The organism is Sulfitobacter sp. F26169L (assembly GCF_026410285.1).
Classification (GTDB): domain Bacteria; phylum Pseudomonadota; class Alphaproteobacteria; order Rhodobacterales; family Rhodobacteraceae; genus Sulfitobacter.
Genome location: NZ_JAPMLP010000003.1, coordinates 111,606 through 339,195, shown reverse-complemented (window position 1 = coordinate 339,195; position 227,590 = coordinate 111,606). Strand labels below are relative to the sequence as shown.

The following is a 227,590-nucleotide window of genomic DNA, read 5'->3' as shown; positions in this document are numbered from 1 at the left end:
TGGATGACGAGGGTTTCCTGACCATCACTGACCGGAAGAAGAACGTTATCTTTGTGAACGGGTTTAATGTGTTCCCGCGTGAACTCGAAGAATTGCTTTTGACGCATCCGGCTGTGTCCGGGGCCTGCGTTGTCGGGCGTAAGGATGACCGCAAGGGCGAGGTGCCGATAGCGTTTGTGACTTTGCGCACTGGCGTTGAGGAGGACGAGATCGCATCGTTTTGCGCTGATAATCTGATCGCCTACAAGCTTCCCGCCGAGGCGAGGATTTTGCAGGAGATGCCATTAACACCTGCTGGCAAAGTCGACCGTATTGCCCTTCAAAACAGCCTGTAAAAAAAGGTCCGGGAACCCAGACATGAATCCGAGAATAGAGAAAATCAAATCAGGCTTGGCGCTGCCTGCCATCGCCGCGCCAATGTTTCTGGTGTCGAATCCGCAAACTGTGATCGCCGCTTGCAAGGCGGGGGTGATGGGCTCGTTTCCCGGCCCCAACGCACGCACCAGTCAGGACTTGCGCGCTTGGCTGAGTGAGATAACAACTGGTCTGGGGCCGAATGATGCGCCTTGGGCGATGAACATGATCACCCATTCCAGTTATGGCCGTTTTGACGAAGAAATTGCTCTTGTTGAAGAATTCCAGCCCGATCTGGTGATCACCGCGCTGGGCGGGCCACACCGTGTAACAGAGCAGGTACATGCCTATGGAGGGCAGGTCTTTGCTGACGTAACCTCGCCGAAATTCGCCCGCAAAGCGCTGGAAAAGGGCGCGGATGGCCTGGTTCTGGTCTGTGCGGGAGCGGGCGGGCACACGGGCGAATATGCCATGCTGCCGTTTATCGACGAGGTGCGTACTTTTTTTGACGGGCCGCTTATTGTTGGGGGTGGCATTGGGACAGGCCGCGCCATTCGTGCGGTGGAAAATCTGGGCGCAGATTTTGCATATTTGGGCACACGGTTTCTGGCAACCGAAGAAACCATGATCAGTCAGGCGTATCGCGAGATGGTATGGCAAAGCACGATGGAAGACCTCGTGACGTCACGTGCGATAACAGGTGCTTTGGGCAACTGGATGCGCGCTAGTATCGACGCTGCGGGTCTATCACTCGAGGATATGCAAGGCGCCGCCGCGATCGACTTTTCCGAGGATATGCACGATGGTGCAAAGGCATGGAAGCACGTCTGGAGCGCAGGACAGGGCGTGGGCACTATAGCCAAGCCAGAAACCATTGCGGAGGCTGTGGCAACCCTGCTGTCGCAGTACGAGCAGGCTGTTGTCGAGGAAAGCCAAGGCAGCCGCTATCTACGCCGCAAAACCCTACAAGACGGAGTGTAAGACAATGACCATCAGCACCGAAGAATCAGACATCATCAAATCCATTCTGCAACATTGCGACGACGGCACCACCGACATGCAGCCTGAACTGATGCGCAATCCGGTCACAACCTATACCGATCCCGAGGTTCTCGCACGCGAGGTCGAAACACTGTTTCGCAAGTTCCCTATCATCATGGGCCATAGTGAGCAGTTGCCGGAGCCGGCCTCATATTTCACCAACGACGAGTTGGGTGTTCCGATCCTGGTCACCCGCAATAACGACGGGGTTGTGAAGGCGTTTATGAACGTTTGTCGTCACCGCGGTGCGCGGCTAACGGATAGCGAGTGCGGCAAGTCCAAAACTTTTTCATGTCCATATCATAAATGGACCTATGACCTGAACGGAAACCTGCGCGGGTTGCCTCAGGCGGCGGGCTTTGGTGATATCGACAAAAAGGCGCTTGGTTTGGTCGAACTGCCCGCGTTCGAGCGCTTCGGCCTCATCTGGGTGCGCCCGTCGGCGGGGGACGAGCCGCTTGATTTTGATGCCTGGATCGCGCCGATGGAAGAGCAACTCACGTCACTCGGGCTGGACAACCACACCGTATTTCGCACTTGGTCGCTGGATCGGGAGATGAACTGGCACCTCGCTCTCGAGGGCTTTCAGGAGAGCTACCATTTCTGCGGTGCGCATGAGAATACTGCTTGCTCCGCCTATCTGGACAACCAATCTGTGTGGACGAACAAATACCCGCATGTGCGTCACTCTGTACCGCTGCCGAAGGTCGTCGAACTTAAGGATAAAGCACCCCAAGATTGGGTGCATCGCCCGTATTTCATGACGCAAAACTATATCTTTCCCTGCAATTACGTGCAGGTGATGACCGATCATGTCTATATTCACACGATCATCCCGACGGGCGTTGATACTTGCATCTTCAAATGCATGATGCTGATCCCTGAATCGCCGGAAACGGAAAAAGCCGAGCGCTATTGGGAGAAAAACTACGATGTGATCCGCACCGTCTTTAACGAAGATTTTGTCATCGGTGAGAACATCCAGAAAGGTCTCAACACAGGTGCGAATACAGAGTTTCTATTCGGACGCTATGAAATCGGTCTGCATCTGGGCACCAAAGCGATTCAGGATGCGCTTGCGGGCCGCCTGACAGCTTAAAACCCGCCGACTGTTACAGGCCCCCGAGCAAAGTACTCCGGGGCCTTGCAACACGGGGATGCCTAGCGTCGAGAGCTTGGGGCAAATGCACCAGTCGTTATCACAGCAAGATTGTTTGAAAAGTGGTGGGCGACCCTGGAATCGAACCAGGCGTGCGTCTCCGCGAGGGAGTTACAGTCCCCTGCCACACCTTGCGGCCTGTCGCCCACTGGCGCGGTGATTACCTGTGGGTCATGGGGGCGTCAACCTCTAAACTGCGGAACGGGGATGATTTTGCAGCCATTTTTGCAGCGATGTTCTTGTGGAAGGCGCAGCGCCGTGCGGCACAGGCTTGGCGTGTCGCCCACAAACGGTTAGAGGGGGCAATACGGGCGCAATGTCAGGGGTAGAACGATGAAGAAACCTAAGTGGGTTATCGAAAAAGAGCAGGGCAAAAAAGAAGAAGCGCGCGAAACGCTCTGGCTGTTTGGCCTGCATGCGGTGCGTGACGCGTTGATGAATCCTGCGCGCCAGAAGTTGAACATGATGGTGACCCCCAATGCGCTGGCCAAGCTGGAAGACGCTGTTGCCGCCAGTGGCATCACCCCCGAAGTTGTTGATCCACGCAAGTTTCGCCCGCCGATTGATCAGGGATCGGTGCATCAGGGCGCCGTGCTGGAGGTCAAGCCGCTGGATTGGGGGCGGATGGCCGACGTCTGTATCGGTGCGCAGGCTCCGCGTGTGATCATGCTGGACCGTGTGACTGATCCGCATAACGTCGGCGCGATCCTGCGATCTGCCGAGGTGCTGGGCGCGTCTGCGGTGATCGGGACGCGCCACCACTCGGCGCCCGAAACTGGGGCCTTGGCAAAAACCGCGTCCGGCGCGCTGGAGCGGCAGCCCTATCTGCGCATCCGCAATCTGGCCGATGGTATCCGCGAATTGCAGGGCATGGGGTATCTGGTGCTGGGTCTGGATGGAGACGCCGAAACGACCATTGAAACCGCCGTTGAGGGCAAGCGCGATCGTGCGGTGGCGCTGGTGCTGGGGGCCGAAGGGCCGGGATTGCGCGAAAAAACCCGCGAAACGGTTGATATGCTGGTGCGGATTGACGCAGGGGGCGGATTTGGGTCGCTGAACGTCTCAAATGCTGCCGCAATCGGCCTATATGCAACGCGGGACCACAAATAGAGAGAAGAACCATCGCCCATCCATCGAAAATCGCAACCTGCTGTCATTGCGGTACTCGGGCGTTGCTGCGCCTTGATAACCGTCATCATACACTTTCCTGCAGCGCGTGCGGCGCACCTTTGAACAAACTTAAATCGCTTCCCGTTGCCGCGTCTGTCGAAAAGGCCGCGGTAACCCACCAGCCTGCCGCGCCGAGGCGTCATAAGAAACAAAAGAAGCGATACGCCAAACCGGCAAAACCGGCCAAAAAACGTAAAAGCCTGTTTCGAAAATTTGCCGAGGAAGCATTTGATCTGGTTGAGGATATCTTTGACTAGGGCGCCGACTTCGGCAGTTTCCTGCCTATTCTAGACGGTTCTGTTCTGACGGGATTTGGTTGCTCTTTAATTCGTCTGCGCAGTTCCTATCTCTATACCAGCCGGATCGAAGTGGAACACCCGATCCGTGATTTGTCCCTGTTCCAACTCTCAGCCTCCCGGTTTCGTCCGGGAGGTTTTTTTGTGAGCTAAGGCGCGGTAGGGTGGGCAGATGACATACACAGATTCTTATTTGAAGAAGATATTGAGCCGGATGGAGCGGGTCGCGGTTGTTGGCGTGTCCGACAATCCTGTCCGGGCGAGCTATTTTGTAGCGCGCTATCTGTCACTGCGCGGGATTACGGTGGTGCCGGTGAACCCGAAACTGGTCGGACAATCCCTTTTCGGGGTACAGGTTGTCGGTGCGTTGTCCGACATAGCCGAACCGGTTGATACGGTAGATATCTTTCGCCGCTCCGAAGCTGTTCCGGAGATTGTTAATGAGGCGCTGGCGCAGTTTCCCGACTTGCAGACGATCTGGATGCAGATCGGGGTGCAAAATGAAACCGCTGCCGAAGTCGCGCTGGCGCGCGGTGTTGATGTGGTGCAAAATCGCTGCCCCAAAATCGAATATCAGCGTTTGTTCGGAGAATTGCGCATGGGCGGGTTTGCGACTGGTGTCATTTCCAGCAAGCTCTAGCTTGGTTTACGTATTTTAAGTGCCGTGGTGTGCGGTGCACCCGCGTGCAGTTATTCTATAAGAAAATGAAGAGGGGTCAGCGGGATGCTTTTTCCACGATTCCGGAAGTGGATTGGCGTTTTGCCAGTGTTTCCATGACATCGTTGAGAGGGACATCGCGTGCGGCAAGCATAACCAGAAGGTGATATAGAACATCTGCGGCCTCGCTTGTGAGAGCAGACTTGTTGTCTTTCACAGCTTCGATGATGGCTTCGATCGCTTCTTCGCCGAATTTCTCGGCGCATTTTTCCGGGCCTTTGGCCAGCAGTTGCGCGGTCCAGCTTGAAGCTGGATCGGCTGATTTTCTTTCAAGAATCGTTGCGTAAAGATCATCCAGTGTCATGTCAGCCTCATCGGGATACCGGCATCGGCCATGTGTTGTTTGGCCTGCTGGATCGTGAATTCCCCGAAGTGGAAAATGGAGGCGGCAAGCACAGCAGATGCACCGCCTTTTTTGACGCCGTCAACGAGGTGATCCAGATTTCCAACGCCGCCCGATGCAATCACGGGCATACTGACAGCGTCAGAGATGGCGCGGGTCAGGGGGAGATTGAAACCTTGTTTGGTGCCGTCACGGTCCATTGAGGTGAGCAGGATTTCACCGGCGCCTTTCTCCATCATGGTTATGGCGAATTCAACTGCGTCGATGCCTGTGGGCTTGCGTCCGCCATGGGTGAAAATCTCCCATTTTCCCGGTGCGACGGTTTTTGCGTCAATGGCGGCAACGATGCATTGGCTGCCGAACTGATCGGCGGCTTCGGCCACAACATCGGGGTTGGCAACGGCGGCGGAATTAAAGCTGACCTTGTCCGCGCCGGCGAGCAGCAGGGCGCGCACATCGGCAGGCGTGCGAACGCCACCGCCGACCGTCAGTGGGATATAGCAATGTTCAGCGGTGCGGCGGACCAGATCAAACATCGTGCCACGGTTTTCGTGCGTGGCATGAATGTCGAGGAAACACAGCTCGTCAGCGCCTGCGGCATCATATGCGATAGCGGCATCTACCGGATCACCGGCATCACGCAGTCCGACGAAATTTACGCCTTTGACCACACGGCCATCGGCGACATCTAGGCAGGGGATGATGCGGGTTTTGAGCATGGCGGTGTGTACCTTGGGCGGCTGTTCGGGGCAAGCGGCGTGAGGGCCGGTGCGTTTAGTGGAAGAATGAAAATCAGGTTCGCAGAGCCTCAAGAGCGGATTTCAGATCAATCGCGCCGTCATAAAGGGCGCGGCCCGAGATTGCACCGCTGATGACGTCTGTGGCTTTTAGTGCTTGAAGATCCGCAAGTGACGATACGCCGCCGGAAGCGATGACGGGAATGTTTACGGCGCGGGCAAGCGCAGCTGTGGCATCAACATTGGGGCCGCCCATAGCGCCGTCGCGCATAATATCAGTGTAGATAATTGCGGCCACGCCTGCATCCTCGAACGATTTGGCGAGGTCAGTGACCATGACGTCTGTTTCGGTTGCCCAGCCTTTGGTTGCGACGCGACCATTGCGCGCGTCAATTCCGACGGCGACCTGATTGGGGAAGGCACGGGCGGCTTCGCGCACCAGATCGGGGTTTTCAACTGCCACGGTGCCGAGGATCACGCGGGCAAGCCCCTTATCCAGCCAGTTTTCGATTGTTGCCATGTCGCGGATGCCGCCGCCGAGCTGGGCGGGTATATTGCATTGTTTGAGAATTGCCTCCACAGGGGCAGCATTGACGGGTGTGCCTGCGAAAGCGCCATTAAGATCAACCAGATGCAGCCATTCACAGCCTGCATCGACAAAGGCTTGTGCCTGTGCGGCGGGGTCATCATTAAAGACTGTCGAACGGTCCATGTCGCCATGCACAAGGCGCACAGCGTTGCCGTCTTTCAGATCAATAGCGGGATAGAGGATCATAGCCGGTGTCCTTGGCGATTGGTGTCGATGTGGTTTTGCACGGAACGGGCGGATGTGCAACGCGACCCCACGTTAACCTTGCCTGAACACGGTAGGCTGCGTCATGCTGCGGCGCAGTTCACGGGAGGAACGGTTATGAGAACAATTATTACTGCCGCTGTTGCGGCGATCGTATTTACAGGTGCCGCATGGGCAGATCCTGTCGAGGGTGTATGGAAAACGCAAACTGACGATGGTGCTTATGCGCATGTAAAAATCAGTCAATGTGGCGCGGCGTTGTGCGGAACAATTGCGCGTACCTTCAACAGTAGCGGCGAGTACAAATCCAAGAACCTCGGCAGAAAACTGGTGTGGGATATGATGCCGGCGGGGGGCGGAGCCTATAAGAAGGGCAAGGTCTGGCAGCCCTCGACGGGCAAGACCTATAGCTCGAAGATGGCACTTTCGGGCAATACGTTGAAGGTTTCGGGCTGTGTTGGCCCGATCTGCAAAAAACAGACGTGGAGCCGAGTGAAGTAAGCTATGCTGTTTTTGTCGCTGTCGTGCACAGGCTTGCAAAAATAACAATACTCCGATGCGGGGCGCGGGTGTATCATGCACCTGCGCCTGTTGCGTACTGCTGCGGTACGCCGAGCGCATGGGGGATTTTTGAAAATGATGAAGGGTTCGTGCCTTGCCGTTTTGGCGTTGGCAGGCGGTGTGAGCGGGGTTTCGATTGATGTGCCTGGCGGGCTGTGGCAAATTCCGCAGGGGATATGATGCGCCTTCCCGTGATGTTGGTCACTCGGTCTTGCTGGATCTCGCGCAGGAAGCAATCGGCAGCTTGGTGGGTGAAGTCCGGGCGCCGGAAAGCAATCAGGTACTAAAGGCGCGGATGCATATACGCGGCAACGAAATGCTACTTCACAACTGCGATGGTCAGTTCCGCCGTGACGAGGTCTGGCGGCGGCTGCGCTAGGGCTTCCAGCGCAAAAAGTTGCTGATCATCCGCAATCCGGTCGTCTGGCTTTTTTCAGGGTGAAACTGCATGCCGACCATGTTGTCGCGGCCAATGACCGCCGTCACCTCACTTGCGTAATCTACATGGGCCAGCCGCTGTGCAGGGTTTGAAACGGCCATGTGATAGCTGTGCACGAAATAGGTGTGATCACCCGTTTTGATCCCTTCAAACACAGGGTGGGGCGCATCCAGCACCAGATCGTTCCACCCCATGTGGGGCACCTTCAGCGATGTGTCCGCAGGGGTAATGCGGGTGACTTCGCCTGCGATCCAGTCAAGGCCTTTGGTATCTTCGTATTCTCGGCCCCATGTGGCCATCAGTTGCATGCCCACGCAGATGCCCAGAAACGGGCGGCCTTTCTGTTCGACCGCTTCGCACATGGCCGCGTAGATACCGCCTTTGCCTTTTAGCGCGTCCATACAGGCGGGAAACGCGCCATCGCCGGGCAATACGATCCGGTCAGCGCGGGCGATCACATCGGCATCCGCGGTGACGGTCACCTCGCCTGCGTCTGCCTCGCGTGCCATCCGTTCAAACGCTTTGTGTGCAGAGTGCAGATTGCCACTTTCATAGTCGATAATCGCGGTGAGCATTCAAAGTATCCCTTTGGTAGAGGGAATGGCATCTGCCTTGCGCGGATCGCTTTCCAGCGCGTCGCGCAGCGCCCGCGCAACAGCTTTGAATGCGGCTTCGGCAATGTGGTGGCTGTTGAAACCGTGCAGTTGGTCAACATGCAGGGTAATGCCGCCATGAGTTGAAAGTGCCTGAAAAAATTCGCGCACCAGTTCGGTATCAAACGTGCCGATCTTGGCGGTGGGCAGATCAACGTTCCACACCAGAAACGGGCGCGCGGACAGATCAAGTGCAGCACGCACCAGCGCATCATCCATCGGCAACAGGCAGGCACCATAGCGCACAATGCCGCGTTTGTCGCCCACCGCTTGGGTCAGGGCCTGGCCGAGTGCGATGCCCACATCCTCGACAGTGTGGTGATCGTCGATGTGCAAATCACCCTCGCAGCGCACTTTCATGTCGATCAGCGCGTGGCGCGAAAGCTGGTCCAGCATGTGATCAAAGAACCCTACGCCGGTCTGGTTGTCGTAAACGCCGGTGCCATCAAGGTTGATCTCGACGCTGATGTCCGTCTCTGCGGTGGTTCTTGTGATCTTGGCTGTGCGCATGGGAATGCTCCGTTGACGGGTTTGTGTCCTTATAACAGGGGCAGGCGGCGCGCCAAGGGGCGATCAGGGATTGCAGCGCCAGTTGCTTCGTGACAGCCTGCGGTCACCTCACTTCAGGAGCCGCCCATGAGCACGTGCGTTTTCATCCAGATCAGGTGCCGTCCCGGCACAACTTATTCCGTCGCAGAAGCCATCGCACTGCGTGAAATCCACTCCGAGCTGTATTCAACCTCGGGCGATTTCGATCTGTTGATGAAAGTTTATATTCCTGCCGATGCGGATGTGGGGGTGTATATCAATGACAATCTGCTGGATATCGAAGGGATCGAACGGTCACTGACGACCATGACGTTCAAGGTATTTTGATGCGGTTTCTCGTATTGGCCCTGATGATGTTCGCAACCACAGCATCAGCCGCAAAGCGGGTGTACGAGGGCGAAGAAGCAGCAGCTATCCGGTGTGCGAACATGATGGCGATGACGGGGGTAACCCTGAACGGTGCGGGCCTGATGAGTGATGCGGAGAAAGATGTGCTGATCGGCATTTCGGTACTCATTCTCGAACACCACGTCAGCGGCAACTGGTCGGAAAAAAAACGCGCGATGGAAACCATGCGGGATCGGCGTGATGTCGATTCCACGCTGGCGGATTACCAGCGCAACGCGCCTGCCTGCCTCAAACGGTTCCCGATCAACTGAAATGCGCGGTTCGTCGTGACGTATTAAATGCAAAAATACCAAGCGGTATTTCATAAGTTGGATGCACGACCTCAAGCGCGTGCCGGTGTGGTGAAGCCGACATCAGATTAGTGTCGTTGTCCGTCATTAGCGTTGTTTAAGAACGCTACCCTGCTTGTTCATCACGCGGCGTAGCCGGTCCCAACGACTCCCTGCGCTTTATTGAAACGCCAAGATCGGTGGGGGGCAGCGAATCGCCGCCCTCAACAAGCGCAATGAGGGCGATTGCGGCTTTTGTTCCCATTTCGCGGTGCGGGACATGAACGGTCGTCAGCGGGGGCGTTACAATCCGCGCCAGTTCGATATCGTCAAATCCTGTCACAGATACATCTTGCGGCACCGCCAGCCCCAGCGCCCTCGCGCCGCGAAGCGCGCCAGCGGCCAGCACATCATTGCCACACATTACAGCAGTAGGGCGTGCGTCTGTTTGCATCAGCCGGATCATCGCGTTTTCGCCGTTTTCAAAACCGTAGGGCGTTTCGATCACGGGCATATCGCGCAGGTCCAGCCCTGTAGCCCCCAGTGCCTCGGCAAATCCGGCCAGCCGCTCTGCTGCGCGATCATTGCCTTTGGCAATGCCCGAAATCACGCCAATGCGTCGATGCCCCTGCGCCAGCACCTCACGGGTGAGCCGCGCCATGGCGGCGCGGTTGTCAAACCCGATGGCAGGTTTAGGGATTTCGGGCTTAAAAGCCCATGCAATCAGCGTCGGGATCGCGCGTTGGTGCAGATATGCATTGAGTGCCGGATCGCGGTCATAGCCGATTAGCAAAAGCCCGTCAGCGCCACGTGCAACGAGTGCGCGGATTTGCTCTTCCTCCAGTTCCGGACGGTAGGCCGTGCTTGACACCAGCAACGTATAACCGTGCCTGTGCAATTCTTCCTGAAAGGCCTGCAATCCGCGCGCAAAAATCGCGTTCTCCATTGTGGGAATGATCGCCCCGATGGTGAATGTCCGTTTCGCTGCCATCACCCGTGCGCCGAAATTCGGGGTGTACCCCAGTGCATCGACCGCCTTCATCACCTTTTCGCGGGTTGGTTTTATTACGCGGTCGGGGGTGTTCAGGCAGCGCGATACGGTGGCCGTCGAGACACCTGCCGCTTTTGCGACATCCTCCAGCGTTGGAAAGGATCGGCTGCTGCGCATCTGCCCTCGTGTCGTTCCGGTCTGTGGATATCGCACGCAAGTCGCGTGGAATACAAGGTGATCCGGCAAGATTGAATAAAGCGATGTAAGCGCTTGCATCGTATCTGTGCAAGCGTTTACATTCACGCCAACCGGCAGGGCGAAAGCGGTTTTTCCGCCGCCGTGTGCGCACACAATCCGAACTGAATACAGGACCAAGAATGAGCCGTGAATATCTGAAAAAAGCGATGCGTAAGGCCGGTTCGGATGCCTGTGAAACACATCGGACCGTTGAGGAAATACTTGCTCGGATTGAGGCGGGCGGTGATGCGGTTGCGCTGGAGTACGCCCGGAAATTTGACGGGTATGAGGGGAATGTCCTGCTCACGCAGGACGAGATCGCGGATGCCTGTGCGCTTGTCCCCGAGCGATTGAAAAGAGATATCCGCTTTGCCCATGACAATATAAGACGTTTTGCCGAAGCGCAAAAGGCTGCGCTTTCGGATATGTCGTATGAAATCCAGCCGGGGCTGGTGGCAGGGCAAAAGGCAATTCCGGTGGATGCGGCGGGTTGCTATGTGCCGGGCGGTCGTTATAGCCACATCGCCAGCGCTGTGATGACGGTCACCACTGCCAAGGTTGCGGGTTGTCGCCACATTTCCGCATGTTCGCCGCCACGTGTCGGGGTCGGCGTAAATCCCGCCGTCGTCTATGCCGCGCATCTTTCGGGAGCGGACCGGATCATGGCGCTGGGCGGGGTGCAGGGGGTGGCGGCGATGGCTTTCGGCCTGTTCGGGCTTCCAAAGGCCAACATACTTGTGGGCCCTGGAAACCAGTTTGTGGCCGAAGCGAAGCGTATTTTATACGGTCGTGTCGGCATCGACATGATTGCAGGCCCGACAGACAGCCTGATCATCGCCGATGCACAGGCCGATGCGCATATTGTGGCGACAGATTTGGTGTCACAGGCTGAACACGGCTACAATTCACCCGTCTGGCTGGTCACGGATGATCGGGCGCTGGCCGAAAAAGTAATGGCGCTGGTGCCTGATCTGATTGACGGTTTGCCGGACCTCAATCGCGAAAACGCGCTGGCCGCATGGCGTGATTACGGTGAGGTGATCCTGTGCGCCACCCGTGAAGACATGGCCGCCTGTTCGGATGAATACGCGCCCGAACACCTGACCGTGCAAGCCGGTGACCTAGGATGGTGGCAGGACCGTCTAACTTGCTATGGCTCCCTCTTTCTGGGGGAGGAGACAACAGTTGCGTACGGCGACAAGGCCACAGGCACAAACCACGTTTTGCCCACCTCCGGCGCGGCCAGCTACACCGGCGGCCTGTCGGTACACAAGTTCACGAAAACGGTAACATGGCAGCGCGCTACCCGTGAGGGATCAAGAGACGTTGCGCAAGCAACCGCGCGCATCAGCCGGATGGAGGGGATGGAGGGCCACGCACGCGCCGCCGATGTGCGTTTGGCCAAATATTTTCCCGACGAGAGTTTCGATTTGTCGGCGAGTGGCTGAACTGCAACCTAGAATAAATTGATCAATTCCGGAAAGGCCAACAAAACATGAATATCGACAAGAAGATCACCGATGATCTTGTCGTCAACGACATTTCTTTTGTGACTACCGTGCCGTGCAAACAACTGGCCGGTGTGATCAAGGAGGTCGAGGCGCGGGACGAGATTTTCCACATTCCCTCCAACAAGGAGGACGAGGGGATGGGCCTGTGCGCAGGCGCATATATGGGCGGCAAACGCCCTGCGATCATCATGCAGAACACGGCAATCGGGGTAACAATCAACACCTTGGCAACCCTGATCCAATACTACCGGATGCCGCTGCCGATGATCATTTCCTATCGCGGCGAACTGCGCGAGCCTGTCGCCTGTCAGGTGGAAATGGCGGTGCATACCAAGGCACTGCTGGCCGAGATGAAAATCCCGACCTACCATTTCCATCACCAATCCGATGTCGCGGAATTCGACGCGATTCTGAAATATACATTTATGTGCAACAAACCGGTGGCAATCCTGACCGATGCAAATTTCTGGGGAGGCTACGGAGATCAATGATACGTTCTGAAATCCTGCGCGATATCGCGCCAATACTTCGCGAACATCTGGTTGTCTGTAACATCGGTCTACCGTCTCAAGAGCTTCACATGATCGATGACCAGCCCAGCAATTTTTATATGCTTGGCACCATGGGGCTTGCGTCCTCGATCGGGCTGGGGCTTGCGCTGTCGCAGTCCAAAACGGTGATCTCGATTGACGGTGACGGCTCGGTTTTGACCAACCTCGGTACGCTTCCCACGATCGCCAACAATGTCGCGGACAACTATATCCTGCTGATCATCGACAACGGCTCCTATGGCTCCACCGGTGACCAGCCGACCTATGCGGGCAAAAAGACCAGATTGGAAAAAGTGGCCGAGGCCTGCGGCTGCGAGAACGTTGTCGTGTGTCGGGATGTGGATACGGGTAGGGTGCTGCAAGCGGCGATTGACAGCAAAAAGATGACCGTAATCGTGTGCAAATGCGATAGCGGCAACGTCAAGGTGCCCGTGATCACCATGGACCCTGTCGTGATCCGTGACCGTTTTATGAAAGCTGTGAGCGCATAACCGAGGGGGGTGCAGGATCGTGCGGCCTTTCTATGACGTGATCGGCACAAGATGGTTGTCCCAGCGCAAATCGGAGCGGCTTGCAAAGACGTTTCCGACTGGGCTGGCCGTGTGTATCTCTCCGGTGCCGGATGTGACGGCGAAACGGGGACCCAGGCTAAACACCCCGCTTACATCTGTCAACTGCGTCGCGCTGATTAATCGCCCCGTTTGCGCGTCATAAAATTGCACCACGCCGCCGCGTGGTGAGGTGACGGCGATGATATGCCCGCCATCGGAATAGGCAATGCTGCCGATGTAACTGTTCAGCGCGCGCACATCAGGGGCAGGTGCCTTCATCAAGGATATCCCACGCCCGCGCTGATGGGTGCCCACCAGTGCCGCTACGGCAGTGTCGCCTTGCCATTGCATGCCAAAGGCCACGGTGCCGTAGCGGTCAACCGCCAGGTGCCGGATGGAATTTTTGTGCATGTCATCCGGCAGTGACGCAGTTTCAACAACTTCGCCACCTTCAATATAGGCGAGGTTCGGGCGCATGGTCGAGATGTTCAGCTTGGTGCGGCCGCTGTCGGGATGCGTATCAATCCCGCCGTTTGCAACAACCAGCGTATCCCTGTTCGCTAAACGCTTGATATCATGAGGGCCGATGCCGCCGCTGGCCCATTCGTCAATGCGTCTGTAACCGCGCGTCGCATCCCAGACGCCGATCCGGCCCTGACCCGCCTCATAATCATTTTCGGTTGTGAACAGATATTTGCCATCAGCGGAAAAGGTGCCGTGCCCGTAAAAATGCCGCCCCTGTGGTGAGTGGAGCGTAGCTCTTTGCTGTCCTGTCACACAGTCGATGACCACAGCAAACGTGCCGGGGCGGCGCGCAAACGCAACCGCTTCGGGGCGGGTGGGATGGGCCGCCGCTGCGTGTCCGCGCGATGGCAGGGGGATGCGGAACCGCTCTTGCAACGCCGCATCAATGCCGCACAGAAAAAACGCCCCCTCCGCGCTTGCGGCGGCCGATAGAAAAACAGGTGCGCCTGCATCCGCCCACGTGGGTTGCGGGATCAGCCCCGCCGCTAGCAAACCGCCGAGGAATTTGCGACGTGGTGCGTTTAACGGTGCCATTCAATCCCCGTCGAGCGAGTTGAAACCCGCCGCCACGCCAAGGGTCGGCCCCAGTTCGTCACGTACAATCGCGCGGATATCGTCAACCGATTGCTGAAGCGCCTCGACCCTGATGCGGCTTTGCGGCTGGGCCACCCCAGCAAAAACGGGATCGTCCAGTTGAGATAGCTGATCAAGCGCTTTGGCAAATTTCGCGTCGATTTCTGCCGCCAGCGCGAGATTGTCGGTTGCCAGAAGGCTGGCGAGATCACGAAGCGCCGCTAGGCTGAGATCGACATGACGGGCCGAACGGCCTGAACGCCAGCTCTCCGCACGGGTGGGGCGGGGGCGATCAAACGTGCCAAGCGGGCGGCCAAGGCGTGTCTGCGAGGTGAATTGCAAACCCGTCGTCAGGGCTTTGAAAAGTTCTTGCAGAACCTCTTCGTCAGACCGATAAGTCCCGCTCGCATCAGGCGCCAGCAAGCGCGCAGCGTAATCTGTTTTCCAATCCTCAAAGATCGCGGCACTGGTTGTTGCGATGTCTGCGGTGACGGTCCGCATCAATGCGCAATGATCGTCAGGATCGCCCAAGCTGGCGAGCGTTTCATCAAAAACCAGAAATTCCATCGCATAAAACCCGCGCGCGGCGATCGAAACCTGTGCGTACGCGTCGGGTGATGTGATTGCGCGATCCTTTTCGGTGATCAGCGCGGACAGTGCGCGCGGCGTTGCGCCCCGACTGTCCGGCCAGAACGCCAGCGCAAAGGCGCGATCCGCCACTTCGGTCGGGCCAAAACGCAAATGGCTGGCCGATATCCATGCATCAAACGCATCCGAATAGGCCGTGCGCAGCGCCGTGGATGCAGGCGTACAATCATCTGCCGCGGTGGTTGCCATCTGCGCGGCACTAACCGCAAGGTTTTCGAATTTGGGCAGGATAAGATCGTTTACAACACGGCTGATTGTCGGATCCGCCTCTTGGGCCGTGGTCGTGACGGGGGTAAACGCCACAGCAGTGGCAAATAAAAACTGTCTCATAAACTCTCCAGATACGCGATCAGCGCCTCGCGATCGGCTGTCGGCATTTCGATCACCCTATCACGGTGCGGTTGCGCTTCGCCACCATGCCACAGTACCGCCTCCAGAAGCGAGCGCGCGCGACCGTCGTGCAGGAAATAGGTATGGCCACTGACCTGCTGTGTCAGCCCGATGCCCCAAAGCGGGGGCGTGCGCCATTCCCGAGCGGTTGCGCGCGCTTCGGGACGGTTGTCGGCCAGTGCAGGCCCCATATCGTGCAGCAACATATCGGTGAACGGCCAGATCAGTTGAAAGCTCTGTTCGGGCTGGTCGTTCAATCGGTGGGTGACGAAACTGGGCGTGTGGCACGAGGTGCATCCGGTCTGGTAAAACACTTCCTTACCGCGCAAAACCTTCGGGCCGTCCACCCCGCGCCGCGCAGGCACACCAAGGTTGCGGCTGTAGAAGGTCACAAGGTCCAGACCTTCGGCGTCAATTTCGTAAACACGATCATCCCCGTCGCCGTGAACAGCAGCTTGGCAATCGGTTTGCGGGGTGGTGCATTCGCCGCTGCCCGCAGGGAAGATCGGGGAGGAAATGCCGATGTCACCGGCAAACGCGCTTGCCGATTGTTCGAGGATTGTCGCATTGCCCGCCTTCAGCCCGAAACGGCCCAGCATCGGCTGGTCATGCACGGCGGACCAGACGATGTTTGGCCGCCCCGAAATACCATCTCCGTCGCGATCATCTGGATCAGCGCCTGCTAGAATATCGGCGGCGGGGATCACCTCCAGCAGGCCAAGGCCGATCATCTGGGGGGCGATGCGCGGGCTAAGCATTGCATCAGGGTGTAGCGGGCCATAGCCAAGGTCGGCGGCGGTATAGGTCGGGTGGCGCAGCGATATTTCCGTGCCATCCGCCAGCGTGACGGTTTCCTCCTCGTAAGTTATGTCGAGACGGTATTCTGACGGATGCCCCTGAACGGCGAAATCCTGCAACTGTGTGCCATAGGTCGGATCGGGCGCTGTGGCGATGTAATCCTCGATTTCGGCAATGGCATCGTCTGGATTGCCGGGAACGGAAATACGCAAAAACATCGAAATGGCGTTATCGTCGGCGTTTTCCGGCGGATGGCCGCGCCCGTCCTTGATGTGGCAGCGCTGGCACGAGCGCGCGTTGTAAAGCGGCCCCAACCCGTCTGACGCCAGAGTGGAGGAGGGCGAGGACACCCAAAGTTTGCGGAACAATCCGTTGCCAACCTTGAAGGTCAGCTCGTCTTCGAAAGTGATATTGCCCGAGGGGTGCGAGAACGCATCGGCGGTCTTGGTGACGCGCACTGTTGCCGCGCCGGCAGGGCGTTCCTCGAACTTCTGAGGTTTGGTGAAGTCGTTTGTCAGAGCGGTGACAGCAGCGATCCGCTTGGCCTCTGCGGCGGTGCGGGGGATGATATCGAGATGCGGCTCGTCAAGGCCCTGCACAGAATTCTGTGCAGGACTGTCGGCAAATGCAACGGTGCCGACCACCGCAGCGATCAGGGCAACCTTATTCGGCTTCGTCCATTTTGGATGCATTAAGCTGCGCATATTTTTCTTCACCGAGCTTTTCGACAAGGTCGAGTTGTGTTTCGAGGAAGTCGATATGACCTTCTTCGTCAGTCAACAATTCCTCGAAGATGTTTTTGGTTACAAAGTCACCGACCGCTTCGCAGTGTTTGCGCGCTTCCATGTACAAATCACGTGCGCCATGTTCTGCGGCCAGATCACATTCGAGCGTTTCTTTGGGCGTCTGGCCAATGCGCAGCGGGTCCAGTTTTTGCAGATTGGGATGACCACCCAGAAAAAGGATGCGCGCGATCAGCTTGTCGGCGTGGTTCATCTCTTCGATGCTTTCCTCGCGCGATTTTTTTGCCATATGGCCAAGGCCCCAGTCCTCTTGCATACGGTAATGCAGCCAATACTGGCTGACCGCCGTCAGTTCGCTGCGCAGGGCATCGTTGAGGTATTCAATAACTTTCTTGTCGCCGTTCATCGGGGTTTTCCTGTGTTGTTCCACGCCTTAGATTGCGGAGTTGCATTGGGACTTCCATGTTAGGACTAGCGCGCATGGTTGCCAAGAACAGCGGCATACAGCCGCCGCAATCAGCGGCCTTGCCCAGTGCGCGGTATAATTTTCCCGGAGTAATGATTGTCTGCGCATCCGATGCGCGCATCCAGTCGATGGTGGCACGAATATCCTTGTCGGTGATGTTTTGACAGTGGCAGACAATCATCCTGATTTCCCCTAGAAAGACACAACTGCGGCCAGACCGACGGCCGTGGATTTTTCACCGCCGACATCAAAACGTGCCACGCCAAAATTTATTTCGACGTTTTCCGTTATCGCGTGGTCAACACCCAGTGCGATCATGCTGTCGGTATCGGCGGGCGTATCGACTAGCGTTGCAGTGGCCGAAAACGTCCAGTCATCCATCGCATACGCTCCGCCCAGCGTGGCATAGGTCGCATTGCCATCCGCGCCACCGGCACCATTGAAATGGGCCAGCTCGCCGATCATGCTCAGGCCGTTGCCGAAATCATGTGACACGCCTGCGACGTACCCTGTTTCATCGGAAGTATCGCCCGTACCTGCCGACAGATGCCGCGCGCCGATCCATGCTGTCGTATCGCCAAATTCTTGACTGTACTGCAAGGATACGTTGTTCAGCTTGCCGGTGTTGCCGACACCGCCAGCGGCAACAGAATTGCGCCCCCGTTTCGTGCCGATACTATCGCTCAGCGCTGTGTCGTCGGCATAAAACACCGCAAAAGACAACACACCACCAGCCGCGCCAACAGGTGTGTCGACCGTGACACCGATCATTTCGGCCAGTTCGTAATCTCCGGCAAGTGCGGTGCCGTAAAAGCCGGGCGCCTCATCCCATGCCACGGCAAAAACAGGGCTCAGCTTACCCACCGAAACCACTGTTTCGCCAAAGCCAAACCGCAGACCCAGTTCGTTTACATAAAGGCCCAGATCATCAAACTGGCGGTCATCACCGGCGTCTGTCACGGATTCCAGTGTCAGCCCGCCAAACGCGGTGATGCGGTCGCTCAAAGCTGCCTCGAAAGCGGCTTCTGCCGACAGATACGTATCGGTGATCTCGGCGTTTGGATCATCTGCGCGCACGGTGCTGTCGATGCCGACTTCGACGCTGCCTTCCCATGTGAATCGCGCATCCTGCGCCGCGACCGGGGAGGCACCTGCCACTGCAATGCCGTATAGTCCTGCGGTGAGTATCGTCTTTTTCATACTATTTGTCCTGAGAGAGTTCGTTCAACGTGGCTTGCATTTGCTGCTGGCTGGTTGGTCCTGATTTACTGGAATACGGCGTTTGGATTATCGAGACTGTCGGAACCTTCAAACCCGATCTGATCCAGTTCAAGCGTGCTGACCACACGCTCGATCGAGCGGGTCTGGTCGGTCAGGCCGTTTACTCCGCCCATGATCAGCGCTTCACCGCCTTGGTTGCCGCGCTCAAGCATCTGGTCATAGGCAAAGCCCGCCTCGGCGGCAGTTTTGATCCGGCCAAGCGCCATCATCGTGGTGCTCAGTTTGCCCTGCATTTCCGCGTCCAGCGCGGCATCTGCCTGTGCAACCATGTCCGACAAGGATGCGCCGGACACCATTGTCCCGTCTATGCGCACATATTCGCCCAGGTACACATTCTGGATACCCAGACCGTCATAGTAGTGGCTGTTGTGGGTGTTGTCGGAAAAACAATCATGCTCTTCCTCGGGGTCGTTCAGCATCAGGCCAAGGCGCATCCGCTCGCCTGCCTGTTCGCCATAGGAAAGGGACCCCATGCCCGTCAGGATCGCGGCCAGTCCGGCGTTTTCATCACTGGTCAGCGTTGTGCGTGCTGCACCGTCATCCTGCCACTGTGTGACCATCCATTCCAGATCGGACACCAGCAGATCGGTTGCGGCGGTCAGGTATTCGCCGCGGCGGTCACAGTTGCCGTTTGTGCACTCTTCACCCGTTGCGTAATCGGTCCATGCGCGATCACCCGCGCCATCACCATGACCATTCAGATCCTGCCCCCACAGTAGGAATTCAATTGCGTGATAACCCGTAGCGACGTTCGCTTCGACACCATCGGCCTCGTGCAACGTATCTGACAGCAGTTCCGGCGTTATGTTTGTTGCGTCGATTTCTGCGCCCGATAGGGTGAATTCGGGGTTCGCCACGATGTTGAGCGCCGCAAGTTCGTTTTCGTCAGATGCCCCGCCATAGGAGGAATCGACATAATCGATCAGACCCTCGTCCAGCGGCCATGCATTAACCTTGCCTTCCCAGTCATCCACAATTGCGTTTCCGAAACGGTAAACCTCGGTCTGCTGGTAGGGGACGCGCGCGGCGATCCACGCCTGACGCGCAGCGGTCAGGTTTTCTGCCGACGGGGCGTTCACCAGCGAATTCACGGCTGATTGCAGACGTTTGGCGGTGATCAGGCTGTCTTCATATTTTGCAGCGGCGATGTCGGCATAATTGGCCAGCACCTCGGATTTTTCGACAGCGAAGGCCGGGGCGGCAAGAGTCAGCATTGCGACAGTGGCAAGAAGGCGGGATCGGTTCATTTGGGATTCCTTTTAGTGATATGTGTTTGGCATGGGACAGGGCGCGGCCACGTCGCGCGGTGCGGGAAGGTGCATTCGCTTGAGCGCAAGGCCAAAGTTTGACGCAAGGGACGCAACCATCCCGGCCACATCAGGGCGCACCAGCAGCGTAGCGATCAACATCGCGTCTTCACGCTCTCCCGAGGTGGCGGTTGCGATGAAATTGGCAAAGCACGATTCGTCCGCGCCGAGGCATTTGCACTGCACCGAATGGCGCATCAGCGGTCTGCGCCCGTAGCGGGTGCAGAGCGTGCAAAGCTCTTCAAACGATTCGAATGCCTGACGCCCCTGATCTGCACCTAGTCCGTTTGTGAAATCGCTCCAGACACGGGATTGTGCCTCGGGGCCGTCACACCACAAACGCAGATAAATCACCGAGGCGGCCTCAACGCTGTCCAGTTCGGTAATCAGCCCGACAGGTGCGCCGCCGCGCTTGGCCTGCGCGCTACTCATTTCGTCAGGATCAGTTTGCCGGCCCGCGTGATGCGCAGGGTGTAGGTCTGGCCGTCCAGAATGATCTGCGCCAGATCGCCGTTCTCTGTCAGATCGCGGGCGGCGTAGGTTGGTAACGTGTCCATTGGCGCTTGCTTCGGGGGGGCTGAATGGAAACTCATGTGGAAAGGTCACTCTGGTTGCTCTGATAGTCGAGGAACCACTCAACGCTCCAACCCTCCGTTTCCGATGCGGCGCAGAGGGTATCGAACTTGGCGCGCTTGGGCTTTGAAGAATCAGGTTTTTCATAGAGGCGGGGCTTTTGTCGCGTGTCGGCTAACTGCATTTGGAAGTCCTCACATTGTGAACGTGTCGGGCTTCCCCAGTTTTTGGCGGGGTGGCTTGACGTGCGCTGTATCTGAGCGATTTAGTCAGGCATGTCAACCTGACAGATTTAGTCGGATATAATTTTCTGATTCAGTTCATCTGATCTGAAACGATAAATACGCAAATCTTTCGCACGTCGGTTGCAGGAAAAACTAGTGGCAGGGCGCGCTGGCCGGTTTGAAAAGAAAAACCGCCTGAAAACAAAAAAGCCGCCCGAAGGCGGCTTTTTGTAACTAGCTGGGGTTACTAGTCTAACTGGAGCGGGCGAGGCGATTCGAACGCCCGACCCTAACCTTGGCAAGGTTATGCTCTACCCCTGAGCTACGCCCGCATCCGTTAGTGGGGCTGATCTAGCCCTCTGCGCTGAATGCTGCAAGAGGTAATTTGACCTGATGAGCAAAAAAATTTGTTTTAAAGCAGCGCATGGACCAGAACGGCCAGTGAAGAGAAGATCAGCATAAGACTTGTCAGGAGAAACCCACCCGCGCGCAGCACCCTGATTTGCGGGGTGGATGACATGCCGATGCCGTGACAGACGCGCCCGATCAACAGGGTTGCGCCCATTGCGTGCACTGCGATGACAGGTGCGCCCTGCAGCTCGGCGCAGATCATTAGAACCAGAGCGAGGGGGACGTATTCAACAAAATTGGCGTGTACACGCATGCTTTTGTTTAGCGCGGTTTCATCAGCGCCATCGGGCGCTTTTTCTATCGCAATCCGTTCGCGGACAACCAACACGGCCAGAACAATGAATACCAGTGCCAGAAGGGCAGCGTAGAGGGGGGTAATCGTTAACATCATGATTTATTCCAATTCTACCAGTAGGTCTTTTGCGTCGATCTGGCCGCCCGCGCTGACGTGAACGGCTTTTACAACGGCGTCGCGTTCGGCGTGCAGGCCGGTTTCCATTTTCATGGCTTCGATTGTCAGCAACAGATCCCCTTCCTTGACCGATTGCCCCACAACAGCGCCCACGCTGGCGACGACGCCGGGCATCGGGGCGCCGATGTGGTTTGTATTGCCTGCCTCGGCTTTCGGGCGTTGCTGGGTGGTGGCTTTGACCAAACGGTTGGGCACGCGGATCACGCGGGGTTGGCCGTTTAATTCGAAGAACACTTTTACCTCGCCGTCTTCATTCGTATCACCAATGGCTTGCAGGCGAATCTCAAGCGTCTTGCCGGGGTCGATTTCTGCGGCAATCTCGTCGCTTGGCTCCATACCGTAGAAAAAGGTGGGCGTGGGCAGGGTGCGCACGGGGCCATAGATCGCATGGCGTGCCATATATTCGGTGTATACCTTGGGGTACATCAGATAGCCTGCGAGATCTTCATCGTCGATTTGCGCGCCGTCCAGTTGTGCGGACAATTCCTTGCGCACAGCCTCCAGATCTACGGCCGGCAGATGTGCGCCGGGGCGGTCTGTGTTCGGCTTTTCGCCTTTCAACACCTTTTTTACGATTTTTTCGGGGAATCCGCCGGGCGGTTGGCCTAGATTGCCGCGCATCATGTCGATCACGCTTTCGGGGAAGGACACTTCGGTATTTTCATCCTCGACCTGTGCACGGGTCAGACCCTGTGAGACCATCATCAGCGCCATATCACCCACGACTTTCGAGGATGGTGTAACTTTTACAATATCGCCAAACATCTGGTTCACATCGCGGTAGGTGCGCGCCACCTCGGGCCAGCGATCATCAAGCCCGAGGCTCGCTGCCTGGGCCTTGAGGTTGGTAAACTGCCCGCCCGGCATTTCATGCAGATACACCTCGGAGGAGGGGGCCTGCATGCCTGTCTCGAAGGCGGCATACTGCTGGCGCACTTCTTCCCAGTAGTCCGAAATTTCGCGCACCGCTGTCATGTCCAGCCCTGTGTCGCGGTCGGTGTGGCGCAGCGCCTCGACCACCGAACCGAGTGTCGCCTGAGAGGTATTGCCCGAGAAAGCATCCATTGCGCAATCAACCGCATCCACACCGGCTTCGGAAGCTGCAAGGATGGTGGCGCAGGCGATGCCTGCTGTGTCGTGGGTGTGGAAGTGGATTGGCAGGCCGACCTCTGACTTCAGGGCCCGCACCAGCTGGCGCGCCTGTGCGGGTTTCAGCAATCCTGCCATGTCTTTCAGACCCAAAATATGCGCGCCTGCGGCTTTCAACTCCTTGCCCATGGCGACATAGTATTTCAGATCGTATTTGGCGCGGTCGGGGTCGAATATATCGCCGGTATAGCAGATCGTGCCTTCGCAGACCTTGCCGGCCTCTTGCACCGCATCCATTGCGACACGCATGTTTTCCACCCAGTTCAGGCTGTCGAAGACGCGAAACACATCGACGCCGCTGTTGGCCGCAGTTGCCACAAAATGCTGCACGACGTTGTCGGGATAGTTGGTGTAGCCGACACCGTTGGAGGCGCGCAGCAACATCTGGGTCATGATGTTTGGCATACGCGCCCGTATGTCGCGCAGGCGCTGCCACGGACATTCCTGCAAGAAACGGTAAGCCACATCAAAGGTCGCACCACCCCAACACTCAATCGAGAACAGCTGCGGCAGGTTAGCGGCGTAGGCAGGCGCGGCCTTGATCATGTCGTGGCTGCGCATCCGCGTGGCCAGCAGGCTTTGATGGGCGTCGCGCATGGTGGTGTCAGTGATCAGCAACTGGCGCTGCTGACCCATCCAGTCAGCTACGGCTTGGGGGCCTTTTTGCTCCAGTAAATTCCGTGTGCCCATCAATGGTTCTGTCCGCGCGGCGGGGGGCAGGGGCGCGCGGGTAGCGCTGGCGGGTACGGGTTTACCCTTTGTTTCGGGGTGGCCGTTGACGCTGATGTCGGCGATGTAGGTCAGCACCTTTGTGCCACGGTCAAGACGGGCCTTGAAGGTGAACAGTTCCGGCGTCTCGTCGATGAATTTGGTGTGATAGGTGTTATCCAGAAACGTCGGGTGCTTCAGCAGGTTTTCCACAAAGGCGATGTTGGTGGACACCCCGCGAATACGGAACTCGCGTAGGGCGCGGTCCATCCGCGCGATCGCCTGTTCGGGTGTCTGCGCCTTGGCCGTCACTTTCACCAGCAGGCTGTCGTAGTAACGCGTGATGACCCCGCCGGAATATGCCGTGCCGCCATCCAGACGGATGCCCATGCCTGTGGCTTCACGAAATGCAGTGATGCGGCCATAGTCGGGGATAAAGTTATTGAGCGGATCTTCGGTGGTGATGCGGGTTTGCAGGGCGTGACCCTGCAGTTGCACGTCAGCCTGTGATGTCTTGCCCGTGGCCTGGGCGAGTGTCTTGCCCTCGGCAATCAGGATTTGCGCTTGTACGATATCAATTCCGGTGACTTCTTCGGTCACGGTATGTTCGACCTGCACCCGCGGGTTTACCTCGATGAAGTAGAATTCATCCGTTTCCATATCCATCAGGAATTCGACGGTGCCAGCACACTCATAATTCACATGGGCGCAGATTTTCCGGCCCAGTTCGCAGACATGGGCGCGCTGCTCTTCGGTCAGGTAGGGCGCTGGCGCACGCTCGACCACCTTCTGGTTGCGCCGCTGGACCGAGCAGTCACGCTCGTAGAGATGATAGATTTCGCCGTGGCTGTCGCCCAGAATCTGCACCTCCACATGGCGCGCTTTCAGGATCATCTTTTCCAGATACCCCTCGCCATTGCCAAATGCCGCTTCGGCTTCGCGGCGGCCTTCGCGCACCTTTTCCTCCAGCTCGCTTTCGTCATAGATGGGCCGCATCCCGCGTCCGCCGCCACCCCAGGATGCTTTGAGCATCAGGGGATAGCCAACCTCCGCTGCCTCGCGCTTGATCGCGGCCATATCCTCGCCCAGCACCTCGGTTGCCGGAATCACAGGTACACCCGCCTCTACGGCCACACGGCGCGCGCTGGCCTTGTCACCAAGGGCGCGCATGGTTTCGGCCCTTGGGCCGATAAAGGTAATACCATTGTTGGCGCAGGCATCGACAAAATCGGGGTTTTCGCTCAGCAAACCATATCCGGGGTGAATAGCGTCAGCGCCGCTTGCCTTCGCCACGCGGATCATCTCGTCAATACTGAGGTACGCGGCAACTGGGCCAAGGTCTTTGCCGATGCGATAGGCCTCGTCCGCTTTGAAACGATGCAGGCCCAGTTTGTCCTCTTCGGCGAATACGGCAACGGTGGTTTTGCCCATCTCGTTTGCAGCGCGCATGATGCGGATAGCAATTTCGCCACGGTTCGCGATCAGAATTTTGCGGAAATCAGTCATAACTCGGAGGGCCTTGTTCAAGAGGGTGTCGCATGGTTTGTGGCGCATGAAGCGCAGCCCCGCAATGCGTTCATTTGCCAGAGCTGCAGGTTTTGCTGACGCGACCGCTGGTTCAATCCGCTGTAGGTGGAGTTTGCGACAAATGGAGCCTGTACTTCTCCAGTCGGGGTGGACTTTCGTAAATTTGGCCGGATAAACCTAAATTCGCGAGAGTTTTGATCGGGATTGTTCGGGGAAACTGGCCGGCGCCCGTTTGACGTTGGCGGTGATTGCAGGACGCGCGCCAGCGGGGCCATCTGACAGTATTGATCTGCCCAAAGACGAGCGGTTGGGGATCAAGAAGTTCAAACAAACAGAAATGTGTTCAGTACGAAGGGGCCAAATCAGCTGTGCATCAATCATCGCTGCCACCGCAAAAGGCAACATCATATTCTCGCGTGAGATCGGTGCGCTGAAGATACCCGGAACGACAAGTATTCAGAGACTTGAGGTGGGCACCCGCAGGACTTTGCGTAACGGGCAGGCCTTTCCGCCCGGTAATAGCCGGTTCCAGTTTATCTCCGGAGAGGCCAAGCTGGGCGCGCTTTAGCGCGGTGTCAGCTGGATCGGGGCAGGTAGATCGCGCAGGTCGCGAACCCCGATCTGGCCCATGTTGGCGATCATATCCTTGGCCAGAATATCAATCAGGTGGTCAATGCCCTGCGGCCCAAGTGCGCCCAAAGCATAATGAAACGCGCGCCCCAGCATGACAAAATCGGCCCCCAGTGCAAGGGCGCGCAAGATATCCAGCCCACCCTCGATGCCGCTGTCGAAAATGATCGGCAATTGTGTCGCTGCGCGCACATCCGGCAAAACCTCGATCGCGGCGGGCGCGCCAGCAAACTGGCGGCCAGCGTGGTTTGATACCCAAATCGCATCAACGCCTAATCCCGCAAGGCGGGTGGCATCGTCGGGGCGCATCACCCCTTTGATCAGCAGATCACCGGCCCATTCATCGCGCAGCCAGCCAACATAATCCCAATCGGGTGCAGTGCGCAGCAGGTATCCTACATGCGCGGTGGGCGAGAGGCCGTTGGTGGCCGCGTTTGCGTATTTATCAAGGCCGCGCATGTGTGGCATGCCCCGCCTTGCCATGCCCGCAGCCCACGCAGGGCGGGTCGCCACCTGTGCCAGCAATCGTGGCGTCAGGCGGGGCGGATTCGTCAGGCCGGAGCGGACCTGCCTCTCGCGGCGGCTTGCCACAGGAACGTCGACCGTCAGGATCAGGGCAGAAAACCCTGCCGCCTTGGCGCGCGCCAGCATGTCGCGGCGGATCTCGGGATCACGGGGCGGATACATCTGAAACCATGCGTGTGTGCCCAGATGCGGTGCTGTGTCTTCGGGGCTTTGAGTCGCAACGGTCGACAAACAGTAGGGAATGTTTGCGCGCGCACTGGCGCGGGCCAGATGGCCTTCTGCATCGGGCCACATCAGGCCAGACATCCCGATAGGCGCAATCCCGAAAGGTAGGGGCAGATTGCGGCCCAAAAAACGGGTGGACAGATCGGGCGTGAATTCGCCGTGCAGGATAGAAGGCATCATGCCGATCCGGTCCAGCGCGCTGCGATTGCGCGCTTTGCTTGCTTCATCGCCTGTGCCGCTGTCCAGATATTCCCACACGAAGGGGGGGATTCGTTTCTGCGCGCGGCGGCGCAGGTCGGACAAGGCGGGGTATTTGGCGTGTAAATCCATAGCGGCATTTGGGCAGTGCCTGCATGAATTGTCTAGTGCGGGGTTGTCCGCTGAAGGCATTCAAAAAGAAATGACAGAACAATCTGTGAACACGGGTTTTCGACGGCATTGCTTTGCGCTATTTAAGACGCATGAGCAGTTTTGATGAAAATGCCGCCTTCGAGGGCGCCTCCCTGTCCGCACGTGCCATGGCCGCGCGCCCGCAGCCTTATCTGGATGGTCTGAACCCCGCGCAGCGCGAAGCGGTTGAGCAAATGGATGGTCCCGTGCTGATGCTGGCGGGGGCGGGAACTGGCAAAACCCGTGCGCTGACCGCGCGCATCGTGCATCTGCTGAACACTGGGCGTGCGCGTCCGAACGAAATTCTGGCGGTGACCTTCACCAACAAAGCCGCGCGCGAAATGAAAAACCGTGTGGGCGCAATGCTGGGGCAGCCGGTAGAGGGTATGCCGTGGCTGGGCACGTTCCACGCGATCTGTGTCAAGCTGTTGCGCCGGCACGCGGAACTGGTCGGGCTGAAATCAAACTTCACCATTCTGGACACCGACGACCAGCTTCGCTTGCTTAAACAACTGGTGTCTGCCGAAGGGATCGACGACAAGCGTTGGCCCGCCCGGATGCTGGCAAACATCATCGACGGCTGGAAGAACCGCGCGCTGACAGCTGACAAAATTCCTACAGCGGATGCGGGGGCCTATAACCACCGTGGCGCAGAGCTGTATGCCGCCTATCAGACCCGCCTGCGCGAGCTGAACGCAACCGATTTCGGCGATTTGCTGCTGCACATGGTCACGATATTCCAAAAACACGAAGACGTTCTGGACCAGTACCAGCGCTGGTTCAAATATATCCTTGTGGACGAATATCAGGATACCAACGTTGCCCAGTACCTTTGGCTGAGGTTGCTGGCGGGGGGGCATAAAAACATTTGCTGCGTTGGCGATGACGACCAGTCAATCTATGGCTGGCGCGGCGCCGAGGTGGGCAACATCCTGCGGTTTGAAAAAGATTTCCCCGGCGCGCATGTCGTACGGCTTGAGCAGAACTACCGCTCGACCCCGCATATCCTTGCCGCTGCATCCGGTGTAATTGCCGGCAACGAAGGGCGTTTGGGCAAGACCTTGTGGACAGAGGCGACTGACGGCGAAAAGCTGCGCCTGATCGGCCATTGGGACGGCGAGGAAGAGGCACGTTGGATCGGGGAAGAGATCGAATCGCTTCAGCGCGGCACGCGCGGGCTGCGCCCGTTCAGTCTTGATCATATGGCGATCCTTGTGCGCGCTTCCCACCAGATGCGCGCCTTTGAGGACAGGTTTTTGACCATCGGCTTGCCCTACCGCGTGATCGGGGGGCCGCGTTTTTACGAGCGCATGGAGATTCGCGATGCGATGGCGTATTTCCGTATCGTGACTTCACCGGACGATGATCTGGCATTCGAGCGGATCGTGAACACGCCCAAGCGCGGCCTTGGCGACAAAGCACAGCAGAAAATACAGATCACAGCGCGCGAAAACGGCACCAATCTGGTGGAAGGCGCGCGGATTTTGCTGGCGCAAAACGGCATCGGCGGGAAAGGCGGTGCGCAACTGCGTCTGTTGATCGAAGGGATCGACCGCTGGTCGTCCAAATTGCGTGGTCCGCGCATCGAAGTGAACGACGACAGCGTTCTGGATAATGGCGCGCCGCTGCGCATGGAATACGGCCCACCAGAGATCAATCATATGGAACTGGCCGAGATGATTTTGGACGAAAGCGGCTATACCGGCCACTGGCAAAACGACAAAACACCCGAAGCCCCGGGGCGGTTGGAAAATATCAAGGAACTGGTCAAAGCGCTGGAGCAATTCGAGAACCTGCAAGGGTTTCTGGAACACGTCAGCCTGATCATGGACAATGAGAAAGAAGGCGAAGGCGAGAAGGTCAGCATTATGACGCTGCACGCGGCCAAGGGGCTGGAATTTCCTGCCGTTTTTCTGCCGGGGTGGGAGGACGGACTGTTCCCCTCGCAACGTTCGATGGATGAAAGCGGGCAGAAGGGGCTGGAGGAAGAGCGCCGCCTTGCCTACGTGGGCATCACCCGCGCCGAAGAGATTTGCACGATATCGTTTGCAGCCAACCGCCGGGTGTTCGGGCAGTGGCAAAACGCGATGCCGTCACGGTTTATTGATGAACTACCCGAAGAACACGTCGAGGTTCTGACCCCGCCGGGATTGTATGGCGGCGGTTTCGGTGCTGCGACGATGCCCAAAAGCACGCTGCATGATGCCGCAGCCGAGGCGAACGTTTATAATTCGCCGGGCTGGCGCAGGTTGCAGGCGCGCGCTGGAAGCCGTGGGACAAGCCAGCCGTCAGAGGCGAAAAACATCACGATCGATATGACCGCGACCAGCAGTTTTGTGATGGGCGAGCGCGTCTTTCACCAGAAATTCGGCTACGGTGCTATTATCGGCATTGAGGGGGACAAGTTGGAAGTTGCGTTTGAAAAGGCGGGCGACAAAAAGGTCGTCGCCCGTTTTCTGACGGCAGCGGATGATGTGCCGTTTTAGGTCAGTTCAGTTCGGCGTGTGGGTGTCCACAAGGGTACACCTGTCCAGCCCACCCTGACGAGAACCCATTTACGGCCTCAATGCCCCGCGGGGCCAACGCGTTGGCCGTGTCCGCTTTGCAGTAGGCAAGGGCGACTTCGCGCGCTTCTTTGGCGGCCTTCCAGTCGAAAGACATGCCATATCCATGTGCGCGGTTGATCGCAAAGGCGCCGTATTTTCCCGGCTTCTGGCGACGCTTGTAACGGTCCTGAAGGTCATTTGTGGCGGGCCGGCTGAAGCCTTTGATGCTTTTTGCCTTTGGGTTCAGCCCTTTGGAGTAGGTCACGGCGTAAAGTGTGCAGGCTTTCCCACCCGCAGCATACTTACAGAATCGGTTTGCAGCCGATTTTACAGTGTCCATATTGTGAAAGTTGAGTCTGTAGCCGTAATCATCGGATCCTTCGCGCACGTAAAGCGCTCCGAAGTATGATTTCTGGCTGCGTTAGTATTTGTAAAATTCGCTTTGCTTACGGCCCAGCTTGAGATCGGCGACCGTGCCGATGATCACTGCGTTGCCGAATACGTTTGTATCGGCCCCGGCTGGGGCGAGGGCGGCGGCCTTTGAAATCAATTTCGAAATTTTACTCTTCAATTCAACAGGTTCTCTAATCGAGAAACAATATTGACTGAAATACGAACAGAAAATTACTGTAAACAATAATTAATTACGGAACAATTTTATGACGCGCATCCGCTCTCTGTCTTTGTTCGCGATGATCGTGATGCTGCCGATGATAATTTACTATCCCTACGAAGCGCTGGCGTGGAACTTGGAATTGTCGTCTCTCGATCCGGAACGTTGGACGCGCAATGATCGCTGGGTTGACCCTGATGCGCACATTGCGGTGCGAACGCGTGTTGTCTTTTTCACAGTTTGGGTCGTGCCGATTTTTTTTGGCACGCTGAGTTATCTGGTGGTGTTTTCCACGTTGATCCTGTTGCTTAGAGGGGTGATGTTTGATCCGCGCATTGCGCATCGCTTGCCCTGGATGGGGCTGCTGGCATTCCTGTCGAGTACAACTGCGTTGTTTGCGGGGGCGGTCAACCCGATGATACGGTCCTCGCATAATGCCGGGGGGGCCTTTGCCCCTGCGATTTTGGTATGACAGCGGTAATGTAGGCGTAGTATTTTCCGGTTTTGTTTTTTGTTCCTCGGATTGGTGATGCGCGAGGCAATCCGCGTTGCCCGCGAAAACGAGGAATTTATCTGATGGAGATTATTGTAAGGCTCGACGTCATGCTGGCGCGGCGCAAGATGAAGGGGAAGGAACTGGCGGATGCTATCGGGATTACCGAGCAAAATCTGAGCCTGCTCAAGTCGGGTAAAGTAAAGGGCGTCCGTTTCGAGACGTTAGCAAAGATTTGCGCGGTGCTGGAGTGCCAGCCCGGTGACCTCCTTGAGGGCAGTCCAAGAATCATAAACGGCGGCCCACAGGGAGGTGGGGCCGCCGTTCTGACAAGTGCATATTTCCAATCGGGAGGAACGGAACCATACATCTTGTACAGCGCGGGGTCATCGGGGAGGCGAGACACTGCCGCGTTGCATATTCACCCGCCGCCCAGTGGGAGGACCAGACAGCGGGGAATTCCGTAATTACTTCACTTGCTCGGACGCCTCGATTGACAGGCGGCGAAAATCTGCGCGGCAAAGACCCAGATCGGCCAGGTCGCGTGATGTCAGCGTGCACAGCTCGTTGTACGTTTGGCGATAGATTTTGCGCTGACGCATTTTGAGGGCGATCCCGTCAAAAAATGCTGCAATGCGGCTAGGCTGTGATGCGGCGGATGCGGTTGTATCGAAGTATGTCATTTTATTCTCTTCTTCATCATCGTTACTGTGTCTCGTTGTGATGAGTATCTAAGCTCAGCAGATAAAGCTTCAAGGCTCAATGCTGCATTGCAGCTATGCGCCCAGTGCAAGTGCGGCATTAAGTTAACTTGTTGTTAGAAAAATAAAAAAATTTTATGGTCCGAAATCCGGACGCTATTAGATGGTATCATATGCATGTTGAAAAAAAAGGCGACGACATCAGGGAGGAGGATGTCGCCGCCGAAAGAAAGGGGACCACCGGGAGGAGGATGGAGGCCCCTTAGATAATCAAGAAAACCATCGGGAGGATTGTTTTCATATACGTTTAATAATCCTAAATGCTGCAATTGCACAATGATTGAATTTGCAATGCTGCTATGCAGCAAGCGCAAGCGTTGATTCCGTGTAATAAGTATCCAACACGGTACGCAGCGCTGCGATGACGCAGGTTAGTGGTCTTGCAGATTTTTCTCAATCTGCCATGTCAGGATCAAGCAAATGGAGTAGCAAGATGTCCGTCACCAAAGCAGATGTAACAGCGGCCCTAGAGCGGATAAACCTGCCGGACGGGCGCAGCCTTGTGGCACATGATTTCCTGCGCGCACTTACAGTTGAGGGCGGCGTGGTGCGTTTTGTCATCGAGGCCCCTGATCCTGATACCGCCCGCTCGATGGGTCCGCTGCGCGATGCTGCGGAAAAGGTCGTGTCCGAACTTGCTGGCGTTACTCAGGTGTCGGTCGCTCTTACGGCGCATGGTCCGGCGCAAAAGCCGTCAACACCGCCACCCAGCCTGAAAATCGGCGGGCACCCCAAGCCGCAAGAAGGCCCGTCCAAACCGAGCGGGGTTCAGCGCATCGTTGCTATCGGATCGGGTAAAGGGGGCGTTGGGAAATCCACGATCAGCACCAATCTAGCTGTTGCGCTGGCCAGACAGGGCCGCAAGGTGGGGCTGTTGGATGCCGACATCTACGGCCCAAGCATCCCCCGTATGATGGGCGTTAACAAACGCCCTGCCAGTCCTGATGGCAAAACCATCATTCCGCTACACGCCCATGGCGTCACTTTGATGTCTATCGGCTTCATGATGGAGGAGGGTAAAGCCACGATCTGGCGTGGCCCAATGCTGATGGGGGCGCTTCAGCAGATGTTGGGACAGGTGGAGTGGGGCGAGCTGGATGTCCTGCTGGTTGATTTGCCGCCGGGGACGGGGGACGTGCAACTGACTCTGTGTACAAAGTCGGAGCTTTCCGGCGCGATTGTCGTCAGTACGCCGCAGGATGTAGCCCTGATTGACGCGCGCAAGGCGCTGGATATGTTTGCGACGCTGAAAACACCTGTGTTGGGGCTGATCGAGAACATGTCGATGTTTGTCTGCCCTGATTGCGGATCAGAGCATCAGATATTCGGGCAGGGCGGTGTTGCTGCGGAAGCTGATAAGATGGGTGTGCCGCTGTTGGGAACATTGCCGATTGATCTTGAAACGCGTCTGGCGGGGGATGGCGGCACGCCGGTAGCCGCCGGTGACGGTGCAATGGCGCAGGCCTACGCCCGCATTGCTGAAGGATTGATTAAGGGCGGTATGGCCTAACGGCTACAATCCGTCGGGGTCTTTGCGCTGGATCTGCTGTGCATAGAGGGTTGTGAGTACGCTGAAGATCAACAGCCCTTCGATGATGTAGATTGGCAGCTCCAGCGCCAGCACATAGGCGGGCTGGGTCAGTTCAAATGATGTGACCAGTGCCGTTAGAGTGGTGTTGATAAATGCCAGCCCCGCTGCGACACCCCACAGGGTGCGCGAAATGGGGCGCGTATATCTCCAGCTTTGCTTTATCTTTATTGGGCGGCCCAAAGCGGCGGCAGGCAGGATCAGGCTGAGGCGCAGCGAAAGCCACAACATCAACAGCTGCGTCACAAAAGTAGTTAAGAGCATGGAGATAAGGGCAGGCGTTTCTCCACTGGCCCCGTTATTATGGCCTGCCGCTATCAACGGGACCACCAGCACCAGCCCTGCCACCAGCTGGATGAAGGCCAGCGCCATGACCCGCCAGAGGTATCCAAAAACCAATGATGCGCTCATCGGGGAAGGGTTTCCTGTCTCGGAAAGGGTGTGCCGGTGCCACAGGATCGCCATCAACGCATAGCTTAGGATAAAAGTCGTCAGCAGGATCAGGGCCAGCTTCACCGATTTGACATTCTGCAATTCGGGGCCGGTCGGATCGAGCGTCAACAACTCCGGTGCCATGACTGCTGTGATTAATCCGACGCCGCACATCAGGACAAGCGCCGGCGCCACCACCGACACAGTAGTAAGCGGGCGGCGGATCACAAGGTTAAGGGCATGGCGCAGTAGGTCGACGGCGGAGTTCACATGAAACCTGTTTGCAACTGTTATGCTCTCTTTCTGACGTGTTCGCACGAGTATAACAAGACAAGCCGTAATCGCACCACCGCGGGTGTGTCGAAAATGATCTAACTTCATCCCCGCCCCGATCTCGCGAAATGGCGCTGCTAACGTATAATTCTGCGCCTTCCCACGCATTCTATTGGTTGAAAGGAGCGGGGCGCCTTGATGATTTGCAAAAGGTTCACGGCGTAAATGTCGCCGCAAAGCCCCGAAGCGGGGCAAGCGCCCCTTCGTATGGGAAAACATGGGTGGCGACGTGGGAGATTATGGGAAATCGGTGTCAGGCCATGGGTGGTGAACCCTTCACCGTGGAAGGATTCGCGGGATTCGGGCCGGATTCTGCCTCCTTGTCTGTGGGGTGTGAGAACAGAAGGGGAATCTGTAAAAGTGTTATGTAATGTTCACATTTCGTGAGTGTTGCGTCTGGGAAATTGTGGGAATTTTTTTCGCTCCGTTGTCTGCACTATATATGGTGTGTGTGGCGAAAATATGTGGCAAATGTTCCAAAAATTGCAGATTCTTCGTACTAAATCTTGTTTTTACCTGTGCCAAAAAGCAACATATTGTGCCTTAGCGTGAAGAAAACTATTTACGCCCATGAATTCCCGTGGCATCCCTTGTGCATCGGATGAGAGCGAGACAGGGGCACCAAACGACCCCATATAAAAATAAACTCTAGCAGGTTTCATACAGGCCTCGATTTCATCAGACCAAGAGATCCGGCGCGTGAGCGAGCAGACATCCCCCCAGGTGGCGCGCGCAGTCGGACTTCCCCACCACGGTGGGAACAAGTGGCGGGTTGATCAGTGGCAGCAGATCAATCCGCCCTTTTTACATTCAGGGGGTCGGGTGCGCAATTCCCGATCACAGTACGGGACAGACGCCGCGCAAATCGCGGGTAAAGGAAAACAGGGTGAGCCGAAGGTTCAGAGGCGAAAGCCATCACAAGGTCGACACAAAGGGGAGGGTATCTATACCCGCCTCTTTTCGGCGTGTGTTGGAGGCATCTGATCCGAACTGGAAATCCGGCGAAACACCCGAACTGGTGATTGTGTATGGCGATCACCGCCGCAGCTATCTTGAATGTTACACAATGGCCGCAATCGAAGAGGTCGACGCGAAGATTGACGCGCTTCCACGTGGCTCCATGCAGCGCAAGATGCTTCAGGCCCTGTTTCACGGGCAGTCGTTTCCCACGACTGTCGATGAAACCGGACGGCTGGTATTGCCTGCGAAACTGCGCGGCAAGATTGATCTGGATAAAGAGGCGTTTTTCATCGGCATGGGTGACACGTTCCAGATCTGGCGGCCCGAGACATATGACACCGAAGAGCGCGCCAAGCAGGAAGCATGGCTCGACGAACTGCCTGAGGATTTCGATCCGATGCAGTTCCTGGACGGACCCGTCGAGGTGTAGCGCGGTATGGCTGCTCCTCAACCCTCTCCGCATATACCTGTTCTTCTACGCCCTATTCTGGCGGCTGTGGCCCCTGTTGAGGGGGTGTGGCTGGACGGGACGTTTGGCGCAGGCGGCTACACCCGCGGATTTCTGGATGCAGGTGCAGAGCGCGTGATTGCAGTGGACCGTGATCCGCTGGCGTTCGAGATGGCAAAGCCGTGGGCAGCTACTTACGGAGACCGTCTGGTGATGCAGCAGGGTGTTTTCTCTAAAATGGATGAATACGCGCAAAACCTCGACGGGGTGGTGCTTGATCTGGGTGTTTCGTCCATGCAGCTTGATCTGGCGGAGCGTGGCTTTTCGTTCATGCGCGACGGGCCGCTGGACATGCGGATGTCGCAGGACGGTCCCTCCGCCGCTGACCTGGTGAACGAAGCCTCGGAAGAGGAACTTGCCAACATCATTTTTCTTTATGGGGAAGAGCGCGCAAGCCGTCGCATCGCCAAAAAGATTGTATTGGCACGCGCTGATGCACCGCTGACACGCACGCTGGAGCTGGCCAGGCTGGTTGAAAGCTGTCTGCCCCGCGCCAAACCGAACCAGAGCCATCCTGCCACGCGCACATTTCAGGCGCTGCGTATCGCTGTGAATAACGAATACGGCGAGCTTTGGGAGGGTTTGATGGCCGCGGAACGTGCCCTCAAGCCGGGGGGCAAGCTGGCCGTCGTCACCTTCCATTCGGTTGAGGATCGCATGGTCAAACGCTTTTTGACAGCGCGCGCAGGGGCAGGGGGCAATGCCAACCGCTTTGCTCCCGAGGTGGCGCAGGACCCGCCGCAATTTACGCTGAAATCCCGCAAGGCCATCGGACCGGACGCACAGGAGCTGGATGAAAATCCGCGCTCGCGCAGTGCCAAGTTACGCGTTGCCACGCGCACGGATGCCCCCGCTGGCACAATCGAGGCGCGCGCCATCGGGATGCCAATGATGAAGGAGAAAAAGCAATGAGAAGCGTAATTTACGTGTTGACCGCTTTGGGCGTCATCGGCTTGGCCTTCTGGGCGTATCGTGAAAATTACGCCACGCAGGCGGTACTGAACGACACCGACAAACTGCACAGCGAAATTCGCAACGCCCACGCGCGGCTGGCTATCTTGCGCGCTGAATGGGCATACCAGAACCGCCCCGACCGCCTGCGCGATCTGGCAGAGCTGAATTTCGAGCGGTTGCAGTTGTTGCCGCTTCACCCCGACCAGTTTGGTCAAGTGGACGAGGTCCGCTACCCTGTGCCTGAATTACTACCCATTACCAATCCGGTTGATGTGTCGACCATGAATGCGGAGGATCCGCTATGATCCGCACACCCCTACGTCCCTTGGCGCGCATTCTTGAGGCCCGCGCAAAGGGTGAAAACCCCGATGCAATCGAACATCAGAACCGTCGTATCCGCCATGAACAGATGCGCGATCAGGATCGCAGCCGCGCAGAGGGGCGGTTGCTGGTGCTTGGCATGTTCTTTTTCTGCGCGTTCGCTGTGGTTGGCGCGCGGATGGGCCTGCTGGCCGTGTCCGACCCCGTCGAGCCGCGCGCACATGCGCCCGGATCGGTTATTGCGAACACCCGCGCCGATATCGTTGACCGTAACGGCCGCATTCTGGCAACCAATCTGGATACCCACGCGCTTTATGCGCAGCCGCCGCATATGATCGATCCCGAAGCGGCGGCGCGCAAGCTCGCGAAAATCTTCCCCGATCTGAAAGAAGAGCGGCTGATCAAGGATTTCACCGGCAAGCGCAAGTTCCTGTGGGTGAAAAAGAAAATCAGCCCCGAACAGATGCAGGCCGTGCATGATATCGGTGATCCGGGGTTGCTGTTTGCCCCGCGTGACATGCGCCTCTACCCCAACGGCAAGCTTGCCGCGCATATCATGGGGGGCGCCAGTTTTGGCCGCGAGGGCGTGCGCGCTGCCGAGGTGATCGGTGTGGCGGGCGTAGAAAAGTACTTTGATGACTATCTGCGTGATCCTGCCAATGCTGGCAAACCGTTGGAACTCAGCCTTGATCTGACAGTGCAAGCCGCCTCCGAGCGAGTGTTGGAAGGTGGTATGAAGCTGATGAATGCCAAAGGTGCTACATCAATTTTGATGGATGTGCATACCGGCGAAGTGATCAGCGTAGCGTCCTTGCCCAGCTTCGATCCCAACAACCGGCCACGTCCGGCGATCGAGGGCGATCCCTCCGACAGCCCGTTGTTCAACCGCTCGGTGCAAGGCGTGTACGAGCTTGGCTCTACGTTCAAGATTTTCGCCGCAGCCCAGGCGATGGAACTGGGGCTTGTGAATGAAAATACGATGATCAATACGGCAGGCCCGATGAAGGTGGGCGGCCACAGAATCGGCGAGTTTCACAACAAGAACTACGGCACTATTACTGTCAGCCAGATCATTGAAAAGTCGTCCAACCGTGGCACGGGCCGTCTGGCGCTGATGGTGGGTAAGGAGCGCCAGCAGGAGTTTCTGCGCAGTCTCGGCTTGTTTGACCGCACCCCGTTCGAGATTGTCGAGGCATCCGGTGGCAAGCCACTGCTGCCTGCGCGCTACACCGATCTGTCTGCGGTTACTATCTCCTACGGTCACGGGATTTCGACAACAGCAATGCATCTGGCAGCAGGATACGCTGCCATTGCCAACGGTGGCCGCGTTGTGAAGCCGACGCTGGTAAAGCAGACAGAGCAGCAGATGGGTGCGCGGGTCTTGCGCCCCGAGGTCGCGGCTTCAGCGCGCCGTATGTTGCGCGATGTGGTTGTGGGCGATGACGGCACCGCCAGTTTTGGCGAAGTGGCCGGATATTTTGTAGCAGGCAAGACTGGTACAGCGGACAAGCCGAAACCGCGTGGCGGGTATTACAAAGACAAAACGATCACAACATTTGCATCGATGTTCCCCGCACATGATCCGCGCTATGTGCTGATCGTGACGCTGGATGAACCTGTCGAGACGTCGAGTGGCAAACCGCGCCGCACAGCAGGCTGGACCGCCGTGCCGATTGCTGCCGAAATGATCCGCCGCGTTGCCCCGCTTTTGGGAATGCGTCCGGCCATTGAACCCGCAGGTGTCGCTGGTATAACGCTCACCAGCAGCAACTAAGCCAACAGGCCCCTATATGAACACCGCTCCAAGTATCTCTCTCAATTCCTTGGGGCTGATGGCCGCGGGGGGTGAGAATCCGGCGCTCAGCGGCGTCGAGGTTGACAGCCGCCGTGTGAAACAGGGCACTCTGTTTGCCGCTATGCCCGGATCATTGGTGCACGGGGCCAGATTTGTTGATAAGGCGCTTGCGCAAGGCGCGGTTGCAATCCTGACTGATCCGGCCGGTGCGCAGATCGCGGGGGATGCCGTTCGCGCCGCAGGCGCCGCGCTGGTCATTTCCGAGCAGCCGCGTGAGGCGTTGGCCCGTACGGCCGCGCTTTGGTTCGGAGCGCAGCCAAAAACAATGGTTGCCATCACGGGCACCAACGGCAAAACCTCTGTCAGTACGTTTGTGCGCCAGATATGGATCGAAATGGGGCTTGAGGCGGTAAATCTGGGCACAACAGGGGTAGAGGGCGCGTGGGCCGCCCCGCTGGCGCACACCACGCCAGAGCCGATCACATTGCACCGCACGTTGGCGCAGGCGGCCGCCAACGGCATCACCCATGGCGCGATGGAGGCATCATCGCACGGGCTGGACCAGCGCCGCCTTGACGGCGTGACCCTGACCGCCGCAGGATTTACCAACTTTACCCAGGATCATCTGGACTATCACGAAACCTTTGAAGCGTATTTTGACGCCAAGGCCGGGTTGTTTGCGCGTGTGTTGCCCGAAGATGGCACCGCTGTGATCAACATCGATGACGCGAAAGGCGTTGAAATGGCGGCAATCGCACGGGCGCGCGGCTGTGACGTGATAACTGTTGGCCGTGACGGAGGGGACTTGCACCTGACCGCACAGCGTTTTGACGCCACAGGGCAGGATTTGCGGTTTGTGTGGCGCGGTAAGGCGTATCAAAAACGGCTTGAGCTGATTGGCGGATTTCAGGCAGACAATGTGCTGCTGGCCGCCGGGCTGGTGATCGCTTGCGGTGCTGATCCGTCCGAAGTGTTTGATACTATTCCGCATCTGACAACTGTGCGGGGCCGGATGCAGCTGGCCGCCACCCGCGATAATTCGGCGGCTGTGTTTGTCGATTATGCCCATACACCCGATGCAATTGCCACTGCACTCGCGGCGATGCGCCCACACGTGATGGGACGGTTGGTTGCGATTGTCGGCGCCGGGGGGGATCGCGACAGGGCAAAGCGCCCGCTGATGGGGGCTGCTGCTGCTGAGCACGCCGATGTTGTGTTTGTCACCGATGATAATCCGCGCTCGGAAGATCCTGCCGCGATCCGTGCGGCGGTGATGGAAGGATGCCCTGACGCCACCGAGGTCGGTGACCGCGCCGAGGCGATCCTGCGCGGGGTGGATATACTGGAACCCGGTGATGCGCTGCTGATCGCAGGCAAGGGGCACGAAACCGGCCAGACCATCGGCGATGATGTGCTGCCCTTTGATGATGTGGAACAGGCCAGCGTTGCCGTGGCGGCACTGGACGGGAGACTGACATGAGCTTGTGGACAGCAGCAGAGGCGCAAGCCGCCACCGGCGGGGAGTTGCGCGGTGATTGGGACGTAAACGGCGTATCCATCGACACCCGCACGATTGCGGCAGGGGATCTGTTTGTCGCCCTGAAAGATGTGCGTGACGGCCATGATTTTGTTGCCGCTGCTTTGGAAAAAGGTGCGGGTGCCGCACTGGTGTCACGCATACCTGACGGGGTCGCAGACGACGCGCCCTTGCTGATTGTGCCCGATGTCCTGAAGGCGCTGGAGGCACTGGGTGCGGCGGCGCGCGCGCGCACGGATGCCTGCGTAATCGGTATCACCGGATCGGTTGGCAAAACCTCGACCAAGGAAATGCTGCTGGCGATCCTGTCAGAGCAAGGGCGCACACATGCTTCGGTGGCCAGCTACAACAACCATTGGGGCGTACCGCTGACGCTGGCGCGTATGCCTGCCGACACCGAATACGCAATCATCGAAATGGGCATGAACCATCCGGGCGAAATTCTGCCCCTGACCATGCTCGCGCGGCCCCACGCCGCGCTGATCACAACCGTTGCCGCGGCCCATCTGGAAGCGTTTGAGAATATCGCAGGAATTGCTGTTGAAAAAGCCAGCATTTTCGACAGCCTGCCGATTGGCGGCGCGGCGGTCTATAACGCTGACGTTGAAACATCGGCCATCCTGGCGGCCAAGGCGCATGACAAACGCCTGAACGGAATTGCCTTTGGTGAAAACGGTTTCGACTGGAAGCTTAAAGAGCTGACCATTCAGGGGGACACAACTGTTGTTCAGGCAGAGGTGAACGACAAGCCGCTGCTGTTCAAGCTTGCCACACCGGGGCGCCATTTTGCCATGAACGGTCTGGGCGCGCTTGCGATCGTCGAGGCGATTGGTGCCGATCTGGCGCAGGCGGTTGCCGCGCTGGGCCGCTGGACCCCGTACAAGGGGCGCGGCCTGCGTGAGGTGATCCAGCTCGATCCGGTCGAGCCGCAAAAGCGGCTTTCCCTGATTGATGACAGTTATAATGCCAATCCCACCTCTATGGCCGCATCGCTGGAGGTGCTGGCAGGAGCGCAGACCACGGATGGCGTGGGCCGTATCGGCAAAGGCCGCCGGATTGCATTTCTGGGGGATATGAAAGAACTGGGCGCGGATGACGTGGCCCTTCACGCAGGGCTTGCCCATCTGGAGGCCACCAAAAAGCTGGACGTTGTGCATTGCATCGGGCCGCTGATGCGCGCCCTTTATGAATTGTTGCCCGAACACCAGCGGGGTGACTGGTTTGAAACATCCGAGGAAATGTGCCAAGGCCTACGCCACCGGCTCGACGCGGGTGATGTGGTGCTGGCCAAAGGATCACTGAGCATGAAATTAGGCCTGATCGTTGACGCCATCCGTAAAATGGGCCATCCGGTAACAGATGTTTGATGCCCTATGCAGGGGAAGTGGTGACGATTCCTACAACATGTGGGCATCGGTGCGGCTTAACAAGTAAGGACGATGTATGCTCTATTGGTTGACACTGCTGTCGGATGGCGGCGATTTTTTTAACCTTTTCCGCTACATCACATTTCGCGCAGGCGGCGCATTCCTCACGGCGCTGATATTCGGGTTCATCTTTGGCAAGCCGCTGATCAACATGTTGCGCCGTACACAGGGCAAGGGCCAGCCGATCCGCGATGACGGTCCCGAAGGGCATTTCGCCAAAGCTGGCACCCCAACCATGGGCGGTTTGCTGATTGTCGGCGCGCTACTTACCTCGACGCTTTTGTGGGCGCGTCTGGATAACCCCTTCATCTGGATGGTTCTTTTCGTCACGATGAGCTTCGCTGTTATCGGGTTTGCAGATGATTACGCCAAGGTAAGCAAGCAAACCGTTGCCGGTGTATCATCAAGACTGCGGCTGCTGCTGGGATTTGCAATTGCGGGAATCGCCGGTTACTGGGCCGCAGCCTATCATCCCGAACACTTACAAGCGCAACTGGCGCTGCCGGTATTCAAGAACACCTTGATCAATCTTGGATTTGTATTTGTTCCGTTCGCTATGATCGTGATCGTTGGTGCTGCCAATGCGGTGAACCTTACCGACGGGCTGGACGGGCTGGCGATCATGCCTGTGATGATCGCGGCGGGGACGCTGGGTGTTATTGCTTATGCCGTTGGCCGTGTTGATTTCACAGAATATCTCGATGTCCATTACGTTCCCGGTACGGGAGAGTTGCTGGTCTTTACCGCAGGTATCTTTGGCGGTGGCCTCGGGTTCTTGTGGTACAATGCACCACCTGCGGCAGTGTTTATGGGCGATACCGGGTCGCTTGCGCTGGGCGGCGCGTTGGGCGCGATTGCAGTGGCAACCAAGCACGAGCTGGTTCTGGGCATTGTCGGTGGCCTGTTTGTGGTCGAGGCGCTGTCGGTGATTGTGCAAGTGCTTTATTTCAAGCGCACCGGAAAGCGGGTGTTTCTGATGGCCCCGATCCATCACCATTATGAGAAGAAGGGCTGGGCAGAGCCGCAGATTGTGATCCGCTTCTGGATTATTTCGCTGATCCTGGCGTTGATCGGTCTGGCCACACTAAAGGTCCGGTAATGTCGCAAGCGGTAAAAGACACACGGGCGATGATTTCCGGCATGGCTCCGCTGCTTGATGAAACGGTTTATCATTTCTGCACTGCCCCCGAAGAGCTGTTGCCGCAGGCGCTCGCCAGCTTTCGTGAGGACGAGGGACTATCGCTGATCCTGTCGGAAGATGTCGCGGCTGAGCATGGATTGCAAAGCGCGCTGCCCATGATGCGGATCACGTTCACGGTTCATTCCGCGCTTGACGGTGTGGGGCTGACTGCCGCCGTGGCGGGTGAACTGGCGCGTGCAGGCATTGCATGCAACATGGTTGCCGGTGCGCACCACGATCATGCTTTTGTGCCTGCCCAGGATGCTGCGCGGGCTGTGGCCTTGCTGTCTGCGTTGGCCGAGGCCACCTGAACGGCGCAGGTGCTGAATACGGGGTTCTGATCAGTGTGACATTTGCACTGGCTGACAAAACAGGGGGCGGCAAAAATGATACCGGTACAGGGGCTTGGCGGCGCAAAAGTTGCCGTATTGGGGTTGGGCCGTTCCGGTCTGTCGGCTGCGCGTGCACTTAGGGCGGGCGGGGCAGAGCCGCTTTGCTGGGATGACAACCCAAAGGCACGCGCGGCAGCAGAGGCCGAAGGTTTTGCATGTGCCGAGCTGACCAAACAGGGCGCGTTTGAAGGTATCGCGCGGCTGATCGTCAGTCCGGGTATTCCGCATCTTTACCCAGTGCCCAATCCTGTCGTTGCGGCGGCGTTAGAGGCCGGTGTGCCTGTCGATAACGATATCGGCCTGTTTTTCCAAAGCTTCGCTACATCCGAGTGGAACAACTTCGATATCGCGCCGCGCGTTGTGGCGGTGACTGGATCAAACGGGAAATCGACCACATCCGCGCTGATCCACCACATTCTTGAACATGCGGGGCGCAACGCGCAACTGGCGGGTAACATCGGGCGCGGTGTTCTGGATATCGAGCCTGCGTCCTCGGGCGGGGTGGTTGTGCTGGAATTGTCCAGCTACCAGACTGATCTGGCGCGCAATCTGACGCCTGATGTGGCCGTATTGACCAACCTGTCGCCGGATCATCTTGACCGTCACGCTGGCATGGGCGGCTATTTCGCGGCCAAGCGGCGCCTATTTGCCGAAGGCGGGCCAGACCGTGCCATCGTCGGTGTGGATGAGGCCGAGGGCGCATTTCTGGCAGGGCAGCTCAGCGAAGGGGCGGTTGATGATCGTGTGATCCGCGTGAGCGTTGCGCGAAAGCTGACCGGCCCCGGCTGGCAGGTGTTTGCGCGCAAAGGGTTTCTGAGCGAGTACCGCAACGGCAAACAGGCAGCATCGATTGATCTGCGCGGCGTTGCCGGATTGCCCGGATCACACAACCACCAGAACGCTTGCTGTGCTTACGCCGCGTGCCGCGCACTGGGTCTGGCGCCCAAGGTGATCGAAGCAGCCTTTCACAGCTTTGGCGGATTGCCCCACCGCAGTCAGACAATCGGTGAAAAGGATGGCGTCAGGTTTGTGAATGACAGCAAGGCCACCAATGTCGATTCGGCAGCCAAAGCGCTGGCGGCATTCACAAATATCCGCTGGATCTGTGGCGGGTTGGAGAAAGAGGGCGGTCTGTCCGGACTGGCGGGGGCTGCGGATACGGTGCGCAAAGCCTATGTGATTGGGCGGGAGGCCGCGGGGTTTGCGATGCAACTGAATGTAGAAGCAGAGGTGTGCACAACCATGGACACAGCCGTTTCACGCGCAATTGCGGATGCCGAGGCAGGGGACGTGGTGCTGTTGGCGCCCGCCGCCGCCAGTTTTGATCAATACGACAGTTTTGAAAAACGCGGTGACGATTTTGTGCGGCTGGTTAAGGCGCATCTTGGCTAGTGGTCGTTGATTGCGCTGGCCGCTGCCATTGCAGACGACCACGCCCATTGAAAATTGTATCCGCCCAGCCAGCCCGTGACATCCAGCGCCTCACCGATGAAGTATAGGCCGGAATGATCCTTGGCAGCCATGGTGCGGGCGTTGATTGCATCCGTGTCGATACCGCCCAGCGTGACCTCTGCGGTGCGATACCCTTCGGTGCCATTCGGGGTTAGCTTCCACTCACGTAGTCCTTCGATCAATGCGCCAAGCCGTTTGTCGGACCAATCCGCCAGATTTCCGCCCAGATCGAACCGACCGGCCAAATGCTCCACCAGCCGGGCGGGCAGATGGCGCGAAAGCTCGGTTGTAAAATTGCGCCGGCCCGCCTCCTGTCGCTGTTGGCGCAGGGCCTCGTATAGACCATCGGGAACAATGTTGAGCGTCACAGGCGCGCCCTCTGTCCAGTAAGAGGATGCTTGCAGGATCGCCGGGCCGGACAGGCCGCGATGTGTGAACAAAAGGGCCTCTTCAAACACCGGCCCGTCTGCATGAACACGCGCAGGCGTGGCAACGCCCGAGATTTCGGCAAACCGACCGTCCGAAAATGTGAACGGCACCAATGCAGGGCGCGTCTGTGTGACGGGCAGCCCGAATTGCTGCGCGATATCATAGGCAAACCCCGTAGCACCCATTTTTGGAATGGATTTTCCGCCAGTTGCGATGATCAGGTTTCGCGCTGTTACTCTTTGTTTTTTATCAGGGCCTTCCAGCGTGAAGGTGAAGTGTTCCCCTTGTTTTTCCACGTCGCTGATCTGGCTTTTCAACTGCAAGTTGACATCACGCGCGGCCATCAGTTTGTGCAACATCGCGATAATGTCTTTTGCGCTGTTGTCGCAAAACAGCTGGCCCAGCGTTTTCTCGTGCCACGCGATGCCGTGCGCCTCCACCAGTGTGATAAAATCCCATTGGGTATAGCGGGCAAGCGCCGATTTAGCGAAATGTGGATTGGCGCTGATGAAAGCATCGGGATCGGTGTAGAGATTGGTAAAGTTGCACCGTCCCCCGCCCGAAATGCGGATCTTCTCACCCGCCGCCTTGGCATGATCCACCAGCAACGTGCGCCCGTTCAGATGCGCTGCACACATCATGCCTGCGGCACCTGCACCAATGATTGCTGTATCGTATTCCATGGGACTTCAGGTGCCCTATGCCGTGCGGGTGGTCAAGCGTTCGTGAACAGGGCTTGTGGTCTAGAATGTGTTGGTTAGGTGATCAATATTCAAATCAGGAGAGAACATATGACAGCCCTTCCCGCAGCGAGCATTTTTCCAAAGACAGAAGTACCGAGATTGGGCGGTGGCACCCTGACACTCGGTGTGCCGCAAGGCGGTCACGATTGGCAATTGGTGGTGGTTTACCGTGGCCTTCATTGCCCGTTGTGTAAGTCTTATCTGGCCACGCTTCAACAGCTTGAAGCCGATTTCAATGATCTGGGAGTTGATGTCGTCACCGTGTCTGGTGATCCAGAAGAAAAGGCACGCGCGTTCCGTGATGAAAAAGAACTGACGCTGCCGATCGGTTATGACTTGAGCTTGGATCAGATGGATGCGCTTGGCCTTTATATATCCGATCCGCGCAGCGAAAAGGAAACCGACCGGCCGTTCTCCGAGCCGGGTTTGTTTGTAATAAATGCTGACGGCGCGATCCAGATCGTAGATGTGTCCAACGCACCATTTTCACGGCCCGATCTGGATAGTCTCTTGAGTGGTATCAAGTTTATCCGCAAAAACGATTACCCTGTTCGTGGAACACATGTGCGCTGATCAGCGATTTAAAACAGGGCAAAGGGTCTAGCCGCGCACAGATTTACGCGTTACAGTCAGGGCTAGACCCCCGCAAAGGGGGCGCACAGGCAGTTTAAGGCACGTACCCATGACAGAAATGGTTTATGGCGCGGTTCCCGTCAGGGACGGCGAACCAATCCTCCCCAAGTGGTGGCGGACGCTCGACAAATGGGCGTTGTCCTGCATTTTGATGCTGTTTGGCGTTGGCATGTTGTTGGGCCTTGCAGCCTCACCGCCACTTGCAGAAAAAAACGGGTTTGAGCCGTTTCACTATGTCCAGCGGCAAGCGTTCTTTGGTGGACTCGCGATGATTGCGATGATGCTGACATCCATGATGTCGCCGACAATGGTGCGGCGGCTGGCGGTTTTGGGGTTTCTTGCATCTTTTGTCGCCCTGATGTTCCTGCCGGTGTTCGGGACAGATTTTGGTAAGGGCGCAACGCGCTGGTATAGCCTCGGTTTTGCGTCTGTGCAGCCCTCCGAATTCCTCAAGCCCGGTTTTGTGGTTGTTGCCGCGTGGATGATGGCCGCCAGCCTTGAGATTAACGGCCCCCCAGGCAAAGCATGGTCATTCGGACTGTGTATAACAATCGTTTTGATGTTGGCATTGCAACCCGATTTCGGTCAGGCATGTCTGGTGCTGTTCGGTTGGGGTGTGATGTATTTTGTCGCCGGTGCGCCGATGGTGCTGCTGGTCGGTATGGCGGGGCTGGTTGTGATGGCAGGCTATTTTGCCTATGCTAGCTCGGAACATTTTGCCCGCCGCATTGATGGCTTCCTTAGCGTGGATGTCGATCCGACAACCCAGCTGGGATATGCGACCAATGCAATCCGCGAGGGTGGCTTGTTTGGCGTTGGTGTGGGCGAGGGGGAAGTGAAATGGTCACTTCCCGATGCGCATACCGACTTTATCATTGCGGTCGCGGCAGAGGAATACGGACTGGTGCTGGTGCTGTGCATCATCGCGCTTTATGCCTCTGTTGTGGTCCGCTCATTGCTGCGCCTAGTGCGGGAACGTGACCCGTTTATCCGCCTTGCAGGAACTGGTCTGGCCTGCATGTTCGGCGTGCAGGCGATGATCAATATGGGGGTTGCCGTGCGTTTGTTGCCAGCCAAAGGAATGACATTGCCGTTCGTTAGCTATGGCGGTTCGTCCGTTATCGCCTCTGGCATTGCGCTGGGGATGTTGCTGGCGTTCACGCGCACTCGCCCGCAAGGTGAAATCAGCGCCCTGCTGGCGCGGAGCAGGACATGAACCGGGCACCGCTTCTTGTGATTGCAGCCGGAGGGACCGGCGGGCATATGTTTCCCGCACAGGCACTGGCAGAGGTGATGCTGGCGCGCGGCTGGCGCGTCAAGCTGAGCACCGATGCCCGCGGGGCACGATACACAAGCGGTTTTTCTGACGCTGTGGAGATTGAACAGATCGCAAGCGCGACGTTTGCGCGCGGCGGTATTTGGACGAAGGCCTTGGTGCCGTTTCGCATTGCGGCTGGCACGGTCAGGTCCGTGTGGCGGATGCTGCGCGATAAGCCTGCCGCTGTTGTCGGTTTTGGCGGGTACCCGTCGATCCCGGCAATCGGGGCTGCGTGGATATTGCGCCTGCCGCGGATGATTCATGAACAAAACGGCGTCCTCGGTCGCGTAAACGAAGTGTTTGCCAGACGCGTGGATGCTGTTGCCTGCGGAACATGGCCGACAACGTTGCCCGAGGGCGTGAACGGTGTGCATGTGGGTAATCCGGTGCGTGCTGCTGTTCTGGAGCGTGCGGGCGCAGGCTATATCGCGCCCGGTGATTACCCGATGGAGTTGCTGGTAATGGGCGGATCGCAAGGGGCGCGCATCCTCAGTGACGTGGTGCCACCAGCTATTGCCGCCTTGCCTATGGAAATGCTGCGTAACATTCGCGTCAGCCATCAGGCCCGCGACGAAGACGCAACACGCGTTTCCGAATACTATGCCGAGAATGGTATCAATGCGGATGTGCAGCCGTTTTTCCACGATGTCCCGCGGCGCATGTCCGAAGCACAACTTGTCATCAGCCGCTCGGGTGCGTCTTCGATTGCTGATATTACCGTCATCGGGCGGCCCGCAATCCTGATCCCGTTTGCCGCTGCTGCTGGGGATCATCAGGTTGCCAATGCGCAAGGGTTGGTTGACGCTGAGGCAGCTATTTTGATCCGCGAAGAGGCCGCCTATCCCGACAGTCTGTGCGAATACATCCAGATGATCCTCACCAACGGTCCTGCTGCCACCAAAATGGCCAACAGCGCATTGTCGTTGGGCAAGCCGGAGGCGGCGGAAACGCTTGCCGATATGGTCGAAAACCTAACCATCCCCAAGGAGCCCAGCCAATGAACGCCGCAACCAAATTGCCCGGAGATGTGGGCGCCATTCATTTCGTCGGGATCGGCGGTATCGGCATGTCGGGTATTGCCGAGGTTTTGTTGAATCACGGCTATGACGTGCAGGGTTCTGATCTGAAATCCACGCCGATTACCGATCGGCTGGCCGAGCTGGGCGCTAGAATATTCGAAGGTCAGAGCGCTGAAAATATCAAGAACGCACAGGTTGTTGTGATTTCCTCCGCGATCAAGCAGGGCAACCCTGAACTGGACGCCGCGCGCGAGATGGGCCTGCCGATTGTGCGCCGTGCCGAAATGCTGGCCGAACTGATGCGGCTGAAATCAAATATCGCCGTTGCAGGCACTCACGGCAAAACCACCACGACGACAATGGTTGCGGCTCTGCTGGATGGCGGCGGGTTTGATCCCACTGTAGTGAACGGCGGCATCATCCACGCCTATGGCAGTAACGCGCGCAAGGGCGAGGGCGAGTGGATGGTGGTAGAGGCCGACGAGAGTGACGGCACCTTCAACCGCCTGCCTGCCACCATCGCCATCGTGACCAACATTGACCCCGAGCATATGGAGCATTGGGGCACGATCGAGAATTTGCGTCAGGGGTTCCTCGATTTCACCTCCAACATTCCGTTTTACGGTGTAGCGGTGTGCTGCATTGATCACCCCGAGGTGCAGAACCTTGTGGGCAAGATCACCGACCGCCGCGTGATTACATATGGCTTCAACGCGCAGGCCGATGTGCGAGCCGTGGGATTGCAGTATAAGAACGGTGTGGCGCATTTTGATGTGCATCTGCAAAACGACGATATCGTGATCAAGGATTGCCAGCTGCCGATGCCGGGCGATCATAACGTTTCCAACGCGCTGGCGGCGGTTGCTGTGGCGCGGCATCTGGGCATGAAGACCGAGGAAATCCGCGCAGCACTTGAAGGCTTTGGAGGGGTGAACCGCCGCTTTACCAAGGTGGGCGTTGTTGATGGCGTCACGATCATTGACGATTATGCGCACCATCCGGTTGAAATTGCCGCCGCCCTGAAGGCCGCGCGTCAATCTGCCGAGGGGCGTGTCATCGCCATTCACCAGCCGCACCGCTATTCCCGCCTGAGTCATCATTTCGATGAGTTCTGTGCCTGTTTCAACGATAGTGATGTTGTCGGCATTACAGAAGTCTACGCCGCAGGTGAGGATCCGATCGAAGGCGCGGACCGTGATGCATTGGTGTCCGGCTTGATCCAGCATGGCCACCGCCATGCGCGCCGTATTGACGGACCCGACGACATCGCCCGCCTTGTCGCCGAGCAAGCGCGTGCAGGTGATATGGTTATCTGCCTCGGTGCGGGAACAATCAGTAACTGGGTCAACGATCTACCGGACGCGCTGCGCGCGCTGAAAGGTGCGGCTGCGTGACCTGGTTTGCGGCCCTTTTACTGCTTTTGCCGTTTGGCGCTGTGCCGATGGTGTTTCTTTTCGGCGTCCTTCGGACGGTGACAATCTGCTGTGTGCTGCTATTGCTGTATATCATCGCGCCTTTCGTCTATTTTGCCCTGCGCAGTCTGGAACATGCCGATGCAACCATCCTGTCCACATGGCGTTACATGATGCAGGCGGATGTGCTGAAACCGCTGGTGATCATCGTTGCGTATAGCGGAGTGTGGATCGCTGCTGGTATTGCTGCCGGTGCACTTGCTTCGTTTGCCTACTCCCGCATTAAAGGGCACCGCGCATGACGTTGATCTGGCTTTCGATTGCTTGGGTGTTTGCGTCTGCTGCCACGGCGATGTTGCCGATGCGGCGGCAGTATGTTCCCGGTATTGCGCTGCTGGTCGCCGCGCCGGTGCTGATCGTCATGGCGGGCTTCCAGTTCGGCTGGATTTACGCGCTGCTCGGGCTGGCCGCGTTTGTATCCATGTTCCGCAATCCGCTGCGCTATATCGCGGCGCGTTTGCGGGGTGAAAACCCGGAGATCCCTGAATGAGCGCTTCTCTTCTGCTTGCCTGCCTATGGGCACTGATCGCCAACGTTCTGGCCATGACGCCCAGCCGTGACTATCACTGGCGCAATGCCTATATACTGGTTGCCGTGGGCATACCGATCCTGGGATATGTCGTGATGCAGCACGGTCCGTGGATCGGCTTGCTGGTGCTGGCGGGGGCGTGTTCGGTTCTGCGCTGGCCGGTGATCTATTTGGGGCGATGGTTGCGCCGTGGTGGCCGCAACACCCCTGCGGAGTAATTTGTAATGGTCTATCTTCTGGTGGCTGTACTTGCGGTGTGGATGTTCGGCTGTGGCTACGCCGGATATCATAAACGGTTCGGTCTGTTTGTGCTGATTGTAGCGGTTGGTATGGGGTTGAACACCCTCTGGATGGTGTTCGGACTGGACGCAAAGCCGCTGTCGCCGCCCGCGTTGGCTGCGCATCTGGCTTCCCTCATGTATGCGATTTCGGCAGTGGGTGTCGGCTGGCTTTTGGGGCGTCTTGTACGGGGATTTCGCAGCAGCAAGGTCGATGCATCGTGACCGATTTGCCAGTTGTGCGCGGCAAGCTGACCGCGCAGCGATCCCTGTCTGATCTGACGTGGCTGCGTGTAGGAGGGCCTGCGGACTTCCTGTTTCAGCCTGCCGATGTTGACGATCTGCAAGATTTCCTGCGCGATCTGGGTCAGGCGATTGACGTATTCGCCATGGGCGTCGGGTCAAACCTGATTGTGAGGGACGGGGGATTGCGCGCGGTTGTGATCCGGCTTGGCCGCGGGTTCAATTCTATCGTCATTGACAGGGGCGAAGTGACAGCCGGTGCTGCCGCACTTGGTGCGCATGTGGCGCGCAAAGCGGCTGATGCCGGGCTGGATCTGACATTCCTGCGCACCATTCCGGGAAGCATCGGGGGCGCGGTGCGGATGAATGCGGGATGTTACGGCACTTATACTGCGGATCATTTTGTACGCGCACAGGCCGTTACACGGCAGGGGGAGCTGATCACCCTCACGGCCGACGATCTGGAGTTCCAATACCGCCAGACCGAGCTGCCCGATGGTGCCGTGATTATCAACGCCACCTTCGCACCACCCACGGGTGATCCCGACGCACTACATGCGCGGATGGAACAGCAGCTGGCCAAACGCGACGCAACCCAGCCGACTAAGGATCGCAGCGCAGGTTCGACGTTTCGCAATCCGGCGGGTTTCAGCTCAACAGGGCGCGCGGATGATGTGCATGATTTGAAGGCGTGGAAGGTCATTCAGGACGCAGGGATGAAGGGTGCGCGCAGGGGCGGGGCGCAAATGTCGCCCAAACACGCCAATTTTTTGATCAACACAGGTAATGCCACCGCCGCCGATCTGGAAGGGTTGGGCGAAGACGTGCGAAAAAAGGTTTACGATTCAAGCGGTATCACGTTACAGTGGGAAATTATGCGAATAGGCGAAAAATAATCGTCGATTTGTAGGGACGACCGCCGCGACAAGCGGCAAATCTATAAAAACAAGGGCCAAAGGCCCCCACAAACAAAAAGAGCCATAAGGCTCGGGACAATCGAGGCACTGGGTATGTCGAGCAGGACAAACCCCACAGTGGCGGTACTCATGGGCGGACCCTCGTCAGAGCGCGAGGTATCGCTCAATTCGGGGCGCGCATGCGCGGCCGCACTGCGGGAATATGGCTATGAAAATGTGGTGGAGGTCGATGCCGGCCGCGACCTGAGCGCTGTTCTGACAACGCTTGAACCGGATGTCGTGTTGAACTGTCTTCATGGCCGCTGGGGCGAGGATGGCTGCGTGCAGGGTATCCTTGAATGGTTGAAAATTCCCTATACCCATTCCGGTGTGCTGGCCTCGGCTGTGGCGATGGACAAGCAGCGCAGCAAAGAAATCTTTCGCGCTGCCGGATTGCCTGTGGTGGAAAGCGTAATTGTTCCGGCCGATGAGGTGCGCGCGCGCCATGTGATGCAGCCGCCCTATGTTGTGAAACCCAACAACGAAGGGTCTTCTGTCGGGGTGTATCTGGTTGACGTTGAAAACAACGGGCCACCGCGCCTTGATGCGGATATGCCCGAGATGGTTATGGTCGAAACATTTGCACCCGGGCGGGAATTGACAACCACAGTAGTGGGTGAGCGCGCGTTGACGGTGACGGATATCGTCACCACCGGCTGGTATGATTACGATGCAAAGTATAAAGAGGGCGGATCATCCCATATCGTGCCCGCTGACGTGCCACAGGAAATCTTTGATCTGTGTCTTGAGTATGCCTTGCGCGCGCACCGTGCGTTGGGGTGTCGCGGCGTGAGCCGAACCGATTTCCGCTGGGATGAGGCGCGCGGCGTGGAGGGTCTGATCCTGCTGGAAACCAACACTCAGCCCGGCATGACTAGCACATCACTGACCCCTGAACAGGCGCAAGCCACTGGAATGACCTTTCCCGCGCTTTGCGCCTGGATGGTGGAGGACGCAACATGTGGCCGCTGAACCGCAAGCAGCCGGTGGCTGGCCGCCCCGATCCTGCACCGTCGCGTTGGGCATGGCGGATGCAGCGCCTGATGTTGACACCGGGTTTCCGGTTTGCCCTGCGGGCCGGTGTGCCGTTTTGCATCACACTGATGGCTGGCACATGGTATCTTTCTGACGAGGGGCGTCGCGGCGCCATCCAGCAAGCGGTTGCCGATGCCCGCGCGAGCATCGAAAGCCGCCCCGAATTCATGGTAAACCTCATGGCCGTAGACGGGGCCAAAGACGAATTGGCCACCTACATCCGCGACAGCCTGCCGCTGGATTTTCCAATCTCGAGCTTTGATCTGGATCTGGATGCGATGCGCGCGACGGTGTCCCAGATATCTGCCGTCAAATCCGCTTCTGTGCGGATCCGTCCGGGCGGTGTGCTGCAAATCGATGTGCAGCAGCGCAAAGCTGTCGCCTTGTGGCGCAATGCGGACGGATTGGCGCTGGTGGACGAGAACGGCATCTATGTTGCCGCTGCAACCAGCCGCCATGCGCGCCCTGATCTACCTCTGATTGCAGGTGAAGGTGCTGACAAACACGTCAAGGAAGCGCTGGAACTGATCGAAGCAGCGGCTCCTCTGGGTAACCGTCTGCGCGGATTTGTACGTATGGGCGCGCGGCGCTGGGATGTGGTGCTGGACCGTGACCAGCGTATCATGCTTCCGGAAGACGACCCGTTGCGCGCGCTTGAACGCGTGATTGCGCTGGAAAGCGCGCAGGATATTCTGACCCGCGATGTTGCGCGGGTAGACATGCGGCTGGCACGCCGACCAACAGTGCGAATGACAAACCAGGCCGCCGAAGAACGGATGGCCCAACAGGCAGCATTTAGGGCAAAAAACAAATGAATGATCTATATGATAGCCAGCGCACAATGCGGCAGATGCGCAAACTTGCGATGCAGCGCGGGGTAGTTGCTATTCTGGATGTCGGCAGTTCCAAAATTGCCGCACTTGTTTTGCGGTTCGACGGGACCGCACGGCTGGACGACGAAGGCGAGATGGGCTCGCTGGCGGGGCAGTCCGGTTTTCGCGTGATTGGCGCGGCCACTACACGTTCGCGCGGTGTGCGTTTTGGTGAAATCGCCGCCATGGGCGAGACAGAGCGCGCCATTCGTACCGCCTTGCAGGCGGCGCAGAAGATGGCCGGTATCCGTGTAGATCATGTGATTGCCTGCTTTAGCGGCGGCGAGCCGCGAAGCTACGGGCTTGATGCGATGATCACGCTGGAAGATCAGGTGGTCGGTGAAGACGACGTGGCGCGCGTGCTGAGCCATTGCGATGTGCCCGAATACGGCGAGGGGCGCGAAGTGCTGCACGCGCAGCCGGTGAATTTTGCCCTCGATCACCGCAGCGGCCTGATTGATCCGCGCGGCCAGCTTGGTAATGAATTGAGCGTTGATTTGCACATGCTAACGGTCGATGCTGCGGCGGTGCAGCATCTGGCGTACTGCATCAAGCGCTGTGATCTGGAACTGGCCGGTATTGCCTCATCGGCCTATGTGTCCGGCATTGCGGCGTTGGTCGAAGACGAACAGGAACTGGGCGCGGCCTGTATTGATCTGGGCGGCGGTGCAACCGGCGTGTCAATTTTTATTAAAAAGCACATGATCTATTCCGACAGCATCCGCATGGGTGGTGATCACGTAACATCGGATATTTCTATGGGGTTGCAGGTGCCGACTGCCAATGCCGAACGTATCAAGACGTTTTATGGCGGGGTGCAGGCAACTGGCATGGATGATCGCGAGATGATCGAGATCGGTGGCGAAACAGGCGATTACGAACATGACCGGCGCACTGCCAGCCGCGCCGAGCTGATCGGCATCATGCGTCCGCGCGTCGAAGAGATTTTGGAAGAAGTCCGCGCGCGTCTGGATGCCGCGGGATTTGATCACTTGCCCAGCCAGCAGATTGTTCTTACAGGCGGTGGCAGCCAGATTCCGGGACTGGATATGATGGCAACCAAAATTTTGGGGCAGCAGGTGCGCCTTGGCCGTCCGCTGCGGGTTCATGGCCTGCCACAGGCCGCAACAGGGCCGGGGTTCTCCTCTGCGGTGGGGCTGGCATTGTTTGCAGCAAACCCGCAGGACGAATGGTGGGATTTCGACATTCCCGCAGATCGCTATCCGGCGCGCTCGCTAAAGCGCGCGGTGAAATGGTTCAAGGACAACTGGTAAGCCCTAGATGGGGTGAAAACGACGAAATGCGGTGAAGATTGGCAAAAAATTGCCTATATTTAGCGCGAAAAAGGCCTTTTTTACGTGACGACAGACGCCATGGCGTTTACTGTTAAGGAAATTTGGGAAAAATGACCCGCGCGGTGCGGGCAAGCAGAACAGGCGGAACCAAGATGACATTGAACCTCTCGATGCCGGGACAGGAAGATCTCAAGCCACGCATTACCGTTTTCGGTGTAGGCGGGGCGGGCGGTAACGCCGTAAACAACATGATCGAGAAAAACCTCGATGGCGTTGATTTTGTGGTCGCGAACACAGACGCGCAGGCGCTTCAGCAAGCCAAGGCAGAAAGCCGCGTACAATTGGGCATCAAGGTTACCGAAGGTTTGGGCGCAGGTGCACGAGCAACCGTGGGCGCGGCCGCTGCCGAGGAAAGCATCGAACAGATCGTCGATCATCTGGCGGGGGCACATATGTGCTTTATTACCGCAGGTATGGGCGGTGGTACGGGCACGGGGGCCGCGCCAATCATCGCGCAGGCAGCACGTGAACTGGGTGTTCTGACCGTTGGCGTTGTAACCAAGCCGTTCCAGTTTGAAGGCGCCAAGCGGATGCGCCAGGCCGAAGACGGTGTCGAAGCGCTGCAGAAGGTCGTTGATACGCTGATCATCATTCCCAACCAGAACCTTTTCCGTCTGGCGAATGAAAAAACTACATTCACTGAGGCGTTCTCGCTGGCAGATGATGTTTTGTATCAAGGTGTAAAAGGCGTTACCGATTTGATGGTCCGCCCCGGCCTGATCAACCTTGATTTTGCCGATGTGCGTGCCGTAATGGACGAGATGGGCAAAGCCATGATGGGCACGGGCGAGGCCGACGGCGAAGATCGCGCGATCAAGGCTGCCGAAGCGGCGATTGCGAATCCGCTGCTGGATGAAATCAGCCTGCGTGGCGCCAAGGGTGTCCTGATCAACATCACAGGCGGCCATGACCTGACATTGTTCGAACTGGACGAAGCCGCAAACCGTATCCGCGAGGAAGTAGACCCAGAAGCGAACATCATCGTCGGTTCCACGCTTGATGAAGAAATGGGTGGTATGATGCGTGTAAGCGTTGTTGCTACCGGCATAGATGCGCTGGATGTGAACACGGAAATGCCGGTTCCGCGCCGCTCTATGTCGCGCCCTCTGACGCAGGAAGTTTCCGAAGAAGCGCGCGAAGAATCGCCTGCGCCATCGCCGGTACGTGAAGCCGCACCCGTTGCCGCCGCTGTGTCAACGCAACAGCCGACAGAGGCAGCCGAGCCAAAAACGCCAAGTTTCTTTGACGACGCACCCCAGCAGACCGCCCGTGCGGACAACACCCGAGACATGTTCGAGGGACGCCGTTACGAGCCGGTTCAAGAAGCTGCCGATGATCTGCCCCCGCCTGCTTATACACCAGAGCCGGAAGCCTATGATCCCGAGCCCGAGCATATCGAAGCAGAACCGGAAGCCTTCATCGCGCCGCGCGCGCCGACGCCCGGTACGCCATCACCCGAGGCAATGGCGCGTCTGCGCGCAGCAGCCCAGCGTGCGGCCCCGTCAGAACAGCAACGCGCACCTGCTGCCGCTCCGCAGCGTCAGGCACCGGCTGCAACAGGGCAGGGTGAACGGCCCCGCTTTGGTATCAATTCCCTGATCAACCGGATGACAGGCACACAAGAAGGCGAAGGACAGCAGCAGCCTCGCGCCGCAGCGCCAAGCCAGCCCGCGCGTCAGCAACCCCCGGTGCAAAGCCAGCAAACAGCGGCAGCACCGCAGCCGCGTCAGGAAGCCGATCCCGAACAGGAACGCATTGAAATTCCGGCATTCTTGCGCCGTCAAGCAAACTAAGTCACGCAATTTCGTGATCAGAGGGGCCGCCTTTGGGCGGCCTTTTTGTGTTTTGGATTAAGGCCTTACGACGACGATAGCAGTATTGCGCCCGTTTGTGACAGCGATGTTTCAGTTCGTTGCAATGATTGATTTGTTTGAAGGCAACCCAAACCGTATCTTGGGGTTAATCAAGTGTAAACTTGAACCTAAACCGAGGACGGCATCGTGCAAAACACTGTAAAAACAGCGATTAGCTTCACAGGAAGGGGCCTGCACTCTGGCAAGCCTGCGACCGTCACGATTCTGCCTGCGGCGCCTGATTTCGGTATCTGGTTCAAACGCACCGACGTGGATCTGGGGGATCGTCTGGTTCCCGCGCGCTGGGATGCGGTGAACCGTTCACCTCTTTGTACAAAGCTGGAAAATGCCAATGGCGTTCAGGTTTCGACTGTCGAACATCTGATGGCGGCGCTGGCTGGCTGTGGCATTCACAACGTGCTGATTCAGATCGATGGCCCAGAGGTACCGATTCTTGATGGATCAGCCGCGCCGTTTGTGCGGGGTATCATGGCGCGTGGTGTGCAGATGCAGGCTGCGCCGGTTATGGCGTATGAGGTGCTGAAGGAAGTCACTGTGCGCGATGGTGATGCGGTAGCAACAATTGCACCCTCCGACACATTGCGCATTGATTTCGAGATTGATTTCACGGATGCGGCGATTGGCAACCAGAAGAAATCTCTGGTGATGAACAATGGCTCTTTTGCGCGTGAGCTGTGCGACAGCCGCACCTTCTGCCGTCAGGCGGATGTGGACGCGATGCAGCTCAACGGTCTTGCTTTGGGCGGTATGCCAGGTGAAAACGCAGTAGTGTTTGATGGCAATGCCGTCACTAGCCCCGGTGGTTTGCGCCATGCGGATGAACCCGTTCGCCATAAAATGCTGGATGCGTTGGGCGATCTGGCTCTGGCTGGTGCGCCGCTATTGGGGCATTACACAGGGCTGCGCGCAGGTCACTCCCTGACCAACACATTGCTGCGTGCGTTGTTTGCAACGCCGGGCGCGGTGCGTCTGGTGCAGTGTGATGGCCAGAAGGCCTCGCGGTTGCCGGGCCATGGTCTGGTCTGGAACGAAATTCCTGCGGTTGCCTGAACCGATTAATCTAGTAAATATATACCAAGGCCCGAGGTGATTGCTTCGGGCTTTTTGACAAAGTGGGAAATGGGCGTTTTGCACCGGTAAATAGTGTGCTAACACAATGTCAAACGGGAGGTCTGCCTCCTATGTACTCGCAAGCGGTAAAAAAATAAGGATGGCCAAGGATGGGTTTTGGAAGGTCTGCAAGACGTCTTTCCGTCACACTGGTGGCTGTAGCAGCGTTGAGCGCATGTGGTGGGGCGCGTGATGCGGGCCGGTTTACGAAGAGTTTCTTCAACCCGCAGGAAATCCCGCTGGAAACCTACACGCCCGAACAGATATTCGAGCGTGGAGAATTCGAGCTTAACCGTCGGCGTCCAGCCGAAGGTGCCTTTTATTTCGCCGAGATCGAACGTCTTTATCCCTATTCCGAATGGGCCAAGCGGGCGCTGATCATGCAAGCCTTTGCCTATCATCAAGACGCCGATTACCCCAACAGCCGCTCTGCAGCGCAGCGATTCATTGATTTTTACCCCGATGATGATGATGCAGCCTATGCCGCATACCTTTTGGCGCTCAGCTATTATGACCAGATTGACGATGTCGGCCGTGATCAGGGGCTGACGTTTCAGGCCTTGCAAAGCCTGCGTCAGGTGATCGAGCGCTATCCTGACAGCGAATACGCGAGTTCATCGATTCTCAAATTTGACTTGGCGTTTGATCATCTTGCAGGCAAGGAAATGGAGATCGGCCGCTATTATCTGCGCCGCGATCACTATACCGCGTCGATCAACCGTTTCCGCGTTGTGGTTGAGGATTTTCAGACCACAACCCACACTGCCGAGGCGTTGCACCGTCTGGTTGAGGCATATCTGAGCCTTGGTCTGACCGAAGAGGCGCAGACAGCAGGGGCGATTCTGGGGCACAACTATCGCTCGACCGATTGGTACGAGGACAGTTACAAGCTGCTGACAGGGCGGGGACTGGAATTGAAATCTTTTGGCAATAACTGGTTGTCGGCGATCTATCGCCAAATGCTCAAGGGCGACTGGATTTAACCTGCAATTAACCTGCGCGCGCGTGCGCCTGTGACGGATATCTTCTGATGCTGCGCGGTCTTGATATATCGGACATGCTGATCATTGAGCGGCTGGAGTTGAATTTCCAGTCGGGTCTGAACGTGTTGACCGGTGAAACAGGGGCGGGTAAATCGATTCTGCTGGACAGTTTGGGGTTCGTGCTAGGCTGGCGTGGCCGCGCAGATCTAGTGCGGCAGGGGGCCGAGCAGGGTGAGGTGACCGCCTGGTTTGACCTACCCCAAGGGCATCCGGCACATGCCGTACTGGAAGAGGCCGGCCTGCCAGCAGGGGACGAGCTGATCCTTCGGCGTATTAATACGGCGGACGGGCGCAAAACAGCATGGGTAAATGACCGCCGCTGTTCCGGCGAAGTGCTGCGGGCTCTTAGCGAAACATTGGTGGAGTTACACGGCCAGCACGACGATCGCGGGTTGCTGAACCCGCGTGGCCATCGCAGTATCCTGGATGCATTCGGCAACCTTGATGGCGCCCGCGCCAAAGTGCGCGGCGCATGGAGCGAGATGGCCCGTACCCGCAAGGCAGAGGCCGCCGCTGCAAAGGTACAAGAAGAAATCCGCGCCGAGGAAGAGTTCCTGCGCTATGCGGTCGCGGAGCTGGACAAGCTGAAACCCGAAGAAGGGGAGGAAGCGGCGCTGGATATCAAACGCCGCACTATGCAGGCAGCGGAAAAAATTCGCGCCGATGTGGTCAACGCCTATGAGGCAATGGGACAAAGCGGTGCAGAAGCGCAAATGGCTGATGCGTTCCGCTGGCTTGACGGTGCCGCTGCACGCGCTGAAGGGATGCTTGAGGAACCGATGGCGGCCCTGAACCGCGCGATGGTAGAACTCGACAGCGCGATGGAAGGTGTCGTGAGCGCAATTGAGGCGATGTCGTTTGATCCCCACGAGTTGGAGGAAACAGAAGAACGGCTGTTCGCCATTCGCGGTCTTGCCCGTAAACACGATGTTCAGCCCGATGAACTGGCAGGATTCGCCGGTACGTTGCGCGCCAAACTCGACGCGCTTGATGCGGGTGAGGCCGAGCAGGGCAAGTTACGCGCAGATGTTGCCGCTGCCGAAGCGGCCTACGACGCCGCAGCAGCCGCGCTGAGTGCTGCGCGCCAGAAAGCAGCGAAAAAACTTGATAAGGCGGTAAGCGGTGAACTGGCGCCGCTAAAAATGGAACGGGCTGTTTTCGCAACGCAGATTACCGCAGAGGCGGAGGGGCCGGAGGGCCGTGATGCGGTGTCCTTTACCGTTGCGACCAATCCGGGCGCGCCTGCCGGCCCCTTGAACAAGATCGCTTCGGGGGGCGAGCTGAGCCGATTTTTGCTGGCGCTAAAAGTTTGTCTGACCCAAGGCCAATCTGGTCTGACCCTGATTTTTGATGAAATCGACCGTGGTGTAGGCGGGGCGACAGCCGATGCTGTTGGCCGCCGTTTGGCTGCGATTGCTGCTGGCGGTCAGGTGCTGGTTGTGACCCACTCGCCGCAAGTTGCGGCCCTTGGCGCACATCACTGGCGGGTCGAAAAATCGGTGACAAAAGGCATGACCACCACAAATGTCGTTCCCCTGTCGCTGAGCGAGCGTGTGGATGAAGTCGCGCGAATGGTATCGGGGGACAAGATCACCGATGCAGCCCGAGAGGCAGCGCGCGCCTTGCTCTCTGCCTGAGGGCGTGAGACTGTCCGTGGGGCATGAAACGAAGGGTCAGGATGGCACTGTGCCCGCTGAATGAGAGTCTCCGATGACCGCGCCTATCCGCTCGTTTGTAGCCCGACATATCTCAGCCGCTGTCGTCAGCGCAGGCGAAGCGTGGCGGGTCCTGCGCCAAAAGGGGCCAAGCAAGGTTACATTCTGGTTCATCGCATTGTTGATCGGTATCGCAGCAGGGTTTGCCGCGTTGCTTTTTCGCAAGGGCATCAATCTGTTGCAGGAAACCCTGTATGGCACGGACGATGTGCAATACCTGCATAGTTTTATCAGTGGACTGGAGTGGTACTGGATCATTCTGATCCCGACGTTTGGCGGGTTGATTTCAGGTCTTATCCTGCACTTTTTCACGCGTGATGCGCGCGCGCGTTCGGTCGCGGATGTGATTGTCGGCTCTGCTTTGCATGACGGGCGGGTTGAGGCGCGCGCGGGGCTTGCCTCGGCGATGGCCTCGTTGGTGACGCTCAGCACTGGCGGCTCGTCAGGGCGAGAGGGGCCTGTGGTGCATCTGGCCGCTGTTATCTCAACATGGGTAAACCGGCGCATCAACGCTGATGGCATTACGGGGCGTGATCTGTTGGGTTGTGCCGTAGCCGCCGCGGTATCGGCCAGTTTTAATGCGCCAATCGCAGGCGCGCTTTTCGCCCTTGAAGTGGTGCTGCGCCATTTTGCGGTTCACGCATTTGCACCTATCGTAATTGCCAGCGTATCGGGCACTGTGATTAACCGTCTGGAGTTTGGCGGGGTGACTGAGTTCAAACTGCCTACCATGGGTGATCTGCAATTTTATGTCGAATTGCCCGCCTTCCTTCTGCTCGGCCTGACCTGTGGTTTGGTGGCTGTGGTGCTGATGCGCGCGATTTTTTGGGCTGATGACATCGGTAATCACATCCAGGACCAAACCAACCTGCCGCGGTATCTGCGACCTATGGTTGCCGGTGCTTTATTGGGCGTGATTGCCTTGTGGTTCCCGCATATCATCGGTGTCGGCTACGAGACCACATCACTTGCCCTGACAGGTGAGTTGGCCCTGCATGAAGCGACTGTTTTTGCTGTTTTGAAGGTCGTCGCTGTCACGATCACATTAGGCGGTCGCATGGGGGGTGGCATGTTCTCACCTTCTTTGATGGTGGGGGCGTTGGTCGGGCTGGCCTTTGGCATGATCGCCACCGGCTTTTTCCCCGATGTATCCGGTTCCACTTCGCTTTATGCGCTTGCCGGTATGGGGGCTGTCGCGGCTGCGGTGTTGGGTGCGCCGATCTCGACGACGCTGATCGTCTTCGAGCTGACAGGCGATTGGCAGACCGGTCTGGCGGTAATGGTCGCGGTAAGCATGTCCACGGCGCTGTCGTCCAATATGGTCAAGCGCAGCTTTTTCCTTACGCAGATCGAGCGGCGCGGCATTCGCCTTGCGGCAGGTCCGCAGGCCTATCTGCTGGCGATGTTTACAGCAGCTAAAACCATGCGCACCACTGACGACCCGCGTGCGGCCAATGTCGACCGTTGCTGGGAGATGATCGGCGAGGGCACGTACCTCGACGCTGCTGCAACGCTTGAAACGGCGATGCCAATCTTTGAAAAGACCAGTGTGCAGTTTCTGCCCGTTGTCACACTGTCTGCGGATGCATCCCCGCCCGAACTACTCGGGGCGTTGTTTCATGTGGATGCACTGCGCGCTTACAATCGCGCGCTGGCAGCAACTGCCGCCGAAGAACATTCCTGAACAGCGCTTGTGGGCCTAGATTTTCTCGACAGTCACTTCGTCGATGTTGTGAAACGCGAGGTGGTCGCGCACCTGCGCTGCTACCTCGTTGGGGTCTTCATAAGACCAGACAACATTTTCCAACGTCCGGCTTTTTGTCACAACACTGAAATAGCGCGCATCGCCCTTGTGCGGGCAGTGTGATGTTTTATCGCTTGGATCAAGAAAGGCCATCGCGATGTCCTCGCGCGGGAAATAAATGACCGGTGGATAATCCCCCTCAACCAGCTCCAGCGCATTTGTGCTTTCGCCCAGTACGGCACCACCTGCGCGAACGGTCCATGTGCCTGTAGCTTTACGAATTTGAATATGATTTGTCATTCTGTCTCCCCCCGAACGGATGTCTGAAACGCCAGCTAAATTGGCGCAGTTGCTGCACTTAACCACTCTTTTGCAGCGGCGGTAACCCTTGGCCCGATCTTTGTTGCAACCTGCGCGTGATAGCTGTTCAGCCAGTCCCGCGCGGCCGGGTCCAGAAGCTCCGGCAGGATCAGGCGGCGATCAATCGGGGCAAAAGCCAGCGTGCGCCACTCCAGCATTTTGCGGTGTGCATCCCCATTTGCAAGCGCGGGCGCATCCTGAACAGCCAGCAGGTTTTCGATGCGAATGCCAAAGGCGCCCTCGCGGTAATAACCCGGCTCGTTGCTGAGGATCATACCGGCTTGCAGCGGCACCTGACTGATACGGCTCAGGCGTTGGGGGCCTTCATGAACGCTTAGATAAGCGCCGACACCGTGGCCCAACCCGTGATCAAAGTCCTGTCCGGCCAGCCAGAGGGGCATACGCCCGATGGCTTCGATATGCGCACCGGCAAGGCCCGATGGCCAGCGCAGGCGGCTCATCGCGATCATCCCGGCCAGCACACGTGTAAAGGCTTCGCATGCCACACGCGGGGGCGTGCCGATGGCGATCGTGCGGGTAATGTCGGTGGTGCCGTCCAGATATTGCCCGCCACTGTCGAGCACAATCAGGTGGCCATCCTCCAGCGTGCTATCGGTTTCTTCGGTTACGCGGTAATGCATGATCGCGCCGTTCGGTCCGGTACCCGCAATCGTCTCAAAGCTGATATCCTGAAGCGCATCGTCACGGCGGCGCATCTGCTCCAGTTGTTTGACGACCTGTATTTCGCTCACACTGCCCGGCGGTTGCGCGTCCAGCCAGCACAGCAATTCAACCACCGCCGCCCCGTCGCGCAGATGGGCCTGTGCCGCACCTTCAATCTCGGCTTCGTTCTTGCACGCTTTGGGCAGGGCGCAGGGCTCTGCACCGTGTCTGGCAGAATCTCCCAACACATCCGCTACAATCTGCGGCACGGTGGTAACATCAATGCGCACCGGACCTTCCAACGCGCCAACCGCCTCCAGAAAACCGGCAGGGGGGTGAATGCGCACATCAGCCCCAAGATGCGTGGAAAGATCGTCGTATTTGTGCGGCTGTGAAAACAGGTCAACCGACGCATCCGCGTGCAGGATCGCAAAGGCATGAACAACCGGATTACGTTCGATATCCGCACCGCGAATATTCAAAAGCCAGCAAATGCTGTCAGGCAAAGTAATGATCGCCGCCCGTTCGCCACCGGAAACTAGCGTGTTGGCAAGGCGCGCACGTTTGTCCTCATGAGACTCGCCTGCATATTCGATGGGATGGGCCTTTGCCGGTTCCATCGGCGCATCGGGCTGATCCTCCCAGACCAAATCGACCAGATTTTCGCATTTCACCAGTTCCACACCGCTGCCTGCCAGCGCTTTTTCAGCCTGCGTAATCTGCTCAACCGTATGCAGCCAAGGGTCAAATCCCACACGTCCGCCTTTGGGCAACTGTGAGCGCAGCCAGTCGGCCATCGTCGTTTCCGGCCACGGCACCGGTGTATAGACATCCGCCACCTGCGCTTTGACCTGCGTACGATAGCGCCCGTCAATAAACACGCTCGCGATTTCGGGCAGAACAACACAAAATCCTGCAGATCCGGTAAAGCCCGTCAACCACGCCAACCGCGCATCACGCGCCGCCACATACTCGCCCTGATGGGCATCGGCACGTGGCACGATAAAGCCATCCAGCTTTGCTGCGCTAATCTTTTTGCGCAATTCTTGCAGACGTGGCGGACCCTGTTCCGGTCGGGCCGTGACCTCAAAAGTCTGGAACATCACGCCCCTTTCTTCACTTTTCTTATAAGTTTAGTCTAACGGCTTCAGCTTGCGCGACGCATGTTCATCACACGCGCCCTTTTGCGTGGGTCGCTTTCAAATAGCGATGCCAGTTGCTCTGTCATGGCACCGGCCAGTTGCTCGACATCCGTGATCGTAACCGCGCGGTCATAATAGCGGGTTACGTCGTGCCCGATCCCGATCGCCAGCAATTCCACCGCTTTTTTCTTTTCTACCATCGCAATCACATCACGGAGGTGTTTTTCCAGAAAATTTGCAGGGTTCACTGACAACGTGCTGTCGTCTACGGGGGCACCATCGGAAATCACCATCAGTATCTTGCGCGATTCAGAGCGCGCTATCATCCGGCGGTGCGCCCATTCCAACGCTTCGCCGTCGATGTTTTCTTTCAGCAATCCTTCTTTCATCATCAGCCCCAGATTGGGCCGCGTCCGCCGCCAGGGTGCATCGGCGGACTTATAGATGATGTGGCGCAGATCGTTCAGGCGTCCGGGGCCGGTGGGGCGCCCATCGTTCAGCCATGCCTCGCGGGCTTGTCCGCCCTTCCATGCGCGGGTGGTAAAGCCCAGTATTTCGACCTTCACGTTGCACCGCTCAAGCGTGCGGGCCAGAACATCCGCGCAGATCGCCGCAATCGAAATGGGGCGACCCCGCATCGAGCCGGAGTTATCTAGCAGCAGTGTCACAACAGTATCGCGGAACTCGGTATCTTTTTCCACCTTGAAGCTCAGCGGTGTTGTCGGGTTCGCGACAATGCGTGCCAGACGGCCCGCATCAAGCGTGCCTTCCTCCAGATCAAACTCCCAACTGCGGTTCTGCTGGGCTTGCAAACGGCGTTGCAGCTTGTTGGCCAGCCGGCTAACGGCACCCTTAAGCGGTTCCAACTGCTGGTCGAGATAAGCGCGCAGGCGTTCCAGTTCGGCGGGCTCAGCCAGTTCTTCGGCGCCGACAACCTCGTCATGATCGCTTAGGTAAACGGTATAGTTCGGGTCAGCGTCCGATACAGGCTGGGGGGCAGGCGGCTCCATCGGGGCTTCGCCTTCGGGCATTTCCGCATCTTCACCCATCTCTTGATCGGCCATGTCGTCCATAGACACTTCGGCCTGCGCGGCATCCTGCTGATCTTCCTGCGACTGCTCGGGTGAGGCATCGGCATCCTCTTGCTCGTCGTCGTCACTGCCCGTGCTGTCGGGGTCGTCCTGCTCCTCGGCGCCTTCTTCGGCTTCGTCTTCCTGATCTTCGTCGATCCCGTCGGGATCATCGCCCAGCTGGTCGGCATATCCCAGATCGGTGATGATCTGGCGCGAAAACTTGGCGAAAGCGGTCTGGTCGTTCAGTGCATTTTCCAAATCATCCAGCGTACCGCCTGCCTGCTCCTCAATATAGCCCCGCCACAGCTCCATCACATTTTCCGCACCGGCAGGCATGTCGCGCCCCGTAGCAAGATGGCGCACCAGATAACCCGCCGCCACAGCCAACGGCACATCCGCTGCCGTCTTGGCCTGATCGTAACCTTTGCGCAGGGCTTCGTGCTTTATCTTTGCATCAATATTTCCCGCGGTGCCCGGCATATCGCGCGCACCGACAGCCTCACAGCGGGCGGTTTCCATCGCCTCGTAGAGGTCGCGCGCCATTTCGCCCTGCGGTTGATATCGCGCATGGGTCTGTCCGTTGTGATAGCGACGGTTCAGAGCCAATGCATCGGCGGTGCCACGGGCCAGCAGTACTTCATCGCGGGTCATGCGGCGCGTAACCTGAGGCAGACGCATCGTGTCACCGGACAGGCCAGCCGGATCGACAGAATAGCTCACCGTCAGATCGGGGTCATTCGCCATTACTTTCGATGCTTCGGCGAGTGCCTTTTTGAAAACGTCCGCAGGGTTGTCAGATTTACTCATGGTGTCCTCGCCCAGAATGGTTGCACAACATTTCGCAGGTTTTCCGGGCAGGGTCAAAGGAGGTGAGAATAAAAACATCCCTTTGCCAATGCGGCAAACGGGCGATTGCGAGCATATGAAGTTCTGAGTGCGCAGAGAGAGACAAATAGCCCATCATTTTACGTGCGAAGCGATAGTCAGCTTTGGTTAAAAAAAAGATGAACCGATAAGGAACCATCCAAAGCGCGCAGTGTTGTAACTGTGACAGCGGATGAGACAGCAACATTTGCACTTAAGCCGCTAGAAATTAAAGGAGACTACTATGAGCACTTTTAAAGTAAACACCGCCCGCGCAACACTGATTGCCCTGATCGCAGCAGCACCGATGGCAGCTTTGGCTGCTCCGCAGAGCGGCTCGCCAGAGCAGTCAGTTGCAGAGCATCCGCGTGAACATGCCGCACCCGAGCCGACAGTAAGCTCGTCTAACCGCGGTAACGAAACCCAGCCCTTGTACGATTCATTCGACAAGGCGCGGGTTGTCGATGAGATCAGAGGTTCTATTCACAAGGGTGACGCGAAGCGCGATCATTAATAGCTACTGACGCTATTTGATTTAGGCCCTGACAATTTTGTCGGGGCCTTTTTTCGTTCTTCACATAGCCAATTCAAACTGGCGCGCTTTTGCTTTGAAAAAATCTGCGCATCGAGAGAAACAACAATCCATTAGGTGCGGGCAGAGCGTAAAAAGCTTAATTTCAAAAAATCCATATTTTACAATAGTTCATGAGGTTATTCCGCAGTTGGTGGAAATAAATCGGAACAGATTGCCTTCGCTGCCGTTGTATCACCAGCAGAAGCCAACGCAGCACCAATGTCTGCAAGATTTGGCAACCTCAGGAGATTATGATGACAGATTTTACCACAACAGCCCGCGCAGCCCTGATTGCCCTGATTGCAGCGGCACCAATGTCCGTTTTCGCAGCTGAAACAGGCTCACCCGCGCAGTCAATTGCCGCTGACCCCGATGAAAGCGCAGAAGCGGATGACGGTGTAAAGACAACCGGCGAATCTATGGAAGACACCGCCAAGGCAAACCAGGGCGAAGACGCCTATGAAGATGCCGATGTTGTGAAAGACGCCGACGGTTCGCTCGTAGAAGACGATGCCAAGAACGACGACTAATATCAGTTCATCTGAAAGAAAAGGCCCCGATGCACGTAGCATCGGGGCCTTTTCATTTGCGCTTAGTTGTCAGCCCAAGCTTACGCTTGCCGCGCTTTCGGGCAATTCTTCGTCAAATAGACGCTGGTAGAATTCAGCCACTGTCTGGCGCTCCAACTCGTCACATTTGTTGAGGAAGCTGAGGCGGAAAGCATATCCAACGTTTTTGAATATCTCGGCGTTTTGCGCCCAAGCAATTACCGTACGCGGTGACATTACTGTCGAAAGATCACCGCTCATAAATGCGGTACGCGTCAGGTCGGCAACAGTGACCATCTGCTTGATGATCTTGCGGCCCTCGGCGGTGTTGAAATGCGGGTTCTTGGCCAGCACGATTGCGCTTTCGGCATCAATGCTAAGGTAGTTCAACGTCGACACCAGTGACCAGCGGTCCATCTGGCCTTGGTTGATCTGCTGGGTGCCGTGATAAAGGCCCGTCGTATCGCCTAAACCAACAGTGTTGGCGGTTGCAAAGATGCGGAAATACGGGTGGGGCGTGATCACCTTGTTCTGGTCCAGCAGCGTTAGCTTGCCATCCACTTCCAGCACACGCTGGATTACAAACATCACATCGGCACGGCCTGCATCGTATTCGTCGAATACAATCGCGGTGGGCGTGCGCAGAGCCCAAGGCAAGATACCTTCCTGAAACGATGTAACCTGCTTGCCATCTACCAGCTTGATTGCATCTTTACCGATCAGATCAATCCGGCTGATGTGGCTATCAAGGTTTACGCGTACCGTGGGCCAGTTCAGGCGGCTTGCCACCTGTTCGATGTGCGTCGATTTGCCCGTGCCGTGATAGCCCTGAACCATCACGCGACGGTTGTGCGAAAACCCTGCTAGAATCGCCAGCGTTGTGTCGGCATCAAACTTGTAGGTGCTGTCCAACTCGGGCACGCGATCCGTGCGCTGCTCAAAGCCCTTCACGGTCATGTCTGTATCGATGCCAAAAACCTCACGTACCGAGATATCCTTGGTCGGGGTTGCGTTGAGGTCCAGTCCGCCGTCAGCCATGTGAAATCATCCTAAATCTATCTGCCCCGATAGGGGCGTTCCCGTCTCGGATGCAACATATCGCGGCAGGGTTCAAGGGAAAGGCCTAAATTACACCTGATAAGCAATCCCGTTACGCCGTTGCGCCTGAAGGCGCTGGAGCTGATCGTAGCTGCGCCGCAGAAGCCATCACGCTAACACCATATTGTTGTGATCGGGCCGCTTCACGGGGATGCATGGATACGCCCGGTTTGCGCGGTACTGCGCAGCCGCGCGCGCAGCACAGCATTGAAGCGCGCGCGGCCATTCAATCCTTGAAATTACGGCTGGTTTTAAGCTGGTCCCATGCCCAGACGACCTGTTGCAACTGCTCTTCCTGCGAGCGGTCGCCGCCGTTCATGTCAGGGTGAAGAACCTTGATCAAAGATTTGTAAATCTTACGGATTTCCGGCTTCGTCAGGTTATCCTTTGCATCCAGAATCTCTAGCGCTTTACGTTCAACAGGGGGTAGGCGGCGGCCTGCTTGTGGCCCCTTGCCGGGGTTCTGCGTGGCGTTTGCGCCCAGCACCTGATGCGGGTCCTCGATGCCCAGACGGGCCCATGCACGGGCTTCGGGGTCGCCCATAGGTTTCGTGGGGCGGTCCCAGACTTTGTCTTCGGACAGTTTGGCGTTCATCTCCGCCTCGGTCGTGCCGTGGAAGAAGTTCCACTTTGTATTGTATTCACGTACGTGCTGCTGACAGAACCAGAAGTAGTCGTCCAGCACATCAGGCGCTTTAGGCGCGCGGTATTTGCCTGCCTCGTTGCAACCGTCATGGTCGCAGATGCGGCGCGACGTTTCGGACGCGCCCGACATTCCACGCCGCCCACGCGGGTTCTTCTTCTTTGCGGAAGAGACAGACATATCAAAACCAAAGGGATCGTTTTTTTGCATTGGTGCACCTTTCCGACTCGAAGCATCCACTCTAGACATATGGCTGACAGAGGGAAGGGGCGGTGTGAAATAAAACGCCCCTATTGGAGGGTTTATGCCTGTAAAAGACGAGATCGAAAGCGCGTTGCGCGATGCATTCGCGGTTAAGCGTTTGTCCGTGACAGACGTTAGCGAAGCGCATCGCGGCCATGCAGGCTTTCGCGAGGGAGGCGAGACGCATTTTGATGTGGTGATTGTCGCCCCCGATTTTGATGGGCTAAGCCGTGTGGCAAAACACCGCGCCGTTCATTCAGCGCTGGGGGCGGAGCTGATTGCGCGCATTCACGCGTTGTCGCTGGATATTTCGGCTTAGGTTTCGGGCTTTTCGCCTTTTTCGGCTGTATCATCCCGGGCAGTTGAGGCGACGCTGCGCGCGCGGGCGAGGATGCTCAGCGAGGGGCCAATGGATTTGTTGCTCTGCGTATCTTCAACACCGTTATCGGAAAGTAGTTCTTCATCATCGTCATCTGATTGGAAATGCCTCTGGCGCGCATTTGTCTCGTCTTGCGTGGACACTGGGGGCGCTGGCAGAAGTTCGGGCTGGAACTCTTCAGCATCGCCACTGCGCAAACGGCGAAAAACCAAAACGTTGCGCCACTCCGTCATTGATCCGGCAATTCCTGAACGCTCGATTGATGGCAGCGTTTCAGCGCGCTGATACTCCCAGCCGTAACCTGCCATTCCGTTCATAAGCTCTTGAAGGGCATAGGAAAAACGCGCTTCGGCGCCGCGAACGCCTTTTCCTTTTATCCCTTTTGAAGGGGCGGCGACAACTTTGTATTCATAGCGGGGCATGGGGGAACTTCCGGTGGTTTGGCATGTTTTAGCGCGCGGCGACGCGAAAGGGAACAGGCAGCATTAGACAAACCCTTGACATTTCAGGCGCGGTGCTTTGTCAGACTCATGTTGAAGGTGATATGTCCTCGAAAGCGGCAGCCGCGCGCCCGTGCCATCTCAATGCATGGCGATTACTTGCGCGTAATCCCGATCTTGCGGCCCATACGCTCGGGCTTTGGCAAGTCGGCTTGCTGTTTTGCGATGTTTGCAAGTTTTGCCATGATGTCATCGGGCATTTTTGCGACTTTGGGCGTTTCGCCGGATTGGTCGACATGCAGCGTCAGCGCTTCACCCGTAGCGGCCAGCCAACCGTCTTCGTGCCAAAGCTCCTGATATATATGAAAACGTTTTTCATCGTAATCCAGCAGGTGAAGTGTTGATATGACGCGGTCACCTTCATGCAATTCGCGCAGGTAACAAATGTGAAATTCAGCCACGTAGGTGGTGCATCCGGTACGTTCGCGGTAATCGGGGCCAAAGCCCAGATGCGGATAGGCCTGATCTGCCCCCTGATCCATCAGAACGGAATAATATGCCATGTTCAGATGACCGTTGTAGTCGATCCATTCTGGCAAAACGGTGAGCGGGGAGGAGCGGAAAATATCTGTCATGTGCAAGGTCTAGCACGTGGTTTCCAAACCTGCGAGATTGTATTTCTGGTTCCGGCCGTAACGCTGAGGATGTCGCAGCGCACCCCTCAGCTATCGTTAAAAATTGCGCGCTGTTGGGCGATTTCCCTGCGCAGAATGTTTCTGGTCTTGTCATCGATATCGGCGCCGTTAATCACCCGCATTGCCCGCAACATCCCCGATGACCAGCTTTTGTTGACGCTTTGCGGTATTTCGAATGTGGCGAGTTCCGCCGCCGGTACACCGCACGCCTTAAGAATACCTTCACCGGGGAAAAGGGCGGCGTCTTCCATTTTGTGAATACGGATATCCTTGTCGCCGTGTGCCTCGGAAACCGCCGCGATGTGTGTGGTGATATCGAAATCCGCTGGCAGGGTATCTTTGAACGCCTGCAAGTCGTGGGTGTAGCGGGTTTGCTTTACCGCTTGGTTATACAGGCTTTTGACCCATTTCTGATGATCGCGCACCACGATATGAAACACGGTATTTTCTATCGGCAAAACATCTGCCAGCGCATCAAGGGCATGCGAAAGGGCTGGAAAAACTCCGGTGTGGGTTTCAAACTGTCCCGGATGTGGCCCTGACAAGCCTTCATCCGTCATCAGCACCGGCTTGTCATCATTGACCTCGGCCAAGGGCATCTCAAGAGCTGTTTCCAGATGGCTGGCAAGCGTTGCGCGGTTTATTCCGGTTTCGTAGTTCTGGCGGATATAGGCATGCGCGCGCATCAATCCCTTGCGCTGTGGGCCGAAAGACATGCGGTTTATCACGCACAGCTTCGGGGACAGCTTTTCAGTGTTCAGTTGCAGTGCTTTCTGAAATGTTGTCGATCCGGTTTTGGGAAGACCGATATGCACATGGAATGTCGCCATTTCAGTCTCCTGCAAATTACGGGGGTGCGCCTTGTGGGGCGCAACCGCCGCAGTATCCGCAGTTATGCTTCAACCGTTCAGCTTGGCTGCGACCATCTCGTTCACAACCTTGGGGTTGGCTTTGCCGCCCGTTGCTTTCATCACCTGACCCACAAACCAACCTGCAAGCTTCGGGTTCTCGCGCGCTTTTGCAACCTGATCAGGGTTGGCGGCAATGATTTCATCTACCGCAGCTTCGATTGCGCCCGTGTCAGTGACCTGTTTCAAACCTTCGGTTTCCACCACCTCGGCGGGGTCGCGGCCGGTGGTGTAGGTGATTTCGAACACGTCTTTCGCGATTTTTCCGCTGATTGCACCTGATGCGATCAGATCAATGATTCCGCCTAGCAGCGCAGGGGGAACGGGGCTGTCCGAAATATCTTTTTCGTCTTTCTTCAAACGGCCGAACAGTTCGTTGATCACCCAGTTGGCTGCCATTTTGCCATCGCGCCCTTTTGCTGTTTCCTCGAAATAGCTGGAGGAATCCAGATCAGCCGTCAGCACGGAGGCATCGTAATCGGACAGGCCGAAATCGTTGATGAAGCGGGCCTTCTTGGCGTCGGGCAGCTCGGGCAGGGTGGCATTGATCTGGTCAACCCAATCTTGCTCAATCACCAGCGGCAGCAGATCGGGGTCGGGGAAGTAACGGTAATCATGTGCCTCTTCTTTGGAGCGCATGGAGCGTGTCTCCTGCTTGTCCGGATCAAACAGGCGGGTTTCCTGCACGACTTCACCGCCGGATTCAACAATCGCAATCTGGCGTTTTGCTTCTACTTCAATCGCTTGTTGGATAAAGCGCATGGAGTTCATGTTCTTGATCTCGCAACGGGTGCCAAGGTGCGAAAAATCACCTGTGGCTGCGTATTTTTCGTACTGGCCAGGGGCGCAGATAGATACGTTCACATCCGCACGCATGGCACCTGACTGCATGTCACCGTTACAGGTGCCAAGATAGCGCAGGATCTGGCGCAGTTTGCCAAGGTAGGCCGCCGCCTCTTCGGGCCCGCGAATGTCGGGGCGGCTGACAATCTCCATCAGGGCAACGCCTGTGCGGTTAAGGTCCACAAAAGACATGTTCGGGTCCATATCGTGGATGGATTTACCCGCGTCCTGTTCAAGGTGGATACGTTCAACCCCGACAAGCCTTGCCGTGCCATCGCCCATCTCAACCAGCACTTCACCCTCGCCGACGATGGGGTGGTAGAGCTGGCTGATCTGATAGCCTTGGGGCAAATCGGGATAGAAATAGTTTTTGCGGTCAAACGCCGACCAGAGGTTGATTTTTGCTTTCAGGCCAAGACCTGTGCGCACGGCCTGTTCGACGCAGAATTCGTTGATGGTAGGCAACATACCCGGCATTGCCGCATCCACAAAGGCGACATTGCTGTTCGGTTCGGCCCCGAATTTGGTCGAGGCCGCCGAGAAAAGTTTTGACTGCGAGGACACCTGCGCGTGGACCTCCATGCCGATCACCAGCTCCCAATCCTGCTTGGCCCCCGCAATAGTGCGGACTTTTGGCGTGTCGTAGGTGAGGTCGAGCATGGGAAAGCACCTTGTCTATGGTTGTTGGCACGGGTTTAGCGGTGCGGCGAAGGTGCTGCAAGAGGGGGTTGACGCCTGAATTGATCATCGCGCGCTCTGACCGAGAGGTCATTTGAGCTTGTTCCGGTGCGCATAATCTTTTGATTTGCGCGTTACCCGATTGGTCTGCTATTTCTGTATTGTCTCGACGTAATCCAGCAGGGCAATCATATCAGCTGTCGATACTTCGCCAGCGGGGGTGCCATCGGCAGAGGCATGTTGCAAACCAACTTTTCCAAACTCTGGCATTGCGGCGTCAGGATCTTCTTTCTCAAGAGTACCAAGCACAAAGCGATGCACAAATTCGCGCGGGAAAACGCCATCATTGCGCGCAGTGAGACCCGTCACATCGGGCGGCGCAACACCGAGGCCCAGCGATGCAGCACCCGCGCCGTCGCCCGTCGGGCTATGGCAATGTGAACACTCTTTGGCATAAATAACCTTGCCACGCTGAACGCTGGCGTTTTGCGGCATAAGGCCTGCGACACAGGCCCCGAGCAACGCGATGCCGAAAAACGGGGCGAGAGGTTTGATAATCGTCATCGGTACTGAAACTCCGCTTGGGTTGGGACATGGCGGACCTATTGTCGCCGATTGTTTCTGTGAGTATCTCACGATTAATTCACCGCAGCATTGATATGTATCAATCAACAGTGTCTGGCTGGCAGTTAGAAGCGGCAAGCCAAAGTCGGGGCTTGTCGCGATGATACCGGTTTAGGCGATCTGTGCTTTCAGTACACGGCGTAGAATTTTGCCGGACGCAGATTTGGGTATCTCTTCCACAAAATTCACGCGGTGGATCTGTTTGTAAGATGACAGCGTTTTGGCCAAATGTGCCTTGATTTCATCTTCTGACGGGTGGGGATCTGTCGCCACGACAAAAGCGATAGGAACTTCGCCTGCTTCGTCATCTGGTACGCCAATGACGGCGGCGTCGATGATGCCGTCATGTGTTACCAGCGTCGCTTCCAATTCCGCAGGGGCGACCTGAAACCCCTTGAATTTTATCAGCTCTTTCAGTCGGTCCACGATGAACATATAGCCTTCATCGTCGATATATGCGATGTCACCGGTTTTGAGCCATCCGTCAGGCGTCAGAGTTTCGGCGGTGGCTTTCTCGTTGTTCAGATAGCCTTTCATCACCTGCGGGCCTTTAATCCACAATTCGCCCTCTTTCCCGGCGGGCAGGTCTTCTCCGGTTTCGGGATCGACAATACGGCACTGCGTATTGGGCAGAGCCACGCCGGAGGAACCAGATTTCGGCTTGCCCAGCGGGGTGGTGTGGGAGACAGGCGAAAGTTCTGTCATGCCGAAGCCTTGAACAGACAAACAATCGATCCGCTTTGCAACTGCGTCAGAAACCTCGGCGCCCAAGGGGGCCGCGCCCGAGAATATCTGCTCTATCGAGGACAGATCGTAATTATCCACCGCCGGATGTTTGGCCAGTGCCAGCGCTACAGGCGGTACGATCCACATGCGGCGTGCCTTGTAATCCTGACTGATCTGCAAAAACAGCTCCAGATCAAAGCGGGGCATCGTGACGAGCGCACCACCTGCCGCAAGGTGGACGTTCATCAGAACGTTCATCCCGTAAATATGGAAAAACGGCAAAAACGCCGCGGCAACCTCTCCCGGACGCACATCACCACCCGCAATAATCTGATCGACGTTCACCACCAGATTGCGGTGAGACAGACGAACACCCTTCGGCATTCCGGTGGTCCCCGAGGAATAGGGCAACACGACGGAGTGTTCGTCCAGATCGACCGGCACCTGCTGTTCGATCGGGGTGCCATAAAACGCCGAAAGCGGTTCGGCATTATCGCTAGCTTCACCCATCACCACCACGGGCTGCCCTGCTGCATCTTTGGCAGCGGCGTGGGCGGTTTCCAAAAACATCGGGATAGTGATCAGAACATCTGCGGCGCTGTCACGCAACTGGTGCGCAACTTCGGAGGCGGTGTAGGTTGGGTTGATGGTTGTAATTGTGCCGCCAGCCCAAGCGACTGCATGAAACACAACGCAGTAATGCGGGTTGTTCGGCGACATCAACGCAACGGTTTTTCCCGCCCCCAGTCCGCGTGCGGTTAACCCGCCTGCAAGGGCTTTCACCTGGGCCATAAACTCGGCTGCGGTCATGCCCACGCCTGTTGTGCCATCGGTCAGCACCACCTCATCGGGGCGGGTGACGAGATTCTCGAAAACCCGTTCTGTAATGGATTGGTCGCGCAGCGCGATGTCTGCGGCGGCTGTGTGATATGTCATTATATTCTCTCCCTGAACCGCAGCTTAGGCAGAGGTGAACAGCGTGTCCAGACTGACGGTGCTCCGTTACACAGCGGTCGCGATTGGGCCTTCATCGGTGAAGATTATGCGTTTGCCTTCCGCGATTTCGCGTTTGAATAAACCTGCAATAATGCGCAGGGCATCATCCTGACCCGCCGCCGCAAATCGTGAGGCAGAGGAAACACGCAAGTTGTTCACAAATCCCTGCGCCGCGTGTGCCCAGATCATCGGGTGCAACTCGGTCAGGTGTTCGCGTACGATCCATCTGGCACAGGCCGCAATCTGGGCGCGGATATGATCGGCGGCGTCATTGCCGGAATAGGCCTGCCCCATGGTATTAGCACAATATGCCGCCAGCAGATTCACAGTATGCGGGTCGGGGCGGCGCATGACGATATCGTGCAGACCTTCCATGAAGAATGGCAGATCAAGACGCGCACAGGCTTCGTCATCAACGCTGATTGCGTCAAACATCACCCACGTATAACCACCCGCTCCCCATATCTGTTGCGTACGCGCGGCTGTGCGACGGGCCTCAAGCTCAAGCTCCTGATAAGTTCCATACCAACGCGGTAGCATATGTGTGCCAAGAGCACGCAAGGGGCTGGTGTTTTCTGGGTTAAGATTAATCAACGCTTCGTAACGGTCAGCGATGGATTTTGTGCTGATATTATCACCGCGTAACAGAGCGCAGGACGTACTGGCCAACAGTGCCGAATCCTTTGGCGCGTTGCGCAGCGATTTCACAATGTCGCGGGCGCGGGCAAAATGAGCATCAAATGCTTCACGATTCCGGGGGGCAATTTCTACATCCCAGCCAATGCCGCGCCACGCCCAAGCCATATCCATGTGTGCATGGGCGACGATACAGCCGATGATGTAATCGTCGGGGTATTCGGCCAGCACAAACTCTAACGCTTCGATGCCACGCATCAGGGGTGCATCGTGTTCGGGTACGCTGTCGAGTAAAGCGTGTTCTGCTGCCATTACGACATCGGCACGGGCGCCGAACGCCAGCAGCTCTGCCACGCTCATCCCGCCCGGAGTCATGGTATTGTTGCGGTCTGCCTCATTAATCAATCCTGACAACTTTTCCCAGTCCTCCTGCCGCACCAGCCGCAATGCGTGGTTCTGGTGCGCGTCGCGGGTGCGCTCCTCCAGCGTCGGATCGGGGCAGGGGATGCTTAGACTGTTCAGAATTCTGGCTGTAGTATCTGATTGCCGCGAGTTCTTTTTGCGGACGGGCGCGTCTTCTTGCACGGTCTCTGTGCATAGCTTCTTTGCGGCAGGTGGACTGTTGCGTTTGCGAAACGGCGAAGGTTTGGCGGGTGTGGTTGAGTTTACGCCGGCAGCCGTTTGAGCATCTGCGCGTTTGCTGCCGTCATCGGCAATGTCGGCGCGTTGCACACTGGGGCTAATGCCTTTCAGTTTGCGAAGCAGGGAGGCCATTTGCGTCATGCTGTCACCTAATGTTAAATGCCGAAGATTGTCTTGTCCGAACATCCCCGATCAATGGGGCGCGAAAGTGGCTTTGGCAGGGTGATGTCGCGAATTTCGCTGGGCGGGCGATAGAGATCACCTGAGAAATTGGGCGGATTGTTGCGTGGTTCGGGCGGATTGTTGCGAAACGCCGAAAGTGTTGCCTGGAAGCGGATAATTGGGCAGGGGCACGTGCGTATAATACTTGTCAGAAGCGTTTTTCGCGGATCATACTGCGCAGCATGAAACGCAAGATCTCCCATCCAGCTATTGTGCACGGCAACGCGGTGTCCAAGCTGTTGTGCGGTGTGGCCTGTATGATAATGCTGGGCCATAGTGCGGCGATTGCCCAAGAGGCGGATATTACACTGAAACCGGATGGGGCCATCGAAGTTACCGCGGCGCAGGATGCCGCAATTCTGGATGGCGAGACTTACACGATCCGCCCGCCTGCGCGCCCGACGCATGTGCCGCGTACACGCTGGCAGCATATGCAGGGCAATACATTGTGGACACGGGCCGCGCTGTCTGCGCTGAAGGATCACGGCAGCCCGCTGGTGGAGATGGTGCCGCGTGACATTACCGATTGGTGTCCGGCTTATCCCACAAACAGCGATGCAATGCGGCGGGCCTTTTGGGTGGGCTATATGTCAGCACTGGCGAAATACGAAAGCACGTATAAACCGTGGGCAGTGGGCGGCGGCGGCAGATGGTACGGGCTGCTCCAGATTTTGCCTGCAACAGCGCGCGGATATAAATGCGCCGCAGGCACCGGAGAGGCGTTGAAAAGCGGTGCGGCCAACCTTAGCTGCGGCATTCGTATAATGACCCATACGGTTGGGCGTGACGGCGTTATACACGGGCGCGATATCAAATGGCGCGGGGTATCGGCAGACTGGGGACCGATGCGCAATGAGAAAAAACGCGGCAATATGGCGGCATGGCTGAAAAGCCAGACCTACTGTAAGCTGCCCAATGCCACGCGGCCAAAAGCGCGTCCGTGATGCGACAGTATTAACCCATCAATGAAAAATGGTGCCGCTCGGTTTTGATGCCTGCCTGTCTTGCGGCGGATTCAAACGTAAGGTGCGGCGGCGTTGCGGCAAACGGAATGCGGATTTTCACACCGGAAGGGCGCACTATTGTAAGGCGCACGGACATATCAAGGCGGGTGTCAAACCGCAGGTGATCAATCTCGGTCACGGGTATGTCGGCCCGCTGTCGCGGGGTTTTCCAACGCAGATGCGTATCATCTAGGAACAGCGTAGAAACAGGATCAGCCACTAGATCGTAGAGTGCCGGCAGGGTGAATAAGAAGATAAACAGAAGCACCAATGGCGCGGCGTCCAGTAGGAGAAACGCCAGCGCCAGCATCGCCCAGACGATTGCCACCGTGATTGTAGTTGCGCGGCGCCGCCCGTTGCTTTGATAGTGGTAAGGCAGACTCATGCCGTGCGGAAGATACGGGCAAGAGCCCCCATTGCATCCGCTTGCGGCGCGCTGGGCATTCCGCGTGTGCCTGCCGCGGTGACATCTCCCAGCACGCTCATCATCTTGCTGAAGTAGGGGCCGTGGTCCAATTGCTTCAGCCGCTTGGTGAGCCGCTCGAACGCGGATGTCGGGCCGCCGCCCTGATCAACCAGCCATGCCGAAAGGATAATCGCGTCATCCACCTCAGACGGGTCAATCTGGAGATGTTTCGTGAGGGACGCAGCAAGGGTCGCATCGGCGAGTGTTGTGTTTTCGTCCATTCGGGCAAATGCAACGGCCATAGCCGCGACACACAAATCAGGACTGTGCAGGCTCACGATTGAATGAACGTTGGGTTGCGCGCGAAATCCGAGGCGCTTGGCAGCCGTGCGCACAGCGGGGGGGGCATCAATGAAACCACCCACGACATGCGCGCCACGCTGAAAATGGCGATACAGCAAAAACGCCGCGACAGCCGCGCTACAGAGCAATAGGGTGGTGAGCATTCAACTTCTCCGGTTAGACAATCCCCCGCCGTTCAGGGTAAACGGCGAACCGTTGAAATTGCTAGGGTTACCATACCCTAATTTCCGCAAGCCCACACAGGTTTGCAAGCGGTTTCGCTGCGGTCCGTTGTATTACCCATTCGAAATCCGCGTCAACATCTCGGTTGTATCACGGCTGAGGTCTGGCGTTGCCAGTATCCGGTCAACCTGTGCGCGCATCAACTCCTGTCGAGACCGGTCATACCGTTTCCACGTCTGGAAAGCGCTGCACATTCGGGCGGTGGTTTGCGGATTTACCGGATCAAGTTTGATTAACCAGTCGGCCAGCAGTTTGTAGCCCGCGCCGGATGCATGATGGAACCCGGCATGATGCATGGCAAGGCTGCTGAACACGGCGCGAAAGCGGTTTGGGTTTTTCCAATTGAAGTCGGGGTGTTTGGTCAGGTTGGCGGCAACTTCGTGTGCATCTTCTGGATCAGCCTCATTTACCTGAAGGCCGAACCACTTATCCATCACCAGACGGTCGTTCTTCCACTGTTCCTCGAACGCTTTGATCGCGGCCTCGCCGCGACCAGCGCGGATGAGACAGGCAAGCGCGGCAAGCTGCTGCGTCATGTTGTCAGCAGCGTCATACTGTTCTCGGGCCAGTTTACCATCATCGCTGCGTGAGAGCAGGCTCAGCGCGGAATTCGCCAGCGCACGCTTGCCCGATTGAATGGCATCTGGGGCGTAGGGCTCCGTGACGAGGTTGTCCTCATAAAGCTCTGGCAACACATCGCATAGTTCGCGCGCGATGGCGTCGCGCAGGGTTTCAAGGGCTGCGTGGATGATATCCGGCTCTGGTACATGACCCGCATCGTGCAGGGCAGTGGCCAGATCAGAGGGGCGTGGTAACGACAGGATCATGGCACGAAAGGCGGGGTCCAGCGTACCATCGGTCACCACGGCATGTAAGCCGCGCAAATAAGCAGGATCGGGCCGCGTCCCTTCGAGGATCATAGCAAGCAGTGTGTTGCGCGCCATTGTCTCCCCCGCTTCCCAACGGTTAAACGGATCGGTGTCGTGTGCCAGTAGATGCGCGCGCTGGGCATCTGTTAGCGGCTGTTCCAGCACAACCGGCGCAGAGAAACCGCGCAGGATAGAGGCGACAGGCCGCTCTGATAAGCCGTCGAATTTAAAGCTCTGGCTGGTTTCTGTCATTTCCAGCACGCGGGTTTCGGCAACTTCGGCTCCGTCAGGGCCGATCAGGCCGACAGCCAGCGGAATGACCTGCGGCTGCGGCGCGGGGGTGGCAGAAGTTGCGGCAAGGCTTTGCGTGAATGTCAGCGTCAATGCGCCTTCGGCCCAGTCTTCCTCGACCTTGAGGCGCGGGGTGCCGGCCTGTGAATACCAACGTTTGAACTGTGTCAGATCGCGCCCTGTGGTATCCTCGAAAACCTTCAACCAATCTTCTATCGTGGCGGCATCACCATCGTGGCGATCGAAATACAGTGTCACTGCATCGCTGTAGGCCTGATCCCCGACAAGGGTTTTAAGCATGCGTATCACTTCCGCCCCTTTTTCGTAGATCGTAGCGGTGTAGAAATTGTTGATCTCCTGAAAGCTTTCGGGACGCACAGGGTGGGCCAGCGGGCCTTGATCTTCGGGGAACTGGCGGGCGCGCAGATCAATCACATCGCTGATGCGCTTGACCGCCTCGCCGCGCATATCGGCGGTGAACTGGCTGTCGCGGAACACGGTCAAGCCCTCCTTGAGACACAGCTGGAACCAGTCGCGGCAGGTGATGCGATTGCCGGTCCAGTTGTGAAAGTACTCATGCGCGATGATTGCTTCGATGCGTTCGAAATTGCTGTCGGTGGAGGTGGCCTGAGAGGCCAGCACGGCAGAGGAGTTGAAGATATTCAGACCCTTGTTCTCCATCGCGCCCATGTTGAAATCATCCACCGCGACAATGTTGAAAAGTTCCAGATCATACTCGCGTCCGTAAACGTCTTCGTCCCATTTCATGCTGTCCTTCAAGGCTTGCATCCCGAAGGCGCATTTGCCCTCGTCGCCTTCACGCACATAAAGGTTCAAATCCACAACACGCCCCGAGCGGGTTGTGAAACGGTCGGAATGGGCTACCAGATCACCGGCCACAAGGGCAAACAGATAGGCCGGTTTTGGCCATGGATCATACCACTTGGCCGAGTGTTTGGAGGCGATCAACGGATTGCCGTTGGATAGCAAGACAGGATGCGGCCCCTCGATTGTCACGGTAAAAACGCTCATCACGTCAGGGCGGTCGGGGTAGTAGGTGATTTTGCGAAACCCCTCTGCCTCGCATTGGGTGCAATACATGCCGTTTGACATATAAAGTCCCTCAAGCGCAGTGTTTCCCGCCGGGTCAATTTCGACCTCGGCTTCCCAGGTAAAAGCACCCTCCGGCACATCTGTCGTCAACCCTTCGCTGGTGACTTCGGCTCTGACGGGATCACCGTTGATCTGCGCCGAGATCAACTTGAGGTTTTCACCGTGAAGAAACATCGTGCTGGGCGGGGCATCGGGATCTTCGACGTACACGGGATTCGGCGCAAAGCGGATGGTACTGCGCACGCGGGTGGCGTGCGGGTCCAGCGCAAAGTGCAATTCGACGCTTTCGACTGTCCAGGGGTATGGGGTATAGTCGGACAGGTAGATTGTCTGGGGAGCCGCGTCACGCATCTGGAAGCCTTTTGCTGGAACAATTTGTCAGGTGGCACGTTAAGTCTGCAACACCCTGCCTGCAAGGCAGGAGCAGCGAATAAGGAGAACAGACCATGTCTGCACCCGACACAAATATCAACAAACAAGAGAAACGCCACCGTCCGTCGCTTTGGAGTGTGAAAGGTGCGATGTTGATCGTCGTATTGATTTTCCTCGGCATTGTGGGGTTCAGTCTGATCACTTCGACCGGAGATGATGACGCAACCGACTCGGACGCAACAGGGCCGACAACCACCGCACCGGCTACAGACACTTACGAGCCGGGAACAAACAGCAGCGCGACACCGACTGCAACAGATTAAACCGGTCAATCTTACAAGCTTATCAGGGCATCCTTCTAAGATGCCCTTTTTTCTGTCCGGCAAAGGCCTAGTTTTTGCACATGTCAAAGCATACCAAGAAGTCGGATTTAGCCCAGAAAATATGTGCCACTTGCGGCAGGCCGTTCACTTGGCGCAAGAAGTGGGCGGCGGTCTGGGACGAGGTCCGGTATTGTTCGCAGCGGTGCAAAAGGGAGCGAAACGGACGTGCAGGCCGGTAGCCGGAAAAGCCGCGCGCGCCAAAGCGATCCTTAATCCTGCTTGCGAGACGGGCCTGTTGGGATTATCCCTTGCAGAAACTAACTTTCCTATCGGAAACTTATGTGCAGCGCACGGAGGGACACATCATGAAAAGAGTTGATCGCAACGGCTTGCAAGTTGATAAGCAACTGGCAGATTTCATTGAAGATAAAGCGCTGAATGGTCTGGATGTTTCTGCGGATACCTTCTGGAAAGGCTTTTCGGAGCTGGTTCACCAAAAAGGCCCGCAGAATCGCGCATTGTTGGAAAAGCGCAGCGAAATCCAGCGCCAGATAGACGAATGGCATCGCGCGCGTCAGGGTCAGGAGCATGATGCGCTGGCCTACACTGCGTTCCTCAAAGAAATCGGATATCTGGTGCCCGAAGGCGCGCCGTTCGAGATTGATACTGCCAATGTCGATGCTGAAATCGCTACAACGCCCGGACCACAGCTTGTGGTTCCGATTACCAACGCACGGTTTGCGCTGAATGCAGCGAACGCGCGCTGGGGGTCTTTGTATGATGCGTTTTATGGCACGGATGCGCTGGGCGATCTGCCTGGGGGGGGCGGTTACGACGAAGCGCGTGGCGCGCGCGTTGTGGCGCGCGCCAAGGCGTTTCTGGATGATGTCGCGCCGCTGGCATCCGGCAGTCACGTTGATGTAACCGGATATAGCGTAAGTGACGGCGCACTTGTGCCCGCTTTGCGAAACCCTAAACAGTTCGCAGGCTACACAGGCGACGCGGATGCGCCATCAGCGGTACTGTTGAAAAATAACGGTCTGCACGTCGAGATCAAGATAGACGCCGACCACGCTATCGGCAAAAACGATCCTGCGCATGTGGCTGACGTTGTGATGGAATCCGCGTTGAGCACCATTATGGATTGCGAAGACAGCGTTGCGGCAGTGGATGCGGAAGACAAGGTTGTCGCCTATTCCAACTGGCTGGGGCTGATGCGTGGCGACCTTGAGGAAAGCTTTGAAAAAGGCGGCAAGACCGTCACCCGCAGCATGAACCCCGACCGCATCTATACGGCACCTGATGGTGGCACGCTGACCCTCAAAGGGCGCTCCTTGATGCTGGTGCGAAATGTGGGGCATCTGATGACCAATCCTGCGGTGTTGGACCGTGACGGTCTGGAAGTGGGCGAAGGCCTGATGGATGCGATGGTTACAACGCTGATCGCGATGCATGATCTGAAGCGCGAGGGCGGTAACTCCCTCACCGGATCGGTCTATGTGGTAAAGCCCAAGATGCATGGCCCCGAGGAAGTGGTCTTTGCCGACGAGATATTTAGCCATGTCGAAAACGTGCTGGGCCTGCCTGCCAACACTGTTAAGCTGGGGATTATGGACGAGGAGCGGCGCACGTCGGTCAACCTTGCCGAGTGTATTCGCGCCGCGAAATCACGGGTCGCGTTTATCAACACGGGCTTCCTTGATCGCACAGGCGACGAAATCCATACCTCCATGCAGGCGGGACCGATGGTGCCGAAAGGGGAGATGAAATCCTCTGCTTGGATCAGTGCGTATGAGGATCGCAATGTGGACATCGGCCTTGCCTGCGGTCTGAAAGGACGGGCGCAGATTGGCAAGGGTATGTGGGCCATGCCGGACCTCATGGGTGAGATGCTGGAAGCCAAGATCGGCCACCCGAAAGCGGGCGCAACCTGTGCATGGGTGCCATCCCCGACAGCGGCCACTCTGCACGCAATGCACTACCACATGATTGATGTGATGGCGCGTCAGGACGAGATTGCCGCAGGCGGCGCGCGTGGCACGTTGGACGATCTGCTGACTATTCCGGTCATGGCAGGCCGCAATCTGAGTGATACGGAAATCACCCGTGAAATCGAAAATAACGCCCAGGGGATTCTTGGATACGTAGTTCGCTGGGTCGATCAGGGGGTTGGGTGCTCCAAAGTGCCGGACATCAATGATGTCGGTTTGATGGAAGACCGCGCTACTTGCCGCATTTCTGCGCAGGCACTTGCGAACTGGTTGCATCACGGGTTGGTCAGTGAGGATCAGGTTATGGCGGGGATGCGCAAGATGGCGGAAGTTGTCGACCGTCAGAACGCAGGTGATCCGTTGTATCAACCGATGGCACCGGCATTTGACGGGATTGCCTTTAAGGCGGCTTGCGAACTGGTGCTTGAGGGGGCAACGCAGCCTTCAGGCTATACCGAGCCTGTTTTGCATGCACGTCGGTTGGAGTTGAAAGCCGCCGGGTGATGTCTGTAATCGTACTGGGGGACTGAAGGGCCAGCCCTTCAGACTTCCCGGGATATTTTTAGCCAAAAGAAACGGGATAGCGACATGAGTGTATCATTGAGAAAAGCGCGGACGGTGATCCGCAAGGCCTTTGAAAAAGGGGCGGAGATGGAATTGAAGCCATTGTCTGCTGTGGTTCTGGATGCGGGTGGCCATGTGATTGCCTTCGAGCGGCAGGACGGTGCAGCGCCGGGGCGTTTCGCGATCGCGCATGGCAAGGCTTATGGTGCTGTTATGCTGGGCATGGCGGGCGAGGCGCAGATGGCGCGCGCCGAAGCGCAACCTTATTTTATGGCTGCTGTAAACGGTGTGTTTGGGGGGCAGGTTATCCCCGTGCCGGGTGGTGTCTTGCTGCGTTCGGCCAAAGGCGCGGTCATTGGTGCCGTTGGAGTGACGGGCGATACATCCGACAATGATGCGATCGCCGCAATGGCGGGGATTGAAGCGGCCAATCTGGTTGGTGAAGTCTAAAACCCACAGCGCTTATCGGAGGTCGGCCTGTATACAGCGCGGCCCCGAATGGTCTGTTGAGGCTTTTATAGATTGATTGTAGGCTGTCCGCAAAATTTTTCGAGCGGGAGTTATCGGGTATGAGTCGACCGGTTATCGGCATTATTGGCAACAGCTATCTTTTGAACGATCAGTACCGTGTGCATGCGGGTGGATTGATGAATTCCCAGGCGGTTGCGGAGGTGTCGGGCTGTATGCCTTTGGTCGTTCCCTCCGATCCTTCGCTTGTGTCTGTCGCGGAGCTGATGGATTGCTGCGACGGTTTTCTGCTTACCGGCGGGCGGCCCAATGTGCATCCTGAAGAATACGGCGAGACCGAAACACCGGCCCACGGGGATTTTGACCGCGCGCGTGATGCGCTGGCGTTAGAACTGACGCGGGCGTGTGTTGCCACGGGGCAGCCTTTGTTCGGCATCTGTCGCGGGTTTCAAGAAGTGAATGTTGCGATGGGGGGATCACTATACCCCGAAATCCGTGATTTGCCGGGACGGATGAACCACCGGATGCCGCCCGAAGGCTCCATCGAAGAAAAGTTCGAGTTGCGCCATGACGTACGGTTCACCAAAGGTGGGGTTTTTCACCGTGTCATGGGATCGGAGGTTGTGAGGACCAACACATTGCACGGACAAGGGATAAAGAAAGCCGGCCCACGTATTGTGGTGGACGGTTTCGCGGAAGATGGCACACCCGAAGCGATCTATGTGGATGGCGCGCCGGGATTCACACTCGCGGTGCAATGGCACCCTGAATATGAGGCGGCAAACGATCCGGTGTCGCGTCCGTTGTTCGAAGCTTTTGGCGCGGCAGCGCGTGAATGGGCCTCGGGTGCGCGGCCTGCTGCTGTGGCGCGCGCGGTTTAAGGATTTTCGAGCGCAGGCGACTGTACGCCTGCGCAGATGATGGCGGGATCTGCCGCTACATCATCCCGCCGGCAATTTCGATGCTCTGACCGTTGATGCTGCCGGAGTCATTGCCAACAAGCCAAGCAGCAGCTGCGGCGACTTCATCAACTGTAATCAGCCTGTTATGGCGATTGGCACTGACCATCATATCGCGAGCCGCATCGGTTGAGATGCCTGCACGCTCGGAAATGGATTGTGTGTTGCGTGTAACGATAGGGGTGTCCACATACCCCGGACACAGAGAGTTAAACGTGTAGGGCTTGCCCATATACTCTTCGGAAAGCGAGCGGATCAGGCCGATCATCCCGTGTTTTGAAGCGGAGTAACACGCCGCTCCCGGCAAGCCGCGAAGCCCCGCCATGGAGGACACAGCGATTACGCGGCCCCAATCGGTGTCGCGCATGCCTTTCAGGCTTTCGCGGATGGTCAGAAAAGCGCCGTCGAGATTTGTCGCCATCATGTCCCGCCAGAATGTCATATCGGTTTTATGCGCGGCCTTGCCGGTGGCCAGACCTGCGTTGGGCACACATATCTGGATCGGCCCACGGGCTGCGACAGCGGTTGCGATTTTTCCAACAACATCGTCTTCATCGCGCACATCCATAGCCATCGGTGTCATCCCGACGGTTGCAACTTCGTCCAGCACAGACTGTCTGCGGCCCGTGATGGTCACATGTGCGCCGCGTTCAACCAGCATTTGCGCAATGGCAAACCCGATGCCGGTGCCGCCGCCGGTGACCAGTGCGTGTTTTCCGTTCAGTGTCATGAATCTCTCTCCTGTTTTTGCCAGCCTAGGACGCTGGTGCCTCAGGCGATAGAGGGCGGTAATCTGACGTGACGGCAAAATAGATGATTCTGTTTCTCGGCGAGGTTCATTGTTGCGCTGACCTGTGGTGTCGTTGAAATATTATTTCAACGGTTAAAAAAGCAAGGAATTGCCTAAAAAACGTCCGGACCTGCGAAAAATTCGCGAAACACTGCGTAATATGGCTGTGCCACGCTTGTTTGTCGCGGGTCTGCGGGGTAGGTCGGTGGGCATCATCTGCGACACGCCAGTTTCGCCACAGTAATCGAATTTTGGGAGATTTTGAGTGAAGATCGGGACACCTAAAGAAGTATTTGAAGGCGAGCGCCGCGTGGCGATGACGCCCGAGAGTGCGCTTCAACTGCAAAAACTGGGGCATGAGTGCCTGATAGAAACCGGAGCAGGAGTTGCATCTGGATTTGACGATGCGGCCTATGCGGACGCAGGCGTCGAGATTGTCAAAACCGCCGCTGCATTGTGGAAAGCGGCAGATATCGTTGCCAAAGTGCGCGCGCCGGATGACACTGAGATGAAGCGTCTGCGCGATGGGCAGACCCTGATTTCTTTCTTCTCTCCGGTTGGGGATGAGGCGAAGATGCAGTCGGCTGCCAAGAAAGGCGCCACTGTTGTCGCGATGGAGATGATCCCGCGGATTTCACGTGCGCAGAAAATGGACGCGCTAAGCTCCATGGCCAACATCGCAGGCTACCGTGCGGTGATCGAGGCGGGCAACAACTTTGGCCGCTTCTTTACCGGACAGATCACGGCGGCGGGTAAGGTTCCGCCAGCCAAGGTACTGGTTGTGGGGGCGGGTGTGGCCGGACTGGCGGCAATCGGGACATCCACCAGCCTTGGTGCCATTACGTTGGCGTTTGACGTGCGGCCCGAAGTGGCCGAGCAGGTTGAAAGCATGGGTGCCGAGTTTGTGTATCTGGATTTCGAGGAAGAGCAGCAGGACGGTTCCGCCTCTGGCGGCTATGCTTCTGTTTCTTCCCCTGAATTCCGTGAGGCGCAGTTGGCGAAGTTCCGTGAATTAGCGCCGGAAGTTGACATCGTTATTACGACTGCGTTGATCCCGAACCGCGAAGCGCCCGAGCTTTGGACCGAGGACATGGTCGCCGCCATGAAGCCCGGATCGGTGATTGTCGATCTGGCAGCGGAAAAGGGCGGTAACTGCAAGCTGACCGTACCGGACGAGAAGATTGTCACCGACAATGGTGTGACCATCATCGGCTATACCGATTTCCCCAGCCGGATGGGCACGCAAGCCTCCACCTTGTATGCGACCAATATCCGCCATTTGCTAACTGATCTGACGCCGGAAAAAGACGGTGTGATCAATCACGACATGGAAGACGATGTGATCCGCGGTGCAACGATTACGCATGCCAAGGAAGTAACCTTTCCGCCACCACCTCCCAAAGTTGCCGCGATTGCCGCCGCGCCGAAAAAACCGGCGGTAAAAGAGCTGACTGCCGATGAAAAACGCTCTGCCGAGTTGGCGGCGTTCAAGGCGCAGACGAAAAATCAGGTGATGTTGCTGGGTATTGGCGGCGCGCTGTTGCTGCTGGTGGGCCTATTCGCGCCGGCCAGCTTTATGCAGCACTTTATCGTGTTTGTGTTGTCGGTATTTATCGGTTTCCAGGTGATCTGGGGTGTGGCGCACAGCCTGCACACACCATTGATGGCGATCACCAACGCAATTTCCTCGATCATCATTCTGGGCGCGCTGATGCAAATCGGTTCGGGCTCATTCCTGGTGGTTTTACTTGCTGCTTTGTCGGTCTTTATGTGCGGGATCAACATATTCGGTGGCTTCCTCGTAACACGGCGTATGCTCGCCATGTTCCAGAAATCTTAAGGGAGCGGGAAACATGGATTACGGTTTCACAACAGCGGCCTATGTCGTCGCAGCAATCCTTTTTATCCTCTCGCTGGGCGGGTTGTCCGGTCAGGAGAGTGCCAAGCGCGCTGTATGGTATGGCATTGTAGGCATGGCGCTGGCCGTTGCGGCCACGCTGATCGGTCCGGGATCGGGGTATTGGCTTTTGTCGATCCTGCTGATCGCAGGGGGCGGCGCAATCGGCTACCAACTGGCGACCCGCGTGCAGATGACACAGATGCCTGAACTGGTTGCAGCCATGCACAGTCTTGTGGGTCTGGCCGCCGTATTCGTCGGCGTGATTGCGCACTTCGAAATTAAACGCGTAAGCGGATTGATGGCAGCTGGTGGCGATATTTCACAACTGGGGACGTTTGCGGCGTTGATTGCCAAGAAATCGGCGGTCGAGATCAACATCCTGCGGGTTGAACTGTTCCTCGGGGTGTTCATCGGTGCGGTTACATTTACAGGTTCCGTTATCGCATATGGCAAACTGGCCGGTCGCGTTTCGTCGGCAGCGGAAAAGCTGCCCGGCGGTCATCTTCTCAATATCGCAGCGGCAGCGCTTTCTGTGATAACGCTGGTCTGGTACTTCAACACCGGCGATTTCTTCCCGCTGTTCCTTATGATGCTGGCTGCACTGTTTATCGGGTATCACCTGATCATGGGAATTGGTGGGGCGGACATGCCGGTGGTTGTCTCCATGCTTAACAGCTATTCCGGCTGGGCTGCGGCGGCGATCGGTTTCAGCCTCGGTAACGATCTGCTGATTGTTGTCGGTGCGCTGGTTGGTTCTTCCGGTGCGATCCTGTCCTACATCATGTGTAAGGCGATGAACCGTTCGTTCATCTCTGTGATCCTCGGCGGCTTTGGTGGCCCCGCAGGGGAGCAGATGGCCGTGGAAGGCGAGCAGATCGCAATTGAAGCGGAGGGTGTGGCCGCAGCGCTAAATGAAGCGGACAGCGTTATCATCATTCCCGGATACGGTATGGCGGTTGCACAGGCGCAAACAGCGGTGAGCGAGCTGGTCAAAAAGCTGCGCGCGAAGGGCAAGAATGTGCGCTTTGCCATTCACCCCGTTGCAGGGCGTTTGCCCGGGCACATGAACGTGCTGTTGGCCGAAGCCAAGGTACCCTATGATATCGTTATGGAGATGGACGAGATCAACGATGATTTCCCCTCCACCGACGTGGCGATTGTGATCGGTTCGAATGATATCGTGAACCCTGCGGCGCAGGACGATCCAAACAGCCCCATCGCTGGTATGCCGGTTCTGGAATGTTGGAAAGCCAAGCAGGTGTTTGTCTCCAAGCGCGGGCAGGGCACGGGATATTCCGGCATCGAAAACCCGCTGTTCTTCAAGGAGAACACGCGCATGTTCTACGGCGATGCAAAGGCGTCCCTTGATAAGCTACTGCCGATGATCGACTGACCGGTTTTGGAAAAACCGGAACGGAATTTGGACAATTCCGGCGACAAAAACAAACGCTCCGCTGGAAACAGCGGGGCGTTTTTCTTTGGGCGAAGTGTTCGCGCGTAAGACCCGCGCGTACCCCATGCAATTTCCGATAGGTGGAACAGTATACCTGTGTACCCGAAACTTGTGGCAAACTTCCGAAAAAAGGCGTTGAGGGGTTGGTTCGCTCGCTCCACTATGGAGGCAGTACCCCGAACCGGAGCCATCATTTGTCGTCAATTGCCGATCATCCTCTGCGCTATGCCCTGACCGGAGAGTTGCATGCCCGTCCGTTTCCTAATGTCAAAGCACCACAAGTGGTTGCATTTCTGGCGATCAAGCAGGCGGGTAACGGTGCTGCGCGGGATCGCGACCGCCAAGCGGATATGGCGCATCTGGCTACGCTGCTTGATCATTACGGCGCGCCCCGACCCGATCAAGGCGCAACACATTATTACGGAGCGATGGGGAAGTATTTCCTCAAGTGGGAGCAGCATACAGAGTTTGTGACCTATACTGCGTTCTGCGACGATTTAAGCAATCGCCCGTTCGATCCGGCTGAGTTTGAAGTGTTCCCGGCTGGTTGGCTTGCTGATGCACCGGGACAGCGGCTGACATCATGCCTGCTGCGGTTGATGCCCGAGCATCATGAAACGGAGGGTATGCTGGAACAGCTGGGCGAATGGTTTGTACCCGAGAGCCTTGCGGTGGGTCAGGTTCTGGACGGGGCTGCAATTGTTGCCAGCGATTTCCGTATCGATCCGGCGGGGCACACACGATTTGCCGTTTTTGTGCCCGAGCTAACGGGCTCACGCCGGATCGGGCGGATTATACAGAGGTTGCTGGAGATCGAAATATACAAGACCATGTCGATGCTGGGTTTTGCGCTGACACGCGAGATCGCAGGGGAGGTTGGCAAGATCGACCGTCAGTTGAGCGATTTGATGGCGAAGATGAGTGCACAGGATGCAAAGGCGGAAACCACGCTTGATGCACTGCTTGATGTGTCGGTGGAATTGGAAAATGTGGTAGCGCAAAGCGCATTCCGGTTTGCCGGTACGGCGGCCTACAAGGCAATTGTTGACGAGCGCATCACCGCGTTGCGGGAAGTCCGGTATGAAGGACGGCAGGGGATTGGCGAATTTATGATGCGCCGGTATGAGCCTGCGATGCGCACGGTCGTTTCTATGGAAAAGCGACTTGCACGTATGTCGGCGCGCGCGATCCGCGCTTCGGATTTGTTGCGTACGCGGGTAGATGTGGAACGCTCGGCGCAGAATCAGGCGATACTGCGGAGTATGGACAAGCGTGCGGATCTGCAATTGCGCTTGCAGCATACAGTTGAAGGACTGTCCGTTGTTGCAATCAGTTACTATGCAGTCTCGCTTGCGAGTTATCTGCTGTATCCCCTTGCACAGGGGGTAGGTGTGTCGAAGGGGCTGTTGAGCGCGATTGTGACGCTGCCTGTGATATTACTGGTGTGGGTGTCGGTGAGGCGGGTGCGCAGGCGGCTCGGGTAGTGCGTTACCGTTAGCGAGAGGTTTGAAACCCTCGCCGAATTTGAGTTTATCGAAAAATGAAGAAGGGCCGCGCTGGTATCCGGCGCGGCCTTTCTTCATTAGCGTCCGCGGATGCGCGGATCGAGTGCATCTCGCAAGCCGTCACCAAGGTAATTTACGCTGAGCACAGTGAGCGAGATCAGGATACCGGGAAGCAGGACACGCTCGGGGTATTCCTGCATCCGGTCAACGGCATCCGCCAGCAGTTTGCCCCAAGTCGGGAAGTCGGAGGGGAAGCCCACGCCAAGGAACGAGAGCGCGGATTCTGTGATGATTGCTGTTGCCAGACCAAGTGTAGCCGAAACCATGATGGGCGAAATCACATTAGGCAGCAGGTGGCGGCGGATGATCTTGCCGGAAGTCGACCCGATGGAGCGGGCGGCGAGGATAAACTCACGCTCTTTCAGAGCCAGAATATCACCCCGCACGATACGGGCAGTCTGCATCCATGACGTGAGCGCGATGACCGATACAATCAAAACAAACATTCCGGCTTCGGGACTGCCGAAAAAACTGGTCAGGGGTTGGCGGAACAGGGTCACGGCCAGCAGGACCAGTGGTAGGATTGGCAGGCTTAGCACCAGATCGGTAAGGCGCATCAGGATGAAATCCGCGCGTTTGAAATAACCTGCCGCAACTCCGACTATTGTACCGATGAGAATTGCGAGGATCATCGCCGACCAGCCCACTGCCATGGATACGCGTCCGCCGTAGATCATCTGTGCTAGAATATCACGGCCAAGCTGGTCGGTGCCGAAAGGATGGCTCCACCCCGCTTTTGCGCCGCTGTCCCATATCAATGTGTAGATCGGGCGCCAGTTCTTGTTGCGGATGTCCAGTTTGGTTGGTTCGATATCCCATAGGTAGGGGCCGAACAGCACACCCAGCGTGATCAGCATTAGAAAGCCGCCGCCGAACATCGCACCCTTGTGTTTGCGGAACTGGTCCCAGACATCGCGCCACTGGCTGCGCGGGGGCTTTGACGGTTCTTTGTCGACCAACGCGCCGTAGACTTCCAGATCAGACTCGATGGGGCTTGCGGGGATGGCTTGCTCAGTCATAGCGGATCCTTGGGTCAAGCACGCCGTAAAGGATGTCGGCGATGAGATTGAAAAGCACGATCAGAATGGCAAAGATAAATGTGAGGGTCATCACCATCGGTAGGTCATTGGCGAACAGTGCGGTCAACAGCAGCTGACCGATGCCGTTCACCTTGAACACGTTTTCGGTGATAATGGCACCGCCAAAGATTGCAGGCATACCCATCGCGATAATGGTCACAACGGGGATCATCGAATTGCGCAGGACGTGGACCATGACAACAACGCTTTCTTTCAGGCCTTTCGCGCGTGCTGTGCGCACGTAGTCCTGATTGAGATTATCGAGCATAGCCGAGCGCATGTAGCGGCTGATCTGGGCGGTTGTCTGAAGCGCGAGGACCATCACGGGCATGATCATTTGCAGGAACTGGGTTTTGAAAGTGGCCCAACTGTCGACAACAAGCGTTGTGTCGTAGATCGAGGGTAACCAGCCGAGTGATACAGAGAAGATCACAATCAGCAACGGACCCGTGAAGAAGGGCGGGATGGAAAAGCCAACCATCGTGATAAACGTGCCGGCCTGATCAAACAAAGAATAGTGGCGGTAAGCGGAGTAAATGCCGATCGGAATCGCGATAAGGATACCAACCAGATAGCTGAGGCCAACCACCCAAAGCGTCTGCGGCATACGCTGGATCACGATGTCCATCACGGGGCTGCGCGTTTGCCAGCTTATCACACGCTGCTTTTCGACCAACTCACCGGTTACGGGATCAACTGTCATGGACAGTTGGGTGTCTGGCAGCCATCCCAAAAGGAAACTTTTATTGGTCAGATAATCAATAAAAACAGATGGTTCCACAACGAAAAACTGTTGCAGCCATTTGATGTATTGAATGTGAATCGGCGCACCAAGCCCAAGCGCTTCGCGCATTTTTTGCTTCACTTCGGGCGGCACCGTCAACGGCACCTGGGCCATCGGATCACCGGGCGCCAGTTGCAGAAGCAGGAAAATCACGAGGCTGATAAATAAAAGCGTCGGAATCGAGAGGACGAGTCGTCGGATGGTGAAATTCAGCATCAAGCGGCGCCTTTATTTGTCAGTCTGAAAGAACAGTCGGGGTCAAATAAGGGCGGGGAAAACCCCGCCCTAGGGGACCTAAGGTACGGCGGAGAAACCTCCGCCGCAAGTCTTTTTACTTCTTGCGATACCAGTCTGCGACATTCCAGAGTTCGGAATCCCACACGTTGAGGACAACACCACCCAAGGTGGTTGACGCTGCAGACACACGGCCACGATCCACAAGGGGAAGGATGGTCATTGTATCTTTGGTCAGCATGTCGTTCAGCTTGCGGGCGATTTCGCCGCGCTTTTCAAGCTCGCCGGTTGTCTCCAATTCGTCAAGCAGCGCATCATAGGCCGGATCACAGAAGCGGTTGATGTTCTCACCTTGCCATTGCGATGACGGCTTTGGCTCGGTGCCGCAACGACGCGAGCCAAGATATGCCTGCGGATCTGTGCCATCAAAGTTGTTGGCGTACATTTCCACATCTGCATAGAACTTCTGGAAGGTATCGGGCGAACCGGGATCACCACCGAAGAACACGGAACCATCCAGATTGCGCAGTTCGGTTTCGACACCGATCTGGTTCCAGAAGTCCTTGATCAGGGCCTGAAAATCCTGGCGAACAGCGTTTGTCGATGTCTGGAACAGCAGCGAGAATTTCATGCCGTCCTTGTCGCGGATGCCGTCACCGTCTGTGTCTGTCCAGCCGGCCTCTTCCAGCAGTGCTTTTGCGCCTTCGATGTCCTGTGTCAGACACTCGGTATTGTCAGAGGCGTAAAGCGCGGGTGCAGGAACGAAGTTACATGTCGCACGACCCGCCTGACCATAGCCGACCTCTGTCAGCAGCTCACGGTCGATCGCCATTGAAAGCGCCTTGCGGACTTTGAAATCCGACAGAATCGGATGTGGCTCCGCGATTGTAGAGCGGGTTTCGGCAGGCAAATCGGGTGACGGGTTGGTCAGGTTGATTTCGATCCGCTCTACCAGTGTTCCGAAAGCGGAAATTGGCGTGCCTTTGCCCGCTTCTGCCATCTTGGCGATGACATCGGGGGCCAGCTGTAGGTTCCACGCGTAATCAAACTCGCCTGTTTCCAGAACTGCACGACCGGCAGCAGCTGCATCGCCACCACCCTTGAAGTTCACAGTTGCGAAGGCCGGTTTGGACGGGTCGCGATAGTTCGGGTTGGCTTCAAACTGGATCACATCGTTGGGGCGGAAGTCTTTCACCACAAACGGGCCGGTGCCGATGGGGTTAAAGTTTGCTTCGGTGCATTCAGGTGCCTTGGGGCCAAGGCAGTCTTTGAACTGTGCCATTTGCAGGATGGGAGACTGTGCGCCCATGAACGGCTGGTAGGGGTTGGGTTGGGGGCCATCGAAGGTGACCTTGATCGTGCGTTCATCAACCGCCTCTACACTCTCGACGCCGCTGAATTTGGCGCCCTGTGCGCAGCCGCCTTCGGGATGCATACAGTATTCGGCAGTGAATTTGACGTCAGCAGAGGTGACGGGGGTTCCGTCGGACCATTGCATGCCTTCGGCAATTTTCCATGTGATGCTGGTCAGGTCTTCGCTAACGCCGCCGTTTTCAACGGTCGGGATTTCTTCGGCGAGGAAGGGCACCAATGCGCCGTTTTCATCATAGCGGCCCAGAGGCTCAAGCACCAGCGAAGCGGCTTCGAGGTCTTTTGTGCCGCCCGACAGGAAAGGGTTCAGGATTGACGGGGCTTGCCAGTAAATAATGTTCAACTGGCCATCGCGGCCGCGTTCGCCTTCATGGCCGTCGGCGAATGCGACAGGGGCGAATGCAGTTGTTGCAATCGCACCCATCAATAGGGTTCTCATCTTCATTGTATACTCCTTGTTGGACACATTTTAGGGTGTCACGTCTCTGGTTGGGCTGTGCCCAGCCTCTCTTGCCATTTTTGGGGACGATCAGGATTTCCGTCTAACGGCGCGCAATCGCGCGGTATTTTCCGGCAGCCCTAGAGCACCCCCCAAAGTGCATGTGCCGTATCGAAACAGGTTTCGCCGAAATTGCAAGCCTTCTGCGTATGCCTGCGCGCTGAAAGTTTGCCCCGACACGAATTTTTTGTGCTGGCACAAGCATGAGATGCCCGAGTTCGTTTGACGCGCGTCCTGCTTGCGCATAGCGTGTCGTTGCGCGCGAGCGGCGCTTCAAACACCAGAAAGGATTGCAATGCTGGATGACGTAACCAAACAACCGATTGCCCGCATCGAGGGTCTGCGCGTTGAATTCCAGACAAAAGACGGTCCTGTTGTCGGCGTAGAGAATGTATCGTTCGACATTAACCCCGGCGAAACGGTGTGTGTGGTTGGCGAATCAGGTTCGGGCAAGTCGGTTTCATCCCTGTCCCTGATGCGCCTTGTGGAGTTTGGTGGCGGCGAGATTGCGGGCGGCAAGTTGTTGTTCGACCGCTTGGGCGGAGAGCAGGTCGATCTGGCGTCAATGCCACAAGATACAATGCGCGGGATTCGGGGCAACGAGATCGGGATGATCTTTCAGGAGCCGATGACAGCACTGAACCCTGTGTTTACAGTGGGCAAGCAACTGACCGAAGGGTTGCGGCTGCACAAGAACATGACCAAGGCGCAAGCCGAAGAGCGCGCACTGGAGCTGATGACGCAGGTGCGGATCCCCGAGCCTAAAAAGCGTCTGACGCAGTATCCGCATGAATTGTCCGGCGGGATGCGCCAGCGTGTTGTGATCGCTATGGCGCTGGCCTGTGAGCCGCGTCTGTTGATCGCGGATGAGCCGACGACGGCGTTGGATGTAACCATTCAGGCCGAGATTCTGGCTCTGATCGACCGACTCAAGCGTGAGACAGGAACTGCCGTAATGTTCATCACGCATGATATGGCAGTGGTGGCGCAGATGGCGGATCGCGTTGTTGTCATGTTCCGCGGCAACAAGGTGGAAGAAGGCACCGTCGAGGAGATATTCGAGAACCCGCAGCATCCCTATACGAAGGCGCTGCTGGCGGCTGTGCCCAAGCTGGGCGAAATGACCGGCAAAGACTATCCTGAACCGATGAAGCTGCTGGGCAGCGAGGACAAGCCCATTGTCCCGATCAAGGGCACAAACGAAGTGTTGCTGACGGTCAAAAACCTGACGACGCGGTTTCCCGTTCAGGGGGGCCTGCTGCGCCGCACGGTGGCGAATGTTCATGCGGTCGAGGATCTGTCGTTCAGCATCAACAAGGGCCAGACGCTGAGCCTTGTGGGCGAAAGCGGTTGCGGGAAATCCACGGCGGGGCGGTCCATTTTGCGACTGGTCGAGCCGATGGAAGGCGAAATCAACCTTGGCGGCAAGGATATCATGGCGCTGAACACGCAGGATTTGCGCACAGCACGTCTTGATATGCAGATGATTTTTCAGGACCCTTTTGCCTCGCTGAACCCGCAGATGGGGCTGGCCGATCAGGTGGCCGAGCCGATCCATAACTTCAACACGCTCAAGGGCGCGGATGTAATGAAACGGGTCGAGATGCTGTTTGACCGTGTCGAACTGCCGCGCAGCTTCATGCGGCGGTTCCCGCATGAATTGTCCGGCGGCCAGCGGCAGCGTGTGGCGATTGCCCGCGCACTTGCGCTCAACCCCAAGCTGATCATTGCGGATGAGGCGGTATCGGCGCTGGATGTATCGGTGCAGGCGCAGGTGTTGAACCTGATGATGGAACTGCAAGCGGAGATGGAGCTGTCGTTCCTGTTCATCAGCCACGATATGGCCGTGGTGGAGCGGGTGAGCCATTATGTCGGTGTGATGTATCTGGGCCGCATCGTTGAGCTTGGGCCGCGCCGTCAGGTGTTTGAAAACCCGCAGCACCCCTATACCCAAGCGTTGATGAAGGCCGTTCCCATCGCTGATCCGCGTAAACGCAAAGCAGAGAAAGATCTCAACTTCAAACCAATCCCGTCGCCGATCCATCCCGCTAGCTATGAACCTGAACCCAGTGTTTACCGCGAGGTCGGGCCGGAGCATAAGGTGCTGATTACGGACAGTGGCTACTGATCTGCGCCATCGCGCTACTACTGCCGCAAAATGTTATTTGCGGCGTCCGGCCGGGAACGGTTTGATACTGTTCGCGCTGTCGGTGCGGACAGCACATTTGTTTTTGAATAGCGCACCAGCGCTGTCTATTCCGGAGTTCCGCTATGGCAGACCGTCTCACCCCGTTTGAATTGATGGAAAAACTGGTCAGTTTTCCGACCGTGTCGCGTGACACAAACATCCCCCTGATTGACTGGGTAGATGGATATCTCGACAGTCACGGCATCACCGCGCACCGCTATGTTGATCCCGAGCAGCCCAAACACGCGCTGTTTGCCCATGTGGGCCCGCAGATTGAAGGCGCAATTGTTTTGTCCGGCCATACCGATGTTGTGCCGGTTGATGGCCAGCCATGGGACACAGACCCGTTCACCGTGGTGGAAAAAGACGGCAAATACTACGGGCGCGGCACCTGTGATATGAAAGGTTTCGACGCGCTGGCGATCTGGGCGCTGGTAGAGGCGCACTACGCAGGGGTGAACCGCCCGCTGCAAATCGCGCTGAGTTTTGATGAGGAGGTCGGCTGTACCGGCGCGCCGCCGATGATTGCGGCTATGCAAGGGGTCGTTCCCAAAGGCAGCGCGGTGATCGTTGGTGAACCATCCAGCATGCAGGCGGTGACAGGGCACAAGGGCGGCACGGGGTTCAACACCCATGTGATCGGTTTTGAGGTTCATTCATCGCTGCTTCACACCGGCGTCAACGCGATCATGGCGGGGGCCAAGCTGATTGAATGGGCGAACGAGCAGAACACCGCCAATATGGAGGCCAAGCCAAGCGAGCTTGCCGCGATGTTCGACCCGCCCTTTACCACCGTGCATGTGGGTATGATCGAAGGCGGAACCGCGCATAATATCACCGCCAAAGATTGCTGGTTCGCCATGGATTTCCGTGTTGTTCCCGGTGAGGACAAGGAAAAATGGAAAATCGCCTATCTGGAAAAAGTGCGTGAAGTGGAGGAGGCGATGCAATCGGTTGTGGCCGATACGCGGATCGAGATCACGCCACGGTTTGACGTGCCCGCGCTGCAACCGGAAAACGAGGGCGAAGCGGAAACTCTGGTGCGTCAGATCACAGGCGATAATGCCAGTCACAAGGTCAGCTATGGCACCGAGGCGGGGCAATTTCAGGACGCAGGCTATAGCGCGGTGATCTGCGGGCCCGGCAGCATTGCACAGGCCCACCAGCCGAACGAATTCATTGAGGTGGATCAGTTCAATGCAGGCCAGGCATTCATGCAAAAACTGGTAGAGCGACTTTGCCGCTGAGCGGACGTTGTTGATGCAGGGTGCAGCGATCACTGCGGCGCAGGCGCCGCGCCATACCGGCGCGTTGCCTGCCGCTGCCGATCTGGTTGTGATCGGCGGCGGAATTATCGGCGTTTGCACGGCGCTTTATGCCGCGCGAAACGGTGCAAGGGTTGTGCTGCTTGAAAAAGGGTTGGTGGCGGCGGAACAGTCCAGCCGCAACTGGGGGTGGATACGCCAGCAGGGCCGTGACCCAGCCGAGATGCCGATCATGGCCGAGGCGCAGCGGCTGTGGAAAGACCTGTCGCGCGAAACCAACGAAGACATCGGATTGCAACAAGGCGGCGTGACCTATCTGGCCTATACCCCAAAAGCACTGGCGCGGTATGAAATGTGGCTGCCCCACGCGGCGGCCAACGGCGCGGACAGCCGGATGCTCAACCGCGCAGAGGTGGCGGCAATGTACACTGGTCTGACGGATAAACCGCTGGGCGGGTTGCATACCGCGTCGGATTTGCGCGCCGAACCTTGGGTGGCGGTCCCTGCACTGGCACAAATTGCCGTGCGCGAGGGGGTAAATATCATTGAACACTGCGCGGTTCGTTGTCTGGACATCACCAATGGCAGGGTCGCAGGCGTAGTGACTGAAAAGGGGCGCGTAGCCGCGCCGCGTGTTGTGTTGGCAGGTGGTGCTTGGTCGGCGTTGTTTTTGCGCAATCATGGCATTGCGATGCCGCAGTTGTCCGTCCGCTCGCAGGTGGCGGCAACAGTGCCGGTTGCTGATGTGGGACAGGCGGCGGGATCCGCGCGGAGGCTTGCCTTCCGACGGCGCGCCGATGGAGGCTATACGCTGGCCCCGGCGGGCGCGCCTGATCTATACGTCGGGCCAGATGCGTTCCGCGCCTTTCCCAAATATCTCAACCAACTGCGCGATGATCCGCTTGGCTGTATGTTGCTGCCCGCAGCGCCCAAACTCTACCCCGACGCGTGGGGCACAGCGCGGCGGTGGGGCGGTGATGATACCAGCCCGTTCGAGCGGATGCGCGTCCTTGATCCCAAACCAACACCGCGCAGAATTGCAAAGCTGGCGCGCGATTTCCAATCCATGTTCCCGCAACTGGGTAAAGTTCAGATCAAAGCGGCATGGGCCGGTATGATTGACACCATGCCCGATATTGTGCCCGTCGTTGACCATGCGCCCATTGACGGATTGATCATCGGAACGGGGATGAGCGGCCATGGCTTTGGCATCGGACCCGCCATGGGCCGTGTGCTGGCTGATATGGCCCTGGGCCGCGCAGCGGGCCATGATCTGACACGCTTTCGCTATGCCCGATTTACCGATGGCACCCCAATGGTGCCGGGACCGAATGTCTGAAAAGGAAATACCATGCCGATCAAGAACCGCTTTGCCGAAATGCACGCCGAAATAACAGGCTGGCGCCGCCATTTGCACCAGTATCCGGAACTGCAATTCGACGTTCATGAAACAGCGAAGTTTGTCGAGGAAAAGCTGCGCAGTTTTGGCATTACCGACATTACCACCGGCATCGGCCGCACAGGTGTTGTGGCGGTGATCGAGGGGCGTAACACTTCGTCTGGGCGCACCATCGGCTTGCGCGCGGATATGGACGCGCTGCCGATCGAGGAGGCGACAGGGCTTGAATATGCCTCCAAAATTCCGGGAAAAATGCATGCTTGCGGGCATGACGGGCACACGGCGATCCTGTTGGGCGCTGCGCAATACATCGCACAAACGCGCAATTTTGACGGCCACGTTGTGCTGATCTTTCAGCCTGCCGAAGAAGGCGGCGGCGGGGGGCGCGAGATGTGCAATGATGGCCTGATGGAGCGTTGGGCGATTGATGAGGTTTACGGATTGCACAACATGCCCAATGCCGAGGTGGGAAGTTTCCATATCCGCAAGGGCGCGCTGCTGGCGGCTACCGATGAATTCGACATCACTATCACAGGGCAGGGTGGTCATGCCGCCGCCCCGCATGAGGCGATTGACCCCAATGTCGCCAGCGCGCATGTGATCCTTGCGCTGCAATCCATCGCCTCGCGCAATGTGGATCCGCTGAAACAGGTTGTGGTTTCAGTCTGCATGCTGCGTTCTGACAGTGAAGCGCATAATGTTATCCCGCATACGGTTGCCATGCGCGGCACCGTGCGCACGCTGGACGGGGCGGTGCGCGATCTGGCGCAAAAGCGGCTGGAGGAAATTGTCGATCTGACAGCGCGCGCGCACGGATGCCACGCGCAAATCACCTATGACCGCGGCTATCCTGTTACATACAATCACGCCGAAAACACCGATTTTGCCGCCGCCGCCGCCGAGGCCGTGTGCCCCGGTGTGGATACCGACACCCCACCGATCATGGCGGGAGAAGATTTTTCGTACATGCTGGAAGAGCGCCCCGGTGCCTACATCATGTTGGGCAACGGCGATGGTGCGACGGTTCACCACCCGCAGTATGATTTCAACGACGATGCAATCCCCGCAGGCTGTTCGTGGTTTGCCGAACTGGTGGAGCGGCGGATGCCGCTGAGCTAGTGCTTGCTGCTAGCGCGCGAACAACTACACTCCGCAAAAACCCCATGCATCCGAAGGACCAGAACCATGCCTGTCAAAAACCGATTTGCCGAATTGCACGATGATATCACCGCCTGGCGTCGTGATCTGCATGAACATCCCGAGATATTGTTTGAAACACACCGCACCTCTGCCACGGTTGCGCAGAAACTGCGCGCTTTTGGCTGTGACGAAGTGACTGAGGGCATCGGGCGCACGGGTGTTGTGGGGGTGATCAAGGGAAAATCCACAGCATCGGGCAAAGTGATCGGCCTGCGCGCCGACATGGATGCGCTTCCGATCCATGAGGAAACAGGGCTTGAGTATGCCTCTAAAACCGACGGGGCAATGCATGCCTGCGGCCATGACGGGCATACGGCAATGCTGCTGGGGGCTGCGCAATATCTGGCCGAAACCCGCAATTTTGACGGAACTACCGTGGTGATATTCCAACCCGCCGAAGAGGGTGGCGGTGGTGCCAAGGTCATGTGTGATGACGATTTGATGGACCGCTGGGGCATTCAGGAAGTGTATGGCATGCACAACTGGCCCGGTATGCCAGCGGGCAGTTTTGCAATCCGCCCGGGCCCGTTTTTTGCGGCGACCGATTTGCTGGATATCGAGATCGAGGGATTGGGCGGCCATGCGGCGAAACCCAATGAAACCGTCGATACCACGGTGGTTGCGAGCCAGATTGTGAGCGCGTTGCAGACAATTGTAAGCCGGAACGCCGATCCGGTGGGCAATATCGTGGTGTCGATTACGTCGTTCCAGACATCATCGAACGCCTACAATGTGATACCGCAAAAGGTACACTTGAAAGGCACCGTGCGCACCATGTCGCTGGAACTGCGTGATCTGGCGGACAAGCGGGTCAACGAGATTTGCAGTGGTATCGCATCGGCTATGGGGGCGGTGGCGCGGGTTACGTATCACCGGAACTATCCTGTGATGGTCAACCACGGCGAGCAGACAGAATTTGCCGCTGATGTGGCGCGCTCTATCTCGGGCGATTGTGCAGAGGCGCCACTGGTTATGGGTGGCGAGGATTTTGCATTCATGCTCGAAGAGCGGCCAGGTGCCTATATTCTGGTGGGCAACGGCGACACAGCTATGGTGCATCACCCTAAATACAATTTTAACGATGAAATTATTCCGGTCGGATGCAGCTGGTGGGCCGGCATTGTCGAGCAGCGTATGACGGCGGCCTGAACCTGAGTGCAAGCGCGCGGCGAGAGTGCGGAATTTAGTTTATTGGAAAAATGAAGGCGGGGGACGGTGTGATCCGTCCCGCGTCACGAAAGCAGTTTGCGATATAGGGTGTTCAGGCTTTGCGCTTCTTTTTCGATGGAGAAGTTTTGCAGGACGTGCGAGCGGCTGTTGTTGCGCCATCGCTGCAGGCGGGTGGTGTCGGACAGGGCCGTGCCAATTGCGGTTGCAAGTGCCGGGATATCGTCAGGATCGACCAAGGAGCCTGTCTGGCCTTCAACAACCAGTTGATCAAACGCACCGACGCGGGTTGCAACGACAGGGCACCCTGTTGCCATCGCTTCAAGCGGCGTGAGGCCGAACCCCTCCCAGCGTTGGGGCGCCACGTAGAGATCGAGTGCTGCGTACCAGTCGGCCATGTCTTGTGTCGCGACTTCGGGTTTGAAGAGGATGCGGCCAGAGAGGCCTGCGGCGCTGACCTCTTCCTTCAGAGCATTCAGATAGGTTTTATCCTCGCCCACGGCGCGGCCCATTACAATTGCATGTGCAGCGGGATGATCGTGCATGATCCGGATCATCGCGCGCACAAACGCATCGGTGCCTTTTTGCGCGCGGATGCGACCGTAGCAGCCGACGAGCGGGCCGTCTGCTGGCAGGTTCATGCGGGTGCGCAGGGCGGTGCGATCCGGGGTGATATCGAAAGTGTCGGTATCTATGCCGTGCATGATCACCTGAGCCGGATTTTCCAGATAGTCGGCTGTGCGGTTGGATGTGGCGACGACCGCATCCATCCGCCGGATCAGCCAGCGTGTGAGGCCGGATTGCCTGCGCTGGGACGCGGAAGTGAATATCAGTTTCAACCGCTTGCCCAAGAGGTATTTCAGCGCCAGACCGCCGATCATTTCGACGTTGCGCCGCGCATGCCAGACGCGCCGCTTTCTACGCGGCAGGGTGATCAGCGATGAGAGCGGTATTTGCGGCACATGTTCGGGTATGACAGGTCCGGTGGCAACAATACCGATATCGCGCGCCTGCACAGGGACCAGCCGCACAACGGTTGCCGTCACGCCCGACAGGCGGCGTTTGAAATTCGGCGCGATGACCTCGATGGTGTCTTGCTTGCTCATGAAAGTCCCAGTGCGTTGATCAGGCGAGTTGCGATTGTGTCCAGCTTTGCCGTTTCGGCGTTGGCAAATGCTTTGGCGGCGGTGATTGCCTTTGTAAGGGCGTGGTCATCCTGCAGCAGCGCATCGATTTGCGCGGCCAGATCGTCGGCGTCTGCCACGATGCGCGCCGCGCCTGCGGCCTCCATATCCGAAAACGTTTCGGCAAAATTGAATACATGATTGCCGGAAAGCACCATCGCGCCGGCCTGGGCAACTTCAAACGGGTTGTGCCCGCCGATGGGCAAAAGAGAGCCGCCGAGAAAAACGATATCACCCAGCGCGTACCAATTGCCCAACTCACCCAGTGTATCCGCCAGATAAACCGCTTGTGCAGGCAGATCGCCGCGGCTGCGTCGGGTATAGTCCATTCCCGCGTCCGCGATATGTTGAACCACCTCTGCGCCACGTTCGGGGTGGCGCGGCACAAGGATCAGATGCAGATCGGGATGGGTTTTGCGCAGCTTTTTATGCGCAGCCAGCACGATCTTTTCCTCACCTGCATGAGTGGAGGCCGCAATCCACACGGGGCGATGGCCAAGGGCAGCACGCGCGTTGAATATCAGATCTTCGTCATAGGGTAGCGGCCCTGCAAATGATTTGAGGTTCTGGCCACGTGCCACACGGGGGGCAGGAGCGTGGATGCGCACCATCGCTTTTGCCATCGCGTCATTCTGCGTGAGGATCAGATCAAACACATCAAGGATATAGGCCGCAAGGCGGGGGCGTTTGGCCCATGACGCAAGCGAGCGTTCCGACAGGCGCGCATTGACCAGCGCCATGGTCGCGCCTGTGGCGCGGGTACGGCGCAGCATCTGCGGCCAAAGCTCGCTTTCGACAAAGACAGCGGCATCGGGGCGCCAGTGGTTAAGGAACCTTTTCAACGGGCCGGGGGCATCCAGCGGGGCAAACTGGTGCACACAGCGCGGCGGCATCCGCTGCGCGATGAGCGCGGCCGAGGTGGCCGTGCCGGAAGTGATGAGAAAATGCGCATGTGGCAGGGCGGCGCCCATGCGGGTGATCAGCGCCAGAACAGACAGGCTTTCCCCGACAGAGGCCGCGTGAAACCAGATTAGTGTGCCGTTTGCGCGTGGCTCGGTTGCGTTGCCGAGGCGTTCATGGGCGCGGTGCGCCGGCACGCCTGCTGCGCGCAATTTGCGGGTGGTGGAACGGGCCACAAAAGGCACCAGCACCATGCTAAGCATCACATAAGCGCGGTACAGCAGCGGCACGCGTATGGCGCTCACCCGCCTGTGTGGCTCATGTGGCGGGGCATCTGGCCACCTGCGGTCTGGCGTGAATAATCAAAATCGTGGCCCTTGGGCTTGAGGTTGATTGCCGCACGAATGGCCGCCTCCAGCGGGCCGTTGTCATCTGGATGCTCGCGCAGGGGGGCGCGTAGATCGGCGCGGTCTTCCTGACCGAGACACAGGTAAATCTCGCCCGTGCAGGTGAGCCGTACCCGGTTGCAGCTTTCGCAGAAATTATGGCTCAGCGGGGTGATGAACCCGATCTTCTGACCGGTTTCTTCCAGACGGACATAGCGCGCGGGACCGCCGGTGCTTTCGTCTAGATCGGTGATTGTGTAATGTTCGGCATATTTGGTGCGTACATCTTTCAACGACCAGTACTGACCGATCCGGTCTTCATTACCGATATCGCCCATCGGCATTACTTCGATCCATGTCAGATCGATGTCGCGCGCGGCACACCATTCGGTAATCTGCGGCAGTTCGGGCTCGTTAAAACCTTTCAAGGCCACGGCGTTGATCTTGACGCGCAGGCCAGCCGCTTGCGCCGCATCAATACCGCGCAATACCTGCGCCAAACGGCCCCAGCGCGTCACTTCGGCAAATTTTGCTTCATCCAGCGTGTCGAGGGAGATGTTCACCCGTCGCACACCGGCATCATAAAGCGCGGTTGCGTATTTTTCCAACTGGCTGCCGTTGGTGGTCAGCGTCAGTTCCTTGAGTGTGCCTGCGTCGAGATGCCGCTTCATGCCATCGAAGAAAGACATGATTCCGCGACGCACAAGCGGCTCCCCGCCGGTGATGCGTAGCTTTTGCACACCAAGACCGATGAAGGTCGAACACATGCGATCCAGTTCCTCCAGCGTGAGCAGTTCACGCTTTGGCAGGAAGGTCATGTTCTCGGACATGCAGTAAACACAGCGGAAATCACAGCGATCCGTCACAGAGACGCGCAGATAGGTTACGGCACGGGCGAAGGGATCAATCAAAGGTGCATTCATACCCCGAGGATGTACAGGCCGCATGAAAGGGGGGCAAGGAGGATTTGAGGGGGTTGGCGCGTGACGCAAGCTGAATTACGTTGCCGGTATGAAATGCATTACAACGCCACTCACCGCGATCACCGCCGCCCTCACGCTTAGCGCTTGTGCGCAGCTTGGGAGCGGGCAACCCGAAGATTCTGTTGCACCTGTCGCCGAGGCGGACGCGAGCCAAGCCGAGGTGGCAGCGGTCAACGCCGATCCGGTGCTGACATCCGCGCCGCCACCGCCAAAGGCCGCCAAAACCCAAGAGGCGCTGGACACAACCACAAGCGCGCAGCGCGCGCAGGCCGCCGCACCGGCTGCTCCTGCGGCAAGTTCGAAACTGCTGGGAACAACGGTTGCCAGTCTGGGTAGTCCGACCGAACCGGGGTTCTGGCTGAAAACCCCGCTGGTCAAGACCGAGACAAGCGGCCGGGTGACCAACAAGGCCAACGGAAAATCATCTGCTGTGAAGCTGATCCCGATTGATGGCCCCGCTTCTGGCGGCAGTCGCATTTCGCTACCAGCGATGCGCCTGATCGAAGCACCGCTGACGGAACTGGCACAGTTGGAAGTAACGCTGGGAAGCTAGGGGAGAGCAGTTTTGCTACGCCCCTTGCGTCATTTCATCAGGCGAACAGCCTCTTTGCGCGCAAAGGGTTTCATCGCATCGCCATGCTGCGCGATAAAGGTGTTCACGCGCACTGGATCGTGCTTGCTAAGGTCCCGCAGCCACCATGCGATAGCTTTCTGAATGAACCATTGCGGATCAGCGGCATAGCTCGCGGCCCAGCCCAGAACGCGCTCGCGCACCTCCAGATCGGCTGGTTTCGGGTTGTTCTGTTTGGTCCAGGGCAAAGTGATCACCAACGCTGCGCGGCGGGTCCACATATGCTCTGATCGGGTCCAACCCTCGACGCGGTCGATGCGGGACGGATTTGCAAGCAGCCGTTTTTGCCCCGCCATACAGGCGTGATCGGCAATCGCCCAACTGTCGAAATCGCGATACCAGGTGGCGATCAGCTGCCATGCGGCCTCGTCGTCGGGGCGCATGCGCGCTTGGGTCATCAGCTTGGCGGCGGCAATGCGGCCTTCAAAGATGTTGGAGCGCCACAGCCCGTCTGCAACAGCCACGCGCGTGTCGATGTCCAGCGTATCGCGCCACTCTTTCGTGAGGTCGTTCAACTGCGGATTTGTCAAACCCAGATATTCGCGATCAACCTTGTGATAAGCGCGCATGTCCTGCGCGCGGTCGGGATCGGCCAGCGCCTGAAGGGCGGCAAGGTATTCTTTATGCATCTTTGTCCTCGGGCAGGATGTGTGTCGGCATCCCGTCTATTGTTGTGCGGTTGCGTTCGTCCCAGTATCTTTCGATGCCGCTCTGGCCCTTGGTGTCGTTCCATTGGGTCAGCACGTCACGTTCGCCTGAGTAGTCAAAAAAAGGGATGGCATAACCGCAACTGGATTGCACCATCTCGATCTGCACATCAAACAGTTGCCGTGCACCGAGTGCGGGCGCAAATAGTGCGCCAAGCGTTTCAAAATCCGCATCGCGGGGATGAAGAATACGCGCACTGCCGTAGACGCGCAGAATCATCGGACGTTTTTCAAAACCGCACCACATCAGAGTGATCCGGTTGATCTGCGCCAGATGACCCGCTGTTTCGTTGCCCGATCCGGTGAAGTTGCGCCAGACGATCCGGTTCGGCCCCAGTATCCGAAGGCTGTCCATCCCTTTGGGAGAGATATTTACCCGCCCGTCCTGCGCGGCGGTGCCGCAAAAGAACAGATGCTGGGCCTCTATGAAAGTGCGGTGATCGTCTGTGATTTCGTTGAATTGTTTGGCCATTTCTCGCCGTTTCCTGTCTTGCGTTTCAACGCACCGCGCCTGTGGGGTGATCCCGCAGGCGCGGTGAAACGGTGCATCGGGACCAGTCAGCTGCCGCGTTGCTGTTTTGCCTTTTTGGCGATCAGAATATCACGCAGTTTGCGTGCCATGCCCGGTTTTTCGACCTGCGGCGCGCGCGACAGCGCCAATGCATCAGGCTCCACATCAGACGTAATGACCGAGCCCGAGCCGGTCATCGCCCCGTCGCCCACATGAACAGGTGCCACGAGCATCGTGTTGGAGCCGATGAACGAGCGCGCACCGATGTGGGTGTGGTGCTTCATCACGCCGTCATAGTTGCACGTGATGGTCCCTGCGCCAACGTTGGCCTGCGCCCCTACAAAGGCGTCGCCGATATAGCTAAGGTGATTAACCTTTGCGCCCTCGGCAATGGTGGTGTTCTTCAGTTCGACAAAGTTGCCGATGCGGGTGTTTTCCTCAAGTTCGGTTCCCGGACGCAAGCGCGCGTAAGGGCCGACGACAGCGCCGCGCGAAACGTGGCAGCCTTCCAGATGGCTGAATGCACGGATCACCGCGCCACTTTCTACCGTAACGCCGGGGCCGAATACCACGTTCGGCTCGATCACCGTATCACGCCCGATGGCCGTATCACGGGCCAGATAGACGGTTTCAGGGGCTTGCAGGGTGATGCCATTCTCAAGCAGGGCAGCGCGGGCGCGGCTTTGAAATGCGGCTTCCGCCTCGGCCAGTTGCGCGCGCGAATTCACGCCAAGGGTTTCGGATTCATCACAGGTAACGGCAGTTGCACTCAGCCCGCGGGCACGGGCAAGGCCGATCACATCGGTCAGGTAATACTCGCCCGAGGCGTTTTCATTGCCAACGGCTGAGATCAGGTCGAACAGCAGTGTCGCATTGCAGGCGATGACACCGCTGTTGCACAGGGTCACTGCGCGCTCGGCCTCGGTTGCGTCTTTGAACTCGACAATCCGCTCCAGCGACTGACCCTCGACAATCAGGCGGCCATAGCGACCCGGATCGGCAGCCTTAAAACCCAGTACAACCACGTCTGCATCCTGCGCGGCGCGCATCATCTCTTGCAATGTCTCGGGTGAGACAAACGGCGTATCGCCGTAGAGCACAATCGCCGTACCTTCAAAACCTGCAAGCGCGTCTTTTGCCTGTTCAACTGCGTGGGCGGTGCCCAACTGCTCGGTCTGGACAACAACGGTGGCGGTTTCGTCATAGGACTGCGCAGCGGCGGTGACTGCTTCGGCACCGTGACCTGCCACAACTACCGTGCGTTCAGGGGACAGCGTGGCACCGGCGGCCATCGCATGAACCAGCATGGCATCGCCTGCAACCGCGTGCAGCACCTTTGGCAAATCGGAGTTCATCCGCGTGCCCTTGCCGGCGGCAAGGATGATCAGGCTTGTCTTCATGTGGTATCCGTCCTGCGTTTTTTCGATTTTTCCTGTTTAACTGATGGGCGCGTCGACGCAAGGTGGGCTGACGCATCCGGTCTGCGGCTTGCAACGATGCAAGGCGGGCAGTAGGCGGTGTGGCGGATGGATCAGGGGATGAAGATGAAAACAGTTGTATTCGATCTGGACGGCACGCTTGCCGATACCAGCGGTGATCTGATTGCGGCGGCTAATGCGTGTTTCCGCGATATGGGGGCGGGCAACCTGCTAGACCCTGCCACAGATGCCGGCACCGCGCTGCGCGGCGGGCGGGCGATGCTGCGGCTGGGCATGCAGCGAATGGCGCGGCCCGGCGATGATCCGTTGATCGACCAGTATTATCTGGCGCTGCTGGATCACTATGCCCGTGATATTGATACCCATACCCGTCTGTATGATGGAGCAATGGCGGCGGTGGATGATCTGAAGCTGCGCGGCTATCTGGTGGCGATCTGCACAAACAAGCCTGAAGGGCTGGCGCGTGAGCTGCTGACGCGGCTGGGCATTCTGGACAGTTTTGCCGCGATGCTGGGCGCCGACACGCTGACAGTGCGCAAGCCAGATCCCGAGCACCTGTTCGAAACCGCGCGCCGCGCAGGCGGTGATCCGGCGAAATGTCTGTTGGTGGGGGACAGTGACACCGACCGCAACACTTCAAAAGCGGCTGGCGTGCCTTCAATCCTCGTCACATTCGGCCCCGCCGGGGGAGACATGGCCGCCCTGGCGCCGGAGGCATTGCTGGAGCGGTACGCCGATCTGCCCGATCTGGTCGAGGATCTGTTGGGAAAGGCCTGAGCGATGAGCGATGTATTCAAGGGAAGCTTCACCCAGCAGGAACCGATCCCCGAAGCGGGGATAGACGCCGCGGTTGCCGTCATGCGCCACGGGCGGTTGCATCGCTATAACACGGTTGCGGGTGAAACTGCGCAAACCGTGCTGCTGGAGCAGGAATTTGCCGCCAGTGTTGGTGCGAAATACTGCCTTGCGGTGGCATCGGGTGGCTATGCCATGGCGACGGCCTTACGCGCGGTCGGGGTAAAGGCGGGTGATAGGGTGCTGACCAACGCCTTCACGCTGGCCCCTGTGCCGGGTGCAATCGCCGCCGTGGGCGCTGTGCCGGTATTTGTGGGCGTCACACCCCAACTGGTGCTGGACCTTGATGATCTGGCAGCAAAGGCGGATCAGGCAACGGTATTATTGCTTAGCCACATGCGTGGCCACATCTGCGATATGGAGCGGCTGATGCATATCTGCGCGCGCGCTGGCGTCACCATGATAGAGGACTGCGCACACACAATGGGCGCTGCGTGGAAAGGCAAACCATCGGGAACATGGGGAACTGTTGGTTGTTATTCCTGTCAGACCTACAAACACATCAATTCCGGTGAAGGCGGATTGCTGATAACCGATGATGCACAGATCGCGGCGCGCGCGATCATGTATTCAGGCTCCTATATGCTGTATGAAAGTCATCAGGCAGGCCCCCCCAAAGAAACATTTGAAACGATCCGTTTTGAAACCCCCAACATATCAGGCCGTATGGATAACCTGCGCGCCGCGATCCTGCGTCCGCAGTTGGCTGATCTGCCAACACAATGCGCCCGCTGGAACGAACGCTACCTTGCCGTTGAAAACGATGTTGCAGGTACGGTAGGGCTTACCGTTATCCAACGACCGGCCGAGGAAAGCTTTGTCGGGTCTTCTATCCAGTTTTTGCTGCCAGACTGGACGGGGGAAGCCGTGCAGCAAGCCGTCGCGCGCTGCGCCGCGCGCGGGGTAGAGCTTAAGTGGTTTGGCGGGGCAGAGCCGGTGGGTTTCACCAGCCGCTATGACAGCTGGCGCTACGTGAATGCACCTGCAATGCCAAAAAGCGATCAGGTGCTCGCCGGTATTATCGACATGAGGGTGCCGTTGACGTTCAGTCTGGAAGATTGCGCACAGATCGGACGGATCATTCGTGAAGAGGTATCACGCGTGTACCAAGCATCCCGTTAGTGTGAAACCTCTGCGCGCGCGAACCGTAGGGATGCACGCGCAGTAGCCATTTTGCCGGATCAGAAGCGGATGGTGCCATGTTCGCCGGCGTCGGGCTTCTCATCGGTCATGTTCGCCTTTGCGATCTCATACAGGAACTTGACGCTGCCACCTGTTGCCCAGACTTCAGCCTCACGCGGGGCGAACCGCAAAAGCTGGATATCGGGATCGTCCTTGCCGTCCTCAAACCACGCGCCGGCAAAAACGCTCCAGATTTCGTCCAGCATCATTCGATCTGTTACCGCGTCTAGCGTTCCATCGATGCGGGCATAGAGACTCTCATCTGAACTGCTTACCAGAAACTGCGCGGGCACAGGGCGCGCCGCCGCTTTAGCCAGATCGGTTGTCTTTGCAGTGATAAACCAGATTGTACCGCTGTCATCATCCGCATGATGGCTCATCGGGACGGCGGGTGCGCCATCTGCCGAAAGCATTCCTGCGCGTGTATCTTCAAGGCGGTCCCAAAACATTTCCTTCAGGTCGTCGGACATGGTTATCTCCTAAATATCTCAGTTGTTGGCAAACGTCTGATGATTTGATTTGGTTCCGTGAAAGCTTGACGCAATGCAGGTGATCTGTCAGTATTGAACAAGCGTTCAATAAACGAAGTCAGGGAGAGACTTAATGTTCAATGCCACCATGCAGTTTGATCTGGGTGAAGACGTGCAGATGCTGCGCGAAACGGTTCACCGCTGGGCGCAAGAGCGGGTCCGCCCGATGGCGCAGAATATCGACAGCGACAATCTGTTTCCCGCCGATCTGTGGCAGGAAATGGGCGGTCTTGGCCTTTTGGGCATGACGGTAGATGAGAAATTCGGCGGCACCGACATGGGGTATCTGGCGCATACGGTAGCGGTCGAAGAAATCGCACGGGCCAGTGCTTCGGTATCGCTGTCCTACGGGGCGCATTCCAACCTGTGCGTTAATCAGATCAGCCTGAATGGCACTGACGAACAGCGTGAGAAGTTCTTGCCCAAACTTTGCTCGGGCGAGCATGTGGGTGCGCTGGCAATGTCGGAGACATCTGCTGGGTCGGACGTTGTTTCGATGAAGCTTAACGCGGAAAAACGCAATGATCACTACCGTTTGAACGGCAACAAATACTGGATCACCAATGGCTGCGACGCGGATACGCTGGTCGTGTACGCCAAGACGGACAAGGATGCTGGCTCCAAGGGGATCACGGCGTTCCTGATCGAGAAATCCATGAAAGGCTTCAGCACCAGCGCGCATTTTGACAAGCTGGGGATGCGTGGATCAAACACCGCCGAGCTGATTTTTGACGATTGTGAAGTCCCGTTCGAGAACGTGCTGGGCGAAGAGGGCAAGGGCGTGCGCGTCCTGATGTCGGGTCTGGACTACGAGCGTGTCGTGTTGGCGGGGATCGGTCTGGGCCTGATGGCGGCCTGTCTGGATGAGATCATGCCATATATGGTAGAGCGCAAGCAATTCGGCCAGCCGATCGGTAACTTCCAGCTGATGCAAGGTAAGATGGCAGACATGTACACGGCTATGAACTCGGCCCGTGCTTATGTGTATGAAGTGGCAAAAGCCTGTGATCGCGGCACCGTGACCCGTGCTGATGCTGCGGCGTGCTGTTTGTATGCATCCGAACAGGCAATGGTTCAGGCTCATCAGGCGGTACAGGCCATGGGGGGGGCGGGGTATCTGTCTGACAACCCTGTTGCGCGTATCTTCCGTGATGCAAAGCTGATGGAGATCGGCGCAGGAACGTCCGAAGTGCGGCGCATGTTGGTGGGACGCGAAATGATGGCGGCAATGTCGTGATGCAGCGCGCGTTGGCGGGATTGGACGATCAGGGGCGCTGGGATATTCCGGCGCGTCTGAACATGGCACAGCAATGCCTGAGCCAGCCCGACGATGCGCTGGCCGTGATTGATGTGACCAGCGGCGCGCGGCACGATACCACTTATGGGGCGCTGGGCGAAATGGCTGACGGGCTGGCGCGCGCGCTGCTCTTGCGTGTGCAGCCCGGTGACCGCGTCGGCGTATTGCTCAGCCAGAGTATGTGGTGTCTCGCATCCCATCTGGCGATCTGGAAAATTGGCGCAATATCAGTGCCTTTGTTCAAACTCTTTAAGAACGATGCGCTGGCGTCGCGGATCAATGATGCGGGTGTCGAACTGGTGCTGACAGACGCCGAAGGCGCGGTATTGCTAGGAGAACTGGCAGAGCCGTTGCAGGCCGATACCTACGGCATATCCGGTGAACCGGTTGATTTTGCCGATACCGGACCCGACGATCCGGCAGTGATCATCTACACCTCCGGCACGACAGGAACTCCAAAAGGGGCGCTGCACGGCCATCGCGTTTTGACAGGACATTTGCCCGGTGTCGCGACCAGCCATGACTATCTGGGGCAGGAGGGGGATTGCCTCTGGACGCCTGCGGATTGGGCGTGGATCGGCGGTTTGTTTGACGTGGCGATGCCTGCGCTTGCGCTGGGCGTGCCTGTGGTCGCGGCCCGCATGGCGAAATTTGATGTGGCGGAGTGTCTGCGCATCATCGCGCAGGGCGGCGTGCGCAACGTATTCTTTCCGCCAACCGCTTTGCGGATGCTGAAAGCTGAAGGCGCAGAAATAACAGGTTTGCGCTCTGTTGCCAGCGGCGGGGAGCCTCTGGGCGCTGAAATGCTGGCATGGGGGCGCAGCGCGCTCGGTGTCGATATCAACGAATTTTACGGGCAAACCGAATGTAATATGGTCGCCAGCAGTTGCGGCGCGGCATTCCCTGCGCGCGCTGGCTGCATTGGCAAACCTGTGACCGGCTTTGAATTGGCAGTTCTGGAGGATGGTACGCCCACAGACGGCGAAGGTGATGTGGCCGTGCGGCGCGGCGCGGCGACGATGATGTTGGAGTACTGGCAGCGGCCCGAAGAAACTGCGGCCAAGTTTCACGGTGACTGGATGCTGACGGGTGACCGTGGCATTTGGGAGGGCGACTTCTTGCGATTTGTCGGGCGCGAGGATGATGTGATCACCTCTAGCGGCTATCGGATTGGCCCGTCCGAGATCGAGGATTGTCTGCTGACCCATCCGGCGGTTGCAACCGTAGGTGTGGTGGGCAAGCCCGACCCCATGCGCACCGAGATCGTGAAGGCCTATGTCGTTCTGAAATCGGGTTTCGATGCCAGCGCGTCCGATCTTCAGGCATGGGTTAAGGAACGGCTGGCAAGCTACTCATACCCAAGGGAAATCGAGTTTCTGGATGCGCTGCCGATGACCGTGACCGGAAAGGTCATTCGCGGGGATTTGAAAAAGCGTGCCCGTATAGAGGCCGCAGAGTGATGCGGCCCCCGTCTGTTCATAGCGCAGTGTCAGAACTTGATAACATAAGCGAGGTTCAGGACCAGCGGATCGATCTCGGCCTTGCCGATGGATGCGCCGTTCAGGGTTGCTTCGCTGTCGATGTCCATCCAGCGCAGATTAGCGCGCAAGGCAGAGCCGTTGGCGAGTTGGTAGTCCATCCCGATCTGAACGGCGAAGCCGAACCCGTCTTCCAGCTCAAGCGTGCCAAGCGGGGATTCTTCCTGAAAGAAGGCGGTGTAGTTCACACCGGCACCGATATAGGGCTTGAACGCGCTGTTTGTCGGAAAGTGGTAGTTCAGCGAGAGTGTGGGCGGCAAGTGCTTGGTGGTGCCGGCAAATCCGACACCAGCAATGTTGATGTCATGCTCGAACGGGGTCGCGGCCAGCAGTTCGATGCCCAGATTGTCACGGATGAAATATTCGGCGGTGATGGTCGGGCGTACATCGTTCCCGATAGAGGCGTCACCCCCCGCAAGCACACCGTTGCCGGATTTCGGCATGACGGACCCGATGCCGAAGCCGAGTGTGAAATCCCCCCGGGACTGCGCAGCGGCAGAGGTCGCGGCGGTTGCGGCGATTGCAAGGGCGATAAATGTGGTCTTCATGATTCTGTCTCCTGTCGATTTGACGCCCCCAGTTTGCGCTGCGCTGCGGCGCGCGGCCATGATCTGGATCAATATTTCCGACACTTAAGTGTTGAAAAACAAATACTCACCCAAAATTCTGCATGTGCAGTGTGAAAGGATAGCCATGAAACTTGCGTCACAGGCGTTGCCCTCATCCGAGGCGTTCAAATCAAACACCGCTGCTCATCTGGAGGCTCTGGCCCAAGTACGTGAAGCGGCGCAGGCAGCAGCGCTTGGCGGTGGCGAAAAGTCGCGCGAGCGGCATTTGAGCCGTGGCAAGATGTTGCCGCGGGAAAGAGTAGCGAACCTGCTGGATGCGGGCAGCCCGTTTCTGGAAATCGGAGCCTTTGCGGCCCATGGTCTGTACGGCGGCGCGGCGCCTAGTGCCGGTGTAATCGCCGGAATTGGCACGGTGCAGGGCCAGGAGGTGATGATCGTGTGTAACGATGCCACCGTGAAGGGCGGCACCTACTATCCTGCCACCGTGAAAAAGCACCTGCGCGCGCAGGAAATTGCAGAGGAAAACCATCTGCCCTGTATCTATCTGGTTGATAGCGGTGGCGCGAACTTGCCCAATCAGGATGAAGTTTTTCCCGATCGCGACCACTTTGGCCGGATTTTCTATAATCAGGCCCGGATGAGCGCGAAGGGAATTCCCCAGATTGCAGTTGTGATGGGGTCATGTACAGCGGGCGGGGCCTATGTGCCTGCGATGTCTGACGTGACGATCATCGTCAAAGAGCAGGGCACAATTTTTCTCGCGGGGCCGCCGCTGGTCAAGGCGGCAACCGGTGAAGTTGTCAGCGCGGAAGATCTGGGTGGTGGTGATGTGCATACCCGTCTGTCAGGCGTTGCCGACTATCTGGCCGAAGACGATGCGCATGCGCTGTCACTGGCGCGCCGGGCGGTGGGCCATCTCAACCGTGCAAAGCCCACAACAGTACAATGGGAAAGCGTCGAAGAACCTGCCTATGATCCCGATGAAATTCTGGGGGTAGTGCCAGCCGATCTGCGCACGCCCTACGACATCCGCGAAGTGATCGCGCGCACTGTGGATGGCAGCCGTTTTGACGAATTCAAACCGCGTTTCGGGGAAACGCTCGTGACGGGGTTTGCCCATGTGAAGGGGTGCCCCGTCGGGATCATCGCCAACAACGGTGTGCTGTTCTCCGAAGCGGCCCAAAAGGGCGCGCACTTTGTCGAGCTGTGTTCGGCGCGGGGTATCCCGCTGGTGTTTCTGCAAAACATCACCGGCTTTATGGTTGGGCGAAAGTACGAAAACGAAGGTATCGCGCGTCACGGGGCAAAGATGGTGACAGCGGTTGCCTGTACCAATGTGCCCAAAATTACCATGCTGGTGGGGGGGTCATTCGGGGCTGGCAACTATGGCATGGCCGGTCGCGCCTATAGCCCGCGGTTCCTGTGGACATGGCCCAACAGCCGGATTTCCGTGATGGGCGGTCCGCAGGCGGCGGGTGTTCTGGCCACGGTCAAACGCGACGCGATCGAACGCGCGGGCGAGACATGGTCAGCCGAGGATGAGGCCAAGTTTAAGCAGCCCACCATCGATATGTTCGAAGAGCAGTCGCACCCGCTATATGCCTCTGCGCGGCTTTGGGACGATGGCATCATCGATCCGCGCAAAAGCCGCGACGTGCTGGCACTGAGTTTAAGTGCATCGTTGTGCGCCCCTATCGAGCCGACAAAGTTCGGCGTGTTTCGAATGTGAGGGAAACGGTATGAGCAAGACATTGCAAGAGATCGTCGACGCCAACCCGCAAGCCGAAACATTTCGGTTTGGCGACAGTCCCGAACTTTGTGCCGAAATCCTTGCGCTGGTGCGCAGCGGGACAAAAACCGCAACCTGCGAGGCAGCATCAGCCTATGGCAATGGCAAGGACGCATGGCCCGAGGTTGGGCGGCGTGATGTCGCGCTCAATTGGGACGGCACGCCGGCGGTGATGATCGAGACCGTGGAGGTTCGCAAACGGGGGTTCGAGGATATGGACGCCGAATTCGTCGCGGCACAGGGCGAGTTTCGGGATCTGGCACACTGGCGGGCGGCCTATGAGGCGTACTTTCGGCGAAACGGTGGTTTCGCGCCGGACATGATGCTGATGTGCGAGCGCTTTTGCGTTGTCGAGGATTTTGGCTGAGATCCGGATTGGATATTTAAGGCCAAAAAAAGTAGGAAAGTGGGACGGGAATGTTTGACACGATTTTGATTGCGAACCGGGGCGAGATTGCCTGTCGGGTGATGGAAACGGCGCAAGCCATGGGTGTGCGCTGCGTTGCGGTTTATTCAGATGCGGATGCGGGGGCCAAGCATGTAGCGCTGGCCGATGTGGCGGTGCATATCGGCGGCTCTGCGCCATCCGAAAGCTATTTGCGCGGTGATGTGATTATTCAGGCGGCACTTGATACCGGTGCGCAGGCGATCGACCCGGGCTATGGATTTCTGTCAGAGAACCCCGATTTTGTCGATGCGGTCGGCGCGGCGGGGCTGACGTTCATCGGGCCGTCTGCGGACGCGATCCGCGCGATGGGTCTGAAGGATGCCGCGAAGGCATTGATGATCGAGGCGGGTGTGCCTGTTGTGCCGGGCTATCACGGCAGCGACCAGTCCGATGATCTGCTGGCGGAGGAGGCGGGCAAGATCGGCTATCCGGTACTGATCAAAGCGGTCGCAGGGGGCGGTGGCAAGGGTATGCGTCTGGTCGAGGACGCAAGCGGTTTCGCAGATGCTCTGGCGAGTGCGCGGTCCGAGGCGAAGACCGCCTTTGGCAATGCGGATGTTTTGGTAGAGAAGTTTGTCAGCCAGCCGCGCCACATCGAGGTGCAGGTTTTTGGCGATGGCAAAACGGCTGTGCATTTGTTCGAGCGGGACTGTTCGCTGCAAAGGCGTCACCAGAAGGTTATCGAGGAAGCGCCCGCACCGGGAATGACTGAAGAGATGCGCGCCGCAATGGGGCAGGCGGGCGTAAAAGCGGCTGAAGCGATTGGATATAAGGGTGCTGGCACCGTCGAATTCATCGTTGACGGTTCGGACGGGTTGAAGGCCGACGGGTTCTTTTTCATGGAGATGAACACCCGTTTGCAGGTGGAACATCCGGTGACCGAGGCGATCACCGGCGTTGATCTGGTGGAATGGCAACTGCGTGTTGCGGCGGGTGAGGATCTGCCCAAAGCGCAAGACGAGTTGTCGATCACGGGCCATGCGTTTGAGGCGCGTCTGTATGCCGAGGACGTTCCAAAAGGATTCCTTCCTGCAACCGGTACGCTGACGCATCTGGCGTTTGATCCAGCGTGCCGCGCCGACAGCGGTGTGCGGGCGGGGGATACCATCAGCCCGTTTTATGATCCGATGATTGCCAAAGTTATCGTGCACGGTCCTACGCGTGACGTGGCATTGGCACGGCTGCGTCAGGCGCTGGCGGGAACGCAAGTGGCAGGCACCGTGACGAACCTTGCGTTTCTGGGCGCGCTTGCGGGGCATGAAGGGTTCCGCAACGGAGATGTGGATACCGGTCTGATCGCACGTGACATTGATGCGCTGACACAGGTGCCAGCGGTTCTGCCCCGTCACGTGGCGTTGGCAGGAATGGCCGCGCTTGATTTGATGGAAACAGGACCACTGACGGGTTTCACGCTTTGGGAGCCTATGCTGCGTCAGGTTCAGCTTGCCTGGGACGGTGAGGATCATCTGGTCAAGGTCGAGGTTGTCGGACCGGATCACCAGCGTTGGCATGTGCAGGATGATGTGATCGAGGCGCGCCGCGTCGGGGAAAACTGGCAGGTTGGCGGCAATCCGGCAGCAGATGTTGCTGTCGCCAACAATCGGATTACGGTTTTTGACGGGTACGGCCTGATTTTTGACCGCATTGATCCCCTGCTGCAAGCCGCCGGCGCGCACGGAGATGGTAACCTGATTGAAGCGCCCATGCCCGGACTGGTGCGGGAAGTATTTGCCACCGCTGGCCAGAAAGTCGCCAAAGGCGACAAACTGGCCATTCTGGAAGCGATGAAGATGGAGCATAGCCTGCTTGCGGCGCGTGACGGGATCGTTGCCGAAGTTCTGGCCAGTGCGGGTGATCAGGTCGAAGCGGGTGCAGCGCTGGTCAGGCTGGAGGCCGAAGACGCGTGAGGGCATATCGACGGGCAGGTCCATGTTCTGAAGGTTGCAGGGCTTGCCGTCGTTAGTCGTTTTGCCTTTTCTTTCGGATATGCGATGCCGGTGTTTGCGGCCCTGTCGTTTTTTGTATGGCGACCGTTGGCGCAGAGGCTGCTGGAGGGGATGTTTGGCGGGGTTCGCATGATCTACCGGCAGTGGCGTCCGGCCAAGCCGAAGCCCGAACGGCTGGTTGCGCAGACAGTGCCGTGCGCTGGAATGGCGCGGTAACTGAAGTGTACACCGCTCATAACGATGACGGCGGAAGGTGAAAAATATATTGTCTGAACGGGCACCGGATTTAATGAGGATTAGGACATGATCACACTGCACCACTGCCCGCAGAGCCGCTCCATGCGCAGCTTGTGGTTGTTACATGAACTGGATGTCGCGTTTGAGGTTCAGACCCGTGGCTTTGACAAATCCCTGCGCGATCCGGCCTATCTGGCAAAAAGCCCTGCGGGTCGTGTGCCAGCGCTGGAGATCGACGGCGAGACGATATTCGAGACAGGCGCAATCACGCAGGTGTTGTGTGAGCGGTTTTCGCCAGATGTGCTGGGGCGGGCGGCAGGCCATCCCGAACGCGCGCAGTGGCTGGTATGGGTGCATTTTGCCGAAACCATCAGCCAGCATGCGGCGGCACTGACGCAACAGCACGTTGTATTGCGCGACGATGCGATGCGCAGTCCTATCGTGATGCAGCTGGAGGCGGCGCGGCTGACAAAATGCTATGCCGCGCTGGAGGCACGGCTGACGGGGCGTGACCATTTGCTTGATGGCGGATTTTCTGCGGCAGATGTTTCGGTGGGTCAGGCGGTCTATCTTGCGCGCTTTTTTGCCCATTTGGACGGGTTTGGCGCGCTGGCGGACTGGTACGCGCGGATCACTGCGCGGACAGCATTTAAGGCATCATTACCCGGCGATGCCGCGATCTTTACACAAACCTTTTTCGCACCTTGGGACGCGTCTGCGCACCGGAATTGAAAGTGTTGCGTCATAAAAGGGGTGCATGCGCGCGGATAACAGTGCAGTCTTGAGATATATAATTTCGGAGAGAGCGTTATGAACCTGGGACCATGTGAAATTTTCGAGGTGGGGCCGCGGGACGGTTTGCAAAACGAAGCACGCGATATTCCTGTTGCAGAGAAGATTGCGCTGGTGGACCGACTGAGCAAGGCCGGCTTTTCGCGGATTGAATGTGCCAGCTTTGTTTCTCCGAAATGGGTGCCGCAAATGGCGGGCTCGGCCGAGGTGCTGGCGGGAATCACGCGCAAGGATGGCGTGCGCTACGCCGCCCTGACCCCCAACATGCGTGGCTATAGCGATGCTATAGCCGCAGGCGCGGACGAGATCGCGATTTTTGCCAGCGCGTCGGAGGGGTTTTCCCAGAAGAACATCAACGCTTCGATAGCTGAAAGCATCGAGCGGTTTGTGCCTATTCTGGAGGAAGCGCGGCATATCGATTTGCCGGTGCGCGGTTATATTTCCTGTGTGGTTGAATGCCCCTATGACGGGCCGGTTGCGCCGCAGGCTGTTGCAGATCTGGCCGACAAGCTGTTTGCGATGGGCTGTTACGAGGTATCGCTGGGGGACACTATCGGAGCTGGAACGCCGGACAGTATCGCGCGGATGTTGCTGGCAGTGCGTGAAGTGGTGCCTGTGGGCCGTCTGGCGGGGCACTATCATGATACGGGCGGTCGTGCGCTTGCCAATATCGATGCCTCGCTCAGCCTTGGGGTGCGGGTATTTGACGCTGCTGTCGGGGGGTTGGGCGGCTGTCCCTATGCGCCGGGCGCATCGGGGAATGTCGCAACCGAAGCCGTGGCTGCCCATCTGGCGCAGTTGGGCTATGACACAGGGCTTGACCTTGATGTGATTAACGAAGCTGCCGACATGGCGCGTGCCATGCGCAGTTGATCCCGCTTTTCGATTTTAAGGACCATCAGAAATGTTTGAAACCATAACCGTTGAAACAGACAGTCGCGGTGTCGCGACCCTGACCCTTGCGCGGGAAGAAAAACACAACGCAATGTCAGCGCAGATGCTGGCAGATTTGACCCGAGCTGCCGCCGATCTGGCGGGCGACAACTCCGTTCGGGTTGTGGTGCTGGCCGCAGCGGGGCGCACGTTTTGCGCGGGCGGCGATCTGGGCTGGATGCAAGAGCAGATGGGCATGGACGCTGCAACCCGCGCAGCAGAAGCAGGAAAACTGGCAACCATGCTGGGGGCGTTGAACCGTCTGCCCAAGCCGCTTATCGGGCGATTGCAGGGCAATGCGTTTGGTGGCGGTGTGGGTATGGCCGCTGTATGTGATGTGGCAATCGGCGTGGATAGCCTGAAAATGGCGCTGACGGAGACAAAGCTGGGCATTATCCCCGCCACCATCGGCCCCTACGTAATCGCCCGTATGGGTGAGGGACGCGCGCGGCGGGTGTTTATGTCCGGTCGCGTGTTCGGCGCGGATGAAGCGGTGGAGCTTGGCTTGCTGTCGCGTGCTGTGCCGCAGGATGACTTGGATGCCGCCATAGAGCGCGAAGTTGTGCCGTATCTTGCCTGCGCCCCCGGTGCCGTGGCCGCCGCCAAAAAGCTGGCGCAGGATTTGGGCGGTGCCGCGACGGAAGAAGCCGTTGCCATGTCGATCGCCGCACTGGCCGAACGCTGGGAAACCGAAGAGGCTGCCGAAGGCATCGGCGCATTCTTTGAAAAACGCAAAGCTGCATGGGTGGTTTAACGCGGAAATGTGTGGGCGGGGCCTTGCACTCCGATTTCGTTGCAGCCCGTTGTCGTTGCTTTTCTAAACCCGAGGGAAGAGCCTCACGATATCATAAACACATCGTAACGCGTTGATTTTCCCTGAATGACATGCGAGCGCGGCCGTATCCCAGCCATCGGATCGGCCTTGGCTGGCCATTTCAGCACCACACGGTTGCGCGCGTGCGCAAGGGCTGCGCGCATCAACTCTACCGCATCTTCATCGGTTCCCACAATTTCGCGGACCTGACGCAGCTCGCGCTTGACCAAAGCCGTATTTTTGCGTGGCGGGTGCATGGGATCAACCAGAATGGCCTCTCCGCGCAGATCAGGCAGCAAATCCTTTGCATCGCCCTCCAGAAGGGTCATGCGGTTGATAATGTCTCGAAATACGCCGCCTTCGTCAAAGGCCTGCTTCATGCCTTGCGCCAGCAGTTTATGCATTTTCTGCGATCGCTCAATCAGCGTGACCTGCGCGCCAAGCGATGCCAGCAAAAACGCATCGCGCCCCAGTCCAGCCGTGGCATCGACGACCATTGGCGTTTTGCCGGCCTGCAATCCCATCGCGCGCGCCAAAGCCTGCCCGCGTCCCCCGCCAAAGCGAAGCCGGTGAGCAACCGCGCCGCTGATAAAATCAACCCGTAATTCTTGATCAAGTTGTTTCATGGCAGGTGTCGTCAGTTGTTTCGGATGCACAGTGGGGCCTGTCTATCCGGTTTCTTCGCAATGCTATAGGTTCGAAAACCGACTTTGCGCGGATTTCTGGTGTCGGGGCGGCTATCTGCCACGCGTTGGCACTACCTTTCCGCCCTTCCTCCCGTTGACCCCGTGCCGCCGCACGGCTAAACCCCATACAAAGCGTCAAGCAGGGCGAGATGCCCACGCCATCCAAGAAAGGAGCCACCCTTGGACGATATGCTTATGGAATATCTGCCGATCCTTATTTTTCTGGCTGTAGCAATCGGTCTCGGCCTCGCCTTGCTGCTTGCCGCCGTTGTGCTGGCTGTGCGCAATCCGGACCCCGAAAAAGTGTCGGCGTACGAATGTGGATTCAACGCATTTGACGATGCGCGGATGAAATTTGATGTGCGATTCTATTTGGTGGCGATTCTGTTCATCATTTTTGACCTTGAAATCGCCTTCCTGTTCCCTTGGGCTGTGGCGTTTAGCGACATTTCGATGGTGTCGTTCTGGTCTATGATGTTCTTCCTTGCGGTGCTGACCGCAGGCTTTGCGTACGAATGGAAGAAAGGGGCGCTCGAATGGCAGTAACGTCTACAAACAGTCCGGCCACTGCTGGCATGGACCGTGATGTCGCCACGCAAAACCTGAACGCCTCTTTGCAGGACAAGGGATTTTTGCTGACCTCAACAGAGGATTTGATCAACTGGGCGCGCACCGGCTCGCTGCACTGGATGACCTTCGGTCTGGCATGCTGCGCCGTGGAGATGATGCACACCTCCATGCCGCGCTATGATCTTGAACGCTTCGGCACCGCGCCGCGCGCCTCCCCGCGCCAGTCCGATCTGATGATTGTGGCCGGCACACTGACCAACAAAATGGCGCCCGCACTGCGCAAAGTCTATGACCAGATGCCGGAACCGCGCTATGTGATCTCTATGGGATCCTGCGCAAACGGCGGGGGATATTATCACTACAGCTATAGTGTTGTCCGTGGATGTGACCGGATTGTACCTGTCGACATCTACGTGCCCGGATGCCCGCCGACAGCCGAGGCATTGCTGTACGGCATCATGCAACTGCAACGCAAAATGCGTCGGACGGGGACAATTGTAAGATGAGCGATGCACTTAACGAACTTGGAGCACACATCGAAGCTCAGCGCCCGGATTGTGTTCTTGGCTGGGACGTATCCTTTGGCGAGCTGAACCTTGACGTGACTCTTGCCAATATTGCCGGTCTGGTCGAATTTTTGAAAGGTGATCCAACCTGTCGCTTCACCTCGTTGGTTGATATTACAGCAGTTGATTACATGGGGCGCGCAAAGCGGTTTGATGTCGTTTATCACTTCCTGTCGATGTACCAAAACCAGCGTATTCGTCTGCGTGTGGCCGTACGGGAAGAGGACATGGTACCCTCACTGGTTGCTATCCACCCCAGCGCCAACTGGTTCGAGCGCGAGGTGTTCGACATGTTCGGCATCATCTTCTCGGGTCACCCCGATCTGCGTCGCCTCCTGACAGACTACGGATTCCGTGGCTACCCTCTGCGCAAGGATTTCCCGACAACGGGTTACACCGAAGTGCGCTATGACGAGGCGGAGAAGCGGGTGGTCTATGAGCCTGTGAGCCTTGTTCAGGAATACCGCCAGTTCGACTTTATGTCACCGTGGGAAGGGGCCGAGTATATCCTTCCAGGCGATGAGAAAGAGGCGGCGAAGTGATGGATTTGCTGGTTGGTATGTATGGTGGGTCGATTGCCACGCTGACGTTGGCACTGGCTTCATTTCCCCTTTTTAAAAAACCTAGCCAATCCACCATTGGTGGATTTTTAACGGAGGCTTCCACATGATGGACGGCACCAAAGGTTTCGAAGACGCTCTGACGGGCGAGCAGAAAATCCGGAATTTCAACATCAACTTCGGTCCGCAACACCCTGCGGCCCACGGCGTTTTGCGTCTGGTGCTGGAACTGGACGGCGAGATTGTCGAGCGCTGTGATCCGCATATCGGTCTGCTGCACCGTGGCACCGAAAAGCTCATGGAGAGCCGGACCTATCTGCAAAACCTGCCGTATTTCGACCGCCTGGATTACGTGGCGCCGATGAATCAGGAACATGCCTGGTGTTTGGCCATCGAACGCCTCACCGGCGTCGAGGTGCCCCGCCGCGCGAGCCTCATCCGTGTGCTGTACTCCGAGATTGGCCGCATCCTGTCGCACCTGCTGAACGTCACCACGCAGGCGATGGACGTGGGCGCGCTCACCCCGCCACTCTGGGGTTTTGAAGAGCGTGAAGATTTGATGATCTTTTACGAACGTGCTTGCGGAGCCCGGTTGCATGCGGCTTATTTCCGTCCCGGTGGTGTTCATCAGGACCTGCCTGAGGCGCTGCTGGATGATATCGAAACGTGGACCCATAAATTCCTCAGCGGGTTTATGGTCGACATTGACACGCTGCTGACCGAAAACCGGATATTCAAACAGCGCAACGTCGATATCGGCGTGGTGAGCGAGCAGGATATTTCCGATTGGGGCTTCTCCGGCGTGATGGTACGCGGTTCAGGCCTTGCGTGGGATTTGCGCCGCGCGGAACCTTATGAGTGCTATGACGAATTTGATTTCCAGATCCCAACAGGGGTGAATGGCGATTGCTACGACCGCTATCTCGTCCGCATGGAGGAAATGCGCCAGTCTGCGAGCATCATGCTGCAAGCCATCGAAAAACTGCGCGCTCCGGAAGGGAAGGGCGATATCCTTGCCCGTGGTAAAATTACTCCGCCCAAACGGTCGGACATGAAGACATCCATGGAGAGTTTGATCCACCACTTCAAGCTTTACACCGAAGGCTTCCACGTGCCGGCTGGTGAAGTGTACGCAGCCGTCGAGGCTCCCAAAGGTGAGTTCGGTGTGTATCTGGTGGCGGATGGCACCAACAAACCCTACCGCGCCAAACTGCGCGCGCCGGGATATCTGCACTTGCAGGCGATGGATTATCTCGCCAAGGGCCATCAACTGGCCGATGTCGCTGCAATCATCGGTACGATGGACATCGTGTTTGGCGAGGTCGATCGTTGATTCTGTCGCCCTTCATCATTTTTCCAACTAAACTCCCTCCGGAGGTATCTGCCGCCTCCGCAAGTACGAAAGCCTGATCCGATGCTCCGCCGTCTCCACCCTGAACAACCCGAGTCCTTCGCCTTCACTCCTGACAATCAGGCATGGGCCGAAGTGCAGATCACCAAATATCCCGAAGGCCGTCAGGCATCGGCGATTATCCCGCTGTTGTGGCGCGCGCATGAGCAGGAGGGGTGGCTGACCCGTCCGGCAATCGAATATGTCTGCGACATGCTGGATCTGGCCTATATCCGCGGTCTTGAAGTGGCGACGTTCTATTTCATGTACAAACTCGCGCCGGTCGGCTCGGTGGCCCATATCCAGATTTGCGGCACCACGTCCTGCATGATTTGCGGCGCAGAAGACCTGATCGGTGTTTGTCGCGAAAAAATTGCGCCCAAAGCGTTCGAACTCAGCGCGGATGGCAAGTTTTCGTGGGAAGAAGTGGAATGTCTGGGCGCGTGTTCCAACGCGCCGATGGCGCAGATCGGCAAGGATTATTACGAGGATTTGACTGCCGAGAATTTTACCAGAATTCTTGATGAACTGGCGGCTGGCAACGTTCCCGTTCCGGGGCCGCAAAATGGCCGTTATGCCTCCGAACCGCTTGGCGGGCTGACTTCGCTTACCGAATATGATAGCGGAAAAACCCGATATAACGCGTCAGTGCAGTTGGCGACGGACATAGGCGATACGGTCAAACGGATCGATGGTACAGAGGTGCCGTTGTTGACGCCTTGGCAGGGCAAAGCTGCGAACACAGGCGAGAAGCCTCCTGCCAAACGAGGCGACGATCCGGAAGTCGACCGCAAGCGTGGTGTCGCATCTGATCAGGTGTCGGAAGTTAAAGGCGAAGCGCCCGAGGTGGAAGCCAAAGCCAAACCTGCACGCGGCACACCCGCACCGGAACCGAAGACTGATGCAAAGGCAGAGTCCGGCACAGAGACCCCGCGCGCCGGCAAGAAGCCCCGCACCATGAGCGCGCCGCGCAAAGCCGGTGCAGATGATTTGAAGCTGATCAAGGGTATTGGACCAAAACTTGAAGGCCTGTTAAACTCCATGGGCTTTTACCACTATGACCAGATCGCTAAATGGGGTGAGGACGAGCTTGCGTGGGTTGACCGGAACCTTGAAGGCTTCAAGGGCCGTGCATCACGTGACAACTGGGTAGAACAAGCGGGTAAACTGGCACGCGGTGAAGAAACCGAATTTTCTACGAAAGCGGGTAAAGACGGTCGGTATAACTAGCGGCTGACGGGATCGGGCTGGCAGATAGGCTTCTGAGATGGCGATGAAAGAGAACAGCACAAAGTGTGGCATGATTTGTTGGAGCATTGCGGCTCTGACAGGCGCGCTTTCGTTTGCTTTTCTTTTCTGGAGCGCAAACGCCGTTTTTTCACTTTCTTTGCTGCTTGGTGCCCTGATTGGCGTGGGGTTGGGAATTATTCTCAATAACGCATTCTGCAATGGACGCTCCCGAGCAATCGGTTTTGCGTCTGCCATTCCAGAGGGGGCTGCGGCAGGCATCGCTGCATCCGATACGATCACAACGCCTGATAATAAAGCTGTAGATACGGCGGCTGGAACGAGATCCCCCAAACGAGCAGCAGCGGGTACAAAAGCAGGCACAAACACTACGTCATCTGCTGCATTCAGCCAGACAGCTAATGCAGTACAGCAAGGCTCAGGGATCGCTGACGGGCCAAGTGAAAGCGTCAAAGAGGCACAAAATGCTGCGAAACCTGCGGTAATTGCTCAAAAACAGCCAAATGCTGGCAGAGCGACGGCATCAGCAGCTACGACGAAGCCAGCAGCGAAAACAAGTGGCCAAAAGCCGGAAACAATGCTTGCCGCGCCGCGCCCCGAAGGGAAAGATGATCTCAAGCTGATCAGCGGCGTTGGTCCCAAGCTTGAACAGACTTTGAATGATCTTGGGGTCTATCACTTTGACCAGGTTTCAAAGTGGAAGAAGAAAGACATCGCGTGGGTGGATGAAAACCTGCGTTTTAAGGGCCGGATAGAGCGGGACGGCTGGATGTCGCAGGCTAAAATACTGGCCAAGGGCGGCGAGACGGAGTTCTCGAAGAAGAAGAAAAAGACATAAAGCAGGGAGCAGTTCGTGGCGGAAAACGATGATCAACTGTCACGCAACGGGCGACACCTTGCGATCGTAAGTGTTGTGGGCGCGTTTGCTTTTATAGCAATCGAAGCTGCAGGGACTATCTATGGATGGTCAAACCAAACAATGGGCCTGTTGGAGCTCGGCATCGCTGCCGTGTTTCTATGGGTCTTTATACAAGCATTCAGAATGTGGCGTTTGCGCCAATCTGAGAAAGACGGATGAGCACCATGTTGCAAGATAAAGACCGGATTTTCACCAACCTCTACGGCATGCATGACCGCACCTTGAAGGGTGCGCAAACACGGGGCCATTGGGATGGGACGGCGGACATCATTAAAAAGGGCCGCGACTGGATCATCGACGAGATGAAAGCTTCCGGTCTGCGCGGGCGGGGCGGTGCGGGTTTCCCCACGGGCCTGAAATGGTCGTTCATGCCCAAAGAGTCTGATGGTCGGCCCAGCTATCTGGTGGTGAACGCCGATGAATCCGAGCCGGGCACCTGTAAAGACCGCGAAATCATGCGCCACGATCCGCACACATTGATCGAAGGGTGCCTGATCGCGTCCTTTGCGATGAACGCAAATGCTTGTTACATCTACATCCGCGGCGAATACATTCGCGAAAAAGAAGCGCTGCAAGCTGCAATCGACGAAGCCTATGATGCAGGTCTGTTGGGTAAGAACGCAGCCAAGTCAGGCTGGGATTTTGATTTGTACCTCGCACATGGTGCGGGAGCCTACATCTGCGGTGAAGAAACCGCGCTTCTTGAATCCCTTGAGGGTAAAAAAGGCATGCCTCGCATGAAACCGCCGTTTCCGGCGGGTGCGGGCCTGTACGGTTGCCCGACCACTGTGAACAACGTCGAATCCATTGCGGTTGTGCCGACAATCCTGCGCCGTGGCGGTGGCTGGTTTGCGGGATTTGGTCGGCCTAACAATGCGGGAACCAAGCTGTTCGCGATTTCGGGGCATGTGAATAACCCCTGTGTTGTCGAAGAATCGATGAGCATCGGTTTTGAAGAACTGATCGAAAAACATTGCGGTGGTATTCGCGGCGGCTGGGACAACCTTAAGGCGGTTATTCCGGGCGGTAGTTCGGTCCCGCTGATTCCCGGCCACGAGATGCGCCACGCGATTATGGATTTCGATTACTTGCGCGAACAGCGCTCGGGCCTTGGAACCGCAGCAGTGATTGTGATGGACAAGCAAACCGATGTGATCAAGGCGATCTGGCGTCTGGCCGCGTTTTACAAGCATGAATCCTGCGGCCAGTGTACTCCTTGCCGTGAAGGCACGGGCTGGATGATGCGGGTGATGGAGCGTTTGGTAAGGGGCGATGCAGAACCGGAAGAGATCGATATGCTGCTGGACGTGACCAAGCAGGTAGAGGGCCACACAATCTGTGCTCTTGGCGACGCTGCCGCTTGGCCTATTCAGGGTTTGATCCGACACTTCCGTGACGAGATCGAAGAGCGGATTGCCCATAAACGCACGGGCCGCGTCGGCTCTGTCGCTGCGGAGTAGGGGGTTGGACCAATTTGCGCAATATAGTCACGCCATCGCGTCGCTCGCCCTGTGGGCTTTGCTTGTGGTCGGGCTGTCGCTGAATAGCACGCGGGGCCGGACCGCCGAAAACCGGTGTGGCTGTGGTAAGCCAAAGCGGGACTATAGTGATCCGGCTTACCGCAGCGAGCGCGCATTTATGAACGCGGTCGAAACTTCTGGTCCTTATGTTGCCGCTACACTGGCCGCGATGTTGGCAGGGGCATCCCCGCTAATGGTAAACATCCTTGCATCGGTTTTTCTGGTATCCCGTCTGGTGATGGCGTTCGTTCACATTCGTACAGAAAATCAGGCGATGCGGTCTGTGTCGTATGTTATTGGCTGGTTCTGCATCATCATCACTGCTGTTCTGGCAGTGATCGCGGCATTCTAAGCTGTCATGTTGGTATATTTCTCGCGAAGGGGCGCGCAAAGGCTGGTGAGCGATCTATCGAACATGGTCTTTCTCGGCATTACTAATGATCGTGCGGCAAATGGCTGCGCTGCATTGGGCTTTGAGCATCGCATTAGTGTGGCGCCATCGCAAAACATTACAGAACGAAGAAGCACTGGCCCTGCCTGATAATTTGCGCAATAACAGGCACAAAGTTACGTAATTAGCCGCACGGCTGCGTGTGGAGGAGACGGTGATGAACAATTGGACAGGTATTGCGCTGTGCGCAGGGCTTCTTGCAGGCTGCACCTCGGCCGAAGACCGTATCTTTTTCGACGGTCAATATTACAATGCAAAACTGCGCAAGATCGACCGCCAGCTCGACCAGTTCACAGTCACGGTAAAGCCTGTTTCAAAGTCATTGCTGGGCGCACGTGAAGCGGGCCGCTATGAAGCGGTGGTTCATTGCGTCAACCTTTTTGGTAGTTCCGATATCATCTGGACGGCGGGACCCGATGCCCCCCAAGCGCAGCTTTCCATCGACAAAGATACACTCACCTTGCAGGGACAATGCCCCGACGCACGATAATCCAACCGCTAGTGTGTATCCCGCCGGGTGCGCGCTGTTATTGCATAACAAAGGGATCCCGACCCACATGCCGACAAGGGCAATAGCCCGTAAAAGCATTTGAGGAGAGCACATATGCGTAACCTGATAATCACCCTTTTCATTGTGATGTCCGCCGGCGGGGTCTCGGCTAAACAAAACCTGCGCGATGTGCGCGCGGTCGATGATGCAGTTTTTGATGTTGCTGTAGCTGACGAGATACGAAAGAAGTGCCCTGACATTTCGGCGCGCGTCATCAAGGCACTATCGCTTTACCGATCGGTGCGTGCGCACGCCCGCTCGCTGGGGTTTACGGACGACGAGATTGACGCATACGCCGACTCGGATCAGGAAAAGGCGCGGATGCGCGCCAAGGGCGAGGCATATATGAACGCCAACGGGGTTGTGGCGTCCGACCCGCAAAGCTATTGCGCATTGGGGCGCAAAGAGATTCAAAAATCGAGCCGCATCGGCTCGTTGCTGAGGATAAAGTGATACCATGAGCGATATTCGCAAGATCATCATCGACGGTAAGGAAGTTGAAGCCGAGGGCGCGATGACGCTTATTCAGGCGTGTGAGCAGGCAGGTGTCGAAGTGCCGCGGTTCTGTTACCACGAGCGGCTTTCGATTGCCGGCAACTGCCGGATGTGTCTTGTCGAAGTGGTCGGTGGTCCGCCCAAACCGGCGGCAAGTTGTGCGATGCAGGTGCGTGATCTGCGCCCCGGTCCCGAAGGCCAGCCGCCTGTGGTCAAAACCAACAGCCCGATGGTCAAGAAAGCGCGCGAAGGCGTGATGGAATTCCTGCTAATCAACCACCCGCTTGATTGCCCGATCTGTGATCAGGGAGGCGAGTGTGACTTGCAAGACCAAGCAATGGCATATGGCGTTGATTTCTCGCGTTACCGCGAGCCGAAGCGTGCGACCGAAGATCTGGAAATCGGGCCGCTGATCGAAACGCACATGACACGGTGTATTTCTTGCACCCGCTGCGTGCGTTTTACCACTGAAGTGGCCGGTCTGAACGTCATGGGGCAAACCGGTCGTGGCGAAGATTCGGAGATTACAACCTATTTGGGTGCGCTTATTGACAGCAACCTGTCGGGCAACATCATCGATCTGTGCCCAGTGGGTGCGTTGGTCAGCAAACCTTATTCGTTCACCGCCCGTCCATGGGAACTAACCAAGACCGAATCCATTGATGTGATGGACGCGCTATGTTCAAACATTCGCGTGGATACCAAGGGCCGCGAAGTGATGCGCTTCCTGCCGCGCAACCATGACGGCGTAAACGAAGAGTGGATTTCGGATAAAACCCGTTTTGTTTGGGATGGCCTGCGCAAACAGCGCCTTGATACGCCCTACATCCGCGAAAACGGTAAGCTGCGCAAAGCGGAATGGCCCGAAGCTTTGGCCGCTGCCGCTGCCGCAATGAAAGATAAAAAAGTCGCCGGTCTTGTAGGCGATCTGGCCCCTGTTGAGGCCGCGTTTGCCCTCAAGCAGTTGATCGAGGGGCAGGGCGGTGTGGTTGAATGTCGCACGGATGGTGCCAAGTTGCCTGCGGGCAACCGGTCTGCCTATGTCGGCACAGCGGCGATCGAGGATATCGATGTTGCGGATAAAGTTCTGCTTGTAGGCACAAACCCTGCCATCGAAGCACCGGTCCTGAATGCGCGCATCCGCAAGGCATGGACGCAGGGAGCTGACGTAATTGTTGTCGGTGAACCGGCAGATCTAACCTATGAATATGAGCACATGGGCGATGACCGCGCTGCTCTGGCGCATGTGCTGGACCTTGATATGGCCGAGCTCGCAGATAAAAACTGCATCGTGGTTGTGGGGCAGGGCGCATTGGCAGCGGAAGACGGCGCTGCGGTGCTGGCAACCGTGCAGGCGATCTGTGAAAAATCCGGTGGAAAGTTGTTGGTGCTGCACACAGCGGCTGGTCGCGTAGGCGCGATGGATGTTGATGCTGTCACCGAAGGCGGTGTCGTGGATGTGCTGGCCGCCGACGTTATCTACAACCTTGGCGCTGATGAGGGGGATATCCCCGCAGGCCCGTTTGTCATCTATCAGGGCAGTCATGGGGATCGCGGAGCGCACCGTGCGGATATCATTCTGCCCGCCGCCGCCTATACCGAAGAATCAGGCCTGTTTGTGAACACCGAAGGACGCCCGCAATTGGCACAGCGCGCCAGCTTTGCGCCCGGTCAGGCCAAGGAAAACTGGGCCATCCTGCGCGCGTTGAGCGCCGAAATGGATGCAGTGCTGCCGTTTGATTCGCTTGCCGCATTGCGTCAGGCGTTGGTAAAGGCATACCCGCATCTGGGTAATGTCGATCAGGTCGCAGAAAACGAATGGACGTCGCTGCCACAGGCCCCGCTCGGGTCGGGTAAATTTGTGAACGCAGTCTCAGATTTTTATCTAAGCAATCCGATTGCGCGGGCGTCCAGCCTGATGGCCGAACTGTCAGCCAATGCAAAGGCGCGTCGCACAAAGGCTTTGGCTGCAGAGTGAGAGACAAAGGGCTGATCGCTTTTTTGGCGCTGGCCGGATGTGAGCCTGCGACACCAACAGCAGAGGATTTCATTCCCGAATACAAGGGGGTGGAAACCGTGCTGCTGGACGGCGATCTTGTGCAGTTCAATGTTGCGATGACGAAGGCGCTTGCGCCTGATAATGTCTCGGCCTACGCAGAATGTGCTGCGGCGCAGTATACGCTGATACGCGGGTACGGTTTTGCGCGACATGTAAGGACAAATGTAGCAATTGAGGGTGGCATTTGGCGCGCTGATGCTGTTTACACAATCTCGCCGAGCCTGCCCAAAGGCTTGAAGACTATTGATGCTGAAGTGGTAACGCAAAGCTGCCGCGAAAAAGGCATCCCGACGGTGTGAGGACCTATGGCTGACTTCTTTTTCAACACGACGCTGGGGATGATTCTACTGATCGTCGGTCAGATTCTTCTTGTGGTGGTTCCGTTGCTGGTTGCACTGGCGTTTCTGATGTATCTGGACCGCAAGATCTGGGCGAGCGTGCAGTTGCGCCGTGGCCCGAACGTGGTCGGGGTTTACGGGCTGCTGCAATCCTTTGCCGATTTCGGCAAATATATTGTGAAAGAGATTGTTGTGCCTGCGGGTGCAGACCGTCCGGTCTTTTTTCTTGCGCCGATGATCACGCTTGTGATGGCGCTGGTGGCGTGGTCGGTGATTCCGTTCAACGACGGTTGGGTTCTGTCCGACATCAACGTCGCCATCCTGTTTGTTTTCGCCGTGTCCTCACTTGAGGTATATGGCGTGATCATGGGGGGGTGGGCTTCTAACTCGAAATACCCTTTCCTCGGCTCGCTCCGCTCTGCGGCGCAGATGATCTCTTACGAGGTGTCGCTGGGCCTGATCATTATCGGTATCATTATTTCGACAGGTTCGATGAACTTCAGTGGCATTGTCGCTGCGCAGGACAGCAACTATGGCCTGCTTAGCTGGTATTGGTTGCCGCACTTCCCGATGCTTATCCTGTTCTTCATCTCGGCACTGGCCGAAACCAACCGCCCACCGTTTGACCTTCCCGAAGCGGAATCCGAACTGGTTGCCGGTTATCAGGTAGAGTATTCCTCGACACCCTTCCTGCTGTTCATGATCGGTGAACTGGTGGCGGTGGTGCTGATGTGTGCGCTGATTTCGCTGATGTTCTTTGGCGGCTGGCTGTCACCCATCCCGGGCCTGCCCGATGGCATCTTCTGGATGATTGCCAAAATGGGCATCGTGTTCTTCTTCTTCTCGCTGATCAAGGCGATCACACCGCGCTACCGCTACGACCAGTTGATGCGTTTGGGGTGGAAAGTGTTCCTGCCGTTCTCGCTGTTCTGGGTGGTATTTGTGGCTTTCGCGGCAAAATTTGGATGGTTCTGGGGGATTTACGCCCGCTGGACCGTAGGGGGCTGATATGACCGACTACACTCGTCACGCCAAATATTTCCTGCTTCAGGATTTCTACCAAGGCATGAAGCTGGGCATAAAGTATATGTTCAAGCCGAAGGCGACGATAAACTATCCGCATGAAAAGGGGCCGCTATCACCTCGTTTCCGCGGTGAACATGCGCTGCGCCGCTATGCCAACGGCGAAGAGCGCTGCATCGCGTGCAAACTGTGCGAAGCGGTCTGCCCCGCGCAGGCGATCACCATTGATGCGGAGCCCCGTGAAGATGGCAGCCGTCGTACCACGCGCTATGACATTGACATGACGAAATGCATCTACTGCGGTTTCTGCCAGGAAGCCTGCCCGGTGGATGCGATTGTCGAGGGGCCGAATTTCGAGTTCAGCACCGAAACACGCGAAGAACTGTATTACGACAAGACCAAGCTGCTGGAAAATGGCGACCGGTGGGAAGCAGAGATTGCACGCAATCTTGAAATGGATGCACCGTACCGATGACTGATAAAAACCCTTGGGAAGATATGTTGAAGCAGGCGCAGGAAATGGCAAAAACCTTTCCGGCAATGGATGCGTTTTCGCCCAAGGGATTTGAATCCATGATGGGGCTGATGCCCAAGGACATGATGGAGACATTCTTTGGCAACAAACTGAACCCCGACGGGCTCGATGCAAAAACGCGTCTGTTGCTGACGCTTGCAGGGCTGACAATGCAGGGCGCGCAGAACGATACAGCAGTGCGGCAGACTGTACGGCACGCGATGGAAGCGGGCGCGCACAAGCAACAAATTATCGAGACAATCGGCCAGATGTCAGTATTCGCTGGCATTCCCGCAATGCAACGCGCAATGGATCTGGCCAAAGAAGTTCTGGACGACGGCGAAACCGCCGGAAAAGCGGAAGGTGACACATGAGCGTTTTTGCATTTTATCTTTTTGCGATCAGCGTGATTGCAGGCGGTCTGTTCACGGTGGTTAGCCGTAATCCGGTCCACTCGGTCTTGTGGCTGATCTTGGCATTCCTGTCGGCGGCGGGATTGTTCGTGCTGCTCGGCGCGGAATTTGTCGCGATGCTGTTGATCATCGTTTACGTGGGCGCCGTGGCGGTGCTGTTCCTGTTTGTGGTGATGATGCTGGATGTCGACTTTGCCGAGCTGAAGGCCGAAATGGCGAAATACATGCCTCTGGCGCTGCTGATTGGCCTTGTGATCTTGATGCAGTTCGTCATGGCGTTTGGCGCGTGGGAAAGCAACGCGGCGGCCGAAGGGTTGCGCGCGCAAGTGACCGACACGGCGGTGGCTAACACCAACGCATTGGGGATGGTTCTTTATGATGACTATTTCCTCCTGTTCCAGCTGTCGGGCCTGATCCTGCTGGTTGCAATGATCGGTGCGATTGTTCTGACACTGCGCCACCGTGGCGATGTGAAGCGTCAGGATGTGGTTGCCCAAATGATGCGCGATCCGTCCAAGGCGATGAACTTGCATGACGTGAAACCGGGGCAGGGATTGCGTTAAGTATGCTCCGTGCCGCGCTGGCACGGACGTTGAATTTGCCGGAGTTGCCTTACAAGCGGCAACAGGTCCGGCCAGAAATGATAGGGAAGTAAGCAATGTCACGTAACACCTGGGTCGTGCTGATCGTAGTTCTAATCATTGTGCTTGGCGGCTATAGCTTCTTGTGAAATACGCAGCGCCAAAGAGCCGGTGGCGCTGACTGACTATTGCTCCGTGCGAGCGGGAATTTGAGGGACGACATGATCGGACTTGAACATTATCTGACGGTAGCGGCGACGCTGTTTGTCATTGGCATCTTTGGCCTTTTTCTGAACCGCAAGAACGTGATCGTCCTGCTGATGAGCATCGAACTGATGTTGCTTGCGGTGAATATCAATCTGGTCGCCTTCTCCAGTTTCCTCGGTGATTTGGTCGGGCAGGTTTTCATGCTTTTTGTTCTTACGGTTGCAGCCGCCGAAGCGGCGATCGGTCTGGCTATTCTGGTCTGTTTCTTCCGGAACCGCGGCAGTATCGCCGTGGAAGACGTCAACGTGATGAAGGGCTGAGGACATGGAACTTACAATTCTCTTTGCCCCGCTGATCGGCTCGCTTCTGTGCGGCTTTGGCTGGAAAATCATCGGCGAAAATGCGGCCTGCTGGATCGCTACAGCTGGGTTGTTCCTGTCGGCACTGCTCAGCTGGATCGTATTTATTACTTTTGACGGTACAACCGAAACAATCCAGATTTTCCGTTTTATCGAATCCGGCACACTCAGCACGGATTGGTCAATTCGCATGGACCGCCTGACAGCGATTATGCTGATCGTGATTACAACCGTGTCCAGTCTGGTTCACCTTTATTCCTTTGGCTACATGGCGCATGACGAACACTTCGACGAAGGCGTCAGCTACAAGCCGCGCTTTTTCGCCTACCTGTCGTTCTTTACCTTTGCGATGTTGATGCTGGTAACGTCCGACAACCTTGTTCAGATGTTCTTTGGCTGGGAAGGTGTTGGTGTCGCGTCATACCTGCTGATCGGTTTTTATTACAAAAAGCCATCGGCAAATGCCGCCGCGATGAAAGCATTTGTGGTAAACCGCGTCGGTGACTTCGGTTTCATGCTGGGGATGTTGGCGCTGTATCTGCTGACGGACAGCATCCGGTTTGATGACATCTTTGCCGCCGCACCGGAACTGGCTGAAACCACTGTTGGGTTTTTGTGGACAGAGTGGAACGCGGCAAACCTGATTGCCTTCCTGCTGTTTGTGGGTGCGATGGGTAAATCGGCACAGCTGTTCCTGCACACCTGGTTGCCCGACGCGATGGAAGGGCCAACGCCAGTTTCCGCGCTGATCCACGCGGCCACCATGGTTACGGCAGGTGTCTTCCTCGTCAGCCGCATGTCGCCACTGATGGAGTTTGCGCCCGAAGCGATGGTTTTTGTGACCGTGATCGGTGCAACCACAGCGTTTGTAGCCGCGACAATCGGTCTGGTGCAGACCGACATCAAGCGCGTCATCGCATATTCCACCATGTCGCAACTGGGCTATATGTTCGTTGCAGCCGGTGTTGGCATGTATTCTGCCGCGATGTTCCACCTGCTGACCCACGCATTCTTCAAGGCGATGCTGTTCCTCGGGGCGGGCTCGGTTATTCACGCGATGCACCACGAACAGGACATGAATAACTACGGCGGCCTGCGCAAAAAGATCCCCTATACCTTCTGGGCGATGATGATCGGCACACTGGCGATTACCGGTGTCGGTATCCCGCTGACACATATTGGCTTTGCCGGCTTCCTGTCCAAGGATGCGATCATCGAAAGCGCGTGGGGTGGCGGCTCTATGTACGGGTTCTGGCTGCTGGTGATCGCGGCCGCGATGACATCGTTCTACTCGTGGCGCCTGATGTTCCTCACCTTCTATGGTGAGGCGCGCGGCGACAAGCACACCCACGAACATGCCCACGAAAGCCCGATGGTTATGCTGATCCCGCTTGGGGTTCTGGCAATCGGTGCAGTGTTCTCGGGCATGGTGTTTTACAAGAGCTTCTTCGGGTCCGCAGAATATGTCGGAAAGTTCTATGGTATTCCCACGGCAGAGATCGCTGCCGATGGTGAAGGTCAGGTTGACGGCGCAGAGGACAGCCATGGCGCGGCGGATGGAGATGACCACGGTGGTGGCCACCACGGTCCGGCGTTCGCCGGAAAGCCAGGGGAGGGCGCGCTTTATTTCGCACCTGACAACACCGTTCTGGATGATGCACACAGCGCGCCGAAATGGGTCAAGGTCAGCCCCTTTATCGCGATGCTTGGCGGCTTTCTGATGGCGATGTGGTTCTATATCTGGAACCCGACACTGCCTGCACGTCTGGCGGCGAACCAGCGGCCTTTGTACCTGTTCCTGCTGAACAAATGGTACTTTGACGAGGTCTATAACTTTATCTTTGTGCAGCCCGCTAGAGCGGTTGGCCGTTTCCTGTGGAAACGGGGCGACGGAAATGTGATTGATGGTGGGCTGAACGGTCTGGCCATGGGCATCATCCCGTTCCTCACACGGATCGCCGGTAAGGCACAGTCCGGCTACATCTTTACCTATGCCTTCGCCATGGTGATCGGGATTGCGGTTCTGGTTACATGGATGACGATGACTGGAGGAGCAAACTAATGGAAAATAACCTTCTCTCCATTGTCACCTTTATGCCTGCGTTTGCGGCACTGATCCTTGCCATATTCCTGCGCGGCGAGGACGAGGCTGCGCAGCGCAACGCCAAATGGCTGGCGCTGATCACGACATCGGTGACCTTCCTTGTTTCGATATTTGTCTATCTGGAATTTGATCCTTCCAACACGGGTTTCCAGATGGTGGACGAAGCCGACTGGCTGCTGGGCCTGAAGTATCGATTGGGCGTTGACGGAATTTCGATTCTGTTTGTGATGCTGACCACGTTTATGATGCCGTTGGTGATTGCTGCATCGTGGGATGTGAAAACGCGCGTCAAGGAATACATGATCGCGTTCCTGATCCTTGAAACGCTGATGATAGGTGTATTTGTCTCGCTTGATCTGATCCTGTTCTACCTCTTCTTTGAGGCAAGTCTGATCCCGATGTTCCTGATCATCGGTATCTGGGGTGGTGCGAACCGGATTTACGCCAGCTTCAAATTCTTCCTCTACACCTTCTTCGGCTCGGTACTGATGCTGGTTGCGATGGTGGCGATGTTTGCAGATGCCGGCACAACCTGCATCGGCGGCTGTGATGTCAGCCTGCTGACCCACAATTTCGGATCCGAGTCGTTTAGCCTGATGGGGTTCCAGGTGGTGGGCGGTATGCAAACGCTGATGTTCCTTGCGTTCTTTGCCAGCTTTGCGGTGAAAATGCCGATGTGGCCTGTGCATACGTGGTTGCCGGATGCGCACGTTCAGGCGCCTACAGCGGGTTCTGTGGTGCTGGCGGCAATCCTGCTGAAAATGGGCGGTTATGGCTTCCTGCGCTTTTCGCTGCCGATGTTCCCCGTCGGGGCGGAGGTGGTCGGCCCGTTGATCCTGTGGCTGTCTGCAATTGCTATCGTCTATACCTCGCTTGTGGCGCTGGTGCAGGACGATATGAAAAAGCTGATTGCCTATTCATCGGTTGCGCACATGGGTTTTGTAACCATGGGGATTTTTTCCACCAACCAGCAAGGGCTGGACGGTGCGATTTTCCAGATGATCAGTCACGGCTTCATCTCCGGTGCGCTGTTCCTTGCGGTTGGTGTGATTTATGACCGTATGCACACCCGCGAAATCGATGCGTATGGCGGTCTGGTAAACCGGATGCCCGTGTATGCGATGCTGTTCATGTTCTTCACAATGGCGAACGTCGGCTTGCCCGGTACATCGGGGTTTGTGGGTGAATTCCTCACGCTGATGGCGGTATTCCAGGTGAACACCTGGGTCGCTGCGGTTGCGGCAACCGGTGTGATTTTCTCGGCGGCCTATGCCTTGTGGCTTTACCGCCGAGTGGTGATGGGTGATTTGATCAAGGAAAGTCTGAAAGCCATCACCGATATGAACGCACGCGAGAAATGGATTTTCACGCCGCTGGTTGTGATGACACTGCTGCTGGGTGTGTACCCCGCATTGGTACTGGATGTGATCGGACCGTCTGTTGCGGCGCTGGTTGAAAATTATGATACGGCAGTTGCCGCAGCGGATGCGACACTGCAAACCGCCGAAACTTTGAGCTTGGGTGACTAAAGATGACCGATGACATCATGCAAATCTTGCCAGAGATTATCCTTGCGCTTTTTGCGATCGCGGGGCTGATGGCAGGCGCTTATGGCGGCAAGGACGCAATTGCGCGGCCATTGCTCTGGGTGACGGCTGCGGTTTTTCTGGTTGTTGCGATTATGGTTGCCACAACCGACAACACCACCGTCGAAGCCTTTGGCGGTATGTTTATCAATGACGGGTTTGCACGTTTTGCCAAGGTGATGATCCTTGTGTCAGCCGCCTGTGTTCTGATTATTTCGGAACGGTACATGACATCGCGCGATATGCTGCGGTTTGAATATCCGGTTCTGGTTGCGCTCAGCGCGGTCGGGATGATGATGATGGTCTCCGCCGGTGATCTGATGGCGCTTTACATGGGGCTGGAGCTGCAATCGCTGGCGCTGTATGTCGTTGCCTCCCTGCGGCGCGACAGTGTCAAATCGACAGAAGCGGGCCTGAAGTATTTTGTGCTCGGCGCGCTCAGCTCCGGTATGCTGCTCTACGGTGCCTCGCTGGTGTACGGTTACTCCGGCACAACCCTGTTTTCTGGCATTATCACGACGGCGCAATCGGGTGAAACGTCTATTGGTCTGCTGTTTGGTATTGTGTTCCTGATCTCGGGGATGGCGTTCAAGGTTTCGGCTGTGCCGTTTCACATGTGGACACCGGACGTCTACGAGGGATCACCCACACCTGTTACTGCATTCTTTGCCACGGCGCCGAAAGTTGCGGCGATGGGTCTGTTTGCGCGGGTACTGCATGATGCGTTCGGCAATGCGGTCAGCGACTGGAGCCAGATTGTGGCGCTGCTGTCGGTCCTGTCGATGTTCCTAGGTGGTATCGCTGCGATTGGCCAGACCAATATCAAGCGGCTGATGGCCTATTCATCCATCGCTCACATGGGTTATGCGCTGATGGGGCTTGCCGCGGGCACCGCCTTTGGTGTGCAGGCGATGCTGGTCTATATGGCGATCTACGTCACCATGAATGTCGGCGTTTTCTCCTTCATCATGCTGATGGAGAAAGACGGCCAGCCGGTTGTAGATATCTCTGCATTGAACCTGTATTCCAAAAGCCATCCGGGTCGTGCGTTTGCGCTGCTGGTGCTGATGTTCAGCCTTGCAGGTGTGCCACCGTTCCTCGGCTTCTTTGGCAAGCTTTACGTGCTGCGTGCCGCCTACGAAGGCGGGCTGGCATGGTTGGCGATTGCCGGTGTCGTGGCCAGTGTGATCGGTGCGTTCTATTATCTGCGCATCGTCTTCTACATGTACTTTGGCGAAGACAAATCCGATGCCCTGGATCAAAACCGTGGCGGTGTGTTGGTTGGTTTCGTTGTTGCGAGCGCGGTTCTGATGGTTGTTGGTATCGTAAATATGTTCGGTGTTGAAAGTGCGGCTGCACTTGCTGCGGCAACTCTTGTCCAGTAACCGGTATTACCTCTGATGGCCGATTGGCCCGAAGGCTATGCTCGGCATGTCTTTGACACGCTGGATTCCACCCTGTCCGAAGCCGCGCGCATGGCCCCCTCACTTACAGGTCCTGCGTGGATTATGGCGGTTGAGCAGACTGCCGCCCGTGGACGACGGGGGCGGACATGGTCCACTCCCCGGGGGAATTTTGCCGCAACTCTGATCATGCGCCGATCGGGCAGTTTTGCAAATGCAGCCTTGCGCAGTTTTGTCGCCAGCCTTGCCCTTCGCGAAGCCTTTGTCGAGGTTACGGGGCAGACCAGTTCTTTCTCTCTTAAATGGCCCAATGACGTGCTGCTGCATGGCGGAAAGGTCGCAGGGATATTGCTGGAGTCGCTCGATGATTTTCTGGTTATCGGTATCGGCGTAAACCTTGCACACGCACCGCACCCCGATCAGGTGGAACAGGGTGCTGTTACGCCTGTAAGTGTGGCTGCGGGTGCCGGCATTTCTGTTGCGCCAGAAATTTTTCTGGACGTTCTTGCGAGTTCGTACGCGCGTCTGGAGCAGCAGTTTTCAACCTACGGATTTGAGCCGATCCGCACACAATGGCTTAACCACGCGGCGCGCATTGGTGAAGTTGTGACTGCGCGCACAATGCGTGACGAGACTGTCGGCGTTTTCGAAGATGTGGACGCGGACGGTAATCTCATCCTTAATACACCAAAGGGCCGCGTTGCGATCACCGCGGCAGATGTCTATTTTTGAAGATTAGGAGGGCATCCGATGCTCTTGGCAATTGATTGCGGCAACACAAATACGGTTTTCGCCATTTGGGACGGGAACCGGTTTATAGCAACATGGCGGACGGCCACGCAGTGGCAGCGCACAGCAGATCAGTATTACGTCTGGCTGAGTACCCTGATGAAATTGCAGGGAATTGATGTGAAGATATCCGATATGATCGTATCTTCAACCGTGCCACGTGTTGTATGGAACCTGCGGGTGCTGGCGGATCGATACTTCAACACGCGCCCGATTGTTGTGGGTAAACCGGAATGTGCGCTGCCCGTAGAAGTAAGGGTAGATGCAGGCACAGCAGTTGGGCCCGACCGTTTGGTAAATACCGTTGCCGGTTATGATATGTGCGGCGGTGATTTGATCATTGTAGATTTCGGTACGGCCACCACATTCGATGTATCGGCCGAGGACGGTGCCTATATCGGTGGCGTTATTGCGCCCGGTGTGAACCTGAGCCTTGAGGCACTGCACAACGCCGCCGCCGCTTTGCCGCATGTGGATATATCGCAACCGCAGCAGGTGATTGGCACCAATACTGTGGCCTGTATGCAATCAGGGGTTTTTTGGGGTTATATTGGCCTCGTACGTGAGATATGTGCGCGGATAAAGGCGGAGCGTGGGCGCGAGATGCGTGTGATCTCCACCGGCGGGCTCGCGCCGCTGTTTCAGCAGGCCGAGGCCCTCTTTGACGAATATCATGATGATCTGACGATGCACGGCCTGACCGTGATCCATAAATATAACAAGGAATTAGCTGAACAATGAGCAGCGAAAGATTGATCTACCTTCCCCTCGGCGGGGCGGGTGAAATAGGCATGAATGCCTATGTATACGGCTACGGAAAACCCAACAAGGAACGGCTGATTGTCGTTGATATCGGTGTGGCGTTTCCGGATATGGACACCTCACCCGGGGTTGACCTGATTATTGCCGACATTGACTGGCTGGTGCAGCGTAAAGACCGCATCGAAGCGGTGTTTGTAACCCACGCGCACGAAGACCACGTAGGCGGCATTGCCCATACCTATGACCGTCTGCAAGCGCCGATTTACGCACGTAAATTCACCGCCAATATCACGAAACGGAAAATGGCGGAATATAATCACCCCGATGATGCTGTCACAGTTGTGGGCATCTTCCCCCATCAGGTAGAGGCGGGGCCGTTCAAGGTCGGCTTCCAACCGATTTCCCACTCTATCCCCGAAAGCTCGGCACTGGTGATCGATACGCCTGCGGGCCGTATCGTGCATTCGGGTGATTTCAAAGTTGACCTGACCCCCGGCGTGGGCGAACCGTTTGATCCCGCAGCGTTTGAAGAGATCGCCAAGACGGGGATCAAAGCGCTGGTCTGTGACAGTACCAATGTCTTCAGCCAGGAGCCCGGACGTTCCGAAGCGACACTGCCCGAAGCGATCACTGATCTGGTTTCCGGCGCCACGGGCATGGTTGTGGCAACGACATTTGCCTCGAACGTGGCCCGCGTGAAGACACTGGCGGTTGCCGGTGCCAAGGCCGGGCGCTCTGTTGTGCTGCTGGGTCGCGCGATGAAACGTATGGTTGAAGCCTCGGTCGAGGCGGGCGTTCTGAAAGACTTCCCCCCGACCATTAGCCCCGAGCAGGCGCGCGATGTGCCACGCGAAAACCTGCTGCTGCTGGTAACAGGATCGCAGGGCGAGCGGCGCGCGGCAAGTGCGCAACTGGCGCGTGGCAAATACATGGGCCTGACGATGCAGGAAGGGGATATGTTCCTATTCTCGTCCAAGACTATTCCGGGAAATGAAAAAGGCGTCATTCGCATCATCAACCAATTCTCTGAAATGGGTGTTGATGTAGTCGACGACAGCACAAGCAAATACCACGTTTCGGGCCACGCAAACCGCCCCGATCTGGAAACGCTGCACGATCTGTTGAAGCCGCAGGTGTTGATCCCGATGCACGGCGAACACCGCCACCTGCGCGAGCATGTGAAAATTGCGGACGGTAAGGGCATCAAAGGTGTTCTGGCTGTAAATGGCATGATGATCGATCTGTCCGGCAACGAGCCGAAAGTGGCGGAATACATCGAGACAGGCCGCACCTATATTGATGGCACTGTCCAGATCGGTGCATTGGATGGCGTCGTGCGCGACCGTATCCGCATGGCGCTGAACGGTCACATGACCGTCACCGTTTTGATGGATGAACAGGACGAGCCGCTTGGCGATCCTTGGGTGGATACGATGGGTCTGCCTGATATGGGCATCAGCCAGACGGCACTGACAGATGTTGTCGAAGAAGATCTGAGCCAGTGGCTGGGTCGGGCAGGGGCAAAGACCCTACGCGATGACAAAGCACTGGATGACGGTTTGCGAAAAGTTGCGCGTCAGTCTGCACAAAACGAAATCGGCAAAAAGCCCGAAGTGACCGTTGTTGTCAGCCGTTTGAGTTAACCAGCAGGCGAGGCCTGAACGCAAAAAGCCCCGCAGCTAATGCGGGGCTTTTTCTGTTTGTGATTGTTGGTTCTAATCTTTTGGACGATCCGCAAAGCTCAGCTTGATGAAACTGGGGGTGTGATCGCCAAGGCCGACAACAGGGCTGTCATCACGGCGGTCATTCTTGCGGTTTCCATTGCGCGAGCGCGATGTCTGACGATCAGGCTTGTCCATATCCGCTTGTTTCGGCTCGGCCTTTGCCTTCTTGTCTTGCGCCGGCTTCTTAGGCTTTTCCTTTGCAGCAGGCTCTTCGTGCTTTTGGGATGCAGCTTTGGCTGTGTCATCCTGCTTGGATGTATCATCGGATTTACGGCTCCGCGAGCGTGTCCGTTTGGGCTTGTCGCTGTTTGTCGCGGGTTCTTTTTGAGTATCCGGCTTTTTGTCGGCCTTTGCCGGTGCTTCTTCGGTGGCGTTGCCACCTAGAGGGTTTTCCAGCCGCGGGATTTCTTTTTGCACAAGACGTTCAACGTCTTCGAGGTTTTTCTCGTCCCGTGGGACACAAATCATGATCGCTTTGCCGTCACGGCCTGCGCGGCCTGTGCGTCCGATGCGGTGAACATAGTCTTCTGCATGGCTGGGCACATCGAAATTGAACACATGGCTTACCGCAGGCACATCAAGGCCGCGCGCCGCCACATCAGAGGCCACAAGAAAGCGCAGATCGCCAGCGCGGAACCCGTCGAGGGTTTTGGTGCGCTGGCTTTGGTCGAGATCACCGTGGATCGGCGCGGCATCATAGCCGTATTTTTTCAGTGACTTGGAAACAGCATCCACATCCATCTTGCGGTTGCAAAAGATAATGGCGTTTGTGCATTTGTCTGCCTCTGCGTCGATCAACGCGCGCAGCAACTTGCGCTTTTCAGTCGCTTCGCGATCCTTGCGCGATGCTTTGAACATCAGCACGCCTTGGGCGATATTCTCAGAGGTTGTCGCCTGACGCGCCATTTCGATGCGTTCGGGATTGCTGAGGAATGTATTTGTGATCCGCTCGATCTCGGGCGCCATGGTGGCGGAAAAGAACAGCGTCTGGCGGGTGAAGGGGGTGAGGCCGAAGATGCGTTCGATGTCGGGGATGAACCCCATATCCAGCATCCGGTCTGCTTCGTCCACAACCATTACTTTTACGTCAGTAAGGATCAGTTTGCCGCGCTCGTGATGGTCCAGCAGGCGGCCGGGGGTCGCGATAAGTACATCAACACCCTTGTCGATCAGCTTGTCCTGTTCCTTGAACGATACGCCACCGATCAGTAGCGCCTTGGTCAGCTTGGTGTATTTTGCGTAGGTGTCAAAGTTTTCGGCAACCTGTGCGGCCAGTTCACGGGTAGGGCACAAGACCAGACTGCGCGGCATGCGCGCACGTGCGCGGCCCCGCGCCAGCATTGTGATCATCGGCAGCGTAAAGCTGGCGGTTTTACCTGTACCCGTCTGGGCAATGCCCAGCACATCGCGCCCTTCAAGCGCGGGAGGGATGGCGCCCGCCTGAATCGGTGTAGGGCTTTCATACCCTGCCTCTTCAACAGCTTTGAGGACCTTGGGGTTCAGGCTCAGTTCTGAAAATTTTATCATGTGTATCCGTTAGTTGCGGACACTTGTTTGGCCCGCGCCAGCATCTACGTCGGCCCGCATGGCCCAAGGGGCGGCGTTTGCCGCGACATATCTGGACAGCGCATAGCAAGTTGCAGGGGGGGCGTCAAATCTTTGCGATATTTGGAAAATGTTTGTCAACTGCTGTGTCAAACAGGAAGCGAGTGGTGTGCAGGTATCCGTGGCTCTCCAGCCGTGCGCGCAGGTGCGGTGTGTCGGCGCAGACTTCGTTAAAAAACGCGCGCAGACCTGCTTCGCCTTCTTCTTCATGGATCGCGGTGAACAGTTCATGCATTGTGATCCCGCCGCGCTCACGACTGCGCGCGGGCCCCAGATCGGCGCGGTAGGATCCCTCGCGAAAGCGGTAGGCGAAGTGGTCATGCCACGACTGCCAGTCTGTCGCATGAAAATGCGCAAGGCGGATTTCCGGCAGTTTGACATGATTGGGGTTCGTCTCACCATTCACAAACGCGTTGTGAATGCGGAACTTCAGCCCCTCAATACCGGTGCGGACAAATATCTTGCCCGCGATATGGCTTAGAAAACCGCCTTTCAGATGTTGCCCGAATGTGGGGTAAAGTGCGGACACAACCTGTTCGCGCTTTTTACCGGCAGGAATGAAGGTCTTGAATGCGGCGTCAACCTGCGGATCACCGCCCGATAGAAGTTCCATCGGGCGCGCGCGTGCGCACTGGATATTATCGGGCAGCGCGGCAAGCAGGGAGGTCACCCGACTGCTTGGCACGAGAAACTCGTCAACGTCCATATGCATCAGCCAGTCCACTTCACGGGCCCGGCGATATGCACGGGTTGCATTGACGGTCTGGCGTGGCTGATGCATTTCGGGGCGGCCATTGTTATGCTGGTTCCAGTAATCGTCATCGCAGCGTATCACGCGGGTTTTGGGGTGTTCGCGCAGGGCATCCTGTGCCACCGTGCAGGGCGCATCAAGATAGATATAGATACGGTGCGCGCCCAGTTCCAAGTGATAGGCAACAAAGCGCAGGATCGTCGGGGCATCGGCCTTGATCGTCGCGACAATGCCCCACGTCGTCATGTCAGACCATCATTTCTTTGGTCGAAGTCAGCTTTACATCGGGATAATCGCGATCAACGCGGTCAATGTCCCACTGAAGCCGCGTCAGATAGACGATATCGCCATCATTGTCATAGGCGATGTGCTGCTTGTTGGCTTCCGCAAATTTATCAATCGCCGCCTTTGGCCCGTTGACCCAGCGCGCGGATGTAAACTGTGACGGTTCAAACCGCACGGGCAGGCCGTATTCAAGCTCGATCCGGCTGGCAAGAACCTCGAACTGCAACTGGCCCACAACACCCACCACAAAGCCCGCGCCGATGGAAGGCTTGAACACTTTCGCGGCACCTTCTTCGGCGAATTGCATCAGCGCTTTTTCAAGGTGTTTTGATTTCAACGGATCACCGGCGCGTACCCCTTGCAACAGTTCCGGCGCAAAAGACGGGATGCCGGTCACGCGGATCGCTTCGCCTTCGGTCAATGTGTCTCCGATGCGCAACTGGCCGTGGTTTGGGATACCGATGATATCGCCTGCCCATGCTTCCTCTGCCAGTTCGCGATCGGCGGCCAGAAACATCACGGGGCTGGCAACGGTCATCACCTTTTTGGTGCGCACATGGGTTAGTTTCATCCCACGTTCAAAATGGCCCGAGGCAAGACGTACAAACGCCACGCGGTCGCGGTGTTTCGGGTCCATGTTGGCTTGTACCTTAAAAACAAAGCCGGATACCTTCTTTTCCTCTGGCAGAATCGGGCGCGGCTCGGCGCGCTGGATTTGCGGTTCCGGCCCGTATGTCGCGATACCGTCCATCAACTCCTTGACGCCGAAAGAATTGATCGCGGATCCGAACCAGATCGGGGTGAGCGAACCTTCGGCCATCAAATCCGCGTCAAGGGGCGGCATCAGCTCGCGGACCATTTCAAGATCCTCTTTGAGCTTACCCAGTAGTTCTGCAGGCACATGCTCTGCCAACTTGGGGTCTTCTAACCCTTCGATCTTGATGCTTTCGGATACCTTATTGCGGTCCGCACGGTCCATCAGCTCCAGACGATCACGCAGGATGTCGTAGCAACCGATAAAATCGCGGCCCACCCCGATAGGCCATGACGCTGGCGTTACATCAATGGCGAGGTTTTGCTGGATTTCGTCAATGATCTCGAAGACATCACGGCTTTCACGGTCCATTTTGTTACAAAAGGTCAGGATCGGAAGGTCACGCATCCGGCAGACCTCGAACAGTTTCTGTGTCTGGCTTTCCACACCTTTCGCGCCGTCAATCACCATTACGGCGGCGTCTACCGCTGTTAGCGTGCGGTAGGTATCTTCGGAAAAATCCGAGTGACCGGGCGTGTCGACCAGATTGAAGCGATAGTTTTTGTCTTTACCCTTAAAATCAAACGACATGGCCGAGGCCGATACGGAAATGCCGCGGTCCTTCTCCATTGCCATAAAGTCTGATCTAGTGCGACGCGCTTCTCCTTTGGCGCGCACTTGTCCGGCCATCTGGATTGCCCCCCCAAACAGCAGAAACTTTTCTGTCAGCGTCGTTTTCCCGGCATCCGGGTGACTGATGATCGCAAAGGTGCGCCGCCGTGCGATTTCAAGCGGCAGATCGGGGCGATTGTGTTGATTATCCAGCATGTTGCGGCGTGTTCCTGATGTGTTTTGTGCCATCCATCGGGCTGGATCAACACTCTATACTTTTTGCGTACTCATACCTTACAGGGCTGGCAAGGCAAGCAATCAGCGGCTGGAGGCCTTTTTCAGCAAATCCGCGATATCGGCGCGCTTCAGCAGGCCTTCGTTTACGTCCAGCCCGGCGTGAGGCAGGTCGGAATGTCCGGGAACGTGTTGGCCAAGGCTTTGCGCCAGATCATCGGGCAGGACGGGGCGGGTACGGCTATCGATCAGCATACTTTCGGCGGCGATGCCTTCGGCATAGATGATCTGGTGACTGTCAAACAGCAGTTGGAAATAGTCTACAAATCCGCCTTGCGCGACTGTCACGGTATCCCCGTTGACCAGATGGCGGGCCTTTACCAGCAGTTCAGACCGCCCCGCGCCCAGCTCGTCCGTGCGCTGATAGATGAACAGGCGGTGATCGGGGCTGACCAGCAAATCGGCGGTATTGTGCAGCGCGCCCGCTGCAATGCGGATCGGGGCAAATTCGCCGACGGCGCGGGTGGTCGTGGTGCCGATCCAGCGCAGGGTTTGCACCCCGTCATCGCGTGTCAGAATACGGTCGCCAACCGCCAGATCCTCAACAGCGCGCTGCGCGCCGGAGGCTAACGTGATATGGGTGCCACGGGTGAAGCTGACACAGGCAACCTGCGCAAATTTGGTATGCGCGGTTTCACGGTCAATCCCGACAAGCCGGTATTCGATCTTCCCACTCAGGGCGCTGAAAGGCAGAAGGTAAATCTGGGCAATATCGCCCGCATCGTCAACTTCAACCAGCACCAGTGCGTCGGAAATGCCGCCATCCGGTGACATAAACGTCAGCGCGCTATCAAGGTGGATTGTCGCACCAGCGGTGCCGACACTGGTGTCATACCCCACACTGAACGTCGCATCGTCGCGCGCCACCAGCGACAGGCGCACGGGTTCAGCGCCGAAATCAACCTCGTAAACATCATCAAGAATCAACTCGCTGGCGATGGAAATCTGATCGCCCATGTTTGCGCCATCCGTGGCACGGACTTGACCCGCAAGATATACGGGGACGCTTTGCGACGAGAGAGAGCCTGTGGACATGAATGCGCCTTTTAAGGGTCTGCTTTTGGGAACGTTTACAGTAGAATTATGGCAAGGTGCGGTCAATGGAGCGGTGTTTTGCTGGCAAGGCGAGCAAGGCTGCGATAGCAAGGCATAAACCTAACAGGGAGAGACGGAATGGATCTGGGGATCAAAGGTAAACGCGCGCTTGTATGCGCATCCTCCAAGGGCTTGGGGCTTGGCTGTGCCGAGGCACTGGCGGCCGCGGGTGTCGATCTGGTGATGAACGCGCGCGGCGCAGAGGCGCTGCAAGCATCAGCCGAGCGTTTGCGGGTGCAATACGGTGTCGACATCGTGACAGTGGTGGCCGATGTTGCCACACAGGAAGGGCAGGCGGAAGTTATCAAGGCCGCGCAGGGCGTTGATATACTCGTCAACAACGCGGGTGGCCCGCCCCCCGGTATGTGGACGGACTGGGACCGCGAAGACTTCATACAAGCGCTGGATGCCAACATGCTGGCCCCCATTGCGCTGATCAAAGCGCTGGTGCCTGACATGATGGAGCGTGGCTGGGGCCGTGTGGTAAACATTACTTCGCAATCGGTCCGTGCGCCGATTGCCGTTCTGGGGCTGAGCAATTCGGCCCGCACGGGGCTGACGGGCTATGTAGCTGGCACATCGCGGCAGGTTGCTGGCAAAGGCGTGACGATCAACAATCTGCTGCCCGGTATCCACGCAACAGACCGCGCAGATTCGCTCGATGGTGGTGTGGTAAAGGCCAAAGGCATCACAATGGACGAGGCCCGCGCAGAGCGCGCTGCCACCATACCCGCCGGCCGCTACGGCACCCGGGAGGAGTTTGGCGCGGCGTGTGCATTCCTGTGCTCGCAACACGCAGGCTTTATTGTCGGGCAATCTATTCTGCTGGATGGTGGCGCAACAAACATCACGATGTAGTGGCAGAGAAATTTTCACTGAAAGACCATCTGTTTAACGAGCAGACGGTCGGGCAACTGGCGGCAGAGTATGCCGCCGGTGTCGCTGGTTTTGACGCACAGCGTTTCAGCCACGAGGCATTGGCAGGCTTCCCCGAGCGGGAGTTGATGGCGCGGATGGACTGGATGGCCGATTGTCTGGAAAGGCAATTGGCACGTGATTTCTCCACCATGGCAGACCAGTTGCAAAGCGCACTGGCCGATCCGCTGGACCCGACCCTGACGGATGATGATTTCGGTCATTTCATCCACGCCACTCCCGGTATTCTGGCGGTGCGTCACGGTTTGGAAAACCACCGAAGCCGCGCGATGACCCTCCTGCATCAAGCGACACAGCGATTTTCCATGGAGTTCTATATCCGTGCCTTTATCAACCGCTGGCCGGAAGAAACGCTGGCGCAACTGGTGCAATGGGCCACTGACGAAAACTATCACGTGCGCCGCTTGGTCAGTGAGGGCACGCGCCCGCGCCTGCCATGGGCGCAGAATGTCAGACTCACGCCAGAGCAGACTTTCCCGCTGCTTGACATGCTTCATGCCGATCCGACACGTTTTGTGACACGATCCGTCGCGAACCATCTCAATGACCTGAGCAAGATTGTACCCGACGCGGTGCTGGACCGGCTTGCGCGCTGGCATCGGCAAGGCAAACAGCAGCAGGCAGAGCTTGCTTGGATGCGGCGCCATGCGCTGCGCACCCTGATCAAACAGGGCCACGAAGGGGCAATGGCCGCGCTAGGCTACCGCGCCGATGCACCGGTGAGCGCGGAAATTTTCTTGGCAGATACAACCGTGAAAATGGGTGAGACGCTGGCATTCGAGGTGACTTTGAACAGCGCTGAAAATGTGCCTGTGCTGATTGATTACCGCATTGATTTCATGCGCGCAGGGGGCAAGCGATCTGAAAAGGTGTTCAAGCTGAAGGCGGCAGAATTACACGCCGGTAAATCGCTGAAAGTCAAAAAAGCGCATCGGTTCAAAGGCGATGCAACGACTTTTACACTGTATGAAGGTGCGCACCGGATCATTGTGCAGGTCAATGGCCGGGACGTGACAGAAGCGGCGTTTGAACTGACCGGGTGAGGGCGCCCGACCAACGCGGTCCTTGCAGGCATGAAGAAGCACTGATAGCAGCAATCCGACAGAAATGATCGGATATGCCAGTCATGGACCAACAGATTCCGCGCCTCGAAATTCGCAACCTCAGGCGCAGCTTTGATGGCCGCGCCGTTGTGGATGACGTGAGCCTTACCATCATGCCAGGGCAGGTGACCTGCCTGCTGGGGCCGTCGGGCTGCGGTAAATCAACCACCTTGCGGATGATCGCAGGCGTTGAAATGCAGGACAGTGGCAGTATCTTTGTGGACGGCAACCTGATCTGCGACACCGTCTTTCGTGTCCCGCCGGAACGGCGCGAGATTGGCCTGATGTTTCAGGATTTTGCGCTGTTCCCGCACCTGAGTGTTGCTGGCAACGTCGCTTATGGCTTGCGCGGCACTAAGGCATTCAAACGCGCGCGTGTAGAAGAACTGCTGGAGCGGGTGGACCTCAAGCGGTTTATCGACGGCTATCCGCACCAGTTGTCGGGCGGCGAGCAGCAGCGCGTGGCACTGGCGCGCGCGCTGGCACCCAAGCCGCGGATCATGCTGATGGACGAGCCGTTCAGCGGTCTGGATAACCGCCTGCGTGACGGTATCCGCGACGAGACATTGAGCATTCTGAAAGAAGAAGACACAGCCGTGTTGCTGGTCACTCATGAACCTGACGAAGCGATGCGCATGGCCGATGAAATTGCGCTTATGCGCGATGGCAAGATCGTTCAGCAGGGCGCGCCCTACAACGTTTATACGCGGCCTCTGGACCGTGCGGCGGTGTCGTTCTTTTCGGATGCCAATGTTGTGCGCGCCGAAGTGTCGGGCGCTTTGGCGCATACCGCATTCGGCCGCTTTCTGGCGCCGGGTGTGCCTGATGGTACGGCTGTTGATATCGTGTTCCGCCCGCAGCACGTGCGCATTGATTTTGATCGCGCAGGCAAAGGCCCGCTGCCCACTGCCGCCGATGGCACACCGGCACGCGCAATCGTGCAACGCGCGCGCTTTATGGGCAGCGAAAGCCTGATCGAATTCAAAATGGATCACGACGGATCAATCCTGAAAGCAACGGTTCCGAACGTGTTTATGCCGGATGCAGGCACTGTAATGTGGCTGACCATAAGGCGGGACAAGTGTTTCGTCTTTGACGTAACCAAAGAACAGGGGTGACACATGCAAAAGCTGTTGGTGGAATTCGGGATGGGAACATCCCTGCGGCGCGGGGACTATACCCAAGCGGCCAGACGCGCTGTGCAGGACGCGTTGTGGCACAACTCGATCAATCTGGCAGAGCTGTTCGGCTTTGACAAAGAAGACATGCACATCACCCTCGACGTGGGTGTGCAGAAGCCCGATGCAGTTGACTCACAAGCGCTGCGCGAGGTGTTTCCATACGGTCAAGTAACGGTAAACGTCGGTCATGGTGGTCTCGATGTGGCGCGACCCGACGGCAGCGGCAACCCGACGATTATGGCCAATGTCGCCCTGTCTGTAGGGTTTGACATGGAGCGTGCGACATGAGTGAACAGCGGTTGATCATCGAAATGGGCATGGGCAACGATCTGCACGGGATGGATTACACCAAGGCCGCCAAACGGGCGATAGAAGATGCGTTTCGCCATTCTTCCCTGCCGCTGTTCGGGGTGCTGGATCTGCCGCACGATGCGATGCGGGTGCAAGTCACGGTAGCGGTTCAAGAGCCGGACAAGCTCGATCTGGAGGCACTGCGCGCCACCTTGCCACGTGGCCGCGCTGAGGTACGGGCGGTTCAGGGTGGTCTGAATGTGCCGTCAAACGGTGAAATCATTGTTGTGGCGCAAGCCAGCGTTGAGGCGTTTTTGCCCAAGCAGACCGGCTGGACGCTGAAGCGCTAGGGATTGTAATCGGCCAGCGTCTTGCCTGCCTCGTCGCTGAACAGTTCGGGCAGGGCCTGGGCGGTGGTGATGAGATCAAGCCTGAACAGGCGATGTGCGCTGCGCAATTCACACCACGCGGTCAGGGTCCAGATGCGGTGCCAGTATTCGATATGCAGCGGGCGGATCGTGCGTGAGGTTACCGCGCCGTCATTCGATGTATACGTGATGCGTAGCTTCTGACGTGCTTTGATTGCAGCGCGCAATGTCGGCATCTGTGCAAACCCGTGTGCGGCATCGCCAAAGGGTGAGGCGCCGAATTTCCAACGCTCCGATTCCGCCACAGCTGTTTCGGGCTGCGCCGCGTCCAGTTTGTCAGCCAGCGTGTTTGCCGCCGCTTTCAGATCAGGGTCGGCAAGTTCGGCAGTGATTGCAAGGCCGAGGTTCAACACCTCAAGCTCTACCGGAGTAAGGGTTAGCGGCGGCAGGGTGATCACGCGATCCAGACGATAGCCGGTGCCCCGCGTCCCCTTCACCGGAATGCCCGAAGCGGCGAGCGTATCCATATCACGATAAAGCGTGCGGGTTGAAACGCCCGTCTGATCCGCAAGATCCTGCGCGGTATGCAGCGCGCCATCGCGCAGGATCTGCAATATCTGGAAAAGTCGGTCGGAGCGGGGCATGCAACTGACATAAACCTGTCAGGAGTGATCGGCAAGGCCGCAAACCATTTCATTTCAGGTCTTCATAAACGTCATTCCGGCAGTTTGCGGTTTTTGCAGCGCAGCGGTTTTGCTATCTCTATGTTGAAAGCCCGCCAGCGGCGGCGGGCGCGATGATTTCTTCACAGGAGACATAGAATGTTGAACAATATTGGATTGCCGGGCCTGCTGCTGATTGCGGTTGTTGTGCTGGTTCTGTTCGGGCGGGGTAAAATCTCGTCTTTGATGGGCGAAGTGGGCAAGGGCATCACCAGCTTCAAAAAAGGCATCAGCGAAGGCGAGCAGCAGTTGAAAGACGATTCAGCGGATATCGCGGACGTGCCGCAGCCTGATGTCGAGCCAAAGGACAAGGTGTAAAACCTATGTTCGATCTTGGCATGACCGAAATGCTGGTGGTCGGGGTTGTGGCGTTGATCGTTGTTGGCCCCAAAGATTTGCCGGTGATGTTTCGCCGCGTCGGCCAGTTTGTGGGCAAGGCCAAGGGGATGGCGCGGGAGTTTTCCAGCGCCATGAACGATGCTGCCGACCAGTCGGGGGTGCGTGAAGTGACCGACGGGCTGAGCAAATCGTTGAAAGCGGCAAGCAACCCCATCGGCACGGCGATGGACGGAGTAAAGGACGCGGCAAGTTCGCTGACCGATCTGGACCCGACCAGCGAGACGGGAAAACTGTCGGCAGAGCGTGCGGAGAATGCCAAACGCATTCAGGCAAGCACCGCGCGCGCCGCAGCAGAGCGCAAGGCGCGTGAGGCAAAAGAGGCGATGGCCAAGGCGGAAGAACTGGAAGCCACGCTGAATGAAAGCCTGAGCGAGAAGAAGGCAGATACATGACGGCCAGTGACAACGACATTGACGACAGCGCAGCGCCGCTGATCGAACATCTGGCAGAGCTTCGCACGCGCCTCATCCGATCGGTGCTGGCGTTTGTGGTGGGGATGATCATCTGCTTTTCGTTCGGCAGTGCGATCCTTGATTTCCTGCTGGTGCCGATTGAAAATACCATGCGCAATCTGGGCAACCCCAATCCTGTGATGCAATATACTGCGCCGCAGGAGTATTTCTTTACGCTGATCCGGATTTCTATGGTGGGCGGCCTTGCTGTCAGTTTTCCGGTGATCGCAACGCAGCTTTGGCGGTTTGTTGCACCGGGCCTCTACAAACAGGAGAAAAACGCGTTTCTGCCGTTTCTGATCGCGTCGCCTGTTCTGTTTCTGATGGGGGCGGCGTTTGCGCATTACGTTGTTGTTCCGCTGGCGATGCAGTTTTTCCTCGGGTTTTCGGATGCGGCGTCATATCTGTCGGCAATGATCGCAACCGGAGAGGTGAAGACAACAGGCATCGATATTGTGTTCAACGGCAAGGTGAATGAAAGCCTTGATATCACGCTGAAAATGATCGTTGCTTTTGGTCTTTGTTTCCAGCTTCCCGTGTTGTTGACCCTGATGGGCAAGGCGGGGCTGGTCACGGCAGAGGGGCTGCGCAATGTGCGCAAATATGCGCTGGTCGGGATTTTGCTGCTCGCGGCATTGGTCACGCCTCCTGATGTTGTCACCCAGCTGATACTGTTTGTGGTTGTCTATGGATTGTACGAGGTTTCGATTTTCCTTGTCAGTCGTGTAGACGCGAAGCGCGAAGCGCAACTGCGGGCAGACGGGTATTACGATGATGAGGACGAGGCGGATTTCGAGGCCATGTCCGACGAGATGGAATATGATGATCCGATTGTCGAGGAGACAGAATCCAAGGACCGAGACATATGATTGACGATCCGATGGACCGGATAGCGGCGGCGCTGGAGCGGATTGCGCCCGCGCCGCTTGCCGCTCCGGATTTTTCGTCTGCATCTGCGTTTGTCTGGCATACAGGACCCGACCGTCTGGAGCCGGTGTCGCAAGTAGCGCGGATTGATATTTCGTTGTTGCTGGGAGTAGAGCGGGCGCGTGATACCCTGTTGCAGAATACGGCCCAGTTCGCTGGTGGGTATCCCGCAAATAATGCACTTCTTTGGGGTGCGCGGGGCATGGGAAAATCAAGCCTCGTCAAGGCTGTACACGGCGCACTTCAACAAGATTACCCTGATTTGAAGATGGTGGAATTGCAGCGCGAGGATTTGCCTTCTGTCGGGCGGTTGCTGAACCTGCTACGCGGTGCCCCGGAACGGTTCATCCTTTATTGTGACGATCTGAGTTTTGGCCACGATGACGCACATTACAAATCACTAAAAGCCGTGCTGGATGGAGGGATTGAGGGGCGGCCGGAAAACGTGGTGCTGTATGCGACATCGAACCGCCGCCATTTGATGCCGCGTGACATGATCGAAAACGAGCGTGGATCAGCGATTAATCCTGCTGAAGCAGTTGAGGAGAAAGTTTCATTGTCCGACCGTTTCGGGCTGTGGCTGGGATTTCATGCCTGCGATCAGGATCAATATCTGGCGATGATCCGCGGTTACTGCGATGCCCATGGTGTGGAAATCGATGACGACACCCTGCGCGCCGAAGCGATTGAGTGGCAGGCCACACGCGGCAGCCGGTCGGGACGCGTGGCATGGCAGTATTTTACCGATCTTGCGGGACGGCGCGGCGTGGCGTTGCACTAAGGTGGGGCGCCGCCCCGTCTCTGGCCGATGGCCAGAGACTCCCCGGGATATTTTCGGCCAAAAGAGATAGGGTTCAATTCAGGTAGGGATTAGGATCGACGCTGTCGAAGCCCTTTCGCACTTCGAAGTGAACAAAGGAGTCTGATCCGCCGCGTAGTTTTGCGATGTTCTGGCCACGCGAAACTGAATCGCCTTTCTTGACCGCAACATCGGTAACATTTGCATAGACGGTCAGCAGGTTGCCGCCGTGGCGCACGACAACGATGGGCACGCCATCCGCGCTTTTGGTGATGGCGGCGACGGTTCCGGCGTCTGCTGCTTTTACTGCTGTGCCGGCGGCGGCCTTGATGTTGATACCTTCGTTTTTACCTTTAGCGTATTCACGTATAATGGTGCCGTTTACGGGGCGTACCAGTTTGCCGGATGAAGCGGGTTTTGTGGTTTTCCCCACGTCGGCTACGGGTTTCGCAGGCTTTTCTACTGCGGTGGTTTCGGGTGTCGGAGCGGCAGCTGTCGTTGCAGGTTTGGCGGGTGCTACCTTTTCTGCCGGTAGAGGCTTGGTTGCGGAGGGGGGAGTGGGTGTGCTTGACCCTTCTCCAGGCAGCGGTGTGGCCGTTTCGGTCTTCGACGGAGCAATTTTCGGCGGGTTTTGTGTCGGTACGGGAATCAACAAGAACTGGCCTTCACGGATGGCGAAATCTGCGCCCAAACCGTTCCATTGAGCCAGATCCTTGACCGGCACTGAATAAAGTCGCGCAACTGTGAATGCGGTTTCGCCGCGTTCGACCTTGTGGCGCACCGGTTCTTTGCCGGTTTGCGTTTTGGGTGTGTTTGCGGGGGCCAGTGCGGTTGTTTGAACCCCGGGTGTTGCGGGCGCGCGCGCGATCGCATCGCCGGCGACAGAAGTAATGTCGACCGGTTTGATTGGTCCGGTGGCGGCGGCACCTGTTGCGGGGGATGGTTCAGCCACGCGGGTGGGCAGGGCGATGATTTCATCCTTGCGCAGGGTCACGAAAGGATCAATTCCATTGAATTTGGCAAGTGCGTTTGTGTCCAGCCCGATACGGCGGGCGACATCAGCGAGCGTGTCGCCGCGCCGTGCAACGGCGACCTGATAATTCGGGTATGAGATCACTCCGCGATCATCGGGTTGCGGGCGCGTCGCAAGCGGTGCTTGTGCGGCATTGGCCGTGGTGAAACCGCCACCGAGACCGCGCAGATCGAAATCAAGCGGCTTTGCGCATCCCGATAATCCAATGCAGGCCGCGCCTGCAAGTAGAGAGAAGCGGGTTACGCCGCGCGTGTTCAGAAATTTCATTACTGGAGTCCTTGTCACTGCCCGTTCCGTGTGCCCGGAATTTTGCGAAAATATACCAGACTATGTGTCTTTACCCAACCCTTCGAGGAGCGGAACAAAGCGAACTGCGCGCATTTCGTCATATTCTAGTCCGGCAGCGGTTTTTCGGACACGGATCAGGTGCTGTACCGCGTCCGATTGCCCAACCGGAAGCACCATAATCCCGCCTTCCTTAAGCTGCGCAAGCAGCGGGCTGGGGGGATCTTCGGCGGCGGCGGTCACGATGATGCGGTCAAACGGGGCCTGCTCGGGAAGACCATGGCTGCCATCGGCGGTGATGGCGGTAATGTTGTTGAGATCCAGCGCTTCGAACACGATGCGCGCTTCATTCACAAGGCGGCGGTGGCGGTCGATAGTGTAGACGCGCCGTGCCAGTTTTGAAAGAATAGCCGCCTGATAGCCTGATCCGGTCCCGATTTCGAGGACCTTGTCACGCGGTGTGATTTCCAGCGCCTGCGTCATCAGCCCGACGACAGAGGGTTGGCTGATGGTCTGGCCGCAGGCGATGGGCAGAGGCATATCCTCGTAGGCGCGTCCGGCAAACAAACCGCGGATAAAGGGGCCGCGATCAATCGCCTCCATCGCTTCGAGTACCTTTTTGTCGGTGACACCCTTAGAGCGCAGGGCGTAGAGAAACTGCATCTTGCGTTCGGCTTCGATTTCCTCGGGGGAGCCATCGTTCATGTGTTCAGATCCGTAATGTCTGCAAAAGTGTCATGTGCCGTGAGGTCGGCTCGCATCGGCGTGACAGAAATATAACCCTCGAGATTCACTGCAGCATCAGATCCCGCTGCGGGCGGGATCTGCTGATTGCCGCCTGTGATCCACAAAAAGCGCCGCCCGTTAGGCGCGTCATGGGGCACAGTTGAAAAATTCACTCCGGGCCTGCGGCCTTGCGGCGCGACGCGCAGCCCCTTGACGTTTGCAGCAGCGACAGGGGGAAAGTTAACATTCCAGAACACGCTATAGCCGTTTGCTGCCGGTGATTTCTGCGCAAGGATGCGCCGGCAAACATCGACGCCGTGGACAACTGCGGCCTCAAACGGATCATCCAGGTCGCGGTTCGCGGGACCATAGAACTGCGATAACGCGATTGAGGGAACACCCTGTAACGCACCCTCAATTGCGGCGCCGATTGTGCCGGAATAAAGCGTGTTCTCCGACGCGTTATTGCCGCGGTTCACACCGGACAGGATTAGATCGGGCCGGGCATCCTTCATCGGATCGTACAGCGCGCAAAGGATGCAATCTGCCGGACTGCCCTCGATCATAAAGCGGCGCGGGGCCAGTTCTGTGATCAGGGTCGGCTTGGTGTAATTGATGCAATGACCGACGCCGGATTGCTCGAACGCGGGGGCCACTGTCCAGAGTTCGCCTTTCGGCCCCGCAAGCGCTGTGGCAATGCCCTCCAGCACCTTTAGGCCCGGGGCATTGATGCCATCGTCGTTAGTGATCAGAATACGCATGAAATTGCCCCTTTTCGCCTTGATAAGCGAGGCGTCGCATTCGGGCAAGCAAGGGCGCCGTTATTTCTGAAGTGTTGCCAGCAGGCGCGCGGCCTCTTCGTGGATATCGTGCAGCGGTGTGCGATCCTCGCCGGGGAAAAAACGCGCGCGGGTTGCGGTGGGCATCGGGTTCGGGGTAACGATGTCGACCCGCGGACCGATCCGCACTGTTTCGTTCTGCCAACTGCGCGCCAAGGCAATTTGCGCGGCTTTGGTTGCGCCATAGCTGCCATAGAACTTGTTGCCTGCAATCGGGTCTTCGAAGAACACCGCATGACCGGTCTGCGCCAGCAGGGGCGAGACATAATTGATCAGCATCGCAGTTGCTGTGATGTTGCCTTCGATCGATTTCTCAAGGTCTTTTGTATCGATATGGTCAGTCGGTGTCAGCGGGGCGGCATGCACCGCGGTGTGCATCCACAGATCAAGCTTGCCCCAGCGGTCATGGATCCCACGGCACAGGGTCTGCATCGCACCGGCCTCCGTGATGTTCATCGGCGCAAGCGTTGCACTGCCGCCTTTGGCCTTGATCCGGTCGTCCAGCTCTTCGAGTGCGCCAACGGTCCGGCCCACTGCGATGATGTGATATTGCGGGGCCAACGCCTCTGCCAGCGCGGCACCAAGGCCGCGCGAGGCGCCTGTGATTAATGCAGTTTGTGTCATAGCAGGGATATGCGCGGCGGACTGCGCGGCGTCAAGGGGCACTAGCTGGTTGGCAGGCGCATAACCTTTTGTGTACCTCTGCGCGAAAGCACCAGTTGATCCTCGCCGATCGCCATAACGGTGCCACCGGCGACACGGTCGCCAACAGTGACAGTCTGCGTGTCACCGCGCGGCAGGCGTATCATTGCTTTCAAGGTGTCGCTTGATCCGAAAATGCCGATAAGTGCGGTCTGGTCCAGTCGGACTTCTTGAGTGGCCAGCTTTTCAACTTCGGGTGGTGTAGGCGTGCCGGTGTCGGCTTGGGGGGTATTGGTGGACATGACAGCTCCTCCATCAAGTATTTCATTGGCGGAGCTATGATTGTCTTGCTGCGGGGGAAAGGGGGAAGTACCGCGCTCGGCAAAGCGTTGCCAAGTGATGCGCGGAACTGCGCCGTCAGGATTTGAGGTGGTAAGTGAAAGTGATCCGCGCAAGGTGGTCAATTGCCTGAACGGGCAGGGGGGCGCCGAGTGTCAGTCGCAACGCGCGGCCCGATTCATACTCAAAATCAGTCGGGTAGATTTCGTGAATGGTCGCGCTGATATTGGTTTTGCAGTCAACAAACAGTACAATAGTGTGCGGCGAATTGTCCTGCCAGTTCAGCCGGAGTGTGCTGCCCTGTCGGGCGCGTTTTGGCCGCCACGCGGGCTGGCCCCATTTCAGGCTTTCTTCAAGCGGGCCGACATTGGCATCTAACGCGGCTAAAAGAATCAGCGCGCGCATTTCGTTAAATTGATCGCGTGCTGCTAATGGCCATTGCCCAATGGTTTCTGCAAAGAATTGTGTCATTGCACTAAACTAGCACGTCCTACTGACATCAAGTGTCAGCAGACGCGCTTGCGAGATCACTCTGCCGCCGGTTTCATCTGAAATCCGTCTTCGACCTTGTCAGACGGTGTGACCGGATATTCACCCGAGAAACAGGCATCGCAATATTGCGGACAGGATTTGTTGCGGCCCTCGCTTTCGCCGACGGCGCGGTACAGGCCATCCAGCGAAATAAACTTGAGGCTGTCCACGCCGAGATGATCCTTCATTTCATCCTCCGACATGGTCGCGGCCAGCAGTTTGTCACGGTCGGGGGTGTCGACGCCGTAAAAACAGGGCCAAGCCGTAGGGGGTGACGCGATGCGGAAATGGACTTCGGCGGCGCCCGCATCAAGAATCATTTCTTTGATTTTGCGGCTGGTCGTGCCACGCACAACAGAATCGTCGACCAGAATGATCCGCTTGCCCCGCACCAGCGCGCGGTTGACGTTCAGTTTCAAACGCACCCCCATGTTGCGGATGCTTTCTGTCGGCTCGATGAATGTGCGACCCATATATTGGTTGCGAATAATGCCCATTGCGTAGGGGATACCGCTTTGCAGGCTATAGCCGATGGCCGCAGGGGTACCGGAATCAGGTACAGGACAGACCAGATCCGCGTCGACAGGGGCTTCTTTGGCCAATTCGCGGCCAATTGCCTCGCGGGTTTCATAGACAGAGCGCCCGCCCAGGATGCTATCGGGGCGCGAAAAATACACGTGTTCAAAGATGCAAAACTTGGAGGGTTGCGGGCGGAAAGGGAAATGGCTCAACACGCCTTTTTCGGTGATGACCACCATTTCGCCCGGCTTGATCTCTCGCACGAACTCGGCGCCGATGATGTCCAGCGCGCAGGTTTCCGAGCTGAGCGCCCATCCGTCTCCGATTTTGCCCAACACCAGCGGGCGCACACCCAAGGGATCGCGCACACCGATCAGTTTCGTGCGCGTCATGGCGACAACAGAAAACGCGCCTTCGACACGGCGCAGGGCATCTTCCATCCGTTCGGGGATGTTGCGTTGCAAGGAACGTGCCATCAGGTGAATGATACATTCGCTGTCCGACGAAGACTGAAAGATCGAGCCACGCTCGATCAATTCGCGTCGCAAGGCATTGGCGTTGGTGATATTCCCGTTATGGGCAATTGCCGCACCACCCATCGCAAATTCGCCAAAGAAGGGCTGCACATCGCGAATGGCGGTCTGCCCTTTGCTGCCTGCCGTAGAATAGCGCACATGCCCTATGCCAATAGGACCGGGCAATGTTTCCATCACTTTCTGACTGGTGAAACTGTCGCGCACATAGCCGAAACGGCGGGCCGACTGGAAACCGGCTTCGGCATCATAGGTGACGATTCCGCCTGCTTCCTGACCGCGGTGCTGCAATGCATGCATCCCGAGGGCCACAAAACTGGCGGCATCAGCGACACCGACAACGCCGAAAACGCCGCATTCCTCTTTTAGCTTATCATCGTCACCGCCATCAGACAGATAGGATGTGTCAAAAGGATGGGCGGGGGGCATTGTCTTGGGCGGGGTATGGGACAAGTGAGCGCTCCTGCAACCGACAAGGGATAAGGACCTCTTACGAAACTCCGCGAGGAGAGTCACCTGTCAATGTCGCCTTTTAGCTGATGTTATATAGTTGCCACGATAACGTGATCATCATGCAAAGGGCCCGCACCACCGTTTCCGACATGCGCGGGACCGGTGGCACCAGTTCCTGTCGAGAGCGCGAACAGCCTCAGTTTTCGGAACAACTGGAAACAAGTGCTTCGTAGCGGCTGGTGATCCAGCCAAGAGCCTGATCGGGATCGGAGTTCTGGATGCGCTCGCCGAAGCGGCCAAACACCTGCGCCGAGCGGCTTTCGTCCACCATGGTAAACTGCTGGCCGGTAATCACGGTGGAATAGACAAAAAACGCGATTGCAACCAACAGGATGCCGCGCGCGACACCAAAGATAAACCCGAGCGCCTGATCGAAACCGCCGAAGATCGAGCGTTGCACAAGCGAAGAAAACAGCGGCGTGAACAGCGATACAACAACCAATGTAATCGCAAGAACCAACGTAAACGCCCCGATGATCGACAATTCGCAGCTGTCGGCCAGAAATTCACCAATTACGGGAATTTCACGGACCAGCGGTTCGACCTGTGGTGCAAACAAATAGGCCAGCACGGCGGCTGCGATCCAGCCGACAATTGCCATCAATTCGCGTACAAACCCGCGCCCGTAGGCAAGCAGCGCTGACATCACAATGACCAATGCCACCACGCCATCAATGATGGTAAAACCTTCCATGCTCGTCTTGCCTTTCTTGGGGGCGCGTTATCCGGCGCCGAATATTTCGCCCACAAATGCGGTCAGGTCTGCCATGGGGCGCAGGGCGATGCCTTCAACCTCCACAGCTTTTCCACCTTGGGGCGCTATTGCGGAGGTAAAACCAAGTTTTTGCGCTTCTTTCAACCTGTTTTCGGTCTGCGTGGCAGGGCGAAGGGCACCTGACAGGCTAAGTTCCCCAAATACAACGGTCTCTGCGGGTAATGCTGTGTCTTCGCGTGCGCTTAAAAGCGCGCAAGCCACGGCCAGATCGGCAGCCGGCTCTGATATTTTCATGCCTCCGGCAACGTTCAGGTACACATCCAGCCCCGCAAAAGGAATCCCGCAGCGCGCTTCCAGCACTGCCAAAATCATCGCCAGACGCCCCCCATCCCAGCCGACAACAGTACGGCGCGCCTGAGAATGGGGAGAGGGCGCAACAAGCGCCTGTATCTCAACCAGCACAGGGCGGGTGCCTTCAATTCCGGCAAACACAACCGATCCGGCGGCGGGTTGGCCGCGCTCTGACAGGAACAGGGCAGAGGGGTTTGTGACTTCGGCCAGACCACGGCCAGTCATCTCAAACACACCGATTTCGTCGGCAGGACCAAAACGGTTTTTGACCGAGCGCAGGATACGGAAGGGGTGGCCGCGCTCTCCCTCAAAGTAGAGGACTGTATCAACCATGTGTTCGACCACGCGCGGCCCTGCGATCTGGCCCTCTTTGGTAACGTGACCGACCAACACCACCGACGTGCCTGTGCGCTTGGCGAAAGACGTCAATTCGTGACTGGCCGCGCGCACCTGAGATACTGACCCCGGCGCGCTTTCGACATTGTCGGCCCACATGGTCTGGATCGAATCGATGATCGCCAGATGTGGGCGTTCTTTGTCCAGCGTGGTAAGAATATCGCGCAAGTTGGTTTCCGCGCCCAGCCTTACGGTCGCATCCGACAGGCCGAGGCGCTGCGCGCGCATGCGCACCTGCGCCGAGGCTTCCTCACCCGAGATATAGACAACCTTAAGGCCCTGATTTGCAAAGGCAGCTGCGGCTTGTAACAACAGGGTGGATTTCCCGATCCCGGGATCGCCGCCCACCAAGATAGCCGACGCCGCCACCAGACCACCGCCCAAAACGCGGTCAAGCTCGCCCAGCCCCGACATGGTGCGCGGTGGCGGCGCTTCCTCGGTGGCGAGGTCCATCAGGGCCATCGCAGAGCCACGCCGCGCGCCCAGTGATTTAGACGGTGGGCCAGCGCTGATGCCCTTATCCTCTTGGATAGAGTTCCATTCGCCGCAATTATCGCAGCGACCTGACCATTTGGGGAAAGTTGTAGCACATTTGGTGCATGAGAAGTTTTTGATTGGTTTTGCCATAGCACGTTGATGCCTCGGCCGAAGGTAAGGATCAATGGGAAAGAGAACAAAAGAGGGACAAAAATGATGGCGCTGTTTTCCGCTGCGGGATTGTCGCTGTTGGCGTCGGGGGCTTTTGCCCAAACCTATTATGTTGAGCCGACGTCCGACGGGTTCTTGAACTTGCGATCCGGACGGGGGACAGGGCACAGTATTATCACAACGCTATACGCGGATGATGCTGTGACGTTTCCGGAACAGCGGGGCAACCGGCTGCGTGTGCGCCTGCCTGACGGTGAGGTCGGCTGGTCTGCGGAGAAGTATCTATACACCTACATTAATCTGGATGGCACGGTTTAGACGGTTCAATCAACATCTGACGGATACCTGAACCTGGGCGAAGGGTCGGGCACCAGCACGGCTATTAGACGCCGTTTTACCCCGGTGACAGTGTCACAATGGTGTCGAGGAAGGGTCAATGGATAAGAGTTCAGATCAAAGGTGGCGTGTTGGGCTGCGCCGATTCACGCTATTTGGTACAAACCGACTAGGAAAACCCGAATTACTCGGCAGCTTTGGGCAATTCATAAACGCTGTTGTCCAGCGCTGTACTGTCCAACGGTGCTTCGTCTTCCTGAGCTGCAGGGCCTTCAACCGGCAGAACGGTTTCACGGCCCAGTTGTGGCATTATTTCGTTCATTTCTTCGGTCAGACGCGCAAGTTGGGCGGCTGCGACGCTTTCTTCGAGCTCTACTTCGTGAAGCCAGTGCTTCATCTCGGTCGAGATTGATTTGGCCTGTTCCAGACGGGAGTTGAACAGATTTATCTCTTCCTGACGTTGTTTGAGAAAATCACGCGCTCGGGCTATCTTATCGTCCGAATACACTTCGGCCAGTTCGCGGCTGATATGGCTCATCTGCGCGGCTGCTTCGAGCAAGGCAGGCTCCAGGGTGCTGAGATCGGGGTGATCGCGCAAATAAGCAAGCCTTTCGCGCACAGCGTCAAATTCCGAGCTGAGCTGGAAGGTGCGGCCACGATCGGCGGCGTGAACCGCCCCATAGGCGCGCGCCACGTCATCCATCGACATCGTAAAGCGACGATGAGAGTTTTCGAGTTGCATAATGCGCGCGTTCGCGGGCAGGAAAAAGCAAATACCGGCGGCGAGTACGGTCGCCGCGATTTGTAAATACATTCCTGCATTTTCGACAGGTTCACCGGCATAGCTGAAGGGCAGTTCGATCCACTGCCAATAGCCCAAGGTCGCCAGAATGGTCGCGGTCGTCAGCGCGGCTGCGCATGCTGCGAAGAACAACATTGCAAGACGCTGCATCACGTATTGTAGAAAAAAGCCAAAGGCTTTTAGTTGTTGCATCATTCATCCCCAGACGGAATGGTAAGCAAAATCTTGCTCACCCCCGCAACCATTAAGAGTAATGCCCCCTTGGGCGCCTGCAAAGGGAAAATTAACGAAGAATCGATCACAACCACGCTGATTGTTTCTCTTTAGTCACTCAATCGACGCATTTTCGCGGAATTGTTGGGTTTTCCAGCTAATTAACAGGGATGCGATGATGCAGAAGGTGAACAGGTAGAGACCCCAAGCGACTTCGATCCGACCTACGCCGATTCCCTTTGTGAGGGTAATGTAGAGTGCAATCAGAAAAATATCGGCCATAGCAAGCTTGCCCATGAACCCCAGCACTTTTTCGACACGCGGGCTCAGCAGATCATAGTGGATCAGCGCCAGACCGATGGTTTTCAGATAGGGCGCGAACAGCGCGAACAATGTCACAACAAGCGCGAGAAATATATCCGACGCCCATAGCGATTGCAGGCCTGTCATCACGGAAATCTCGCTCAGTCCGAAAAGTGGTAACAGCCCTGCGCGCATCAACGGCGCAAACCATGCCACGGGGTAAAGGACCAAAAGCGCCAGATTGGCGATGCGCAGCAGTTTCATGCACTCCAAACGCGGTGATAGCGCGCGCCAAGTCCGGTGAGAATTTCATAACCGATCGTGCCTGCAAAGGCGGCGACATCATCAACAGACTGGTGCGCGCCGATCAGTTGCAGCGTTTCCGGATCGCCTTTCAATTCGCTCACGTCGACAGTGATCAGATCCATCGACACACGGCCCACCACAGGGACAGCCACACCGTTGGCATGCATTCGGGCCTTGCCCCCCATAGCGCGGATCAACCCGTCAGCGTACCCTGCTGAAACGGTGGCAATTCTTGAAGGATTCGGCGCGGTCCAGCCGTTTGAATACCCCACCTTTTCACCTGTCGCGACGGTGCGGATCTGCACAACCGGAATATCCAGTGTAACCACAGGCAGGGCCTGTTCGAAGGGCAGGCCACCGTAAAGGCCGACACCGGGGCGGACCATATCATAGTGATAATCTGCGCCCAGCAATATCCCCCCGGTCGCAGCCAGTGATAGCGGCACATCCAGCCCTTGGGTCATGTCCTCGAATACAGCGCGCTGGGATTCGTTCATCGGATCGTCCGGCGTGTCGGCGCAGGCAAGATGTGACATGATCAGCACCGGATTCTGGGCAAGGGCGATGTCGCGCAGGGCGGACCATTCCGCCGGCTCCATCCCCAGTCGGTTCATCCCTGTATCAAGTTGCAGCCCGAAGGGATGCGCGGGCAGCGCTTCGACGTGGCGCAGCATTTGATCAACAGAGTTGATCATCGGTGTCAGGTTGGCGCCTTTTATCATTTCCGCATCCCCCGCCATATGGCCAGAAAAAACGGAAATGGCGGGGCCGGAGCCAAGCGCGCGGCGCAGGGCAACACCTTCTTCGGCAACAGCGACGAAGAACTGCCGCGCACCCGCCGCGGCAAGGTGACGGGCGACACGACCAGCATCCAGACCGTAAGCATTCGCTTTGACCACGGCAGCGGTTTCGACTTGGGCGATTTTGGCCAGCGCACGCCAGTTTTCGGCGATTGCCTCCAGATTGATGTTTAATGTTGCAGCACTCATACGCGGGTTTTGACACGTTCCTTGGCGGCGTCAAGCACGGCGTGTCGGTACTTGGAACAATCGGCGGGGGGGCGGCGCGGTATCTGGCAGCACAGCCGTAGCGTGGCAGCAGAATTTCGTTCCGGATGAAGCCGTTGTTATTTTTGCGTAATCGCGCTTCATCGTTGACGATGGGATTATGACCGCTTGTTTTGCTCTGCAAAAGAGCGTGACGTCAGACGAACTATTCCTTGTGAGGATGCGCGCGCCCTATAGGGTGAAGATAAAAGTGGAGGAGAAAACAATGAATACCGTGATGAAAACTCTGGTGCCTGTGGCACTGATGGCAGCGGGTGCGGCACAAGCAAATCCGATTGATACACAATTGCCAAACGCGCCACAGCTGGCCGCGTACGGTGATTTTCCAGTCGGCGTGCGCCAGCTTGAGTTGGTAAATCCAGATCAGATCGACATTCTGGCGATTGATCCAGCAGCGGACAAACCGACGGAGTTACCGCGCTCTGACCGCCCTCTGACAGTGGAGATGTGGTATCCGGCAGCACAGGGGGCAACAGGATCAACCGAACTAAAAGCCTATTTGCGTGACGGAACAACAGAAGTCACGCTGACGGGTAAAGCCATGCGCGACGCTGAACCCGCCGCCACGGATACGCCTTACCCCTTGGTCCTGATCAGCCACGGCTATCCGGGGAACCGTTTTCTGCTGTCGCATCTGGCGGAAAACCTTGCATCCAAGGGCTACGTTGTGGCCTCTATTGATCACACTGACAGTACGTATCGCACGCAGGCGGCGTTTGGCTCCACGCTGGTTAACCGCTCGCTGGATCAATTGTTTGTGCTGGAGGAAATGGCCGGAAAAGCAGCTGAGGGCGGAGAGTTTGCCGGATTGTTTGATGCCGCCAACACGGGGCTGATCGGGTATTCCATGGGCGGCTATGGCGCTATTATCACCGCCGGTGGCGGCGTGACCGAAGCATCGGTGGGGTATAGCTGGGGCGCGCCCCATGGCACCCTTGCCATCCACCGAGCCGGATCGGACACACATAACGCGCTGCCCGATCCGCGTATCAAAACCGCCGTTGCCTTTGGCCCTTGGGGTATGAACACAGGGTTTTGGGATGCAGACGGTCTGGCCGGTGTGCAAATCCCCATGTTGTTTATTGCAGGATCACAAGATGACACATCCCTTTACGAAAAAGGCGTGCGCGCAATTTGGGAGAATGTCAGCGGTGTGGAAACGGCGCTGTTGACCTATATAAACGGCGGCCACAATGCAGGTGCGCCGATGCCAGCCCCGGCGGAGAGCTATTATTTCAACGAAGACAAGGGTTTTGACATATCAGAGCATTACTCGGACCCAGTTTGGGACACGGCGCGCATGAACAACATCGCCCAGCATTTTGTAACTGCGTGGCTGGACCAGCAACTGAAAGAGGATGCCGAAAAAGGCATCTACCTTGATCTGGTCGAAAACTCGAACGAGGGTGTGTGGTCAATGAACGAGGACGGGACTGCGAAAGAGGATCACACCTACTGGAAAGGGTTCGCAAAAGGCACGGCAAAGGGGCTGATGTTTGAAGTAAAAGCACCGGAATAAAGCGTGGGGGCCGCGCGGTTAGCGCGGCCCTCGATTGACGCTAGAACTCCTGTTCGTCGCCATCTTGCTGCCACGGCTTCGCAAGGTTGCCAAAACGAGTGAATCTCCCCTCGAAACTCAGCTCGACTGTGCCGATAGGGCCGTGGCGCTGCTTGCCGATGACAACCTCGGCGCGTGCGTGCAGGCGCTCCATTTCTTCCTGCCATATCGCCATTTTATCCAGTTCATGATCACCGGGTTTTTCGCGCTCTTTGTAGTATTCTTCGCGGAACACAAACATCACCACATCTGCGTCTTGCTCGATCGAGCCGGATTCGCGAAGGTCGCTCAGCTGCGGGCGTTTGTCTTCGCGGTTTTCCACCTGACGCGATAGCTGGGACAGGGCGATGACGGGAATGTCGAGTTCTTTGGCAATGGCTTTCAGGCCCATCGTGATTTCGGAAATTTCGTTCACGCGATTTTCACTTTTGCCGGTGCCGCGTACCAGTTGGAGATAGTCGATGATAAGCACATCAAGCCCGTGTGTCCGTTTGAGCCTGCGCGCCCGTGCGGCCAGCTGCGAAATGGGCAGGGCGGGCGTGTCATCAATATACAACGGACAGGACTCGAGTGACTTCGCGGCGTCCACAAAACGGCGGAACTCTGCTTCGGTCATGTCACCGGAGCGGATTTGCTGGGACGGAATCTCTGATGCTTCCGACAGGATGCGCGCGGCAAGCTGTTCGGCGCTCATCTCAAGCGAGTAGAACCCGACAACGCCACCATCAATCGCACCTTCGGTCCCGTCAGGCAGTTGACCGCGCTTGTACGCCTTGGCCACGTTGAACGCGATGTTCGTCGCAAGGGAAGTTTTGCCCATCGACGGACGCCCCGCAAGGATCAACAGGTCAGAGCGGTGAAGACCGCCTAGTTTCTTGTCCATATCAATCAGGCCGGTTGAAACACCCGACAGGCCGCCATCCCGTTGATAGGCTGTATTGGCGACATTAACAGCGTCGGTTACCGCCTTGAGAAAGCTTTGAAATCCGCTTTCTACCTGACCTTGTTCCGCCAGTTTGTAGAGCGCTTGTTCGGCTTCGACAATCTGTTCGCGCGGCTCGCTTGCGACATCTACAGTGGCGGCTTTTGCGGCGATGTCGCGGCCAAGGGCGATTAGATCACGGCGCACGGCCAGATCATAGATCATCTGCGCGTAATCGCGCACGGCAAACGCGGAAATAGCAGCACCAGCAAGACGGGCAAGGTATGTAGGGCCGCCCAGTTCCTGAAGGCCTTCGTCATCTTCCATAAACGCCTTTAGCGTAACCGGGCTGGCGAGATTGTTCTTGGCGATGCGTGCGGCGGCGATTTCGTAAATGCGCGCGTGGACCGGATCGTAAAAGTGCTTTGGCCCGATGATCGAGGCAACGCGGTCATAGATGTCGTTGTTGGTCAGAATCGCGCCGAGCAACTGTTGTTCGGCCTCGATCGAATGAGGCATGGTTTCCGCAGCCTGAACTGCGATGCCAGTAGTGTTTACAGACGAAATTTCGTTCATGTCGTACCCCCGAATATGCCCATGGCTGTCATAGCGAAGCGGGATGGGGCGCGCAAATTGTATGTTTTTGTGGATAACCTGCCGGATGCCAACGCGCTCCCACATCTTGCGATGATCGGGGCGCGCGCGTCAACCTGTGGTATCAGCCCTTTCGGGCGTCCTGCCACTCCCGCGGGGATTTCAGGAATTTTTCGACCTCGTTCAGGGTCGCTTCGGGGAAAGCTGCTTGCGCTTTTGCTTCGGCCAGTACATCCCACCACGTACACAGGTGGTGCAGGGCAACGCCGTGATCGCCCAATGTCTTTTCCGTTTCGGGAAAGATGTCGTAGTAGAATATCACTGCCGTATGGCCGCAGGTTGCCCCTGTTTCGCGGATTGCATCCACAAAGCTAAGCTTTGATCCGCCGTCAGTGGTCAGGTCTTCGACCAGCAGCACACGCTGTCCCTCGCTCATGTCGCCCTCGATGCGCGCATTTCTGCCGTAGCCTTTGGGTTTTTTACGAACATAGGTCATAGGCAGGGCCATGCGTTCAGCTACGAGCGCCGCAAACGGGATGCCTGCGGTTTCGCCGCCAGCGATGTTGTCAAATGCCTCAAACCCCGCGTTGCGCATGACGGTGATGGTCAGAAAATCCATCAGGGTGCTACGGATGCGCGGATAGCTGATCAGTTTGCGACAATCGATATAACTGGGCGATGGCAGACCTGAGGCGAGCGTATAGGGCGTGTCGGTATTGAAGTTCACCGCGCCGATTTCCAGCAACATGCGCGCCGTAAGGCGGGCGATTTCGGACGCTTTGGGATAGGTGGTAGGGATCATTTCGGGCGGTCCTTTGTGCGGCTGGCGTCGGAGGTTTTTTGGAAAAATGAAGTCAGGCCGTCCAATGCAACGGCATGGCAGGATCAAAGACTGTTACAGGGCCATCGGGGGTGTCGATGTGTGCCGGAAACTGTGGGGTTTCGCGCACCAATGTCAGGGTTTCCCCGTTCGGGGGAAGGCCGTAAAACGCAGGGCCGTTCAGCGATGTGAATGCTTCAAGCTGCTCCAGCGCGCCATCCTGTTCAAATACTTCTGCGAGGATCGCCATGGTGTTGGGGGCGGTAAAGCAGCCGGCACAACCACAGGGCAGCAATTTGTTTTCATCCGTATGCGGCGCGGAATCAGTGCCAAGAAAGAAACGTGCATCGCCGCTGGTTGCGGCAGCGCGCAGGGCGAGGCGATGTTCTTCGCGTTTGGCCACAGGCAAGCAGTAATAATGCGGCTTGATCCCGCCGGCTAGAATGTGGTTCCGGTTTATCACCAGATGATGGGTTGTGATGGTTGCGCCAAGGTTCTTGTCGTTGGCGCGCACATAATCAACGGCATTTGACGTGGTAATGTGTTCCATGATCACGCGCAGATCGGGATGTTGGCGGCGGATCGGGTCCAGCACACGGTCGATAAAGACCTCTTCGCGATCAAAAATATCAACACTGGCATCGGTGACTTCGCCGTGGGTACAAAGAGGCAAGCCGATTTGCGCCATTTTATCCAGTACTTTGGCAACCTTGGTAAAATCCGCCACACCGGATGCGGAATTTGTTGTGGCGCCTGCGGGATAGAGCTTTACCGCTGTAATCAGGCCTTCGGCATGGGCTGCGGCCACGTCTGCCGGATCGGTGTCTTCTGTCAGATAGAGGGTCATCAGCGGGGTGAAATCGTCACCCTTTGGCACGGCGGCCAGAATGCGGTCGCGGTAAGCGCGCGCATCTGCGGCGGTAACCACCGGCGGCACAAGATTGGGCATGATAATTGCGCGGGCAAAATGGCGGGAAGTGTGCGGAAGCACGGCGCGTAGCATATCGCCATCGCGCAGGTGCAGGTGCCAGTCGTCAGGACGGCGGATCGTGTGCGTTTGTGTCATGGGCCGCGTGCTAACATGCGGCGCGCGGTCGCGCTAGTCGTCTTCGGTGTTTGTCTGCTTTGCTTCTGCAAGGCGGCGTGCAAACCGTGGCGCGTGCATCCGCGCAGTAACGTTGCGCGCCAGCGCCAGTGCCAGACTCTCGCGCCCGTCCTTGTCCAGTGCGGCAAGCAAATTTCGCAGATAGGGCGGGTGCATCCTGCGGGAGCGCATCATTCTGGCAAAACCCAGATCGTCAAGCGTGTCATCCATTATCGCCAGAAGCAGCGGTGCAAGCTGCTCCATTTCCAATAGATCGGTCTGTATCGCATCTCCCATATGACGCAGACGCAATTTGCGGGTGTTGGGGCGGGTGAACAGGGCAGCGTGCATTGCATCCAGCTGTTCGCGCGGATCATAAACCACATAGGCGGCTGTCGCACCGTCCAGCATGTCAGGCGCGTAACCGTACCGTGAAGTGAAATCCATCCGGCGCATATCGGTGAAGCGATCGTCCCATTCGGTAATTCGCGGATCAAGGGTGGCCTGGGGTTGCACCGCCAGCACGCGCGCTTCGGGTGAGGCAACGGAGTAGGCGGCGGCAGCATAGCCGCACGGGCCCGCGCCATAGAAGATAACCTGTTCGAATTCGTCAAAGAACCCGTCGTCAATCAGGCGGTCAAAGTAACCGTAAACGGATTTGTCGCGGAACCATGTATCGCCGTTAGACGCGATGCACAGGCTGGACCAGTCATGCGCAAGCATCATCTCCCAACCGAGGGGCTGGGCAAGCGAAGACAAGGCGGGGATGCCTTGCAGCGTTTCGAAAGTAACAAGGAGAGTTGCCGATTTTTCGATAAAGGCTGCGTAATGGCGTTTACCCAGCCGTTCGAAATAGCCATCCTCCTCACAGAGTTCTTCAACCGCGGCAAGCCAGTCGGCCTTTTTCATTCCGGCAAGCGACGTCGTGAAATTCAAGCTTTCATCGGCCATTTGTGCATCCTCAATCTGGCCCGCGTGCGTTGGGTGCCGCGGGTTGTTGAGGATCTTTAGCGTGATAATAGGGCAAAATTACGGAAAATACGTGCCAGATCAGGGCAGGTTTTGCGCTGCTGTTCGGGCAAGATTGGCGTAACGCACCATGAATTGTGCTGCCCGCTGCGGAACGGGTTGTGAGGGCGGGGTCATCAACAGGCGGCCGAACAGTGCGCGAAACGGTTCCTTTTGCATCAGCATTTCGAAACGCGCGCTGCGCCATGCTGCGGCGGATCGGTGTAATTCTGCCAGCGCCGGATCAGCCGTCAAGCTGGCTAGTGCTGCGGCGCGGGGGGCCGCAAGGCTCTGGATTGTTTTGTCTTCGTCGGTGTTGAAATTACGTTCGACCCAATAATCGAGGCCGAGCAGGTCATCGCTGTGGACAGCGCGCCCGCGATCCGCCTTCAACACAAAGCTTTCCATCGCGCCGAGGGGATAGTGGTTGAGCTGTGCCAGACCGTAATTGTCTTTTCCGAAATTCGAAAAGATGCGTTTGGTCACAAACTGGTCGGGCAGGCGGGCGCCGTTGCCATCGAACCATTTCGCCTGATCGATTTTCTTTGCGTTTGGGTCACGGGGGCGGTGCACGCCCGGCTTTTTGTAGATGCCGTTGTTGCGGTAGAGCGTTTTAAACATTGATGCGCGCCAGGGCCAGTGCATGACCGCCGGTGCAGCGCGGGTGAAAGTATCCAGAACCGGTGCATCGGTATAGCGGACCTGCCCGTTGGCGCCGAACAGACGCCACGTGAGAGTGATGGCGGTTGCATCGGGGATCGCGGCGTGCAGGGCGGCCAGCGTATGATCGCCGCAGTGGATGTTCACAAACTCATCCACATCCAGCGGCAAAATCCATTTGGCTTTCTTGACCTGATCAAGCTTTGCCGCCGCTTTCAGGGCTGTAAACTGGATGCCGCCCTTGTCGTAGGGACCATCGTTGCGGATATGTGTGACGTGTCCCAACTCTTGCAAGCGGTCCAGCATGGTGTCCGTGCCGTCCTGGCAATCATTTGAAAATACAAGAAATTGATCGAACCCCACTGCGCGGTGATGGGCCAGCCACTCCAGCAGAAATGCGCCTTCGTTGCGCACACATAGAATGGCAAGATGGGTCATCCTACCACGCGCGCCGGAAGCAGACGACCTTTTGGGTCGAGCCGCGCGGATAATAGGCAAGGCCTGCGTCCATCATCGCCTTGAACACTGCGTTCACGCCTTCGGGGCCGATGTGTTGCGGGTGCAGTTCGATCATGGCACCGCGCAATCCGCTCAGGTCGAGATGCGGAAGTAATGTCGCCTCGGCGCCTTCGATATCCGCGATCAGGATATTGGGTTTTATTTCCTTAAACACATGACTGGCGTTAAGCACATCGACTTTGATCTTCTGGGTATTTTCCTCCGTGTCGCCGTCAAGCGGTTCCATCGAGGAAGACAGCAGATTTTTGCGCACATAGAAATCTGTGCTGCCGTTGCGTTTTCCGAGGATACCATGGGTAACATGGGCATTTTTCAGATCATTCGCGGCATGAACGGACTGGATGTAGGGAATCAGGCCGGGGTTGGCCTCAAACGCGAACACACCCTTTAGATTGCGCCGCGTGGCCACGAGTGTGGACATAAAGCCGATGCCTGCGCCAAGCTCGATCACCGTGTCCTCGTCGCGCACCAGTTTCAGCACGCACTGACTTTCCTTCCCCTCATATTTGTTGTCGCGCAGCGAGGCGCGCAGTTTGCCGGTTATGAACTGCCCGTCTTTGGGAAACTTCATGCCCTTGCACATGACGTAGGGGTCGCGTGTGGTGGTCTGGGTGTCCATTAGCTCTCCATATCCAGTGCGAGTGCATAGGCCACGCGCTCTGTCTCGGTCAGTTTGACGGCCAGCGCCTCTTTGTAGAGATCGGCGAATTCGGGGTTGTTGTGCAATTCCTCGACTTTGGCGCGGTGCCAGTCCAGGCCGCTTTCGTGCCAGCGGCGCAGAGTGCCATCCGCCATCAGGCGGTCATATTCCAGCCGCAGGCGGGGGATGTTGCGCTTGATCGTGATGTCACGAAAATCGGACCAATCCATGCGGATCCAGTAATTGATCCCGATTGAGCGATCGACATGCAGCGCGCGCCCCCGCTGGCGTTTGATCAGGAAACTTTCGGCAGAGCGCAGGGCGTAATGGTTGAGCTGGATCAGGTCATAGCCAACGGATTTTTTCGAAGAGCGCCAGCCGTTTTTGGCCACTTCCTTCGTCATATCCTTGCCCGATCCGTTCACCCATTTGACTTTGTTTTCAAATGCTTCGTCCAGCTTGTTTGGCCGGTGGCACGAGATTTTCTCATATGCGCCGATGTTTTTGAACATCGTCTTGAAGCCCCAGACGGTGTGCGGTTTAGGGCAGAATTTGGGGGCGCATGTGTCAAACTGGTCAATCACAAAATCATCGCTGAGCTTGGTGATGCCGTTATGACCGAACATGCGCCATGTCATGGCGACATTGGTCGCATCGGGTACGGCTGCGATGAAGTCCTGCACTGTCCCGTTGCCGCAGCGCACGTTCATAAATTCATCCACATCAATGTGAATGATCCACTCGGCGTTTTTGATCACCGGCTCTTTCAATGACTGGTTCAACGCGTATTGCTGGGGTGAATTGCCTTTCCACTCATCGTTATTGCGATGCTGAAGCACACCCATTTCCTGCAAACGATCCAGAATTTCGCTGGTGCCGTCTTCGCAACCGTTTGTGTATATCAGGAAATTGTCGATACCCATCGCGCGGTGATAGGCGACCCATTCAACAATGTAGGGCGCTTCGTTTTTCATACAGCCTACGATGACATTGCCGGAGTTGCCCTCGGGCAGGTCGCGCGGTGTGATCGGGGTATAGGCGGCGGCCAGCTCCTCTTCGTTGACCGAGCCCATTTTATTGTGCGGCGCAAAAGACGAGCTGCGCAGGGTTTCAAAATTCTGAACTGCCAGCGGCGGCATCAATTTGCGCGCCGTAGCGCTCAGCCCGTCGGGCGCATCGTCCTCAGCGCGCGGGGCGGCTTCGGCGAGGGGGGCGTTTGCAACCGTTCCGGCCAGTCGGGCCAGATCATCAGTGCGCTTTTGCTGTTCCTCGCGGGTGGCTTTATCGATGCGCCACATATAGCCCAGCAGGTATTGCGAGGGGCGGAAACCGAACATCGGATCAGCCTCGGCCCAGCTGCCCCGGGCGCGCGGTGCTTTGAAGGTGTCGGGATGCAGCCCCGCGTGATCTTTCAGCAAGGTTTTCAGACCGGCGGCAAAATGTTTTGTAACCGGATGAAGCGATGCAATGTCAAGCGGGGGGCCGTCAACGGCCACGTCCTGCACAAAGCTGCGCCACAACTGGCGGGGCAGTATGCGCTGGCGGGTCGCAAGCACATCAAGGATCAGCGCGTTTAGCTGGCGGCCCCGCGCGAGAGCCGCAGTAGATGCCGGTGCGGGCAGTGTAATTTCGGGCGCCTTGCCGATGCTTGCATCAATATCAAACGCGTTGCAGATGGTTTCAGTAACGTCCGGCAGGGCAAACGCGTCTTCGTCGTAGCTGTGCAAATGCACACGGCCTTTGCCAAACGTGCCCTCCCAAAACGCAACCAGCGCTGGCAGATCAAGCCAATGATTGGGTGATTGGGTCTCTGCAAATACACCTGCTGCCGGATCAATTTGCGGACTGCGCGCGATGGCTTCGCCCCACCAGTCATCACTGCCGACCAGATCAAGCTCTGCCTGAAGCGATTGACCCCGGCCTTCAAGAATTTGCGCGCCATAGGCCCGTGCCAGCATCCTTGTCGGAAGGTCGACATGGGCCACAACGCGGATATCGTCCGATAGCGGCGTCAGAATATCGCGTAGGCGGCCCAGCTCGGATTCGGTGCGCAAGGCGCTGCCCAATTGGGCGGAAGACAGAATTAGTGCATCGGGTTTGTGTAATGCCACTTCGCGGGCTAAATCGCTGATCACCGTATCGCGCAAAACCGCCTGTTTTTGCGGCGTGATATAACCGCGATTAAAGCGTAACGGGTCAATATGACCCGGGTCAGTAACGGCCATAAAAAGGCGCGTGTGATTTTTATTGCCTGTGCTGCGCGCGAACAGAATTCCCTTGCGTATCAGATGCTCGCGCTTGTCAGCCAGAACAGACTGGATCCGACCAGCGCTGGCCTCTTCGGGGCCGATATGTAGATAAATGCGCATCAACTCGCCTTATGTTCGGTATTGGCGTTGGCATGTCCCCACCACGGCAGCAGGCATCCAAGATGCGCAGCCACCGCCGCATGAGAGCCTGCATCGGTCACGTTATATTCAAGAAACGCGGGGTCATTCCCAAAAATGGCATCTAAATGTGCATAATGTCCGTCAATCCACTGGATACGTTCGCGTGATGTCTCGCCGTAGCCCTCGGGCAATCCGGGGATATCTGATGAGGGCAGGCGATCTGTGCCCAGATCTGACCATGCCAGCATGGATTGCGAAACATTCCAGCTATCACGCCGCGAGGCGAGGAACCGGACATCGGGGTGATGCTTCCGGATGGCGTCAATCAGCGCAAAATCCATCTGCGGCCAAAGTGATTTTCCTTTTCTCAGGCAACTCAGCTCGGTCAACGCAGTAAAATCCTCAAACAATTGTGCCGGATCACCGCTGTGAAAATAGCCCTGATACAGCAGATCAGCGACAAAAGCGTCTTTCAGGGCGGGCGTTTGCGTCTGACGCGCGCGAATGCGGTGATCAGCTACGCGATAGCCCGCCAGTTTCAGCGCCCGTGCAAGGCTTGTCGTACCGGTTTTGGGCAATCCCAGATTAACAACCTTCAGCGTGCTCACGCAGGTTCCTCCAGCAACCCCAGCTTGCGCAGCATTTCTTCTTCTTGTGGCGGCAGTTTCGAAGCGTTTCGCAACTGTTCGCGCATTTCGCGGTAGCTTTCCTGTTTCAACAGGGCATCACGCCGCGCCATATGGGACGCAACACAAGCATCGTGCAGCGCGGCAATATCGCCCTGCGCCTTTAGTGCGCTTATTTGCGCCGTCACCGCAGGCAAATAGCGCTGGATAGAGGTATCCTCCCAGGCTGGGTCATTCCGCTCGCGCCAGTAGGTGTCATCAAACGTACGGTTTTCGCGGTTCACATCGCCCCGATCGTTTTTGACCAGATAGCTATCAAGGCTGCGCAAAGCATAGTGGTTCAGCGTGGCGAAATTGCGCGCCCCTGCGGCGGGAAAACGGCGGATGCGGCGCGGGTTGGCCGCAACCAGAAACCTGTGCGGCACATCGCGCCCTGATCCGTCTGTCCAGCTGGGGCGGTTTTTCTTTTTCACTTTGGGTTTGAAAAACGGGCGGTGCGCCCCGTAATAATGCAAGGGAAAATCCTGTCGGACGAGTGACTTGACCTCGATAGCAGCTTCGCCGCACCACAGATCGGGGTTGTGGCTGCGGCTGAACTGACTGATCACGGGGCGGTCTTCAAATGCCTCGATATCATTGTTGGCGAAGAACTGGAAATTCAGGCTGATGGTTTGCGGATTTCCGCACGCATCAATCAAAGCAGCAAAGCTATGATCGCCTACGTGGATGTTGGGAAATTCATCAACATCAGCAATCCAGACCCAATCAGCATCCTGCACAACTGCCTGCTTTTTCGCATCCTTCAACGCTTCCATTTGGTAATTGCGCCCCTCTGCGGGGTTGGGCAGATGGGTTACGTGACCCAATTCTGCCAGCGCGTCCAGCAGCGCATCAGTGCCATCATCGCAATCGTTGGAATAAAACAAGAAGTCTGTGACGCCGATGCACTGATGAAATGCGATCCACTCCAGCAGGAAAGGCCCTTCGTTCTTCACACAAGTGACGGCAGTAATTTTCAAACTACCAGCCATCGCAGCCTCGCGCAGGGGCCGCCGCATATCGCTTTGGGTTCAACATATCCGCCTCGTTACGGGATGCAGTGCCGATACAGGCCCGCATCCTCCTTCTTTTTTAGTCGCTTTCAGGATGCCATTATGTGCGAATCCCGTCAATCTTTGGTGAAGATGCTCGGCGTATGTCGTGACATATCTGTCATTGGTACCTTGACCCTTGCCGCGCGCAATGGCCTTGTAGGCAGAACATTCGCGGGGGCGACGCATATGCCGGAAATCACATCAATCGATTCAGTGCAGCAGATGCTGTCGGATCAGGGCTATGTCTGTGACCGTGCGCTGGGAACGGTCGTCTTTCTGAGTCTAAAGCTGGGCCGCCCCCTCTTCCTAGAGGGTGAGGCAGGCGTTGGCAAAACCGAAATAGCAAAAGCGCTCGCGGCCTCCTTGGGGCGTCGGTTAATCCGGCTTCAATGTTATGAAGGACTGGATGCGTCCACTGCAGTCTATGAATGGAACTTCGCCGCCCAGATGGTAGCCATCAGAACGGCCGAAGCCACAGGCGAAGCCGACCGCGATGCATTGAACGCGGAACTGTTCAGCGATGCGTTTCTGATAGAGCGGCCGCTATTGCAAGCAATGCAGCCTGATGAAAACGGCGCGCCTGTCCTCCTGATCGACGAACTTGACCGCACCGATGCACCATTCGAGGCATTTTTGCTGGAAGCGCTTAGCGATTTTCAGGTGACCATCCCCGAAATGGGAACCGTAAAGGCGCCCGAACCGCCCATTGTGATCCTGACGTCAAACCGCACCCGCGAAGTCCACGATGCACTCAAGCGCCGTTGTCTCTATCACTGGGTGGACTACCCCGACTTCGACCGTGAAATGGAAATTCTGGCGGCCCGCGCACCCGAAGCGTCAGCGGCGCTAAGCCGCGAGGTTGTGGCGTTCGTACAAAGACTGCGTACCGAAGATTTGTTCAAAAAACCCGGCGTTGCCGAAACAATAGATTGGGCCAAGTGCCTTTTGGCGCTCGACGCGCTGACCCTCAGCCCCGAAGTGATTGCGGACACACTGGGAGCAGTGCTCAAATATCAGGATGACATCGCAAAGCTGCAAGGATCCGAAGCCAAACGCCTGTTGGACGAGGCGCGCGCGAGCCTTGATGCATGACCCCCTTTTCCTTTGGCCTTAAATATCCAATCCGCGACCTGCAGCAAATACAGACGGTAACGTATGGTTGAGCACGTTCCACTCGAACTCCCCGACACCCCGCGACTTGCCGGCAACATCACCCATTTTGCGCGGGCGTTGCGCCGCGCCGGTTTGCCCATCGGCCCGGGCCGCGTCGTCGACGCGATCCGCGCGGTGAAAACAGTCGGCTTCACCGAAAAACGGGATTTTTACTGGACGATGCACGCCTGTTTCGTGAACCGCCCCGAGCATTCTCAGGTGTTTGCGCAATTGTTCCGTCTGTACTGGCGTGATCCGCGATATCTCGAACATATGATGGCTGCAATGCTACCCGCAATTCGTGGTGTTCAGGAGGAGCGTCCTGCACAGGCTGCGGAGAAACGCGCAGCGGAAGCTTTGCTCGACGGCGCTGAAGCCCCGCAGAATGATGATATTGCAGAGACCGAGGACGAAGAAACTCTGATCGAGGTTGATGCATCATTAACCATGTCAACGTCCGAGCGGCTGAAGACATTGGATTTCGAGCTGATGAGCGTTTTGGAGGTTGCCCAAGCCAAGCGGATGTTGGCGCGGTTAACGTTGCCGATCAAACCGCTGCCATCTCGGCGCACCGCAGCCAGTTTCGGCCGAGGGCGCGTGGATGCGGCCCGATCCTTACGTGCAGCGATGCGGCGCGGTGGAGAGATGGGGAACTTGTCGCTCAAAAAACCCAAGCCCCGTTGGCCCAACCTAGTGGTACTGTGCGATATATCTGGCTCCATGAGCCAGTACAGCCGGATTATTTTGCATTTTCTTCATGCGGTTGCCAACGAGCGCGGAGCAGGCTGGGCGCAGGTGCATGCTTTTACCTTTGGCACACAACTTACCAACATCACGCGTCATTTACACACGCGTGACGTGGACGCGGCGTTAAAGGCGGCGGGGGCTCAGGCGCAGGACTGGGAGGGAGGCACCCGCATTGGCCAAAGCCTGGAAACATTTAACCGCGACTGGTCGCGTCGGGTGTTGGGGCAGGGTGCAATTGTGCTGCTGATTACCGATGGGCTGGACCGAGATGATCCGGCGGCTTTGGCGCGTCAGATGCAACGGGTGCGCTTGTCGGCGCAACGGGTGATCTGGCTAAATCCGCTGCTGCGCTGGGACGGATTTGCCCCCAAAGCTGCTGGCATTCGGGCAATGCTGCCCCATGTTGACAGTTTTCGCGCAGGCCATTGCATCGCGTCGCTCGAATCGCTGGCAGAAGCTATCTCCAGACCTGACGATGTCGGGGAAAAAGCGCGTCTGATGCGTCTGATCGAAAATGGATAATACGGATAATCAAGACAAAGACCCCGCCGCACCGGAGGTACAGCAGGGCATATCAAATCATCTGACAAGACAGGTCTAGGTGACCGTTTGCGCGAAACTGCTACGATAAAGGGCGTCAAGGTCTGAAAGCTGCGCCGCCGATGTGCCGAAAGATAACGTATCGCCGCCGAAGGTGCCGATCTGGGTAAGCGGCATCCCCGCGGCAGTGGCCGCTGATAAAAGTGTCGCGGCGCCTTCCGGCGTGGCTGCAATCAGATAACGGGCCTGATCTTCGCCAAAAATTTGTGCGGTGTCCTCTGTCTCCAGTGCAAGACCGAGCTTCGCGTGGTTTGCCATTTCGAAGGCTGCCAGCGCCAAGCCGCCGTCTGAGAGATCTGTACAGGCTGCAATGTTTGCACGGTTGCCACGGATGAAATTACCGTGCGCAGCCTCCGCATCAAGATCGACTGCCGGAGCGTCGCCTTCGATGCGTCCGAATGCTTCGGCGAGAAGGGCGGACTGGCCCAGGTGACCCTTGGTTTCGCCCAGCACCAATGCCACGTCGCCTGATCTTATTTCAAAGCCAATGATGTCGCTTGTCGCCTTTATTAGGCCGACTGCACCTATGGTTGGGGTCGGCAGGATCGCGGAACCGTCTGTTTCGTTATAAAGCGAGACGTTGCCGGAAACGATGGGCATATCGAGCGTCGAAACGGCTTCGCCGATGCCTTTGATTGCGCCGACAAACTGGCCCATGATTTCCGGCTTTTCGGGATTGCCGAAATTGAGATTGTCAGTGGTTGCCAGCGGAGTTGCCCCCACTGCGGTCAGGTTGCGGTAGGCTTCGGCAACGGCTTGTTTCCCCCCCTCGACGGGGTTCGCTTTGACGTAACGCGGGGTCACGTCAGATGTGAAGGCAAGCGATTTGTCGGTGCCGTGCACACGCACGATCCCTGCACCCCATCCGGGAGTGCGGGCACTGTCTCCCATAACCATTGTGTCGTACTGCTCGTACACCCAAGCCTTGCCGCCGTAATTCGGTGAGGCCAGCAGAGCTTTGAGGCCCGTGATCGGGTCTACCTCCGGTGCATTTGCCAACGGGCTTGCGGCAGGGGTTTCGACCCATGGGCGATCGTATTCCGGCGCGGTGCCCGACAGCGCCTTGAGGGGCAGGTCTGCTTTGACCTCACCGTTCAGGCGGATGATGAAGCGATCTTCGGCGATTGTTTCGCCCACGATTGCAAAATCGAGATCCCATTTGTCGAAAACGGCTTTTGCTTCTGCCTCAAGTTCGGGGCGAAGAACCATCAGCATGCGTTCCTGCGATTCCGAGAGCATCATTTCATAGGCTGTCATGTTCGTTTCGCGCGTCGGGACTTTCTCCAGATCGAGAATGACGCCAAGGTTGCCTTTGTCGCCCATTTCAACGGCAGAGCAGGTAAGGCCCGCGGCACCCATATCCTGAATCGAAATCACCGCACCTGTTGCCATCAATTCCAGCGTGGCTTCCATCAGGCGTTTTTCAGTGAACGGATCACCAACTTGCACGGTGGGGCGCTTTTCTTCGATGGTGTCGTCGAACTCGGCTGACGCCATGGTGGCACCACCCACACCGTCACGGCCCGTCTTGGCGCCAAGGTAGACGACAGGCATGCCCACGCCGGACGCGGCGGAGTAGAAGATTTTATCGGCGTCCGCGAGGCCAGCAGCGAACGCGTTGACCAAACAGTTGCCATTGTAGGCTTTGTCAAAGCGGACTTCGCCGCCCACGCAGGGCACGCCGAAACAGTTGCCGTAACCACCGACACCGGCAACAACACCGTGTACCAACTGCTTGGTTTTGTGGTGTGCTGGTTCGCCAAAGCTGAGCGAGTTCATTGCGGCGATAGGGCGCGCGCCCATGGTGAACACATCCCGCAGGATGCCGCCAACACCAGTGGCCGCGCCCTGGTAGGGTTCGATGTAGGAGGGGTGGTTGTGGCTTTCCATTTTGAACACAACGGCCTGGCCATCCCCGATATCAACCACGCCGGCATTTTCACCCGGTCCGCAGATAACCTGCGGGCCGGTAGTGGGCAGGGTGCGCAACCATTTCTTGGAGGACTTATAAGAACAATGTTCATTCCACATCGCCGAGAAAATGCCTAACTCCGTAAAGGTAGGGGTGCGGCCCATCAGGTCCAGAATCGTCTGGTATTCACTTTCGCTTAATCCGTGGGCGGAAATGATGTCTTGTGTGATTTCTGGCTCTGACATGGTGGCGCTCCCCGAGGGCGATAAAACTTGGCCTCTCTCTTAGGGCAGGAGCGTAGAAGGGGGAAGGGCGATTTGCGAAAATGCGCATATGTAAGGGGGATGAGGCCTGTGTTGAAAAGCACAGGACAAAAAAAGACCGGGCACACAGGCCCGGCCAAGTCCAACAGGGAGGTATAAGGGGAGGTGCCCTAAAGCGCCTCAATCCTTATAGGCTCGAATTAGGGCGTGCCCTTTGCATAATCAAGGAATTTGTAATAAATATGCAGCATGTCCGCTATGCGTCTGGCGCATATCTAAATGCGGGTTCATTCCTCGCGGAGCTGTTTGCGGTAAGTGATAATTTCATCTTGCACAAAGTCCTTGAAAGCGGCAACCCGTTTGGACTGGCGTAGCTCTTCGGGGTAGGCCAGAAAAACCGGTACTTCGGCGGATTCAACTTCGGGAAGTACGCGCACAAGTTCGGGGAAGCCCTGTGTGACGTAATCAGGCAGAACGCCAATTCCCAGATCGTGGATAACGCCCTGAAGGACACCGAAATAGTTGTTCACCGTCAGCAGGGAGCGGATGTCGTGCAGCATCAATTGCTGGACAAGGTGCAGCCCTGCGCCCACCTGATTGGTTGCGGTATTCTGGCAAATCAGACGATAATTCGATATATCTTCGATCGTTGTCGGCACGCCGTTTTCTTTGATGTATCCGGTGCTGGCGTAAAGGCACATGCGCACGGTCATCAGCCGCTTGCGCACAAGATCGGCTTGGGACGGTTCGCGCAGGCGGATGGCGACATCCGCTTCGCGCATGGGCAGGTCCAGTATCCGCTCTTCGAGCATCAGATCGACCTTTAGATCGGGGAACTTATCATAAAGTTTGGACAGGCGCGGCGCGAGCCAGAGGGTGCCGAAACCGGTGGTTGTGGTCACCCGAAGCTCGCCGAATACCTCTTCCTCGCTGTCGCGGATCCTCGCGGCGGCGGCATCCAGACGTTTGGACATGGCGCGCGTGGCATCGAACAGTAATTCGCCCTGTTCGGTAAGAATCAGACCACGGGCATGACGGTGGAATAAATTTGTGGTAAGCTGTTCTTCCAGACCGCGCACCTGACGGCTCACGGCGGATTGTGACAGGTTCAGCTTCTCGCCCGCGTGGGTGAGAGACCCCGCGTCTGCAACCGCGTGAAAAATCCTGAGTTTATCCCAATCCATAGTGCGCCTTTCAAGTTATCGGCCTTACTACCGCACTTGCGTCATTTGACATACCCCTTTTGAAGGGGGAATTCTAACTTTGGCGGATAAGATACTATACAGGTCAGTGTTTGTGACCTATTGTGAGGTGAGTCCATTTATTTGGAAGTGGCCGCAAGGCCTGCTCGGTTCTTGGGAGGGACACGATGACAACGCAGAAAATTTCACTGAACGACCGTTTCGATCTGACAAAAAGCCCCGTGTTATTGAATGGCACGCAGGCGCTGGTGCGTGTGATGATGATGCAGGCCGCGCGTGACAAGGCGGCGGGGCTGAATACCGCTGGTCTCGTGACTGGATATCGCGGATCACCGCTGGGGGCGGTCGATATGCAAATGATGCGCGCACAAAAGCAACTGGCGGAGCACAAGGTCACCTTTCAGGCCGGTCTGAACGAAGATCTGGCCGCTACCGCCCTTTGGGGCGCGCAGCAGGCAGAAGTGCGCGGCGAAGGGAAGTACGACGGGGTTTTCGGCCTGTGGTATGGCAAGGGGCCTGGGGTGGACCGTTCGGGTGATGTGATGCGTCACGCCAATATGGCAGGCAGTTCCAAACACGGTGGCGTGGTGATGGCCATGGGCGATGACCATACGGGCGAATCCTCTACCGTGCTGCACCAGTCAGACTTTGCGATGGTGGACGCTTATATGCCGGTCCTGTCGCCTGCTGGTGTGCAGGAGATACTGGATTACAGCCTTTATGGTTGGGCGCTGTCGAGGTATTCTGGCCTGTGGGTTGGTTTGAAAACCATGAAAGACACCATTGAGGTGACGTCGGTTGTGGATGGTGATCCGCACCGGATGCAGTTTGTTACACCAGATTACCCGATGCCAGAAGGGGGGCTGAACATCCGCTTGGTGGACGAGCGTATTGCCCAAGAGGCGCGTCTGATTGACCACAAACGCTATGCCGCCGAAGCGTTCAGCCACGCCAACAAGATGGACAAGCGTATCTGGGGCAAAGCTGGTGCCAAAATCGGTTTCGTAGCTGCCGGCAAGAATTACCTTGATCTGATCCATGCGATGTCACTGCTGAACATTGATCAGGAGGAAGCAGAGCGGCTGGGCCTGACAATTTACAAGGTGGGCCAAACATGGCCGCTGAACATGAAGGGTTTTCACGACTGGGCGGAAGAGCTGGACCTGATTGTTGTCGTCGAAGAAAAGCGCAAGCTTCTGGAAGTTCAGATCAAAGAAGCGCTGTTTGATGATGACATGCGCCATCGCCTGTATGGTGGGCGCAAGAACGGTGAGGAGTTCTTCTCGGCGCGTTGGGCGCTGGACCCGATCGATATCGCTGAAAAGCTGGGTAATGTCCTGTGCGAGGAAGGCCGCGGAACCGATGGTATCCGCGCGGGGCTGGCCGATCTGGCAGATGCAAAGCGGGCAGACAACGCCGAGGAGCTTGCAGGGCGTTTGCCGTATTTCTGTTCGGGTTGCCCGCACAACTCATCCACCAAGGTGCCCGAAGGCAGCCGCGCCTATGCGGGCATCGGGTGTCACTTTATGGTGCAGTGGATGGACCGCGAGACGCTGGGCTTTACCCACATGGGCGGGGAGGGCGCAAACTGGATCGGCGAAGCGCCGTTTTCAAAAACGCCGCATGTGTTCCAGAATCTTGGCGATGGAACCTACAACCATTCGGGCGTGCAGGCGATCCGCGCGGCGATCGCGGCGAAAACCAATATTACCTATAAAATCCTGTATAACGATGCGGTTGCCATGACAGGTGGGCAGGAAAACGAGGGTGATCTGGACGCGCCGCGCATTGTCGCCGAGCTGAAAGCAATGGGCATCAAGGAGCTTGTTGTCGTTTACGACGAAAAGGAAGATGTCGATTTCGCTGCGTTCAAAGGGGTTGAAACGCACGAGCGTGCCGAACTGCAAAACGTACAGGAACGTTTGGCCAAGGTCGAAGGCGTGAGTGCCATCGTCTATATCCAGACCTGCGCCGCTGAAAAGCGCCGCCGCCGCAAGCGCGGCCTGTTCCCCGATCCTGACAAGCGGGTCTTTATCAACACTGACGTATGCGAAGGGTGCGGCGACTGTGGAGTACAATCAAACTGTGTATCTATTGTGCCTGCGGAAACCGAACTGGGGCGCAAGCGCGCGATTGATCAATCGTCTTGCAACAAGGATTTTTCCTGTGTCAACGGGTTCTGCCCCTCTTTTGTGACGCTGGAAGGCGCGAAAGTGCGCAAGGAAGCCACTACCGAGGTGAAAATACCTGATCTGCCACAGCCCGATCTGCCCGCAATCAAAGGCACGTATAACGTGGTGATCACGGGTGTCGGCGGTACAGGTGTTGTGACGATCGGTGCTGTGCTGGCGCAGGCGGCCCAAATTGACGGAAAGGGCGCTGGCATGATGGAAATGGCCGGCCTGGCACAGAAGGGCGGCGCGGTCAGCATCCATTGCCGTCTGGCAGAAAAGCCGTCCGATATCAGTGCGATCCGCGTTGCTACGGGCGAATGTGATGCGTTGGTGGGCGGTGATCTTGTTGTGTCTGCTGGCAACAAAACGCTTGGTCTGACATCGACAGGGCGCACGGGGGCGGTTGTAAACAGCCACCAGATTATCACCGGCGATTTCACACGTGATACGGAATTCCAATTGCCCTACGACCGGCTGGAACTGGCGCTGGAGGCGCGTCTGAAGGACAATCTGTCGATGTTCGATGCCTCTGATCTGGCGAAGGCGACCTTGGGCGATTCGATCTATTCCAACATGATGGTGTTTGGCGGTGCGTGGCAGCGCGGCCTTATTCCGCTATCACTGGAGGCCGTGACTGAAGCCATCAAGCTGAACGGTGCGGCGGTTGAACGCAACCTGCGGGCGTTTGAAATCGGGCGCTGGGCGGTGCTGTATCCGGCTGATGCACAAGCGGTCATCACGCCAAGTACAGTTACAGCTTTGCCAAAAACGCTGGATGACAAAATCACCTTCCGTCGCGCGCATTTGGTGGCCTATCAGGGCAAGGGGCTGGCCAAGCGCTATATGAAAATGCTGGACGGGATCACCGATAAGGCAGTGCGCGAAGCAGTAGCCGAAGGCTATCATAAGCTTTTGTCTTACAAGGACGAATACGAAGTGGCGCGCTTGCTTCTATCCTCACGTGAAAAGGCGCAGGCAGAGTTCGAGGGCGATTTTAAGATGACCTTCAACCTTGCCCCGCCGATCCTGTCAAAGACGGGTGCAAACGGGCGCCCGATGAAGCGGGAGTTCGGACCATGGCTGGAACGGCCGCTGCGCCTGCTGGCGCGGATGAAGGGTCTGCGTGGCACGCCGTTTGATATCTTTGGCTACACCGCCGAGCGCAAGATGGAGCGCGCGCTGATCACACAATATGAAACCGATATGCGCGATGTGCTGCCGAAGCTGGACGATAACACCCGTGAAGCGATCATCGCATTGGCAGCCCTGCCGCTGCAAATCCGCGGTTTTGGCCCTGTGAAGCAGGAAAACGAAGCCAAAGCGGCCAAACGGCGCGAAGAGCTGCTGAGCGTGATCCGTATGGGTGGCACACCGGTGGCGCGCGCAGCGGAATGATCTTGCGGGCTTACCGGCCTCAGGTGGGGCCGGTAAGCAGCGGCGCCGAAATTCGGGGCCTGGTCCATGGCATGCACCCTTGGATGCGACTTATCAGCGCCGATTTGACGCGTCATAAAAGCGGTGATGGATTTCCGGTGAAAAGCGGCGTATTGCCATGCACGTGAACCGCTGGAATGGTCCCGCGCGGTATGGATTTTGAGGACCGGTACATGTGCCGGTAGAGTAAATGGCAGTAGGTATTTTCGACAGCGGGTTAGGCGGCCTTACAATTCTGGATGCTGTGCAGGCCCGCTTGCCGGATCAGGAGTTTGTTTATCTCGCTGACAGCGCCCATGCGCCTTACGGCGTGCGCACGGCGGATGATATTTACGACCTGACGGTTGCTGCCACGCAGCGCCTGTTTGACGAGGGGTGCGATCTGGTTGTGCTGGCGTGCAACACCGCCTCGGCGGCGGCGCTGCGCCGTATGCAGGAACGCTGGGTGCCCGAAGGCAAGCGTGTGCTGGGTGTCTTTGTGCCGTTGATCGAAGCCCTGACAGAACGCCAGTGGGGAGACAACTCGCCCCCGCGCGAAGTTGCGATTAACCATGTTGCGCTGTTTGCGACACCGGCAACTGTTGCCACCCGCGCCTTCCAGCGCGAACTGGCTTTTCGCGCAATTGGTGTCGACGTGGAAGCACAGGCCTGTGGTGGCGTGGTTGACGCGATAGAGGACGGCGATATGATCCTTGCGGAAGCGCTGGTGCGCAGCCACGTGGACGCGTTAAAACGCAAAATGCCGCACCCGCAGGCAGCTATTCTGGGCTGCACACATTACCCGCTTATGAAGGATGCGTTTCAGGACGCGCTTGGCGCGGATGTGAATGTATTCAGTCAGGCCGATCTGGTGGCAGAAAGCCTTGCGGATTATCTGCAGCGCCATTCTGATAAAACAGGCAGCGGTGCAGGTGCGTTTCTGACAACGGGTGACCCCAAAAGGGTCAGCACCCGCGCGACCCAGTTTTTGCGACGACCGATGACGTTCACCGCAGCGTAACCGACACGCAGAAACATTTTTTCGGGACAACAAACATGACCTACAATATCGCAATTCTTGGCGCATCCGGCTACACTGGCGCTGAACTGATCCGTCTGATCGCGGGGCATCCCTTCATGGCGATCAAGGCTTTGGGAGGAAATTCCAAAGCAGGGCAGAGCATGGCAACGGTTTTTCCGCACCTGCGCCATCTTGACTTGCCCGATCTGGTGAGCATGGAAGAGATTGATTTTTCCGGCATTGATCTGTGCTTTTGCGCGCTGCCGCATAAAACCTCGCAGGAGGTTATCTCGAGCCTGCCGAAAGATCTGAAAATTGTGGACCTGTCCGCAGATTTCCGGCTGCGTGATCCGCAAGAGTACGAGCGTTGGTACGGCAATCCGCACGCAGCGCTGGAACAGCAGGCGGAGGCGGTTTACGGGCTGACCGAATTTTACCGCGAAGAGATCAAAGGTGCGCGGCTGGTGGCAGGAACCGGCTGTAACGCCGCGACAGGGCAATTTGCCTTGCGCCCGTTGATCAGTGCGGGATTGATTGATCTGGATGATATCATTCTTGATTTGAAATGCGCTGTATCCGGGGCAGGGCGGGCGCTGAAGGAAAATCTGCTGCACGCAGAGCTTTCGGAAGGATATCACGCCTACGCCTTGGGCGGCACACACCGTCATCTGGGCGAATTCGATCAAGAGTTTTCGCAGATTGCCGGCCGGCCTGTAAAGGTTCAGTTCACCCCGCATCTGGTGCCTGCAAACCGCGGTATTCTGGCAACCGTTTACGTGAAAGGTGATGCGCAAGCCATTCACAAAGAAATGAAAAAAGCATACTCCTACGAGCCGTTTATCGAGGTTTTGCCGTTCGGAGAAGCACCGTCAACCCGCCATATTCGGGGCTCGAACTTTTGTCATATCGGTGTGGTCGGCGACCGGATTGAAGGACGCGCCATTGTGGTGGCCGCTCTGGATAATCTCACCAAAGGGTCGTCGGGCCAGGCGTTGCAAAACGCAAATCTAATGTTAGGTATTCCAGAGACAGAGGGCCTGATGATGGCACCTCTCTTTCCGTAAAGGCAGAAAATGCTATGAAAAGCCTGAAAAAGCAACGCCGTATTCAGTTGATCGCTGTGGCAGTGATCGCCTTGATCGGCTCTACCGCCCTGATCGGTTACGGGATGCGCGACGGGATCAACTTTTTCCGCGCGCCATCGCAGGTTGTCGAAGCGCCGCCAGCCCCGACCGAAGTTTTTCGCATTGGCGGATTGGTCGAGGAAGGTACGCTCAAGCGCGGTCAGGGGGAGCAGATCAGCTTTTCCGTAACCGATGGCGGGGCAAGCGTGCCGGTGGTTTTCTCGGGAGTGTTGCCTGATCTGTTCGGCGAGAACGAAGGTATGGTAGGGACGGGTCGTCTGATTGATGGTGTCTTTGAAGCTACTGAAATTCTTGCCAAACACGACGAAACCTACATGCCGAAAGAGGTGGTTGACGCGCTGAAGGAACAAGGCGTTTACAAAGAACCCAAAGGCTAGGGCGACCGCTCGGGTGAGGGGCTGTTAACCATTTTCGGGCCTGATCCCCCTTCGTTATGAAGGGGAGATCCATGCAAACTGTTCTGCAAATTGCACATGAAATTGTCGCCCGCGAGGGCGGCTATGTAAATGATCCCGATGATCCGGGCGGGGCGACCAATTTTGGTGTGACAATCCACACAATGCGCCGTCTGGGTCTGGATCTGGATTGCGATGGCAGCATCACACCTGCGGATGTGCGCCGTCTGACACGCGCGCAAGCCATCGAGATTTTCCTAAACCATTATTACAAAAGGCCGCTGATCGCGGAGTTGCCACAACCGTTACAGGCCAGTGTGTTTGACATGTACGTCAACGCGGGCAGCAACGCTGTGAAAATTCTGCAACGGCTGATGGTTGAAATGGGATATGGCGTGACGGTTGACGGGGCTTTGGGACCGCAAAGCCTTGCAGCCGTGCGCGCGGCGTTTGCGGCGTCGCCCGAACATCTGGTCGATGCCTATGGCATTGCGCGGCGGAACTATTATTTCCGCATTGCAGACAGGCGCGCAGCCAGTCGTAAATTCGCGCGCACGCGGGCGGGTGGCAAGGGCGGCTGGATCAAGCGGGCGGAGGAATTCATGGCGCCGCGCTATCACATGACATCACAGGAATTCAAAGCGAGGATCGCACAATGGGATTGATCGAGCGTCTTTTTGGCGTTGTTTTCGGGGGCGAGCGTAATGTCGTTCGCGACACGGTGGAAGTATTTCGCGAAAACGCCGAGAGCGGCGCGGCGCGCAGCGCAATCGTGCAGGGGCAGGCGATGGATCAATATGGTGCCGAATTCCGCGCCCCGTCGAAAGGTGGTTTTGATCGGTTTATGGACGGATTGAACCGTCTGCCGCGTCCGGCACTGGCAATGGGTACGCTGGGGCTGTTTGTCTCTGCGATGGTTGCACCCTTGTGGTTTGCCCAGCGAATGCAAGGTATCGCATTGGTGCCCGAGCCGCTGTGGTGGTTGTTGGGCGTGATTGTGTCGTTTTACTTCGGCGCGCGGCATCAGGTGAAAGCACAGGATTTCCAGCGCAGCATCGTGGATACCATCAAGCATGTTCCGCAAGTTATCGAAAATATCGAAACCCTGTCTCAATTGCGGGCAACTTCCATTGGTGTCGCTGATACGGGGCCTGACGTGCGGCTTGGGGCACAGGTGCTGAAAGCGGACGAAAACGCAGCCCTGCGGGCCTGGCGCGCGGCGCGCTAACACCTGCGGCGCTTTGACCAACCGATTTGGCCGATTGTGATTGGATCGGCTGCGCGCGCGGTTTATGCTGCGCGCATGATTACAGAACTCGGACATTTCGCCCTTTTGCTCGCCTTCGGTGTTGCAATGATCCAGATGATTGTACCTATGGTCGGCGCGGCCAAGGGCTGGCCCGCCTGGATGGCTGTGGCGGAGCCTGCGGCGACTGTGCAGTTTCTGCTGATCGCGGCGTCTTTCGGGGCGCTGACGTGGGCTTTTGTTACCTCGGATTTCAGCCTTTCGGTCGTCGTATCCAACAGCCATTCGATGAAACCGATGATTTACAAAATCAGCGGAACATGGGGCAATCACGAAGGCTCTATGCTGCTTTGGGCATTGATTGTCGCGCTGTTCGGGGCGATGGCCGCGTGGTTTGGCGGCCAGTTGCCAAGCAGCCTGCGCGCGCGCGTTCTGAGCGTTCAGGCCTCTATCGGCGTGGCGTTTATTGCGTTTATCCTGCTGACATCCAATCCGTTTGAACGTCTTGCCGTGCCGCCCTTTGACGGACAGGATCTGAACCCGTTGTTGCAAGACCCCGGTTTGGCGTTTCATCCGCCGTTCCTGTATCTGGGCTATGTTGGCCTTAGCATGGCGTTCAGTTTTGCGGTTGCTGCACTGATCGAAGGCCGCGTTGATGCGGCATGGGGCCGCTGGGTGCGTCCATGGACGCTGGCCGCTTGGGTGTTTCTGACGATCGGGATCGCGCTGGGGTCCTGGTGGGCTTATTACGAGCTGGGTTGGGGCGGTTTCTGGTTCTGGGATCCGGTTGAAAACGCCAGTTTCATGCCGTGGCTTCTGGCAGCGGCGCTGCTGCACTCGGCCATTGTTGTAGAGAAACGCGAAGCGTTGAAAAGCTGGACAATTCTGTTGGCAATTCTGGCTTTCGGTTTTTCACTAATCGGTACATTTATTGTACGCTCAGGCTTGCTAACGTCTGTTCATGCCTTTGCCAACGATCCTGATCGCGGGATATTCATTCTGGCGATCATGGCATTTTTTATGGGCGGCGCATTGATCCTGTTTACCCTGCGCGCTGGTGCAATGGAGGCGAAAGGCGTCTTTGGAATCGCTTCGCGCGAAAGCGCGCTGGTGCTGAACAACCTGCTGCTGGCGGTTGCCTGTTTTGTGGTCTTTGTCGGCACAATTTGGCCCCTGCTGGCCGAGATGTTCTTTGACCGCAAGCTCAGCGTCGGACCACCGTTTTTCGATTCTGCCTTTACGCCGTTTATGGTGCTGCTGGGGCTGGCCCTGCCGGTAGGATCTGCGATGCCTTGGAAGCGGGCCAATCTGGCCCGTGCCATGCGCCCGCTGCGGTATGTTTTTGTCGTCGCACTGGCCATCGGCGGCCTGGCCTGGGCCATGCAGACAGGGCGCAGCCTTATCGGGCCGGTCGGCATGTTCCTCGGCGCGTGGATTGTAATGGGTGTGCTTGTCGATCTGGCGCAGCGCACAGGGCGGGGACCGAACCGCCTGCGCCGTCTGATGCGTTTGCCGGGCGCAGATTGGGGCAAGGCAACCGCACATGCGGGGCTTGGCATCACCATGCTGGGCATTGCCGGTATCTACGCATGGACTATTGAGGACATTCGCGTGGCCCAAATTGACATGCCATTCGATGTGCAGGGGTACGAGATGACACTGCGCAGTGTCACCAATAGCAACGGGCCGAATTATGTCGCGACAACGGCTGTTATTGATGTTGAACGGAACGGTAAATTCATTGCTACACTTTTACCCGAAAAGCGTTTCTATCCTGTCGCGCAGATGCCCACAACCGAAGCTGCGATTCACCAGAATTTCAAACGTGACCTCTATTTGGTGATCGGGGATCAGCAGGACAACGGCGGATGGACTGTACGCACCTACATCAAGGTGATGACCAGCTGGATCTGGGTAGGGTGTGCACTGATGGCTCTTGGCGGATTTTTCAGCCTTCTCGACAGGCGGTTCCGCGTGGCGGTTGGTGCGCGCAAACAGCGCGATACGGTGGCGGCAGAATGAAACGCTTTGCCCTGATCCTGATGTTGCTGGCCTCACCACTTGCAGCGGTTGAACCGGATGAAATCCTCAGCGATCCGGTGCTGGAACAGCGCGCGCGCGAGTTGAGCAAAGGTTTGCGCTGTCTGGTATGCCGCAACGAGAGCATCGACGAAAGCAACGCGCCACTTGCCAAAGACCTGCGCCTGCTGGTGCGGGACCGGCTGGTGCAGGGCGATACCGATGAAGAGGCTGTGAACTTCATCGTGGAACGTTATGGCGAGTATGTCTTGCTGAACCCCACACGCGGCGGCGCCAACTGGCTGCTCTGGGGGGCAGGGCCGCTGATGCTGTTGTTTGCGGGCGGTGCGGGGATTGTCTATGTTCGCGGTCGCAGTCGCGCAAATGCCCCGCAAGACGATGGACTGAGCGCCGATGAGGCTGCGGCGTTGAAGGATATTCTGGAAAAATAGAGCGTTCGTTACGGAGCGGTGTGACGCGCGGTTGTGCTGGCAGGGGCGCGGGCATGTGCTACACAGGCTGCGAAACAGCAAACCAGACGAGGACGCTCATGGACTACCAGACAATCACTTATGAACTGAGCGGGGGCGTGGCGGTTATCACGATGAACCGCGCTGATAAATACAACGCACTGACCACCCAAATGCGCGCAGAGATCGAACATGCCTTTACCGAGGGCGGTCGCAACGCGCGGGTCGTGGTGATTACAGGCGCTGGCAAGGCATTTTGTTCCGGTCAGGATCTGGGTGACAGCGGCAACAGCACATCGATTGATCTGGAACGTACACTGCGTGACGAATACGCGCCCATGTTACGCGCGATTACGCAATGTCCTGTACCGACAATCGCCGCCGTTAACGGACCGGCAGCAGGGGCCGGTGCCAATCTGGCGCTTGCAACCGATGTGGTGTTCGCAACCGAAAGCGCATATTTTCTTCAGGCGTTTACCCGTATCGGTCTGATCCCCGATGCTGGTGGCACGTATACATTGCCCCGCCAGATGGGCATGGCAAAAGCGATGGGCGCTGCTCTGTTTGCGGATAAAATCAGTGCGCGACAGGCCGATGACTGGGGGATGATCTGGGAAGCGGTCGAAGATCTCAAATTCGATGCGCATTGGCGCGCTAAGGCCGCGCAATTGGGCGCAGGCCCGACCGCGGCTTATGCGGCTGTTAAAAAAGTACTGCGTGAGAGCTGGGACAATACCTTTGAAGATCAACTTGCACTCGAGGCGCAAGAGCAGGGCAGATGCGGTAAATCGCGCGATTTCAAAGAGGGCGTGCTGGCCTTCACCGAAAAGCGCGCCGCTAATTTTGAAGGGCGCTAATTGCCCCGACATTGAAAAAAACCGCTGCATGGAGACTGCAGCGGTTTATATCCCGGTCGCGCTTTGATCAGGAATGAACGCTGCGCTCTACCAATAAAATATCAGACGCAGATGGCGCCTTGCCTGAGGCGCGGGCAACTACTGCGACCGCGATGCCATTCGCAAGGACGGTGTGAACCGTCCCCGAGACGTGATTGATCGTAATTTCCGGTGGCGCTTCGCCTTTGTCATAGACAACCGCGATGTGGTCTGTGTCGCCATCTCCATCCGGCACCAATGCGCCGGTCGGGCCTTTGTCATATTCCGCTCTGCGTGGCATCAGGCTTTTCGCTTTGGACCACTCATAGCTTTTTGACATGTCGGGGGTTGATCTGGCCATAGTCGGGGGGACTCCTGTCAGGCTGGTATGAGAGTGTTACGAGAGGCGGGTACGTAGCCCACCGCCCATTCGCTTTCAGGATCAGGCCGCAACACCGTGCGGATCAAACATTGCCTCAATCGTGTTTTCAGCGATGAGTGTGATATCACCAGTGCTGAGCGAACCAGCAGCGCCTTCTACCCGTGCCAGTACCGCGTCACCCATACGAATGATCGCATCGCCGTTGTCATTCGTCACGGTGATGTCGGCATCAACGCTTGTGTCATCGACAATCACGGTAATCGCATCGTCCGCGCTATTGAAACCGCCGATGAATGCAGCACCGTTCGCTGAATCCTCCGGCGTGATTTGTTCGGACATGATGTTGAACGTATCGTTGCCATCGCCACCATAGGCCTGATCGAATGATCCTATAACAAGTTCATCGTCGCCGGAACCACCGGCAAGAGTGTTACCCATGCTGTCATCGCGCATATCAATGCCGCCGTTGATGTCAGCAAGTGACCCACCATCACGCAGTTCCTGCATTTCTTCCAGGTTGAGGGGTACACCGTTGATGATGCCGCCGAACAGAACGTCGTCACCTTCCTGGCCGACGACCATATCGCTGCCGCGACCACCAAGAACAGTGTCGTTGCCTTCATCGCCACGCACATTATCCCGACCGTAATCACCGGACAGGAAATCATCGCCGCCCTGACCTTCGATCAGGTCGTTGCCACGGTTGCCTGTGACAACATCGTTATCATCACCTGAGCACAGCATATCATCGCCGTCCTCGCCCTGCAAAACGTCTTCGCCTTCACGACCAAACAGCGTGTCACCGCCTGCGCGGCCGTTCATTACATCGTCACCGGCCTGACCGTCAAGAAAATCGATGCCTTCACCGCCCTCGATTCGGTCATCACCGTCGGTGCCAATCACCTCCGTGTCTTCCGTATCATCATCGCCCCCATCAAGAGCAAACCCCAAAAGGGCAAGTGGCAACGCAAGTCCTAATAACATCAACATAGCAAAAATCCCTTATGCGCGGTTGTTAAAATTGACTATGCAGCCCTACGGCAACCGGTCAAGGCCGGCTGCGTTATTGTACACACCGCCGAAACAATGCCTTATTTCTGCCCATTTTTTAGAATTTTCACTTCATCTCGATTTGGCAAAACGTGAACAATCATGCTTCATAACGTGGATTGAATATAGCCTGATTTTCCATCCCCAGATGTGGAAACCAGTGATTCTCACAGTCTGGTCTCAATCGAATGTCGATAATTATCTGATTTATATTGCATATGGGGTGAACTGGCGCGGTGGCTTCTGAGGGCTTCGCATTGTGAGCGTCATTCACTTTGCGAAAGAGGGCAAAGTTAGCGGGCCCGACCTTTGCCACAATCTCGCCAAAATCCGAAGCGCACAAAAAAAGCCGCCAAGTGCAGGGCACCTGACGGCTTTGATCATGCGGAAGTAAAGATTAGCGCTTTTCAATATCCACGTAAGAGCGGATGTCTTCGCCAAGATACAATTGACGGGGGCGACCAATTTTCAGCTGTGGATCGTTCAACTGTTCTTTCCACTGTGAAATCCAGCCTACCGTCCGCGCAAGCGAGAAAATCGGCGTGAACATCGACGTTGGAAAACCCATCGCCTCCAGAATGATGCCGGAGTAGAAATCGACGTTCGGGAACAGCTTTTTGTCAGCGAAGTAGGGATCTTCCAGCGCCTGTCTTTCAAGTTCTTTAGCGACCTGAAGCGTTGGGTTGTTTTCAACGCCCAGCAGTTCCAGAACCTCGTCCGCGGATTGCTTCATCACAGTCGCGCGGGGATCGAAGTTTTTGTAAACGCGGTGGCCAAAGCCCATCAGGCGGAACGGATCGTCTTTATCTTTGGCCCGCGCAATATATTCGGGGATACGGTCGGGTGTGCCGATTTCTTTCAGCATTTCAAGGCAAGCCTGATTTGCGCCGCCGTGGGCAGGACCCCAAAGGCAAGCAATACCGGCAGCGATACAGGCAAACGGATTCGCACCTGAGGAGGATGCCAGACGTACCGTCGAGGTGGAGGCATTCTGCTCGTGATCGGCATGTAGCGTAAAGATGCGATCCATTGCGCGGCTCAAAATCGGGTCGACAACGTAGTCTTCTGCCGGAACCGCAAAACACATGCGCAGGAAGTTGGACGCATAATCCAGATCATTGCGCGGATAGATGAACGGCTGCCCGATGGTGTATTTATAGGCCATCGCTGCAATTGTCGGCATTTTGGCGATCAAGCGGATAGAGGCGACTTCGCGCTGGCGCTCGTCGTTGATATCTGTCGAATCGTGGTAGAATGCAGACATCGCACCAACCACACCAACCAACAGTGCCATTGGGTGCGCATCACGGCGGAAGCCACGGAAAAAGTTTATCATCTGTTCGTGGATCATTGTGTGATTGGTCACAAGATCTTCGAAGTCTTCAAGCTCTGTGGGGGAGGGCAGTTCACCATAAAGCAGCAGATAGCACACTTCGAGATAGTGGGATTTTTCCGCCAGTTCCCCGATCGGATAGCCACGATGGGTTAGTATACCTTCGTCACCGTCGATGAATGTGATGGTGCTGTCGCAGGATGCTGTTGAGGTAAAGCCGGGATCATAGGTGAAAACACCTGCTTGTGAGTACAGCTTGCGAATATCGATGACTTCAGGGCCAGAGGTCGGCGTGAACATCGGCAGTTCAACTGATTTGTCTCCGATTTTCAACGTCGCAGATTTCGTACTCTCGGTCATGCATATCCCCTTCTAGGTTGGCTGCGGTGGCATCTGCCCCCGTGTCTGCACGGCCCTTGCCGATGCATCCGTTTTCTTCTTATCTACAACATCCTTAACGACAGATTTACAGCTGTCTCAGGATGCGGCGTCTTTGAGTCGTGCCAGCGTTTCATCGCGGCCCAGCACCAGCATCATGTCGAAAACCGAAGGTGTCACGGCACGGCCAGCAAGAGCTGCACGCAGCGGCCCTGCAAGTTTGCCGAATTTGGTATCATGCGCGGCAGCAAAACCGTTCAGAACATCTTCGAGCGTTTCACGGTCCCAGCTAACATCTTGCAACTGCGGCGTCAATTCTCCCAGTATACTGCGGGATACCGGATCAAGATTTTTTGCGGCTTTTTCATCAGTCTCAATCGGGCGGGATGTTAGAATAAAGTGTCCTTTTTCAAGGAGTTCGGGTAATGTTTTAGCGCGTTCTTTCAGGCAGTACATCGCGCGATCCAATCCATCCGCCTGTGCGCTTGTCAGCGCGGGAAGATTTGCAGCAGCCAGATAATCCGCAATCTCGCGCCGCAACGCGGCATCTTCCGCTACGGCAATGTGCTGTCCACAGATGTTTTCCAGCTTTTTCAGGTCAAATTGAGCCGGGCTTTTGCGGATCCCGTCGATGTCGAACCATTCTTTCGCTTGTTCATCGCTGAAAAATTCATCGTCGCCGTGGCTCCATCCCAGCCGGGCGAGATAGTTACGCATACCTGCGGCAGGGTAGCCCATTACTTGATATTCCTGCGCACCAAGTGCGCCGTGGCGTTTGCTCAGCTTTTTGCCGTCGGGGCCGTGGATCAGCGGAATATGCGCCCAGACCGGCACGTCCCAGCCCATACCGTGATAAATCATCATCTGGCGCGCGGCGTTATTGAGGTGGTCATCGCCGCGGATAACATGGGTAACACCCATGTCGTGGTCATCGACAACAACCGCGAGCATATATACGGGCGAGCCGTCCGAGCGCAGCAGGATCATGTCGTCGAGCTGCGCATTGTCGATCGTCACATCACCCTGTACCGTATCACGGATAACGGTCTGGCCCCCATCCGGAGCCTTTATCCGTATGACAAAAGGCGCGTCGGGGTGTGTGGACGGATCAGCATCGCGCCACGGTGAGCGGTAAAGCGTGCTACGCCCTTCCGCGCGCGCTGTTTCGCGAAAATTCTCGATCTCTTCCTGCGTGGCGAAACATTTGAATGCTGCCCCTTTTTCCAGCAGCTCATGCGCCACCTCAACGTGGCGGGGGGCCATTTCATGTTGGCTGATCACATCGCCATCATGATCTAGTCCCAACCACGCAAGTCCTTGCAAAATTGCCTCTGTCGCTTCGGGGGTATAGCGGGCGCGGTCGGTGTCTTCGATGCGCAGCAGGAATTTCCCGCCGCGTCCGCGGGCGTAGAGCCAGTTGAAAAGCGCTGTGCGCGCCCCGCCGATGTGCAGAAAACCCGTGGGCGAAGGGGCGAAGCGGGTAACAATTTCAGAGCACATGGATTTCCCTTTCGGAGGTGTTTCAGGCAGGTCCGGCGGCTACGGCAGGGGCACGTTTACCATTTGGTAACCATCGGCAGAATATGATTTCTGACTGTCTATCCAGTGCAGCGAACGGGGGCAAGCAATGGGCGTGGCATCCGCGTTCTGTGACACAATGCGCGCCCAGCGGGGCGCGCTGTTCGGCTGGGTGCCTGTGTGCCTTGCGGTCGGGGTCGGGTGGTATTTTCACCTGTCTTGGGAACCTGCAATGATCAATCTGGGGCAGGTGGCAATTGGCGCAGTATTCTGTGCCGTTCTTGCGCGCCTGTTGCCAGAGCCTTTGCGCCCATTCGCTGTCGCCGCAATGCTTGTGGGGGCAGGTTTCTTACTGGCGGCGGTGCGGTCACATTCGGTTGCGGGGCCGGTGTTGGAATACCGGTATTACGGCGCGGTCGAAGGGCGCATCGTGGCAATTGATCGCAGCCAGTCAGACGCGCTGCGCCTGACGCTGGATCGTGTGGTGCTGGACCGCGTTCCGCCGCACCGTACACCGAAACGTGTGCGCATGTCGCTGCATGGGGACCGCTTTGCCGACATCAGGCCCGAACCGGGATTGCGGGTGATGCTGACGGGGCATCTCTCGCCACCCTCCGGTCCTGTCGAGCCGGGAGGTTTTGATTTCCAGCGCCATGCGTGGTTTGTCCGGTTGGGGGCTGTCGGTTATGCGCGTACGCCGCTTATGGGTGTTGCAAAATCAACGGGCCGCTTGGGGGTGTTTCGTTTGCGCATGGCAGCGTCCGCGCGAATTCAGGCCGTATTAAAAGGGGATATCGGTGGTTTTGCGGCTGCGATCACCACCGGTGATCGTTCTGCTATCAGCCAGTCGGCGCTGGATGCGCTGCGTGCCAGCAACCTTGCACATTTGCTGGCGATTTCAGGACTGCATATGGGGCTGATGTCAGGCGTGGTGTTCGCTGCGTTGCGGTTGGCCTTTGCGCTGGTGCCGCCGCTGGTGTTGCGTGTCCCCGCACGCAGCATTGCAGCGGCGGGCGCATTGGTGGCGGCCGCAGGATATCTGGCGTTGTCCGGCGGTAACGTGGCCACGCAGCGCGCATTTATCATGGTGGCTGTGGCGCTGTGTGCCCTGATGATCGGTCGGCGTGCCATCAGCCTGCGCGGGGTGGCCATTGCCGCAACGATTGTGCTGATCCTTCGGCCCGAAGCATTGATGGGGCCGGGATTCCAGATGTCTTTCGCAGCGACAACCGCCCTTGTTGCGGTGTTCGGCTGGATACGGGATGGAAAAATTCCACTTGGGCCAAAGTGGCTGCATCCTGTAAGCGCGGTATTTATATCCTCCGCTGTTGCCGGAATTGCGACCGCGCCTATTGCAGCGGCACATTTCAACGCAATTGCGCAATACGGTCTGTTGGCAAACCTCACGTCGGTGCCTTTGATGGGGGTTCTGGTGATCCCCGCGGCGGTAGTGGCGGCAGTGCTCGCACCTTTGGGGCTGGAAGCAATCGGGCTCTGGGGGATGAGCATCGGTGTGCGCTGGATCCTTTATGTCGCTGATTTTGTCTCAACCCTTCCCGATGCGCGGGTGTATGTCGTTGGTCCGAATGCATGGGTGCTGCCGCTGCTGTCGCTGGGGTTTCTTACGGTGCTGTTGTGGCGCGGATTTGCCCGTTGGGGCGGGATGATCGCCATGGGGGCCGCGTTTGTGGTCTGGTCAAACACGACGCGCCCTGATGTTTTGGTATCCGATACCGGCACACTGGTAGGGGTGATGACGCCGCAGGGCCGCGCGCTCAGCAAGCAGCGGGGGGCAGGATTTGTTGCACGCAACTGGTTGGAAAATGATGGTGACGGGCAGGATCAATACACCGCAGCCGCAAGGTGGCAAGGCAGTGGTCCGGTGATCCATTTATCGGGAAAGCGCGCTGTTGCAGCTTTTTCAGGCTGTCAAAAAGGACAGATCGTGGTGAGTTCGATGCCATTTCCACCTCATGGGGGTCCGTGCCCTGTCTATGATCCTGACAGTTTACGCCACACGGGCGCGATCGCCTTCAGGATCGGGTCTGATGGTCCCGAAGTTGCGCAAACCGCACGCAGCGCGGTCGGGGACCGTCTGTGGACGCGTTGGCCGGAAGAAAAACCGCCGCGCAGGCATGCGCGGCGGATCGAAAACTAGCGTATTTCAATAAGAGCGGATCAGCCCGACAAGGCGGCCCTGTACCTTGACCTGATCGGCAGGAAACACACGGGTTTCATAGGCAGGATTTGCTGCTTCCAGTGCAATTGCCGCACCCTTGCGTTTGAACCGTTTCAGCGTAGCTTCATGGTCTTCCACCAATGCCACAACGATATCGCCATCATCGGCGGTGGAGGTTTCGCGGATCACCACAACATCACCGTCATTGATACCGGCCTCGATCATCGAATCGCCTTTCACTTCAAGCGCGTAATGTGCGCCTGCGCCCGATAGCATCGCGTTGGGCACGGTCACCCCGTGCGAACGTTGGTTGATCGCCTCAATAGGCACACCTGCCGCGATCTGCCCCATCACAGGCAGTTCGGTCGCTTCTATCGTGGTGACGGGAAGGGCATTGGCGGGCGGCGGTGTATCGGGCAGATCGCCGTCAATCACCCGTGGCGTAAAACCGTTGCCTGACATGCTGTCTGGCAATTTCACAACTTCGATTGCGCGGGCGCGGTGGGCAAGGCGGCGGATAAATCCGCGTTCTTCCAATGCCGTGATCAGACGGTGGATGCCGGATTTCGACCGCAGATCAAGCGCTTCTTTCATTTCGTCAAAACTGGGCGGAACGCCGTCACGCTGCACACGTTTGTGAATGAATGCCAGTAGATCAAGTTGTTTTTTGGTTAGCACTACGCGGTCCTCGCCCTAGTTTATCTTGCTTTGTTCTAGGGACGTTCCTGTTTTGTGTCAACCTTTTCAGATGTCGATTATATCCACCATGTCGCCCTTTTGGCGTGCCGGATCGTTTGGCGGGCGCACCAACAGGGCGTTTGCGGTGGCCAAAACACTCAGCAGCGAGCTGTCTTGCCGCTGCTCGGCGGTGACCGCGCCGTCATGGATGTTTGCGCGCATGTAGTGCTCGCGCCCACCGTTGGCTGGCAGACCGGCGGCCAGTGGTACAACACGGCGAGGGGCGGCGCTGTGCCCCAGTCCCAGCATTGCACATACCATCGGCGCGACAAAAACAGTGCCGCAAACCATGGCGGACACCGGATTTCCCGGAAGGCCGATCATCGCAGCGTCACGCATACGCCCCGCCATCAACGGCTTTCCAGGACGCATGGCAACCTTGTAAAAAGATTGCTCCATACCCATCGCGGCAGCAACAGGTGCAACCAGATCATAATCTCCGACAGACGCGCCGCCAATGGTTACAATCAGATCAGCGTTTTTAGCCAAAGTAAAACTACGCCGCAGGGAACCTTCGTTATCAGCGGCAATCGGCAACAGCCGCGCTTGTGCCCCCAAACCATCCAGTTGCGCGGCCAGCCCGTAAGTGTTGGAGGCAATAATCTGGTCCGGTCCCGGTGTTTCGCCGGGTTGAACCAGTTCGTCACCGGTGGCGAGGATCGCAACCACTGGTTTGCGATACACCGGCACACGGGCGATGTTCATCGCGGCCAGCAGGGCGATATCGGCGGGGCGCAACCGGCGCGGTGCAGACAGGGTTTGCCCCTTGTGAAAGTCACCGCCTGCGGGGCGGATATTATCTTTTTCGCCGATTGAATGGCCCAGCGTGATCAGATCGCCGCGTCGGGTAACATCTTCTTGGATCACGACAAAGTCGGCACCCTCCGGCACCGGTGCGCCGGTAAAGATACGCACGGCCTGACCGGCGTTAAGCGCGCCGTCATATCTGTGACCAGCCGCAGATTCTCCCACGACCTTGAACATGGCGTCGGGTTCAACCTCTGCGCGGCGCAGGGCATATCCGTCCATCGAGGATGCGGCGAATGGCGGTTGGGTGCGCGCGGCCTCAACGTCTTGCGCCAATACACGCCCTGCGGCACTGCGAAGCGATACGGTTTCAACATCCATCACTGTGGTAAGCGAAAAAAGATGCCCCAACGCCTCGTCAACGGTGATCATGGGTTTTCGTGGCGGCCCGATTTTCCGCCGTCTTTAAGTGTGACGCGCAAGCCGCTGATTTCCATGGTCTTATCGACTGCCTTGCTCATGTCGTAAATTGTAAGGGCAGTGACTGACGCGGCAGTCAGCGCTTCCATTTCAACGCCGGTCTGGCCTGTGGTTTTCACGGTCGCGGTGATACGGATACCGGGTAGCTCGGGGTCAGGTACCAGATCAACGGAAACAGATGTAATCGGCAGCGGATGACACAGCGGGATAAGGTCTGATGTCTTTTTCGCCGCCATGATACCGGCCAGCCGCGCAACACCCATAACATCACCCTTTTTCGCGCGACCTTCTGTAATAATATCAAAGGTTTCGCGCTGCATCTTGATGTGATTTTCGGCGGTGGCGATACGGGATGTCACAGCCTTGTCGGATACATCGACCATATGCGCATGACCATCACCGTCAAAATGCGTCAGTGCCATTACATACCTCCTGCCCGCAGGGGGTTCGCAAGCAGCTGACGTGTTGCGCCCGCAACATCGTCCTGCCGCATCAGGCTTTCCCCGATCAGAAAGCTGCGCGCGCCATAACGCGCCATATCGGCCAGATCTTCGGGAGTGTTCAAGCCGCTTTCGCTAACAATCATCCGTTCGCCCGGAATATGTTTTGACAGCGTGCGCGTCACATCAAGAGAGGTTTCAAAGGTGTTGAGATTGCGGTTGTTTATCCCGATCATACGGGATTTCAGCAGCAATGCGCGCTCCAGTTCCTCGGCATTGTGAGTCTCGATAAGGGCGTCCATGCCGTACCCGATTGCAGCATCCTCCAGTTCGGCCGCTTGCGCGTCCGAAACGCTGGCCATGATAATCAGGATGCAATCGGCACCCATGCTGCGCGCTTCGGCAACTTGATAGGTGTCATACATGAAATCCTTACGCAGAACGGGTAGGTCACACGCGGCGCGCGCATCAATCAGGAATTGCTTGGCGCCCTGAAAGCTGGGCGTGTCGGTCAGAACCGACAGACAGGTTGCGCCACCCTCGGCGTAGGCTTCGGCCAGTGCGGCAGGCTCGAAATCGGCGCGGATCAATCCCTTTGACGGGCTGGCCTTTTTGATTTCCGCGATCAGGCCGTAGTTCTCGATAGAGGCTTCGAACAGCGCTTGGGCAAAGGGGCGCACAGGTGGTGCTGCCTCTGCCTGTGCTTCTATGTCTGCCAGCGGCACGGCGGCCTTGTCGGCGGCAATTTCTTCCAGCTTGTAAGCTTTGATTTTGTCTAGGATCGTCTGTGTCATAGCGCCTCCGGGTCGCCCCAGTTTATGGACCGATGGCCCATCCCTTGCAACCATGCATTGGTGCGGCTGAAAGGCCGTGTGCCAAAGAAGCCGCGATGTGCGGACAGGGGTGAAGGGTGGGGTGTTTCGAGTTTGAAATTCATGTCGGGATCAACCCGTCTGGCCGTCTTTTGCGCGGGGCCGCCCCACAGGAGATAGGCGCGTGGTGTATCTGCCAAACGGTCCAGCACCTGATCAATCAAGACCTGCCAGCCAAGCGATGCGTGACCTTTTGCGCAACCTTTCGGCACCGTCAGGATGGTGTTCAGCAGCAACACCCCCTGATCTGCCCAATCGTCAAGCTGGGTGCGGGTTCGGGTGATATCCAGATCGTTTTTCAGCTCTTTGAAGATGTTGCCAAGACTATCCAGCCGCCCCCCGAAATTTTCCGCGATTGAAAAAGCAAGACCATCGGCTTTTTCAGGGGTGTGATAGGGGTCCTGTCCAAGGATCACAGCGCGCACATCGTCGGGCTGCACCCGTTCAAGCGCGTTGAAAACCAGAGGGGCCGGGGGTAGAACAGGCCGCGTTTCGGTTGACAAAGCCGCTTCGATCCCGGGGAGGATCTGCGTGAAGAACGGCAGATCACTCCACGCGCCCAGACGGGAAAGATCAAACATCAGCCTGCTTGCGTGATGCGCGCAACTGCGGTGATCTTCTCGCGCGCGGCACCGGAATCTATGCTGGCGCGCGCCATCTCAACACCGGTTTTCAAATCAGGCGCGGCATCTGCCATCACCAGCGCTGCGGCGGAATTGAGCAACACCGCATCGCGGTATGCTGATTGCGCACCATCCAGCAAGGCATTGAATGCAATGGCGTTCTCCTCGGGTGTCCCGCCGATGATGTCATCAAATTGATGCACTGGCAGGCCGGCATCTTCGGGGTGGATTTCGATATCGTCGATTTGCCCGCCCACGCGCAGCGCACTGACCCAGCTGACGCCGGTGATGGTCAATTCATCCGTTCCGTCAGACCCGTGCACCAGCCATGCAGCATCCGACCCTAGCTGTTTAAGCGTTTCAGCCATGGGGCGGGTCAGATCACGGCTATACGTGCCTGTAAGCTGGCGTTTGACGCCTGCAGGATTGGTAAGGGGACCGAGGATGTTGAAAATTGTGCGCGTGCCCAACTCGGAACGGGTGGGCATGACGTGGGCAATTGCAGGATGGTGCATAGGGGCCATCATAAAACCGATACCGGCCTCGTTCAGCGCCTTTTCAACCACCTTCGCACCGACCATGGTTTTCAACCCCATCTGTGTCAGCGCATCCGCTGCACCCGATTTCGAACTCAGGTTGCGGTTGCCGTGTTTGGCAACCACAACACCGGCACCGGCCACAACAAATGCTGTTGCTGTCGAGATGTTGAGCGTGCCTTTCCCGTCGCCACCGGTGCCTACGATATCGATTGCGCCGGCAGGGGCTTTTACAGGGTTACACTTTGAAATCATCACAGCGGCGGCGGCGGCGTATTCATCCACCGTTTCTCCGCGCGTACGAAGGGCCATCAGCAACCCGCCAATCTGGCTGGGTGTGGCTTGTCCGTTAAACAGGATCGCAAATGCTTCTTCGGCCTGGGCGCGGGTCAGGGGGCCATTCGCAGCAGCATCAATCAGGGGTTTGAGAAGTTCACTCATGCGGGTTCCTTCACCTCCTTTAGGAAATTCTCCAACAGGGCGTGCCCGTGTTCGGAGCGGATGGATTCGGGGTGGAACTGCACGCCGTGGATTGGCAACGTGCGGTGCTGCAGGCCCATAATAATCCCATTGTCCAATTCGGCCGTGATTTCCAGACAATCGGGCAGCGTGTCACGTTCGACAATGAGCGAGTGATAGCGTGTTGCGGCGAAGGGGCTGGGCAATCCGGCAAACAGGCCTTTGCCTGTGTGGTTCATCTGCCCCATCTTGCCATGCACAATCTCGCCTGCGCGCACCACGCGCCCGCCAAATGCCTCTCCGATGGTCTGGTGCCCCAGACAGACCCCAAGCAGCGGAATGCCTTCCTTGGCGGCGGCGTGGGTCAGTGCCAGACAGATGCCTGCCTGTGCCGGATCGCAAGGACCGGGGGACAGCACGATCCCCGACGGACGCATCGCCAACGCTTCGTCCACGCTGAGCACGTCATTGCGCCGTATCTCCATCTGGGCACCAAGCGTGCCCAGATAGTGAACCAGATTATAGGTGAAACTGTCGTAGTTATCGATCAACAAGAGCATCTTGGGGAAACTTCGTATTAGGACTAGAGAAGGCGGCGTTTGGGTGTGTATAGATGGTCTGGGTAGATGGTCAGTCTTGGGCGCAATCGTCAAGGGGCAGGGCCGCCGCAAAAGGCATTAACCGGAGCGTAATAGTCGGGATGCCTTCGCGCGTATGATAACAGGACAAGGGTGCATTACTTATGGCACGGGGCATTTTAAGCGGAATTGGATTGGGCGCGGTTTTTAGCGTTGGTGTTGCGGGGGTAGTGTCCGTGCTGGTCCCGATTGAGCCGCAGCGCGCGCCCGAACTGGGAACTGCCGAGACAATTGCCCCCCCGCAGCCTACCGTACCGCAGGCAACCGTTACCGTGACAGACAGCGAAAAAGGCGAAATCGGGCAGCCTCAGGTCAGTTTGCGCGCACCGGCAGGCGAAGAACTGCCGAAAGAACCCACCGGCGCTGCGCGTGCGCCGCAGGTGGCCAGCGCGCTGGAGAGCATGGTAGAGCAGCCGCAGATTTCGCCCGATCGTGTCGCGGCCCCGACACAAGAGTCTGCTTCTGTCGCATCTGCGCCGGAACAACTTTCGCCGGTGGGCAGTGATACGGCACCGCAGGCACCGGCGCCCCTGCCGCAACCGCAAACGGGAAGTGCCGCAAATTTGACAGTGCCGCGCCCTTTGCCCGAAGGTGTGGCCGTGCGGGTGGAGGACGACGCGCCTGTACTGCCCAATCCGCAAGCGCTGGCCCCGATGATCCCCGACGACAGCCCTGACAGTGAAATCGTCGAGCAAGATACAGCAGCAGCCGTACCGACGCAGGAACAAGAGGGTGAGGAAACGCTGGTTGTGGTCGAACCTGCACCAGCCCAAACACCGGATTCTGATGCGCAGGAAGAACCGGCGCAGGACCCCGAAACCGCAAGTGTCCCGCCGGTAAAGCCACGCATCGTTACTGTGCCGGGCAGTCAGACAAATACAATTGGCACCACCGCACGCCCCCGCGTAGGCACACCGGCGAACACCTTGATCAACCGCTCTGCAACAGATGACGATACGGCGGTCGAAACAGTCACGCAAAGCGTTGGTGATACCGCGCATGGCACCCCGTTGCACCGCTATGCCCAGCCATTTGAAAATCCCGAAGGCAAACCTCTGATGAGCATTGTCTTGATGGATACAGGAACCGATCTGGATGCCGCTGAAATCGGGCTGCCCGCATTGTCCAGCTTTCCCTATCCTATCAGCGTGGCCATTGATATGCGCCTGCCGGATGCCGCAAAGCGGATGGAGCGCTACCGCGCCGAAGGGTTTGACGTGCTGGCCATGGTCGATCTGCCGAGCGGTGCGCGCCCCACAGATGCCGAAGTGACGATGAGCGTGGCACTGAACGGCTTGCCCGAGATTGTGGGTGTTCTGGAAGGTACGGGCGAGGGGCTGCAAGGCTCCCGCGAAGTGGCCGATCAAGTTACAGGTATTCTGAAAGCCAGCGGTCATGGTCTGGTGACGCAGAACAGGGGCCTGAACTCCATGCCCAAACTTGCCGTGAAAGAAGGGGTGCCGGCCGCGCCGGTGTTCCGTGATTTCGACAGTCAGGGGCAAAAAGCCCGCGTCATTCGCCGGTTTCTGGATCAGGCTGCATTCAAGGCGGGGCAGGAGGGCGGCGTGATCATGCTAGGCCGTTTGCGTCCTGAGACCATCGAGGCGCTGGTCGTATGGGGGCTGGCCGATCGCGCCGGATCGGTTGCGCTTGCGCCTGTATCGGCGACTCTACTGGCGCAAAAATAGAAACCTCGGGCCACCCTGCAAAAATTGTGGAACAAATCCGCCGGATGATGTCTTCTACCTTTATATATTCAAAGGAGTAGATATGTCCTTATCCCGTACCAGCCCTTCGCGTGGTCCGCGCTCTGCGCAAGTGACCGGTTTCTACGATGCGCCAACCGGCAGCATCCAGTATCTCGTCGTCGATCCCGAAACCCGTACCGGCGCGCTGATCGACACGGTGCTGGGCTATCATCCTGCCTCTGCCTCGACAGACACTTCAGGGGCCGAGGCGATCCTGCGCTTTGCCGAGAGCGAGGGCGTCACAATCGAGTGGATTCTTGACACGCACCCCCACGCGGATCACCTGATGGCCTCGGCATTCCTCAGGGAACGGCTGGGTAAACCCAATGGCATCGGAGAGAAGGTAAGCGAAATTGCACAGCTTTGGCGCGACTATTACCACATGCCAGATGCCTTTGATCCCGAACGTGATTTTGATCATCTGTTCGCGGATGGTGACAGTTTCCGGATCGGGTCGCTTGATGTGCGCGTCATGCTCTCTGCGGGGCATACGCTGGGTTCGATCACCTACGTTGTGGGTGACGACGCGGCATTTGTGCACGATACTTTTATGCAACCGGATGCAGGCACTTCGCGGGCCGATTTTCCGGGTGGGTCAGCGGACGATTTGTGGAATTCGCTACAGAACATCCTCGCGCTGCCAGACGAGACTCGGCTGTTTGTCGGACATGATTACGGAACCGAATACCGCAAAATGCCCCAATGGGAATCCTCGGTGGCCGAGCAACGACGACATAACAAACACATTGGTGGGGGCACCTCAAAGGACACGTTTATCGAGATGCGCGAAAGCCGTGACAAGACGCTGAATTTGCCTGACCGTATGCTCGAGGTGCTTCAGATGAACCTGCGCGCAGGCCAGTTGCCCGCGCCGGAAGCGGACGGAAACAGCTATCTCAAGATACCGATGAACCGGTTCTGACTTCAGGTGTTGCTGCTGCCGTCAAAGCGCGCTGCATCTTCTGCGGCGCGCCGGATGGCACCGGATTTATGCACCGTTTCCATATATTCCGCCTCTGGGTCGCTGTCATAGACCACGCCGCCACCTGCCTGAATATAAAGGGTTTCATCTTTGATTACCGCCGTTCGTAAAGCGATGCACATGTCCATATCGCCACCGGCGCTGAAATACCCTACACCGCCGCCATAGACGCCGCGCTTTTCAGGCTCCAGTTCGTCGATAATCTCCATCGCGCGTACTTTGGGCGCGCCGGAAACCGTGCCTGCCGGCATACCTGCAAAGAACGCATCAATCGCATCGCAGTCGGGGCGCAACTCTCCCACCACGTTTGATACGATGTGCATCACGTGGCTGTACCGCTCAACGATGAATTCTTCGGTGGGGCGGACGGTGCCAATTTTTGCCACGCGGCCCACATCATTGCGGCCCAGATCGAACAGCATCAGATGCTCTGCCAACTCTTTCGGATCGGCCATCAGATCGGCTTCCAACGCGCGGTCTTCTTCGGGGGTTTTGCCACGGGGGCGGGTGCCTGCGATGGGGCGGATCGTTACCTCTTGTCCGAACACCCGCACCAGAATTTCAGGGCTGGCACCCACCACGTGAAAGCCGCCAAAGTTGAAGTAGAACATGAATGGTGACGGATTGGTGCGGCGCAGCGAACGATAAAGCGCAAAAGGCGGCTGCACAAACGGCTGTGCCCAACGTTGCGACGGGACGACCTGAAAGATATCACCCGCCTTGATGTATTCCTTGGCCTTCAGAACGGCGTCTTTGTAAGCATCTTTCGTGAAATTGCTGACAGGATCTGGGGTAGGCGTGGCATCGCCCAGATCACGGGATGTACCCGCGGGTGACCGCTCTAGATCACGCACTGCGTCCATCACACGCTCTGCCGCTTGGGCGTAGGCTGCGCGTGCGGTCTGTCCCTCGCTGACCCAGGCAGGTGACACGACGGTCACCTCACCCTTCACACCGTCCAGTACCGCAACCACCGAAGGGCGCAGCATCACAGCATCGGGCAGGTCTAGCGGATCAGGGTGGATGTGTGGCAAGCGTTCCACCAGCCGGATCATATCATAGCCCAGATATCCGAACAGACCGGCGGCGGATTGCGGCAGATCGTCGGGCAGCGCGATTTTGCTTTCCGCGATCAGCTCGCGCAGGGCGTCCAGCGGATCACCGTCAACCGGCGTATAAGCATCGGGATCATATCGTGCGGCGCGGTTTACTTCGGATGTGGTGCCACGGCAGCGCCAGATCAGATCGGGTTTCATGCCGATGATCGAATACCGCCCTCGCACTTCGCCACCGGTGACGGATTCCAGCATAAATGCATTTTCCGCAGCGCCGCCCAGCTTGAGCATCAGCGAAACCGGCGTGTCGAGATCAGCGGCCAGCCGCGTATATACGACCTGATGCTGCCCCGCGTTATAACAGGATGCGAACGTATCGAAATCGGGAGTAATAGCCATCTTACTGGAAATTCACGTTAACGGCATTGATAGCACGCGGATCGATATTCTGACCGGCGCGCAGCAAGGTATCTGCGGCGTAGATGTCGAACAGCCCCCGTGCCAGTGCTTCGTTTTGCTGTTCACGCAAGCGGGCGGTCAGTTGACGCGCTTCTTCACTGTCATCTGCCGGTTTGATTGCATCCAGTTGCACAAGAACAACGGTTTCCTCGCCTTCCATGATGCGGATTTCGCCGGGCTCCATTTCGAAAACCGTGCTCATGAAACCGGCAGGCGTGTTGGTGATAAAGGCATTGCGGGTCTGGCCGGTTTCGACACGCTGGGTCAGGCCCTGTTCGGGCAGAGATGTACCTGCTTCCGCGTTGCTCTTGGCTTTGTCGGCAAGCACGCGCAGATGTGAAACGATCTCGTCCGCGCGCCAACGGGCGGCCACATCGTCTGCGACTTCTTCATAGGTTGCAGGGCGCTCGGGCAACGATTCGTCCAGACGCAGGGCAAAAATACCGCCGTCTTCCAGCTGTTCGATTTTTGGGAAATCACCGTCGGAAACGGTCGCTGCCGCTCTGCGGAAATCCTCATAGGCGGCGATGTCATCGCTGCTGTCTACGGTCCAGTCGATCTGGCCCAGCACCATGTCGGTTTGCTCTGCCAGTTGCTCTAGCGTGGTGCCACCTGCAAGGCGGTCGTCGAAATCTTCGGCCTGTGCCTCAACGATGCGGATTGCGCGGTCTGTCGCCAACGCATCGCGCAGTTCCGGCTCGGCTTGCTCGAAGGTGATCTCCTGGGCGGGTAGAACCGCGTTTACACGAAACAGGGCGGGGCCCAGATCGCTGGGGGCAGGGCCGACAACGGTAGCGACTTCTGCCTCGAATACAGCGTCACCCGCAGCACCAAGCGAGGCGCGGTCCACATCACCCAGATCGACATCCGACAGTTCCAATCCACGTTCCTGAACCAGCGCTTCGAATGTGGTGCCACCCACTTCGAGTGCGGCAGCGGCCTGATCGGCGCTGGCCTGATCGGCGAACACCAGACGTTCTGTCAGGCGGCGCTCTGGCTGGTTATACTGTTCGGCGCGGGCATCGTATTCGGCGCGCAGCTCGCTTTCGGGCAGCTCGACCTGATCAATGATGTCTGTGGGGTTCAGCCATGCATAGGTGATCTTTTTGGTGGCGGGCAGCACAAAGCTGTCTGCGTTGGCCTCGAAATAGGCTTTCAGCGCTTCCTCGTCCGGCGCGGCGACCGGTGTTTCCAGTGTGTCTTCGTCCAGCAGGACCCACGTGAAATCACGCTGTTCGCTGACGTAAGCGACAAGGGTTTCGGCGTAAGCGGCTGGCATTTCCACGCCGCTCAGCACTGCACCCTGAAGAAGCTGGCGCGCAGTTTCTTCGCGCAGGCTTGTTTCGAACTCGGATTCGTTCAGACCGGCAGAGCGGAGCGACTGCGCATAGCCGTCACGATCAAAGGAGCCATCGACCCCTTGGAACGCGGGAATTTCGACAATCCGGTCCCGTAGCTGCGCATCGCCAATCGACAGACCCATCTGGGCCGCTTCGTGATCCAATGCGCGGTCACGCATGATACGTTGCAGCACCGCACGGTCCAGCCCCAGTTCCTGCGCTTGCTGAAAGCTCATCGGGGTGCCGGTCTGGCGGCTGATGGCGTTCAGCTCCTGCTGGATCTGGCGCGCGTATGTGTCCACGGGAATGGTTTTATCTCCGACCGAGCCAATGGTGCGGATATTGCCGCTGAGGTTGACTGCGCCAAAGCCGCCCAAACCCAGAAACAGAAGGCCCATAAGGCCCCACATTGCGGTTTTGCCGATGCTTGATCTTTTGGCCATGCTGGATACCCTTTGTGCGGTGTTTGCGACTGTCTAAGGGCTTGCTCCCAGAGGGGCAAGTGCCACCTAGCGGCGGGGCAAATTCAATGCGGCCAGCCGTTCAAACAGCGTGGCAATGCCTGCGGCATCCAGATTGGCAAATGCAATGCGCAGCTGTGTTGTGCCGGTAGAGGAATCCGCAGGATAAAACATCGTACCTGGCAGGCACAAAACGGCGGCTTCACGCACCAGAAGCGGTGCAAGCTCTGCGCTGTCCATCTCGAAAGGATGTTGCATGTATGCGAAATAACCGCCCAGACCTTTCAGACGCCACCCCTGTTCGGTCAGGGTCGGCAAATGGGTTTCTATGGCCGCGCGGCGGCGAAGGATTTCGGCGCGCTCGCCAGCGAGCCATTGATCGAGGTTTTGCATCCCCCAAAGGGCGGCGTGTTGCCCGATCTGGTTGGGACAGATTGCAACTGTGTCGAGAAACTTCTCCACTTCGCCCAGCCGCGCGGGGGAGGAAAGCAATGCGCCGATGCGGTGGCCGGTAAGGCGATAGGCCTTTGAAAAGGAATAGAGATGGATCAGCGTTTCATCCCAGTCAGCCCGTTTGAACAGGCTGTGGGGAATATCTGTGCCGGCGTGAAAGTCGCGGTAGGTTTCATCAACAATCAAGGCGATGCCGCGTGATTTTGCGATGTCATAAAAGGCTGTCACAAGATCGTCGGGGTATTCTGCACCGGTCGGGTTGTTCGGTGTGACCAGCACAATTGCACGGGTGCGCGGCGTGAGCAGTTTGGCGGCGTCCCACGGATCGGGCATCATGTTGCCCTCACACTTTAGCGGGACCGCTTTCACGCCTGCCATATCGAGCCACATTTTTTGATTGAAATACCACGGAACCGGGACAATCACTTCATCCCCTTCACCGCATAGAGATGCTATAGCGGCGGCGAAGGCCTGATTGCAGCCCGATGTAATAGCGACCTGCGCGCTGTTTACGGTGCCGCCGTATATCCGTGCAGTGCGTGCCGCCAGTTCGGTGCGCAACGCCGGCAGGCCCAAAACCGGACCGTAAAGATGTGCGGAATCGTCTGACAGCGCAGCATCTGCCATTGCACGGCGCAGATCAGTATGGGGCGGATCAACGGGAGCGGCCTGACTGACGTTGATGAGCGGCTTCGCCTCCGAAAACGTGACACCCTCCAGCCAGCGGCGCGCCTCCATCACGGGAGGGGGAAAGGTGGCTGCGGTGCGGGTCTGTGTCATTTCGGATGTCCGGATGTGATGCGTGCAGGCGGATTGAGTTTAGAAGAGAAATAAAGAAGCAGGTCAGTCCTTGCCGCGGTAGGGCTCGACATATTGCAGGGCCATATCCCAAGGGAAGAAAATCCATGTGTCCTGCGATACGCCGGTGATAAAGGTATCTACCATCGGTTCGCCGGCCGGTTTTGCGTAAACGGTAGCGAATTGCGCCTTGGGATAGAGTTTGCGGACCAGTTCAAGGGTTTTGCCGCTGTCGACCAGATCGTCGATAATCAGGATACCGGTGCCGTCACCCATCATTTCGGGATCGGGGGATTTGAGAACGCGGGCCTCGCGCCGCTGATCGGCTTTTCCGCCACCCGAGTGGTAGGACACCACTGATATTGTATCGACGGTGCGAATGTCCAACTCGCGCGCGACGATCATGGCCGGGGCCATGCCGCCACGTGTGATGGCAACCACAGCGCGCCACGCTCCGTCATCGGGGCCATTGCCATCCAGCCGCCATGCCAGCGCGCGGCTGTCGCGGTGGATTTGATCCCAGCTGATGTGAAAGCCTTTTTCGTGGGGCAGGCGGGCGGGGTCGGTTGTGTTGGACATTGATAATTACCTTTGCAGCAGAAGTTTCAGACCCAAGCCACCCAGCAGCAGTGCGGACAGGCGGTCAATAACGGGTTTTGCGCGCAGATAGCGCGCGCGTGCAGCCGGCGCGGTAAGAATAAATGCGCAGGCTGTGTAAAACAGGATTTCGAGAACCAGATGGTTGAGCGTAACGGCGGTTATTTCCATTGCGGTCAGGCCGGGTGGAAAGATGACCACCAGCACCGCCGCTGCAAACAACATGGATTTGGGATTGCCGAGATTGACGAGGAAACCTTCGACAAAGGCGCGACCCTGCGCTTTGGGTGCATTTGTTATCGGGGTGTTGGCACCGCGCCATGTTTTGACCGCCAGATAGAGCAGATAACAGGAGCCTCCGGCTTTCAAAGCGGTGTAGGCGAATGGAAACAGGGCAAACAGCGCATCAAGCCCGAGCAGGGCTGCCAATGTCCACAGACTGGCCATCAGACCCAGGCCGAAACCGGTTGCGATTCCTGCGCGCCGCCCGTTGGACACAGAACTGCGCACGGCCATCAAAAAAGCCGCGCCTGGGCTGAGGATTGAAATCATCAGGACGGCATTGAAGGCTATGATGTGCTCAACGGTCATGACATCACACCTTTTGCCGCTGGTCAGTCTTTTGACATGTCTGGTGCATCGACCGCTTTCATGCCGACCACGTGATAGCCTGCATCAACATGCAGATTTTCCCCTGTGGTGCCCGAACCCAGATCGGACAGAAGATAAAGAGCGGATTTGCCGACTTCGTCGATCGTCACATTGCGGCGCAGGGGCGAATTGTATTCGTTCCACTTCATGATGTAGCGGAAATCGCCGATGCCGGAAGCGGCGAGCGTTTTGATCGGCCCTGCTGAAATGGCATTGACGCGAATCCCGTCTTTACCAAGATCTTCGGCGAGGTATTTGACAGAGGCCTCAAGAGCGGCCTTGGCCACGCCCATTACATTATAATGTGGCATTACTTTTTCAGCGCCGTAGTAGGTGAGCGTCAGGCAGGAGCCGCCATTTTTCATCATCTTTTCCGCGCGCTGAACGACCGACGTAAAGGAGTACACCGAAATATCCATCGACATCGCGAAATTGGCGCGGCTGGTGTCGACATAGCGCCCGCGCAATTCGTTTTTGTCCGAAAAGCCGATCGCGTGTACGATGAAATCCAGTGTGTCCCAGCGGGCGGCCAGTCCCTCAAACAGCGCATCAATCGACGCTTCGTCACCCACATCACAGGGCAGGACCAGATCGGAGCCAAGCTGTGCGGCCAGTGGGTCAACTCGCTTTTTCAGCGCATCCCCCTGAAAGGAAAACGCCAGGTCGGCCCCGGCGTCGGCGAGTTGTTTGGCAATGCCCCAGGCGATTGATTTATCGTTGGCCAATCCCATGATCAGCCCCCGTTTGCCCGCCATCAGGTTATTCGACATGGCCATTCTCTCCGTTCATATTTGACTGATATCGGGTTTACGCGATTGCCTGTCCGTCATCAAGTCGGGGCAGGCCATATCGTGATTTTGGTTGCGCAGGCTGTCGCGATGGTAGATTTGTGTTCACAGGCAGTAGTCTAATAGGAATTTTCAAGGGCATTGCAGTTCAGCAGTGTTGGTCCTTTAATGACAGTTAGGACCGCCGCGCAAAAGGAAAGGATAGCCCAATGACAGACCGCACAGGTATCTTTGCAGGTGACGATCCTTTGGCACTGGCGCGCGACTGGCTCGCAGAGGCGTCCAAGGAAGAGATCAACGATCCAAATGCCATGGCACTTGGCACTGTCGATGGTGACGGTATGCCGAACGCGCGAGTTGTATTGCTTAAAGCCATCGAAGACGGAGCGTTTGTCTTTTATACCAATTATAATAGTGCAAAAGGGCAGGAGCTGGATCATTCCGGTAAAGCCGCATTTGTTATGCATTGGAAATCCCTGCGCCGGCAGGTACGGGCGCGCGGAATTATTACCCGCGAGGACGGTGTGAAGGCGGATGAATACTACGCGTCCCGTCCGCTCCGGAGCCGTCAAGGGGCGTGGGCATCGCGCCAGTCACAACCCTTGGAAAGCCGCGAGGCCCTGAAGCAGGCCTTGGAAAATGTCATATCAGAACACGGGGATAATCCCTCACGCCCAGAATTTTGGGGCGGTTACCGCCTGACTCCGCTGGAAATAGAATTCTGGGCTGACGGGGAAGCGCGTCTGCATAACAGGTTCCAGTGGCGCCGCGAGAACGTGGATGCATCTTGGACGATTACGCGGCTAAACCCGTGAATTTTAGAAAGTCCGCCTGTTTTTTGGCGGCAGGGCGTCAGGCTCCCAAAGATATTTGAAAGACTGTTTAACCATATGACACAAACACAAGATCAAGTGAACCAACCACATCGAATGACGGGCACGGTTAAATGGTTTGATCCGGTGAAGGGTTTCGGGTTTGTGGTGAGTGATCAGGGCGGTACAGATATTTTATTGCACGTGAATGTCTTGCGAAATTTCGGGCAAAGCTCGGTTGCGGACGGATCAAAGGTTGATTTGCTGGTACAGCAGACCGAAAGGGGCGTGCAAGCGTCAGAGGTTTTGTCGATCACTCCGCCCACAGGTACACATACCAATCTGGAGGACATCGCAGGGCTCGACAGCGAAGAAATATCTAAAAGCCCGATGGTGCCTGCGCGAATCAAATGGTTCGACAAGGCTAAGGGGTTCGGGTTTGCCAATGCGTTCGGCTGTCGCGAAGATGTTTTTGTCCATATGGATGTCCTGCGCCAGTCCGGCTTGTCAGATCTGGCACCGGGCGAAGCGATTGCGATGCGTATAATTTTGGGTAAGCGCGGCCGGATGGCCGCAGAGGTGCAGGCATGGGAAGCAGTGGTTTTAACCGAAGAGGGTTCCTCACCGGAATAGCCGCAGGAGCAGCGATTTTTGCGTCCGGTGTGCAGGCGAAAGCGCCTTACGATCCCTGTGGTCGGGATAATGTGATGATCACCGGCGGCTTTGGTACTGCGATGTTCCGCGTCGATGTCGTCGCGGACGAGCAGTCCCGCGCGCGCGGTCTGATGCATGTACCGAAGATGCCGATGAGCTATGGTATGTTGTTCTACTATCCTGAGCCGCAACTGATGAGTTTCTGGATGCGCAATACCCTCATCGAGTTGGACATGCTGTTTATTGATGCCGCCGGTGTTATCCGTCACATCCATGAACGCGCCAAACCGCTGGACGAAACGCCGATCTCGGGCGGCGATGATCTGCTTTCGGGTGTGTTGGAAATCAACGGCGGGCTTGCGCGGCGCATCGGGATCAAAGCGGGAGACGTTGTGTATCACCCGCACTTTGCCACCACTATAGATACCGCGCACTGCGACGTCGAAAAATAGATTACTTCAAGGGCGAATTTTGCCTTTTCAATCGCTACAGCCTTCGCTAAAGAGGCGTCAGTCGGGGCGTGGCGCAGCCTGGTAGCGCACCTGTTTTGGGTACAGGGGGTCGGATGTTCGAATCATCTCGCCCCGACCACATCTAAAAAAATCCCAATATCTTGTTTGGCCTTTTCGCAGCAGCGAAAGGGCCACAAGATGTTTTGCTATTCAGTTTACCAGAATCGGCCCGCTACGGGGAATCGCGGCTCTCGGAGACTGGTGCCAAAAATTAACGGATAGCCACATGTTGTGCACAGCTCGGCATATTCGGCGCGTTTTGATACCACCGGTAGTATTTTCCCCGCGTGCGACTGTGACCGGATTACCCCAACGCGCAGTCCTTTGGTGTCTGGCAATGATCTGGCGGGCGCGGCGCAGCTGACCTGCTTTATGTTATTTTCTTGTTAACCATTCCGCGCCTGCACGGTCACAAATAGGTCGAAAGCCATGGTTTTTATGGCTGTTTCTCAAAACCGGTGTCGCGCGTCGTTTTACTTATTATTGAGACTGAATCACGTATCGGAATCGGGAGGGGGCGGATTGACCTTCGTCAACCGTGTAAAAATGAATTTAATACTAATAAATCCGTTGACCAGATAGGGGCTGTTACGCCAGATTGTGCGAGCAGACGGTCACGCCACAATATGTAGTGGTTAAACGCTCTTTTGGCGGATCGAGCAGTAAGTACAGGCAATGCGTCATACATGGCGGATATAGCGGCACGATCCAGGGGCTCTCTCTTGGTCGACAGTCGGCTTGACCTTACTGCACTGCAAGGAGGCTGGGCGGGCAAGTGTGCGTCTGTAAATAGGAATGCTGGATATGGGGCAGCGCGATGAAAATTGAACGGAACTTCACTACTCAGGGGCAAGACGCCTACGCGGATCTGGATTTTGTGAGCACTGTCTCGGAAATCCGCAATCCTGACGGATCGGTTGTCTTTCATCTCGACAATGTCGAAGTTCCGAAATCCTGGAGTCAGGTTGCCTCCGACGTCATCGCGCAGAAATATTTCCGCAAAGCGGGTGTGCCTTCTGCCACCAAGCGCGTGAAAGAGAAGGGTGTACCTGAATTCCTGTGGCGCTCTGTCCCCGCCGAGGACGCGGAAATGGGCGGCGAGACGTCTTCAAAGCAGGTATTCGATCGACTTGCAGGCGCATGGGCCTATTGGGGCTGGAAGGGTGGCTACTTTACCACCGAAGAAGACGCGCGCAGCTACTTTGACGAAATGCGCTATATGCTTGCGTCGCAACGCGCGGCGCCGAACTCACCGCAGTGGTTCAACACCGGGCTCCACTGGGCCTACGGTATCGATGGCCCGGCGCAGGGTCACTATTATGTGGATTACAAATCAGGCGAGCTGACGCGCTCCACCTCCAGCTACGAACACCCCCAGCCGCACGCCTGTTTTATTCAGTCCGTTGCAGACGATCTGGTCGGCGATGGCGGCATCATGGATTTGTGGGTCCGCGAAGCGCGCCTGTTCAAATACGGCTCCGGCACCGGGACAAACTTCTCCTCCCTTCGTGGCGCGGGTGAAAAGCTGTCGGGTGGGGGTAAATCCTCCGGTTTGATGGGTTTCCTGAAAATAGGTGACCGCGCCGCCGGTGCGATTAAATCGGGTGGCACCACACGCCGTGCAGCCAAGATGGTGATCGTTGATGCGGATCACCCCGATATCGAAGATTTCATCAACTGGAAAGTTCTCGAAGAGCAAAAGGTCGCGTCCATCGTTGCCGGCTCCAAAATGCACGAACAGAAGCTGAACCTGATCTTTGCCGCGATCGCAGGCTGGGACGGTCTGGAAGCAGACGCGTACGACCCTGCCAAGAACGACCAGTTGAAAGCCGCAGTTCGCGCCGCCAAAAAGGTAGCGATACCGGAGACATACGTGAAACGGGTGCTGGATTACGCAAAGCAGGGCCACACCTCTATCGAGTTCCCGACGTACGACACCGACTGGGACTCCGAGGCGTATAGTTCCGTTTCAGGCCAGAATTCCAACAACTCGATCCGCGTCACCAACGGCTTTTTGACCGCTGTCGAGAAGGATGCCGATTGGGAACTGCTTGACCGCACCACAGGGAAAGTGGCCAAGACAATCCGCGCACGTGATCTGTGGGATCAGGTCGGACATGCCGCATGGGCATGCGCCGATCCGGGCATTCAGTATCACGATACGGTAAACGACTGGCACACATGCCCCGAAGACGGCGCGATCCGCGGCTCTAACCCGTGTTCGGAATATATGTTCCTTGACGACACGGCTTGTAACCTCGCGTCGATGAACCTGCTGACTTTCCTCAAGAATGGTGAATTTCAGGTTGAAGATTACATGCATGCTTCGCGGCTGTGGACTGTAACGCTCGAAATCTCGGTGATGATGGCGCAGTTCCCGTCCAAAGAGATTGCGCAGCGCTCGTATGATTTCCGCACGCTGGGTCTGGGCTATGCAAACATCGGCGGATTGCTGATGAACATGGGCTACAGCTATGACAGTGAAGAGGGCCGCGCGTTGTGTGGTGCGCTGACAGCCATTATGACCGGCGTTGCCTATGCCACCTCCGCCGAAATGGCGGGTGAACTGGGCGCGTTCCCCGGTTACAGTAAAAACAGCGAACACATGCTGCGGGTGATCCGCAATCACCGCCACGCGGCTTACGGCGAGAAGGCCGGCTATGAAAAGCTGGCGATCAAGCCCCTGCCGCTGGATCATGCCAACTGCCCGCAGGCCGGTCTGGTTGATGTGGCAATGTCCACATGGGACGAGGCGCTGACGCTGGGCGAAAAGCACGGCTACCGCAACGCGCAGACATCCGTGATTGCGCCAACCGGCACCATCGGTCTGGTGATGGATTGTGACACCACGGGGATCGAGCCTGACTTCGCGCTGGTGAAGTTCAAAAAGCTTGCCGGTGGTGGCTATTTCAAGATCATCAACCAGTCTGTGCCTGCCGCGTTGGAAAAGCTTGGCTATGGCTCTGCCCAGATCGAAGAGATCGTCAGCCATGCAGTTGGTCATGGCAGCATCGGGAATGCACCCGCGATCAACCACACCACGCTGATGGGCCACGGTTTTGGCCCCAACGAGCTGGCCAAGATTGATGGCGCGCTGGCCTCTGCATTTGATATCCGGTTTGTGTTCAACCAGTGGACATTGGGCGAGGCGTTTTGCACCCAGGTGCTGGGCATCCCCACAGACAAGCTGAACGACCCGACGTTCGATCTGCTGAAATCGCTGGGCTTTTCCAAACAAGATATCGAGGCCGCAAACGACCATGTCTGTGGCACGATGACTCTGGAAGGCGCGCCGCATCTCAAGCAGGAACACTACAGCATTTTTGATTGCGCAAATCCGTGCGGCAAGAAGGGCAAACGGTATCTGTCGGTGAACAGCCACATTTATATGATGGCTGCGGCACAATCGTTCATCTCGGGCGCGATCTCCAAAACGATCAACATGCCCAATGATGCCACCATTGAGGATTGCCAGAAAGCGTATGAATTGTCGTGGTCGCTGGGCATCAAGGCAAATGCTCTTTACCGTGACGGATCAAAACTGTCGCAGCCTTTGGCGGCAGCGCTGGTCGAAGACGACGACGAGGCGGCAGAGACGCTGGAAAGCGGATCGATCCACGAGAAATCCGTCGTGATGGCGGAAAAGATCATCGAAAAGGTGATCGTGAAAGAGATCGTCAAGTCCCACCGTGAAAAGATGCCACAACGGCGCAAGGGCTATACCCAGAAGGCCAATATCGGCGGCCACAAGGTATATCTGCGCACGGGCGAGTATCAGGACGGCAACCTTGGCGAAATCTTCATCGATATGCACAAGGAAGGCGCGGGTTTCCGCGCGATGATGAACAATTTCGCCATCGCTGTGTCTGTCGGCCTGCAATACGGTGTGCCGCTGGAAGAATTCGTCGATGCGTTTACATTTACGAAATTCGAGCCTGCGGGCATGGTGCAGGGCAACGACAGCATCAAATCGGCCACCTCGATCCTCGACTATATTTTCCGCGAACTAGCGGTCAGCTATCTGGACCGTACGGACCTTGCGCATGTGCAGCCACAGGGCGCGACATTCGATACCTTGGGACGCGGTGAGGAAGAGGGTGTGTCCAATGTATCCGAACTGTCGGAAAATGCGGCGGCGAAATCCCTTGAAGTGCTTAAGCAAATCAGCTCTCCGGGGTATCTGCGCAACCGCGTGCCGCAAAACCTGACGGTGTTGCAAGGGGGGCAGTCGGCAGCGATGCAGGCGCTGACATCGGTGATGCCGCAGGAAGACGGCGGCGTTGCGACAGCAGTTGCAGTTGCCAGCAGTAGCACGGCCATTTCCTCGGGGGCGGTATCGATGGACAGCCGCACAAAGGCAAAGATGCAAGGCTATGAAGGCGAAGCCTGTGGCGAGTGCGGTAACTACACGCTGGTGCGCAACGGCACTTGTATGAAGTGCAACACCTGCGGCGGCACCTCGGGTTGTAGCTGACAAATCTGGTCGGGCATAACATGCCCGACCCTTGAAATTCGAATCCGGGGCGGGTGCGCTTGCCCCTGACGCTGACCAAGCCACAGGCATAAAACAACAACGAGCGGTAAACTAACGAGCTCGGTCATGCGAACCTCGGGGTGCCTTCGGGCACCCCTTTTTTTCCGGCTCTCTCTCTGCGCCCTAGATCAGCGGGACGCGAATGATTGCACTGTGAAACACGAAAAGGCAGGCATAGACGGTCACGGCAATAACGGTACGTTTCAGCAGCCAAGGCAGATCGGCTGTGCGGGGCGCAAGCGGGCGGTGCCGTCTGGCGCTATCAAGGGTTGCCTGCCAGTGCTGCGGCGTCATTTCCCGCTTTTTGCGCCTGTCGATCAATTTTCGACCCAACACGGCAAAGCCTGCAAAAATGCCGAACAGCAGCACATGCGCCAGATCGCCGTTGGGTAACAGATGCAGGGCCGCCCACAGCGCCAGTGCAGCCAGTACCGGATGCCGTAGCCAGCCAACAATTCCGGGATGACGTGGATCAAAGCTGTTGTTGTCGGCACCGCCGAATGAAAACGGGTTGGGCCGCCCCAGGCTGTAGGCGACAATCAGGCACACGATCAACATACCGGCAAAAACCACATGATGCATCCATGGTGCTTGCGCCCAGATCATTACAAATGGCGCGTGGCGCGCCGCTGCAATTACAGCGGCGAGCATACCCAATGACAACAGCGAATAGGCCAGCGTAAAGCCGCGCTCTCCCAATCCTGCCACCAGTCGCGCGCGGATTTTCGGGCGCACGGGGATGGAGTGGGTCAGAAAGAACAGCGCAATCACACCACCATATTGCAGCCAGCTCATTGTTTCGGCCCCTTCTTCGCCAACACAAGCATGGGGCCGTATATCGCGACGAAACTGGCAAAGCCGATTATCCAGAACAACGCCGAGGCGTCCAGCAGTGCGGTACGCATATCCGGCAACAGATCGGCGGCAAGCCGCAGGGGGACAGACAGGATCAACGCCAGATATAGCGCGGTGGTGGTGTGGCCGGCTTCGAGCGGATGGCCCGCATGGCCCCGGGTGGCGCGGGTCATCACGGCGATCGTCATCAGCCCGATCGCGCCTGCGGTCCAGATGTGAAGGGCGGCAGCCTGTGAAATGCTGTCAGGGAACAGGATCGAGACGCCCATGGCCAGCGCGCCCAAGGGGACAAACAAAAACGCGACGTGCAAAATCCAGACCAGTGGTTCGGCAACAGTCGCAAGACCCTGCCAGCGAACCAGTCGCATCAGGTTCAGACCGGCAATCAAAACAAGGGCCGCGCCGGTCAACGGGTTGT

General features: G+C 57.3%; 225 protein-coding genes and 3 tRNA genes (2 of these 228 only partly in view). 128 read left to right on the top strand and 100 right to left on the bottom strand.

Translation table 11 applies throughout. From position 1 onward, the window contains the following. The 3 genes in view from OS189_RS08500 to OS189_RS08490 are tightly spaced (at most 22 nt apart) and all read left to right on the top strand, a layout consistent with a single transcriptional unit that may run on beyond the window. Positions 1-335, top strand: partial view of a class I adenylate-forming enzyme family protein gene (locus OS189_RS08500; RefSeq protein WP_267166867.1) — the end only. The gene continues 1,123 nt to the left of window position 1, outside the view; the window shows 335 of its 1,458 coding nt (coding positions 1,124-1,458); its start codon lies beyond the left edge, outside the window; it ends in the stop codon at positions 333-335. 22 nt (positions 336-357) lie between these two features. Then, entirely contained in the window at positions 358-1,335 is a 978-nt protein-coding gene (locus tag OS189_RS08495) for an NAD(P)H-dependent flavin oxidoreductase (RefSeq protein WP_267166866.1), read from the top strand. A gap of 4 nt (positions 1,336-1,339) precedes the next feature. Next, complete coding sequence (locus OS189_RS08490) at positions 1,340-2,494, top strand: aromatic ring-hydroxylating oxygenase subunit alpha (RefSeq protein ID WP_267166865.1); 1,155 nt, start codon at positions 1,340-1,342, stop codon at positions 2,492-2,494. Positions 2,495-2,617: 123 nt separating this feature from the next. On the opposite strand, the gene OS189_RS08485 is transcribed toward OS189_RS08490, so the two are convergent. Beyond that, positions 2,618-2,701: transfer RNA gene (locus tag OS189_RS08485), tRNA-Tyr, on the bottom strand. Between the two features lie 186 nt (positions 2,702-2,887). Between OS189_RS08485 and rlmB the strand changes: the two genes are divergently transcribed. The 3 genes from rlmB to OS189_RS08470 all read left to right on the top strand — a co-directional run bounded on the left by rlmB (position 2,888) and on the right by OS189_RS08470 (position 4,660). Next, positions 2,888-3,664, top strand: a complete 777-nt coding sequence (gene rlmB, locus OS189_RS08480) for a 23S rRNA (guanosine(2251)-2'-O)-methyltransferase RlmB (protein ID WP_267166864.1) — start codon at positions 2,888-2,890, stop codon at positions 3,662-3,664. A gap of 119 nt (positions 3,665-3,783) precedes the next feature. Further along, a complete protein-coding gene (locus OS189_RS08475; protein ID WP_267166863.1) occupies positions 3,784-3,981 on the top strand; it encodes a hypothetical protein in 198 nt (65 codons plus the stop codon). A 211-nt stretch (positions 3,982-4,192) separates the two neighbouring features. Further along, positions 4,193-4,660, top strand: coding sequence for a CoA-binding protein (locus OS189_RS08470; RefSeq protein WP_267166862.1), 468 nt, complete (start codon positions 4,193-4,195; stop codon positions 4,658-4,660). Between the two features lie 76 nt (positions 4,661-4,736). On the opposite strand, the gene OS189_RS08465 is transcribed toward OS189_RS08470, so the two are convergent. The 3 genes from OS189_RS08465 to hisA all read right to left on the bottom strand — a co-directional run bounded on the left by OS189_RS08465 (position 4,737) and on the right by hisA (position 6,593). After that, the gene (locus OS189_RS08465) at positions 4,737-5,042 is read right to left on the bottom strand and encodes a phosphoribosyl-ATP diphosphatase (protein ID WP_267166861.1); all 306 of its coding nucleotides are present in this window, start codon (positions 5,040-5,042) and stop codon (positions 4,737-4,739) included. Further along, positions 5,039-5,800, bottom strand: a complete 762-nt coding sequence (gene hisF, locus OS189_RS08460; RefSeq protein WP_267166860.1) for an imidazole glycerol phosphate synthase subunit HisF — start codon at positions 5,798-5,800, stop codon at positions 5,039-5,041. Before hisF ends, OS189_RS08465 begins: the two co-directional genes overlap by 4 nt. 73 nt (positions 5,801-5,873) lie before the next feature. Further along, positions 5,874-6,593: a 1-(5-phosphoribosyl)-5-[(5-phosphoribosylamino)methylideneamino]imidazole-4-carboxamide isomerase gene (gene hisA / locus OS189_RS08455; protein WP_267166859.1), complete on the bottom strand. Its 720-nt coding sequence runs from the start codon at positions 6,591-6,593 to the stop codon at positions 5,874-5,876. A 135-nt stretch (positions 6,594-6,728) separates the two neighbouring features. Between hisA and OS189_RS08450 the strand changes: the two genes are divergently transcribed. Then, positions 6,729-7,112, top strand: coding sequence for a DUF2147 domain-containing protein (locus OS189_RS08450; protein ID WP_267166858.1), 384 nt, complete (start codon positions 6,729-6,731; stop codon positions 7,110-7,112). A 196-nt stretch (positions 7,113-7,308) separates the two neighbouring features. Further along, positions 7,309-7,551: a hypothetical protein gene (locus tag OS189_RS08445; protein WP_267166857.1), complete on the top strand. Its 243-nt coding sequence runs from the start codon at positions 7,309-7,311 to the stop codon at positions 7,549-7,551. Here OS189_RS08445 and hisH read toward each other — a convergent pair. Next, positions 7,548-8,186, bottom strand: coding sequence for an imidazole glycerol phosphate synthase subunit HisH (gene hisH, locus OS189_RS08440; protein ID WP_267166856.1), 639 nt, complete (start codon positions 8,184-8,186; stop codon positions 7,548-7,550). The genes OS189_RS08445 and hisH overlap by 4 nt on opposite strands. Then, complete coding sequence (gene hisB, locus OS189_RS08435) at positions 8,187-8,774, bottom strand: imidazoleglycerol-phosphate dehydratase HisB (RefSeq protein WP_267166855.1); 588 nt, start codon at positions 8,772-8,774, stop codon at positions 8,187-8,189. A 126-nt stretch (positions 8,775-8,900) separates the two neighbouring features. Between hisB and OS189_RS08430 the strand changes: the two genes are divergently transcribed. Both OS189_RS08430 and OS189_RS08425 read left to right on the top strand, forming a co-directional pair. Next, a complete protein-coding gene (locus OS189_RS08430; protein ID WP_267166854.1) occupies positions 8,901-9,140 on the top strand; it encodes an Lrp/AsnC ligand binding domain-containing protein in 240 nt (79 codons plus the stop codon). Then, complete coding sequence (locus tag OS189_RS08425; protein WP_267166853.1) at positions 9,140-9,472, top strand: hypothetical protein; 333 nt, start codon at positions 9,140-9,142, stop codon at positions 9,470-9,472. The genes OS189_RS08430 and OS189_RS08425 overlap by 1 nt, the downstream gene beginning before the upstream one ends. A gap of 145 nt (positions 9,473-9,617) precedes the next feature. Here OS189_RS08425 and OS189_RS08420 read toward each other — a convergent pair whose 3' ends face one another. Further along, a complete protein-coding gene (locus tag OS189_RS08420) occupies positions 9,618-10,658 on the bottom strand; it encodes a LacI family DNA-binding transcriptional regulator (protein WP_267166852.1) in 1,041 nt (346 codons plus the stop codon). A gap of 200 nt (positions 10,659-10,858) precedes the next feature. Here OS189_RS08420 and hisD point away from each other — a divergent pair, with 200 nt between their 5' ends. Genes hisD through comE form a run of 3 tightly spaced genes read left to right on the top strand, consistent with a single transcriptional unit; the run spans position 10,859 to position 13,271 of the window. Further along, on the top strand, positions 10,859-12,166 hold the full coding sequence (gene hisD, locus OS189_RS08415) for a histidinol dehydrogenase (protein WP_267166851.1): 1,308 nt from the start codon (positions 10,859-10,861) through the stop codon (positions 12,164-12,166). 47 nt (positions 12,167-12,213) lie between these two features. Next, positions 12,214-12,720, top strand: a complete 507-nt coding sequence (locus tag OS189_RS08410) for a sulfopyruvate decarboxylase subunit alpha (protein WP_267166850.1) — start codon at positions 12,214-12,216, stop codon at positions 12,718-12,720. Continuing rightward, on the top strand, positions 12,717-13,271 hold the full coding sequence (gene comE / locus OS189_RS08405; protein ID WP_267166849.1) for a sulfopyruvate decarboxylase subunit beta: 555 nt from the start codon (positions 12,717-12,719) through the stop codon (positions 13,269-13,271). Before OS189_RS08410 ends, comE begins: the two co-directional genes overlap by 4 nt. A gap of 30 nt (positions 13,272-13,301) precedes the next feature. On the opposite strand, the gene OS189_RS08400 is transcribed toward comE, so the two are convergent. The 12 genes from OS189_RS08400 to OS189_RS08345 all read right to left on the bottom strand — a co-directional run bounded on the left by OS189_RS08400 (position 13,302) and on the right by OS189_RS08345 (position 25,105). Continuing rightward, positions 13,302-14,390 carry a DUF1513 domain-containing protein gene (locus OS189_RS08400; protein WP_267166848.1) on the bottom strand — a complete coding sequence of 363 codons (1,089 nt, stop codon included), beginning with the start codon at positions 14,388-14,390 and terminating at the stop codon, positions 13,302-13,304. Further along, positions 14,391-15,407: an imelysin family protein gene (locus OS189_RS08395; protein ID WP_267166847.1), complete on the bottom strand. Its 1,017-nt coding sequence runs from the start codon at positions 15,405-15,407 to the stop codon at positions 14,391-14,393. It lies immediately after the preceding gene. Further along, positions 15,404-16,957, bottom strand: a complete 1,554-nt coding sequence (locus OS189_RS08390) for a di-heme oxidoreductase family protein (RefSeq protein WP_267166846.1) — start codon at positions 16,955-16,957, stop codon at positions 15,404-15,406. Before OS189_RS08390 ends, OS189_RS08395 begins: the two co-directional genes overlap by 4 nt. Next, positions 16,929-17,414: a bacterioferritin gene (gene bfr / locus OS189_RS08385; RefSeq protein WP_267166845.1), complete on the bottom strand. Its 486-nt coding sequence runs from the start codon at positions 17,412-17,414 to the stop codon at positions 16,929-16,931. The genes OS189_RS08390 and bfr overlap by 29 nt, the downstream gene beginning before the upstream one ends. After that, the gene (locus OS189_RS08380) at positions 17,389-17,655 is read right to left on the bottom strand and encodes a (2Fe-2S)-binding protein (RefSeq protein WP_267166844.1); all 267 of its coding nucleotides are present in this window, start codon (positions 17,653-17,655) and stop codon (positions 17,389-17,391) included. Before OS189_RS08380 ends, bfr begins: the two co-directional genes overlap by 26 nt. Positions 17,656-17,666: 11 nt before the next feature. After that, positions 17,667-18,674: a porin gene (locus OS189_RS08375; RefSeq protein ID WP_267166843.1), complete on the bottom strand. Its 1,008-nt coding sequence runs from the start codon at positions 18,672-18,674 to the stop codon at positions 17,667-17,669. 65 nt (positions 18,675-18,739) lie between these two features. After that, complete coding sequence (locus tag OS189_RS08370; protein WP_267166842.1) at positions 18,740-20,002, bottom strand: imelysin family protein; 1,263 nt, start codon at positions 20,000-20,002, stop codon at positions 18,740-18,742. Positions 20,003-20,014: 12 nt separating this feature from the next. Beyond that, positions 20,015-20,494, bottom strand: a complete 480-nt coding sequence (locus OS189_RS08365; protein ID WP_267166841.1) for a hypothetical protein — start codon at positions 20,492-20,494, stop codon at positions 20,015-20,017. Next, entirely contained in the window at positions 20,491-20,655 is a 165-nt protein-coding gene (locus OS189_RS08360) for a hemin uptake protein HemP (protein ID WP_267166840.1), read from the bottom strand. Before OS189_RS08360 ends, OS189_RS08365 begins: the two co-directional genes overlap by 4 nt. Positions 20,656-21,116: 461 nt before the next feature. Next, positions 21,117-21,191 (bottom strand) — tRNA-Gly (locus OS189_RS08355). Positions 21,192-21,271: 80 nt separating this feature from the next. Next, positions 21,272-21,661 carry an MAPEG family protein gene (locus OS189_RS08350; RefSeq protein WP_267166839.1) on the bottom strand — a complete coding sequence of 130 codons (390 nt, stop codon included), beginning with the start codon at positions 21,659-21,661 and terminating at the stop codon, positions 21,272-21,274. Between the two features lie 3 nt (positions 21,662-21,664). Then, positions 21,665-25,105 carry a pyruvate carboxylase gene (locus OS189_RS08345; RefSeq protein WP_267166838.1) on the bottom strand — a complete coding sequence of 1,147 codons (3,441 nt, stop codon included), beginning with the start codon at positions 25,103-25,105 and terminating at the stop codon, positions 21,665-21,667. 253 nt (positions 25,106-25,358) lie between these two features. On the opposite strand from OS189_RS08345, the gene OS189_RS08340 reads away from it, so the two are divergent. After that, on the top strand, positions 25,359-25,694 hold the full coding sequence (locus OS189_RS08340) for a hypothetical protein (RefSeq protein WP_267166837.1): 336 nt from the start codon (positions 25,359-25,361) through the stop codon (positions 25,692-25,694). Here OS189_RS08340 and OS189_RS08335 read toward each other — a convergent pair. Further along, positions 25,691-26,836, bottom strand: a complete 1,146-nt coding sequence (locus tag OS189_RS08335; protein ID WP_267166836.1) for an alpha-hydroxy acid oxidase — start codon at positions 26,834-26,836, stop codon at positions 25,691-25,693. The two genes, OS189_RS08340 and OS189_RS08335, sit on opposite strands and share 4 nt — an antisense overlap. 131 nt (positions 26,837-26,967) lie before the next feature. On the opposite strand from OS189_RS08335, the gene OS189_RS08330 reads away from it, so the two are divergent. Continuing rightward, positions 26,968-29,382: an ATP-dependent helicase gene (locus OS189_RS08330; RefSeq protein WP_267166835.1), complete on the top strand. Its 2,415-nt coding sequence runs from the start codon at positions 26,968-26,970 to the stop codon at positions 29,380-29,382. Between the two features lies 1 nt (position 29,383). Here the strand turns inward: OS189_RS08330 and OS189_RS08325 are convergent, their stop codons facing one another. Further along, entirely contained in the window at positions 29,384-29,830 is a 447-nt protein-coding gene (locus OS189_RS08325; RefSeq protein WP_267166834.1) for a hypothetical protein, read from the bottom strand. Positions 29,831-29,863: 33 nt separating this feature from the next. After that, positions 29,864-30,013 (bottom strand): hypothetical protein, encoded by a 150-nt coding sequence (locus tag OS189_RS08320; protein WP_267166833.1) that lies wholly within the window; start codon positions 30,011-30,013, stop codon positions 29,864-29,866. Between the two features lie 88 nt (positions 30,014-30,101). On the opposite strand from OS189_RS08320, the gene OS189_RS08315 reads away from it, so the two are divergent. Both OS189_RS08315 and OS189_RS18760 read left to right on the top strand, forming a co-directional pair. After that, positions 30,102-30,527 (top strand): hypothetical protein, encoded by a 426-nt coding sequence (locus OS189_RS08315; RefSeq protein ID WP_267166832.1) that lies wholly within the window; start codon positions 30,102-30,104, stop codon positions 30,525-30,527. 104 nt (positions 30,528-30,631) lie between these two features. Beyond that, positions 30,632-31,015: a helix-turn-helix domain-containing protein gene (locus tag OS189_RS18760; RefSeq protein WP_502226662.1), complete on the top strand. Its 384-nt coding sequence runs from the start codon at positions 30,632-30,634 to the stop codon at positions 31,013-31,015. Here the strand turns inward: OS189_RS18760 and OS189_RS08305 are convergent, their stop codons facing one another. Then, positions 31,016-31,231 (bottom strand): DUF1127 domain-containing protein, encoded by a 216-nt coding sequence (locus tag OS189_RS08305; RefSeq protein WP_267166831.1) that lies wholly within the window; start codon positions 31,229-31,231, stop codon positions 31,016-31,018. A 511-nt stretch (positions 31,232-31,742) separates the two neighbouring features. Here OS189_RS08305 and OS189_RS08300 point away from each other — a divergent pair. Next, entirely contained in the window at positions 31,743-32,819 is a 1,077-nt protein-coding gene (locus OS189_RS08300) for an Mrp/NBP35 family ATP-binding protein (protein WP_267166830.1), read from the top strand. 3 nt (positions 32,820-32,822) lie between these two features. Here OS189_RS08300 and OS189_RS08295 read toward each other — a convergent pair whose 3' ends face one another. Beyond that, positions 32,823-33,599 carry a hypothetical protein gene (locus tag OS189_RS08295; protein WP_267166829.1) on the bottom strand — a complete coding sequence of 259 codons (777 nt, stop codon included), beginning with the start codon at positions 33,597-33,599 and terminating at the stop codon, positions 32,823-32,825. A 949-nt stretch (positions 33,600-34,548) separates the two neighbouring features. Between OS189_RS08295 and mraZ the strand changes: the two genes are divergently transcribed. The 9 genes from mraZ (at position 34,549) to murD (ending at position 44,128) form a co-directional block, all read left to right on the top strand. Further along, positions 34,549-35,052, top strand: a complete 504-nt coding sequence (gene mraZ, locus OS189_RS08290) for a division/cell wall cluster transcriptional repressor MraZ (RefSeq protein ID WP_267166828.1) — start codon at positions 34,549-34,551, stop codon at positions 35,050-35,052. Positions 35,053-35,058: 6 nt separating this feature from the next. Continuing rightward, the gene (gene rsmH / locus OS189_RS08285) at positions 35,059-36,042 is read left to right on the top strand and encodes a 16S rRNA (cytosine(1402)-N(4))-methyltransferase RsmH (protein WP_267166827.1); all 984 of its coding nucleotides are present in this window, start codon (positions 35,059-35,061) and stop codon (positions 36,040-36,042) included. Then, the gene (gene ftsL, locus OS189_RS08280; RefSeq protein ID WP_267166826.1) at positions 36,039-36,389 is read left to right on the top strand and encodes a cell division protein FtsL; all 351 of its coding nucleotides are present in this window, start codon (positions 36,039-36,041) and stop codon (positions 36,387-36,389) included. Before rsmH ends, ftsL begins: the two co-directional genes overlap by 4 nt. Continuing rightward, entirely contained in the window at positions 36,386-38,179 is a 1,794-nt protein-coding gene (locus OS189_RS08275) for a peptidoglycan D,D-transpeptidase FtsI family protein (protein ID WP_267166825.1), read from the top strand. Before ftsL ends, OS189_RS08275 begins: the two co-directional genes overlap by 4 nt. A 16-nt stretch (positions 38,180-38,195) precedes the next feature. After that, entirely contained in the window at positions 38,196-39,680 is a 1,485-nt protein-coding gene (locus tag OS189_RS08270; RefSeq protein ID WP_267166824.1) for a UDP-N-acetylmuramoyl-L-alanyl-D-glutamate--2,6-diaminopimelate ligase, read from the top strand. Further along, entirely contained in the window at positions 39,677-41,104 is a 1,428-nt protein-coding gene (locus OS189_RS08265) for a UDP-N-acetylmuramoyl-tripeptide--D-alanyl-D-alanine ligase (RefSeq protein ID WP_267166823.1), read from the top strand. The genes OS189_RS08270 and OS189_RS08265 overlap by 4 nt, the downstream gene beginning before the upstream one ends. Positions 41,105-41,180: 76 nt before the next feature. After that, entirely contained in the window at positions 41,181-42,263 is a 1,083-nt protein-coding gene (mraY, locus tag OS189_RS08260) for a phospho-N-acetylmuramoyl-pentapeptide-transferase (protein ID WP_267166822.1), read from the top strand. Next, on the top strand, positions 42,263-42,655 hold the full coding sequence (locus tag OS189_RS08255) for an ACT domain-containing protein (RefSeq protein WP_267166821.1): 393 nt from the start codon (positions 42,263-42,265) through the stop codon (positions 42,653-42,655). Before mraY ends, OS189_RS08255 begins: the two co-directional genes overlap by 1 nt. 75 nt (positions 42,656-42,730) lie before the next feature. Then, positions 42,731-44,128, top strand: a complete 1,398-nt coding sequence (gene murD, locus OS189_RS08250; RefSeq protein ID WP_267166820.1) for a UDP-N-acetylmuramoyl-L-alanine--D-glutamate ligase — start codon at positions 42,731-42,733, stop codon at positions 44,126-44,128. On the opposite strand, the gene OS189_RS08245 is transcribed toward murD, so the two are convergent. After that, the gene (locus tag OS189_RS08245; RefSeq protein ID WP_267166819.1) at positions 44,125-45,300 is read right to left on the bottom strand and encodes a BaiN/RdsA family NAD(P)/FAD-dependent oxidoreductase; all 1,176 of its coding nucleotides are present in this window, start codon (positions 45,298-45,300) and stop codon (positions 44,125-44,127) included. The two genes, murD and OS189_RS08245, sit on opposite strands and share 4 nt — an antisense overlap. 108 nt (positions 45,301-45,408) lie before the next feature. Here OS189_RS08245 and OS189_RS08240 point away from each other — a divergent pair, with 108 nt between their 5' ends. The 17 genes from OS189_RS08240 to OS189_RS08160 all read left to right on the top strand — a co-directional run bounded on the left by OS189_RS08240 (position 45,409) and on the right by OS189_RS08160 (position 62,496). Then, a complete protein-coding gene (locus OS189_RS08240; protein WP_267166818.1) occupies positions 45,409-45,933 on the top strand; it encodes a peroxiredoxin-like family protein in 525 nt (174 codons plus the stop codon). 109 nt (positions 45,934-46,042) lie between these two features. Next, positions 46,043-47,209, top strand: a complete 1,167-nt coding sequence (gene ftsW / locus OS189_RS08235; RefSeq protein WP_267166817.1) for a putative lipid II flippase FtsW — start codon at positions 46,043-46,045, stop codon at positions 47,207-47,209. Further along, a complete protein-coding gene (locus OS189_RS08230; RefSeq protein ID WP_267166816.1) occupies positions 47,206-48,312 on the top strand; it encodes a UDP-N-acetylglucosamine--N-acetylmuramyl-(pentapeptide) pyrophosphoryl-undecaprenol N-acetylglucosamine transferase in 1,107 nt (368 codons plus the stop codon). The genes ftsW and OS189_RS08230 overlap by 4 nt, the downstream gene beginning before the upstream one ends. After that, positions 48,309-49,724, top strand: coding sequence for a UDP-N-acetylmuramate--L-alanine ligase (gene murC / locus OS189_RS08225; RefSeq protein ID WP_267166815.1), 1,416 nt, complete (start codon positions 48,309-48,311; stop codon positions 49,722-49,724). Before OS189_RS08230 ends, murC begins: the two co-directional genes overlap by 4 nt. Next, positions 49,721-50,044 (top strand): hypothetical protein, encoded by a 324-nt coding sequence (locus OS189_RS08220; RefSeq protein WP_267166814.1) that lies wholly within the window; start codon positions 49,721-49,723, stop codon positions 50,042-50,044. Before murC ends, OS189_RS08220 begins: the two co-directional genes overlap by 4 nt. Continuing rightward, a complete protein-coding gene (locus OS189_RS08215) occupies positions 50,041-50,292 on the top strand; it encodes a DUF2484 family protein (RefSeq protein WP_267166813.1) in 252 nt (83 codons plus the stop codon). The genes OS189_RS08220 and OS189_RS08215 overlap by 4 nt, the downstream gene beginning before the upstream one ends. Further along, entirely contained in the window at positions 50,289-50,549 is a 261-nt protein-coding gene (locus OS189_RS08210; protein WP_267166812.1) for a DUF2484 family protein, read from the top strand. Before OS189_RS08215 ends, OS189_RS08210 begins: the two co-directional genes overlap by 4 nt. Positions 50,550-50,555: 6 nt before the next feature. Next, positions 50,556-50,834: a hypothetical protein gene (locus tag OS189_RS08205; protein WP_267166811.1), complete on the top strand. Its 279-nt coding sequence runs from the start codon at positions 50,556-50,558 to the stop codon at positions 50,832-50,834. Next, positions 50,831-51,748 carry a UDP-N-acetylmuramate dehydrogenase gene (gene murB / locus OS189_RS08200; protein ID WP_267166810.1) on the top strand — a complete coding sequence of 306 codons (918 nt, stop codon included), beginning with the start codon at positions 50,831-50,833 and terminating at the stop codon, positions 51,746-51,748. The genes OS189_RS08205 and murB overlap by 4 nt, the downstream gene beginning before the upstream one ends. Positions 51,749-51,898: 150 nt before the next feature. Next, positions 51,899-52,780: a D-alanine--D-alanine ligase gene (locus OS189_RS08195; protein WP_267167014.1), complete on the top strand. Its 882-nt coding sequence runs from the start codon at positions 51,899-51,901 to the stop codon at positions 52,778-52,780. Next, positions 52,768-53,658, top strand: a complete 891-nt coding sequence (locus OS189_RS08190) for a cell division protein FtsQ/DivIB (RefSeq protein ID WP_267166809.1) — start codon at positions 52,768-52,770, stop codon at positions 53,656-53,658. The genes OS189_RS08195 and OS189_RS08190 overlap by 13 nt, the downstream gene beginning before the upstream one ends. Next, on the top strand, positions 53,655-54,989 hold the full coding sequence (gene ftsA / locus OS189_RS08185) for a cell division protein FtsA (RefSeq protein ID WP_267166808.1): 1,335 nt from the start codon (positions 53,655-53,657) through the stop codon (positions 54,987-54,989). Before OS189_RS08190 ends, ftsA begins: the two co-directional genes overlap by 4 nt. Positions 54,990-55,162: 173 nt before the next feature. Next, positions 55,163-56,863 (top strand): cell division protein FtsZ, encoded by a 1,701-nt coding sequence (gene ftsZ, locus OS189_RS08180; protein ID WP_267166807.1) that lies wholly within the window; start codon positions 55,163-55,165, stop codon positions 56,861-56,863. Positions 56,864-57,070: 207 nt separating this feature from the next. Beyond that, positions 57,071-57,994 (top strand): UDP-3-O-acyl-N-acetylglucosamine deacetylase, encoded by a 924-nt coding sequence (gene lpxC / locus OS189_RS08175; protein WP_267166806.1) that lies wholly within the window; start codon positions 57,071-57,073, stop codon positions 57,992-57,994. A gap of 170 nt (positions 57,995-58,164) precedes the next feature. Next, positions 58,165-59,037 carry an outer membrane protein assembly factor BamD gene (locus tag OS189_RS08170; RefSeq protein ID WP_267166805.1) on the top strand — a complete coding sequence of 291 codons (873 nt, stop codon included), beginning with the start codon at positions 58,165-58,167 and terminating at the stop codon, positions 59,035-59,037. Positions 59,038-59,084: 47 nt separating this feature from the next. Further along, on the top strand, positions 59,085-60,734 hold the full coding sequence (gene recN / locus OS189_RS08165; RefSeq protein ID WP_267166804.1) for a DNA repair protein RecN: 1,650 nt from the start codon (positions 59,085-59,087) through the stop codon (positions 60,732-60,734). Positions 60,735-60,807: 73 nt separating this feature from the next. After that, positions 60,808-62,496 (top strand): chloride channel protein, encoded by a 1,689-nt coding sequence (locus OS189_RS08160; RefSeq protein ID WP_267166803.1) that lies wholly within the window; start codon positions 60,808-60,810, stop codon positions 62,494-62,496. A gap of 15 nt (positions 62,497-62,511) precedes the next feature. Here the strand turns inward: OS189_RS08160 and OS189_RS08155 are convergent, their stop codons facing one another. Genes OS189_RS08155 through cobT form a run of 3 tightly spaced genes read right to left on the bottom strand, consistent with a single transcriptional unit; the run spans position 62,512 to position 66,601 of the window. Then, positions 62,512-62,856 carry a DUF427 domain-containing protein gene (locus OS189_RS08155; RefSeq protein WP_267166802.1) on the bottom strand — a complete coding sequence of 115 codons (345 nt, stop codon included), beginning with the start codon at positions 62,854-62,856 and terminating at the stop codon, positions 62,512-62,514. A 35-nt stretch (positions 62,857-62,891) separates the two neighbouring features. Continuing rightward, positions 62,892-64,682: an aminopeptidase P family protein gene (locus OS189_RS08150; RefSeq protein WP_267166801.1), complete on the bottom strand. Its 1,791-nt coding sequence runs from the start codon at positions 64,680-64,682 to the stop codon at positions 62,892-62,894. A gap of 44 nt (positions 64,683-64,726) precedes the next feature. Further along, positions 64,727-66,601, bottom strand: a complete 1,875-nt coding sequence (cobT, locus tag OS189_RS08145) for a cobaltochelatase subunit CobT (protein ID WP_267166800.1) — start codon at positions 66,599-66,601, stop codon at positions 64,727-64,729. 301 nt (positions 66,602-66,902) lie between these two features. Between cobT and OS189_RS08140 the strand changes: the two genes are divergently transcribed. Both OS189_RS08140 and OS189_RS08135 read left to right on the top strand, forming a co-directional pair. Further along, positions 66,903-67,172, top strand: a complete 270-nt coding sequence (locus OS189_RS08140) for a hypothetical protein (RefSeq protein WP_267166799.1) — start codon at positions 66,903-66,905, stop codon at positions 67,170-67,172. 314 nt (positions 67,173-67,486) lie between these two features. Then, positions 67,487-67,762 carry a hypothetical protein gene (locus OS189_RS08135; RefSeq protein WP_267166798.1) on the top strand — a complete coding sequence of 92 codons (276 nt, stop codon included), beginning with the start codon at positions 67,487-67,489 and terminating at the stop codon, positions 67,760-67,762. A gap of 69 nt (positions 67,763-67,831) precedes the next feature. Here the strand turns inward: OS189_RS08135 and cobS are convergent, their stop codons facing one another. After that, the gene (cobS, locus tag OS189_RS08130; RefSeq protein ID WP_267166797.1) at positions 67,832-68,818 is read right to left on the bottom strand and encodes a cobaltochelatase subunit CobS; all 987 of its coding nucleotides are present in this window, start codon (positions 68,816-68,818) and stop codon (positions 67,832-67,834) included. A 286-nt stretch (positions 68,819-69,104) separates the two neighbouring features. Beyond that, a complete protein-coding gene (locus OS189_RS08125; RefSeq protein ID WP_267166796.1) occupies positions 69,105-69,731 on the bottom strand; it encodes a J domain-containing protein in 627 nt (208 codons plus the stop codon). Between the two features lie 94 nt (positions 69,732-69,825). On the opposite strand from OS189_RS08125, the gene OS189_RS08120 reads away from it, so the two are divergent. After that, positions 69,826-70,083: a BolA family protein gene (locus OS189_RS08120; RefSeq protein WP_267166795.1), complete on the top strand. Its 258-nt coding sequence runs from the start codon at positions 69,826-69,828 to the stop codon at positions 70,081-70,083. Here the strand turns inward: OS189_RS08120 and OS189_RS08115 are convergent. The 7 genes from OS189_RS08115 to OS189_RS08085 form a co-directional block, all read right to left on the bottom strand. After that, positions 70,080-70,565, bottom strand: a complete 486-nt coding sequence (locus tag OS189_RS08115; protein WP_267166794.1) for a hypothetical protein — start codon at positions 70,563-70,565, stop codon at positions 70,080-70,082. The two genes, OS189_RS08120 and OS189_RS08115, sit on opposite strands and share 4 nt — an antisense overlap. A 173-nt stretch (positions 70,566-70,738) precedes the next feature. Continuing rightward, positions 70,739-71,218, bottom strand: a complete 480-nt coding sequence (locus OS189_RS08110; RefSeq protein WP_267166793.1) for a thioesterase family protein — start codon at positions 71,216-71,218, stop codon at positions 70,739-70,741. 86 nt (positions 71,219-71,304) lie between these two features. Then, complete coding sequence (locus OS189_RS08105) at positions 71,305-72,108, bottom strand: hypothetical protein (RefSeq protein ID WP_267166792.1); 804 nt, start codon at positions 72,106-72,108, stop codon at positions 71,305-71,307. A 69-nt stretch (positions 72,109-72,177) separates the two neighbouring features. After that, positions 72,178-73,689: an Asp-tRNA(Asn)/Glu-tRNA(Gln) amidotransferase subunit GatB gene (gene gatB, locus OS189_RS08100; protein ID WP_267166791.1), complete on the bottom strand. Its 1,512-nt coding sequence runs from the start codon at positions 73,687-73,689 to the stop codon at positions 72,178-72,180. A 168-nt stretch (positions 73,690-73,857) separates the two neighbouring features. Further along, positions 73,858-74,271 (bottom strand): c-type cytochrome, encoded by a 414-nt coding sequence (locus OS189_RS08095; protein ID WP_267166790.1) that lies wholly within the window; start codon positions 74,269-74,271, stop codon positions 73,858-73,860. Between the two features lie 171 nt (positions 74,272-74,442). Then, positions 74,443-75,993 (bottom strand): AMP-binding protein, encoded by a 1,551-nt coding sequence (locus OS189_RS08090; protein ID WP_267166789.1) that lies wholly within the window; start codon positions 75,991-75,993, stop codon positions 74,443-74,445. 66 nt (positions 75,994-76,059) lie between these two features. Next, the gene (locus tag OS189_RS08085; RefSeq protein WP_267166788.1) at positions 76,060-77,472 is read right to left on the bottom strand and encodes a glycosyltransferase family protein; all 1,413 of its coding nucleotides are present in this window, start codon (positions 77,470-77,472) and stop codon (positions 76,060-76,062) included. A 263-nt stretch (positions 77,473-77,735) separates the two neighbouring features. On the opposite strand from OS189_RS08085, the gene OS189_RS08080 reads away from it, so the two are divergent. After that, positions 77,736-78,497, top strand: coding sequence for a transglycosylase SLT domain-containing protein (locus OS189_RS08080; RefSeq protein ID WP_267166787.1), 762 nt, complete (start codon positions 77,736-77,738; stop codon positions 78,495-78,497). A 10-nt stretch (positions 78,498-78,507) separates the two neighbouring features. Here OS189_RS08080 and OS189_RS08075 read toward each other — a convergent pair whose 3' ends face one another. From OS189_RS08075 to pepN, 3 genes are all read right to left on the bottom strand, one after another. Further along, entirely contained in the window at positions 78,508-78,942 is a 435-nt protein-coding gene (locus OS189_RS08075) for a hypothetical protein (protein ID WP_267166786.1), read from the bottom strand. Continuing rightward, a complete protein-coding gene (locus tag OS189_RS08070) occupies positions 78,939-79,469 on the bottom strand; it encodes a hypothetical protein (RefSeq protein WP_267166785.1) in 531 nt (176 codons plus the stop codon). The genes OS189_RS08075 and OS189_RS08070 overlap by 4 nt, the downstream gene beginning before the upstream one ends. A 132-nt stretch (positions 79,470-79,601) precedes the next feature. Next, positions 79,602-82,172, bottom strand: a complete 2,571-nt coding sequence (pepN, locus tag OS189_RS08065) for an aminopeptidase N (protein WP_267166784.1) — start codon at positions 82,170-82,172, stop codon at positions 79,602-79,604. Positions 82,173-82,267: 95 nt separating this feature from the next. Between pepN and OS189_RS08060 the strand changes: the two genes are divergently transcribed. The 5 genes from OS189_RS08060 (at position 82,268) to OS189_RS08040 (ending at position 86,420) form a co-directional block, all read left to right on the top strand. Then, on the top strand, positions 82,268-82,516 hold the full coding sequence (locus tag OS189_RS08060) for a hypothetical protein (protein WP_267166783.1): 249 nt from the start codon (positions 82,268-82,270) through the stop codon (positions 82,514-82,516). Positions 82,517-82,596: 80 nt separating this feature from the next. Next, complete coding sequence (locus OS189_RS08055; protein WP_267166782.1) at positions 82,597-82,755, top strand: DUF2256 domain-containing protein; 159 nt, start codon at positions 82,597-82,599, stop codon at positions 82,753-82,755. Between the two features lie 126 nt (positions 82,756-82,881). Next, positions 82,882-85,011, top strand: coding sequence for a malate synthase G (locus OS189_RS08050; protein WP_267166781.1), 2,130 nt, complete (start codon positions 82,882-82,884; stop codon positions 85,009-85,011). Between the two features lie 84 nt (positions 85,012-85,095). After that, complete coding sequence (locus tag OS189_RS08045) at positions 85,096-85,521, top strand: GlcG/HbpS family heme-binding protein (protein ID WP_267166780.1); 426 nt, start codon at positions 85,096-85,098, stop codon at positions 85,519-85,521. A gap of 119 nt (positions 85,522-85,640) precedes the next feature. Then, entirely contained in the window at positions 85,641-86,420 is a 780-nt protein-coding gene (locus tag OS189_RS08040; protein ID WP_267166779.1) for a gamma-glutamyl-gamma-aminobutyrate hydrolase family protein, read from the top strand. A gap of 55 nt (positions 86,421-86,475) precedes the next feature. On the opposite strand, the gene OS189_RS08035 is transcribed toward OS189_RS08040, so the two are convergent. Continuing rightward, positions 86,476-87,228, bottom strand: a complete 753-nt coding sequence (locus tag OS189_RS08035) for an SDR family NAD(P)-dependent oxidoreductase (RefSeq protein WP_267166778.1) — start codon at positions 87,226-87,228, stop codon at positions 86,476-86,478. A gap of 325 nt (positions 87,229-87,553) precedes the next feature. On the opposite strand from OS189_RS08035, the gene OS189_RS08030 reads away from it, so the two are divergent. From OS189_RS08030 to OS189_RS08020, 3 genes are all read left to right on the top strand, one after another. Further along, a complete protein-coding gene (locus OS189_RS08030; RefSeq protein WP_267166777.1) occupies positions 87,554-89,128 on the top strand; it encodes a Re/Si-specific NAD(P)(+) transhydrogenase subunit alpha in 1,575 nt (524 codons plus the stop codon). Positions 89,129-89,141: 13 nt separating this feature from the next. Beyond that, complete coding sequence (locus OS189_RS08025) at positions 89,142-90,581, top strand: NAD(P)(+) transhydrogenase (Re/Si-specific) subunit beta (RefSeq protein ID WP_267166776.1); 1,440 nt, start codon at positions 89,142-89,144, stop codon at positions 90,579-90,581. 254 nt (positions 90,582-90,835) lie between these two features. Then, positions 90,836-92,125 (top strand): DUF3422 family protein, encoded by a 1,290-nt coding sequence (locus OS189_RS08020; protein WP_267166775.1) that lies wholly within the window; start codon positions 90,836-90,838, stop codon positions 92,123-92,125. A 98-nt stretch (positions 92,126-92,223) separates the two neighbouring features. On the opposite strand, the gene OS189_RS08015 is transcribed toward OS189_RS08020, so the two are convergent. The 3 genes from OS189_RS08015 to OS189_RS08005 all read right to left on the bottom strand — a co-directional run bounded on the left by OS189_RS08015 (position 92,224) and on the right by OS189_RS08005 (position 96,119). Next, positions 92,224-93,225, bottom strand: a complete 1,002-nt coding sequence (locus OS189_RS08015) for an ABC transporter permease (RefSeq protein ID WP_267166774.1) — start codon at positions 93,223-93,225, stop codon at positions 92,224-92,226. After that, the gene (locus OS189_RS08010; protein ID WP_267166773.1) at positions 93,218-94,285 is read right to left on the bottom strand and encodes an ABC transporter permease; all 1,068 of its coding nucleotides are present in this window, start codon (positions 94,283-94,285) and stop codon (positions 93,218-93,220) included. The genes OS189_RS08015 and OS189_RS08010 overlap by 8 nt, the downstream gene beginning before the upstream one ends. Before the next feature lie 115 nt (positions 94,286-94,400). Then, complete coding sequence (locus OS189_RS08005) at positions 94,401-96,119, bottom strand: peptide ABC transporter substrate-binding protein (RefSeq protein WP_267166772.1); 1,719 nt, start codon at positions 96,117-96,119, stop codon at positions 94,401-94,403. A 349-nt stretch (positions 96,120-96,468) separates the two neighbouring features. On the opposite strand from OS189_RS08005, the gene OS189_RS08000 reads away from it, so the two are divergent. The 5 genes from OS189_RS08000 to OS189_RS07980 all read left to right on the top strand — a co-directional run bounded on the left by OS189_RS08000 (position 96,469) and on the right by OS189_RS07980 (position 103,374). Beyond that, positions 96,469-98,301, top strand: coding sequence for an ABC transporter ATP-binding protein (locus OS189_RS08000; RefSeq protein WP_267166771.1), 1,833 nt, complete (start codon positions 96,469-96,471; stop codon positions 98,299-98,301). Between the two features lie 143 nt (positions 98,302-98,444). Next, positions 98,445-99,608: an acetylornithine deacetylase gene (gene argE / locus OS189_RS07995; RefSeq protein ID WP_267166770.1), complete on the top strand. Its 1,164-nt coding sequence runs from the start codon at positions 98,445-98,447 to the stop codon at positions 99,606-99,608. Between the two features lie 13 nt (positions 99,609-99,621). Next, a complete protein-coding gene (locus OS189_RS07990; RefSeq protein WP_267166769.1) occupies positions 99,622-100,965 on the top strand; it encodes an NAD(P)/FAD-dependent oxidoreductase in 1,344 nt (447 codons plus the stop codon). Between the two features lie 12 nt (positions 100,966-100,977). Next, on the top strand, positions 100,978-102,144 hold the full coding sequence (locus tag OS189_RS07985; protein WP_267166768.1) for a M20 aminoacylase family protein: 1,167 nt from the start codon (positions 100,978-100,980) through the stop codon (positions 102,142-102,144). Positions 102,145-102,210: 66 nt separating this feature from the next. Continuing rightward, entirely contained in the window at positions 102,211-103,374 is a 1,164-nt protein-coding gene (locus OS189_RS07980; protein ID WP_267166767.1) for a M20 aminoacylase family protein, read from the top strand. A gap of 83 nt (positions 103,375-103,457) precedes the next feature. On the opposite strand, the gene OS189_RS07975 is transcribed toward OS189_RS07980, so the two are convergent. From OS189_RS07975 to moaA, 3 genes are read right to left on the bottom strand one after another with little or no spacing between them, the layout of a single operon-like run. Beyond that, a complete protein-coding gene (locus OS189_RS07975) occupies positions 103,458-104,498 on the bottom strand; it encodes a glycosyltransferase family 4 protein (RefSeq protein WP_267166766.1) in 1,041 nt (346 codons plus the stop codon). Next, positions 104,495-105,772, bottom strand: a complete 1,278-nt coding sequence (locus OS189_RS07970; RefSeq protein ID WP_267167013.1) for a 3-deoxy-D-manno-octulosonic acid transferase — start codon at positions 105,770-105,772, stop codon at positions 104,495-104,497. Before OS189_RS07970 ends, OS189_RS07975 begins: the two co-directional genes overlap by 4 nt. Before the next feature lie 5 nt (positions 105,773-105,777). After that, positions 105,778-106,785 (bottom strand): GTP 3',8-cyclase MoaA, encoded by a 1,008-nt coding sequence (moaA, locus tag OS189_RS07965; protein WP_267166765.1) that lies wholly within the window; start codon positions 106,783-106,785, stop codon positions 105,778-105,780. Between the two features lie 88 nt (positions 106,786-106,873). Between moaA and OS189_RS07960 the strand changes: the two genes are divergently transcribed. Beyond that, complete coding sequence (locus tag OS189_RS07960) at positions 106,874-107,398, top strand: hypothetical protein (protein ID WP_267166764.1); 525 nt, start codon at positions 106,874-106,876, stop codon at positions 107,396-107,398. 29 nt (positions 107,399-107,427) lie between these two features. On the opposite strand, the gene OS189_RS07955 is transcribed toward OS189_RS07960, so the two are convergent. From OS189_RS07955 to glmU, 3 genes are all read right to left on the bottom strand, one after another. Next, on the bottom strand, positions 107,428-108,105 hold the full coding sequence (locus OS189_RS07955) for a DNA alkylation repair protein (RefSeq protein WP_267166763.1): 678 nt from the start codon (positions 108,103-108,105) through the stop codon (positions 107,428-107,430). Then, positions 108,098-108,655: a pyridoxamine 5'-phosphate oxidase family protein gene (locus OS189_RS07950; protein WP_267166762.1), complete on the bottom strand. Its 558-nt coding sequence runs from the start codon at positions 108,653-108,655 to the stop codon at positions 108,098-108,100. The genes OS189_RS07955 and OS189_RS07950 overlap by 8 nt, the downstream gene beginning before the upstream one ends. Before the next feature lie 86 nt (positions 108,656-108,741). Next, a complete protein-coding gene (glmU, locus tag OS189_RS07945) occupies positions 108,742-110,094 on the bottom strand; it encodes a bifunctional UDP-N-acetylglucosamine diphosphorylase/glucosamine-1-phosphate N-acetyltransferase GlmU (RefSeq protein WP_267166761.1) in 1,353 nt (450 codons plus the stop codon). A gap of 144 nt (positions 110,095-110,238) precedes the next feature. Here glmU and OS189_RS07940 point away from each other — a divergent pair, with 144 nt between their 5' ends. Both OS189_RS07940 and OS189_RS07935 read left to right on the top strand, forming a co-directional pair. Further along, entirely contained in the window at positions 110,239-110,910 is a 672-nt protein-coding gene (locus tag OS189_RS07940; protein WP_267166760.1) for an HAD-IA family hydrolase, read from the top strand. Positions 110,911-110,913: 3 nt separating this feature from the next. Further along, positions 110,914-112,110, top strand: coding sequence for a DegT/DnrJ/EryC1/StrS family aminotransferase (locus OS189_RS07935; RefSeq protein ID WP_267166759.1), 1,197 nt, complete (start codon positions 110,914-110,916; stop codon positions 112,108-112,110). Positions 112,111-112,169: 59 nt separating this feature from the next. On the opposite strand, the gene OS189_RS07930 is transcribed toward OS189_RS07935, so the two are convergent. After that, complete coding sequence (locus OS189_RS07930) at positions 112,170-112,640, bottom strand: pyridoxamine 5'-phosphate oxidase family protein (RefSeq protein WP_267166758.1); 471 nt, start codon at positions 112,638-112,640, stop codon at positions 112,170-112,172. A gap of 133 nt (positions 112,641-112,773) precedes the next feature. On the opposite strand from OS189_RS07930, the gene OS189_RS07925 reads away from it, so the two are divergent. Both OS189_RS07925 and OS189_RS07920 read left to right on the top strand, forming a co-directional pair. Continuing rightward, positions 112,774-113,937, top strand: coding sequence for an isovaleryl-CoA dehydrogenase (locus OS189_RS07925; RefSeq protein ID WP_267166757.1), 1,164 nt, complete (start codon positions 112,774-112,776; stop codon positions 113,935-113,937). Then, the gene (locus OS189_RS07920) at positions 113,937-115,457 is read left to right on the top strand and encodes an AMP-binding protein (RefSeq protein ID WP_267166756.1); all 1,521 of its coding nucleotides are present in this window, start codon (positions 113,937-113,939) and stop codon (positions 115,455-115,457) included. Before OS189_RS07925 ends, OS189_RS07920 begins: the two co-directional genes overlap by 1 nt. A gap of 29 nt (positions 115,458-115,486) precedes the next feature. On the opposite strand, the gene OS189_RS07915 is transcribed toward OS189_RS07920, so the two are convergent. Beyond that, entirely contained in the window at positions 115,487-116,083 is a 597-nt protein-coding gene (locus OS189_RS07915; RefSeq protein WP_267166755.1) for an OmpW/AlkL family protein, read from the bottom strand. 145 nt (positions 116,084-116,228) lie between these two features. On the opposite strand from OS189_RS07915, the gene OS189_RS07910 reads away from it, so the two are divergent. The 7 genes from OS189_RS07910 to OS189_RS07880 all read left to right on the top strand — a co-directional run bounded on the left by OS189_RS07910 (position 116,229) and on the right by OS189_RS07880 (position 123,003). Continuing rightward, a complete protein-coding gene (locus tag OS189_RS07910) occupies positions 116,229-117,833 on the top strand; it encodes a carboxyl transferase domain-containing protein (RefSeq protein ID WP_267166754.1) in 1,605 nt (534 codons plus the stop codon). Positions 117,834-117,843: 10 nt separating this feature from the next. Next, entirely contained in the window at positions 117,844-118,260 is a 417-nt protein-coding gene (locus OS189_RS07905; protein ID WP_267166753.1) for an ASCH domain-containing protein, read from the top strand. A gap of 50 nt (positions 118,261-118,310) precedes the next feature. Then, complete coding sequence (locus tag OS189_RS07900) at positions 118,311-120,248, top strand: acetyl-CoA carboxylase biotin carboxylase subunit (RefSeq protein WP_267166752.1); 1,938 nt, start codon at positions 118,311-118,313, stop codon at positions 120,246-120,248. 84 nt (positions 120,249-120,332) lie between these two features. Beyond that, complete coding sequence (locus OS189_RS07895; protein WP_267166751.1) at positions 120,333-120,503, top strand: hypothetical protein; 171 nt, start codon at positions 120,333-120,335, stop codon at positions 120,501-120,503. 87 nt (positions 120,504-120,590) lie between these two features. Further along, on the top strand, positions 120,591-121,256 hold the full coding sequence (locus tag OS189_RS07890; RefSeq protein ID WP_267166750.1) for a glutathione S-transferase family protein: 666 nt from the start codon (positions 120,591-120,593) through the stop codon (positions 121,254-121,256). 78 nt (positions 121,257-121,334) lie between these two features. Next, positions 121,335-122,189: a hydroxymethylglutaryl-CoA lyase gene (locus OS189_RS07885; RefSeq protein ID WP_267166749.1), complete on the top strand. Its 855-nt coding sequence runs from the start codon at positions 121,335-121,337 to the stop codon at positions 122,187-122,189. A 31-nt stretch (positions 122,190-122,220) separates the two neighbouring features. Continuing rightward, positions 122,221-123,003 carry a crotonase/enoyl-CoA hydratase family protein gene (locus tag OS189_RS07880; protein WP_267166748.1) on the top strand — a complete coding sequence of 261 codons (783 nt, stop codon included), beginning with the start codon at positions 122,221-122,223 and terminating at the stop codon, positions 123,001-123,003. 83 nt (positions 123,004-123,086) lie between these two features. Here OS189_RS07880 and OS189_RS07875 read toward each other — a convergent pair whose 3' ends face one another. Beyond that, complete coding sequence (locus OS189_RS07875; RefSeq protein ID WP_267166747.1) at positions 123,087-123,689, bottom strand: class I SAM-dependent methyltransferase; 603 nt, start codon at positions 123,687-123,689, stop codon at positions 123,087-123,089. A gap of 240 nt (positions 123,690-123,929) precedes the next feature. On the opposite strand from OS189_RS07875, the gene OS189_RS07870 reads away from it, so the two are divergent. The 25 genes from OS189_RS07870 to OS189_RS07750 all read left to right on the top strand — a co-directional run bounded on the left by OS189_RS07870 (position 123,930) and on the right by OS189_RS07750 (position 145,799). Next, the gene (locus tag OS189_RS07870) at positions 123,930-124,295 is read left to right on the top strand and encodes an NADH-quinone oxidoreductase subunit A (RefSeq protein WP_267166746.1); all 366 of its coding nucleotides are present in this window, start codon (positions 123,930-123,932) and stop codon (positions 124,293-124,295) included. Continuing rightward, positions 124,286-124,825: a NuoB/complex I 20 kDa subunit family protein gene (locus OS189_RS07865; RefSeq protein ID WP_267166745.1), complete on the top strand. Its 540-nt coding sequence runs from the start codon at positions 124,286-124,288 to the stop codon at positions 124,823-124,825. The genes OS189_RS07870 and OS189_RS07865 overlap by 10 nt, the downstream gene beginning before the upstream one ends. Beyond that, a complete protein-coding gene (locus OS189_RS07860; protein ID WP_267166744.1) occupies positions 124,822-125,427 on the top strand; it encodes an NADH-quinone oxidoreductase subunit C in 606 nt (201 codons plus the stop codon). Before OS189_RS07865 ends, OS189_RS07860 begins: the two co-directional genes overlap by 4 nt. Beyond that, positions 125,427-125,555, top strand: a complete 129-nt coding sequence (locus tag OS189_RS07855) for a hypothetical protein (RefSeq protein WP_267166743.1) — start codon at positions 125,427-125,429, stop codon at positions 125,553-125,555. Before OS189_RS07860 ends, OS189_RS07855 begins: the two co-directional genes overlap by 1 nt. Further along, entirely contained in the window at positions 125,552-126,778 is a 1,227-nt protein-coding gene (locus tag OS189_RS07850; protein ID WP_267166742.1) for an NADH-quinone oxidoreductase subunit D, read from the top strand. Before OS189_RS07855 ends, OS189_RS07850 begins: the two co-directional genes overlap by 4 nt. An 81-nt stretch (positions 126,779-126,859) precedes the next feature. After that, positions 126,860-128,065, top strand: a complete 1,206-nt coding sequence (locus tag OS189_RS07845) for an NADH-quinone oxidoreductase subunit E (RefSeq protein WP_267166741.1) — start codon at positions 126,860-126,862, stop codon at positions 128,063-128,065. A 37-nt stretch (positions 128,066-128,102) separates the two neighbouring features. Further along, positions 128,103-128,921, top strand: a complete 819-nt coding sequence (locus OS189_RS07840) for a helix-hairpin-helix domain-containing protein (RefSeq protein ID WP_267166740.1) — start codon at positions 128,103-128,105, stop codon at positions 128,919-128,921. 15 nt (positions 128,922-128,936) lie between these two features. Further along, on the top strand, positions 128,937-129,161 hold the full coding sequence (locus tag OS189_RS07835; RefSeq protein ID WP_267166739.1) for a DUF5337 family protein: 225 nt from the start codon (positions 128,937-128,939) through the stop codon (positions 129,159-129,161). A 5-nt stretch (positions 129,162-129,166) separates the two neighbouring features. Then, positions 129,167-130,462, top strand: coding sequence for an NADH-quinone oxidoreductase subunit NuoF (gene nuoF / locus OS189_RS07830; RefSeq protein ID WP_267167012.1), 1,296 nt, complete (start codon positions 129,167-129,169; stop codon positions 130,460-130,462). A 4-nt stretch (positions 130,463-130,466) separates the two neighbouring features. Then, the gene (locus OS189_RS07825; protein ID WP_267166738.1) at positions 130,467-130,874 is read left to right on the top strand and encodes an MAPEG family protein; all 408 of its coding nucleotides are present in this window, start codon (positions 130,467-130,469) and stop codon (positions 130,872-130,874) included. A 256-nt stretch (positions 130,875-131,130) separates the two neighbouring features. Continuing rightward, positions 131,131-131,463, top strand: a complete 333-nt coding sequence (locus tag OS189_RS07820; RefSeq protein WP_267166737.1) for a hypothetical protein — start codon at positions 131,131-131,133, stop codon at positions 131,461-131,463. A 114-nt stretch (positions 131,464-131,577) separates the two neighbouring features. Beyond that, a complete protein-coding gene (locus tag OS189_RS07815; RefSeq protein WP_267166736.1) occupies positions 131,578-131,976 on the top strand; it encodes a DUF5333 domain-containing protein in 399 nt (132 codons plus the stop codon). A gap of 4 nt (positions 131,977-131,980) precedes the next feature. After that, positions 131,981-133,996: an NADH-quinone oxidoreductase subunit NuoG gene (gene nuoG / locus OS189_RS07810; protein WP_267166735.1), complete on the top strand. Its 2,016-nt coding sequence runs from the start codon at positions 131,981-131,983 to the stop codon at positions 133,994-133,996. Beyond that, positions 133,993-134,376: a YNQ4 family lipoprotein gene (locus OS189_RS07805; RefSeq protein WP_416237466.1), complete on the top strand. Its 384-nt coding sequence runs from the start codon at positions 133,993-133,995 to the stop codon at positions 134,374-134,376. Before nuoG ends, OS189_RS07805 begins: the two co-directional genes overlap by 4 nt. A 6-nt stretch (positions 134,377-134,382) precedes the next feature. Continuing rightward, positions 134,383-135,423, top strand: a complete 1,041-nt coding sequence (gene nuoH, locus OS189_RS07800) for an NADH-quinone oxidoreductase subunit NuoH (protein WP_267166734.1) — start codon at positions 134,383-134,385, stop codon at positions 135,421-135,423. 1 nt (position 135,424) lies between these two features. Then, positions 135,425-135,913, top strand: coding sequence for an NADH-quinone oxidoreductase subunit NuoI (gene nuoI / locus OS189_RS07795; protein WP_267166733.1), 489 nt, complete (start codon positions 135,425-135,427; stop codon positions 135,911-135,913). Further along, a complete protein-coding gene (locus OS189_RS07790; protein WP_267166732.1) occupies positions 135,910-136,326 on the top strand; it encodes a carboxymuconolactone decarboxylase family protein in 417 nt (138 codons plus the stop codon). Before nuoI ends, OS189_RS07790 begins: the two co-directional genes overlap by 4 nt. Beyond that, entirely contained in the window at positions 136,323-136,928 is a 606-nt protein-coding gene (locus OS189_RS07785) for an NADH-quinone oxidoreductase subunit J (RefSeq protein ID WP_267166731.1), read from the top strand. The genes OS189_RS07790 and OS189_RS07785 overlap by 4 nt, the downstream gene beginning before the upstream one ends. Before the next feature lie 239 nt (positions 136,929-137,167). Continuing rightward, entirely contained in the window at positions 137,168-137,473 is a 306-nt protein-coding gene (gene nuoK / locus OS189_RS07780; protein ID WP_267166730.1) for an NADH-quinone oxidoreductase subunit NuoK, read from the top strand. A 4-nt stretch (positions 137,474-137,477) separates the two neighbouring features. Continuing rightward, a complete protein-coding gene (gene nuoL / locus OS189_RS07775) occupies positions 137,478-139,574 on the top strand; it encodes an NADH-quinone oxidoreductase subunit L (protein ID WP_267166729.1) in 2,097 nt (698 codons plus the stop codon). Then, positions 139,574-141,145 carry an NADH-quinone oxidoreductase subunit M gene (locus OS189_RS07770; RefSeq protein WP_267166728.1) on the top strand — a complete coding sequence of 524 codons (1,572 nt, stop codon included), beginning with the start codon at positions 139,574-139,576 and terminating at the stop codon, positions 141,143-141,145. The genes nuoL and OS189_RS07770 overlap by 1 nt, the downstream gene beginning before the upstream one ends. A 2-nt stretch (positions 141,146-141,147) precedes the next feature. Next, on the top strand, positions 141,148-142,587 hold the full coding sequence (nuoN, locus tag OS189_RS07765) for an NADH-quinone oxidoreductase subunit NuoN (RefSeq protein ID WP_267166727.1): 1,440 nt from the start codon (positions 141,148-141,150) through the stop codon (positions 142,585-142,587). Between the two features lie 15 nt (positions 142,588-142,602). Further along, on the top strand, positions 142,603-143,337 hold the full coding sequence (locus OS189_RS07760) for a biotin--[acetyl-CoA-carboxylase] ligase (protein ID WP_267166726.1): 735 nt from the start codon (positions 142,603-142,605) through the stop codon (positions 143,335-143,337). Between the two features lie 18 nt (positions 143,338-143,355). After that, positions 143,356-144,135, top strand: a complete 780-nt coding sequence (locus OS189_RS07755; RefSeq protein ID WP_267166725.1) for a type III pantothenate kinase — start codon at positions 143,356-143,358, stop codon at positions 144,133-144,135. Then, a complete protein-coding gene (locus tag OS189_RS07750) occupies positions 144,132-145,799 on the top strand; it encodes a ribonuclease J (RefSeq protein ID WP_267166724.1) in 1,668 nt (555 codons plus the stop codon). The genes OS189_RS07755 and OS189_RS07750 overlap by 4 nt, the downstream gene beginning before the upstream one ends. A gap of 72 nt (positions 145,800-145,871) precedes the next feature. Here OS189_RS07750 and OS189_RS07745 read toward each other — a convergent pair whose 3' ends face one another. The 4 genes from OS189_RS07745 to OS189_RS07730 form a co-directional block, all read right to left on the bottom strand. Then, positions 145,872-147,407 (bottom strand): DEAD/DEAH box helicase, encoded by a 1,536-nt coding sequence (locus OS189_RS07745; protein WP_267166723.1) that lies wholly within the window; start codon positions 147,405-147,407, stop codon positions 145,872-145,874. Between the two features lie 124 nt (positions 147,408-147,531). After that, a complete protein-coding gene (locus OS189_RS07740; RefSeq protein ID WP_267166722.1) occupies positions 147,532-148,482 on the bottom strand; it encodes a glycosyltransferase family 2 protein in 951 nt (316 codons plus the stop codon). 1 nt (position 148,483) lies between these two features. Beyond that, the gene (locus OS189_RS07735) at positions 148,484-150,103 is read right to left on the bottom strand and encodes a peptide chain release factor 3 (protein WP_267167010.1); all 1,620 of its coding nucleotides are present in this window, start codon (positions 150,101-150,103) and stop codon (positions 148,484-148,486) included. Between the two features lie 102 nt (positions 150,104-150,205). Further along, positions 150,206-151,216, bottom strand: a complete 1,011-nt coding sequence (locus tag OS189_RS07730) for a Hint domain-containing protein (RefSeq protein WP_267166721.1) — start codon at positions 151,214-151,216, stop codon at positions 150,206-150,208. A gap of 138 nt (positions 151,217-151,354) precedes the next feature. On the opposite strand from OS189_RS07730, the gene OS189_RS07725 reads away from it, so the two are divergent. From OS189_RS07725 to OS189_RS07705, 5 genes are all read left to right on the top strand, one after another. Beyond that, positions 151,355-152,134, top strand: coding sequence for an SDR family oxidoreductase (locus OS189_RS07725; RefSeq protein ID WP_267166720.1), 780 nt, complete (start codon positions 151,355-151,357; stop codon positions 152,132-152,134). Then, positions 152,134-153,255, top strand: coding sequence for a YhaZ family DNA alkylation repair protein (locus tag OS189_RS07720; protein WP_267166719.1), 1,122 nt, complete (start codon positions 152,134-152,136; stop codon positions 153,253-153,255). Before OS189_RS07725 ends, OS189_RS07720 begins: the two co-directional genes overlap by 1 nt. A gap of 83 nt (positions 153,256-153,338) precedes the next feature. Continuing rightward, a complete protein-coding gene (locus OS189_RS07715) occupies positions 153,339-154,433 on the top strand; it encodes an ABC transporter ATP-binding protein (protein WP_267166718.1) in 1,095 nt (364 codons plus the stop codon). Between the two features lie 3 nt (positions 154,434-154,436). Further along, positions 154,437-154,784 (top strand): Lin0512 family protein, encoded by a 348-nt coding sequence (locus OS189_RS07710; RefSeq protein WP_267166717.1) that lies wholly within the window; start codon positions 154,437-154,439, stop codon positions 154,782-154,784. Next, on the top strand, positions 154,781-155,137 hold the full coding sequence (locus tag OS189_RS07705) for a Lin0512 family protein (RefSeq protein WP_267166716.1): 357 nt from the start codon (positions 154,781-154,783) through the stop codon (positions 155,135-155,137). The genes OS189_RS07710 and OS189_RS07705 overlap by 4 nt, the downstream gene beginning before the upstream one ends. Here the strand turns inward: OS189_RS07705 and OS189_RS07700 are convergent. Then, entirely contained in the window at positions 155,134-155,799 is a 666-nt protein-coding gene (locus tag OS189_RS07700; RefSeq protein ID WP_267166715.1) for a helix-turn-helix transcriptional regulator, read from the bottom strand. The genes OS189_RS07705 and OS189_RS07700 overlap by 4 nt on opposite strands. A gap of 177 nt (positions 155,800-155,976) precedes the next feature. On the opposite strand from OS189_RS07700, the gene tatA reads away from it, so the two are divergent. Genes tatA through OS189_RS07680 form a run of 4 tightly spaced genes read left to right on the top strand, consistent with a single transcriptional unit; the run spans position 155,977 to position 158,436 of the window. Next, positions 155,977-156,195 (top strand): twin-arginine translocase TatA/TatE family subunit, encoded by a 219-nt coding sequence (tatA, locus tag OS189_RS07695; RefSeq protein ID WP_267166714.1) that lies wholly within the window; start codon positions 155,977-155,979, stop codon positions 156,193-156,195. 5 nt (positions 156,196-156,200) lie between these two features. Beyond that, positions 156,201-156,668, top strand: a complete 468-nt coding sequence (tatB, locus tag OS189_RS07690; RefSeq protein ID WP_267166713.1) for a Sec-independent protein translocase protein TatB — start codon at positions 156,201-156,203, stop codon at positions 156,666-156,668. Beyond that, positions 156,665-157,597, top strand: coding sequence for a twin-arginine translocase subunit TatC (gene tatC, locus OS189_RS07685; RefSeq protein ID WP_267166712.1), 933 nt, complete (start codon positions 156,665-156,667; stop codon positions 157,595-157,597). Before tatB ends, tatC begins: the two co-directional genes overlap by 4 nt. Next, positions 157,594-158,436, top strand: a complete 843-nt coding sequence (locus OS189_RS07680; RefSeq protein WP_267166711.1) for an ATP-binding protein — start codon at positions 157,594-157,596, stop codon at positions 158,434-158,436. The genes tatC and OS189_RS07680 overlap by 4 nt, the downstream gene beginning before the upstream one ends. 73 nt (positions 158,437-158,509) lie before the next feature. Here OS189_RS07680 and OS189_RS07675 read toward each other — a convergent pair whose 3' ends face one another. The 9 genes from OS189_RS07675 to radA form a co-directional block, all read right to left on the bottom strand. Continuing rightward, positions 158,510-159,754, bottom strand: a complete 1,245-nt coding sequence (locus OS189_RS07675) for a peptidoglycan DD-metalloendopeptidase family protein (RefSeq protein WP_267166710.1) — start codon at positions 159,752-159,754, stop codon at positions 158,510-158,512. A gap of 60 nt (positions 159,755-159,814) precedes the next feature. After that, positions 159,815-160,477: a protein-L-isoaspartate(D-aspartate) O-methyltransferase gene (locus OS189_RS07670; protein ID WP_267166709.1), complete on the bottom strand. Its 663-nt coding sequence runs from the start codon at positions 160,475-160,477 to the stop codon at positions 159,815-159,817. After that, positions 160,474-161,259: a 5'/3'-nucleotidase SurE gene (surE, locus tag OS189_RS07665; RefSeq protein ID WP_267166708.1), complete on the bottom strand. Its 786-nt coding sequence runs from the start codon at positions 161,257-161,259 to the stop codon at positions 160,474-160,476. The genes OS189_RS07670 and surE overlap by 4 nt, the downstream gene beginning before the upstream one ends. A gap of 60 nt (positions 161,260-161,319) precedes the next feature. Continuing rightward, positions 161,320-161,961, bottom strand: coding sequence for an SDR family NAD(P)-dependent oxidoreductase (locus OS189_RS07660; RefSeq protein WP_267166707.1), 642 nt, complete (start codon positions 161,959-161,961; stop codon positions 161,320-161,322). 41 nt (positions 161,962-162,002) lie between these two features. Then, positions 162,003-162,281, bottom strand: a complete 279-nt coding sequence (locus tag OS189_RS07655) for a pilus assembly protein PilZ (protein WP_267166706.1) — start codon at positions 162,279-162,281, stop codon at positions 162,003-162,005. 115 nt (positions 162,282-162,396) lie between these two features. Continuing rightward, complete coding sequence (locus OS189_RS07650) at positions 162,397-162,723, bottom strand: hypothetical protein (protein ID WP_267166705.1); 327 nt, start codon at positions 162,721-162,723, stop codon at positions 162,397-162,399. Positions 162,724-162,845: 122 nt separating this feature from the next. Further along, positions 162,846-164,330, bottom strand: a complete 1,485-nt coding sequence (gene purF / locus OS189_RS07645) for an amidophosphoribosyltransferase (protein ID WP_267167009.1) — start codon at positions 164,328-164,330, stop codon at positions 162,846-162,848. Between the two features lie 220 nt (positions 164,331-164,550). Continuing rightward, complete coding sequence (locus tag OS189_RS07640; RefSeq protein WP_267166704.1) at positions 164,551-165,108, bottom strand: CvpA family protein; 558 nt, start codon at positions 165,106-165,108, stop codon at positions 164,551-164,553. Between the two features lie 27 nt (positions 165,109-165,135). Next, positions 165,136-166,503 carry a DNA repair protein RadA gene (gene radA / locus OS189_RS07635; protein WP_267166703.1) on the bottom strand — a complete coding sequence of 456 codons (1,368 nt, stop codon included), beginning with the start codon at positions 166,501-166,503 and terminating at the stop codon, positions 165,136-165,138. Positions 166,504-166,569: 66 nt separating this feature from the next. Between radA and OS189_RS07630 the strand changes: the two genes are divergently transcribed. After that, on the top strand, positions 166,570-166,842 hold the full coding sequence (locus tag OS189_RS07630) for an SH3 domain-containing protein (protein ID WP_267166702.1): 273 nt from the start codon (positions 166,570-166,572) through the stop codon (positions 166,840-166,842). A 202-nt stretch (positions 166,843-167,044) separates the two neighbouring features. On the opposite strand, the gene OS189_RS07625 is transcribed toward OS189_RS07630, so the two are convergent. The 3 genes from OS189_RS07625 to alr form a co-directional block, all read right to left on the bottom strand. Beyond that, the gene (locus OS189_RS07625; RefSeq protein WP_267166701.1) at positions 167,045-167,854 is read right to left on the bottom strand and encodes a DNA repair protein; all 810 of its coding nucleotides are present in this window, start codon (positions 167,852-167,854) and stop codon (positions 167,045-167,047) included. A gap of 135 nt (positions 167,855-167,989) precedes the next feature. Beyond that, the gene (locus tag OS189_RS07620) at positions 167,990-168,442 is read right to left on the bottom strand and encodes a paraquat-inducible protein A (RefSeq protein ID WP_267166700.1); all 453 of its coding nucleotides are present in this window, start codon (positions 168,440-168,442) and stop codon (positions 167,990-167,992) included. Then, positions 168,439-169,473, bottom strand: a complete 1,035-nt coding sequence (gene alr / locus OS189_RS07615) for an alanine racemase (RefSeq protein ID WP_267166699.1) — start codon at positions 169,471-169,473, stop codon at positions 168,439-168,441. Before alr ends, OS189_RS07620 begins: the two co-directional genes overlap by 4 nt. A 283-nt stretch (positions 169,474-169,756) precedes the next feature. Here alr and OS189_RS07610 point away from each other — a divergent pair, with 283 nt between their 5' ends. Beyond that, positions 169,757-171,070, top strand: a complete 1,314-nt coding sequence (locus OS189_RS07610) for an alpha/beta hydrolase family protein (protein ID WP_416237465.1) — start codon at positions 169,757-169,759, stop codon at positions 171,068-171,070. 40 nt (positions 171,071-171,110) lie between these two features. On the opposite strand, the gene OS189_RS07605 is transcribed toward OS189_RS07610, so the two are convergent. From OS189_RS07605 to OS189_RS07565, 9 genes are all read right to left on the bottom strand, one after another. Further along, positions 171,111-172,607, bottom strand: coding sequence for a replicative DNA helicase (locus OS189_RS07605; protein ID WP_267166698.1), 1,497 nt, complete (start codon positions 172,605-172,607; stop codon positions 171,111-171,113). 142 nt (positions 172,608-172,749) lie between these two features. Continuing rightward, on the bottom strand, positions 172,750-173,427 hold the full coding sequence (locus OS189_RS07600) for an orotate phosphoribosyltransferase (protein ID WP_267166697.1): 678 nt from the start codon (positions 173,425-173,427) through the stop codon (positions 172,750-172,752). Between the two features lie 52 nt (positions 173,428-173,479). After that, complete coding sequence (gene pyrC / locus OS189_RS07595; RefSeq protein ID WP_267166696.1) at positions 173,480-174,511, bottom strand: dihydroorotase; 1,032 nt, start codon at positions 174,509-174,511, stop codon at positions 173,480-173,482. Between the two features lie 33 nt (positions 174,512-174,544). Further along, positions 174,545-175,480 carry a phosphoadenosine phosphosulfate reductase gene (locus OS189_RS07590; RefSeq protein ID WP_267166695.1) on the bottom strand — a complete coding sequence of 312 codons (936 nt, stop codon included), beginning with the start codon at positions 175,478-175,480 and terminating at the stop codon, positions 174,545-174,547. A 99-nt stretch (positions 175,481-175,579) separates the two neighbouring features. After that, complete coding sequence (locus OS189_RS07585) at positions 175,580-176,635, bottom strand: glycosyltransferase family 2 protein (RefSeq protein ID WP_267166694.1); 1,056 nt, start codon at positions 176,633-176,635, stop codon at positions 175,580-175,582. 1 nt (position 176,636) lies between these two features. Then, complete coding sequence (locus tag OS189_RS07580) at positions 176,637-177,335, bottom strand: FkbM family methyltransferase (protein WP_267166693.1); 699 nt, start codon at positions 177,333-177,335, stop codon at positions 176,637-176,639. Further along, entirely contained in the window at positions 177,335-179,725 is a 2,391-nt protein-coding gene (locus tag OS189_RS07575; protein WP_267166692.1) for a glycosyltransferase family 2 protein, read from the bottom strand. Before OS189_RS07575 ends, OS189_RS07580 begins: the two co-directional genes overlap by 1 nt. Further along, entirely contained in the window at positions 179,725-180,354 is a 630-nt protein-coding gene (locus OS189_RS07570) for a sulfotransferase (RefSeq protein ID WP_267166691.1), read from the bottom strand. The genes OS189_RS07575 and OS189_RS07570 overlap by 1 nt, the downstream gene beginning before the upstream one ends. Next, complete coding sequence (locus tag OS189_RS07565) at positions 180,351-181,391, bottom strand: glycosyltransferase family 2 protein (RefSeq protein WP_267167007.1); 1,041 nt, start codon at positions 181,389-181,391, stop codon at positions 180,351-180,353. Before OS189_RS07565 ends, OS189_RS07570 begins: the two co-directional genes overlap by 4 nt. Positions 181,392-181,652: 261 nt before the next feature. Between OS189_RS07565 and OS189_RS07560 the strand changes: the two genes are divergently transcribed. Together OS189_RS07560 and OS189_RS07555 are read left to right on the top strand one after the other, a co-directional pair. Next, entirely contained in the window at positions 181,653-182,558 is a 906-nt protein-coding gene (locus OS189_RS07560; RefSeq protein WP_267166690.1) for an AAA family ATPase, read from the top strand. 63 nt (positions 182,559-182,621) lie between these two features. Continuing rightward, positions 182,622-183,887 (top strand): vWA domain-containing protein, encoded by a 1,266-nt coding sequence (locus tag OS189_RS07555; RefSeq protein ID WP_267166689.1) that lies wholly within the window; start codon positions 182,622-182,624, stop codon positions 183,885-183,887. Between the two features lie 75 nt (positions 183,888-183,962). On the opposite strand, the gene purL is transcribed toward OS189_RS07555, so the two are convergent. Beyond that, the gene (gene purL / locus OS189_RS07550; RefSeq protein WP_267166688.1) at positions 183,963-186,122 is read right to left on the bottom strand and encodes a phosphoribosylformylglycinamidine synthase subunit PurL; all 2,160 of its coding nucleotides are present in this window, start codon (positions 186,120-186,122) and stop codon (positions 183,963-183,965) included. Between the two features lie 305 nt (positions 186,123-186,427). Then, positions 186,428-187,324: a LysR family transcriptional regulator gene (locus OS189_RS07545; protein ID WP_267166687.1), complete on the bottom strand. Its 897-nt coding sequence runs from the start codon at positions 187,322-187,324 to the stop codon at positions 186,428-186,430. A gap of 185 nt (positions 187,325-187,509) precedes the next feature. On the opposite strand from OS189_RS07545, the gene OS189_RS07540 reads away from it, so the two are divergent. The 9 genes from OS189_RS07540 to OS189_RS07500 all read left to right on the top strand — a co-directional run bounded on the left by OS189_RS07540 (position 187,510) and on the right by OS189_RS07500 (position 198,082). Next, the gene (locus OS189_RS07540; RefSeq protein WP_267166686.1) at positions 187,510-190,911 is read left to right on the top strand and encodes an indolepyruvate ferredoxin oxidoreductase family protein; all 3,402 of its coding nucleotides are present in this window, start codon (positions 187,510-187,512) and stop codon (positions 190,909-190,911) included. A 229-nt stretch (positions 190,912-191,140) separates the two neighbouring features. Further along, on the top strand, positions 191,141-191,950 hold the full coding sequence (locus tag OS189_RS07535; RefSeq protein WP_267166685.1) for a glutamate racemase: 810 nt from the start codon (positions 191,141-191,143) through the stop codon (positions 191,948-191,950). A 35-nt stretch (positions 191,951-191,985) separates the two neighbouring features. After that, positions 191,986-193,014 carry an N-acetyl-gamma-glutamyl-phosphate reductase gene (argC, locus tag OS189_RS07530; protein WP_267166684.1) on the top strand — a complete coding sequence of 343 codons (1,029 nt, stop codon included), beginning with the start codon at positions 191,986-191,988 and terminating at the stop codon, positions 193,012-193,014. Positions 193,015-193,028: 14 nt separating this feature from the next. Next, on the top strand, positions 193,029-193,472 hold the full coding sequence (gene ccmE / locus OS189_RS07525; protein WP_267166683.1) for a cytochrome c maturation protein CcmE: 444 nt from the start codon (positions 193,029-193,031) through the stop codon (positions 193,470-193,472). Positions 193,473-193,543: 71 nt separating this feature from the next. After that, positions 193,544-194,155, top strand: coding sequence for a holin-associated N-acetylmuramidase (locus OS189_RS07520; protein ID WP_267166682.1), 612 nt, complete (start codon positions 193,544-193,546; stop codon positions 194,153-194,155). Further along, a complete protein-coding gene (locus tag OS189_RS07515; RefSeq protein WP_267166681.1) occupies positions 194,146-194,718 on the top strand; it encodes a holin family protein in 573 nt (190 codons plus the stop codon). The genes OS189_RS07520 and OS189_RS07515 overlap by 10 nt, the downstream gene beginning before the upstream one ends. Before the next feature lie 75 nt (positions 194,719-194,793). Beyond that, positions 194,794-196,758, top strand: a complete 1,965-nt coding sequence (locus tag OS189_RS07510) for a heme lyase CcmF/NrfE family subunit (RefSeq protein ID WP_267166680.1) — start codon at positions 194,794-194,796, stop codon at positions 196,756-196,758. Then, positions 196,755-197,207 (top strand): cytochrome c-type biogenesis protein, encoded by a 453-nt coding sequence (locus OS189_RS07505; protein ID WP_267166679.1) that lies wholly within the window; start codon positions 196,755-196,757, stop codon positions 197,205-197,207. Before OS189_RS07510 ends, OS189_RS07505 begins: the two co-directional genes overlap by 4 nt. Positions 197,208-197,305: 98 nt before the next feature. After that, the gene (locus tag OS189_RS07500) at positions 197,306-198,082 is read left to right on the top strand and encodes an enoyl-CoA hydratase-related protein (RefSeq protein ID WP_267166678.1); all 777 of its coding nucleotides are present in this window, start codon (positions 197,306-197,308) and stop codon (positions 198,080-198,082) included. 67 nt (positions 198,083-198,149) lie between these two features. Here OS189_RS07500 and OS189_RS07495 read toward each other — a convergent pair whose 3' ends face one another. From OS189_RS07495 to gltX, 4 genes are all read right to left on the bottom strand, one after another. Further along, entirely contained in the window at positions 198,150-198,461 is a 312-nt protein-coding gene (locus OS189_RS07495) for a hypothetical protein (protein ID WP_267166677.1), read from the bottom strand. An 81-nt stretch (positions 198,462-198,542) separates the two neighbouring features. Next, the gene (locus OS189_RS07490) at positions 198,543-199,472 is read right to left on the bottom strand and encodes a calcium-binding protein (RefSeq protein ID WP_267166676.1); all 930 of its coding nucleotides are present in this window, start codon (positions 199,470-199,472) and stop codon (positions 198,543-198,545) included. A gap of 457 nt (positions 199,473-199,929) precedes the next feature. Next, positions 199,930-201,225, bottom strand: a complete 1,296-nt coding sequence (locus OS189_RS07485; RefSeq protein ID WP_267166675.1) for a citrate synthase — start codon at positions 201,223-201,225, stop codon at positions 199,930-199,932. A gap of 117 nt (positions 201,226-201,342) precedes the next feature. Next, positions 201,343-202,743 carry a glutamate--tRNA ligase gene (gltX, locus tag OS189_RS07480; RefSeq protein WP_267166674.1) on the bottom strand — a complete coding sequence of 467 codons (1,401 nt, stop codon included), beginning with the start codon at positions 202,741-202,743 and terminating at the stop codon, positions 201,343-201,345. A gap of 127 nt (positions 202,744-202,870) precedes the next feature. On the opposite strand from gltX, the gene OS189_RS07475 reads away from it, so the two are divergent. Next, entirely contained in the window at positions 202,871-204,919 is a 2,049-nt protein-coding gene (locus OS189_RS07475) for a ComEC/Rec2 family competence protein (RefSeq protein ID WP_267166673.1), read from the top strand. A 6-nt stretch (positions 204,920-204,925) separates the two neighbouring features. On the opposite strand, the gene lexA is transcribed toward OS189_RS07475, so the two are convergent. The 7 genes from lexA to OS189_RS07440 all read right to left on the bottom strand — a co-directional run bounded on the left by lexA (position 204,926) and on the right by OS189_RS07440 (position 210,395). Then, positions 204,926-205,618, bottom strand: a complete 693-nt coding sequence (lexA, locus tag OS189_RS07470) for a transcriptional repressor LexA (RefSeq protein WP_267166672.1) — start codon at positions 205,616-205,618, stop codon at positions 204,926-204,928. Positions 205,619-205,684: 66 nt separating this feature from the next. Beyond that, positions 205,685-206,857: a molybdopterin molybdotransferase MoeA gene (locus OS189_RS07465; protein WP_267166671.1), complete on the bottom strand. Its 1,173-nt coding sequence runs from the start codon at positions 206,855-206,857 to the stop codon at positions 205,685-205,687. Continuing rightward, positions 206,854-207,327, bottom strand: a complete 474-nt coding sequence (moaC, locus tag OS189_RS07460) for a cyclic pyranopterin monophosphate synthase MoaC (protein WP_267166670.1) — start codon at positions 207,325-207,327, stop codon at positions 206,854-206,856. Before moaC ends, OS189_RS07465 begins: the two co-directional genes overlap by 4 nt. Further along, positions 207,327-208,139, bottom strand: coding sequence for an indole-3-glycerol phosphate synthase TrpC (trpC, locus tag OS189_RS07455; protein WP_267166669.1), 813 nt, complete (start codon positions 208,137-208,139; stop codon positions 207,327-207,329). Before trpC ends, moaC begins: the two co-directional genes overlap by 1 nt. Continuing rightward, complete coding sequence (locus OS189_RS07450; protein ID WP_267166668.1) at positions 208,136-208,798, bottom strand: uracil-DNA glycosylase; 663 nt, start codon at positions 208,796-208,798, stop codon at positions 208,136-208,138. Before OS189_RS07450 ends, trpC begins: the two co-directional genes overlap by 4 nt. After that, on the bottom strand, positions 208,798-209,817 hold the full coding sequence (gene trpD / locus OS189_RS07445; RefSeq protein WP_267166667.1) for an anthranilate phosphoribosyltransferase: 1,020 nt from the start codon (positions 209,815-209,817) through the stop codon (positions 208,798-208,800). The genes OS189_RS07450 and trpD overlap by 1 nt, the downstream gene beginning before the upstream one ends. Then, positions 209,814-210,395 (bottom strand): anthranilate synthase component II, encoded by a 582-nt coding sequence (locus OS189_RS07440; protein WP_267166666.1) that lies wholly within the window; start codon positions 210,393-210,395, stop codon positions 209,814-209,816. The genes trpD and OS189_RS07440 overlap by 4 nt, the downstream gene beginning before the upstream one ends. Positions 210,396-210,577: 182 nt before the next feature. Between OS189_RS07440 and OS189_RS07435 the strand changes: the two genes are divergently transcribed. Together OS189_RS07435 and OS189_RS07430 are read left to right on the top strand one after the other, a co-directional pair. Then, positions 210,578-212,161 (top strand): divergent polysaccharide deacetylase family protein, encoded by a 1,584-nt coding sequence (locus OS189_RS07435; RefSeq protein ID WP_267166665.1) that lies wholly within the window; start codon positions 210,578-210,580, stop codon positions 212,159-212,161. 82 nt (positions 212,162-212,243) lie between these two features. Continuing rightward, the gene (locus OS189_RS07430; RefSeq protein WP_267166664.1) at positions 212,244-213,143 is read left to right on the top strand and encodes an MBL fold metallo-hydrolase; all 900 of its coding nucleotides are present in this window, start codon (positions 212,244-212,246) and stop codon (positions 213,141-213,143) included. Positions 213,144-213,145: 2 nt separating this feature from the next. Here OS189_RS07430 and trpE read toward each other — a convergent pair whose 3' ends face one another. The 6 genes from trpE to fabI all read right to left on the bottom strand — a co-directional run bounded on the left by trpE (position 213,146) and on the right by fabI (position 219,787). Beyond that, positions 213,146-214,657: an anthranilate synthase component I gene (trpE, locus tag OS189_RS07425; RefSeq protein ID WP_267166663.1), complete on the bottom strand. Its 1,512-nt coding sequence runs from the start codon at positions 214,655-214,657 to the stop codon at positions 213,146-213,148. Position 214,658: 1 nt separating this feature from the next. Further along, complete coding sequence (locus tag OS189_RS07420) at positions 214,659-216,500, bottom strand: peptidyl-prolyl cis-trans isomerase (protein ID WP_267166662.1); 1,842 nt, start codon at positions 216,498-216,500, stop codon at positions 214,659-214,661. Positions 216,501-216,566: 66 nt separating this feature from the next. Continuing rightward, a complete protein-coding gene (locus OS189_RS07415) occupies positions 216,567-217,751 on the bottom strand; it encodes an aminotransferase (protein WP_267166661.1) in 1,185 nt (394 codons plus the stop codon). A 63-nt stretch (positions 217,752-217,814) separates the two neighbouring features. Next, on the bottom strand, positions 217,815-218,348 hold the full coding sequence (gpt, locus tag OS189_RS07410) for a xanthine phosphoribosyltransferase (protein WP_267166660.1): 534 nt from the start codon (positions 218,346-218,348) through the stop codon (positions 217,815-217,817). 6 nt (positions 218,349-218,354) lie between these two features. Next, positions 218,355-218,957, bottom strand: a complete 603-nt coding sequence (locus OS189_RS07405; RefSeq protein ID WP_267166659.1) for a LysE family translocator — start codon at positions 218,955-218,957, stop codon at positions 218,355-218,357. Positions 218,958-218,980: 23 nt separating this feature from the next. After that, positions 218,981-219,787, bottom strand: a complete 807-nt coding sequence (fabI, locus tag OS189_RS07400) for an enoyl-ACP reductase FabI (RefSeq protein ID WP_267166658.1) — start codon at positions 219,785-219,787, stop codon at positions 218,981-218,983. A 227-nt stretch (positions 219,788-220,014) separates the two neighbouring features. Between fabI and pdxH the strand changes: the two genes are divergently transcribed. From pdxH to OS189_RS07375, 5 genes are all read left to right on the top strand, one after another. Then, positions 220,015-220,620: a pyridoxamine 5'-phosphate oxidase gene (pdxH, locus tag OS189_RS07395; RefSeq protein WP_267166657.1), complete on the top strand. Its 606-nt coding sequence runs from the start codon at positions 220,015-220,017 to the stop codon at positions 220,618-220,620. A 75-nt stretch (positions 220,621-220,695) separates the two neighbouring features. After that, positions 220,696-221,250, top strand: a complete 555-nt coding sequence (locus tag OS189_RS07390; protein ID WP_267166656.1) for a cold-shock protein — start codon at positions 220,696-220,698, stop codon at positions 221,248-221,250. Continuing rightward, positions 221,205-221,723, top strand: coding sequence for a DUF192 domain-containing protein (locus tag OS189_RS07385; RefSeq protein WP_267166655.1), 519 nt, complete (start codon positions 221,205-221,207; stop codon positions 221,721-221,723). The genes OS189_RS07390 and OS189_RS07385 overlap by 46 nt, the downstream gene beginning before the upstream one ends. 62 nt (positions 221,724-221,785) lie before the next feature. Next, a tRNA-Pro gene (locus OS189_RS07380) sits at positions 221,786-221,862 on the top strand. Between the two features lie 738 nt (positions 221,863-222,600). Then, positions 222,601-226,257 carry a vitamin B12-dependent ribonucleotide reductase gene (locus OS189_RS07375; protein WP_267166654.1) on the top strand — a complete coding sequence of 1,219 codons (3,657 nt, stop codon included), beginning with the start codon at positions 222,601-222,603 and terminating at the stop codon, positions 226,255-226,257. A gap of 183 nt (positions 226,258-226,440) precedes the next feature. Here the strand turns inward: OS189_RS07375 and OS189_RS07370 are convergent, their stop codons facing one another. Then, the gene (locus OS189_RS07370; protein WP_267166653.1) at positions 226,441-227,112 is read right to left on the bottom strand and encodes an NnrU family protein; all 672 of its coding nucleotides are present in this window, start codon (positions 227,110-227,112) and stop codon (positions 226,441-226,443) included. Beyond that, on the bottom strand, positions 227,109-227,590 hold the end of the coding sequence (locus tag OS189_RS07365; protein ID WP_267166652.1) for an NnrS family protein. The gene runs 727 nt beyond the window's last position; 482 of the gene's 1,209 nt are visible here — the last part of the coding sequence; the start codon falls outside the window, past its right edge; its stop codon occupies positions 227,109-227,111. The genes OS189_RS07370 and OS189_RS07365 overlap by 4 nt, the downstream gene beginning before the upstream one ends.

Excerpts from the sequence above, each read along its gene's own strand:
- OS189_RS08050 (WP_267166781.1), top strand. The coding sequence starts at position 82,882 with ATGAAAAGAGTTGATCGCAACGGCTTGCAAGTTGATAAGCAACTGGCA.
- OS189_RS07700 (WP_267166715.1), bottom strand. The coding sequence starts at position 155,799 with ATGCCCCGCTCCGACCGACTTTTCCAGATATTGCAGATCCTGCGCGAT.
- OS189_RS08245 (WP_267166819.1), bottom strand. The coding sequence starts at position 45,300 with ATGGAATACGATACAGCAATCATTGGTGCAGGTGCCGCAGGCATGATG.
- OS189_RS07895 (WP_267166751.1), top strand. The coding sequence starts at position 120,333 with ATGCCGGTGTTTGCGGCCCTGTCGTTTTTTGTATGGCGACCGTTGGCG.
- trpE (WP_267166663.1), bottom strand. The coding sequence starts at position 214,657 with ATGGCTATTACTCCCGATTTCGATACGTTCGCATCCTGTTATAACGCG.
- OS189_RS08400 (WP_267166848.1), bottom strand. The coding sequence starts at position 14,390 with ATGGCACCGTTAAACGCACCACGTCGCAAATTCCTCGGCGGTTTGCTA.
- OS189_RS08410 (WP_267166850.1), top strand. The coding sequence starts at position 12,214 with ATGAATATCGACAAGAAGATCACCGATGATCTTGTCGTCAACGACATT.
- trpC (WP_267166669.1), bottom strand. The coding sequence starts at position 208,139 with ATGACACAGACGATCCTAGACAAAATCAAAGCTTACAAGCTGGAAGAA.
- OS189_RS08305 (WP_267166831.1), bottom strand. The coding sequence starts at position 31,231 with ATGACATACTTCGATACAACCGCATCCGCCGCATCACAGCCTAGCCGC.
- nuoF (WP_267167012.1), top strand. The coding sequence starts at position 129,167 with ATGTTGCAAGATAAAGACCGGATTTTCACCAACCTCTACGGCATGCAT.
- pepN (WP_267166784.1), bottom strand. The coding sequence starts at position 82,172 with ATGCGTGACGCGGCTCCCCAGACAATCTACCTGTCCGACTATACCCCA.
- comE (WP_267166849.1), top strand. The coding sequence starts at position 12,717 with ATGATACGTTCTGAAATCCTGCGCGATATCGCGCCAATACTTCGCGAA.
- OS189_RS07960 (WP_267166764.1), top strand. The coding sequence starts at position 106,874 with ATGAAATGCATTACAACGCCACTCACCGCGATCACCGCCGCCCTCACG.
- OS189_RS08155 (WP_267166802.1), bottom strand. The coding sequence starts at position 62,856 with ATGACAAATCATATTCAAATTCGTAAAGCTACAGGCACATGGACCGTT.
- OS189_RS08450 (WP_267166858.1), top strand. The coding sequence starts at position 6,729 with ATGAGAACAATTATTACTGCCGCTGTTGCGGCGATCGTATTTACAGGT.
- OS189_RS08195 (WP_267167014.1), top strand. The coding sequence starts at position 51,899 with ATGGGCGGACCCTCGTCAGAGCGCGAGGTATCGCTCAATTCGGGGCGC.
- OS189_RS07660 (WP_267166707.1), bottom strand. The coding sequence starts at position 161,961 with ATGACACAAACTGCATTAATCACAGGCGCCTCGCGCGGCCTTGGTGCC.
- OS189_RS07375 (WP_267166654.1), top strand. The coding sequence starts at position 222,601 with ATGAAAATTGAACGGAACTTCACTACTCAGGGGCAAGACGCCTACGCG.
- OS189_RS07930 (WP_267166758.1), bottom strand. The coding sequence starts at position 112,640 with ATGTCCGACGACCTGAAGGAAATGTTTTGGGACCGCCTTGAAGATACA.
- nuoH (WP_267166734.1), top strand. The coding sequence starts at position 134,383 with ATGGCTGACTTCTTTTTCAACACGACGCTGGGGATGATTCTACTGATC.
- OS189_RS08120 (WP_267166795.1), top strand. The coding sequence starts at position 69,826 with ATGCCTGTAAAAGACGAGATCGAAAGCGCGTTGCGCGATGCATTCGCG.
- OS189_RS07855 (WP_267166743.1), top strand. The coding sequence starts at position 125,427 with ATGGATTTGCTGGTTGGTATGTATGGTGGGTCGATTGCCACGCTGACG.
- murC (WP_267166815.1), top strand. The coding sequence starts at position 48,309 with ATGAACGCCGCAACCAAATTGCCCGGAGATGTGGGCGCCATTCATTTC.
- gpt (WP_267166660.1), bottom strand. The coding sequence starts at position 218,348 with ATGTCCAACACAACCGACCCCGCCCGCCTGCCCCACGAAAAAGGCTTT.
- OS189_RS08350 (WP_267166839.1), bottom strand. The coding sequence starts at position 21,661 with ATGATGTTAACGATTACCCCCCTCTACGCTGCCCTTCTGGCACTGGTA.
- OS189_RS07440 (WP_267166666.1), bottom strand. The coding sequence starts at position 210,395 with ATGCTCTTGTTGATCGATAACTACGACAGTTTCACCTATAATCTGGTT.
- OS189_RS07435 (WP_267166665.1), top strand. The coding sequence starts at position 210,578 with ATGGCACGGGGCATTTTAAGCGGAATTGGATTGGGCGCGGTTTTTAGC.
- murD (WP_267166820.1), top strand. The coding sequence starts at position 42,731 with ATGATACCGGTACAGGGGCTTGGCGGCGCAAAAGTTGCCGTATTGGGG.
- OS189_RS08135 (WP_267166798.1), top strand. The coding sequence starts at position 67,487 with ATGACAGATTTTACCACAACAGCCCGCGCAGCCCTGATTGCCCTGATT.
- OS189_RS07785 (WP_267166731.1), top strand. The coding sequence starts at position 136,323 with ATGAGCGTTTTTGCATTTTATCTTTTTGCGATCAGCGTGATTGCAGGC.
- OS189_RS07585 (WP_267166694.1), bottom strand. The coding sequence starts at position 176,635 with ATGACCCATCTTGCCATTCTATGTGTGCGCAACGAAGGCGCATTTCTG.
- OS189_RS07650 (WP_267166705.1), bottom strand. The coding sequence starts at position 162,723 with ATGCGCGCGCTGATTCTTTTAGCCGCGTTAGATGCCAATGTCGGCCCG.
- nuoG (WP_267166735.1), top strand. The coding sequence starts at position 131,981 with ATGAGCGATATTCGCAAGATCATCATCGACGGTAAGGAAGTTGAAGCC.
- OS189_RS07890 (WP_267166750.1), top strand. The coding sequence starts at position 120,591 with ATGATCACACTGCACCACTGCCCGCAGAGCCGCTCCATGCGCAGCTTG.
- OS189_RS08105 (WP_267166792.1), bottom strand. The coding sequence starts at position 72,108 with ATGGCGACATTCCATGTGCATATCGGTCTTCCCAAAACCGGATCGACA.
- OS189_RS08080 (WP_267166787.1), top strand. The coding sequence starts at position 77,736 with ATGAAACGCAAGATCTCCCATCCAGCTATTGTGCACGGCAACGCGGTG.
- purL (WP_267166688.1), bottom strand. The coding sequence starts at position 186,122 with ATGTCAGAGCCAGAAATCACACAAGACATCATTTCCGCCCACGGATTA.
- trpD (WP_267166667.1), bottom strand. The coding sequence starts at position 209,817 with ATGAGTGAACTTCTCAAACCCCTGATTGATGCTGCTGCGAATGGCCCC.
- moaA (WP_267166765.1), bottom strand. The coding sequence starts at position 106,785 with ATGAATGCACCTTTGATTGATCCCTTCGCCCGTGCCGTAACCTATCTG.
- OS189_RS08380 (WP_267166844.1), bottom strand. The coding sequence starts at position 17,655 with ATGATTGTCTGCCACTGTCAAAACATCACCGACAAGGATATTCGTGCC.
- OS189_RS07405 (WP_267166659.1), bottom strand. The coding sequence starts at position 218,957 with ATGACCGTTGAGCACATCATAGCCTTCAATGCCGTCCTGATGATTTCA.
- ftsZ (WP_267166807.1), top strand. The coding sequence starts at position 55,163 with ATGACATTGAACCTCTCGATGCCGGGACAGGAAGATCTCAAGCCACGC.
- OS189_RS07980 (WP_267166767.1), top strand. The coding sequence starts at position 102,211 with ATGCCTGTCAAAAACCGATTTGCCGAATTGCACGATGATATCACCGCC.
- OS189_RS07815 (WP_267166736.1), top strand. The coding sequence starts at position 131,578 with ATGCGTAACCTGATAATCACCCTTTTCATTGTGATGTCCGCCGGCGGG.
- OS189_RS08395 (WP_267166847.1), bottom strand. The coding sequence starts at position 15,407 with ATGAGACAGTTTTTATTTGCCACTGCTGTGGCGTTTACCCCCGTCACG.
- OS189_RS08070 (WP_267166785.1), bottom strand. The coding sequence starts at position 79,469 with ATGCTCACCACCCTATTGCTCTGTAGCGCGGCTGTCGCGGCGTTTTTG.
- OS189_RS08060 (WP_267166783.1), top strand. The coding sequence starts at position 82,268 with ATGTCTGCACCCGACACAAATATCAACAAACAAGAGAAACGCCACCGT.
- OS189_RS08210 (WP_267166812.1), top strand. The coding sequence starts at position 50,289 with ATGAGCGCTTCTCTTCTGCTTGCCTGCCTATGGGCACTGATCGCCAAC.
- glmU (WP_267166761.1), bottom strand. The coding sequence starts at position 110,094 with ATGAAGACAAGCCTGATCATCCTTGCCGCCGGCAAGGGCACGCGGATG.
- OS189_RS07950 (WP_267166762.1), bottom strand. The coding sequence starts at position 108,655 with ATGGCCAAACAATTCAACGAAATCACAGACGATCACCGCACTTTCATA.
- OS189_RS07885 (WP_267166749.1), top strand. The coding sequence starts at position 121,335 with ATGAACCTGGGACCATGTGAAATTTTCGAGGTGGGGCCGCGGGACGGT.
- nuoN (WP_267166727.1), top strand. The coding sequence starts at position 141,148 with ATGACCGATGACATCATGCAAATCTTGCCAGAGATTATCCTTGCGCTT.
- OS189_RS07985 (WP_267166768.1), top strand. The coding sequence starts at position 100,978 with ATGCCGATCAAGAACCGCTTTGCCGAAATGCACGCCGAAATAACAGGC.
- mraY (WP_267166822.1), top strand. The coding sequence starts at position 41,181 with ATGCTCTATTGGTTGACACTGCTGTCGGATGGCGGCGATTTTTTTAAC.
- hisH (WP_267166856.1), bottom strand. The coding sequence starts at position 8,186 with ATGCTCACCGCGATTATCGACTATGAAAGTGGCAATCTGCACTCTGCA.
- OS189_RS07520 (WP_267166682.1), top strand. The coding sequence starts at position 193,544 with ATGCAAACTGTTCTGCAAATTGCACATGAAATTGTCGCCCGCGAGGGC.
- cobT (WP_267166800.1), bottom strand. The coding sequence starts at position 66,601 with ATGAGTAAATCTGACAACCCTGCGGACGTTTTCAAAAAGGCACTCGCC.
- surE (WP_267166708.1), bottom strand. The coding sequence starts at position 161,259 with ATGCGTATTCTGATCACTAACGACGATGGCATCAATGCCCCGGGCCTA.
- hisD (WP_267166851.1), top strand. The coding sequence starts at position 10,859 with ATGAGCCGTGAATATCTGAAAAAAGCGATGCGTAAGGCCGGTTCGGAT.
- OS189_RS07640 (WP_267166704.1), bottom strand. The coding sequence starts at position 165,108 with ATGGAAGGTTTTACCATCATTGATGGCGTGGTGGCATTGGTCATTGTG.
- OS189_RS08265 (WP_267166823.1), top strand. The coding sequence starts at position 39,677 with ATGAGCTTGTGGACAGCAGCAGAGGCGCAAGCCGCCACCGGCGGGGAG.
- OS189_RS07705 (WP_267166716.1), top strand. The coding sequence starts at position 154,781 with ATGAGTGAACAGCGGTTGATCATCGAAATGGGCATGGGCAACGATCTG.
- OS189_RS07735 (WP_267167010.1), bottom strand. The coding sequence starts at position 150,103 with ATGCTGGATAATCAACACAATCGCCCCGATCTGCCGCTTGAAATCGCA.
- OS189_RS07535 (WP_267166685.1), top strand. The coding sequence starts at position 191,141 with ATGGCAGTAGGTATTTTCGACAGCGGGTTAGGCGGCCTTACAATTCTG.
- OS189_RS07370 (WP_267166653.1), bottom strand. The coding sequence starts at position 227,112 with ATGAGCTGGCTGCAATATGGTGGTGTGATTGCGCTGTTCTTTCTGACC.
- gatB (WP_267166791.1), bottom strand. The coding sequence starts at position 73,689 with ATGCTCGACCTCACCTACGACACGCCAAAAGTCCGCACTATTGCGGGG.
- OS189_RS08465 (WP_267166861.1), bottom strand. The coding sequence starts at position 5,042 with ATGACACTGGATGATCTTTACGCAACGATTCTTGAAAGAAAATCAGCC.
- OS189_RS08125 (WP_267166796.1), bottom strand. The coding sequence starts at position 69,731 with ATGCAAAAAAACGATCCCTTTGGTTTTGATATGTCTGTCTCTTCCGCA.
- OS189_RS08010 (WP_267166773.1), bottom strand. The coding sequence starts at position 94,285 with ATGCTGAATTTCACCATCCGACGACTCGTCCTCTCGATTCCGACGCTT.
- tatA (WP_267166714.1), top strand. The coding sequence starts at position 155,977 with ATGTTGAACAATATTGGATTGCCGGGCCTGCTGCTGATTGCGGTTGTT.
- OS189_RS07590 (WP_267166695.1), bottom strand. The coding sequence starts at position 175,480 with ATGGCCGATGAAAGCTTGAATTTCACGACGTCGCTTGCCGGAATGAAA.
- OS189_RS08090 (WP_267166789.1), bottom strand. The coding sequence starts at position 75,993 with ATGACATATCACACAGCCGCCGCAGACATCGCGCTGCGCGACCAATCC.
- OS189_RS08170 (WP_267166805.1), top strand. The coding sequence starts at position 58,165 with ATGGGTTTTGGAAGGTCTGCAAGACGTCTTTCCGTCACACTGGTGGCT.
- OS189_RS07450 (WP_267166668.1), bottom strand. The coding sequence starts at position 208,798 with ATGTTTGATCTTTCCCGTCTGGGCGCGTGGAGTGATCTGCCGTTCTTC.
- hisA (WP_267166859.1), bottom strand. The coding sequence starts at position 6,593 with ATGATCCTCTATCCCGCTATTGATCTGAAAGACGGCAACGCTGTGCGC.
- OS189_RS07600 (WP_267166697.1), bottom strand. The coding sequence starts at position 173,427 with ATGATCCCTACCACCTATCCCAAAGCGTCCGAAATCGCCCGCCTTACG.
- OS189_RS08005 (WP_267166772.1), bottom strand. The coding sequence starts at position 96,119 with ATGAAGATGAGAACCCTATTGATGGGTGCGATTGCAACAACTGCATTC.
- OS189_RS07670 (WP_267166709.1), bottom strand. The coding sequence starts at position 160,477 with ATGAACGATGGCTCCCCCGAGGAAATCGAAGCCGAACGCAAGATGCAG.
- fabI (WP_267166658.1), bottom strand. The coding sequence starts at position 219,787 with ATGTCGAATAACCTGATGGCGGGCAAACGGGGGCTGATCATGGGATTG.
- rlmB (WP_267166864.1), top strand. The coding sequence starts at position 2,888 with ATGAAGAAACCTAAGTGGGTTATCGAAAAAGAGCAGGGCAAAAAAGAA.
- OS189_RS08490 (WP_267166865.1), top strand. The coding sequence starts at position 1,340 with ATGACCATCAGCACCGAAGAATCAGACATCATCAAATCCATTCTGCAA.
- OS189_RS07770 (WP_267166728.1), top strand. The coding sequence starts at position 139,574 with ATGGAAAATAACCTTCTCTCCATTGTCACCTTTATGCCTGCGTTTGCG.
- cobS (WP_267166797.1), bottom strand. The coding sequence starts at position 68,818 with ATGGCTGACGGCGGACTGGACCTCAACGCAACCCCGACCAAGGATATC.
- OS189_RS07875 (WP_267166747.1), bottom strand. The coding sequence starts at position 123,689 with ATGAAACAACTTGATCAAGAATTACGGGTTGATTTTATCAGCGGCGCG.
- OS189_RS08110 (WP_267166793.1), bottom strand. The coding sequence starts at position 71,218 with ATGACAGATATTTTCCGCTCCTCCCCGCTCACCGTTTTGCCAGAATGG.
- OS189_RS07845 (WP_267166741.1), top strand. The coding sequence starts at position 126,860 with ATGCTCCGCCGTCTCCACCCTGAACAACCCGAGTCCTTCGCCTTCACT.
- OS189_RS08335 (WP_267166836.1), bottom strand. The coding sequence starts at position 26,836 with ATGGATTTACACGCCAAATACCCCGCCTTGTCCGACCTGCGCCGCCGC.
- OS189_RS07515 (WP_267166681.1), top strand. The coding sequence starts at position 194,146 with ATGGGATTGATCGAGCGTCTTTTTGGCGTTGTTTTCGGGGGCGAGCGT.
- OS189_RS08255 (WP_267166821.1), top strand. The coding sequence starts at position 42,263 with ATGTCGCAAGCGGTAAAAGACACACGGGCGATGATTTCCGGCATGGCT.
- OS189_RS08375 (WP_267166843.1), bottom strand. The coding sequence starts at position 18,674 with ATGAAAAAGACGATACTCACCGCAGGACTATACGGCATTGCAGTGGCA.
- OS189_RS08330 (WP_267166835.1), top strand. The coding sequence starts at position 26,968 with ATGAGCAGTTTTGATGAAAATGCCGCCTTCGAGGGCGCCTCCCTGTCC.
- OS189_RS07465 (WP_267166671.1), bottom strand. The coding sequence starts at position 206,857 with ATGATCACCGTTGACGAGGCGTTGGGGCATCTTTTTTCGCTTACCACA.
- OS189_RS07715 (WP_267166718.1), top strand. The coding sequence starts at position 153,339 with ATGGACCAACAGATTCCGCGCCTCGAAATTCGCAACCTCAGGCGCAGC.
- OS189_RS08015 (WP_267166774.1), bottom strand. The coding sequence starts at position 93,225 with ATGACTGAGCAAGCCATCCCCGCAAGCCCCATCGAGTCTGATCTGGAA.
- OS189_RS07790 (WP_267166732.1), top strand. The coding sequence starts at position 135,910 with ATGACTGATAAAAACCCTTGGGAAGATATGTTGAAGCAGGCGCAGGAA.
- OS189_RS08370 (WP_267166842.1), bottom strand. The coding sequence starts at position 20,002 with ATGAACCGATCCCGCCTTCTTGCCACTGTCGCAATGCTGACTCTTGCC.
- purF (WP_267167009.1), bottom strand. The coding sequence starts at position 164,330 with ATGCCCCCCGCCCATCCTTTTGACACATCCTATCTGTCTGATGGCGGT.
- OS189_RS08300 (WP_267166830.1), top strand. The coding sequence starts at position 31,743 with ATGTCCGTCACCAAAGCAGATGTAACAGCGGCCCTAGAGCGGATAAAC.
- OS189_RS07990 (WP_267166769.1), top strand. The coding sequence starts at position 99,622 with ATGCAGGGTGCAGCGATCACTGCGGCGCAGGCGCCGCGCCATACCGGC.
- OS189_RS07920 (WP_267166756.1), top strand. The coding sequence starts at position 113,937 with ATGCAGCGCGCGTTGGCGGGATTGGACGATCAGGGGCGCTGGGATATT.
- OS189_RS08115 (WP_267166794.1), bottom strand. The coding sequence starts at position 70,565 with ATGCCCCGCTATGAATACAAAGTTGTCGCCGCCCCTTCAAAAGGGATA.
- OS189_RS08270 (WP_267166824.1), top strand. The coding sequence starts at position 38,196 with ATGAACACCGCTCCAAGTATCTCTCTCAATTCCTTGGGGCTGATGGCC.
- OS189_RS07840 (WP_267166740.1), top strand. The coding sequence starts at position 128,103 with ATGGCGATGAAAGAGAACAGCACAAAGTGTGGCATGATTTGTTGGAGC.
- OS189_RS07750 (WP_267166724.1), top strand. The coding sequence starts at position 144,132 with ATGAGCAGCGAAAGATTGATCTACCTTCCCCTCGGCGGGGCGGGTGAA.
- nuoL (WP_267166729.1), top strand. The coding sequence starts at position 137,478 with ATGGAACTTACAATTCTCTTTGCCCCGCTGATCGGCTCGCTTCTGTGC.
- gltX (WP_267166674.1), bottom strand. The coding sequence starts at position 202,743 with ATGTGCTCTGAAATTGTTACCCGCTTCGCCCCTTCGCCCACGGGTTTT.
- bfr (WP_267166845.1), bottom strand. The coding sequence starts at position 17,414 with ATGAACGGCGACAAGAAAGTTATTGAATACCTCAACGATGCCCTGCGC.
- OS189_RS08345 (WP_267166838.1), bottom strand. The coding sequence starts at position 25,105 with ATGACTGATTTCCGCAAAATTCTGATCGCGAACCGTGGCGAAATTGCT.
- OS189_RS07560 (WP_267166690.1), top strand. The coding sequence starts at position 181,653 with ATGCCGGAAATCACATCAATCGATTCAGTGCAGCAGATGCTGTCGGAT.
- hisB (WP_267166855.1), bottom strand. The coding sequence starts at position 8,774 with ATGCGCACAGCCAAGATCACAAGAACCACCGCAGAGACGGACATCAGC.
- OS189_RS08095 (WP_267166790.1), bottom strand. The coding sequence starts at position 74,271 with ATGACGATTATCAAACCTCTCGCCCCGTTTTTCGGCATCGCGTTGCTC.
- OS189_RS08025 (WP_267166776.1), top strand. The coding sequence starts at position 89,142 with ATGGATTACGGTTTCACAACAGCGGCCTATGTCGTCGCAGCAATCCTT.
- rsmH (WP_267166827.1), top strand. The coding sequence starts at position 35,059 with ATGGCTGCTCCTCAACCCTCTCCGCATATACCTGTTCTTCTACGCCCT.
- ftsW (WP_267166817.1), top strand. The coding sequence starts at position 46,043 with ATGACAGAAATGGTTTATGGCGCGGTTCCCGTCAGGGACGGCGAACCA.
- ftsL (WP_267166826.1), top strand. The coding sequence starts at position 36,039 with ATGAGAAGCGTAATTTACGTGTTGACCGCTTTGGGCGTCATCGGCTTG.
- radA (WP_267166703.1), bottom strand. The coding sequence starts at position 166,503 with ATGGCAAAACCAATCAAAAACTTCTCATGCACCAAATGTGCTACAACT.
- OS189_RS07475 (WP_267166673.1), top strand. The coding sequence starts at position 202,871 with ATGGGCGTGGCATCCGCGTTCTGTGACACAATGCGCGCCCAGCGGGGC.
- OS189_RS07880 (WP_267166748.1), top strand. The coding sequence starts at position 122,221 with ATGTTTGAAACCATAACCGTTGAAACAGACAGTCGCGGTGTCGCGACC.
- OS189_RS07730 (WP_267166721.1), bottom strand. The coding sequence starts at position 151,216 with ATGTCCACAGGCTCTCTCTCGTCGCAAAGCGTCCCCGTATATCTTGCG.
- OS189_RS07675 (WP_267166710.1), bottom strand. The coding sequence starts at position 159,754 with ATGAAATTTCTGAACACGCGCGGCGTAACCCGCTTCTCTCTACTTGCA.
- OS189_RS07755 (WP_267166725.1), top strand. The coding sequence starts at position 143,356 with ATGCTCTTGGCAATTGATTGCGGCAACACAAATACGGTTTTCGCCATT.
- OS189_RS07850 (WP_267166742.1), top strand. The coding sequence starts at position 125,552 with ATGATGGACGGCACCAAAGGTTTCGAAGACGCTCTGACGGGCGAGCAG.
- OS189_RS08495 (WP_267166866.1), top strand. The coding sequence starts at position 358 with ATGAATCCGAGAATAGAGAAAATCAAATCAGGCTTGGCGCTGCCTGCC.
- OS189_RS08000 (WP_267166771.1), top strand. The coding sequence starts at position 96,469 with ATGCTGGATGACGTAACCAAACAACCGATTGCCCGCATCGAGGGTCTG.
- OS189_RS07905 (WP_267166753.1), top strand. The coding sequence starts at position 117,844 with ATGAGCAAGACATTGCAAGAGATCGTCGACGCCAACCCGCAAGCCGAA.
- OS189_RS08040 (WP_267166779.1), top strand. The coding sequence starts at position 85,641 with ATGAGTCGACCGGTTATCGGCATTATTGGCAACAGCTATCTTTTGAAC.
- OS189_RS07490 (WP_267166676.1), bottom strand. The coding sequence starts at position 199,472 with ATGTTGATGTTATTAGGACTTGCGTTGCCACTTGCCCTTTTGGGGTTT.
- OS189_RS08205 (WP_267166811.1), top strand. The coding sequence starts at position 50,556 with ATGGTCTATCTTCTGGTGGCTGTACTTGCGGTGTGGATGTTCGGCTGT.
- OS189_RS07935 (WP_267166759.1), top strand. The coding sequence starts at position 110,914 with ATGAGCGATGTATTCAAGGGAAGCTTCACCCAGCAGGAACCGATCCCC.
- OS189_RS07680 (WP_267166711.1), top strand. The coding sequence starts at position 157,594 with ATGATTGACGATCCGATGGACCGGATAGCGGCGGCGCTGGAGCGGATT.
- OS189_RS07430 (WP_267166664.1), top strand. The coding sequence starts at position 212,244 with ATGTCCTTATCCCGTACCAGCCCTTCGCGTGGTCCGCGCTCTGCGCAA.
- OS189_RS07710 (WP_267166717.1), top strand. The coding sequence starts at position 154,437 with ATGCAAAAGCTGTTGGTGGAATTCGGGATGGGAACATCCCTGCGGCGC.
- OS189_RS07940 (WP_267166760.1), top strand. The coding sequence starts at position 110,239 with ATGAAAACAGTTGTATTCGATCTGGACGGCACGCTTGCCGATACCAGC.
- OS189_RS08240 (WP_267166818.1), top strand. The coding sequence starts at position 45,409 with ATGACAGCCCTTCCCGCAGCGAGCATTTTTCCAAAGACAGAAGTACCG.
- OS189_RS08470 (WP_267166862.1), top strand. The coding sequence starts at position 4,193 with ATGACATACACAGATTCTTATTTGAAGAAGATATTGAGCCGGATGGAG.
- OS189_RS08275 (WP_267166825.1), top strand. The coding sequence starts at position 36,386 with ATGATCCGCACACCCCTACGTCCCTTGGCGCGCATTCTTGAGGCCCGC.
- nuoI (WP_267166733.1), top strand. The coding sequence starts at position 135,425 with ATGACCGACTACACTCGTCACGCCAAATATTTCCTGCTTCAGGATTTC.
- OS189_RS07900 (WP_267166752.1), top strand. The coding sequence starts at position 118,311 with ATGTTTGACACGATTTTGATTGCGAACCGGGGCGAGATTGCCTGTCGG.
- OS189_RS08160 (WP_267166803.1), top strand. The coding sequence starts at position 60,808 with ATGACCGCGCCTATCCGCTCGTTTGTAGCCCGACATATCTCAGCCGCT.
- OS189_RS08230 (WP_267166816.1), top strand. The coding sequence starts at position 47,206 with ATGAACCGGGCACCGCTTCTTGTGATTGCAGCCGGAGGGACCGGCGGG.
- OS189_RS07500 (WP_267166678.1), top strand. The coding sequence starts at position 197,306 with ATGGACTACCAGACAATCACTTATGAACTGAGCGGGGGCGTGGCGGTT.
- tatC (WP_267166712.1), top strand. The coding sequence starts at position 156,665 with ATGACGGCCAGTGACAACGACATTGACGACAGCGCAGCGCCGCTGATC.
- recN (WP_267166804.1), top strand. The coding sequence starts at position 59,085 with ATGCTGCGCGGTCTTGATATATCGGACATGCTGATCATTGAGCGGCTG.
- OS189_RS08075 (WP_267166786.1), bottom strand. The coding sequence starts at position 78,942 with ATGAGTCTGCCTTACCACTATCAAAGCAACGGGCGGCGCCGCGCAACT.
- moaC (WP_267166670.1), bottom strand. The coding sequence starts at position 207,327 with ATGGCACTGACGCATTTTGACGGTGATGGTCATGCGCATATGGTCGAT.
- OS189_RS07580 (WP_267166693.1), bottom strand. The coding sequence starts at position 177,335 with ATGGACACCCAGACCACCACACGCGACCCCTACGTCATGTGCAAGGGC.
- OS189_RS07745 (WP_267166723.1), bottom strand. The coding sequence starts at position 147,407 with ATGATAAAATTTTCAGAACTGAGCCTGAACCCCAAGGTCCTCAAAGCT.
- OS189_RS08420 (WP_267166852.1), bottom strand. The coding sequence starts at position 10,658 with ATGCGCAGCAGCCGATCCTTTCCAACGCTGGAGGATGTCGCAAAAGCG.
- OS189_RS07420 (WP_267166662.1), bottom strand. The coding sequence starts at position 216,500 with ATGGCCAAAAGATCAAGCATCGGCAAAACCGCAATGTGGGGCCTTATG.
- OS189_RS07760 (WP_267166726.1), top strand. The coding sequence starts at position 142,603 with ATGGCCGATTGGCCCGAAGGCTATGCTCGGCATGTCTTTGACACGCTG.
- OS189_RS08430 (WP_267166854.1), top strand. The coding sequence starts at position 8,901 with ATGAGCACGTGCGTTTTCATCCAGATCAGGTGCCGTCCCGGCACAACT.
- pdxH (WP_267166657.1), top strand. The coding sequence starts at position 220,015 with ATGACAGACCGCACAGGTATCTTTGCAGGTGACGATCCTTTGGCACTG.
- OS189_RS08055 (WP_267166782.1), top strand. The coding sequence starts at position 82,597 with ATGTCAAAGCATACCAAGAAGTCGGATTTAGCCCAGAAAATATGTGCC.
- argC (WP_267166684.1), top strand. The coding sequence starts at position 191,986 with ATGACCTACAATATCGCAATTCTTGGCGCATCCGGCTACACTGGCGCT.
- tatB (WP_267166713.1), top strand. The coding sequence starts at position 156,201 with ATGTTCGATCTTGGCATGACCGAAATGCTGGTGGTCGGGGTTGTGGCG.
- OS189_RS08390 (WP_267166846.1), bottom strand. The coding sequence starts at position 16,957 with ATGCATCCAAAATGGACGAAGCCGAATAAGGTTGCCCTGATCGCTGCG.
- OS189_RS07925 (WP_267166757.1), top strand. The coding sequence starts at position 112,774 with ATGTTCAATGCCACCATGCAGTTTGATCTGGGTGAAGACGTGCAGATG.
- OS189_RS07545 (WP_267166687.1), bottom strand. The coding sequence starts at position 187,324 with ATGGATTGGGATAAACTCAGGATTTTTCACGCGGTTGCAGACGCGGGG.
- OS189_RS07630 (WP_267166702.1), top strand. The coding sequence starts at position 166,570 with ATGGCGCTGTTTTCCGCTGCGGGATTGTCGCTGTTGGCGTCGGGGGCT.
- OS189_RS07620 (WP_267166700.1), bottom strand. The coding sequence starts at position 168,442 with ATGAAACTGCTGCGCATCGCCAATCTGGCGCTTTTGGTCCTTTACCCC.
- OS189_RS07610 (WP_416237465.1), top strand. The coding sequence starts at position 169,757 with ATGAATACCGTGATGAAAACTCTGGTGCCTGTGGCACTGATGGCAGCG.
- OS189_RS07415 (WP_267166661.1), bottom strand. The coding sequence starts at position 217,751 with ATGACACAGACCCGCACCGCAGCCACCTTTCCCCCTCCCGTGATGGAG.
- OS189_RS08365 (WP_267166841.1), bottom strand. The coding sequence starts at position 20,494 with ATGAGTAGCGCGCAGGCCAAGCGCGGCGGCGCACCTGTCGGGCTGATT.
- OS189_RS07390 (WP_267166656.1), top strand. The coding sequence starts at position 220,696 with ATGACACAAACACAAGATCAAGTGAACCAACCACATCGAATGACGGGC.
- OS189_RS07915 (WP_267166755.1), bottom strand. The coding sequence starts at position 116,083 with ATGAAGACCACATTTATCGCCCTTGCAATCGCCGCAACCGCCGCGACC.
- OS189_RS07655 (WP_267166706.1), bottom strand. The coding sequence starts at position 162,281 with ATGTCCACCAATACCCCCCAAGCCGACACCGGCACGCCTACACCACCC.
- argE (WP_267166770.1), top strand. The coding sequence starts at position 98,445 with ATGGCAGACCGTCTCACCCCGTTTGAATTGATGGAAAAACTGGTCAGT.
- OS189_RS08085 (WP_267166788.1), bottom strand. The coding sequence starts at position 77,472 with ATGACGCAAATGGCCTCCCTGCTTCGCAAACTGAAAGGCATTAGCCCC.
- ccmE (WP_267166683.1), top strand. The coding sequence starts at position 193,029 with ATGAAAAGCCTGAAAAAGCAACGCCGTATTCAGTTGATCGCTGTGGCA.
- OS189_RS08190 (WP_267166809.1), top strand. The coding sequence starts at position 52,768 with ATGTGGCCGCTGAACCGCAAGCAGCCGGTGGCTGGCCGCCCCGATCCT.
- OS189_RS08035 (WP_267166778.1), bottom strand. The coding sequence starts at position 87,228 with ATGACACTGAACGGAAAACACGCACTGGTCACCGGCGGCGGCACCGGC.
- OS189_RS08315 (WP_267166832.1), top strand. The coding sequence starts at position 30,102 with ATGACGCGCATCCGCTCTCTGTCTTTGTTCGCGATGATCGTGATGCTG.
- pyrC (WP_267166696.1), bottom strand. The coding sequence starts at position 174,511 with ATGACACAAACGCACACGATCCGCCGTCCTGACGACTGGCACCTGCAC.
- OS189_RS18760 (WP_502226662.1), top strand. The coding sequence starts at position 30,632 with ATGGAGATTATTGTAAGGCTCGACGTCATGCTGGCGCGGCGCAAGATG.
- OS189_RS07910 (WP_267166754.1), top strand. The coding sequence starts at position 116,229 with ATGAAACTTGCGTCACAGGCGTTGCCCTCATCCGAGGCGTTCAAATCA.
- OS189_RS07540 (WP_267166686.1), top strand. The coding sequence starts at position 187,510 with ATGACAACGCAGAAAATTTCACTGAACGACCGTTTCGATCTGACAAAA.
- OS189_RS07740 (WP_267166722.1), bottom strand. The coding sequence starts at position 148,482 with ATGACGACGTGGGGCATTGTCGCGACGATCAAGGCCGATGCCCCGACG.
- OS189_RS08150 (WP_267166801.1), bottom strand. The coding sequence starts at position 64,682 with ATGTTCCAGACTTTTGAGGTCACGGCCCGACCGGAACAGGGTCCGCCA.
- OS189_RS08140 (WP_267166799.1), top strand. The coding sequence starts at position 66,903 with ATGAGCACTTTTAAAGTAAACACCGCCCGCGCAACACTGATTGCCCTG.
- OS189_RS08360 (WP_267166840.1), bottom strand. The coding sequence starts at position 20,655 with ATGAGTTTCCATTCAGCCCCCCCGAAGCAAGCGCCAATGGACACGTTA.
- OS189_RS07505 (WP_267166679.1), top strand. The coding sequence starts at position 196,755 with ATGAAACGCTTTGCCCTGATCCTGATGTTGCTGGCCTCACCACTTGCA.
- OS189_RS07865 (WP_267166745.1), top strand. The coding sequence starts at position 124,286 with ATGGCAGTAACGTCTACAAACAGTCCGGCCACTGCTGGCATGGACCGT.
- nuoK (WP_267166730.1), top strand. The coding sequence starts at position 137,168 with ATGATCGGACTTGAACATTATCTGACGGTAGCGGCGACGCTGTTTGTC.
- OS189_RS07975 (WP_267166766.1), bottom strand. The coding sequence starts at position 104,498 with ATGAGCAAGCAAGACACCATCGAGGTCATCGCGCCGAATTTCAAACGC.
- OS189_RS07625 (WP_267166701.1), bottom strand. The coding sequence starts at position 167,854 with ATGCAACAACTAAAAGCCTTTGGCTTTTTTCTACAATACGTGATGCAG.
- ftsA (WP_267166808.1), top strand. The coding sequence starts at position 53,655 with ATGAATGATCTATATGATAGCCAGCGCACAATGCGGCAGATGCGCAAA.
- OS189_RS07605 (WP_267166698.1), bottom strand. The coding sequence starts at position 172,607 with ATGAACGAAATTTCGTCTGTAAACACTACTGGCATCGCAGTTCAGGCT.
- OS189_RS07485 (WP_267166675.1), bottom strand. The coding sequence starts at position 201,225 with ATGACCGAGAGTACGAAATCTGCGACGTTGAAAATCGGAGACAAATCA.
- OS189_RS07555 (WP_267166689.1), top strand. The coding sequence starts at position 182,622 with ATGGTTGAGCACGTTCCACTCGAACTCCCCGACACCCCGCGACTTGCC.
- OS189_RS07725 (WP_267166720.1), top strand. The coding sequence starts at position 151,355 with ATGGATCTGGGGATCAAAGGTAAACGCGCGCTTGTATGCGCATCCTCC.
- OS189_RS08425 (WP_267166853.1), top strand. The coding sequence starts at position 9,140 with ATGCGGTTTCTCGTATTGGCCCTGATGATGTTCGCAACCACAGCATCA.
- OS189_RS08215 (WP_267166813.1), top strand. The coding sequence starts at position 50,041 with ATGACGTTGATCTGGCTTTCGATTGCTTGGGTGTTTGCGTCTGCTGCC.
- OS189_RS07385 (WP_267166655.1), top strand. The coding sequence starts at position 221,205 with ATGGGAAGCAGTGGTTTTAACCGAAGAGGGTTCCTCACCGGAATAGCC.
- OS189_RS07495 (WP_267166677.1), bottom strand. The coding sequence starts at position 198,461 with ATGGCCAGATCAACCCCCGACATGTCAAAAAGCTATGAGTGGTCCAAA.
- alr (WP_267166699.1), bottom strand. The coding sequence starts at position 169,473 with ATGAGTGCTGCAACATTAAACATCAATCTGGAGGCAATCGCCGAAAAC.
- OS189_RS07955 (WP_267166763.1), bottom strand. The coding sequence starts at position 108,105 with ATGCATAAAGAATACCTTGCCGCCCTTCAGGCGCTGGCCGATCCCGAC.
- OS189_RS07575 (WP_267166692.1), bottom strand. The coding sequence starts at position 179,725 with ATGCGCATTTATCTACATATCGGCCCCGAAGAGGCCAGCGCTGGTCGG.
- OS189_RS07860 (WP_267166744.1), top strand. The coding sequence starts at position 124,822 with ATGAGCGATGCACTTAACGAACTTGGAGCACACATCGAAGCTCAGCGC.
- OS189_RS08045 (WP_267166780.1), top strand. The coding sequence starts at position 85,096 with ATGAGTGTATCATTGAGAAAAGCGCGGACGGTGATCCGCAAGGCCTTT.
- OS189_RS07820 (WP_267166737.1), top strand. The coding sequence starts at position 131,131 with ATGAACAATTGGACAGGTATTGCGCTGTGCGCAGGGCTTCTTGCAGGC.
- OS189_RS07510 (WP_267166680.1), top strand. The coding sequence starts at position 194,794 with ATGATTACAGAACTCGGACATTTCGCCCTTTTGCTCGCCTTCGGTGTT.
- hisF (WP_267166860.1), bottom strand. The coding sequence starts at position 5,800 with ATGCTCAAAACCCGCATCATCCCCTGCCTAGATGTCGCCGATGGCCGT.